The organism is Burkholderia sp. GbtcB21, from assembly GCF_019091065.1.
GTDB classification, from domain to species: Bacteria; Pseudomonadota; Gammaproteobacteria; order Burkholderiales; family Burkholderiaceae; genus Burkholderia; species Burkholderia pyrrocinia_C.
In genome coordinates this window covers 1-229,312 of sequence record NZ_JAGXKA010000012.1, presented here as the reverse complement: position 1 = coordinate 229,312, position 229,312 = coordinate 1, and the positions used below count along the sequence as shown (strand labels likewise).

The 229,312-nt window shown below is 66.5% G+C and carries 193 protein-coding genes, 2 tRNA genes and 4 pseudogenes (1 of these 199 cut by a window edge); 64 read left to right on the top strand and 135 right to left on the bottom strand.

Translation table 11 applies throughout. From position 1 onward, the window contains the following. The 7 genes from KVT39_RS25240 to KVT39_RS25210 all read right to left on the bottom strand — a co-directional run. On the bottom strand, positions 1–250 hold the start of the coding sequence (locus tag KVT39_RS25240) for a CpaF family protein (RefSeq protein ID WP_217590450.1). It extends 1,121 nt beyond the left edge of the window; the window shows 250 of its 1,371 coding nt (coding positions 1–250); it begins with the start codon at positions 248–250; the stop codon falls past the left edge of the window. Positions 251–253: 3 nt separating this feature from the next. Continuing rightward, positions 254–1,528 (bottom strand): fimbrial protein, encoded by a 1,275-nt coding sequence (locus KVT39_RS25235; RefSeq protein WP_131948502.1) that lies wholly within the window; start codon positions 1,526–1,528, stop codon positions 254–256. Between the two features lie 60 nt (positions 1,529–1,588). Continuing rightward, a complete protein-coding gene (locus tag KVT39_RS25230; RefSeq protein ID WP_131948503.1) occupies positions 1,589–2,920 on the bottom strand; it encodes a type II and III secretion system protein family protein in 1,332 nt (443 codons plus the stop codon). A 65-nt stretch (positions 2,921–2,985) separates the two neighbouring features. Then, the gene (gene cpaB / locus KVT39_RS25225) at positions 2,986–3,915 is read right to left on the bottom strand and encodes a Flp pilus assembly protein CpaB (RefSeq protein WP_131948504.1); all 930 of its coding nucleotides are present in this window, start codon (positions 3,913–3,915) and stop codon (positions 2,986–2,988) included. 93 nt (positions 3,916–4,008) lie between these two features. After that, positions 4,009–4,455 (bottom strand): TadE/TadG family type IV pilus assembly protein, encoded by a 447-nt coding sequence (locus KVT39_RS25220; RefSeq protein WP_131948505.1) that lies wholly within the window; start codon positions 4,453–4,455, stop codon positions 4,009–4,011. After that, positions 4,452–4,952, bottom strand: a complete 501-nt coding sequence (locus tag KVT39_RS25215) for a prepilin peptidase (protein ID WP_217590449.1) — start codon at positions 4,950–4,952, stop codon at positions 4,452–4,454. The genes KVT39_RS25220 and KVT39_RS25215 overlap by 4 nt, the downstream gene beginning before the upstream one ends. A gap of 117 nt (positions 4,953–5,069) precedes the next feature. Next, a complete protein-coding gene (locus tag KVT39_RS25210) occupies positions 5,070–5,276 on the bottom strand; it encodes a Flp family type IVb pilin (protein ID WP_174934415.1) in 207 nt (68 codons plus the stop codon). A 678-nt stretch (positions 5,277–5,954) separates the two neighbouring features. On the opposite strand from KVT39_RS25210, the gene KVT39_RS25205 reads away from it, so the two are divergent. The 4 genes from KVT39_RS25205 to KVT39_RS25190 all read left to right on the top strand — a co-directional run bounded on the left by KVT39_RS25205 (position 5,955) and on the right by KVT39_RS25190 (position 11,398). Further along, positions 5,955–7,550, top strand: coding sequence for a collagen-like triple helix repeat-containing protein (locus tag KVT39_RS25205; protein WP_217590448.1), 1,596 nt, complete (start codon positions 5,955–5,957; stop codon positions 7,548–7,550). Positions 7,551–7,590: 40 nt separating this feature from the next. Continuing rightward, positions 7,591–8,940 carry a collagen-like triple helix repeat-containing protein gene (locus KVT39_RS25200; protein ID WP_131948509.1) on the top strand — a complete coding sequence of 450 codons (1,350 nt, stop codon included), beginning with the start codon at positions 7,591–7,593 and terminating at the stop codon, positions 8,938–8,940. A gap of 144 nt (positions 8,941–9,084) precedes the next feature. After that, the gene (locus tag KVT39_RS25195; protein WP_217590447.1) at positions 9,085–10,770 is read left to right on the top strand and encodes a ShlB/FhaC/HecB family hemolysin secretion/activation protein; all 1,686 of its coding nucleotides are present in this window, start codon (positions 9,085–9,087) and stop codon (positions 10,768–10,770) included. Positions 10,771–10,936: 166 nt separating this feature from the next. Then, positions 10,937–11,398: a DUF2147 domain-containing protein gene (locus KVT39_RS25190; RefSeq protein WP_217590446.1), complete on the top strand. Its 462-nt coding sequence runs from the start codon at positions 10,937–10,939 to the stop codon at positions 11,396–11,398. A 103-nt stretch (positions 11,399–11,501) separates the two neighbouring features. On the opposite strand, the gene KVT39_RS25185 is transcribed toward KVT39_RS25190, so the two are convergent. The 6 genes from KVT39_RS25185 to typA form a co-directional block, all read right to left on the bottom strand. Further along, positions 11,502–11,912 (bottom strand): transposase, encoded by a 411-nt coding sequence (locus KVT39_RS25185; protein ID WP_181152302.1) that lies wholly within the window; start codon positions 11,910–11,912, stop codon positions 11,502–11,504. A 144-nt stretch (positions 11,913–12,056) separates the two neighbouring features. Next, on the bottom strand, positions 12,057–13,154 hold the full coding sequence (zapE, locus tag KVT39_RS25180; RefSeq protein ID WP_034184039.1) for a cell division protein ZapE: 1,098 nt from the start codon (positions 13,152–13,154) through the stop codon (positions 12,057–12,059). A 97-nt stretch (positions 13,155–13,251) separates the two neighbouring features. Further along, a complete protein-coding gene (lpdA, locus tag KVT39_RS25175; RefSeq protein ID WP_105393030.1) occupies positions 13,252–14,682 on the bottom strand; it encodes a dihydrolipoyl dehydrogenase in 1,431 nt (476 codons plus the stop codon). Between the two features lie 82 nt (positions 14,683–14,764). Next, positions 14,765–16,039, bottom strand: a complete 1,275-nt coding sequence (gene odhB / locus KVT39_RS25170) for a 2-oxoglutarate dehydrogenase complex dihydrolipoyllysine-residue succinyltransferase (RefSeq protein ID WP_034184037.1) — start codon at positions 16,037–16,039, stop codon at positions 14,765–14,767. Positions 16,040–16,174: 135 nt separating this feature from the next. Beyond that, positions 16,175–19,039, bottom strand: a complete 2,865-nt coding sequence (locus tag KVT39_RS25165; protein WP_034184036.1) for a 2-oxoglutarate dehydrogenase E1 component — start codon at positions 19,037–19,039, stop codon at positions 16,175–16,177. 319 nt (positions 19,040–19,358) lie between these two features. Further along, entirely contained in the window at positions 19,359–21,185 is a 1,827-nt protein-coding gene (typA, locus tag KVT39_RS25160; RefSeq protein WP_034184035.1) for a translational GTPase TypA, read from the bottom strand. Positions 21,186–21,512: 327 nt separating this feature from the next. Here typA and KVT39_RS25155 point away from each other — a divergent pair, with 327 nt between their 5' ends. The 4 genes from KVT39_RS25155 to KVT39_RS25140 all read left to right on the top strand — a co-directional run bounded on the left by KVT39_RS25155 (position 21,513) and on the right by KVT39_RS25140 (position 26,449). Then, positions 21,513–22,004, top strand: a complete 492-nt coding sequence (locus tag KVT39_RS25155) for a MarR family winged helix-turn-helix transcriptional regulator (protein ID WP_034184034.1) — start codon at positions 21,513–21,515, stop codon at positions 22,002–22,004. 87 nt (positions 22,005–22,091) lie between these two features. Beyond that, on the top strand, positions 22,092–23,588 hold the full coding sequence (locus KVT39_RS25150; RefSeq protein ID WP_105393027.1) for an efflux transporter outer membrane subunit: 1,497 nt from the start codon (positions 22,092–22,094) through the stop codon (positions 23,586–23,588). Between the two features lie 52 nt (positions 23,589–23,640). Then, positions 23,641–24,861 (top strand): efflux RND transporter periplasmic adaptor subunit, encoded by a 1,221-nt coding sequence (locus KVT39_RS25145; protein WP_034184032.1) that lies wholly within the window; start codon positions 23,641–23,643, stop codon positions 24,859–24,861. Between the two features lie 28 nt (positions 24,862–24,889). Then, on the top strand, positions 24,890–26,449 hold the full coding sequence (locus KVT39_RS25140; protein ID WP_034184031.1) for a DHA2 family efflux MFS transporter permease subunit: 1,560 nt from the start codon (positions 24,890–24,892) through the stop codon (positions 26,447–26,449). Between the two features lie 97 nt (positions 26,450–26,546). On the opposite strand, the gene truB is transcribed toward KVT39_RS25140, so the two are convergent. The 9 genes from truB to KVT39_RS25095 form a co-directional block, all read right to left on the bottom strand. Then, positions 26,547–27,479 carry a tRNA pseudouridine(55) synthase TruB gene (gene truB, locus KVT39_RS25135; RefSeq protein ID WP_131948514.1) on the bottom strand — a complete coding sequence of 311 codons (933 nt, stop codon included), beginning with the start codon at positions 27,477–27,479 and terminating at the stop codon, positions 26,547–26,549. A 13-nt stretch (positions 27,480–27,492) separates the two neighbouring features. Then, positions 27,493–27,891 (bottom strand): 30S ribosome-binding factor RbfA, encoded by a 399-nt coding sequence (gene rbfA, locus KVT39_RS25130; RefSeq protein WP_217590445.1) that lies wholly within the window; start codon positions 27,889–27,891, stop codon positions 27,493–27,495. 115 nt (positions 27,892–28,006) lie between these two features. Then, on the bottom strand, positions 28,007–30,943 hold the full coding sequence (gene infB / locus KVT39_RS25125) for a translation initiation factor IF-2 (RefSeq protein ID WP_034184028.1): 2,937 nt from the start codon (positions 30,941–30,943) through the stop codon (positions 28,007–28,009). 91 nt (positions 30,944–31,034) lie between these two features. Beyond that, entirely contained in the window at positions 31,035–32,510 is a 1,476-nt protein-coding gene (gene nusA, locus KVT39_RS25120) for a transcription termination factor NusA (RefSeq protein ID WP_034184027.1), read from the bottom strand. Beyond that, on the bottom strand, positions 32,510–32,968 hold the full coding sequence (rimP, locus tag KVT39_RS25115) for a ribosome maturation factor RimP (protein WP_011351796.1): 459 nt from the start codon (positions 32,966–32,968) through the stop codon (positions 32,510–32,512). The genes nusA and rimP overlap by 1 nt, the downstream gene beginning before the upstream one ends. Positions 32,969–33,428: 460 nt before the next feature. Next, positions 33,429–35,207, bottom strand: a complete 1,779-nt coding sequence (rluB, locus tag KVT39_RS25110; protein ID WP_217590444.1) for a 23S rRNA pseudouridine(2605) synthase RluB — start codon at positions 35,205–35,207, stop codon at positions 33,429–33,431. Positions 35,208–35,267: 60 nt separating this feature from the next. Continuing rightward, positions 35,268–36,323, bottom strand: coding sequence for an SMC-Scp complex subunit ScpB (gene scpB, locus KVT39_RS25105; RefSeq protein WP_217590443.1), 1,056 nt, complete (start codon positions 36,321–36,323; stop codon positions 35,268–35,270). Between the two features lie 272 nt (positions 36,324–36,595). Further along, a complete protein-coding gene (locus KVT39_RS25100) occupies positions 36,596–37,798 on the bottom strand; it encodes a pyridoxal phosphate-dependent aminotransferase (RefSeq protein ID WP_034184024.1) in 1,203 nt (400 codons plus the stop codon). Between the two features lie 75 nt (positions 37,799–37,873). Further along, positions 37,874–38,776, bottom strand: a complete 903-nt coding sequence (locus KVT39_RS25095) for a LysR family transcriptional regulator (RefSeq protein ID WP_034184023.1) — start codon at positions 38,774–38,776, stop codon at positions 37,874–37,876. A 431-nt stretch (positions 38,777–39,207) separates the two neighbouring features. Between KVT39_RS25095 and KVT39_RS25090 the strand changes: the two are divergent. Further along, positions 39,208–39,594 (top strand): annotated as a pseudogene (locus tag KVT39_RS25090) (transposase); the annotation flags it as partial. Positions 39,595–39,804: 210 nt separating this feature from the next. Beyond that, positions 39,805–40,056, top strand: coding sequence for a hypothetical protein (locus KVT39_RS25085; RefSeq protein ID WP_105393023.1), 252 nt, complete (start codon positions 39,805–39,807; stop codon positions 40,054–40,056). Positions 40,057–40,251: 195 nt separating this feature from the next. Here the strand turns inward: KVT39_RS25085 and KVT39_RS25080 are convergent, their stop codons facing one another. Beyond that, positions 40,252–40,569 (bottom strand): hypothetical protein, encoded by a 318-nt coding sequence (locus KVT39_RS25080; protein WP_006495354.1) that lies wholly within the window; start codon positions 40,567–40,569, stop codon positions 40,252–40,254. 157 nt (positions 40,570–40,726) lie between these two features. Here KVT39_RS25080 and KVT39_RS25075 point away from each other — a divergent pair, with 157 nt between their 5' ends. The 3 genes from KVT39_RS25075 to KVT39_RS25065 all read left to right on the top strand — a co-directional run bounded on the left by KVT39_RS25075 (position 40,727) and on the right by KVT39_RS25065 (position 42,342). After that, positions 40,727–41,443, top strand: a complete 717-nt coding sequence (locus tag KVT39_RS25075) for a YdcF family protein (protein WP_105393022.1) — start codon at positions 40,727–40,729, stop codon at positions 41,441–41,443. A 220-nt stretch (positions 41,444–41,663) separates the two neighbouring features. Then, the gene (locus KVT39_RS25070) at positions 41,664–41,948 is read left to right on the top strand and encodes a hypothetical protein (RefSeq protein WP_034184020.1); all 285 of its coding nucleotides are present in this window, start codon (positions 41,664–41,666) and stop codon (positions 41,946–41,948) included. A gap of 136 nt (positions 41,949–42,084) precedes the next feature. After that, positions 42,085–42,342 (top strand): hypothetical protein, encoded by a 258-nt coding sequence (locus KVT39_RS25065; protein WP_034184019.1) that lies wholly within the window; start codon positions 42,085–42,087, stop codon positions 42,340–42,342. Between the two features lie 42 nt (positions 42,343–42,384). Here KVT39_RS25065 and KVT39_RS25060 read toward each other — a convergent pair whose 3' ends face one another. From KVT39_RS25060 to KVT39_RS25045, 4 genes are all read right to left on the bottom strand, one after another. Continuing rightward, on the bottom strand, positions 42,385–42,675 hold the full coding sequence (locus KVT39_RS25060; RefSeq protein ID WP_175749332.1) for a putative quinol monooxygenase: 291 nt from the start codon (positions 42,673–42,675) through the stop codon (positions 42,385–42,387). A gap of 545 nt (positions 42,676–43,220) precedes the next feature. Then, positions 43,221–44,429, bottom strand: coding sequence for an outer membrane protein assembly factor BamC (bamC, locus tag KVT39_RS25055; RefSeq protein ID WP_034184017.1), 1,209 nt, complete (start codon positions 44,427–44,429; stop codon positions 43,221–43,223). A gap of 140 nt (positions 44,430–44,569) precedes the next feature. After that, positions 44,570–44,646, bottom strand: a tRNA-Pro gene (locus KVT39_RS25050). Between the two features lie 160 nt (positions 44,647–44,806). Further along, positions 44,807–45,520, bottom strand: coding sequence for a bifunctional 2-polyprenyl-6-hydroxyphenol methylase/3-demethylubiquinol 3-O-methyltransferase UbiG (locus KVT39_RS25045; RefSeq protein ID WP_034184016.1), 714 nt, complete (start codon positions 45,518–45,520; stop codon positions 44,807–44,809). Between the two features lie 163 nt (positions 45,521–45,683). Here KVT39_RS25045 and KVT39_RS25040 point away from each other — a divergent pair. Next, positions 45,684–45,941, top strand: a pseudogene (locus tag KVT39_RS25040) (tyrosine-protein phosphatase); the annotation flags it as partial. Here KVT39_RS25040 and KVT39_RS25035 read toward each other — a convergent pair. Next, positions 45,839–46,075 carry a hypothetical protein gene (locus tag KVT39_RS25035; RefSeq protein WP_217590442.1) on the bottom strand — a complete coding sequence of 79 codons (237 nt, stop codon included), beginning with the start codon at positions 46,073–46,075 and terminating at the stop codon, positions 45,839–45,841. The pseudogene KVT39_RS25040 and the gene KVT39_RS25035 overlap by 103 nt on opposite strands. Positions 46,076–46,295: 220 nt before the next feature. On the opposite strand from KVT39_RS25035, the gene KVT39_RS25030 reads away from it, so the two are divergent. Further along, positions 46,296–48,506 (top strand): hypothetical protein, encoded by a 2,211-nt coding sequence (locus KVT39_RS25030; RefSeq protein WP_217590441.1) that lies wholly within the window; start codon positions 46,296–46,298, stop codon positions 48,504–48,506. An 82-nt stretch (positions 48,507–48,588) separates the two neighbouring features. Here KVT39_RS25030 and KVT39_RS25025 read toward each other — a convergent pair whose 3' ends face one another. The 13 genes from KVT39_RS25025 to KVT39_RS24965 all read right to left on the bottom strand — a co-directional run bounded on the left by KVT39_RS25025 (position 48,589) and on the right by KVT39_RS24965 (position 61,717). Then, the gene (locus KVT39_RS25025) at positions 48,589–49,005 is read right to left on the bottom strand and encodes a MerR family transcriptional regulator (RefSeq protein WP_175749329.1); all 417 of its coding nucleotides are present in this window, start codon (positions 49,003–49,005) and stop codon (positions 48,589–48,591) included. Positions 49,006–49,066: 61 nt separating this feature from the next. Beyond that, positions 49,067–49,453 carry an integration host factor subunit alpha gene (locus tag KVT39_RS25020; protein ID WP_040144036.1) on the bottom strand — a complete coding sequence of 129 codons (387 nt, stop codon included), beginning with the start codon at positions 49,451–49,453 and terminating at the stop codon, positions 49,067–49,069. Positions 49,454–49,525: 72 nt separating this feature from the next. Continuing rightward, positions 49,526–51,955 (bottom strand): phenylalanine--tRNA ligase subunit beta, encoded by a 2,430-nt coding sequence (pheT, locus tag KVT39_RS25015; protein WP_217590440.1) that lies wholly within the window; start codon positions 51,953–51,955, stop codon positions 49,526–49,528. Positions 51,956–52,052: 97 nt separating this feature from the next. Continuing rightward, entirely contained in the window at positions 52,053–53,066 is a 1,014-nt protein-coding gene (pheS, locus tag KVT39_RS25010) for a phenylalanine--tRNA ligase subunit alpha (protein WP_034184012.1), read from the bottom strand. Positions 53,067–53,297: 231 nt separating this feature from the next. Further along, positions 53,298–53,657: a 50S ribosomal protein L20 gene (gene rplT, locus KVT39_RS25005; protein WP_004192938.1), complete on the bottom strand. Its 360-nt coding sequence runs from the start codon at positions 53,655–53,657 to the stop codon at positions 53,298–53,300. A gap of 30 nt (positions 53,658–53,687) precedes the next feature. Beyond that, positions 53,688–53,885 carry a 50S ribosomal protein L35 gene (gene rpmI, locus KVT39_RS25000; protein ID WP_004191477.1) on the bottom strand — a complete coding sequence of 66 codons (198 nt, stop codon included), beginning with the start codon at positions 53,883–53,885 and terminating at the stop codon, positions 53,688–53,690. A gap of 190 nt (positions 53,886–54,075) precedes the next feature. Beyond that, a complete protein-coding gene (gene infC, locus KVT39_RS24995; RefSeq protein ID WP_071734130.1) occupies positions 54,076–54,600 on the bottom strand; it encodes a translation initiation factor IF-3 in 525 nt (174 codons plus the stop codon). Positions 54,601–54,649: 49 nt separating this feature from the next. Then, complete coding sequence (gene thrS, locus KVT39_RS24990; protein ID WP_105390704.1) at positions 54,650–56,557, bottom strand: threonine--tRNA ligase; 1,908 nt, start codon at positions 56,555–56,557, stop codon at positions 54,650–54,652. A gap of 271 nt (positions 56,558–56,828) precedes the next feature. Next, a tRNA-Val gene (locus tag KVT39_RS24985) sits at positions 56,829–56,905 on the bottom strand. 85 nt (positions 56,906–56,990) lie between these two features. Then, on the bottom strand, positions 56,991–59,225 hold the full coding sequence (locus tag KVT39_RS24980) for a bifunctional (p)ppGpp synthetase/guanosine-3',5'-bis(diphosphate) 3'-pyrophosphohydrolase (RefSeq protein ID WP_034184010.1): 2,235 nt from the start codon (positions 59,223–59,225) through the stop codon (positions 56,991–56,993). A gap of 54 nt (positions 59,226–59,279) precedes the next feature. After that, a complete protein-coding gene (locus KVT39_RS24975) occupies positions 59,280–59,633 on the bottom strand; it encodes a RidA family protein (RefSeq protein WP_034184009.1) in 354 nt (117 codons plus the stop codon). Positions 59,634–59,713: 80 nt separating this feature from the next. Then, positions 59,714–60,610: an alpha/beta fold hydrolase gene (locus KVT39_RS24970; protein ID WP_217590439.1), complete on the bottom strand. Its 897-nt coding sequence runs from the start codon at positions 60,608–60,610 to the stop codon at positions 59,714–59,716. Positions 60,611–60,808: 198 nt separating this feature from the next. Then, the gene (locus KVT39_RS24965) at positions 60,809–61,717 is read right to left on the bottom strand and encodes a LysR family transcriptional regulator (RefSeq protein WP_217590438.1); all 909 of its coding nucleotides are present in this window, start codon (positions 61,715–61,717) and stop codon (positions 60,809–60,811) included. 138 nt (positions 61,718–61,855) lie between these two features. Between KVT39_RS24965 and KVT39_RS24960 the strand changes: the two genes are divergently transcribed. From KVT39_RS24960 to KVT39_RS24950, 3 genes are read left to right on the top strand one after another with little or no spacing between them, the layout of a single operon-like run. Beyond that, complete coding sequence (locus tag KVT39_RS24960) at positions 61,856–62,413, top strand: ester cyclase (RefSeq protein ID WP_105390711.1); 558 nt, start codon at positions 61,856–61,858, stop codon at positions 62,411–62,413. Positions 62,414–62,424: 11 nt separating this feature from the next. Then, positions 62,425–63,441 (top strand): polysaccharide deacetylase family protein, encoded by a 1,017-nt coding sequence (locus tag KVT39_RS24955; protein ID WP_131948523.1) that lies wholly within the window; start codon positions 62,425–62,427, stop codon positions 63,439–63,441. 35 nt (positions 63,442–63,476) lie between these two features. After that, complete coding sequence (locus tag KVT39_RS24950) at positions 63,477–64,193, top strand: SDR family oxidoreductase (RefSeq protein ID WP_217590437.1); 717 nt, start codon at positions 63,477–63,479, stop codon at positions 64,191–64,193. Positions 64,194–64,335: 142 nt separating this feature from the next. On the opposite strand, the gene KVT39_RS24945 is transcribed toward KVT39_RS24950, so the two are convergent. Together KVT39_RS24945 and KVT39_RS24940 are read right to left on the bottom strand one after the other, a co-directional pair. Beyond that, entirely contained in the window at positions 64,336–64,977 is a 642-nt protein-coding gene (locus tag KVT39_RS24945) for a CoA transferase subunit B (protein ID WP_034184004.1), read from the bottom strand. A 1-nt stretch (position 64,978) separates the two neighbouring features. Continuing rightward, complete coding sequence (locus KVT39_RS24940; RefSeq protein ID WP_034184003.1) at positions 64,979–65,683, bottom strand: CoA transferase subunit A; 705 nt, start codon at positions 65,681–65,683, stop codon at positions 64,979–64,981. A gap of 223 nt (positions 65,684–65,906) precedes the next feature. Here KVT39_RS24940 and KVT39_RS24935 point away from each other — a divergent pair, with 223 nt between their 5' ends. Beyond that, the gene (locus KVT39_RS24935) at positions 65,907–66,452 is read left to right on the top strand and encodes a PAS and helix-turn-helix domain-containing protein (RefSeq protein ID WP_034184002.1); all 546 of its coding nucleotides are present in this window, start codon (positions 65,907–65,909) and stop codon (positions 66,450–66,452) included. A 117-nt stretch (positions 66,453–66,569) separates the two neighbouring features. Here the strand turns inward: KVT39_RS24935 and KVT39_RS24930 are convergent, their stop codons facing one another. Further along, entirely contained in the window at positions 66,570–67,010 is a 441-nt protein-coding gene (locus KVT39_RS24930; protein ID WP_034184001.1) for a thioesterase family protein, read from the bottom strand. A gap of 32 nt (positions 67,011–67,042) precedes the next feature. Then, positions 67,043–67,825 carry an SDR family oxidoreductase gene (locus KVT39_RS24925; RefSeq protein ID WP_034184000.1) on the bottom strand — a complete coding sequence of 261 codons (783 nt, stop codon included), beginning with the start codon at positions 67,823–67,825 and terminating at the stop codon, positions 67,043–67,045. A gap of 179 nt (positions 67,826–68,004) precedes the next feature. Between KVT39_RS24925 and KVT39_RS24920 the strand changes: the two genes are divergently transcribed. Then, positions 68,005–69,678: an electron transfer flavoprotein-ubiquinone oxidoreductase gene (locus tag KVT39_RS24920; protein WP_217590436.1), complete on the top strand. Its 1,674-nt coding sequence runs from the start codon at positions 68,005–68,007 to the stop codon at positions 69,676–69,678. 148 nt (positions 69,679–69,826) lie between these two features. On the opposite strand, the gene aroC is transcribed toward KVT39_RS24920, so the two are convergent. The 3 genes from aroC to KVT39_RS24905 all read right to left on the bottom strand — a co-directional run bounded on the left by aroC (position 69,827) and on the right by KVT39_RS24905 (position 73,713). Then, positions 69,827–70,927: a chorismate synthase gene (aroC, locus tag KVT39_RS24915; protein WP_217590435.1), complete on the bottom strand. Its 1,101-nt coding sequence runs from the start codon at positions 70,925–70,927 to the stop codon at positions 69,827–69,829. A 253-nt stretch (positions 70,928–71,180) separates the two neighbouring features. Beyond that, positions 71,181–73,115, bottom strand: coding sequence for an MFS transporter (locus KVT39_RS24910; RefSeq protein ID WP_217590434.1), 1,935 nt, complete (start codon positions 73,113–73,115; stop codon positions 71,181–71,183). Positions 73,116–73,257: 142 nt separating this feature from the next. After that, entirely contained in the window at positions 73,258–73,713 is a 456-nt protein-coding gene (locus tag KVT39_RS24905; protein ID WP_006488504.1) for a CBS domain-containing protein, read from the bottom strand. 156 nt (positions 73,714–73,869) lie between these two features. Between KVT39_RS24905 and KVT39_RS24900 the strand changes: the two genes are divergently transcribed. Further along, a complete protein-coding gene (locus tag KVT39_RS24900; protein ID WP_034183400.1) occupies positions 73,870–74,187 on the top strand; it encodes an Mpo1-like protein in 318 nt (105 codons plus the stop codon). 15 nt (positions 74,188–74,202) lie between these two features. Here the strand turns inward: KVT39_RS24900 and KVT39_RS24895 are convergent, their stop codons facing one another. Then, positions 74,203–75,531, bottom strand: coding sequence for a YihY family inner membrane protein (locus KVT39_RS24895; RefSeq protein WP_131946479.1), 1,329 nt, complete (start codon positions 75,529–75,531; stop codon positions 74,203–74,205). Between the two features lie 144 nt (positions 75,532–75,675). Here KVT39_RS24895 and wrbA point away from each other — a divergent pair, with 144 nt between their 5' ends. The 4 genes from wrbA to KVT39_RS24875 are packed head-to-tail and all read left to right on the top strand — an operon-like array spanning position 75,676 to position 78,981. After that, the gene (gene wrbA, locus KVT39_RS24890) at positions 75,676–76,296 is read left to right on the top strand and encodes an NAD(P)H:quinone oxidoreductase (protein WP_034183398.1); all 621 of its coding nucleotides are present in this window, start codon (positions 75,676–75,678) and stop codon (positions 76,294–76,296) included. Continuing rightward, the gene (locus KVT39_RS24885; RefSeq protein ID WP_034183397.1) at positions 76,293–76,685 is read left to right on the top strand and encodes a DUF2069 domain-containing protein; all 393 of its coding nucleotides are present in this window, start codon (positions 76,293–76,295) and stop codon (positions 76,683–76,685) included. The genes wrbA and KVT39_RS24885 overlap by 4 nt, the downstream gene beginning before the upstream one ends. Positions 76,686–76,703: 18 nt before the next feature. Further along, positions 76,704–78,125: an FAD-binding oxidoreductase gene (locus KVT39_RS24880; RefSeq protein WP_217590433.1), complete on the top strand. Its 1,422-nt coding sequence runs from the start codon at positions 76,704–76,706 to the stop codon at positions 78,123–78,125. Positions 78,126–78,150: 25 nt separating this feature from the next. Then, entirely contained in the window at positions 78,151–78,981 is an 831-nt protein-coding gene (locus KVT39_RS24875; RefSeq protein WP_217590432.1) for a metallophosphoesterase, read from the top strand. 79 nt (positions 78,982–79,060) lie between these two features. On the opposite strand, the gene KVT39_RS24870 is transcribed toward KVT39_RS24875, so the two are convergent. Together KVT39_RS24870 and KVT39_RS24865 are read right to left on the bottom strand one after the other, a co-directional pair. Then, positions 79,061–79,225, bottom strand: a complete 165-nt coding sequence (locus KVT39_RS24870) for a hypothetical protein (RefSeq protein ID WP_165948056.1) — start codon at positions 79,223–79,225, stop codon at positions 79,061–79,063. Positions 79,226–79,342: 117 nt separating this feature from the next. After that, positions 79,343–80,284: a LysR family transcriptional regulator gene (locus KVT39_RS24865; RefSeq protein ID WP_105390696.1), complete on the bottom strand. Its 942-nt coding sequence runs from the start codon at positions 80,282–80,284 to the stop codon at positions 79,343–79,345. A gap of 157 nt (positions 80,285–80,441) precedes the next feature. Here KVT39_RS24865 and KVT39_RS24860 point away from each other — a divergent pair, with 157 nt between their 5' ends. Genes KVT39_RS24860 through KVT39_RS24845 form a run of 4 tightly spaced genes read left to right on the top strand, consistent with a single transcriptional unit; the run spans position 80,442 to position 85,309 of the window. After that, positions 80,442–82,001, top strand: a complete 1,560-nt coding sequence (locus KVT39_RS24860; RefSeq protein WP_131946476.1) for an efflux transporter outer membrane subunit — start codon at positions 80,442–80,444, stop codon at positions 81,999–82,001. A 15-nt stretch (positions 82,002–82,016) separates the two neighbouring features. Next, positions 82,017–84,221 (top strand): FUSC family protein, encoded by a 2,205-nt coding sequence (locus KVT39_RS24855; protein WP_217590431.1) that lies wholly within the window; start codon positions 82,017–82,019, stop codon positions 84,219–84,221. Further along, entirely contained in the window at positions 84,218–84,421 is a 204-nt protein-coding gene (locus KVT39_RS24850) for a DUF1656 domain-containing protein (protein ID WP_011351756.1), read from the top strand. The genes KVT39_RS24855 and KVT39_RS24850 overlap by 4 nt, the downstream gene beginning before the upstream one ends. Before the next feature lie 12 nt (positions 84,422–84,433). Further along, entirely contained in the window at positions 84,434–85,309 is an 876-nt protein-coding gene (locus tag KVT39_RS24845; RefSeq protein ID WP_034183392.1) for an HlyD family secretion protein, read from the top strand. 21 nt (positions 85,310–85,330) lie between these two features. On the opposite strand, the gene KVT39_RS24840 is transcribed toward KVT39_RS24845, so the two are convergent. Beyond that, positions 85,331–87,013 carry a methyl-accepting chemotaxis protein gene (locus KVT39_RS24840; RefSeq protein WP_034183391.1) on the bottom strand — a complete coding sequence of 561 codons (1,683 nt, stop codon included), beginning with the start codon at positions 87,011–87,013 and terminating at the stop codon, positions 85,331–85,333. A gap of 404 nt (positions 87,014–87,417) precedes the next feature. On the opposite strand from KVT39_RS24840, the gene KVT39_RS24835 reads away from it, so the two are divergent. Next, positions 87,418–88,656 carry an MFS transporter gene (locus KVT39_RS24835; RefSeq protein ID WP_217590430.1) on the top strand — a complete coding sequence of 413 codons (1,239 nt, stop codon included), beginning with the start codon at positions 87,418–87,420 and terminating at the stop codon, positions 88,654–88,656. Between the two features lie 66 nt (positions 88,657–88,722). Here KVT39_RS24835 and KVT39_RS24830 read toward each other — a convergent pair whose 3' ends face one another. After that, positions 88,723–89,520 (bottom strand): 5'-methylthioadenosine/adenosylhomocysteine nucleosidase, encoded by a 798-nt coding sequence (locus tag KVT39_RS24830; protein WP_034183389.1) that lies wholly within the window; start codon positions 89,518–89,520, stop codon positions 88,723–88,725. Then, on the bottom strand, positions 89,517–91,880 hold the full coding sequence (locus KVT39_RS24825) for a UvrD-helicase domain-containing protein (protein ID WP_034183475.1): 2,364 nt from the start codon (positions 91,878–91,880) through the stop codon (positions 89,517–89,519). The genes KVT39_RS24830 and KVT39_RS24825 overlap by 4 nt, the downstream gene beginning before the upstream one ends. Before the next feature lie 213 nt (positions 91,881–92,093). Here KVT39_RS24825 and KVT39_RS24820 point away from each other — a divergent pair, with 213 nt between their 5' ends. Next, positions 92,094–94,961 (top strand): valine--tRNA ligase, encoded by a 2,868-nt coding sequence (locus tag KVT39_RS24820; RefSeq protein ID WP_217590429.1) that lies wholly within the window; start codon positions 92,094–92,096, stop codon positions 94,959–94,961. Between the two features lie 87 nt (positions 94,962–95,048). Beyond that, the gene (galU, locus tag KVT39_RS24815) at positions 95,049–95,933 is read left to right on the top strand and encodes a UTP--glucose-1-phosphate uridylyltransferase GalU (protein ID WP_034183387.1); all 885 of its coding nucleotides are present in this window, start codon (positions 95,049–95,051) and stop codon (positions 95,931–95,933) included. A gap of 52 nt (positions 95,934–95,985) precedes the next feature. Here the strand turns inward: galU and KVT39_RS24810 are convergent, their stop codons facing one another. The 7 genes from KVT39_RS24810 to KVT39_RS24780 form a co-directional block, all read right to left on the bottom strand. After that, entirely contained in the window at positions 95,986–96,600 is a 615-nt protein-coding gene (locus tag KVT39_RS24810; RefSeq protein WP_175749975.1) for a DUF4136 domain-containing protein, read from the bottom strand. A 35-nt stretch (positions 96,601–96,635) separates the two neighbouring features. Then, complete coding sequence (locus tag KVT39_RS24805; RefSeq protein WP_217590428.1) at positions 96,636–99,023, bottom strand: CHASE2 domain-containing protein; 2,388 nt, start codon at positions 99,021–99,023, stop codon at positions 96,636–96,638. Positions 99,024–99,033: 10 nt separating this feature from the next. Further along, positions 99,034–100,395: a FecR domain-containing protein gene (locus tag KVT39_RS24800; RefSeq protein ID WP_034183384.1), complete on the bottom strand. Its 1,362-nt coding sequence runs from the start codon at positions 100,393–100,395 to the stop codon at positions 99,034–99,036. Beyond that, a complete protein-coding gene (locus KVT39_RS24795; RefSeq protein ID WP_034183383.1) occupies positions 100,392–101,096 on the bottom strand; it encodes a response regulator transcription factor in 705 nt (234 codons plus the stop codon). The genes KVT39_RS24800 and KVT39_RS24795 overlap by 4 nt, the downstream gene beginning before the upstream one ends. A 270-nt stretch (positions 101,097–101,366) precedes the next feature. Further along, complete coding sequence (locus KVT39_RS24790; protein WP_105390692.1) at positions 101,367–101,792, bottom strand: peptidase; 426 nt, start codon at positions 101,790–101,792, stop codon at positions 101,367–101,369. Between the two features lie 228 nt (positions 101,793–102,020). Further along, positions 102,021–102,248, bottom strand: a complete 228-nt coding sequence (locus KVT39_RS24785; protein ID WP_006402122.1) for a sulfurtransferase TusA family protein — start codon at positions 102,246–102,248, stop codon at positions 102,021–102,023. Between the two features lie 116 nt (positions 102,249–102,364). After that, entirely contained in the window at positions 102,365–103,300 is a 936-nt protein-coding gene (locus tag KVT39_RS24780; protein ID WP_217590427.1) for a LysR family transcriptional regulator, read from the bottom strand. Positions 103,301–103,408: 108 nt separating this feature from the next. Between KVT39_RS24780 and KVT39_RS24775 the strand changes: the two genes are divergently transcribed. After that, positions 103,409–104,929, top strand: a complete 1,521-nt coding sequence (locus KVT39_RS24775) for a CoA-acylating methylmalonate-semialdehyde dehydrogenase (RefSeq protein ID WP_034183380.1) — start codon at positions 103,409–103,411, stop codon at positions 104,927–104,929. Between the two features lie 57 nt (positions 104,930–104,986). Here the strand turns inward: KVT39_RS24775 and KVT39_RS24770 are convergent, their stop codons facing one another. The 8 genes from KVT39_RS24770 to KVT39_RS24735 all read right to left on the bottom strand — a co-directional run bounded on the left by KVT39_RS24770 (position 104,987) and on the right by KVT39_RS24735 (position 114,055). Beyond that, a complete protein-coding gene (locus tag KVT39_RS24770; RefSeq protein ID WP_034183379.1) occupies positions 104,987–105,871 on the bottom strand; it encodes a MurR/RpiR family transcriptional regulator in 885 nt (294 codons plus the stop codon). A gap of 292 nt (positions 105,872–106,163) precedes the next feature. Continuing rightward, positions 106,164–107,336 carry a Gfo/Idh/MocA family protein gene (locus KVT39_RS24765; protein WP_217590426.1) on the bottom strand — a complete coding sequence of 391 codons (1,173 nt, stop codon included), beginning with the start codon at positions 107,334–107,336 and terminating at the stop codon, positions 106,164–106,166. Positions 107,337–107,396: 60 nt separating this feature from the next. Further along, entirely contained in the window at positions 107,397–108,323 is a 927-nt protein-coding gene (locus KVT39_RS24760; RefSeq protein ID WP_217590425.1) for a TIM barrel protein, read from the bottom strand. Between the two features lie 62 nt (positions 108,324–108,385). After that, complete coding sequence (locus tag KVT39_RS24755; protein WP_034183376.1) at positions 108,386–109,399, bottom strand: Gfo/Idh/MocA family protein; 1,014 nt, start codon at positions 109,397–109,399, stop codon at positions 108,386–108,388. A 59-nt stretch (positions 109,400–109,458) separates the two neighbouring features. Then, positions 109,459–110,370, bottom strand: a complete 912-nt coding sequence (locus tag KVT39_RS24750; RefSeq protein WP_034183375.1) for a sugar phosphate isomerase/epimerase family protein — start codon at positions 110,368–110,370, stop codon at positions 109,459–109,461. 43 nt (positions 110,371–110,413) lie between these two features. After that, positions 110,414–111,439, bottom strand: coding sequence for an ABC transporter permease (locus KVT39_RS24745; protein ID WP_034183374.1), 1,026 nt, complete (start codon positions 111,437–111,439; stop codon positions 110,414–110,416). 26 nt (positions 111,440–111,465) lie between these two features. Further along, positions 111,466–113,061, bottom strand: coding sequence for a sugar ABC transporter ATP-binding protein (locus KVT39_RS24740; RefSeq protein WP_217590424.1), 1,596 nt, complete (start codon positions 113,059–113,061; stop codon positions 111,466–111,468). A gap of 67 nt (positions 113,062–113,128) precedes the next feature. Continuing rightward, a complete protein-coding gene (locus tag KVT39_RS24735) occupies positions 113,129–114,055 on the bottom strand; it encodes a sugar ABC transporter substrate-binding protein (protein ID WP_034183372.1) in 927 nt (308 codons plus the stop codon). A 306-nt stretch (positions 114,056–114,361) separates the two neighbouring features. Here KVT39_RS24735 and iolC point away from each other — a divergent pair, with 306 nt between their 5' ends. The 5 genes from iolC (at position 114,362) to KVT39_RS24710 (ending at position 120,684) form a co-directional block, all read left to right on the top strand. Next, the gene (gene iolC, locus KVT39_RS24730) at positions 114,362–116,317 is read left to right on the top strand and encodes a 5-dehydro-2-deoxygluconokinase (protein ID WP_217590423.1); all 1,956 of its coding nucleotides are present in this window, start codon (positions 114,362–114,364) and stop codon (positions 116,315–116,317) included. Between the two features lie 47 nt (positions 116,318–116,364). Continuing rightward, positions 116,365–118,248, top strand: a complete 1,884-nt coding sequence (iolD, locus tag KVT39_RS24725) for a 3D-(3,5/4)-trihydroxycyclohexane-1,2-dione acylhydrolase (decyclizing) (RefSeq protein ID WP_105390710.1) — start codon at positions 116,365–116,367, stop codon at positions 118,246–118,248. A gap of 61 nt (positions 118,249–118,309) precedes the next feature. After that, positions 118,310–119,239 (top strand): myo-inosose-2 dehydratase, encoded by a 930-nt coding sequence (iolE, locus tag KVT39_RS24720; protein WP_217590422.1) that lies wholly within the window; start codon positions 118,310–118,312, stop codon positions 119,237–119,239. Between the two features lie 52 nt (positions 119,240–119,291). Next, positions 119,292–120,110: a 5-deoxy-glucuronate isomerase gene (iolB, locus tag KVT39_RS24715; protein WP_105390686.1), complete on the top strand. Its 819-nt coding sequence runs from the start codon at positions 119,292–119,294 to the stop codon at positions 120,108–120,110. Positions 120,111–120,189: 79 nt separating this feature from the next. Continuing rightward, entirely contained in the window at positions 120,190–120,684 is a 495-nt protein-coding gene (locus tag KVT39_RS24710; RefSeq protein WP_217590421.1) for a heme-degrading domain-containing protein, read from the top strand. A gap of 61 nt (positions 120,685–120,745) precedes the next feature. On the opposite strand, the gene KVT39_RS24705 is transcribed toward KVT39_RS24710, so the two are convergent. The 8 genes from KVT39_RS24705 to KVT39_RS24670 form a co-directional block, all read right to left on the bottom strand. Next, positions 120,746–121,492 carry an SDR family NAD(P)-dependent oxidoreductase gene (locus KVT39_RS24705; protein WP_034183367.1) on the bottom strand — a complete coding sequence of 249 codons (747 nt, stop codon included), beginning with the start codon at positions 121,490–121,492 and terminating at the stop codon, positions 120,746–120,748. A 161-nt stretch (positions 121,493–121,653) separates the two neighbouring features. Further along, positions 121,654–122,361, bottom strand: a complete 708-nt coding sequence (locus KVT39_RS24700) for an ABC transporter ATP-binding protein (protein WP_217590420.1) — start codon at positions 122,359–122,361, stop codon at positions 121,654–121,656. Further along, entirely contained in the window at positions 122,358–123,110 is a 753-nt protein-coding gene (locus KVT39_RS24695) for an ABC transporter ATP-binding protein (protein ID WP_152858883.1), read from the bottom strand. The genes KVT39_RS24700 and KVT39_RS24695 overlap by 4 nt, the downstream gene beginning before the upstream one ends. Continuing rightward, complete coding sequence (locus tag KVT39_RS24690; protein WP_217590419.1) at positions 123,107–124,336, bottom strand: branched-chain amino acid ABC transporter permease; 1,230 nt, start codon at positions 124,334–124,336, stop codon at positions 123,107–123,109. Before KVT39_RS24690 ends, KVT39_RS24695 begins: the two co-directional genes overlap by 4 nt. Further along, positions 124,329–125,264, bottom strand: coding sequence for a branched-chain amino acid ABC transporter permease (locus KVT39_RS24685; RefSeq protein WP_217590418.1), 936 nt, complete (start codon positions 125,262–125,264; stop codon positions 124,329–124,331). The genes KVT39_RS24690 and KVT39_RS24685 overlap by 8 nt, the downstream gene beginning before the upstream one ends. 13 nt (positions 125,265–125,277) lie before the next feature. Continuing rightward, positions 125,278–125,715, bottom strand: a complete 438-nt coding sequence (locus tag KVT39_RS24680; protein ID WP_217590417.1) for a thioesterase family protein — start codon at positions 125,713–125,715, stop codon at positions 125,278–125,280. A 139-nt stretch (positions 125,716–125,854) separates the two neighbouring features. Beyond that, positions 125,855–126,391, bottom strand: a complete 537-nt coding sequence (locus tag KVT39_RS24675) for an NUDIX domain-containing protein (RefSeq protein WP_034183361.1) — start codon at positions 126,389–126,391, stop codon at positions 125,855–125,857. 121 nt (positions 126,392–126,512) lie between these two features. Continuing rightward, positions 126,513–127,766: a YbfB/YjiJ family MFS transporter gene (locus tag KVT39_RS24670; protein ID WP_217590416.1), complete on the bottom strand. Its 1,254-nt coding sequence runs from the start codon at positions 127,764–127,766 to the stop codon at positions 126,513–126,515. Between the two features lie 123 nt (positions 127,767–127,889). On the opposite strand from KVT39_RS24670, the gene KVT39_RS24665 reads away from it, so the two are divergent. After that, positions 127,890–128,804, top strand: coding sequence for a LysR substrate-binding domain-containing protein (locus KVT39_RS24665; protein ID WP_217590415.1), 915 nt, complete (start codon positions 127,890–127,892; stop codon positions 128,802–128,804). Between the two features lie 237 nt (positions 128,805–129,041). Here KVT39_RS24665 and alaS read toward each other — a convergent pair whose 3' ends face one another. Then, positions 129,042–131,666, bottom strand: coding sequence for an alanine--tRNA ligase (alaS, locus tag KVT39_RS24660; protein WP_217590414.1), 2,625 nt, complete (start codon positions 131,664–131,666; stop codon positions 129,042–129,044). Between the two features lie 254 nt (positions 131,667–131,920). On the opposite strand from alaS, the gene KVT39_RS24655 reads away from it, so the two are divergent. After that, positions 131,921–133,141 (top strand): CaiB/BaiF CoA-transferase family protein, encoded by a 1,221-nt coding sequence (locus KVT39_RS24655; RefSeq protein WP_034183358.1) that lies wholly within the window; start codon positions 131,921–131,923, stop codon positions 133,139–133,141. Between the two features lie 34 nt (positions 133,142–133,175). On the opposite strand, the gene KVT39_RS24650 is transcribed toward KVT39_RS24655, so the two are convergent. Both KVT39_RS24650 and KVT39_RS24645 read right to left on the bottom strand, forming a co-directional pair. Next, complete coding sequence (locus KVT39_RS24650) at positions 133,176–133,724, bottom strand: alpha/beta hydrolase (protein WP_217590413.1); 549 nt, start codon at positions 133,722–133,724, stop codon at positions 133,176–133,178. A gap of 166 nt (positions 133,725–133,890) precedes the next feature. Continuing rightward, positions 133,891–134,100: an ornithine acetyltransferase gene (locus tag KVT39_RS24645; protein ID WP_006497729.1), complete on the bottom strand. Its 210-nt coding sequence runs from the start codon at positions 134,098–134,100 to the stop codon at positions 133,891–133,893. Positions 134,101–134,352: 252 nt separating this feature from the next. Between KVT39_RS24645 and KVT39_RS24640 the strand changes: the two genes are divergently transcribed. Beyond that, positions 134,353–136,062 carry a glutamine--tRNA ligase/YqeY domain fusion protein gene (locus tag KVT39_RS24640; RefSeq protein ID WP_034183356.1) on the top strand — a complete coding sequence of 570 codons (1,710 nt, stop codon included), beginning with the start codon at positions 134,353–134,355 and terminating at the stop codon, positions 136,060–136,062. A 137-nt stretch (positions 136,063–136,199) separates the two neighbouring features. Here the strand turns inward: KVT39_RS24640 and KVT39_RS24635 are convergent, their stop codons facing one another. From KVT39_RS24635 to KVT39_RS24625, 3 genes are all read right to left on the bottom strand, one after another. Further along, on the bottom strand, positions 136,200–136,670 hold the full coding sequence (locus KVT39_RS24635) for an NUDIX hydrolase (protein WP_217590465.1): 471 nt from the start codon (positions 136,668–136,670) through the stop codon (positions 136,200–136,202). 11 nt (positions 136,671–136,681) lie between these two features. Further along, positions 136,682–137,068 carry a hypothetical protein gene (locus tag KVT39_RS24630; protein WP_034183354.1) on the bottom strand — a complete coding sequence of 129 codons (387 nt, stop codon included), beginning with the start codon at positions 137,066–137,068 and terminating at the stop codon, positions 136,682–136,684. Positions 137,069–137,176: 108 nt separating this feature from the next. Beyond that, positions 137,177–138,490 carry a cytochrome-c peroxidase gene (locus KVT39_RS24625; protein ID WP_217590412.1) on the bottom strand — a complete coding sequence of 438 codons (1,314 nt, stop codon included), beginning with the start codon at positions 138,488–138,490 and terminating at the stop codon, positions 137,177–137,179. 222 nt (positions 138,491–138,712) lie between these two features. Between KVT39_RS24625 and KVT39_RS24620 the strand changes: the two genes are divergently transcribed. Beyond that, positions 138,713–140,299 carry an acid phosphatase gene (locus KVT39_RS24620; protein WP_217590411.1) on the top strand — a complete coding sequence of 529 codons (1,587 nt, stop codon included), beginning with the start codon at positions 138,713–138,715 and terminating at the stop codon, positions 140,297–140,299. Positions 140,300–140,404: 105 nt separating this feature from the next. Here KVT39_RS24620 and KVT39_RS24615 read toward each other — a convergent pair whose 3' ends face one another. From KVT39_RS24615 to KVT39_RS24590, 6 genes are all read right to left on the bottom strand, one after another. Beyond that, complete coding sequence (locus KVT39_RS24615; RefSeq protein WP_217590410.1) at positions 140,405–141,913, bottom strand: alginate export family protein; 1,509 nt, start codon at positions 141,911–141,913, stop codon at positions 140,405–140,407. A gap of 74 nt (positions 141,914–141,987) precedes the next feature. Next, complete coding sequence (locus KVT39_RS24610) at positions 141,988–142,683, bottom strand: YoaK family protein (protein WP_105390672.1); 696 nt, start codon at positions 142,681–142,683, stop codon at positions 141,988–141,990. Continuing rightward, entirely contained in the window at positions 142,680–143,594 is a 915-nt protein-coding gene (locus KVT39_RS24605; protein ID WP_034183349.1) for a glyoxalase, read from the bottom strand. The genes KVT39_RS24610 and KVT39_RS24605 overlap by 4 nt, the downstream gene beginning before the upstream one ends. A gap of 26 nt (positions 143,595–143,620) precedes the next feature. Beyond that, the gene (locus tag KVT39_RS24600) at positions 143,621–144,082 is read right to left on the bottom strand and encodes a DoxX family protein (protein ID WP_217590409.1); all 462 of its coding nucleotides are present in this window, start codon (positions 144,080–144,082) and stop codon (positions 143,621–143,623) included. A 1-nt stretch (position 144,083) separates the two neighbouring features. Next, a complete protein-coding gene (locus KVT39_RS24595; protein ID WP_217590408.1) occupies positions 144,084–145,973 on the bottom strand; it encodes an amidohydrolase in 1,890 nt (629 codons plus the stop codon). A gap of 18 nt (positions 145,974–145,991) precedes the next feature. Beyond that, the gene (locus KVT39_RS24590) at positions 145,992–146,159 is read right to left on the bottom strand and encodes a DUF1427 family protein (protein WP_034183346.1); all 168 of its coding nucleotides are present in this window, start codon (positions 146,157–146,159) and stop codon (positions 145,992–145,994) included. A 126-nt stretch (positions 146,160–146,285) separates the two neighbouring features. Between KVT39_RS24590 and KVT39_RS24585 the strand changes: the two genes are divergently transcribed. Continuing rightward, positions 146,286–147,209: a LysR family transcriptional regulator gene (locus KVT39_RS24585; RefSeq protein WP_034183345.1), complete on the top strand. Its 924-nt coding sequence runs from the start codon at positions 146,286–146,288 to the stop codon at positions 147,207–147,209. A gap of 63 nt (positions 147,210–147,272) precedes the next feature. On the opposite strand, the gene KVT39_RS24580 is transcribed toward KVT39_RS24585, so the two are convergent. Then, positions 147,273–147,959 (bottom strand): hydrolase, encoded by a 687-nt coding sequence (locus KVT39_RS24580; RefSeq protein WP_034183344.1) that lies wholly within the window; start codon positions 147,957–147,959, stop codon positions 147,273–147,275. A 281-nt stretch (positions 147,960–148,240) separates the two neighbouring features. Here KVT39_RS24580 and KVT39_RS24575 point away from each other — a divergent pair, with 281 nt between their 5' ends. Genes KVT39_RS24575 through KVT39_RS24560 form a run of 4 tightly spaced genes read left to right on the top strand, consistent with a single transcriptional unit; the run spans position 148,241 to position 151,474 of the window. Further along, positions 148,241–148,501, top strand: a complete 261-nt coding sequence (locus tag KVT39_RS24575; protein ID WP_217590407.1) for a XapX domain-containing protein — start codon at positions 148,241–148,243, stop codon at positions 148,499–148,501. A 25-nt stretch (positions 148,502–148,526) separates the two neighbouring features. Then, positions 148,527–150,107, top strand: coding sequence for a sodium:proton antiporter (locus tag KVT39_RS24570; protein WP_034183343.1), 1,581 nt, complete (start codon positions 148,527–148,529; stop codon positions 150,105–150,107). 48 nt (positions 150,108–150,155) lie between these two features. Next, positions 150,156–150,548, top strand: a complete 393-nt coding sequence (locus tag KVT39_RS24565) for an OsmC family protein (RefSeq protein ID WP_034183342.1) — start codon at positions 150,156–150,158, stop codon at positions 150,546–150,548. 32 nt (positions 150,549–150,580) lie between these two features. Continuing rightward, positions 150,581–151,474, top strand: a complete 894-nt coding sequence (locus tag KVT39_RS24560) for a pirin family protein (protein WP_217590406.1) — start codon at positions 150,581–150,583, stop codon at positions 151,472–151,474. A 54-nt stretch (positions 151,475–151,528) separates the two neighbouring features. Here KVT39_RS24560 and KVT39_RS24555 read toward each other — a convergent pair whose 3' ends face one another. Genes KVT39_RS24555 through bcsB form a run of 9 tightly spaced genes read right to left on the bottom strand, consistent with a single transcriptional unit; the run spans position 151,529 to position 166,246 of the window. Beyond that, a complete protein-coding gene (locus tag KVT39_RS24555; protein WP_034183340.1) occupies positions 151,529–151,726 on the bottom strand; it encodes a hypothetical protein in 198 nt (65 codons plus the stop codon). After that, a complete protein-coding gene (bcsG, locus tag KVT39_RS24550; protein WP_217590405.1) occupies positions 151,708–153,273 on the bottom strand; it encodes a cellulose biosynthesis protein BcsG in 1,566 nt (521 codons plus the stop codon). Before bcsG ends, KVT39_RS24555 begins: the two co-directional genes overlap by 19 nt. A 26-nt stretch (positions 153,274–153,299) precedes the next feature. Continuing rightward, positions 153,300–155,837 carry a UDP-forming cellulose synthase catalytic subunit gene (bcsA, locus tag KVT39_RS24545; RefSeq protein ID WP_217590404.1) on the bottom strand — a complete coding sequence of 846 codons (2,538 nt, stop codon included), beginning with the start codon at positions 155,835–155,837 and terminating at the stop codon, positions 153,300–153,302. Further along, positions 155,834–156,613: a cellulose biosynthesis protein BcsQ gene (gene bcsQ, locus KVT39_RS24540; protein ID WP_217590403.1), complete on the bottom strand. Its 780-nt coding sequence runs from the start codon at positions 156,611–156,613 to the stop codon at positions 155,834–155,836. Before bcsQ ends, bcsA begins: the two co-directional genes overlap by 4 nt. Then, positions 156,610–156,831 (bottom strand): hypothetical protein, encoded by a 222-nt coding sequence (locus KVT39_RS24535; RefSeq protein ID WP_131947664.1) that lies wholly within the window; start codon positions 156,829–156,831, stop codon positions 156,610–156,612. Before KVT39_RS24535 ends, bcsQ begins: the two co-directional genes overlap by 4 nt. Continuing rightward, complete coding sequence (bcsE, locus tag KVT39_RS24530; protein WP_217590402.1) at positions 156,828–158,789, bottom strand: cellulose biosynthesis protein BcsE; 1,962 nt, start codon at positions 158,787–158,789, stop codon at positions 156,828–156,830. The genes KVT39_RS24535 and bcsE overlap by 4 nt, the downstream gene beginning before the upstream one ends. Positions 158,790–158,798: 9 nt before the next feature. Continuing rightward, positions 158,799–162,707, bottom strand: a complete 3,909-nt coding sequence (locus KVT39_RS24525) for a cellulose synthase subunit BcsC-related outer membrane protein (RefSeq protein WP_217590401.1) — start codon at positions 162,705–162,707, stop codon at positions 158,799–158,801. Then, positions 162,692–163,921 carry a cellulose synthase complex periplasmic endoglucanase BcsZ gene (gene bcsZ, locus KVT39_RS24520; protein ID WP_217590400.1) on the bottom strand — a complete coding sequence of 410 codons (1,230 nt, stop codon included), beginning with the start codon at positions 163,919–163,921 and terminating at the stop codon, positions 162,692–162,694. Before bcsZ ends, KVT39_RS24525 begins: the two co-directional genes overlap by 16 nt. A 3-nt stretch (positions 163,922–163,924) precedes the next feature. Then, the gene (bcsB, locus tag KVT39_RS24515) at positions 163,925–166,246 is read right to left on the bottom strand and encodes a cellulose biosynthesis cyclic di-GMP-binding regulatory protein BcsB (RefSeq protein ID WP_217590399.1); all 2,322 of its coding nucleotides are present in this window, start codon (positions 166,244–166,246) and stop codon (positions 163,925–163,927) included. Between the two features lie 487 nt (positions 166,247–166,733). Here bcsB and KVT39_RS24510 point away from each other — a divergent pair, with 487 nt between their 5' ends. Both KVT39_RS24510 and tssF read left to right on the top strand, forming a co-directional pair. Then, positions 166,734–167,756 carry a sensor domain-containing diguanylate cyclase gene (locus KVT39_RS24510; RefSeq protein ID WP_217590398.1) on the top strand — a complete coding sequence of 341 codons (1,023 nt, stop codon included), beginning with the start codon at positions 166,734–166,736 and terminating at the stop codon, positions 167,754–167,756. 194 nt (positions 167,757–167,950) lie between these two features. After that, positions 167,951–169,762: a type VI secretion system baseplate subunit TssF gene (gene tssF, locus KVT39_RS24505; protein ID WP_217590397.1), complete on the top strand. Its 1,812-nt coding sequence runs from the start codon at positions 167,951–167,953 to the stop codon at positions 169,760–169,762. 51 nt (positions 169,763–169,813) lie between these two features. On the opposite strand, the gene KVT39_RS24500 is transcribed toward tssF, so the two are convergent. From KVT39_RS24500 to KVT39_RS24445, 12 genes are all read right to left on the bottom strand, one after another. After that, positions 169,814–170,065 carry a PAAR domain-containing protein gene (locus KVT39_RS24500; protein WP_131947657.1) on the bottom strand — a complete coding sequence of 84 codons (252 nt, stop codon included), beginning with the start codon at positions 170,063–170,065 and terminating at the stop codon, positions 169,814–169,816. Positions 170,066–170,103: 38 nt separating this feature from the next. Then, on the bottom strand, positions 170,104–170,832 hold the full coding sequence (locus KVT39_RS24495; RefSeq protein ID WP_217590396.1) for a putative type VI secretion system effector: 729 nt from the start codon (positions 170,830–170,832) through the stop codon (positions 170,104–170,106). Positions 170,833–170,842: 10 nt separating this feature from the next. Further along, positions 170,843–171,556, bottom strand: coding sequence for a putative type VI secretion system effector (locus KVT39_RS24490; RefSeq protein ID WP_243565428.1), 714 nt, complete (start codon positions 171,554–171,556; stop codon positions 170,843–170,845). A 31-nt stretch (positions 171,557–171,587) separates the two neighbouring features. Beyond that, positions 171,588–172,316 carry a putative type VI secretion system effector gene (locus KVT39_RS24485; protein ID WP_217590395.1) on the bottom strand — a complete coding sequence of 243 codons (729 nt, stop codon included), beginning with the start codon at positions 172,314–172,316 and terminating at the stop codon, positions 171,588–171,590. A gap of 10 nt (positions 172,317–172,326) precedes the next feature. Next, a complete protein-coding gene (locus tag KVT39_RS24480; RefSeq protein WP_217590464.1) occupies positions 172,327–173,058 on the bottom strand; it encodes a putative type VI secretion system effector in 732 nt (243 codons plus the stop codon). Between the two features lie 5 nt (positions 173,059–173,063). Then, positions 173,064–175,895 carry a T6SS effector BTH_I2691 family protein gene (locus KVT39_RS24475; RefSeq protein ID WP_217590394.1) on the bottom strand — a complete coding sequence of 944 codons (2,832 nt, stop codon included), beginning with the start codon at positions 175,893–175,895 and terminating at the stop codon, positions 173,064–173,066. Positions 175,896–175,900: 5 nt separating this feature from the next. Continuing rightward, the gene (locus tag KVT39_RS24470) at positions 175,901–176,920 is read right to left on the bottom strand and encodes a DUF4123 domain-containing protein (protein WP_131947653.1); all 1,020 of its coding nucleotides are present in this window, start codon (positions 176,918–176,920) and stop codon (positions 175,901–175,903) included. A gap of 5 nt (positions 176,921–176,925) precedes the next feature. Next, positions 176,926–179,457 (bottom strand): type VI secretion system Vgr family protein, encoded by a 2,532-nt coding sequence (locus tag KVT39_RS24465; RefSeq protein ID WP_217590393.1) that lies wholly within the window; start codon positions 179,455–179,457, stop codon positions 176,926–176,928. Between the two features lie 248 nt (positions 179,458–179,705). Next, positions 179,706–180,158 (bottom strand): hypothetical protein, encoded by a 453-nt coding sequence (locus KVT39_RS24460; protein ID WP_034183331.1) that lies wholly within the window; start codon positions 180,156–180,158, stop codon positions 179,706–179,708. Next, entirely contained in the window at positions 180,158–181,558 is a 1,401-nt protein-coding gene (locus KVT39_RS24455) for a phosphatase PAP2 family protein (protein ID WP_217590392.1), read from the bottom strand. Before KVT39_RS24455 ends, KVT39_RS24460 begins: the two co-directional genes overlap by 1 nt. Continuing rightward, positions 181,555–183,324 (bottom strand): bifunctional alpha/beta hydrolase/class I SAM-dependent methyltransferase, encoded by a 1,770-nt coding sequence (locus tag KVT39_RS24450; protein WP_217590391.1) that lies wholly within the window; start codon positions 183,322–183,324, stop codon positions 181,555–181,557. The genes KVT39_RS24455 and KVT39_RS24450 overlap by 4 nt, the downstream gene beginning before the upstream one ends. Positions 183,325–183,383: 59 nt before the next feature. Further along, a complete protein-coding gene (locus KVT39_RS24445) occupies positions 183,384–183,989 on the bottom strand; it encodes a CDP-alcohol phosphatidyltransferase family protein (RefSeq protein WP_034183470.1) in 606 nt (201 codons plus the stop codon). Positions 183,990–184,451: 462 nt separating this feature from the next. On the opposite strand from KVT39_RS24445, the gene KVT39_RS24440 reads away from it, so the two are divergent. Beyond that, positions 184,452–185,081, top strand: coding sequence for a lysophospholipid acyltransferase family protein (locus KVT39_RS24440; protein ID WP_034183469.1), 630 nt, complete (start codon positions 184,452–184,454; stop codon positions 185,079–185,081). 37 nt (positions 185,082–185,118) lie between these two features. Next, positions 185,119–186,048: a phosphatidate cytidylyltransferase gene (locus tag KVT39_RS24435; protein WP_034183328.1), complete on the top strand. Its 930-nt coding sequence runs from the start codon at positions 185,119–185,121 to the stop codon at positions 186,046–186,048. 44 nt (positions 186,049–186,092) lie between these two features. Here the strand turns inward: KVT39_RS24435 and KVT39_RS24430 are convergent, their stop codons facing one another. The 3 genes from KVT39_RS24430 to KVT39_RS24420 all read right to left on the bottom strand — a co-directional run bounded on the left by KVT39_RS24430 (position 186,093) and on the right by KVT39_RS24420 (position 189,699). Then, positions 186,093–186,908, bottom strand: coding sequence for a topoisomerase IV (locus KVT39_RS24430; protein ID WP_217590390.1), 816 nt, complete (start codon positions 186,906–186,908; stop codon positions 186,093–186,095). 56 nt (positions 186,909–186,964) lie between these two features. Next, positions 186,965–187,720, bottom strand: a complete 756-nt coding sequence (locus KVT39_RS24425) for a hypothetical protein (RefSeq protein WP_254640632.1) — start codon at positions 187,718–187,720, stop codon at positions 186,965–186,967. Positions 187,721–187,869: 149 nt separating this feature from the next. Then, positions 187,870–189,699, bottom strand: a complete 1,830-nt coding sequence (locus KVT39_RS24420; protein ID WP_105390658.1) for a methyl-accepting chemotaxis protein — start codon at positions 189,697–189,699, stop codon at positions 187,870–187,872. A gap of 141 nt (positions 189,700–189,840) precedes the next feature. On the opposite strand from KVT39_RS24420, the gene KVT39_RS24415 reads away from it, so the two are divergent. After that, the gene (locus tag KVT39_RS24415) at positions 189,841–190,020 is read left to right on the top strand and encodes a hypothetical protein (protein ID WP_254640631.1); all 180 of its coding nucleotides are present in this window, start codon (positions 189,841–189,843) and stop codon (positions 190,018–190,020) included. A 34-nt stretch (positions 190,021–190,054) separates the two neighbouring features. Here the strand turns inward: KVT39_RS24415 and KVT39_RS24410 are convergent, their stop codons facing one another. The 3 genes from KVT39_RS24410 to KVT39_RS24400 are packed head-to-tail and all read right to left on the bottom strand — an operon-like array spanning position 190,055 to position 193,062. After that, the gene (locus tag KVT39_RS24410; RefSeq protein ID WP_034183467.1) at positions 190,055–190,366 is read right to left on the bottom strand and encodes a hypothetical protein; all 312 of its coding nucleotides are present in this window, start codon (positions 190,364–190,366) and stop codon (positions 190,055–190,057) included. Beyond that, positions 190,366–191,724: an acyclic terpene utilization AtuA family protein gene (locus KVT39_RS24405; protein WP_217590389.1), complete on the bottom strand. Its 1,359-nt coding sequence runs from the start codon at positions 191,722–191,724 to the stop codon at positions 190,366–190,368. The genes KVT39_RS24410 and KVT39_RS24405 overlap by 1 nt, the downstream gene beginning before the upstream one ends. A 39-nt stretch (positions 191,725–191,763) precedes the next feature. Beyond that, the gene (locus KVT39_RS24400) at positions 191,764–193,062 is read right to left on the bottom strand and encodes a CitMHS family transporter (protein ID WP_105390655.1); all 1,299 of its coding nucleotides are present in this window, start codon (positions 193,060–193,062) and stop codon (positions 191,764–191,766) included. Positions 193,063–193,159: 97 nt separating this feature from the next. On the opposite strand from KVT39_RS24400, the gene KVT39_RS24395 reads away from it, so the two are divergent. After that, positions 193,160–194,056, top strand: coding sequence for a LysR family transcriptional regulator (locus tag KVT39_RS24395; protein WP_217590388.1), 897 nt, complete (start codon positions 193,160–193,162; stop codon positions 194,054–194,056). A 39-nt stretch (positions 194,057–194,095) separates the two neighbouring features. Here the strand turns inward: KVT39_RS24395 and KVT39_RS24390 are convergent, their stop codons facing one another. Both KVT39_RS24390 and KVT39_RS24385 read right to left on the bottom strand, forming a co-directional pair. Continuing rightward, positions 194,096–194,680 carry a flavin reductase family protein gene (locus KVT39_RS24390; protein WP_175750011.1) on the bottom strand — a complete coding sequence of 195 codons (585 nt, stop codon included), beginning with the start codon at positions 194,678–194,680 and terminating at the stop codon, positions 194,096–194,098. 131 nt (positions 194,681–194,811) lie between these two features. Further along, entirely contained in the window at positions 194,812–195,237 is a 426-nt protein-coding gene (locus tag KVT39_RS24385) for a VOC family protein (RefSeq protein ID WP_034183320.1), read from the bottom strand. A 112-nt stretch (positions 195,238–195,349) separates the two neighbouring features. Here KVT39_RS24385 and KVT39_RS24380 point away from each other — a divergent pair, with 112 nt between their 5' ends. The 3 genes from KVT39_RS24380 (at position 195,350) to KVT39_RS24370 (ending at position 199,398) form a co-directional block, all read left to right on the top strand. After that, positions 195,350–196,240: a LysR family transcriptional regulator gene (locus KVT39_RS24380; RefSeq protein ID WP_217590387.1), complete on the top strand. Its 891-nt coding sequence runs from the start codon at positions 195,350–195,352 to the stop codon at positions 196,238–196,240. 371 nt (positions 196,241–196,611) lie between these two features. After that, positions 196,612–197,772 (top strand): porin, encoded by a 1,161-nt coding sequence (locus KVT39_RS24375; protein ID WP_217590386.1) that lies wholly within the window; start codon positions 196,612–196,614, stop codon positions 197,770–197,772. A 411-nt stretch (positions 197,773–198,183) separates the two neighbouring features. Next, complete coding sequence (locus KVT39_RS24370; RefSeq protein WP_131947640.1) at positions 198,184–199,398, top strand: transglycosylase SLT domain-containing protein; 1,215 nt, start codon at positions 198,184–198,186, stop codon at positions 199,396–199,398. Positions 199,399–199,464: 66 nt separating this feature from the next. On the opposite strand, the gene KVT39_RS38085 is transcribed toward KVT39_RS24370, so the two are convergent. The 3 genes from KVT39_RS38085 to KVT39_RS24355 all read right to left on the bottom strand — a co-directional run bounded on the left by KVT39_RS38085 (position 199,465) and on the right by KVT39_RS24355 (position 201,081). Continuing rightward, positions 199,465–199,614 (bottom strand): hypothetical protein, encoded by a 150-nt coding sequence (locus KVT39_RS38085; RefSeq protein WP_254640630.1) that lies wholly within the window; start codon positions 199,612–199,614, stop codon positions 199,465–199,467. Between the two features lie 68 nt (positions 199,615–199,682). Then, positions 199,683–200,012: a hypothetical protein gene (locus KVT39_RS24360; RefSeq protein WP_217590385.1), complete on the bottom strand. Its 330-nt coding sequence runs from the start codon at positions 200,010–200,012 to the stop codon at positions 199,683–199,685. 322 nt (positions 200,013–200,334) lie between these two features. Then, positions 200,335–201,081 carry a MipA/OmpV family protein gene (locus tag KVT39_RS24355; protein WP_217590384.1) on the bottom strand — a complete coding sequence of 249 codons (747 nt, stop codon included), beginning with the start codon at positions 201,079–201,081 and terminating at the stop codon, positions 200,335–200,337. A gap of 246 nt (positions 201,082–201,327) precedes the next feature. On the opposite strand from KVT39_RS24355, the gene KVT39_RS24350 reads away from it, so the two are divergent. Together KVT39_RS24350 and KVT39_RS24345 are read left to right on the top strand one after the other, a co-directional pair. Next, positions 201,328–202,053 (top strand): response regulator, encoded by a 726-nt coding sequence (locus tag KVT39_RS24350; protein WP_034183314.1) that lies wholly within the window; start codon positions 201,328–201,330, stop codon positions 202,051–202,053. Beyond that, a complete protein-coding gene (locus KVT39_RS24345; RefSeq protein WP_244099651.1) occupies positions 202,054–203,430 on the top strand; it encodes an ATP-binding protein in 1,377 nt (458 codons plus the stop codon). A 65-nt stretch (positions 203,431–203,495) separates the two neighbouring features. Here KVT39_RS24345 and KVT39_RS24340 read toward each other — a convergent pair whose 3' ends face one another. The 9 genes from KVT39_RS24340 to wecB all read right to left on the bottom strand — a co-directional run bounded on the left by KVT39_RS24340 (position 203,496) and on the right by wecB (position 216,489). Then, positions 203,496–204,536, bottom strand: a complete 1,041-nt coding sequence (locus KVT39_RS24340; protein WP_217590383.1) for an iron ABC transporter permease — start codon at positions 204,534–204,536, stop codon at positions 203,496–203,498. Then, positions 204,533–205,525: an ABC transporter substrate-binding protein gene (locus KVT39_RS24335; RefSeq protein WP_217590382.1), complete on the bottom strand. Its 993-nt coding sequence runs from the start codon at positions 205,523–205,525 to the stop codon at positions 204,533–204,535. Before KVT39_RS24335 ends, KVT39_RS24340 begins: the two co-directional genes overlap by 4 nt. Next, positions 205,522–206,289, bottom strand: coding sequence for an ABC transporter ATP-binding protein (locus tag KVT39_RS24330; RefSeq protein ID WP_217590381.1), 768 nt, complete (start codon positions 206,287–206,289; stop codon positions 205,522–205,524). The genes KVT39_RS24335 and KVT39_RS24330 overlap by 4 nt, the downstream gene beginning before the upstream one ends. Before the next feature lie 29 nt (positions 206,290–206,318). Continuing rightward, on the bottom strand, positions 206,319–208,409 hold the full coding sequence (locus tag KVT39_RS24325) for a TonB-dependent siderophore receptor (protein WP_217590462.1): 2,091 nt from the start codon (positions 208,407–208,409) through the stop codon (positions 206,319–206,321). A gap of 231 nt (positions 208,410–208,640) precedes the next feature. Continuing rightward, a complete protein-coding gene (locus tag KVT39_RS24320; RefSeq protein ID WP_217590380.1) occupies positions 208,641–209,630 on the bottom strand; it encodes an NADPH:quinone oxidoreductase family protein in 990 nt (329 codons plus the stop codon). A gap of 148 nt (positions 209,631–209,778) precedes the next feature. Then, positions 209,779–211,608 carry an acyl-CoA dehydrogenase gene (locus KVT39_RS24315; protein WP_217590379.1) on the bottom strand — a complete coding sequence of 610 codons (1,830 nt, stop codon included), beginning with the start codon at positions 211,606–211,608 and terminating at the stop codon, positions 209,779–209,781. A gap of 325 nt (positions 211,609–211,933) precedes the next feature. Continuing rightward, entirely contained in the window at positions 211,934–214,258 is a 2,325-nt protein-coding gene (locus tag KVT39_RS24310) for a xanthine dehydrogenase family protein molybdopterin-binding subunit (RefSeq protein ID WP_217590378.1), read from the bottom strand. Next, positions 214,255–214,716 carry a (2Fe-2S)-binding protein gene (locus KVT39_RS24305; protein ID WP_034183306.1) on the bottom strand — a complete coding sequence of 154 codons (462 nt, stop codon included), beginning with the start codon at positions 214,714–214,716 and terminating at the stop codon, positions 214,255–214,257. Before KVT39_RS24305 ends, KVT39_RS24310 begins: the two co-directional genes overlap by 4 nt. Before the next feature lie 555 nt (positions 214,717–215,271). Then, positions 215,272–216,489 (bottom strand): non-hydrolyzing UDP-N-acetylglucosamine 2-epimerase, encoded by a 1,218-nt coding sequence (gene wecB / locus KVT39_RS24300; RefSeq protein ID WP_105390643.1) that lies wholly within the window; start codon positions 216,487–216,489, stop codon positions 215,272–215,274. Positions 216,490–217,803: 1,314 nt separating this feature from the next. Between wecB and KVT39_RS24295 the strand changes: the two genes are divergently transcribed. The 3 genes from KVT39_RS24295 to KVT39_RS24285 all read left to right on the top strand — a co-directional run bounded on the left by KVT39_RS24295 (position 217,804) and on the right by KVT39_RS24285 (position 222,006). Beyond that, positions 217,804–218,898, top strand: coding sequence for a hypothetical protein (locus KVT39_RS24295; RefSeq protein WP_131947632.1), 1,095 nt, complete (start codon positions 217,804–217,806; stop codon positions 218,896–218,898). A gap of 49 nt (positions 218,899–218,947) precedes the next feature. Beyond that, the gene (gene glmS / locus KVT39_RS24290) at positions 218,948–220,765 is read left to right on the top strand and encodes a glutamine--fructose-6-phosphate transaminase (isomerizing) (protein ID WP_034183303.1); all 1,818 of its coding nucleotides are present in this window, start codon (positions 218,948–218,950) and stop codon (positions 220,763–220,765) included. Positions 220,766–220,864: 99 nt separating this feature from the next. Next, a protein-coding gene (locus KVT39_RS24285; protein ID WP_217590377.1) for an IS3 family transposase occupies positions 220,865–222,006 on the top strand; the annotation gives its coding sequence in 2 pieces (ribosomal slippage) (positions 220,865–221,114 and positions 221,114–222,006; 1,143 coding nt in all). A 19-nt stretch (positions 222,007–222,025) separates the two neighbouring features. Here the strand turns inward: KVT39_RS24285 and KVT39_RS24280 are convergent. Further along, positions 222,026–222,188 (bottom strand): annotated as a pseudogene (locus KVT39_RS24280) (1-deoxy-D-xylulose-5-phosphate synthase N-terminal domain-containing protein); the annotation flags it as partial. 465 nt (positions 222,189–222,653) lie between these two features. Here KVT39_RS24280 and KVT39_RS24275 point away from each other — a divergent pair. The 3 genes from KVT39_RS24275 to KVT39_RS24265 are packed head-to-tail and all read left to right on the top strand — an operon-like array spanning position 222,654 to position 225,844. After that, entirely contained in the window at positions 222,654–223,610 is a 957-nt protein-coding gene (locus KVT39_RS24275; RefSeq protein WP_217590376.1) for a cyclopropane-fatty-acyl-phospholipid synthase family protein, read from the top strand. Between the two features lie 42 nt (positions 223,611–223,652). After that, a complete protein-coding gene (locus KVT39_RS24270; RefSeq protein ID WP_081938553.1) occupies positions 223,653–224,732 on the top strand; it encodes a Rieske 2Fe-2S domain-containing protein in 1,080 nt (359 codons plus the stop codon). A 17-nt stretch (positions 224,733–224,749) separates the two neighbouring features. Further along, on the top strand, positions 224,750–225,844 hold the full coding sequence (locus tag KVT39_RS24265) for a terpene cyclase (protein WP_131945665.1): 1,095 nt from the start codon (positions 224,750–224,752) through the stop codon (positions 225,842–225,844). 127 nt (positions 225,845–225,971) lie between these two features. On the opposite strand, the gene KVT39_RS24260 is transcribed toward KVT39_RS24265, so the two are convergent. The 3 genes and pseudogenes from KVT39_RS24260 to KVT39_RS24250 form a co-directional block, all read right to left on the bottom strand. After that, complete coding sequence (locus KVT39_RS24260) at positions 225,972–226,601, bottom strand: hypothetical protein (RefSeq protein WP_217590375.1); 630 nt, start codon at positions 226,599–226,601, stop codon at positions 225,972–225,974. Between the two features lie 198 nt (positions 226,602–226,799). Then, a pseudogene (locus KVT39_RS24255) lies at positions 226,800–227,967 on the bottom strand (IS3 family transposase). 153 nt (positions 227,968–228,120) lie between these two features. Continuing rightward, positions 228,121–229,008 carry a PoNe immunity protein domain-containing protein gene (locus KVT39_RS24250; protein WP_217590374.1) on the bottom strand — a complete coding sequence of 296 codons (888 nt, stop codon included), beginning with the start codon at positions 229,006–229,008 and terminating at the stop codon, positions 228,121–228,123. Between the last annotated feature and the right edge of the window lie 304 nt (positions 229,009–229,312).

The following is a 229,312-nucleotide window of genomic DNA, read 5'->3' as shown; positions in this document are numbered from 1 at the left end:
CCTTCGTCAGCGCCTCGGCGATCGCGCGCACCTCGTTCTCGTTGAGCGGAATGCGGCGCAGGCGCACGAAGCTGTCGATCTCGAGATCGACGAACTGGTTGATCGCCTGGCGGGACCATCGGCCGAACTCGGCGCCCAGTTCTTCGATGCGCGTCAGCAAGTGCTCGTGCGCGGCATTCTTGATGTCGTGGAATTGCTGCGTCTGGGAGAACGGCGCTGCGCCGTCGGCAAATTGAATGTCGTGTGCCATCGCTTACGACCGCTTGGACGAGGGTTGAATGAAACGCTTCAGCGCGGACAGGCCGGATGCAGAACGCGGTGCCGCCGATCTGACCGACACGCCTGGCAGCCGCGCGGCGAGCGACTCGAGCGCGCGCACGTATGGATCGCGCTCCGCCATATCGACGATGAGCCGGCCCTGGTTCGCCGCACGTCCGATCGCGACGCGGCGCGACGGCAAGGTGCCGACCAGCGACAAGCCGAGGCGCTCGGCGATCTGCGCGGCCGTCAGGTCGAGTGCAGGGTCGTACTGGTTGACGACGAGCCGTACGCGATCGGTATCGACGCCCGCGTCGCGCAGCCCGGTAAGCAGATCGGCTGCCGATACGATCGACGCGACGCCCTGATCGCAGACGAGCCACGCTTCGTCGGCCGAGCTCGTGATTTGGGCGACGAACTCGCGGTTCGAAAAGCCGCCGAGATCGACGATCTGCTGATCGAAGAATGCGCGAAACCGGTTCAGCAAACCGGCACACGACGCGTATGAGACGTCGCGCAGCCCGCCGAGATCGGCCGGCAGCGTCGTCAATGCGACGCCGCTCTCATGCCGGGTCAGCGCAGTATTCACGAAGGTCCGGTCGATGCGGCGCAGATTGTGAACCGCATCGATGAAATGGAATTCGCAGCGGGTATTCAGGAACAGCGCGCCATCGCCTGCCGGCAGTCCCAGGTCGACGAGCGCGGTCTGGCGGCCGGCCGGGGTGCCACCGTTCGGCGCACCGCCCGCCCCCGGGCTCGCCGCGCGCTTCTGCAGCCATACGGCGAGATTCGTCGCGAGCGTGCTCACACCCATGCCGGCACGCGCACCGAGCAACGCGACGAGCTTGCCGTGGCGGCTCGCCGGCTCGGCGACGTTCGCAAGCAGCCCGCGCGTCGTGCGCAACGCCTCCTCGGCGGGTGCCGACACGTCGATGAAATCGCGAACGCCGGCGCGCAGTGCGGCGAGCGTGCTCTCCGGCCGTGCGAGCGAACCGAGCGCGACGATCGGCAACCCCGGATGCGTGGCGCGGACCGCGGCGGCGGCAATGCTCGCTGCCGTGCTGCCGTCCGAGAAATCGATGAAGACGAGCGCCGGATTGAGGCCCGTGATGCGCTGTGCAAGCACGCCAGGCTCGAGCGATGCGGCCTCGACAGCACCGGCCGACACCAGCGTATCGGCCAGCCAGCGGACATGCGCCTCCTGTTGCGACGCGCAAATGAAATAGTCGGTCACGGCGGGTTCACACAATGATTGGATTCGCGCGTTCATGTTGAACACCCCCGATTAAGCAAGGCGTGCCGATGCACCGCAACGCGCGATGCTTCGCACTCATTTCGAAAACCCCGGTGCAGCGTCCGGCGATGCGGCGCCGCCCAGATACGACTGCCAGACCGGCCCGTTGCGCTGTTCGGACAGCTCACCAGGCGTTGCAGGCAGCACCGCGCCCTTCGCGATAGGCGCGACGAGATGCGGCGTCACGATGATCAGCAGCTCTTTGTCATTTTGCTGATAGTTCAGGTTCTTGAAGAACGTGCCGATGATCGGCAGATCGCCCAGCAACGGCACCTTGCTCACGTTCGACATCGTCTGGCGATCGATCAGGCCGCCGATCACGAAGCTCTCGCCGTCACCGAGCTCGACCGTCGTATCCGCACGGCGGGTCGTGATACCCGGCACCGCGACGCCGCTGATCGTCACGCTGTTCACGAAATCGAGCTGGCTCGACTCGGGCGCGACTTTCAGCGCGATCCGCTGCGGGCTCAGCACCGTCGGCGTCAGCGAGAGTCCGACTCCGTATTGCTTCCACTGGATCGCCGTCGAGCCGAGCCCTTGCGGCGACGGTACGGGAATCTCGCCGCCCGCGAGGAAGCTCGCGCTCTGCCCGGACAGCGCGACGAGCGTCGGCTCCGCGAGCACACGAGCGAGATTGTTGGCCTCGAGCAACGACAGGTCGGCGAAGATCCCCCGCCCGGCTGCGTTCACGACCAGATTGAAGGCCGACGCTACGGGCGCACCGAGCGTCGGAATGTACCCGGCTGTACCGGGGCCCGCTCCGCCGTTATATGACTGCACACCGCCCGGAGAAAACGAGCCGAACGAAAACCCGTTGCTTTGCTTGAAGAAGTTGAAGCCAACCTGCTTGAGCACCGAGCGGCTGAATTCGACGACGCGCACATCGACCTGCACGACATTCTTGCCGGCGATCGTCGAGCGATCGATCATGCTCCCTTTCGCGCTCATGTTCTTGCCGACCGCGACTGCGCGGTCGTGCGCATCGAGCGATGCCGACGCTCCCCGCAGCACCGCCGTTCCGCCGTACGCATTCACGCGCGGCGTGGAGCCGTCGAGCACCGCATGCGCGGACGCATCGACGACTTCGACATTCCAGACCGTCGGCTCGTCGCGGCCGCGCTCCCACAGCATCACGTTCGTCGCACCCGGCGCCTTCGCGATCAGCAGCACCGATCCGGAACGGCTGCCTTTCATGATCAGCACGTCGGCGACCGCCGGATCGCCCACCGCAACGCGCTGCAGCGCGCGGCCGGCCGAAATCTGCCGTTGCGCGCCAACGGCGAGTTCGATCGTGCCGCTCGCGCTGGCGAGCGATGAAAATGTCATGGTCCAGATAGCAATCGCGAATGCAATCAGTGTGTTTTTCATTGTTCGTTGGACCGTCTCTCGGCCTTTTACTTGTCGTCGCTGATATCGATGACCGTCGATGCCTTTCAATAAGCAACCGTTTCCGACCGGCCGCCGCGAATCACCTCGATACCACCGCCACCACCGCCCGGCCGCACCGACGGCGGCAAGCGCGACGGCAGCGGCGGCACGTTCACGTTGGCCACCGCATTGCGCTGCGTGCCGGACAGTTGCTGCAGCGAAATGCCTGCTGCCGCGAGCCCCGACGGCGACAGCTTGTTGTCCGTGCGCACCGCAACCGTCTGCATCGCAAGCTCGTCGTCGCGCGGGTTGCGCAATGCGAGTGTCAACCGGCCGCTCGCCTCGCCGAGTGTTAGCGCATCAACCTGCGCGGTCGGCACCGCAAGCACCGCGATGCGCACATTCGATGGCTGGCCGTTATTGCCGTTCGTGTTGTTGCCGCTGTCGCGTTCGGACGTCGCATCGCCGAATGACAGCACACGCACCTTCGACAACAGCAGTCGTGCCTGCGTCTGCGAGATTTCCCCGTCAAACATCGACGAACTGGCCTCGCGCTTAAGGTTCAGGAATACGTCGACGAAATTGCCGGGACGCAGCCGGTTGCCGACCGCGTTGGTCTCGTCGACGCGAACTGCGATCGCGCGCTCGCCTGGCTGCACGTCTTCGGCAAGGCCCGACACCAATGCGCCCGAGACAACTGGCGACGAGACTGGAATGTCCCGCGTCGGCACACGGCCGACGAGCTCGCCCGGATTGCCGAACGCACCGACCGGCATCGGCGCGGTCGGTTGAACCTTCAACGCGTCGGCGGTAATCGGCTGACCCGCCGGCAACGTGCGCGCCGCGATCACGACCGACACCGGATTTGCCACCGCGATCTGCTGCGCCGGCACGGGAGCCGGCGAACTACGCCCGAGCATCCACGCATAGATTCCGAGCAGAACAGCGATCGCAATCAGCAGCCCCGCGATGATCTTGGTTAGGTTGTTGGCCATGTTTTGGTATGGATGCCGGAATAAAAGTCCGAGTAAGTTTTTCCTGTTGCTCGATTCATGTGCTCGCGGCCCCGTCGCGTCACGAAGCCCCTCTCACAGGATGGACTGCGGGATCTGCACGACTGCCGTACCCGTCAACGGTTTGGTGATGATGGTCCCCAGGAATGGCATGGTCGTGACCCATGCTTCCGGCGAGTAGCTCACCGTGACCGTCAGGCAATACAGCGTCGGCGGATTCGTCGTGTCGTAACTGCACTGTGGAGCAGCCACCTGCGGCGGGCTGATATTCAGCCAGCCCAAGACATTCTGTGCGGCGGTCGTAGCGTTCGTCACACGCGCGGCCAGGGTCGGTGCGTAATTCAAGCCCGCACGCGCGCCTTCGCTGGCTGCCAGCGTCAAGCTTTGCTGAATGACGAAGATCATCCCGAAACTGAGGATCGCGTAGAGAATCATGAAGAACAGCGGAAAAACGATTGCGAATTCGACCGCCGTCGCCCCGCTCTGCCTCCGGTATCCCCGTGGCTGCCTCGGTCGCTTCATCGCACGCCCTCCGTTGCAACCAGATAGACGAGCCACGCGGCAGCCGGTATCGCGAGACATGCCGCATAGGGCGTCGCCCGATATTTGCCGAGCACCAGCGCGGGTTCTCCGCGGCGCCACAATGTGCCGAGCGACGTGCGCGACAGCAGAATTAGGACAATTGCATGAACGCCGGCAGCAAGGCTCGCGGCAACCCAGAGCCAGAGCAGCGCGTGCGCACCGCACCATGCGCCGAGCACGGCGAATATCTTTACGTCTGCCGCGCCCATCAGGCGCAGCATGAAAAATGGGAAAAGGCCGACCAGCCCGGCCAGCATGCCGAGCATTGCTTGGAACAGGGAGATTCCGAATGGGTTCGCGTTGAAAGTCGCCCCCCCGAACCCAACGATCAACCCCGTCAGAACGAGCGAATTCGAAATGCGCCGAAATCGGATATCACTGGCCGCGACAAACGTCACCCAAGCCAGGAATGCCCCGCTGAAAATTAGATATGCCATCGCGCAACTGCCCACCGCAAATGTCGGTGCGAGCGGATTGCCAAGGCAATCCGCTCGCTACCGAACCAAAACGACCTTCACGAAGTGATGAGATCGTTCTAATTTATTTACGGGAGGTCAGCCCCAGATGGTAGCTGCCGAACAGGCGGCAGCCGTACGTGTAGTCACGCAAGTGCCGAGATTGGTGAACATAGTCCCGAGACTGCCGCCGATCGACGTCACACCGGCGACGATCGCGACAGCAATCAGACCCGCAATCAGACCATACTCGATCGCGGTAACCCCGTCTTCTTCGCGAAGGAAGCGAATCATCATTGCTTTCATTTTATTCCTCGTGCCTGTATTTACGTTCTTTGGCCTTTTATACGTATACATCCCCGCATATCTGGCCGTTGCCCCGCGCCATTCGCCACATCTGCTGTAACGACAACCGGGTGCGCTTTCTTTATATATCGCCCAAAAGGGCATGTCTCATGATTTGATGCAAGTTAACATTCGCGATAGCAACCCTCCTCGAACGTTGTGTACCGAACCGTACATTTGCTTACATCTGCTCCGGATTCTATATCCGATCCTATTTAACTTCCAACCTCTTTTAGCGGCTCGGATCGAAAAAAATGACCGTGAGCACGACGTATTTGTACGGTGTTTCGGTACGTCTTACACATAGGATTTACGATAGGTTAGATGTGCACACCTAATCCACCAGTAAAACAATTGCCTCGTCCACCAAGCCTGCGTGGGCCCCACGTTACGTCGCACGCGTAACGCCAATGTTGTGACGTTACGTTACGAAACGGCCGAAACCGTTCTCATTCATCTGCGCTTAAACAGATTCAACAATCTTTCAATTTCCAGAACTTCCTTTTCCGACAAGGAATTGCCTCGTTTAAAACCTGTTGTCGAACCGTCGGCCATCGAAATGGCACGACAGTTGCAGAGTAGTCCTCGCATCACTCAACACAACGGCAGTTCACAACACATTTTTAATGCGAGGACAACATGGACATTAAGGTTATCCCTCATGGCGTGTTCCGGACGACTCTGATCGCGGCCACCGTTGCAGCCATGCTTTCCCTCTCCGCGTGCGGCGGCTCCGGTTCCATCAGCCAGGGCCTTGGCGGTGGCGGCTCGAGCTCGGGCGGCGGCGATTCGATCTCAACGTCGGGTGGCGGCACCTCCGGCGGCACGTCGGGTTCGACGAGCGGCAGCACGTCGGGCAGCACCAGCGGCTCGACCAGCGGCAGCACGAGCGGATCGACGAGCGGCAGCACCAGCGGCTCGACGAGCGGAACGACCAGCGGCACGAGCGGCACCTCGGGTGTGTCGTCGAACGCGGTGGGAAGTGTCCTCGCAAACGGCAGCAATCTCGTCACGGGTGTCGGCGGAACCGTCTCGGGCCTCGGCACCGTCATCGCCAACCAGTCGCTGCCGGGTGTCAACCCGGCCACCACGCAAGCCGCGGGCGGCATCGTGCAGAGCGTCGGCGGCGCAGTCACCGCGCTCGGCAACGGCCTCGGCAATGGTCTCGGCCAGCTCGGCGCGACAAAGGATCCGATCGGCACCACGGTTGCCAGCACGGGTGGCGTGGTCAACCAGCTCGGCGGCGCAGTCACGCAGACCGGCAACCTGGTCACGAGTCTCGGCAGCGGCCCGCTGTCGCCGCTCGCACCGGTCACGGGTGCCGTCGGTGGCCTCGTGTCGACACTCGGCGGCGCCGTGTCGAACGGCGGCACCACCCTCACCAACGCGCTGTCGACCGGCCCGATCCAGCAGGTCACGCAGACGGTCAGCTCGGCCATCACACCGATCACGACGATGATCGGCCAAACGACCCAGACGATCGGCACGGCAACCGGCCTCGGCGCACCCGTCAACACGCTGCTCGGCACGATCGGCAACGGCCTGAACCAGGCCGGCGCGCTGCTCGCGTCGGCAGGCGGCAACCCTGTCACGACGGGCCTCGGCAACACCGTCTCGGCGACGGGCAATACCGTGAAGGCCGTCGGAGGCCTGCTCACGGGCGGCACCGGCGGTGTGACCAACCCGCTCGCACCGCTCACTGGCCTCGTCTCGACGGTTACCGGCGCTCTCGGTGGCGCAACGGGTGGCGGCAGCGGCCCGCTTGCACCGGTCACCGGCCTCGTCTCCACGGTCACCGGCACACTCGGCGGCGCAACGGGCGGCAGCGGCGGCCCGCTCGCACCGGTCACCGGCCTCGTCTCGACGGTCACCGGCGCACTCGGTGGCGCAACGGGCGGCAGCGGCAGCCCGCTCGCGCCGGTCACGGGCCTCGTTTCGACGATCACGGGCGCGCTCGGCGGTGCAACGGGCGGTACGAGCGGAAGCCCGCTCGCGCCGGTCACGGGTCTCCTCGGCACAGTCACGGGCGCACTCGGCGGCGCGACGGGCGGCGCAGGCGGCGGCAGCCCGCTCGCACCGGTGACGAACGCGGTGTCCACGGTCACCAGCACGGTCGGTGCACCGGCACTGACCGGCGGCACGGGCGCAGTCACGAGTTCGGGCTCGTCGTCGAATCTGCTCGCGCCTGTCACGTCGCTGATCGGCGGCCTGCTCGGCGGCACGCACGGCAAATAAACCGATATCCATTCATCGACAAGACAGCGAGGAGTTCACCATGTCCCAGCAACGTTCTCTCACGACGGCCACCCTGCGCCAGTGGCGCATGCCCCTCACCGCTTTCGCTGCAGCCTGCCTGCTGGCCGCCTGCGGCGGCGGCGGCGTCAGCTCGCCGCCGACCAGCAACAATGGCGGCTCGTCCAGCGGCACGAGCGGTACGTCCGGCACGAGCGGCACCAGCGGCACGACCACCGGCACCAAAGGTGTCGTCAGCACGGTCGGCCAGACGGCCACCGACCTCGGCAGCACGGTCGGCAACATCAGCCTGCCGGGCCTCGGCGACGGCGTAACAAAGGGTATCGGCAGCACGGTCGCCAGCACCGGCACGATCGTCGGCGCAGCCGCCGATGCGGTGAGCAACGGGCTGGGACAGATCGGCTCGACGAAGGATCCGGTCGGCACGACGGTTGCCGGTCTCGGCAATGTCGTCGGCGCGACGAGCAATACGGTGTCCGGCCTGAGTTCGACGGTCAAGGCGCTCGGCACGGGCCCGCTCGCGCCGCTCGCTCCCGTCACGACCCCGGTCGGCACCGTGCTCGACACGGTCGCCAACGGCCTGACGGCCGCCGGCACGACGATCGGTTCGACGCTGTCGTCGGGTGCCGTGCAGCAGGTCACGCAGCCGCTCAGCTCGGCGATCACGCCGCTCGTGATCACCGCCGGCCAGGTCACGCAACAGGTCGGCACGACGACCGGCCTCGGCCAACCCGTCTCGGGCCTGCTCGGCCAGGTCGGCGGCGCGATCAGCTCGGCCGGCAAGCAGGTCGGTAGCACGTCGAACCAACCGCTCGTCGGCGATGTCGGTCAACTCGTGACCGCGGTCGGCAACACCGTGACCAACGCGGGTGGTCTCGTCAACCCGAACGGCCCGAACGGTGCAGCACCGATCCCCGGCCTGATCACGAGCCTCGTCGGCGGCTCGACAGCTGGCGTCCAGAACGGCACGTCGTCAGGCTCCGGTTCGACGAACCCGCTCGGCGGCCTGCTGTCGGGTCTCGGCTCGACGCCGCTCGGCTCGCTCACGGGCGGACTCGGCGGCGCAACGGGCGGCACGAGCAGCGGCCCGCTCGCTCCGGTCACGAATCTCGTATCGACGGTCACGGGAACGCTCGGCGGCGCAACGGGTGGCGCAGGCAGTGCAAACCCTCTCGCGCCTGTCACCGGTTTGCTGAATACTGTCACCGGAGCAGTCGGCGGTGCAGCAGGGTCCGGGGGCTCGAGCCCGCTTGCACCGGTCACGTCGCTGGTCGGCGGCGTGTCGGGGACGGCATCGTCGGGTGGCGGTTCGACGGGGCTGCTCGCACCGGTAACGGGGTTGCTGGGCACGCTGGGTAGCGTTGGCAAGTAAGGAGGACGGTCGCACCTTCGCAGCCGGTGCGGATGGCGCGGCCGTATAAATACACCCGGCATAGCGGCACGCGTCGCGCGACACCCAGGTGTCGCGCGACAGCATTAGAAAGAAGACGAAAAGAAAGGCCTACGAGGAAGAACAATGAAATCCAGACTCGACAGATGGATGATGCTGCTCGCCATCGCGGCAGCAAGCACGGCACATGCACAAACGCGCGTCGCGGGTAACCCGCTCGACTCCCTTCCCCAGATCAACGCACCGAAGACCGGCCCGAACGTCACCGTGCAGGTCGCACCCCAGGCACCGCAACTGCAGGAGCTGCTGTCGCGACATCTGACGCCGACGACGTTCCAGGTCGAAGGCGTGAAGTCGGTGCCGTTCGAGGAAATCTCGCGTCGCTTCACGCCCCTCGTCGGCAAGGACATCACGATCGGCGAGTTGATCGAAACCGCCAACGGCGTGACGAAGCTGTACCAGGATCGCGGCTACGCGCTGTCGTTCGCGTTCGTTCCCGCGCAGACGTTCGAGAACGGCGTCGTGCGAATCACGGTCGTCGAAGGCTATGTGTCGGACGTCAAGGTCACCGGCAAGCCCGGCGCAATGGAACCGAAGATTCGCGCGATCGCTGCGCATATCACGGCCGATCGCCCGCTGCGCCGCGCGACGTTCGAGCGCTACGTGAACACGTTCGGCCTGCTGCCCGGCCTCACGGTGAAGGCGAACGTGCCGCCGCCGCAAACCACCGACGGCGCAACGACGCTCGAACTTGCGGTCGACCGCAAGCCGTTCAACGTCAGCACCGGTATCGACTTCAACCACCCGGGCGTCCAGGGCCTCATCACCGCGACCGAGAACGGCCTGACGTCGTTCGGCGAACAACTGAGCATCTCCGCGCTGGCGCCGCCGGGGCGTGACAAGCAGACCTACTTCGCGTTCAGCGGCGCGGTACCCGTCGGCAGCAGCGGCCTGATCACACGCCTCGACGCAAGCACCTATCGCGGCAAGCCGACCAACAACCCGGGGCTACCGTCATATGTCGAACGCACCGTCAAAAACGAGAAGCTCGGTCTTTCGGCATCCTATCCGTTGCTGCTGAACAACCAGCGCAGCCTGCTCGGCACTGTTTCAGGCTACGCATCGCATAACGAAGACCGTTATCAGAACCAGATCAACGGCGCGACGCTCGACACGCGCTCGCAGGTCCGCGTGCTGCAGATGCAGCTCGACTACACGAGCGTTTCGCCGAAACAGGTACAGAAGCTGAGCGTCAACGTCGCGAAGGGGTTCAACATCCTCGGCGCGTCGAAAGCGCAGGACGTGACCGTCGGCACGACGACGACCTCGGTGGACAGCCCGATTTCGCTGACCTTCGTCCGCACCGGCGCGACCTTCACGCAAACGAACGAATGGCCGTTCCGGATCGGCACGTCGGTTTCGCTGACCGGGCAATACAGCCCCGACTCGCTGCCGACGTCCGAACAGATCTCGTTCGGATCGACCCGCTACGCGCTCGGCTACCAGCCAGGCGAAACGTCGGGCGACTCGGGCTGGGGGATGTCGCTCGAGGTCAACCGCGGCTTCTCGCCGGGCTGGACGTATCTGAAATCCGTCACGCCGTACATCGCGTATGACATGGCGCGCGTGTACCTGCACGCAGGCACGCCGTCGCCGAACCGCATGTCGTCGGTCGGCATCGGCGTGCGGTTCACGGACAGCCGTTATTACAGTCTCGACCTGAACGTCGCAAAACCGGTTGGCGACGCGCCGGTCGAAAGCGCGTCGCGCAGCCCGCGCATTAACGCCGCATTCTCGTATCAGCTCAACTGATCGGTCAGCAAACAGCTCGCGTCACGCGGGCTGTTTCGAATAGAGTCCCCTCTATCAAACGTGGCGCGCGGTTTCACGTATTCTGGCGAAGCTCGCAACATGCCCGCCCCATGCAGGCGGTCGTGCGGGCGAATCGAACACGACATGCAAAACAAGGAGGATGACAATGATTCAACTGACCCGTCCGTTGCGTGCAATCGCCGTCGCCGGCGTACTGCTCGCCTGCGCAGCACCCACGTTCGCTCAAGCCGACAACCCCGTCGGCATGTGGCAGACGATCGACGACAACACCCATCAGCCGAAGGCACTCGTGCAGATCGCCGAGGACGGCGACGGTTCGCTGTCGGGCAAGGTCGTCAAGGGCCTCGGCGCGAACGATACACCCGATCGCCGCTGCACCGCCTGCACGGACGAGCGCAAGGATCAGCTCATCAAGGGCATGACGATCATCAAGGCGATGAAGAAGGAAGGCGACCACTGGGACGGCGGCAACATTCTCGACCCGGAAAACGGCAAGGTCTACAAGTGCAAGATGACGCTTGAAGACGGCGGCCAGAAGCTCGTCGTGCGCGGTTACATCGGCGTGTCGCTGCTCGGCCGTTCGCAGACCTGGGTACGCCAGCAATAACGCAGCACGCGCTGAAACGCGCGTGCTCGATAAAAAATCGGCCTGCGACAAAGTCGTCAGGCCGATTTTCTTTTGGTGCGGTCGCAGAAGCAAATGACGGACATCACGCCGCGTGCTTCAACGTGTCAGATGCATAGCCGCTCGGCGCGCGACACGCGGGCGCGATACTGCTACGCGCCTCCGCCGCCTTCGATTGCGTATGCTTGCGCATCCGTGTGGACAATTCGTTGCACAGACTCACGCCCGAATCGCCATAGAGCTCACGCATCACGCTCAACAACGTGCCCGTCTCGTGCCATACCTTGAAGCGGCGATGGCATGTCTGATACGAAGGGTAACGGCGCGGCATGGCGGACCATGTTGCGCCGCTGTAGATCACCCAGAGCACGCCGTTCAGCACGGCACGCGTATTGGCTAACGGTCGGCCGCGCAACTCGGTGCGCGGCTGCATTTCGGGCAGAAGCGGCGCGACGCAGCGCCACTCGTGGTCGGTCAGATCGCGATACGGTGTCATGGACATCTCCAGCCTTGGTAACCATGACACAACGATATCGGCTCACCTCAACAATGAATATAAGACAAATCCGAAAATACCCCGAGATTGCATGGATTTGACCGGAATTGACGTTTGAATCGCGCCAATTACCGAGCATCGCAATCAGGTCAGCGAAGTATCGACGATACGGCGCGGCGTTTCAAGATACTCCTTCGACTGCATCTCGACGATACGCGAGACCGTGCGCGCGAATTCGTTCGCCATCGGGCCTTCGACGTACAACTGCTCCGCCGGCACCGCCGCGGACATCAGCAGCTTGACCTTGTGGTCGTACAGCACGTCGATCAGCCAGGTAAAGCGGCGCGCCTCGGACGCCATCCGCGGCGACATCTGCGGCACCTCGGACAGCACGATCGCATGGAAGCGGCTCGCGAGTTCGAGATAGTCGTTCTGCGATCGCGGGCCGCCGCACAGCGTCGCGAAGTCGAACCATACGACGCCGTCCGCCTTGCGCAGCGCCTTCAGCTCGCGCTTCTCGATATGCAGGATCGGGCTTTCGTCGGGTACCGCGGCGAGCTTCGCGAACGCATGGCGCAGTTCGCGATCGGCGTCGGCGCCAAGCGGCGTGTGATACATCTGCACCTGCGCGAGCGTGCGCTGGCGATAGTCGACGCCCGCGTCGACGTTGAGCACGTCGAGCTTTTCCTTGATCAGCGCGATCGCCGGCAGCATGCGGTCGCGGTGCAGTCCGTCCGGATACAGGTCGTCGGGATCGTAGTTGGACGTCATCACGAACTGCACGCCGTTGTTGAACAGGCGGTCGAGCAGACGGTACAGGATCATCGCGTCGGCAATGTCCGACACGTGGAACTCGTCGAAGCAGATCAGCCGGTAGCGCTTCGCGATGCGTCGCGCGAGTTCGTCGAGCGGATCGGCCTGCCCTTTCAGTTCCTCGAGCTCGCGGTGCACTTCGCGCATGAATTCGTGGAAATGCAGCCGCGTCTTGCGCTGCACGGGTACGACCGCGTAGAAGCTGTCCATCAGGAAGCTCTTGCCGCGACCGACACCGCCCCACATGTAGACGCCGCGCGGCAGGTCCGGATGAATGATGAGCTTCTTGAACGCGTTCGAGCGGCGCGCCTTGTATTCGACCCACTCGTCGAAACAGCGCTGCAGGCGATCGACCGCGGCGCGCTGCGCGGGGTCGGACTGATAGCCGCGCGTGGTCAGTTCGCGCGTGTAGTATTCGGTGACGTTCATCGGGCAAACCGGAAAGAACGAAGGCGAGCGGGAAACCCCGCCCGCCTTCGTCATGAGACGGCTGCGCCGGCCGAGGGCCGGCTGGCGCTTACCGCGCTCAGCTATTCAGCGAGCGCTTGTCGACGGCGAGCGCCGCTTCGCGCATCACTTCCGACATCGACGGGTGCGGATGGCAGATGCGGGCGATGTCTTCCGACGCCGCCTTGAATTCCATCGCCACCACGGCTTCCGCGATCAGGTCCGACGCGTTCGCGCCGATCACGTGCACGCCGAGCAGTTCGTCGGTCTTCGCGTCCGCGATCATCTTCACGAAACCGTCCGGTGCGTTCATGCCGAGCGCGCGGCCGTTGATCGAGAACGGGAACTTGCCCGACTTGATCTCGCGGCCTTCCGCCTTCAGTTGCTGCTCCGTCTTGCCGACCCACGCAATTTCCGGGTACGTGTAGATCACCCACGGAATGCAGTTGTAGTCGATGTGCGGCTTCTGGCCGTCGATCACTTCCGCGACCAGCACGCCTTCATCTTCCGCCTTGTGCGCAAGCATCGGGCCGCGCACCACGTCGCCGATCGCGTACACGTTCGGCACCGCCGTGCGGCAGTGGTCGTCGACGTCGATGAAGCCGCGCTCGTTCGCCTTCAGGCCGATTGCCTCGAGGCCGAGGTTGTCGGTGTTCGGCACGCGGCCGACCGACACGATCAGGCGGTCGGCGTCGAGCGTCTGCGCGTTGCCGTCCTTGTCCGTGTAGGCGATCGACACGCCGTTCGCGGTCGTCTTCACTTCGCCGATCTTCACGCCGAGATGGATGTCGAGGCCCTGCTTCTTGAACAGCTTGGCCGCTTCCTTCGCGAGCGCTTCGTCGGCTGCGCCGAGAAACGCCGGCAGCGCTTCGAGCACCGTCACTTCGGCACCCAGGCGACGCCACACCGAGCCGAGTTCGAGGCCGATCACGCCTGCGCCGATCACGGCGAGCTTCTTCGGCACCGAGTCGAACGTCAGCGCACCTTCGTTATCCGACACGATCTTGTTGTCGACCGGGATGCCCGGCAGGTGACGCGCCTTCGAGCCCGTCGCGATGATCACGTTCTTCGCGGTGACGACTTCGGTTTCACCCTCGCCGCTCACTTCGATCTGCACGCCGGCGTCGGTCTTGCCGGCGAACTTGCCATGGCCCTTCAGCCAGGTGATCTTGTTCTTCTTGAACAGGAACTCGATCCCGCTCGTCATCTTCTCGACGATCGCGTCCTTGCGGCCGATCATCTTCGCGATGTCGATCTTCACGCCGTCGACGGTGATGCCGTGGTCGGCCAGGTGATGCGACGTGTTCTCGAACTCTTCCGACGACGCGAGCAGCGCCTTCGACGGGATGCAGCCCACGTTCAGGCAGGTGCCGCCGAGCTTCAGCGCGCCGGCCGGGTTCTTCCACTTCTCGATACAGGCAACGGTCTTGCCGAGCTGCGCGGCGCGGATCGCTGCGATGTAGCCGCCGGGGCCGGCGCCGATCACGACGACGTCAAATTCCTTGGACATGACAATCCTTTCTTCTTGTGCATCCGCACGGTCGCGCGTTTCGCGCGCCCGTGCGGAGCGGGTCAATGCGGTGAAACTCGGCTTACAGGTCGAGCAGCAGGCGTGCCGGATCCTCGAGCGCATCCTTCATCGCGACGAGCGACAGCACCGCTTCGCGGCCGTCGATGATCCGGTGGTCGTACGACAGCGCGAGATAGTTGATCGGACGGATCACGATCTGGCCGTTTTCGACGACCGGACGCTCCTTCGTCGCGTGCACGCCGAGGATTGCCGACTGCGGCGGGTTGATGATCGGGGTCGACAGCATCGAGCCGAACACGCCGCCGTTCGAGATCGAGAACGTACCGCCCGTCATTTCCTCGATCGACAGCTTGCCGTCCTTCGCCTTCTGGCCGAATTCGGCGATCTTCTTCTCGATGTCGGCGAGGCTCAGTTGATCCGCGTTGCGCAGGATCGGCACGACGAGGCCGCGCGGCGAGCCGACGGCGATACCGATGTCGAAGTAGCCGTGGTAGACGATGTCGTTACCGTCGATCGACGCGTTCACGAGCGGGAACTTCTTCAGCGCGTGCACGGCCGCCTTCACGAAGAACGACATGAAGCCGAGCTTCACGCCATGTTCCTTCTCGAACTTGTCCTTGTACTTGTTGCGCAGTTCCATGACCGGAGCCATGTTGACTTCGTTGAACGTCGTCAGGATCGCGTTGGTCTGCTGCGATTCGAGCAGACGCTCGGCGATACGCGCACGCAGGCGCGACATCGGCACACGCTGTTCCGGACGGTCGTTCAGCCAGGTCGTCGCCGACGCCGGCACCTTCACTTCCGGCAGCGACGGCTTCGCAGCGGCCTTGGCCGGTGCGGCGGCCGGAGCGGCCTTCGGTGCGCTGCCTGCTGCCAGCGCGTCGCCCTTCGTGACGCGGCCGTCGCGGCCCGAACCTGCGACGTCGCCTGCCGACAGGCCCTTCTCGGCCAGCAGCTTCGATGCGGCCGGCGATGCGGTGGCCGAGCTCGATGCCGTTGCGGCAACCGGCTGTGCTGCCGGTGCGGCTGCAGCAGGCGCTGCTGCCGGCTTGACTTCGGCGGCGCCCGCCGCTGCTTCGGCCGCACCTGCCTTCGCTTCGGTGTCGATCGTCGCGATCAGCTGATCGGCAACCACCGTGTCACCGTCGTTCTGCAGCACTTGCGCGAGCACGCCCGCGGCCGGCGCCGGCACTTCGAGCACGACCTTGTCGGTCTCGAGTTCGATCAGGATTTCGTCTTGCGCGACTGCTTCGCCCGGCTTCTTCTTCCACTGCAGCATGGTGGCTTCCGAAACCGACTCCGAAAGCTGGGGGACTTTGACTTCTACGATAGCCATGTGATTTTCCTGGATGCTTAATCTGGGGTGTGACGAGGTTCGTGCGATTCCTTCGGCCGATGCGGCGCGCGACGCGCCCGGCGGGCCAAAGGAGACGGGAAAGCGCCGCGCGCCTTCCCGTTTCGCTTCCGTCGGTTATTTCGCGATCGATGCGCTCTTCAGGCGGCCGAAAGCACCTTCGATCAGGGCCTTCTGCTGCTCGTAGTGCTTCGCGTAGTAGCCAACCGCCGGCGAGGCCGAGGCCGGACGGCCGCTGTATGCCAGCTTCTGCCCTTCCTTCATGCCTTCCTTCAGATGGTGCTCGACGTAGAACCAGGGGCCCTGGTTCTGCGGCTCGTCCTGCACCCAGACCACTTCAGTCGCGTTCTCGTACTTCTTCATTTCGGCTTCGAACTGCTTGTGCGCGAACGGATACAGCTGCTCGATACGGATGATCGCGACGTCGTTCGCCTTCGCTTCGCGGCGGTGTGCGACGAGGTCGTAATACACGCGACCCGAGCATGCCAGCACGCGCTTGACCTTCTTCGCGTCGATGCCGCCGTCGGTTTCGCCGATCACCGGCTGGAACGAACCCTTCGCCAGTTCCGACAGGTCCGACACCGCTTCCTTGTGACGCAGCAGCGACTTCGGCGTAGCGACGATCAGCGGCTTGCGGAACAGGCGGATCATCTGGCGACGCAGCAGGTGGAAGATCTGCGCCGGCGTCGTCGGCTGGACGACCTGCATGTTGTGATCCGCGCACAGCTGCAGGAAACGCTCGATACGGGTCGACGAGTGTTCCGGACCCTGGCCTTCATAGCCGTGCGGCAGCAGCATCGTCAGGCCCGACACGCGACCCCACTTCACTTCGCCCGACGAGATGAACTGGTCGATCACGACCTGCGCGCCGTTGACGAAGTCGCCGAACTGCGCTTCCCACAGCACGAGCGTGTTCGGCTCGGCGGTCGAGTAACCGTATTCGAAGCCCAGCACCGCTTCTTCCGACAGCACCGAGTCGATCACCGTGAACTTCGCCTGGCCTTCGGCGATGTTCTGCAGCGGCACGTACGTGCCGTCGTTCCAGCGCTCGCGGTTCTGGTCGTGCAGCACCGCGTGACGGTGCGTGAACGTGCCGCGGCCCGAGTCCTGGCCCGTCAGGCGCACCGAGTAGCCCGATGCGACGAGCGAAGCGAACGCGAGGTGCTCGCCCATGCCCCAGTCGAGCGGCTGGTCGCCGCGCGCCATGTTGCGGCGGTCGTTGATCACGCGCTCGACGAGCGGGTGGACCTTGAAGTTTTCCGGGACCGTCGTGATGCGTTCGCCGAGGCGCTTCAGTTCGGCGAGCGGCACGGCCGTGTCGGCGGCATCCGTCCACTTGCGGTTCAGGAACGGAACCCAGTCGACCGCGTACTTGCTCTTGTAGTTCGACAGGACCGGGTCGACCGTGTGGTGACCGTCGTCCATCGCCTTGCGGTACGCCTTCACGTAGTTGTCGGCGTCTTCCGCGGTGATCACGCCCTGCTGCACGAGCTTCTCGGCGTACAGCGCACGGGTGCCCGGGTGCTGCGCGATCTTCTTGTACATCAGCGGCTGCGTGACGGCCGGCGTGTCCTGCTCGTTGTGACCCAGCTTGCGGAAGCAAACGATGTCGATCACGACATCCTTGTGGAACTGCATCCGGTAGTCGATCGCGATCTGCGTCGCGAGGATCACCGCTTCCGGATCGTCGCCGTTCACGTGCAGAACCGGCGCCTCGATCATCTTGACGACGTCGGTACAGTACAGCGTCGAGCGCGCGTCGCGCGGGTCGGACGTCGTGAAGCCGATCTGGTTGTTGATGACGATGTGCAGCGTGCCGTGCGTGCCGTAACCGCGCGTCTGCGCGAGGTTCAGCGTTTCCATCACGACGCCCTGGCCCGCGAAGGCCGCGTCGCCGTGGATCTGCACCGGCAGCACCTGCAGGCCGTCTTCGTCGCCGCGGCGGTCCATCCGCGCCTTCGCGGAACCTTCGACCACCGGGTTCACGATTTCGAGGTGCGACGGGTTGAATGCCAGCGACAGGTGGACCGGGCCGCCTTCCGTCGACACGTCCGACGAGAAGCCCTTGTGGTACTTCACGTCGCCTGCCGGCAGGTCGTCGACGTGCTTGCCTTCGAATTCGGCGAACAGGTCGGCCGGCATCTTGCCGAGCGTGTTGACGAGCACGTTCAGGCGGCCACGGTGGGCCATGCCGATGATGATTTCCTGCACGCCGCGCTTGCCCGCGTGCTGGACGACTTCGTCCATCGCCGCGATGAAGCTTTCGCCGCCTTCGAGCGAGAAGCGCTTCTGGCCGACGTACTTGGTGTGCAGGTAGCGCTCGAGGCCTTCAGCGGCCGTCAGGCGATTCAGGATGTGCTTCTTCTCGTCTGCCGAGAAGTTCGGCGTCGCGCGGGTCGACTCCAGGCGCTCCTGCCACCAGCGCTTCTGTTCCGGGTCGCTGATGTACATGTACTCGGCGCCGATCGTGCCGCAGTACGTGTCGCGCAGGCCCTTGACGATATCGCGCAGCGAAGCCTGGTCGAAACCGAAATACAGGTTGCTCGCGCTGTAGGTCTGGTCGAGGTCGCCTTCGGAGAAGTCGTAGAACGCGGGTTCGAGTTCGGGAATGGCGGGACGTTCGCGACGCTTCAGGGGATCCAGATTGGCCCATTGCGAGCCAAGGAAGCGATAGGCGCTGATGAGGGACTGGACGTGAACCTGCTTGCGCGCCGCAGCCAGATTGGTGCCGCTTTCGCGCGGGATGAAGGCATTGGCCTTCGCACGCTCGGCAAACGATTCGACGATCGGGAAATGTGCGACGTCATTGGCATTCGAACCGTCCGTTGCAGGCACATTCTGCAGCGCGTCGAAATACTCTCGCCAATTCTCCGGCACCGACGCCGGATTGTTGAGGTATGCATCGTACAGTTCTTCAACGTACGAAGCATTGCCGCCGAACAGATAAGAGTTCAGCTGAAACTGCTTCATTACATCTGACATTTTACGCTCACCTTTCTTCGAGCTTCTCGAGAAATAGCGGGTTACTCAACCTTCCGCGACACGGCCTGACCGTTTAGCGGATTGCGAATCAAGTCTTGCTTGGAAGGACCTAAAACTTGCGTGCGCGCAGCATATCACAGAACCGATACCGGAGTTCACGGCGAAATGTGCCCGAAAGCACCGCGCGACGGGGTTTTGCCGGATTGCCACGCCCCGCGGGAACAGTGTTTTGCCGACAACCCGGTTGCGCGCCGCGCAGACGCAAAAAAGGCCGCCCGGAGGCAGCCTTCTTTGTCAAGCACGGGAACGGTCGAAACGCTCAGTCGACCGCGCCTTCGCGGCTCGCGCGGCGACGCTCGTGCTCCTTCAGGAAGCGCTTGCGCAGGCGGATCGACTGCGGCGTCACCTCGACGAGCTCGTCGTCATCGATGAACTCGACCGCGTATTCCAGCGACATCTGGACCGGCGGAACGAGACGCACGGCTTCGTCGGTGCCCGACGCGCGCACGTTGGTCAGCTGCTTGCCCTTGATCGGGTTCACGACGAGATCGTTGTCGCGGCTGTGGATGCCGATGATCATGCCCTCATACAGCGCATCGCCCGGCTTCACGAACATGCGGCCGCGATCCTGCAGCTTCCACAGTGCGTATGCCACGGCCGCGCCGTCGTCCTGCGAGATCAGCACGCCGTTGCGGCGCTCGCCGACCGAGCCGTCCTTGACCGGTGCGTACGAGTCGAAGATGTGGCTCATCAGGCCCGTGCCGCGCGTGAGCGTCAGGAATTCGCTCTGGAAGCCGATCAGGCCGCGCGCCGAGATCTTGTATTCCAGACGCGTGCGGCCGCGACCGTCCGACGCCATGTCGAGCATCTCGCCCTTGCGGCGACCGAGCTCTTCCATCACGCCGCCCTGGTGTTCGTCCTCGACGTCGACCGTCAGCAGTTCGTACGGCTCGTGCTTCGCGCCGTCGATTTCCTGCATCACGACGCGCGGACGCGACACGGCCAGCTCGTAGCCTTCGCGACGCATGTTCTCGACGAGAATCGTCAGGTGCAGTTCGCCGCGGCCCGACACTTCGAACACCGTTTCGTCGCCGGTGTCCTTCACGCGCAGCGCGACGTTGTGGTTCAGTTCCTTCATCAGGCGGTCGCGGATCTGGCGGCTCGTCACGAACTTGCCTTCGCGGCCTGCGAGCGGCGACGAGTTGACGAGGAAGTTCATCGTCAGCGTCGGCTCGTCGACGGTGATCATCGGCAGCGCTTCCGGCGTATCCACCGCGCAGATCGTCGCGCCGATACCGACATCTTCAATACCGTTGATCAGCACGATGTCGCCGGCTTCGGCCGAGTCGACCTGCACGCGCTCGAGACCCTTGAACGACAGCACCTGGTTGATCTTGCGGCTCAGCACGTCGCCTTCCGGGCCGAAGCGCATCACGACCGGCTGGCCCGGCTTGATGCGGCCGCGCGTGATGCGGCCGACGCCGATCCGGCCGACGTACGTCGAATAGTCGAGCGACGTGATCTGAAGCTGCAGCGGCGCTTCCGGGTCGGCCGGGCGGACCGGCACGTGCGCGAGGATCGCCTCGAACAGCGGACGCATGTCGCCTTCGCGCGTGGCCGGGTCGAGCGACGCATAGCCATTCAGGCCCGATGCATAGACGATCGGGAAGTCGAGCTGCTCTTCCGTCGCGCCGAGCTTGTCGAACAGGTCGAACGTCTGGTTGATGACCCAGTCGATCCGCGCGCCCGGGCGGTCGATCTTGTTGACGACGACGATCGGCTTCAGGCCGAGCGCGAGCGCCTTCTTCGTGACGAAGCGCGTCTGCGGCATCGGGCCCTCGACCGCGTCGACGAGCAGCAGCACCGAGTCGACCATCGACAGCACGCGCTCCACCTCGCCACCGAAGTCCGCGTGCCCCGGCGTGTCGACGATGTTGATGTGCGTGCCTTCGTACTCGACCGCGCAGTTCTTCGCGAGAATCGTGATCCCGCGCTCCTTTTCGATGTCGTTCGAGTCCATCACCCGCTCCGCAATCTGCTGGTTCTCGCGGAAGGTGCCGGACTGGCGGAGCAGTTGGTCGACGAGCGTAGTCTTGCCGTGGTCGACGTGGGCGATGATGGCGATGTTGCGAAGGGCGCGGGTCATAGAAACCTGGAAATCGTTTGAACGCGCAAGCGCGCCCGCTCGTTTTTCACGGGCGCGCGCGTTGCAGCTGGGAAAGCCTCAAATTATAGCACGTGCGAGTGTCGAAAGCTGGCTGGCACGTTGCAACGCAGCAAGCCGGGCCGGCCCGGCCTTTCCACGAACACGCGGACCTGCCGAAGGCGCCGCCGCCGGCAGACCGAAAACCCTTGTCGTGATAAGGGATTCTTGCAACGCGAAGCACGCCCCCTGCCGTTCGATTAACATTTGCCGCGGCAAGCAATTGTACCTATACTGCTGCCTAGTCAACTATTGCAGCTTCAGGGTTTTATGTCGGATTCTCCTACCCAACCGCCCGTTTCACCGCTGTCTTCGTATCAGATGAACGACAGCGTCGGTTATCTGATGTCGCGCGTGAAGTCGGTGATGACCAACCTCGTCACGCAACGTACGCAGGAAGAGCTCGGCATCACGGGCACGCAGGCGAGCATGCTGTTCATGATCGCGGTCGGCAAGTGCTCGACGGCCGCCGAGCTCGCTCGCGAATACGGGATCGACGCGAGCGCGGTTACGCGCCTGCTCGACCGGGTCGAGAAACGCGGCCTGCTGTCCCGCGTGCGCAGCATCGAGGATCGGCGCGTCGTGCGCCTCGAACTGACCGACGAAGGCCGCGCGCTTGCCGAACGGCTGCCGCCCATTTTCCGCAGCGTGCTCGACCAGGTTCTGGACGGATTTACGCCGGAAGAAGTCGGGTTCCTGAAGAGCATGCTGCGCCGCATTCTCAGCAACTATTGCGAGACGGCCGGCGGCAGCATCACGTAATAGTTGCCATAACAATTACTTTTGACAGATTAATGTAAGGAAATCCTTGCAGTGTCCATCATTCATTCCGAGTCAGGGGTCAGCGCGATGAAATCCTCCCCGTTGTCCGTGCGCGCCGGGTCGTGCCGCGCCGCCGTCGCTGCCGCGGTCGCCGCACTGGCGCTGGCGGGCTGCGCGAATTACATCGGCATCAAGAGCGACAAGCAGATCGCCCCCGCGTCGCAATTCGAATCCGCGCAAAGCCTGCCGGCCCAGGGCGGCCAATGGCCGGCGCTCGACTGGGCCAGCCAGTTCGGCGATCCGCAGTTGCCGAAGCTGATCGACGAGGCCCTTCAGGGCAATCCGTCGATCGCGCAGGCTCAGGCGCGCATCGCGAAGGCATCGTCGTACATCGAATCGTCGCGCTCGAACCTGCTGCCGAAAGCCGAAGCCAGCTACTCGTGGACGCGCGAGCTGTATTCGTCGAACGCACTGTTCCCGCCCCCGTACGGCGGCCAGTGGTACAGCGAGAACAACGCGCTCGCGAGTGCGTCGTGGGAACTCGACCTGTGGGGCAAGAACCGCGAACGCCTGCACACCGCCGTGTCGCAGGAAAAAGCGGCCGAAGCCGACATGCAGCAGGCACGCATCACGCTCGCTTCGTCGGTCGCGCGCACCTATAACTCGCTCGCGCAGCTCTATGCGTTGCGCGATATCGCGCAACGCGAGATCACCAACCGCGAGACGGTCGGCAAGATCACCGACGGCCGCGTATCGGCAGGCCTCGACACCAACGTCGAACGCCAGACGGCCCGCGGCAATATCGCGACGACCCAGGCTTCGCTGTCGGATCTCGACGGCCAGATCACGACGGTGCGCTACCAGCTCGCCGCGCTGCTCGGCAAGGGGCCTGATCGCGGGCTGCAGATTGCGGCGCCCGTGATGAACCCGAGCGGCGAAGTCGCACTGCCCGGCAACCTGCCGGCCGATCTCGTCTCGCGCCGCCCCGACATCGTCGCCGCACGCTGGCAGGTCGAAGCCGCGATGCACGACGTGAAGGAAGCGAAGGCCGAGTTCTATCCCGACGTGAACCTCGCGGCCGGCTTCGGCTTCGATGCGTTCGGCTGGGGCAAATTCCTGAACTTCGCGAGCCGCCAGGCACAGTTCGGCCCGGCGATCCACCTGCCGATCTTCGACGCCGGCGCACTGCGTGCCCAGCTCAAGGGCCGCTACGCGGACTTCGACCTGTCGGTGGCGAACTACAACCAGACGCTGATCGGCGCGCTGAACGACGTCGCGACGCAAGTCGCGTCGATCCGCGCGGTCGATCGCCAGATGGGCGACGCGCAACGTGCGCTCGACGCGTCGACGCGCGCCTACGATCTCGCCGTGATCCGCTACAAGGCCGGCCTGTCGCCGCAACTGCAGGTGCTGACCGCGGACAGCAACCGCCTCGCCTCGGAGCAGACGGTGACCAACCTGAAGATGCGCCGGCGCGACATGCAGCTCGCGCTGATCAAGGCGCTGGGCGGCGGGTTCGATGCGACCGGCACGCCGCTCGCCGCGCCCGACGCCGACAAGCCGACCAAACAGGCCGCCAACTGATCCGGCGCCACCACTACGCAGACACTCGAAATAACGGACGGAGAAAATCGCCATGAGCGACCCTCAACAAAACGCCGCCAGCGCACAGTCGCAAAACAACGGGAAGCGCAAGCGGATGATGACGCTGCTCGTCGCGGTCATCGTGATCGCGGCCATCGCGTACGGCCTGTACTACTTCCTCGTCGCCCGCTTCCATGAAGGGACCGACGATGCGTACGTGAACGGCAACGTCGTGCAGATCACGCCGCAGGTCACCGGCACCGTGATCGCCGTGAAGGCCGACGATACGCAGACGGTCAAGGCCGGCGATCCGCTGGTCGTGCTCGACCCGGCCGATTCGCAGGTCGCGCTGCAGCAGGCGGAAGCCAACCTCGCGCAGACGGTGCGCCAGGTGCGCGGCCTGTTCGTCAACGACGACCAGTACCGCGCGCAGGTCGCGCTGCGCCAGTCCGACCTGTCGAAGGCCGAGGACGACCTGCGCCGCCGCGTGGCCGTCGCGCAGACGGGCGCCGTGTCGCAGGAAGAGATCTCACACGCACGTGACGCCGTGAAGGCCGCGCAAGCGTCGCTCGATGGCGCGCAGCAGCAGCTCGCATCGAACCGCGCGCTGACTGCGAACACGACGATCGCGTCGCACCCGAACGTGATGGCCGCGGCAGCGAAGGTTCGCGACGCGTATCTCGCGAACGCGCGCAACGTGCTGCCGGCGCCTGTGACGGGCTACGTCGCGAAGCGCTCGGTGCAGGTCGGCCAGCGCGTGTCGCCGGGCACGCCGCTGATGTCGGTGGTGCCGCTGAATGCCGTGTGGGTCGACGCGAACTTCAAGGAAGTCCAGCTCAAGCACATGCGCATCGGCCAGCCGGTCGAGCTGACGGCCGACATCTACGGCTCGTCGGCCGTCTACCACGGCAAGGTCGTCGGCTTCTCGGCCGGCACGGGCTCGGCGTTTTCGCTGCTGCCGGCGCAGAACGCGACCGGCAACTGGATCAAGGTCGTGCAGCGCCTGCCGGTGCGTATCGAGCTCGATCCGAAGGATCTCGACAAGCATCCGCTGCGCATCGGCCTGTCGATGCAGGTCGACGTGGACATCAAGGACGAACGCGGCAACCAGCTCGTCAACGCGCCGAACACCGTCTACGAGACCAACGTGTTCGCGAAGTACGGCGACGAAGCCGATGCCGAAATCGCGCGCGTCATCGCCGAGAACGCGGGCAGCAACGCGTCGGCAGTGCCGGCCGCGGCGAAGCAAGGCAGCGCCGCGAAGATGATGTAACCGTTCCGACTCCGGAAAAACAACCGAAATGGCACAGGCTCCTGTCTCCTACCCGCCCTTGCAGGGCGGGCAACTCGTGCTCGGGACGATCGCGGTGTCGCTCGCGGTGTTCATGAACGTGCTCGACACGTCCATCGCGAACGTCGCGATCCCGACCATCTCGGGCGACCTCGGCGTGTCGTCCGACCAGGGCACGTGGGTCATCACGTCGTTCGCGGTCGCGAACGCGATCTCGGTGCCGCTGACGGGCTGGCTGACCGACCGTTTCGGGCAGGTCCGCCTGTTCCTCGCGTCGATCATCCTGTTCGTCATCTCGTCCTGGATGTGCGGCCTCGCGCCGACGCTGCCGTTCCTGCTCGCGTCGCGCGTGCTGCAGGGTGCGGTCGCGGGCCCGATGATTCCGCTGTCGCAATCGCTGCTGCTGTCGAGCTATCCGCGCGCGAAGGCGCCGATGGCGCTCGCGTTGTGGTCGATGACGACGCTGATTGCACCGGTCGCGGGCCCGATCCTCGGCGGCTGGATCTCGGACAACTACTCGTGGCCGTGGATCTTCTACGTGAACATCCCGGTCGGCATAGCCGCGGCACTCGCCACGTGGTCGATCTACCGCTCGCGCGAATCGACGGTGCGCCGCGCCCCGATCGACGGCGTCGGTCTCGCGCTGCTGGTGCTGTGGGTCGGCTCGCTGCAGATCATGCTCGACAAGGGCAAGGATCTCGACTGGTTCGCATCGACGACGATCGTCGCGCTCGCGCTGATCGCGATCATCTCGTTCGCGTTCTTCGTGATCTGGGAACTGACCGCCGAGCACCCCGTCGTCGATCTTTCGCTGTTCCGTATTCGCAACTTCACGGGCGGTACGGTCGCGCTTGCGGTCGGTTACGGGCTCTACTTCGGCAACCTCGTGCTGCTACCGCTGTGGCTGCAGACCCAGATCGGCTACACGGCGACCGACGCCGGCCTCGTGATGGCGCCGGTCGGGCTGTTCGCGATCCTGCTGTCGCCGCTGACCGGCAAGTTCCTGCCGCGCACCGATCCGCGCTACATCGCGACCGCCGCGTTCCTCACGTTCGCACTGTGCTTCTGGATGCGCTCGCGCTACACGACGGGCGTCGACGAATGGTCGCTGACGCTGCCGACGCTCGTGCAGGGCATCGCAATGGCCGGCTTCTTCATTCCACTCGTGTCGATCACGTTGTCCGGCCTGCCCGGCCACCGCATTCCCGCGGCTTCCGGCTTGTCGAACTTCGTGCGGATCATGTGCGGCGGTATCGGCACGTCGATCTTCCAGACCGCATGGGATCACCGCAACAACTTCCATCACGCGCAACTGGTCGAACAGGCGAACGTGTACAACCCGACGTTCAATCAGGCCGTTACGCAGATGGGCAATCTCGGGCTGACGCAGAACCAGGCGCATGGCCTCATCAACAACCAGGCCACGCAACAGGCCGCGCAGCTCGGCGTGAACGACCTGTTCTACATCTCGGCCGTGATCTTCGTGCTGCTGATTGCGCTGATCTGGATCACGAAGCCCGAACGCGCGGGCGGCGGCGATGCCGGTGCGGCAGCGTCGGCGGCACACTGAGCGCCGACCGACACCGCGCCACCGCGCGCCAAACAAAAAGCCCGGTCGAAATCGACCGGGCTTTTTGTTGCTCCGACGGCGCGCTCGCGCCGCTGCGTCAGGCGGCCGTCACGACGAGCCGTTCCGGTGCGAGCACGCCATTCGCCTTGCGCGCCACGCCGAGCAGCCGCGTTGCGTCGTAGACGCGCACGCGCTCGCCGTCGGCCGCATCGATCGGCCCGAGCTCCGACAGCGGCAGGCGCTGACCATGCAGGAACCGCTTCGCGCACGCATCGTCGAGACGAACGGACGGAAACGTCGACAACAATGCATCGACCGGCTGGAGCCACGCATCGCGCGCCGATTCATCGGCGTCCGACAGCGCATCGAGCGTCACCGCATGCTCGAGCGTCAGCGCGCCGACGCCCGTGCGACGCAGCATCGTCAGATGCGCACCGCAACCGAGCGCCTCGCCGATATCCTCCGCCAGCGTGCGCACGTAAGTGCCCTTGCTGCAGGTCACGCGAAACGTCACGTCGGGCATCTCGCAGGCAAGCAGGTCGAGCGCATGGATCGTCACGTTGCGGCCTTCGCGCTCGACGGTCTGGCCCGCGCGTGCATATTCGTACAGCGGCTTGCCATCGCGCTTGAGCGCCGAATACATCGGCGGCACCTGCACGATCTCGCCGGTGAAGCGCGCGAGCGCGGCCTCCACCGCTGCGCGGTCGCATTCGACCGGCCGCGTGTCGATCACTTCGCCCTCCGCGTCGCCGGTGGCCGTGCGCACACCGAGGCGCATCGTCGCCTCGTAGGTCTTGTCGGCCTCGAGCAGATCCTGCGAGAACTTCGTCGCCTCGCCGAAACACAGCGGCAGCAGGCCCGAAGCCAGCGGATCGAGCGTGCCGGTGTGGCCGGCTTTCTTCGCGAGAAGCAGCCGCTTCGCGCGAATCAGCGCATCGTTGCTCGACAGGCCGACCGGCTTGTCGAGCAGGAGGACACCGTCCAGCGCGCGCCGGGGCACGCGCGGGCGTTGGGATGCTGCATTCGTCATAGGTCGGCCGAGTTCAGTCGTCCTTGGTCGGCGCGTCGGCTTCGTCGTCGTCCTTCGCACGCGTCGAATTCGCTTCCTTGATCAGGCGCGACATTTCCACGGCCTTCTCGATCGTCTGGTCGTAATGGAAGTGCAGTGTCGGCACCGTATGAATGTGCAGACGCTTGAACAGCAGGTTGTGCAGGTGACCCGACGCATGGTTCAGCGCGTCCTGCGTCTTTTCCGGATCGCCGGTGAGCGCCGTGAAGTAGACCTTCGCGTGCGCGTAGTCCGGCGTGAGCTCCACGCTCTGGATGGTCACGATGCCGATGCGCGGGTCTTTGACCTCGCGCATGATGAGTTCGGACAGATCGCGCTGAATCTGGTCGGCGATCTGAACGTTGCGATTGGGAGAAGTCCGTTTCCTGGACATGATCGATCCGTGATCCGTTTATCAGGATGAAGCGGCGGGCCATTGTTGGCGCGCCACTATGAAAATGGGCGGGACAGGCCCAAGCCTGCCCCGCCCATGAGCCGATGCGCGACGGTTACAGCGTACGCGCGACTTCGGTCACTTCGAAGACTTCGAACTGGTCGCCTTCGATGACGTCGTTGAAGTTCTTCACCGACATACCGCACTCGAAGCCTTGCTTAACTTCCTTCACGTCGTCCTTGAAGCGCTTCAGCGATTCGAGTTCGCCCGTGAAGATCACGACGTTGTTGCGCAGCACGCGAACCGACGACGAGCGCTTGACGATACCGTCCGTCACCATACAGCCGGCGACCGTGCCGACCTTCGGTACCTTGAAGACCTGGCGCACCTCGACCATGCCGGTGATGACTTCGCGCTTCTCCGGCGCCAGCATGCCCGACATTGCCGCCTTCACCTCATCCACTGCGTCGTAGATGATGTTGTAGTAGCGGATGTCGATGCCGTTCGACTCGGCCAGCTTGCGCGCCTGTGCATCCGCACGCGTGTTGAAGCCGATGATGACCGCCTTCGATGCCGTCGCGAGGTTGACGTCGTTTTCGCTGATGCCGCCCACCGCGCTGTGCACGATCTGCACGCGCACTTCGTCGGTCGACAGCTTGAGCAGCGACTGCACGAGCGCTTCCTGCGAACCCTGCACGTCTGCCTTGATGATGAGCGGCAGGTTCTGTACTTCGCCTTCGCCCATCTGCTCGAGCATGCTTTCCAGCTTCGCGGCCTGCTGCTTCGCAAGCTTCACGTCACGGAACTTGCCCTGACGGAACAGCGCGATTTCCCGTGCCTTGCGCTCGTCCGGCAGCACGATCACTTCCTCGCCCGCACCCGGCACTTCCGACAGACCCTGGATTTCGACCGGGATCGACGGGCCGGCTTCCTTCGTCGGCTTGCCGTTCTCGTCGAGCATCGCGCGCACGCGGCCATAGGCCGTACCCGCCAGCACGATGTCGCCGCGGTTCAGCGTACCGGACTGCACGAGGATCGTCGCGACCGGGCCCTTGCCCTTGTCGAGCTTCGCTTCGATCACGATGCCCTTGGCCGGCGCTTCGACCGGTGCCTTCAGTTCCAGCACTTCGGCCTGCAGCAGCACGTTCTCGAGCAGATCGTCGATGCCGGCACCCGTCTTCGCCGACACCGGCACGAACGGCGAATCGCCGCCGTACTCTTCCGGCACGACGCCTTCCGCGACCAGCTCCTGCTTGACGCGCTCGGGGTTCGCATCCGGCTTGTCGATCTTGTTGATCGCGACGACGATCGGCACGCCACCCGCCTTCGCGTGGGCGATTGCTTCCTTCGTCTGCGGCATCACGCCGTCGTCGGCCGCCACCACCAGCACCACGATGTCGGTCGCCTTCGCGCCGCGTGCACGCATTGCCGTGAACGCCTCGTGACCCGGCGTATCGAGGAACGTGATGACGCCGCGCGGCGTATCGACGTGATATGCACCGATGTGCTGCGTAATGCCGCCCGCTTCGCCCGCGGCAACCTTCGCGCGGCGGATGTGGTCGAGCAGCGAGGTCTTGCCGTGGTCGACGTGACCCATCACCGTGACGACCGGCGGACGCGGCAGTTGCTCCGCGTCGGTGGTCGTTTCGCCTTCGACGAGCAGCGCTTCCGGATCGTCCAGCTTCGCGGCGACCGCGCGGTGGCCCAGTTCCTCGACGACGATCATCGCCGTTTCCTGGTCCAGCACCTGGTTGATCGTGACCATCTGGCCCATCTTCATCATCACCTTGATGACTTCCGAGGCCTTGATCGACATCTTGTGCGCGAGATCGGCAACCGACACGGTTTCCGGCACGTGCACTTCACGCACGATCGGCTCGGTCGGCGCCTGGAACGACGATGCGCTGTCCTGGTGGCGGCCACGGCCCTTCGGGCCGCCGCGCCAGCCGCGGTCGACGCCGCCGCTCGAATCGCCGCGCGTCTTGATGCCGCGGCGCTTCGCTGCGTCGTCCTGCCAGCCGCCCTTGCCTGCGCCCGGCTTCTTGTTGCGGTCGCCCGCGCCTGCCGGTGCCTGCGTCGTGGCCGGTGCTGCGCCGGCCGGCTTCTTCACTGCCGGACGCGCCTGCGCGCCTTCAGGCTTCGCCGGCTTGTGCAGCGTGCCCTTCGCTTCGGCCGGCTTCGGCGGCTCGACCGGCTTCGGCGGCTCGACTGCCTTGACCACGGCCTTGCGCGGTGTGTTCATCATTTCGCGGATCGCGCGCGCTTCGGCCTCGGCGGCCGCACGGCGCTTGCTGATCTCTTCCTGCTCGGCGCGCGCCTTGTCCGCCGCCTCGCGGGCAGCATCCTCGGCCTTCTTCGCCGCTTCGCGCTGCGCCGCACGTTCGGCAGCCGCACGGGCTTCGGCGGCCGCGCGCGCTTCGTCCTGCGCGGACTGCGCACTCGGTGCTTCCGGCTCGGCCGCGGCGGCCTGCTGCGCTGCCGCCTGCTGCTGTGCCGCTGCGGCTTCGGCCGCAGCACGCTTCGCCGCAGCTTCTTCCTCGGCGCGACGGCGCTCGGCTTCAGCCGCTTCCTCGCGAGCGCGGCGCTCGGCTTCCTCGCGCTCGAGGCGCTCCTGGCGCTCGCGCAGTTCCTGAGCCTGCTTTTCGAGCAGCTCGGCCTCGCGGCGCGCTTCTTCCTCGCGACGCTTCAGTTCTGCATCGTCGTCCGCTTCTGCGGCCTGCGCCTGACCCTGTTCCGCGCCATCGCTCACGTCGTCGCGCTTGACGAACGTGCGCTTCTTGCGGACCTCGACCTGAATGGTGCGAGCCTTGCCCGTCGCGTCAGATTGCTTGATCTCCGACGTATGCTTGCGGGTCAGCGTGATCTTGCGCTTGTCGCCGTCGGTTGCGCCGTGCGACTTGCGCAAATGATCGAGCAGACGCGCCTTGTCCGCTTCGGACAGCGCATCGTCTTCACTCGCTTTCTGGACGCCCGCTGCCTGCAGCTGTTCGAGCAGCACACCAGCAGGCATTTTCAGTTCCGCGGCAAATTGGGCTACGTTGTTACTCGCCATTCATTCCTCTTAGTGCAAGGACCGATTCCTTGCTGTTAGCATCGGGTCAGGCCATACGGCCGCCATCAAATCAGTGCGCCATGGTCATTTCTCACTGGAACCAGTGTTCACGTGCTTTCATGATCAACGCCTTAGCGGCATCCTCTTCCATCCCGGTCAGGTCGACCAGTTCATCCACTGCAAGCTCGGCGAGATCGTCTCGCGTCTGCACACCATGTTCGGCCAGCTTCGCGAGCAGCTCCGGCGTGACGCCGTCGAGGCTCTTCAGATCCAGCGCTGCGTTCTCGACCTTTTCTTCGTTCGCGATCGCCATCGTCAACAGCGCATCGCGTGCGCGGTTGCGCAGTTCGTGCACGGTGTCCTCGTCGAACGCCTCGATTTCGAGCATTTCGTTGAGCGGCACGTAAGCGATCTCTTCGAGGCTCGTGAAGCCTTCGTCGATCAGGATGTCGGCAACTTCTTCGTCGACGTCGAGACGCGCCATGAACAGCGCACGCAGCCGGTCGCGCTCTTCACCCTGCTTCAGGGCGGATTCGTCCGGCGTCATGATGTTGATCTGCCAGCCGGTCAACTCGCCGGCAAGGCGAACGTTCTGACCGCTGCGGCCGATCGCGACAGCCAGCTCGTTCTCGTCGACGACGACGTCCATCGAATGCTTTTCTTCATCGACGACGATCGACTGGACAGCTGCCGGCGCGAGCGCGCCGATCACGAACTGGGCGGGATCCTCCGACCATAGCACGATGTCGATGTTTTCGCCACCGAGCTCGTTGCGCACGGCCTGCACGCGCGAGCCGCGAATGCCGACGCAGGTGCCGATCGGATCGATCCGCTTGTCGTACGCGATGACGCCGATCTTCGCGCGCACGCCCGGGTCGCGGGCCGCCGCCTTGATCTCGAGCAGGCCCTGCTCGATTTCCGGCACTTCCATCTCGAACAGCTTCATCAGGAACTCGGGCGCCGTGCGCGACAGCTCGATCTGCGGGCCGCGCGCGGTGCGGTCGACCTTCGCGATGTACGCGCGCACGCGGTCGCCCACGCGCAGGTTTTCCTTCGGGATCAGCTGGTCGCGGCGCAGCAGCGCTTCGACACGGCCCGATTCGACGATGAAGTTGCCCTTGTCGAGGCGCTTCACCGTGCCCGTCATGATCTTTTCGCCGCGCTCGAGGTAATCGTTCAGGATCTGCTCGCGCTCCGCGTCGCGCACCTTCTGCAGGATCACCTGCTTCGCGGCCTGCGCGCCGATGCGACCGAACTCGATCGACGGTACGGGTTCCTCGACATATTCGCCGACTTCGACGTCGGGCTTCTGCTCACGTGCTTCGAACAGCAGGATCTCGCGATCCGGCTCCTGCAAGCCTGCCTCGTCGGGCACGACGAGCCAGCGACGGAAGGTTTCGTGCTCGCCGCTTTCGCGATCGATATGGACGCGGATTTCGGCGCCTTCGTCGAACAGCTTCTTGGAAGCGGACGCGAGCGCAGCCTCGAGGGCGCCCAGCACCACATCCTTGTCGACGTTTTTCTCGCGCGCCAGCGCATCCACCAGCATCAACACTTCGCGACTCATTATTTGCGGCTCCTAAAGTCAACTTGCGGAATCAGGCGGGCTTTGTCGATATCGGCCAGCGTGAAATCCAGCATGGCCGCCTCGCCCTTCTTCCCTTCAAATTCCAAACCGATCGTTTCGCCATTCGGCGCGTGCAGAATGCCCCGGTACGTCTTGCGCCCGTCCAGCGGCTTTTTCAAGGTCACGGAAACTTCGCTGCCGGCGAAGCGCTCGAAGTCGGCCAGCTTCTTCAACGGGCGGTCGAGCCCCGGGGACGAGACTTCGAGCCGTTCGTAATCGATGTTTTCGACCGTCAAGACGTGCTGGAGCTGACGCGTGACCTTTTCGCAATCTTCGAGCGAGATGCCGGCAGGCTGATCGATATAGATGCAAAGCATGCCGCGCCCGGTGCGCTCGAGATCCACCAGCTCGTAGCCGAGCCCGGTGACCGTGGTTTCTATCAGTTCCGTCAGTTGCACAGTGTCCTCTCAGGTGTTCGCGCCCGCCGCTCGCGATTCACCCGCGGGCGCGCGCCTTAGCCGGCGCAGGAAGCGCTACCCGAGATGCCTAACCGTTTCAGCAAAAAAAAATGGGCGGAACGCCCATCTTTCTTACTGGTGGTCGCACCTGAGCCGCACATTGAATCCGTACGCCCAGCGACTCCGCGATTATAGCGATTTTTGGCGCAAACGCCAAGCCAGCCGGTGAAAGCAGCGTTTCGACTGCCTTTACGGACCGAAAATGCGAAATCGGGCTACCCGATCAACCGGCGCAATCCGGCCGCACCGGAGATCGGGCATGCCGGCTGCCATCCAGCGGCACGCGGCATATATATACAGTCGAAATCAAGAAACGCAACGCGTCGCGCCGACAAAACCGGACGGATGCCGATCCTGCCGGCACGCCGGCGGCTTTGCGCCGCCGCATGCCGCGATACGCTTAGCGGCTGCGCGTGCGGCTGCGCTGCGGACGCGGGCTACCGCCGCGCGGGCCGCCGCCGTTGCCGGCGCCTTCGGTACGATTACCGTTCGGATTGCGATTGCCGCCCTTGCCGCCGCCTCGCTTGCCGCCCGCCGGGCCCTCACGCTTGGGGCCCGCGCCGTACGACGCGCGGTTGCCGTCGACATCACGGCCGCCGCCAGCGCGGTTGCCATCTCGGCCGCCGCCGCCCGAGCGGTTGCCGTCGCGGCCGCCGCCAGCACGGTTGCCGTAGCCCGACGGCGCAACCGGCAGGCTGCCGTAGCCGCTCAGGCCCGGCAGACCCGGCCCGCCGCGACGGCCACCGCCACGGCGCGGCTGGTCGAGCTGCCCGTGCGTCGTCAGCACCGGCTCGCGACTGATGAAGCCCATCGACGTCAGCATCGGATCGGGCTGGCGGCGCTCTGCCTGGCCGGCACCGCCACGCTTGCCTTTCTCCTCGGACGGTGCCTTCAGGCCGACGGTCGCCATCAGCTTGCGCACCTGCGCGTCGTCGAGCTCCTCCCAGCGGCCGCGCTTCAGACCGCGCGGCAGCGGGATCGGGCCGTGACGCGTACGGATCAGGCGGCTCACCATCAGGCCGGCCGCCTCGAACATCCGGCGCACTTCGCGGTTGCGGCCTTCGGCCAGCGCGACGTGATACCAGTGGTTCGTGCCTTCGCCGCCGCCATCGCGGATGCGCAGGAAATTGGCGGGGCCGTCGTCCAGCTCGACGCCGTGCAGCAGCTTTTGCCGGTTGCCTTCGGTGAGCTCGCCGACCACCCGCACCGCGTACTCACGCTCGACGCTGTAGCGCGGATGCATGAAGCGGTTCGCGAGGTCGCCCGACGTCGTCAGCATCAGCAGACCTTCGGTATTGAAGTCGAGGCGGCCCACCGCAAGCCATTTCGCCGTCTTCATCGGCGGCAGGCGGTCGAACACCGACGGACGGCCTTCCGGATCCGCATGGCTGACGATTTCGCCCGTCGGCTTGTGGTACAGCAGCACGCGCGGCGGCTTGTTCGGCAGCTTGCGCTTGACCGGCTTGCCGTTGATCCGCACCTGGTCGGTCGGCATGATGCGCTGGCCGATGTGCGCGGGCTCGCCGTTCACCGACACGCGGCCGGCGACGATCAGCTCTTCCATTTCGCGACGCGAGCCCATGCCCGCTTCCGCCAGCACCTTGTGCAGCTTCGGCGCGTCGTCGTCCGGCGACAGCACGCGCTTGTTCGCCGGCTGGCTGCGGCCGCGACGCAGCATCGGCGCACGCACGCCGCTGCCGCCCGCGGAGTTGTCCGCGTCGAATGCGGGCGACGTCACGTATGCGAACAGTTCGTCCTGGGACGCATCGCCCTCCGCCTTGGCCGGGCTGCCTTCAGCCTTCGGTGCGCCGCCACGGCGGCCTTGGCCGCCCTGGCCGCCTTGTGCACCCTGGCCGCCCTTGGCAGCGCCTTCGCGCTTGCCGGCCGGCTTGCGGCCGCCCTTGGCGGCGCCTTCCTTGCGCGGCGCGCGCGCGGGCTGCGCTTCGACGGCCTCGGCCGGCTGCGCGTCCGCGCCTTCGCCGCCCTGCGGCTCGCCTTCGGCGCCCTTCGACTTGGCCGCCGCGCGACGCCGCGCGATCAGGCTGCGCGGGCCTCGCCGCAGACCGCGGCGGGGACGCTCGTCGCCACCCGCGGCCGAAGCGTCCTGCTCCGGTGCATCGTCGGCACGCGCTGCCTGCACGGCAGGCGCGGACGATTCAATATCGTGGATATCTGTCAAAACAACCTCAAAATGTCAGGTCTCGCGCCCGGCGCGGGCGCGGCAAGAAGTTGGCCGCGTTCAGGCGCGACGCTGTTCGGGTTCTGCTTCGTCGTCCGGCAGCGCGTCGGCGCCGATGGGCGCACTGGCGCTTCGTACGGCATCGGCGAGACTGTCGGACGTGTCGTCCAGCATCTCGCCGTCCGCGGGACGGGAACGGGAGGCGTCGGCCTGGCCAACCTCGCCGGGCATGTCGCCGGCCGCTTCCGCTCCGTCTCCGGCAGCCGCTTCGGCGGCCGGCTTGCGATCTTCCTCGCTCCGATCCGCGCGCAGCGGCTCGGGCTGCACATCGGTCGGCACTGCTTCGGCGCCAACCTGTTCCGTTTGTTCCGTTTGCCGGCGATCAGCATCGAGCGTATCGCGGTTCGGCATTTCCTGCGTCGACGCGACATCGGTCGCGACATCCCCCGGCAATTCGGCCAATTGGCCGGCGGACGCTTCATCCGCCTGCGCCTGCGGCACGTCGTCTGCTGCGTCACCGGCTTGCGGCGTGTCGTCGGCAACCGGTACGGCGCCGTCGAAGTCCATTGCGTGCTGCGCAAGCAGCGCGGCCTCGATGTTCGCTGCCGGCTCCTCGAGCGCCGGCAGCTCGTCGAGCGCCTTCAGGCCGAGATCGTCGAGGAACTGCTTGGTCGTCGCATACAGCGCCGGACGCCCCGGCACGTCACGATGACCGATCACCTCGATCCAGCCGCGATCCTCGAGTTGCTTGACCACCTGCGTATTGACCGTGACGCCGCGAATCTCTTCGATGTCGCCGCGCGTGACGGGCTGCCGGTACGCGATGATCGCGAGCGTTTCGAGCACCGCGCGCGAATATTTCGGCGGCTTCTCGGGATGCAGGCGATCCAGATAGTGACGCATCGCCGGCTTGCTCTGGAAGCGCCATCCGGTCGCCAGCGCCACCAGTTCGACGCCGCGGCCGGACCAATCCTGTTTCAGATCTTCGAGCAACGTGCGGACCGTGTCAGCCGACACGCCGTCGGCAAAGAGCTTGCGCAAATCGCCGAGCTTCAGCGGTTCCTGCGCGCAGATCAAAGCAGTCTCGAGGACGATCTTCGCCTCTTGGGTATTCATGCAGCTAGGCCAGACCCTGTGGTCAAACGAACCGGATCAACAAACAGACGAAAGGAACGGAAGACGCGCTCGCCCGATTCTGATCGGTCATATTGATGGGAGCACGAACCGGGGGCGGCGAACCAACTTCAGGCCAGGCCCAAACCGGACGGAACAGCACGGCTCAACGACGGAACCGCGTGACTGAGCGCCATATTACGCAAAATTGCCCGGTGCGTAAAGATGAGCAGATCGGCCCGCCGCCAGTGCGCCGCGCCCGCTCCGGCCCTGCTTCAGCGGGCAGCCGCGCCGTGCGCGAGGAACCGGCGCAGCCGCTCGACGCCCGCGTCGAGTCGTGCCGGATCGCATGCGTAGCACCAGCGCACGAATCCTTCCCCCTCCGGGCCGAATGCCCGCCCGGGCGCAAGGCCGAGCCCCGCATCGCGCACCAGCGTCTTGCAGAACGCGAGACTGTCGGCCGCGCCCGGCAGGCGCAGGAACAAGTACATCGCGCCCGGCGGAGGCGGCACCTCGACGCCCGGCAGCGTCCGCAGCGCGGCGACCAGGTGATCGCGCGCTTCGCGCAGCGCCGCGACGAACGACCGCACGAACGGCTCGCCGTCGCGCAGCGCGACCTCGCCCGCGGCCTGCACGAAGCCCGGCGCGCACGACGTGTTGTATTCGACGAGCTTCGACAGATCGCCCATCACCGATGCCGGCGCAATGAGCCATCCCAGCCGCCAGCCCGTCATCGCCCATGCCTTCGAGAACGAATTCACGACAACGACCCGCTCGTCGCGCGATGCGATATCGAGGAACGACGGCGCGCCGCCGTCGCCGAACGCAAGCCGTTCGTACACCTCGTCGGCGACCAGCCAGATGCCGTGACGCCGACAATGGGCAAGCACGGCCCGCTGATCGTCGCGCGACATCGTCCAGCCGGTCGGATTGTTCGGCGAGTTGACCAGCAGCATCCGCGTATCGGGCGTCAGCGCGTCGAGCAGCCGGTCGACATCGAGCTGCCAGCCCGCGTCGCCATAGCCGAGCGGCACGCATTCGACCTGCGCGCCGAGGATCTTCGGAATCTCGACGAGATTCGGCCACAGCGGCGTGACCGCGACGACACGCTCGCCCGGGCCGACCAGCATCTGCGCGGCCAGCATCAGCGCGTTCACGCCCGAACTCGTCACGGCGACCGTGTCGGCCGCCGTCGCACCATGACGCGCGCTCACGTAGGCCGCAATCGCGTCGCGCAGCGGCGCAGTGCCGAGGTTGTGCGTGTAGAAGGTCGCGCCGTCGCGCAGCGCCGCTGCCGCGGCGTCGCGGATGAAATCCGGCGTCACGCGGTCGGACTCGCCGAACCAGAACGGCAGCATGTCCGGCACGCCGAAGCCGGCGTTCGCCACCTCACGGATCAGCGACGGACGCAGCGCGTGCACCGCGGCGCGCGCCGCCGGCTCGTCGGTCGTCGGGGAAAAACCTGCGGAATGCGTCATCGAGAACCACCGCCCAGGAACACGATCCACGTAGTGTACCGACCCGCAAGCCGGGCCGCGTCGCTTCCGCGCACGTCAGTCGAGGTCTTCCGCCCTCGCCGGCATCTGCCGCACGAGTTCCCAGATCGCCTGCGCCGCGGGCGACAACGACCGGTCGCGGCGGCGCACCAGTTCGACCGTGCGCTCGGTGCGCGGCGTGAGCGGCCGCGCGACGAGTGTCGAGCCGGCCGGCAGCGGCAGCGACAGCCACGGCTGCACGCTCACGCCGACGCCGGCCTCGACGAGCCCGAACACGGTCGCCGAATGCCCGAGTTCCTGCATCACCGTCGCATTGACATGATGGGCGGCCAGCGCGGCATCGATCAGCGGCCGGCTTCCCGACGCGTGATCGAGGAGCACGAGGCGCTCGCCGTCCAGCGCCGTCCACGGCACCTCGGAACGCGCCGCGAGCGGATGATCGGCACGCGCGACGAGGCAAAACGAATCGGTCATCAGCGGTTCGCAGACGAGATCGGCGACCGTAAGCGGCCCGATCACGACGCCGAAATCGACTTCGCTCGACTTCACCTTGCGCAGCACGTCGCTCTGCACGTCGTCTCGCAGGCCAAGCGTCACGAACGGAAACTGGCGCTCGCACGATGCAACCACGCGCGGCATCAGCCTGCAGGCGATCGTCGGGCTCGCCGCGACGATCACGCGCCCGCGGCGCTGCTCGCCGATCTCGCGAATCTCGCGCAGCGTGTCGTCGAGATCGTCGATCAGACGCGACACGCTCGCGATCAGGTTCGCGCCGACGTCGGTGAGTTGCACGTCGCGCGTCGTGCGGTCGATCAACTTCAGCCCAAGCTCGGCCTCGAGCTCCCGCACGCAGCGGCTGACCGCGGACTGCGTGAGCCCGATCTCGTCGCCCGCGCGACTGAAGCTCTTGAGCCGCGCTACCTCGATGAATACGCGAAGCTGGCGCAGCGTGACGTTCATCTCCTGACCTCATCAATCGTCGATATCGATGCACGATTTTAATGCGTGAATCCGGCTTCGATGCGCGAATCCGGCACCGGTCGCACATGTTTCGCTGCGGTGCAATACACAAGCAAACGCACGCAGCACGGGCGAACTGCACAAGATTGGTGATTGTCCCGATTTGCTGGCGGGTTATTTTGGCGTCTTATACGCCCCTAGCTGACTTAGCCGTTAGCTCGCTGCCAAGCGGCTCTCGAGGGATTCGCCTCCGACGTGGCACGCTTCGTGCATTACCTGGCGCACAGGGCGTAGGTTTCGTCGGATGGAAAGGCAGAAACGCCGCTGCCGGCCAACCGGACGCCCCCACCCGGCACTCGACGATCGAGTGCTTGAAGAGTGCGCGGCGCAGGGCAGCGCACCGGAGTTAGCTTCGCTGAGGTGAGGACATGATGCTGTTCGACGATTTGAGAGATAACGAGTGGGCGCTGGTCGAAGGTCTGTTTTGCTCGGAACCCGCACGGAGTGAGCGGCGCGGCCGCCCCCGAGTGGAAGCACGCTCGGTGGTAAACGCCGTGTTGTGGGTGCTGTCGACGGGTGAAGGCTGGTCGAAGCTGCCGGGCCGCTATCCGTCGCCGCCGACCTGCCGCCGTCGCTTCGACGAATGGCAGGCGGATGGCACGCTCGCCGAAATCGTGAAGCGACTCGGCACGAGCGGCCGGCAGATTTCGCTGCGCGGGCGCATCGGCGCGAGCGCCGCGAAGCCGCCCGCACCGCCGAGCCGCGACCGGCTGCGCGGCGCCTTCTGGACCAATCCGGAATCCTGGCGCGCCCCCGTCAAGATGGCGTAACGAATGCTCGATCGGGCGGCTTCGGCCGCCCGGTTTCTTTCCGCGACGCGATCTTTTCGCGACGCCTGCGTTGCTGTCGAATACCGTTGTCGTGCCGCGATACAACTATTTACCAATATTTACAGCAAGCCTGCACTCCCACGCTTACCTTAGCGAAATATCAACAGGCCGCACCGACGGCTTGAAGGGAGCCCCGCCATGAGACCAATGTCACTGCTCGTCGCATGCGGCATTGTCATTTCCCTGGCACTGACCGCTCCAGCTCACGCCGACGATCGCGCAAAACCGCCTCATCGCCAGCAGGATCACCGCAATACTCTCCGCCAGCCGCCGTCTGCAGCCCCGTCCGGCCGGCAAACCGTGCCGCGCGGCGACCTGCGCGGCGACATCGCCAGCAATGCGCGTGCGCGCATCGGCTCGCAGCCGTCCGACATGCCGCGTCATCCGTAGTCCTGCCAATTTCAGGATATCGTCGAAGAAAATGCCCGCTTTCGGGAACTGCGCCGCATGCGACGAGTCACATCGTTGCCATGAGCACAGCGTGGCAACAGCAAAAGTATCCGGTACGCCCGTATCCTCGCGATACGGGCTTTTTTTTGACGTCGCCGGCTTGCGCGGCGACGCCCGAGGCGGGATGGTCCGCCGCTACAGGCGGCTTTCGAGAATCGCCACGGCGCTGGCTTCGCTCAATGCGTAGTCGTCCATGCGGCGATCGGTCCAGGAAAGTAATTTCTCGTCGCGCTCGAGGCGCGAAAATTCGGCTCGACCACTGTCGGTCAGCACGGCGATGTCCACCGGTGCGTGAAAACCCGGCGCGGGGGCAACGGTCTTCTGCCTGACCGTGTCCATCAGCCCGAGCGAACGGAGATACTCGAACACGCCCGGGCGGCGTGCCCACGGTACCTGGCGGTACTGCACTCGTCTCAATGCGTCGAGCACCGCTTCGTTGGAATACGTGGCCATCTCGATTCTTTCTTAAAGTGCAGCGACAATGCGAAGCGGTGCGCCGGGCAGGGTCTCCGCCCGCCGATACCGCCACCGATTCTGGAGGCCGACGTTCGGCGTCGCTTCAGGGCCGGATCGTCAGCCGTCCATAAAAAGACACCATACCCCAATCAAATTGATTCTGTTCGATTCATTTGTACTTCTCTTCATCTGTTTCATGCTCTGCCGCAAGCGGCGACGAGTCATCTCGATCGCCGCCGTTGCGCTGTTCTGGCTGCTCGCGACAGGCTGGCTCACCGCGCCGCTGATCGCGTGGAGCGAGGCGGGCGTCGTGCCGGTCGAGCACCCGGACATGCATGGGCGAACCACGCTGATTCTGCTCGGCACCGGCACGCGCCGCACCGACTCCGGGCTGCAGCCGCCGCCCGATGGCATCGCGCGCATCCACAAGGTGGCGGCGCTTTATCGCGTGTGCCGGCAGCAGGCCGAGCGCTGCACCGTATTGATGTCGGGCGGCGACCCGCAGCATCACGGCGAAACCGAGGCAGCCGTATACGGCCGCCAGCTCATCGAGGAAGGCGTCGCCCCCGGCGACCTCGTTCTCGAACCGAACAGCCGCACAACCTACGAAAACGCGAAATTCACTGCGTCTATACTACGCCCACAGTATGACGACGCACGCATTCTCGTCACCTCGTCGTATCAGATGCGCCGTGCCCTGCTCGATTTCCGCCGATTCGGCATCGATCCGCAGCCCGTTTATGCGAATCGCCGGCGTGCGCAAACGGGCTGGCTGCCACGCTGGCGCAACGTGGCCAACGCCGAGCAGGCGCTGCACGAGCTGGTCGGCATCGCGCAATTCCACGTCTACCGATGGCTCGGATGGTTCTGACGACTGCGCGAAAACGGGAGCGGAATGGCAGTACTGCCCAGGATGGCAGGCGCGTGACGAAGTGCGCGAAGTGTTGCGCGACTTCAACGCGGCCTTGCGTCGCGCCACGATCCGGTGCACATTGATCCGTCACTTTTGTTACACTCGACACGCACTCGTTTGCAGTCGCCAGACAAAACGGCAACATTCGGGTTCATCACCACTTAGCGGAGGTAAAGCAATGAAGAAGACGTCCCTGGCTATCCTGGTAGCGATGTCGGCGCTGACTGGCGCAGCGTATGCGCAAGAGAGCACGGAAATCAAGACCATTACCGATCCGGCCAAGATCTCCGAGATCGAGCAGCGCGCACAGGCGCTGCAGCAGCAACAAGCGGCCGAAGCCGCTCAGCCGGCGATGCAGGAAGAGCATCACCACGGCAAGAAGGCTGCTCACCACAAGGCTGCTGCGAAGAAGGCCGGCAAGAAGGCTGCCAAGGCCGCTCCGGCAGAAGCTGCCAGCCAGTAAGTTCGGCGGTACCGCACAAGCGAAAAGCCGAATCCGGGTAACCGGGTTCGGCTTTTTTGGTTGCGGTGCCCGCGCGCTGTGCTAAAGTCGCGCACCGAAATTTTCCACCCGTGCGCACCCCGGTGCGGAGGACAGCATGAGCAACATTCAACTCGACATCGAGTGGACCGAAGCCGCCACTCGCCAGATCAAGCAACTGATGCCCCGCGGCTCGGCCGACGCATTCCTCGCGCTGCCGCCGATCGAGTGCCTGCCGATGGAAGGCGACGTGCTCTTCCTCGGCCCGCAAGGCAAGCAGCAACCGTTCATCGTCGCCGAGCGCCAGTATCATCACGACGGCGACGCCGACTGGACGATCATCCTGATCCTCGACGTACCCGGCACGTCGCACTGACGCGCTACTGCGACCGGACACGTCCGGTCGCCCCCCCCCTGCTCAGACGAGCTTCGACAGCACGCGGATTTCGGCACTTTCGATCCAGTCCGCGGCCGCTTCGCGATAAGCGAGAATGTGCGCGGAACGCGCATGGGCGGCCAGCGCCTCCTCGCTCTCCCAGCGCTCGACGAACACGAACCGAACGGGCTCCTTCAGATCCCGGTGCAGGTCGTACTGCAATGCACCGGCTTCGTTGCGGGTCGGCTCGACGATCCCTTCGAGCGCGGTGCGCAGCTTGTCCTCGGCGCCCGGCTTCGCGACGATCAGCGCCACGACTGCTATTTCCGCCATTCCCGACTCCTTCATCCAGAAAATTCCGAGAATACGCGAATCACGCATCGCGCATCGGCCACGCCGATGCAGCACTGCACGACGGCCAAAAAAATAGCCCGCGCTTCGGAGAAGCGCGGGCGAAACCGTCGCCCTACGAGGATAGGCGACGGGGCCATCGAGATCCGCGCGCTGGCGCACGGATCGTCATCAGTTGCGCCGGCACTTGTCGTGCCGGCATTTGAAAACGTCGAGACCGTTGATCGAGCGCTCGCGACGCACGCCCGGCATCTGACGCCATCCTCCCTGCTCCAACGATTCCAACATATAAAGCAGTTTGCGTGCCAAGCGTTGAACACCGGTCATACCATTGATTCATAAGGACAATTTTTCGGTCGACAACAATGTGACACGTGTTCTGCCGCCGTAACGCACGGATGTTACGTAACGTCACGATGAGGGACCGAACCTCTCGCACATGCGCACGCAAGCCGCACGCCGGCGAGCGGCCATAAAAAAAGCCCGCCATTCGGCGGGCTTTGCACGGATGCGGAGAAGCGTCGGGATCAGCGGAGCTGATTCACGAGCAGCCCCATGATCTGACGAGCCGGCGACGACGTGTCGATCGAACCCGAATCGTCGACGACCGCGACGCGCGTCTGGTCGGCCGTGAGTGCCTTCACGTTGACGCGGTACTGCTTCGCCTGCTTTTCCTTCTTGCCGTGGAACAGCTGGCTCCAGAAGCCCTGCTCGGCCGAACTCAGGTCCTTCGGATCGACATAGCGCACGAAATACAACCCCTTCGAGCGATCGCGATCGTCGACCGTGAAGTTCGCGCGATCGAGCGCGAGACCGACGTGCAGCCACGATCGGTCGTACGGCTCGCCGAGCGTGACTTCGGACGGCACGGCCGCGTCGGCCGCATCGTTACCCTGCGCCGACGTGCGCGAGACATTCTGCGCGGCGATCGCGGCGGCAGCCTTCGACGATGCGTCGGCGTCGGCCTTCTTGTCCTTCGGCACCGCGTTGTCCTTGATGTTCGCGATCGGCGGCTCGCCGTTCTTCGCGCGCTGCTCGTTCTGCGCGAGCACGGCCATCAGCCGCTTCAGGTATTCGGTCTCGAGCGCCGGATCGTTCGGCTTCGGTTCCCACTTGCTCGAATCGTTGTTCGCGCCGGTGATCGCCTCGCGCATCCCCTTCTGGCTGATGAACACGTAGGTGCCGCCGTTCGGTGCCGAATCGAGACGCGTGCGGTACTTGTTGCGCTCGGCCGTCACGTACGAGTTGCCCATTGCCTTCGAGATCACGCTGCGGATCAGGCCGTCGTTGATCTGCGGATGGGTTTCGTTCCAGTCGGTTTCCATCACGCCCTTGTCGCGCTGGTCGACGACGAGCAGGAAGCCCTGCTCCTGCCAGAAACGACGCACCTGCGGCCAGATGGCGGCCGGCTGCTTGCCGTCGATCACGAGCCAGCTCTCGGTGCCGTCGCGCTGGATATGCATGCCGGCCACGGCTGGCGCGACGGTGTCCAGCGCAGGCGCTGCCTGCTGGACCTGCTGAAGCGCAGACAGGGAAGTCGCGCCGCCCTGGGGCGGCAGCGAACGCTGATCGGCCGTCTCGTCGAGCATGTTGGGCGGCACTGCGAGCGACGCTTCCTTCGATTTCGAATCGCTCTTGTAGTCCACTTTCGTGGGCGACGACGTACCGCAACCGGCGACGAGCGCGCCAGTGGCGAGCACTGCAGCGAACCGCATGGTAAGACGAAGATCAGTCATGTTCGGGGAATCCTCTTCCGCTAAATCACGGCGCTTTCCGTGGATCAACCTTGCATTTTACCGGGGCCGCGCCGCGATGTGCAAAAAAGCGACCGGCAAGAAAAAACCCGCGTCAGCATGAACTGACGCGGGTTCTTGTCTGGTCGGGGCGAGAGGATTTGAACCTCCGACCACCTGCACCCCATGCAGGTACGCTACCAGGCTGCGCTACGCCCCGAAAGAAGAAAAGTATAACAGACACTTTTCAGATTTAGAATCGGGTCGCATGCATTTTGTGAATGTTCTTGTGAAATTTTTTGGCGTGACGGTGCCGATACGAGTGAAGCCGCGCATGCTGGCGCGATCTGCGCTCCCACTGCACGGCGCCCGCATCGCATTCACCGCTTGCGCGCAACGCAGATGACCGTCAGGCCGGCAACGCGGTTGAACCGGAACATCGGCAACTCGACGCGACAGATCGTCTTGAGCAAGCCGTTGACGAGCGGATGGTGCCGGCGCAATTGCGACGCCGGCTCGCGCGGATGCCGACGCGCCCGCTCGCCCAGCCGCAGCGCTGCCGCAAGCGGAAACGTGAGGCCGAAGTAATAGGCGCCGCGCTCGACGTCGAGCCCCGCACGACGAACCACATCCTCGAGACCGCCGAGCGTATACCTGCGCTTGTGCTCGAGAAAATCGTCATGGCCGCTCCAGAGGAACTGGAACGCGGGAACCGTGATCAGGAACCGGCTGCCCGGAGGCGCCCCCTTCACATACTGCGCCAGCAGCCCGACGTCGTCGTCGACATGCTCGAGCACGTCCATCAGCAGAACGAGATCGGCATCGAATCGCTCGACGGACCGTCGAAAGTGGATGGGTTTGCCGGCCGTCTCTTCGTCGGTATCGTCGGCGTAGCTCGTATCGACACACCACGCTTCCGTCGCCTGCGTGCGTTCGAGCAAGTGTTTCGAGAAGAAGCCGGAGCCTGCACCGACGTCGAGTATCCGGTTCGCGCCCGCCCCGCCCAGGAACCGACGGATCGCGCTCGCCTTCGACGCGTAGTACCAGTGATCGCCCACACCCGCACCCAATACGTCGACTTCCTTCAGATCCATGACGCTTCCCCGTGATGGCCAAGTGTTTTGATCCGTACAGCCATAAAGCTGATCTTACCTCGCCGTTGCCGCCGATCGTACCTGTCGACGCCGCACGGCCGGGAAGGATCGCACCGGCTGGACGACCGCGATTCTGCATACGATCCTCGGCCTCTGTCGGTAAACGATTTTCGCGGACTACCTGCTGACCAACGTATATAGCGCATCCGGAATTGCCGCGTCTGTCGCCCAGGCTCAAAAAGCCGGCGGGCAAAATGCGGCAGACATGATGACCGCGCTGCAACGCGCGCACGCCAATCATCTGCGGGCGACATTCGATCAGGTCACCGCGTCGTACGGCTCGATGACGTCGTACATCGTGAACGGACTACAACTCGACCAGGCGACGCTGAACGCAATCCGGCGGCGCATGCTGGTCTGATCGGCCCCGCAGGCGAGCACGACGGGGCCGGATCGCCCGCTTGCTTCGACCGCCTCGACCGACGCGTCGCGAATCCGGTGAAAACCCGCGCCGGCCAAGGCTGGCAGCGGATTCGCCCGTTCGTCCAGAAACACGTCGGCCGAGGGCCCGCACAAACCAAACGACCGTTTGATCCGGCCGCCCCGCCACCCCGAATCCATTGCCCCGCAGCCCGTCGGCTCGCCGTGCCCGGGCGCCCGTTGTTTGGTAACGCCGCTCTAGCGCGCTATGACACACTGCACGGCATCGACGCTCGCGCCGTGCAGTACCGTGGCGCGCGCCGCCGTCGATCACGACAAGACATGGAGACAGACGATGCGGAATGCGGTCCGGCGCGGCCATCGCTCGCCTTTGGCAATTTTCGACTGGATTTCCGGCCCGCGACGCGCGGCCGCCCCGGTCTCGCACAAGACAGCCCGCGTGTTCGGCTGCGGCGCGCTGGCGCTCGCGCTGCTCTGCACCGGCTGTGCGGAATCGTCCGCGCAGCGCGCCGGCAACGCGTCGGTCGCGTCGACGAAGATCGAGCGCACCAAAGCCGAACGCCTCGCCCGCGAGCAGCAGATCGCGCGCACCGTGCCGTCGCTCGCGTCGATCAGCCTCACGCAACCGCGCCCGTTCACGCTGCGCGACTCGGGCCAGAACGGCGCGATGACGTTCCTGCGCGACGTCGATTTCCGCATCGTCAACAACCTCGGCTTCTTTATCCATCAGTTGTCGGCCACGCTCGTGCCGACGCAGGCCGGCGCGCCGATCGTGTTCGACGATCCGACGAGCTTCGAGATCGACGTGCACGAAGGCACGGTCACGCTCGACAACGCGAAGCTGACCGCCCTCTTCAATACCTATATCTTCGGTTACCGCAACGCACCGCTGCGCAAGCTCGCCGTGTCGGCCGGCGACGGCGTGATCCACCTGCAGGGCGAAATGCAGCGCGACGGCTGGGTGCCGTTCTCGCTGACCGGCACCCTCGCGATCCGCGACGGCAGTCAGCTCGTGTTCCACCCGACCGGCGTGCGCGTGTCGGGCATCAACGCGCAGCCGGTGATGCGCGCAGCCAACGTGAAGATGGCCGACCTGCTGAAAGTCCAGACGCCGATCGCGCAGCTCGCCGGCGACGACCTCGTGATGTCGGTCGACAAGCTGATGCCGCCGCCGCGCCTGAAAATCACGATCACCGCGCTGCGCGTGACGCCGGCCGGCCTCGACCTTACGCTCGACGACGGCACGCATGCGGGCTTCGCGATGCCTGCGAACGCGCCGCAGCAGGCGATGGTCATCCGCGGCGGCGACGTGAAGTTCATGCGCTCGATGCCGATGAACGCCGACATTTTGATCGGTCCGGTCGATTCGACGAAGCGCGACCAGAATTTCGTGTTCGACCTGTATCACTATCGCGACCAGGTGTCGGCCGGCTACTTCAATTTCGACGAAAGCGGTGCGATGGCCATCCGCATGCCTTCGTACACGGGCCCCGCCAGCGGCGCGCTGCTCGGCAATGCGGCCGCACGCCTGAACGACAGCTTCCTCGCCGCGCAGCAGAATGCGCTGCGCGATGTGCGCCAGCACTGGGAAGCCTACGCGCTCGCGGCGGACACCGCACGACCGGGCATGCAGAAGGTCGCGATGCGGCGCACGTCGACCACGCCGTTCAACGAGCGGCACGTGTCGAACCGCAACCCGACGATCCATCTGCGCAACGTCGACTTCAACCTATCTGGCGATATCGGCTTTCATGTCGAAGATCTCGACGTCGAACTCGTGTCGAAGCGGCCCGTCGAGCCCGTCGACCTCGACGATCCGAACCAGTACGACATCCGCATTCTCGGCGGCACGGTCGTCGAGTCGTGGAAGGCGATGTCCGCGCTCTTCAACAACTACCTGCTCGACTACTCGCCACGTTCGCTGAACGACCTGCAGCTCAGTGCGGACGGCCAGAACCTGCGCGTCCAGGGCGGCATCAAGCTGTGGAATCACGTGCCGGGCGTCTGGCTGCCGACCGACATGAAGGGCTCGCTGACGGTACTCGACGACCGGCACCTCGCGTTCAAGCCATCCGAGGTGTCGGTGCTCGGCATTCCGCAGGCGAAGCTGCTGCGCTCGCTCGGCATCGAGCTCGCTTCGCTGACGCCGCTGCAGCGTCGCGGCGCGGAACTGCGCGGCGACACGCTCGTGCTCGACCAGTACACCGTGTTCCCGCCGCCGGTGCTGAACGGCAAGCTCGGGCAGGCAACGGTCGAGCGCGACGGGCTGCGCCTCACGTTCCGGCGGGCGGCGGGCGCGCCCGCGCCGAAGCGGCCGCAGATCGATGCGCCGAGCTACATGTGGATGGAAGGCGGCGACATGAAGATGTTCAACGTGCTCGAACTGAACGTGCGCGCGCTGATCCGGAATTCGGCCGAGGCCGGCCCGATGCGTTTCGACCTGTACGGCTATCGCAGCCAGGTCGCGCAAGGCTCGGTGAGAATGCTGCCGGACGGCACGCTGGTCGTCGACATGGGACAGAAGAACCCACTCGCGTCGCGCTGATCCGCGCGCGCGACACGCATGAAAAAAGCCCGGTGGCGCTTCGCCAACCGGGCTTTTCATTTCGTCCTTCGTACTTCGCGCTTCAGTCGTGCTTCAGTCCGTCGATCACGTCGAGCAGCGCCTGCCGCAACGCGATGACGTCGACGGTTGCGCCCGGCTTGCCGGGCACACGCGCGTCGGTGGCCTGCTCCTCGGCGGATTCGACCGGTTCCGCCGCAGCCCGCCCGCCGCTCGGCGAATCGAGCCGATTGCGTGCACCGTTGATCGTGAATCCCTGCTCGTACAGCAACTCGCGAATCCGCCGGATCAGCAGCACTTCGTGATGCTGGTAATACCGACGATTGCCGCGCCGCTTCACCGGCCGCAACTGAGTGAATTCCTGTTCCCAATAACGCAGCACATGCGGCTTGACCCCGCACAGTTCGCTGACTTCGCCGATCGTGAAGTAGCGCTTCGCGGGAATCGGAGGCAAAACGACTTTCTCAACCGTGGTGGTCATCGTCGGTTAACCGTCGGTAAAGGGTGCGCGGCGGCCGCGCGGAGACGTCAGCGCGCGGGGCTTACTCCGCGCCGTTTTCGACCAGCGCCTTCAGCTTCTGGCTCGCGTGGAAGGTTACCACCCGGCGGGCCGCGATCGGAATCGCCTCGCCCGTCTTCGGATTGCGGCCCGGACGCTGCGGCTTGTCGCGCAGCTGGAAATTGCCGAACCCCGACAGCTTGACGCTTTCGCCGTTTTCAAGCGCGTCGCGGATCACCTCGAAAAACGCCTCGACCATGTCCTTCGCTTCACGCTTGTTCAGCCCGACGCTGTCGAACAGCAGCTCCGCCAGTTCCGCCTTCGTCAGCGTGGGCGTCTCGGCGGACGCCGGCGCCGAAGCGTCGCGGTTCATGGCGCTGCGTTGCGCCGTCAGGAGGGCTTCGAATTCACTCGAGGTCATGTCGTTCATATCTGCCATACAGCGCGTTGAATCAAAACTTACGATGGGAAAAAGCCGCCCGCAAGCGGGCGGGCCCTCTCCTTAGCCGCGCAGGCGCGCACCGGCACGAGCCATCCGCTCGACCAGCGTCTGGATCGCCTGATCGACGACCTCGTCCTGTAGCGTGCCAGCCGCGTCCTGCAGCGTCACGCGGAAGGCAAGGCTCTTCTCGTGCGCGGCAAGACCACCGGAAGTATTTGATTTTGCACGAAATTCGTCGAAGAGTACAACCTTCTGAACGAATCGGCAGGCTTCTTCGGCAAGCGCCTTCTTCATTTCGTCGAAAAGTGCCTGAACCTCGACCGCCTGATCGACGACAACGGCGATATCGCGACGTACCGGCGGGAATTTCGACACGTCGGTCGGCGCGGGCAGCGCACGCGTAATCAGCGCGTCCGCATCGATCTCGAACATCACCGGCGCGTGCGGCAGCTCGTACTTCTGCATCAGGCGCGGGTGCAGCTCGCCGATCCAGCCGACCGCGCGGCCATCGACCTCGATGCGCGCGCTGCGGCCCGGATGGAGGGCCGGATGCTCTGCCTTCACGAAACGTGCGGCCGCGGGCGCGAGCAGCGCCTCCAGATCGCCCTTCACGTCGAAGAAATCGACTGCGCGGGTCGCTGCGCCCCACTGCTCGTCGAGTGCCGGACCGTACGCAAGCGCGCCGACACGCTTCGGCTGCGCATGACCTTCGACGGCCAGCTCGCCGGCCTTCACCGACGAATCGGCGAGGAACACGCGGCCCGACTCGAACACGCGCACGCGATCGGCACGCCGGTTCAGGTTGTGACGCAGCACGGCGATCAGGCTACCGAACAACGTCGTGCGCATCACCGAAAGCTGGCTCGCGATCGGGTTCAGCAGCCGGATCGGGTTGTCGTTGCCGGCGAAATCGTGCTCCCACTCCGCATCGACGAAGCTGAAGTTGACGGTTTCCGCATAGTCGCGCGCGGCGAGTGCGTGACGGATGTCGTGAATCGAGCGCCGCGTTTCGTTGGTCGCACGCATTTCGCTCGTCGCGACCGGCGGACGCGCGGGGATCTTCTCGAAGCCGTAGATACGCGCCACTTCCTCGATCAGGTCTTCCTCGATCTCGATGTCGAAGCGGTGCGACGGCGGCGTAACGAGGAACGCGTCGTCTTCACGCTCGAACGGCAGGCCGAGGCGCGTGAAGATGCTGGCGATCTCGTCGGCGCCGATCTTCACGCCGATGATGCGGTTCGCGCGCGACACGCGCATCTTCACCGGCGCGCGCTGCGGCAGGTTCACGGACTGATCGTCGACCGGGCCGGCCTTGCCGCCGCAGATCTCGAGAATCAGCTGCGTGATGCGCTCGACGTGCTCGACGGTCGTCGCGTAATCGACACCGCGCTCGAAGCGATGCGCCGCATCGGTCGAGAAGTTGTACTTGCGCGCACGGCCGCGGATGCTGTCCGGCCACCAGAACGCGGCTTCCAGGTAGATGTTGGTCGTGTCGAGCGTGACGGCCGTGCTGTCGCCGCCCATGATGCCGGCCAGGCTTTCGACCTGGCGGTCGTCCGAAATCACGCCGACCGTTTCGTCGAGTTCGACCGTATTGCCATTGAGCAGCTTCAGCGATTCGCCGCGCTTGCCCCAGCGCACCTCGATGCCACCGTGGATCTTGTCGAGATCGAACACGTGCGACGGGCGGCCGAGCTCGAACATCACGTAGTTCGAGATGTCGACGAGCGCGGACACGCTGCGCTGGCCCGAACGCTCGAGGCGCTCGACCATCCACTGCGGCGTCTTCGCATGCGCGTTCACGCCGCGGATCACGCGACCCGAGAAGCGGCCGCACAGATCCGGGGCGGCAATGCGCACCGGCAGCGTTTCGTCGAGCTCGACGCGCACCGGGCGGATGTCGACCGGCGTCAGCGGCGCGCCGGTGATCGCAGCCGTCTCGCGCGCGATGCCGAACACGGACAGGCAGTCGGCCTTGTTCGGCGTCAGCTTGATTTCGAAGATCGTATCGTCGAGATTGAGCGTCTCGCGGATGTCCTGACCGACCGGCGTGTCTTCCGGCAGGATCAGCAGGCCGCTGTGATCCTCGGACAACTTCAGCTCGCGCGCCGAGCACAGCATCCCCTGGCTCTCCACGCCGCGCAGCTTCGACAGCTTGATCGCGAACGGCTTGCCGCCCTCTTCCGCCGGCGGCAGTTCCGCGCCGACCAGCGCGACCGGCACCTTGATGCCGGGCGCCACGTTCGGCGCGCCGCAGACGATGTTCAGCGTCGCGCCGGTGCCGGCGTCGACCTGGCAGACATTGAGCTTGTCCGCATCCGGATGCTTGACGACTTCGAGCACGCGGCCGACGACGATCTTCGACGTCGGCGGCGCAGCCTTGCTCAGCGATTCGACTTCGAGCCCCGCCATCGTCAGCGCGTGCGACAGTTCGTCGGTCGTGAGCTGCGGGTCGACAAAGGTTCTCAACCAGGATTCAGGGAATTGCATGGATGTCTACGTTCGAAACAGGTTAGATCGACGCCCGGGGCCCCATCGGATCGTCCGTCGGGGCGTGCGCGGGCACAGGTCGGCGCGGCGAGCGGCGTTATGCGAACTGGCGCAGGAAACGCAGGTCGTTCTCGAAGAACAGCCGGAGATCCTGGACGCCGTAGCGCAGCATCGTCAGGCGCTCGAGGCCGCTGCCGAACGCGAAGCCGATGTAGCGCTCGGGATCGAGGCCCATGTTGCGAATCACGGTCGGATGCACCTGCCCCGAGCCGGAGATCTCGAGCCATTTGCCGGCGTTCTTGCCTTGCTCGAACATCATGTCGATTTCGGCCGACGGTTCCGTGAACGGGAAATACGACGGACGGAAGCGCACGAGGATGTCGTCGCGCTCGAAGAATTTTTTCAGGAAGTCGGTATAGACGCCCTTGAGGTCGGCGAAACTGATGTTCTCGTCGATCCACAGCCCCTCGACCTGATTGAACATCGGCGAGTGGGTCGCATCGCTGTCGACGCGATACGTGCGTCCCGGCGCGATCACCTTGATCGGCGGACGGTTCATGCGCGCGTAACGCACCTGCATCGGGCTCGTGTGCGTGCGCAGCAGCAGCTGGCGGCCGTCGGCGTCCTTGCCTTCGACGTAGAAGGTGTCCTGCATCGAACGCGCCGGATGGTTCTCCGGGCTGTTCAGCGACGTGAAGTTGTACCAGTCGGTCTCGATTTCGGGACCGTCGGCCACGTCGAAACCGATCGAGCGGAAAATCTGTTCGACGCGCTCCCACGTGCGCATCACGGGGTGCAGGCTGCCTGCACCGGCGCCGCGGCCCGGCAACGTCACGTCGATCGCCTCGGCGGCGAGGCGCTGGTTCAACAGCGCGTCGGCCAGCGCCTGGCGACGTGCGGTCAGCGCGGCTTCGACCTGCTGCTTCACGACGTTGATGCGTGCGCCTTCGGTCTTGCGTGCTTCGGGATCGAGCTTGCCGAGGCCCTTCAGCAACTCGGTCAGCGCACCCGACTTGCCGAGAAATCGTGCTTTCTCGTTTTCGAGCGTGGTGATGTCGGCAGCCTGTTCGAAGGACTGCTGCGCGTCGGCGACAATCTGGTCCAGATCCATAGATCCCATCATTTCCAACGTCATTCGGTCTTGGCGAGCGAAATCGCCCACCAACAAAAAACGGCCCCCACGCTCTCTTCTTTCGCTGCCCCCCGAGGGGGCGATCGGCCCTCTTGGGGCGGCCCAGCGAGGGCCGATAAAAAAAGGGGCTCGGAAGAGCCCCGTTTTCGCTGCAGCGGCCGAGACTACCGGATCATCGCTGCAACTAACCACGCAGTGCTAATTTCGCAATTAGGCTGCAACGGCGGCTTTCACCTGCTTGACGATCGCAGCAAAAGCAGCCTTGTCGAACACCGCCATGTCGGCCAGCACCTTACGGTCGAGTTCGATCGACGCCTTCTTCAGGCCGTTGATGAACACGCTGTAGGTCATGTCGTGCTGGCGAACTGCCGCGTTGATACGCGTGATCCACAGTGCGCGGAACACACGCTTCTTGTTGCGGCGATCGCGGTACGCGTACTGACCAGCGCGCATCACCGCCTGCTTGGCGATGCGGTAGACGTTATTGCGGCGGCCGCGATAACCCTTGGCCAGGTTGATGATCTTCTTGTGGCGGGCCCGTGCGGTTACCCCACGTTTGACTCGAGGCATGTTTCTCTCCTTAGAGTATCGATTGAGGGGTTACGCGAACGGGAGCATCGCGCGGACGGAGTTCAGATCGGAATCATGAACTGCCGTTGCGCCGCGCAGATGGCGCTTGTTCTTCGTGGTTTTCTTGGTCAGGATGTGGCGCTTGAAGGCTTGACCGCGCTTGACGGTACCGCCCGGACGCACCACGAAGCGCTTTGCAGCGCTCTTCTTGGTCTTCATCTTAGGCATGACGAACAACTCCAGTTTATTAGATGGCGATGGGTGTGCGGTTGGCTTGCGCCCTTGACCCGCCCTTCGAAACCCAGTCCACTTGTGTACGGCGTACCGCTTGCGCAGCCGCCGTCATTGTTGGCGCGCCGCCCTGACCGGGCAACGCGCCGAACCACTTCCGAACCTGCGCGCGAAGCGCGCGAGCCCGTTACTTCTTTTTCTTCGGCGAGAGCACCATGATCATCTGGCGCCCTTCCATCTTCGGCATCTGCTCGACCTGGCCGACTTCCTCGAGATCTGTGCGCAGACGCTCAAGCATCCGCATACCGATTTCCTGGTGAGCCATTTCGCGACCGCGGAAACGCAACGTGATCTTCGTCTTGTCGCCCTCTTCGAGGAAGCGCACGAGATTGCGGAGCTTGACGTTGTAATCCCCGTCATCGGTACCCGGGCGGAACTTGACTTCCTTGACCTGGATGACCTTCTGCTTCAGCTTCGCTTCGTGCTGCTTCTTCGATTCCTGGTACTTGAACTTGCCGTAATCCATCAGACGGCAAACCGGGGGAACCGCTTGCGGCGCGATTTCCACCAGGTCAACATCCAGTTCTTCCGATTTACGGAAAGCATCAGCGAGTTTTACGATACCGAGCGGTTCGTTCTCGATCCCGACCAGACGCACTTCCGGCGCAGTGATTTCACCGTTGATGCGATGCGACGACTTATCAGTAGCGATGTTACGTTTCCTCTAAAAATTAAAAAAACGAGCCGCGCTGCCAGGGTGGTTACTTGAACGAGCGCAGGTCTTCCTGCAGACGCTCAACGAAGGCATCGACCGGCATCACGCCAAGATCGACGCCGCCACGGGCACGCACGGCTACCGTTTGCGCATCACGCTCCTTATCGCCCACGACGAGGAGATAAGGCACCTTTTCCAGCGTGTGCTCGCGTATTTTATAGCTAATCTTCTCGTTGCGCAAATCCGCCGTCACTCTAACCCCTTGTTTTTGCAACGATTGGGCCAGAGATTGCGCATATTCGACCTGACTTTCGGCGATATTGAGCACAACAGCCTGCATCGGCGCGAGCCAGACCGGCATCGCACCAGCGTGGTGCTCGATCAAAATGCCGAGGAATCGCTCCATCGAACCGACGATCGCACGGTGCAGCATCACGGGCCGGCGACGGCTGTTGTCTTCCGCCACGTACTCGGCGCCGAGGCGTTCCGGCAGCATCATGTCGAGCTGCAGCGTGCCGCACTGCCACGAACGGCCGAGCGCGTCCTTGATGTGGTACTCGATCTTCGGACCGTAGAACGCACCTTCGCCCGGCAGCTCTTCCCACTGGAGGCCGCACGCCGTCAGCGCTTCACGCAGGCCCTGCTCGGCACGATCCCACGTTTCGTCGGAACCCATGCGCTGCTCCGGACGCAGCGACAGCTTGATGTCGATGTGGTCGAAGCCGAAATCGCCGTACACGCTCATCGCGAGCTTGTTGAACGCGATCGACTCGGCAATGATCTGGTCTTCCGTACAGAAGATGTGCGCATCGTCCTGCACGAAGCCGCGCACGCGCATCAGGCCGTGCAGCGCGCCCGACGCCTCGTTGCGGTGGCACGAGCCGAATTCCGCGTAACGCAACGGCAGGTCGCGGTACGAACGCAGGCCGTGCTTGAACACCTGGACGTGCCCCGGACAGTTCATCGGCTTGATCGCGTAGTCGCGCTTCTCCGACTCCGTCGTGAACATGTTCTCGCGATAGTTCTGCCAGTGGCCCGACGCTTCCCACAGCGAGCGGTCCATGATCATCGGCGTCTTGATCTCGAGGTAGCCGGCTTCGTTCACGCGGCGGCGCATGTACTGCTCGACCTGCTGCCACAGCGCCCAGCCCTTCGGATGCCAGAACACCATGCCCGGCGACTCTTCCTGCATGTGGAACAGATCGAGCTGCTTGCCGAGCTTGCGGTGGTCGCGCTTTTCCGCTTCCTCGAGCATGTGCAGATACTGATCCTGGTCTTCCTTCTTGGTCCAGGCCGTGCCGTAGATGCGCTGCAGCTGCTCGTTCTTCGAATCGCCGCGCCAGTACGCGCCCGCGACCTTCATCAGCTTGAAGACCTTCAGCTTGCCGGTCGACGGCACGTGCGGTCCGCGGCACAGATCGGTGAAGCCGCCGTGCGAATACAGCTTGATTTCGTCGCTCTGCGGAATCGACTCGATGATCTCGGCCTTGTACTTCTCGCCGAGACTGCGGAAATAACCCGCGGCCTCGTCGCGCGACACGACACGGCGCGTCACGGGCTCGTCCTTCTTCACGAGTTCCTGCATGCGCTTTTCGATCTTTTCCAGATCTTCCGGCGTAAACGGACGGTTATACGAGAAGTCGTAATAGAAGCCGTTGTCGATCACGGGGCCGATCGTCACCTGCGCATCCGGATACAGGTCCTTCACCGCGTATGCGAGCAAGTGCGCCGTCGAGTGACGGATGATGTCGAGGCCGTCGGCATCCTTGTCCGTGACGATGGCGAGCGACGCGTCGCGGTCGATCACCGTGGACGTATCGACGAGTTCGCCGTCGAGCTTGCCACCAAGCGCAGCCTTCGCAAGGCCGGGACCGATCGAGGCTGCAACCTCGGCAACTGTCACCGGATGCTCGTATTGTCGAACTGAGCCGTCAGGCAAGCGTATCGAAACCATACCAATCTCCGTGATGCCGACAGTGGGCGGCAGACCAGGCACGCGATGTAAAAGTCACGCGCGGAATTTTCGCGACAAAAAAAATGCGGCCCCGCTTTCGAGGGGCCGCATTCGATACTTCACTCAAACTGAAAGGGCGAAAACGTTCCTCGACTAGCGTCGCTCCGAAGTGGTTTCGGTCAACGTTCGCGGTGTCATAACCGTATTCGCCTTGTTCGCGTTGAGCTATTTACTGCATCGAACACCCGGAGACCGGGCATTCTCAATTCGTTGGTAGGCTCGATTGGACTCGAACCAACGACCCCCACCATGTCAAGGTGGTGCTCTAACCAGCTGAGCTACGAGCCTAGAGAAGCTGAAATTATATGGAGCTGCTATCGGTTTGGCAAGCGTTTTTATGCGGTCGCAGCAAAATAACGGTGCTCCAACCCCATCATGCCTTGCGACCGGCCCGCACCACGCCCTGCACCTCACCGAGCAGCGTACAGGCGCGCTGGACTTGCGCCGAGTTCGACACCTCGACCGTGAACTGCATGAATGCCGCATTGCGGCGACTCTGCGTCTTCACGCCCACCACGTTGATCTTTTCGCGTGCGAACACTTCGGAGATGTCGCGCAACAATCCTTGCCGGTCGCTCGCCTCGATCATCAGGTCGACCGGATAGACGGATGCGCCGCGCCCGCCCAGCACGTCGGCTGACCAGGTCGTCTGCAGCACGCGTTCCGGCGCGCGCTCGACCATCCGGCGAAACGTCGGGCAGTCGCTCCGATGGATCGACATCCCCTTGCCGCGCGTGACGAAGCCGCTGATCGGATCGGGCGGTGCCGGCCGGCAGCAACGCGCGAGCTGGGTCAGCAGCGCGTCGACGCCCACCACCAGCACGCCGGTCGACGCACCGTGCGCAACGCTCGCGCCGCTGCTGCGCTTTTCGAAATCGGCAGGCGCCTCGGGCGCAGGTTCAGGCGGCGGCGCATCGGACAGCGCGTGCTCGACATTGCGCAGGCTGAATTCTTCCTTGCCGACGACCGAGAACAACTCCTCGGGCGACTTGAAGCCGAGCTTCGCGGCGAGGTTGTCCAGGTTGACCGACGTCTTGCCCTCGCGCTGCAGCGTCTTTTCGACGAGCGCCCGGCCATGCGCAACATTTTCTTCCTGCTCGATCGAGTTGAACCACGCCCGCACCTTCTGGCGCGCGCGCGAGCTCTTCAGGTAACCGAGCTGCAGGTTCAGCCAGTCGCGCGACGGCCCGCCCTCCTTCACCGCGACGATCTCGACCGTCTGGCCGTTCGCGAGCGGCGTGTTCAGCGGCACCATCACGCCGTCGACGCGCGCGCCGCGGCAACGATGACCGAGCTCGCTGTGCAGGTGGTACGCGAAATCGACCGGCGTCGCGCCCTGCGGCAGCGCGATCACGCGCGCCTGCGGCGTCAGCACGTAGATGTGATCGTCGTCGAGCGACGTCTCGCGCAATTGCGCCCACGCCTGGTCGCCCGATACCCCCGGGCCGTCCTCGACATCGTCCTTCCATGCGAGCAACTGACGCAGCCACGCGATCTTCTCGTCGTACTTGTCGCTCGCCGAGAACTGGCCGCCGTAGCCGCGCGCGCCGGCCTCCTTGTAGCGCCAGTGCGCGGCAACGCCGTACTCCGCGAAGCGGTGCATCTCCTGCGTGCGGATCTGCACTTCGAACGCACGGCCGTCGTCGCCGATCACGACCGTATGCAGCGACTTGTAGCCGTTCGGCTTCGGCCGCGAGATGTAGTCGTCGAACTCCTTCGGTACCGGCTGCCACAGGTGATGCACGATGCCGAGCACCGCGTAGCAATCCTTGATGTCGGGCACGATCACGCGAAACGCGCGCACGTCGTACAGCTCGGCGAAATCGAGCTCCTTGCCGCGCATCTTGCGCCAGATGCTGTAGATATGCTTCGGCCGGCCGCTCACGTCGGCCTGGATGTGCGCGTCCGCCAGCTCGTGCTGCAGCCGACCGATCGCCTGCGTGACGTACGCCTCGCGTTCGATGCGCTTCTCGTCGAGCAGCTTCGCGATCCGCTTGTAGGTGACGGGATCCTCGAAGCGGAACGCGAGATCCTCGAGCTCCCACTTCAGTTGCCAGATCCCGAGGCGGTTCGCGAGCGGCGCATAGATCTCGAGCGTCTCGCGCGCGACGTCGGGCGGCGGGTCGATCTTCGCGGCCGCGTAGTAGCGCAGCGACTGCAACCGCGACGCGAGCCGGATCAGCACCACGCGGATGTCCTGCGCAAACGCGAGCAGCATCTTGCGCAGCGCCTCGATCTGCGTGCGCCGCTCTTCCGCCGCGTCGCGCCCGGCGTCGGGCACCGCGTTCTGCGCGGCGCGCAGGCTGACGGTGCCGAGCCGCAACAGCTTGCGCACGTCCGACACGAGCCGCGCCACTTCGTCGCCGAAACGTTCGGTGAGCTCGCGCTCCGGGTCGTTCAGGTGCGGCGTCAGTACGAACAGTGCGGCGGCCTGCATCGCGGACGGATCGACGTTCAGCGTGCGCATGATCGACGCCGTGCCCGCCGAGTGATCGGCGAGCAGTTCGCCGGACGACAGCCGTGCGTCGCCGGCCCGCTCGCGCACGAACGCGAGCACGTCGTCGAACGACGGTGCCGCGACGGGGGAAGTGGAAACGGACTCGGTCATTGCACGGCCTGACGGAATGCGGTCATCGTCGGTTAATGCTCAACTCAGCGCGGCTCAGCTCCGCTGCGCGGCGACGACCACGATCTCGACGAGCAGCGCCGGATCCGCGAGCTTCGCCTCGACGGTGGCGCGCGGCGGCGTGTTGCCCTGCGCGACCCATGCGTCCCACTCCGCATTCATGCCTTCGAAGTTCGCCAGATCCGAGATGTAGATCTGCACCGACAGCAGATGCGCCTTGTCGCTGTTCGCTTCGGCGAGCAGGCGGTCGATGTGGCCGAGCACTTCGCGCGTCTGGCCCCTGATGTCCTGCGCGGTGTCTTCGGCGATCTGGCCGGCCAGATACACGGTACCGTTGTGGATCGCGGTTTCGGAGAGACGGGCCCCGACGTGATGACGAATGACTGCCATGGAATGTTCCGGTCTTGAGTGGGTGAAGAATCGGACGACGGCACGGCCCGCGTGCCGCCGAACCGCATATTATGACGCGTTTATGCGTCGCCTTCGACGAAAAACCGCCGCGCGAGCGCAATCTGGTCGGCGCCGATGAACGCCGGCGCGTGACCCGCACCCGGAATCTCGACCTGCGTCACATGCCGGCCGCGACGCACCATGTCGGCCACCGTCTCGCGCGACAGCAGGTCGGACGTCTCGCCGCGCACGACGAGCAGCGCCGCGTCCGTCGTCTCGATGGCGTGCCACAGTGCGGCCTCGCCGAGCGCGGCCAGTTCGGGCGTCGTCGCCTTGAACGGCTCGGCGATGCGCGGATCGTAGCGCATCGTCCAGCCGCCTTCGGGCAGTTCGCGCAGCAGCGGCCCGTTGAGCTCGCGCCACTCGTCGGCGGTCAGCGCGCCGAACGGCAGCGACAACGACGTCAGATAGTCGACACCCTCCTGTTCGGTCGCAAAGCGCGGCTGCACGCCGAGATACTCGCCGATGCGCGTCAGCGAATCGGGCTCGATGCGCGGGCCGACGTCGTTGACGATCATCCGCCGCAGCGGCGAACCGGGCAGGCCCGCGAACGCGATGCCGATCAGGCCGCCCATCGACGTGCCGAACCAGTCGACCGATTCGACGTCGAGCCGCGCGATCAGCGTCACCATGTCGGCCACGTATTGCGGGATCGCATAGAGCCGCGGATCGGCGAGCCAGCCGGACCGGCCGCGCCCGACGACATCGGGGCAAACGACGCGATAGGTATCGGACAGCGCGGCGGCGAGCCTGTCGAAATCGCGCCCGGAACGGGTCAGGCCATGCACGCAGACCAGCACGCGCGGGTTGGCGGGGTCGCCCCATTCGGTGTAGGCGACGTGATGAAGGCCGGCAGCGCTCGCACACTGCACGCGCCGCTGGCGAGGAACCGGGGGATTCGCTTGGGTCGTTGGCATCGTTGGCATCCTGTCGAACGGGGGCGCGCAGCGAGGCAACGCTGGTGCGGCCCAATGCAGACGATTGTAAACCGCTTCGGTCGCGCGGCGCGGCCCGACACGGTCTGCCACCGGCCATCCGTGCCGCGGAATGCTGCGCGCGTGATGTTCGCCGGGCGCCCTCTTTCGACGAAACGATCCGCACAATCGCGCGCAACGTCAGCTCTCGTCCCAGTGCCACGCCGCCTGCAAGCGCTCGCGCATGAAGTCGACGAACGTCCGCACGCGCAACGCGAGATGCCGCCCGCCCGGATAGACCGCATGCAGCGGCGCCGCTGGCGCCGCATACGCAGGCAGCACCCGCACGAGCCGGCCCGCCTCGAGATCGGACGCGACGTCCCAGATCGACTTCAACGCAATGCCCGCGCCGTCGAGCGCAAGCATGCGCGCCGCGCCCCCGTCGTTTGTCAGCACCGCCGCCGCGACCTCGACCGCGATCGGGCCGTCCAAGCCATCGAACCGCCATTCCGCCTGCAGTTGCTCGCCCATCACGATGCAACGGTGCGCACGCAGCTCGCCGGGATGCACCGGTAAGCCGCATTCGGCCACGTATGCCGGCGACGCGCACAGCACGCGGCGGTTCGGCGCCAGTTCCCGCGCGATCATCGACGAATCGGCGAGACTGCCGATCCGCACCGCGACGTCGATCTCGTGCGCGAGCAGATCGATGACCGTGTCGGTCAGAATCAGTTGCACGCACACCTGCGGATGCCGGCGCCGGAACTCGGCGACGAGCGGCGCGATCCGCAGGCGCCCGATGTCGCCCGGCGCGGTCACGCGCAGCAGGCCGCTCACCGTGCCGCGGCGATCCTGCATCAGCGTTTCCGCCAGGTCGACTTCGGCGAGGATGCGCAGCACCTGTGCATGGAACAGCGCGCCCTCGTCGGTCAGCGTCTGCCGGCGAGTCGTCCGGTGCAGCAGGCGCACGCCGAGCCGTGCCTCCAGGTGCGCAAGCCGTTTGCTGATTACCGACAGCGACAAGTCCTGCTCCCGCGCCGCCGCCGACAGGCTGCCCGCCGCGACGACGATCGAGAAGGTTTCCAGCGCGGGCAGGTCGTCGATCAGCATTCGAGCATCCTCGAGCCGCCACCCTTTCTTTTTTTCGAATAATCCATTCGATTCCCCTTGGTATTTATATCGAATTCGGAAACCTACCATGACGTCACTGCGCCATCCAGGCGCACCATCATGAAAAAGGAGAATCCGATGTCTGCGTTGCAACGATTCCTGCGCCGCTCGATTGCCGGCACGCTCGCGACGACGTTTGCCGCAGTCGCGCTACCGCCTGTCACCGCCAATGCGGCCGATCTCGCGGCTCCGCTGCACCTGACGGTCGCGGCCGGACTGCCTGCCGCGCAGGCGAACGACCAGATCCTTGCGGCGCGCCGCTACGCCACGTTCTGGGACACCGGAGACGAGACGCTTGCGCGCGCGGCACTCGCTGCCGACTTCACGGATCGCACGCTGCCGGCCGGACGCGCCCAGGGCCTGCCGGGGCCGCTCGCGGCATCACGAACGATGCGCGCGGCGATTCCCGACCTGCATTGCGAGATCGAGCAGATGATCGTCGCCGGCGATCGCGTCGTCGTCCACCTGCGGTTTCGCGGGCATTTCACCGCGGTCTTCGGTAACACGACCGGTCATGGACAGGCAGTCGATTTCATCGCGACCGACATCTACCGGATCGCGGCCGGCCGGATCGCCGAGAACTGGCACATCGAAGACAACCTGACACTGATGCGCCAACTCGGCGTCGCAAACTGAGGGCCCGGCCGATGACGAACTTCGATCCTTCGATGCGCACGGCCCGCCGCGCGTTCCTCGCACAGGCCGGTGCCGGCGCCGGGCTGGCCGCCGCCGGCGCGGTACTCGGCAGCGCAGCGCGGGGCGCAAGCGCCGCAACGGCCGGGCCGCTCGCCGCGCCGACCGCCGCGGACGGCAAGTTCTGGCCGGACGACATCCGCCTGGCGATCTCGATCTCGATGCAATTCGAAGCCGGCGGGCAACCGCCCAAGGGCGCGGACAGCCCCTTCCCGCCAGTCGCGTTTCCACCGTCCGTGCCGGTCGATCTCGCGTCAGCCACCTGGTTCGCATACGGCTACCGGGAAGGGATTCCGCGCCTTCTCGACCTGTGGGACCGCCACGACGTGAAAGTCACGTCGCACATGATCGGGGAAGCCGCGCGCCGCCATCCCGAACTGGCCCGCGAGATCGTCGCGCGCGGCCACGAAGCGGCCGCGCACGGCCCGACCTGGCGCTCGCAGTTCGCAATGAGCCGCGACGACGAGCGACGCTTCCTGACCGAAGCGCGCGACATGGTCGAGGCGGTGACCGGCACGAGGCCGATCGGCTACAACTGCAACTGGTTGCGGCGCGGGCCAAACACGCTGTCGTTGCTGCAGGAACTCGGCTACGTCTATCACATCGACGACGTCAGCCGCGACGAGCCGTTCATCGAGACCGTGAACGGGCACGATTTCGTGGTCGTCCCGTACACGCTGCGCAACAACGACATCCTGCTGATCGAAGGCCGCAATTACTCGCCGACGATGTTCTTGGAGCAGATCAAGCTCGATTTCGACCAGCTCTACGCGGAGGCCGGGCAGCGACGCAGGCTGATGTCGATCAGCGCACACGACCGGATCAGCGGCACGCCGCAGATGGTCCGTGCGTGGGACGAATTCCTGCGCTACGCGCGATCGCATCCGGGTGTCGCGTTCATGCGCAAGGACGAGATCGCGCGTTACGCGCTCGGCAGCGCGGCGACACTGCGCGAAACCGAGACGATCTGACCGGATTTCTTTCTTCTCAACGGAAACGAACCATCATGAACGATTCATTCAATGGCAACGCGGTGCTCGTGGTCGGCGGGAGCTCCGGGATCGGCGCGGCGGCCGCGCAGGCATTCGCGCAACGCGGCGCACGCGTGACGATCGCTTCGCGCGACGCACGCAAGGGCGAGGCGATCGCGGCCGCAATCGGCCGCGGCACGCGCTTCGCACCGCTCGACATCACGCGAACCGACGAAGTCGACGCATTCTGCGCACGCGCCGGCCGGTTCGACCACGTCGTGATTTCCGCCGCCCAAACCGCAACGGGCCCGGTCCGCTCGCTCGCACTCGACGCCGCGCAGGCCGCGATGGACAGCAAGTTCTGGGGCGCGTATCGCATCGCGCGGGCAATCGACATCGTCCCGGGCGGCTCGCTGACGTTCGTGTCGGGGTTTCTCGGCGTGCGACCGAGTGCGTCGTCGGTGCTGCAGGGCGCGATCAATGCGGCACTCGATGCACTGGCCCGCGGCCTGGCACTCGAACTGGCCCCGGTACGCGTCAACACGGCGTCGCCCGGCCTGATCGCCACGCCGCTGTGGGACAAGCTCACGACCGACGCGCGCGACGCCATGTTCGCCGGCGCCGCGCAGCGGTTGCCGGCGCGCCGCGTGGGCCGGCCCGAGGATGTCGCGAACGCGATCGTCTATCTGGCGGCGACGCCGTACTCGACCGGTTCGACCGTACTCGTCGACGGCGGCGGCGCAATCGCGTAATACATCGAGAAAGGTCCGTGACACGGGCGCGACCGCCATAAAAACGCGCATTCCCGCGCGCCAAAAGACAGCGCCCCGCATGCATCGAAGCATGCGGGGCGCCGCAGCCGCGCAACAGCGCGCGGCGCCAAGCTCCGTCGGCTTACGCGACCGCGCTCACGTCGAGCGGTGCGCCCGTCTTCGCCTGGATCTCGTCGGCGCTCACGCCGTCGGCGAGCTCGAGGACCTTCAGGCCGGCCGGCGTCACTTCGATCACACCGAGATCGGTGATGATCAGGTCGACCACGCCGACACCCGTCAGCGGCAGGTTGCACTCGTCGAGAATCTTGTGCTGATCGCCCTTCGCGACGTGCTCCATCAGCACGACGACGCGCTTCACGCCCGCGACGAGGTCCATCGCGCCGCCCATCCCCTTGATCATCTTGCCCGGGATCATCCAGTTCGCGAGGTCGCCCTGCTTGCTGACCTGCATCGCACCGAGGATCGCGAGGTTGATGTGGCCGCCGCGGATCATTGCGAACGAGTCGGCCGACGAGAAAATCGACGAACCCGGCAGCGTCGTGACGGTCTGCTTGCCGGCGTTGATGAGATCGGCATCGACTTCATCTTCGGTCGGCGACGGGCCGATGCCGAGCAGCCCGTTCTCCGACTGCAGCCACACCTCGACGCCTTCCGGCACGTGGTTCGCGACGAGCGTCGGCAGGCCGATGCCGAGGTTCACGTAGAAGCCGTCCTGCAGTTCCTGCGCCGCGCGCGCGGCCATCTGGTCACGATTCCAGGCCATGTCAGTCTCCTTTCGCGCGTACGACGCGTTGTTCGATGCGTTTTTCCGGCGTCGCGTTCAGCACGATGCGCTGCACGAAAATCCCCGGCGTATGAACCTGGTCCGGATCGAGTGTGCCGTTCTCGACGATCTCCTCGACCTCCACCACGGTGATCTTGCCGGCCATCGCGCACATCGGGTTGAAGTTGCGCGCGGTGCGGCGATAGATCAGGTTGCCGGACTTGTCGGCCTTCCACGCCTTCACGAGCGCGACGTCGGCCGTCAGCGACGGCTCGAGCACGTAGTGACGATCGCCGAACTGGCGCGTTTCCTTGCCTTCCGCGATCACGGTGCCGTAGCCGGTATTCGTGAAGAACGCGGGGATGCCCGCGCCGCCCGCGCGCAGCTTTTCCGCGAGCGTGCCCTGCGGTGTGAATTCGAGCTCGAGTTCGCCGGCCAGGTACTGGCGCTCGAACTCCTTGTTCTCGCCGACATACGACGAGATCATCTTCTTGATCTGGCGCGTTTCCAGCAGCAGGCCGAGACCGAAACCGTCGACGCCCGCGTTGTTGCTGATGCAGGTGATGCCCTTGACGCCCGAATCGCGCAACGCCGCGATCAGCGCCTCCGGAATCCCGCACAGGCCGAAGCCGCCCACCGCGAAGGTCTGTCCGTCGCGGACGATCCCTTCCAGCGCGGCAGCCGCGCTTGGATAGACTTTGTTCATCTGTTGTCCCTTCCTTTATGGAAACCAGCAAAACCGGTTCACGCGCCCACGTGGGCCGCAAGCCCGCCGCATCATTCTATGCATGCGCGGCGATGCGTGCGTCGAGGCGCGCTGTTTTTATGTCGCGGCGAACTGCCGCGAGATGCCTGAAAGGGTACGATGCGGCGCGGATGCGGCACAATACGCAAAAATACATAAGCGTTTGCCTCCGGTTGCCTGCGCCATGCCCGCTCTCGATTACCAGACTGCCTTCCACCTCGCGCCGCTCGGCCTCGTGATGTCGCGCGACCGCGTAATCGAGGACTGCAACGACGCGCTCGCGTCGATCTTCCGCTGCGCGCGGGCCGACCTGATCGGAAAATCGTACGAGGTGCTCTACCCGTCGACGGACGAATTCCAGCGAATCGGCGAGCGCATCTCGCGCGTGATGGCCGCAAACGGCATCTATTCGGACGACAGAATCATGAAACGGGCCGACGGCGAGCTGTTCTGGTGCCACGTGACGGGCCGTGCGCTCGACCGCACCGCGCCGCTCGCGGACGGCGTCTGGACCTTCGAGGACTTGAGCGCGACGCGCCGCGTCGCGGTCGAACTGACTCCGCGCGAGCGCGAGATCGCCGCGCAACTCGCGACCGGCAAGACCAGCAAGCAGATCGGGCGCGTGCTCGACATCAGTTCGCGCACGGTCGACATCTACCGCGCACGGCTGATGCGCAAGTACGGGACGAACAACACGCCGGAGCTGGTGCAGCGCCTGCTGGGGCAATGAACGGGCAGTGAATGGCGGCGCCCGGATGACAATCGGCCGCGCATGGCGGCCGATTCGGGTAACAAACGGGCATCGCGACTCACCGGCGCGACGGCGCCGGTCTCGCCGTATCGGCGCTCAGACGATTTTCGTCGCGAGCGCGCGCTCGATCGTGTCGCGCAACAGTTGCGGCAGCGGCACCGACTTGCCGAGCGCGTAATCGACCCACACGCAGCGCGCGTTGCCGCGCGCATAGACGTGCTGCGGATCGTCCGCACGCGTGAGCTCGAAACCGGTGTCGAAGCTGCTTCGGCCGGGTTTCGCGGCCGACATCTTCGCGATCACGTCGCCCGGATAATGCAGTTGCTTGAGGAATTCCATCGACGCCGTGACGATGACGGGCCCCTGCCCCTCGCCGTTGCCGCCGGCGATGCCGAGTTCCTCGAACCACGAGATCCGTGCCTGCTCCATGTAGCGGAAATAGACCGTGTTGTTCACGTGGCCGAACGCGTCCATGTCGCCCCAGCGGATCGGCATCGACATCTCAAAAACGGGTGAGTAATCGCTTGTTGCGCTCATTGCAGTCTTCTTTGTTGCTGAATGTCATCCGCTCAGGCGAGGCCGAAGCCGTCGTCGGCGGAGATGATCGAACCATTGATGAACTGCGACTCGTCGGCCGCGAGCAGCAACAACAGCCCGTCGAGATCCTGCGGCTTGCCGACGCGCCGGCGCGGCAGCATCGACTGCAGCTTCTGGCCCTGCTCGGTTTCCCACAGGTAATGATTGATTTCGGTATCGATATAGCCCGGACAGATCGCGTTGACGTTGATCCCGTGGCGCCCCCATTCGAGTGCCATCGCGCGCGTCATCTGCACGACCGCGGCCTTGCTCATCGCGTACAGCCCGATCTGCGGAAACACGCGCAGGCCGGCCACCGACGCGATGTTGATGATCCGGCACGGCGGCTTGCCGTTACCGTTGCCGTTCGCGCGCATGATCATCCGCTTCGCGACTTCCTGCGCGACGAAAAACGCGCCGCGCGTGTTGGTATCGAACACGAACTCGAAATCGGCCGGCGTCACGTCGACGAGCTTCTGCATCGTCGACACGCCGGAATTGTTCACGAGGATGTCGATCGTGCCGGCTTCCGTCTCCGCGTGCGCGACCGCCGCCTTGATGCTCTGGACGTCGGTGACGTCGAGCGACACGACGTGCGCTGCACCGCCCGCCGCCTCGATCTCCGCGCGCAGTTCCTTCAGGCGCTCCACGCGTCGGCTCGCGAGCACGACCTTCGCGCCGGCCTGCGACAGCACCTGCGCAAAACGCTGCCCGAGGCCGCTCGACGCGCCCGTGACCAGCGCAACCTTGCCTTCCAGATTGATCGATCGACCCATTTGCACATCCCCTTTCGATGTCATTTCGCCAGCCCGGGCAACACGGCCCGGCCGACATAACCCTAGCACAAAAAATAGAACGATCGTGCTAATCTAGACGCATGCTGTTGCGGCAAGCGTTTCGTTTCGCAGACAATACGCTCCCGAATAAAAGCATTCTAACGGTTAGAGGAACGCCAATGACCCCCGCAAGCCTCATCGAGCAATACGGCCCGCGCGAATCGATGGAATACGACGTCGTGATCGTCGGCGGCGGCCCCGCCGGGCTGTCGGCGGCGATCCGGCTCAAGCAGCTGGCCGCCGAGAAAGGCACCGAGATCGGCGTGTGCGTGCTCGAGAAGGGTTCCGAGATCGGCGCGCACATCCTGTCGGGCGCGGTGATGGACCCGCGCGCGATCACCGAACTGTTCCCCGACTGGAAGGAACAGGGCGCGCCGCTCACCGTCGAGGTGACGGAAGACCGCTTCCTGTTCCTGTCCGAGAAGAGCGCGGTGACGACGCCGAACTGGGCGCTGCCCGAGAACTTCAAGAACCACGGCAACTACGTGATCTCGCTGGGCAACGTCACGCGCTGGCTCGGCACGCAGGCTGAGGCGCTGGGCGTCGAGATCTTCCCGGGCTTCCCGGCCGCGGAGATTCTCTACAACGACGACGGCTCGGTGAAGGGCGTCGCCACCGGCAACATGGGCGTGGGCAAGAACGGCGAGCCGACCGAGAACTTCCAGCTCGGCATGGAACTGCACGCGAAGTACACGCTGTTCGCCGAAGGCTGCCGCGGCCACCTCGGCCGCCAGCTGATCTCGAAGTTCAAGCTCGACGCGAACGCCGATCCGCAGGCGTACGGGATCGGCATCAAGGAGCTGTGGGAAATCGATCCCGCGAAGCACAAGCCGGGCCTCGTGATCCACACGGCCGGCTGGCCGCTGAAGTCGGATACCTACGGCGGCTCGTTCCTGTATCACATGGACAACAACCAGGTCGTGGTCGGCTTCGTGGTGGGCCTCGGCTACACGAACCCGTACCTGTCGCCGTTCGAGGAATTCCAGCGCTACAAGACGCATCCGTCGATCCGCGCGTTCCTGGAAGGCGGCAAGCGCGTGTCGTACGGTGCGCGCGCGATCACCGCGGGCGGCCTGCTGTCGCTGCCGAAGACGGTGTTCCCGGGCGGCGCGCTGATCGGCGACGACGCGGGCTTCCTGAACGCATCGCGGATCAAGGGCAGCCACGCGGCGATCAAGACCGGCATGCTGGCGGCGGACGCCGCGTTCGACGCGGTGCAGGCCGGCCGTCAGAGCGATGAACTCAACGCGTACCCGGACGCCTTCAAGCAGTCGTGGCTGTACACGGAGCTGTACCGCGCGCGCAACTTCAAGCAGTGGATGGCGAAGGGGCTGTATCTCGGCACGCTGATGGTCGGGCTCGAGCAGAAGGTGATGGGCGGCAACGTGCCGTGGACGCTGCATCACCAGCACGCAGACCACGAGACGCTGAAGCCGGCGTCGCAGTGCGAGCCGATCGAGTATCCGAAGCCGGACGGCAAGCTGACGTTCGACCGTCTGTCGTCGGTGTTCATCTCGAACACGAACCACGAGGAGAACCAGCCGGCGCACCTGACGCTGAAGGATGCGAGCGTGCCGGTGAACGTGAACCTGCGCACGTACGCGGGGCCGGAGGGGCGCTTCTGCCCGGCGGCGGTGTACGAGTTCGTGAAGAACGACGACGGCAGCGATCGGCTGGTGATCAACGCGCAGAACTGCGTGCACTGCAAGACCTGCGACATCAAGGACCCGACGCAGAACATCGTGTGGGTCACGCCCGAAGGCGGCGGCGGGCCGAATTATCCGAACATGTAACCTGCCGGAACGCGCCGCCACGAGCGGCGCGTTTTTTGGGCCGCTGCACACTGCTGCAAACGAAACGGGGCGCTGCATCACGCAGCGCCCCGTTTGCATTCGTCGCTCGACGGTCGAGACGAGGCGCACCGCGCCCCGCCCGCTTGCGTCAGGTCGCGCTGCCCGCGATCTTCGGCGTCGTCGTCTCGACGTCGCCGCACTGCGCACGATGGCGCAATGCATGGTCGATCAGCACCAGTGCGAGCATCGACTCGGCGATCGGCGTCGCGCGGATGCCGACGCACGGATCGTGGCGACCGAAGGTTTCCACCGTAGCCTCCTCTCCGGCCTTCGTGATCGAGCGGCGCGGCGTGCGAATGCTCGACGTCGGCTTGATCGCGATCGACACGGTGATGTCCTGTCCCGTCGAGATCCCGCCGAGCACGCCGCCCGCATGGTTGCCGACGAAGCCGCTCGGCGTCAGCTCGTCGCCGTGCACGGAGCCGCGTTGCGCGACGCTGTCGAAGCCCGCGCCGATCTCGACGCCCTTCACCGCGTTGATGCTCATCATCGCCTTCGCGATGTCCGCATCGAGACGGTCGAACACGGGTTCGCCCCAGCCGACCGGCACGCCCGACGCGACGACGTCGATGCGCGCGCCGATCGAATCGCCATCCTTGCGCAGCGCATCCATGTAGGCCTCGAGCTCGGGAACGATCGCCGCGTTCGGCGAGAAGAACGGATTCTCGCGCACGTGCGACCAGTCGACGAACGGCACGTCGATCTCGCCGAGGCCGCTCATGTAGCCGCGCACCTCGACACCGAAGCGCTCGCGCAGCCACTTCTTCGCGACCGCGCCCGCGCCGACGATCGGCGCGGTCAGGCGTGCAGACGAGCGGCCGCCGCCGCGGTAGTCGCGGATGCCGTACTTCTGCCAGTACGTGTAATCGGCATGGCCGGGACGGAACGTCTCGACGATGTTGCCGTAGTCCTTGCTGCGCTGGTCGGTGTTACGGATCAGCAGCGCGATCGGCGTGCCGGTCGTCACGCCTTCGAACACGCCCGACAGGATCTCGACCTCGTCGGCCTCCTGCCGTTGCGTCACGTGCCGCGACGTGCCGGGCTTGCGGCGATCGAGCTCGACCTGGATGTCGGCTTCGGTCAGCCCCATCCCCGGCGGGCAGCCGTCGATCACGCAGCCGATCGCGGGACCGTGCGATTCGCCGAAGGTCGTGACAGTGAAAAGCGTGCCGAGGGTATTGCCGGACATGATGGAACCGCCCAAAGAGAAATGAGCAAACCGATGCGCCGCCCGGGCCGCAGGCAGGTCGATCGTTTGCCGGTCGAGAAAAAGAGGTAAGCCGCTATTATGCCAGCCGTCCCGACAGAGCGTGCCGCATGAGACGCAGGCCGGGCGCACGGTACGTGCACGCGCAGCCCCGTCGGTGCGGCCGGAAGCCCGTTCCGGCCCGCTTCCAGGCGAAATACTCGCCCGGCGCGATACCGGCGGGCACCCCGCCCGCCTACTTCCGAGCGCCGCGCAGCTCGGTCACCGCGGCCTGCAGCGATTCGGGCGTCGCGACCGACGCCGGAATCGGCTCGCCGACCGCCAGCGTCAGCCGGCTCATCACGCCGCGCTTGATGGGCCGCGGCATCCGCGCATCGGAATGCCGCGAAAAATAGCTGCCCCACAATCCACGCAGCGCCATCGGAATCACCGGCGCCGGCGTGCGGCTCAGGATCTCGGTGATGCCGTGGTGGAACGTGTTGATGTCGCCCGTCTTCGTCAGCTTGCCCTCGGGGAAGATACACACGAGTTCGCCGTCCTTCAGCGCGGCCTCGCACGCGTCGTACGCGCGCGCGAGCATCCCGGGGTCCTCGTGACGCGGCGCGATCGGGATCGCCTTCGCATGCCGGAACACCCAGCTCGCGAAGCGCGTCTTGAAGATCCGGTGATCCATCACGAAACGGATCGGGCGCGGACTCGCGGCGGCCAGCACGAGCGCATCGACATAGCTGACATGGTTGCAGACGAGCACGGCCGCACCCTCCGCCGGAATCCGCTCCGCGTGCACGAGGCGAATCCGGTAGAAGGTGTGCACGAGCACCCACGCGACGAAGCGCAGCAGGAACTCGGGCACGAGCAGGTAGATATACGCGGCGACGATGACGTTCAGCAGCGCGGTGACGAGGAACAGGCCCGGGATGCCGACGCCGGCCTTGGTCAGCCCCATCGCCATCACGGCCGACAGGATCATGAACAGCGCGTTCAGGATGTTGTTCGCGGCGATGATCCGCGCACGGTGCGTCGGTGCGCTGCGGCTCTGGATCAGCGCGTACAGCGGCACGCTGTAGAAGCCGCCGAACATCGCGAGCAGGAACAGGTCGGCGAGGATGCGCCAGTGGCGCGCGCCGGCCAGGAATTCACCGACCGACAGCAGGTGGCCGGGCGACGGCAGCGCGTGGCTCGCGAAATACAGTTCGATCGCGAACACGCTGATGCCGATCGAGCCGAGCGGCACGAGGCCGATCTCGACGCGCCGCTGCGACAGGCGCTCGCACAGCAGCGAACCGAGGCCGATGCCGACCGAGAACGTCGCGAGCAGGATCGTGACGACGTCGGGGCTCGCGGACAGCACGTCCTTCGCGAAATTGAAGAACGACGTGAGGAACGTCGCGCCGACGAACCACAGCCACGAGATGCCGAGCAGGCTCAGGAACACGGTGCGGTTCTGCCGCGCGAGCCCGAGGTTGCGCCAGGTCTCGCTGAACGGATTCCAGTTGATCGCGAGATCGGGCTGCGGCGCCGGCGTGGACGGCACGCGCTGCGAGACGAGCCGCCCCGCGATCGCGATGACGACGACGCTCACCGCGAGCACGCGCTCGCCGCTGCCCTCGATGCCAGCGGCCGCGCCGCCGATGATCGTGCCGATCAGGATCGCGATGAACGTGCCCATCTCGACGAGACCGTTGCCGCCGACCAGTTCGTGCTCGCCGAGATGTTGCGGCAGGTACGAATACTTGACGGGCCCGAACAGCGTCGAGTGCATCCCCATCATGAACGTGCACAGATACAGCAGGGCCGCGCTGTGCGTGACGAAGCCGGCCGCGCCGACCAGCATCAGCACGATCTCGAAGGTCTTCACGAAGCGCGTGAGGGTCGCCTTGTCGTACTTGTCGGCGATCTGGCCGGACGTCGCCGAGAACAGCACGAACGGCAGGATGAAGATCGCGGAAATCAGGAATGCGGCGGTCTTCGCGTCGACGCCGGAGAACCGTGCTGTGTGATAGGTGACGAGCGACGTGAAGCCGATCTTGAAGACGTTGTCGTTCAGCGCGCCGAGGAACTGGGTCGTGAAGAACGGTGCGAAACGGCGCTCGCGCAGCAGGTCGAACTGCGATGCGTGGGCGCGCCGTTCGTCGCGCCGCCCCGAAGTGGCTTGCGTTTGATCGCTCATGCGGAATACGCGCGCGTCGTCTTGGCGAAGCTGCGCGGGCCTTGTTGTGTTGTCGTTGAAAAAACGGCGGCGCAGGACAAACCTGCGCCGCCGCGTGCCGGATGGCGACGCCCGCGCGTCAGGGCGCCGGGCGCGGCGTGGTTCACGGCTTGTGCGCTTCGGCTTCCGATTCCGGCCAGTCGCGGATGTACGCCTTCAGCATCCGGTTCTCGAAGCTCTGCGCCTCGACGACCGTCTTCGCGACGTCGTAGAACGAAATGACGCCCATCAGCACCTTCTTGTCGAGCACGGGCATGTAGCGCGCGTGGCGCTCGAGCATCATCCGGCGCACTTCGTTGACGTCCGTTTCCGGCGTGCACGTGAGCGGCTCGTCCATCACCTTGCGCACCTGCACGTCGCCGATCGCACCGCCGTTGACGTGCAGGCGCAGGATGATCTCGCGGAACGTCAGCATCCCGACGAGATCGCCGTACTCCATCACGACGAGCGAACCGATGTCGTGCTCGGCCATCGTATCGACCGCTTCGCGCAGCGGCTTATCGGGCGTCACCGTAAACAGCGTGTTGCCCTTCACTTTCAGAATATCGCTGACGCGCATCGTAGTCCCCTCATGCTTGAATGCAAAACCTCTTTCGATCCTATCGGAAAGCCTGTCAAAAGGAAAGCACGGGCCGGCGCGGCGCGCCGCCCCGCTTGCGGACACCGGCCGCCGGCCGCACAATGGCCGCATGAACAGCGGCCCGAGGAGACGGCCATGGCGCATACGCATTCGGAGCAATTCGCCAGCTTCGCTGATTTCTACCCGTATTACCTGAACGAACACCAGAACCTGACGTCGCGGCGGCTGCACTTCATCGGCTCGCTCGGCGTGATCGGCTGCGTCGCGATGGCGATCGCGACAGGCCACTGGTTGTGGCTGCCGGCAGCTGTCGTCTGCGGCTACGGGTTCGCGTGGGTCGGACACTTCTTCTTCGAGAAGAATCGCCCGGCCACGTTCCGGCACCCGATCTACAGCCTGATGGGCGACTGGGTGATGTTCAAGGACATCTGCATCGGCAAGATTTCACTGTAGCCGCCGGCCCCGCACTCACGCGGGCCGCGGCGGCCGTGCGTGCGGGTCGGGCACGCCGTCCGGCGCCTGCCCCGGGATACCCGTCGGCTGTGCGCCCGCGAGCCGGTGCGCGGCGATCAGCGACGCGAGCGACACGTCGAACCGCTCGTTCGACAGCACCTCGAGCAGCGCCGCACCGTCGACATGGCTGCGCCGCCGCTGCAGCTGGTAAGTCAGCTCCGTGCGGTCGATCACCAGCACGTCGAACAGTTGCGCCAGGGTCAGCTGCTCCGGGTTCGCCAGCAGGACATAGCGCGGCGCGGCATCGCCGCCGTCCAGCCGCGCGACCCATTCGCGTTCCTCCATGGTCGTCAGCAGCCGTTGCGCGGTTTCCATGTCGCAGCGCAGCATCGCCGCGAGCCGCAGCGCCGCGTACCCGGGCTTGCCGGCCGCGCGCGCCTCGGCAAGCCGCGCGAGCAGTTCGAGCGCATCGAGCAGGTCGCTGCCCGGATAGTGGATGCGATGGAACTGGCCGACGCGGATCGCCGGCAGCGCGGAGGTCACCATCGCACCGAGCAGCGCGACGAACCAGCTGAGATACACCCACAGCAGGAACACCGGCAGCGCCGCGAATGCGCCGTACACGGCCGTATAGGTCGGAATGCGCCGCACGTAGTAGCCGAAGCCGCGCTTCGCGAGTTCGAACGCGACGGCCGCGAACAGCCCGCCGATCACCGCGTCGCGCCACGCGACCGTGCAGTTCGGCAGGTACACGTACAGCAGCGTGAACGCGAGCACCGTCAGCGGCAGCGACGCGAGCGCGAGCAGCCACTCGACGATCGACGTCGACGGCGCGGCGCCGGTGAACGCCAGCGACTGCGTGAACAGGTACGACGAGATCGACAGGCTCACGCCGAACAGCAAGGGCCCAAGCGTGATCAGCGCCCAGTACGCGAGCACGCGCTGCGCGAACGGCCGCGGCTTGCGCACCCGCCAGATCAGGTTGAACGCCGATTCGATGGTCATCATCGTCATCACCGACGTGACGACGAGCACGATCAGGCCGGCCGTCGTCAGCCCCTTGGCCTTCGACGCGAACTGGTTCAGGTACTTGAAGATCTGGATGTTGAACTGCGCGGGCATCAGGTGATCCGCGAGGAACCCCTGCAGCGACAGCTGGAACGACGCGAACATCGGGAACGCGGTGAACAGCGCGAACGCGACCGTCACGAGCGGCACGAGCGCCAGCATCGTCGTGAACGTGAGGCTGCCCGCCACTTGCGGAATGCGATCCTCGGCGCTGCGCCGGGCCGCGAACTGCGCGAGGCGCTTGATGGTGTCGAGATCGACGTTCAACTTCGGCAAACGGCTTCTCCTTCTTGATGCCGCGCGCCCGCAGGCGCGCCGCCGCCGCGCTGCGCGACGGCTTCAGCCCCTATAATAGCCGCTCGATCCAGCAGGGGCCGACTGCACCGGGCACGCGCGCGGCCGCACGCGGTTCCGTAGCCCATGAAAGACATCCTCGTCCTCTATTACAGCCGTCACGGCGCCACGCGCGATCTCGCGCTCGCGATCGCCAACGGAATCGACAGCGTGCCGGGCATGCAGGCACGCATCCGCACCGTGCCGCCCGTGTCGACGGTCTGCGAAGCCAGCGCCCCCGACATTCCCGCCGACGGTCCGCCCTATGCGGAACTGCGCGACCTCGAGGAATGCGCGGGCCTCGCGCTCGGCTCGCCGACCCGCTTCGGCAACATGGCCGCCGCGCTCAAGTATTTCCTCGACGGCACGACGCCGCAATGGCTGTCGGGCGCGCTGACCGGCAAGCCGGCGAGCGTGTTCACGTCGACCGGCAGCCTGCACGGCGGCCAGGAATCGACGCTGCTGTCGATGATGCTGCCGCTGCTGCATCACGGGATGATGATCGTCGGGATCCCGTACACCGAATCCGCGCTCAGCACGACCCGCACCGGCGGCACGCCGTACGGCGCGTCGCATGTCGCGCAGCACGGCCGCGCCGACCCCGAAAGGCTGTCGGCGGACGAAAAGGCGCTCGCGGCCGCGCTCGGCGTGCGGCTCGCACGCGCGGCGGCCGCCCTCTCCAACGCCCAGGCCGCCGACGCCGCATGAACGCGCCCGCCCGCCCCGCCGTCGCTGCCCGGCCGCGCTGCGCGCTGGCCGCCGTCGCGTGCCTCGTCGCACTGATCGCACTGTCGCTCGCGTGGGAGCTGTGGCTCGCGCCGCTGCGCCCGGGCGGCTCCGCGCTGATGCTGAAGGCCGTGCCGCTCGCGCTCGCACTGCCCGGCGTCTGGCGGCGTAACATCTATACGATGCAGTGGGCGAGCATGCTGATTCTCGTCTATTTCGCCGAAGGCATCGTGCGCGGCATGTCCGATCGCGGGTTGTCCGCAACGCTCGGCTGGTGCGAGACCGCGCTTGCCGTCGGCTTCTTCGTGGCGGCGCTGGCGTACGTCGCGCCGTTCAAACGCGCGGCGAAAAAGTCGCGCGCCGCGTCCTGACCCTTACGCGACAAGGTAATGATGTCCTCCGAAGCTTTCGTTTCCGCGTGCCGCGACGCGATCGGCGCCGACCATGTGCTGACCGATCCGCACGATACCGAACCGTTCCTGACCGACTGGCGCCGCCGCTACAAGGGTGCCGCGTGCGCGGTGCTGAAACCCGCGAACACGGCCGAAGTCGCCGCGCTCGTCAAGCTGGCCAACGCGCACGGCATCGCGCTCGTGCCGCAAGGCGGCAACACGGGCCTCGCCGGCGGCGCGACGCCCGACGCGAGCGGCAGCCAGGCCGTGCTGAGCGTCGCGCGCCTGAACCGCGTGCGTGCGCTCGATCCGCACAACAACACGATCACCGTCGAAGCCGGCGTGATCCTCGCCGACGTGCAGGCACGCGCCCGCGAAGGCGGCCGGCTGTTCGCGCTGAGCCTCGCGGCGGAAGGCAGCTGCACGATCGGCGGCAACCTGTCGACCAATGCTGGCGGCACCGCGGTGCTGCGCTACGGCAACGCGCGCGAGCTGTGCCTCGGGCTCGAGGTCGTGACGCCGCAGGGCGAGATCTGGGACGGCCTGCGCGGGCTGCGCAAGGACAACACCGGCTACGACCTGCGCGACCTGTTCATCGGCGCGGAAGGCACGCTCGGGATCATTACCGCTGCCGTGATGAAGCTGCATCCGCTGCCGGCCGCGCAGGTCACGGCGCTCGCCGCGCTCGAATCGCCGCACGCGGCGCTCGACTTCCTCGCGCTCGCGCAGCGTGCGGCCGGGCCGCTGCTGACCGGCTTCGAGCTGATGTCGGATTTCTGCATGCAACTGGTCGGCAAGCACTACCCGCAACTGCGCTACCCGTTCGCGCAGACGCATTCGCAGACGGTGCTGCTCGAACTGTCCGACAACGAAAGCGAAGCGCATGCGCGCGCGCTGTTCGAGAAACTGATGGAAGAAGCGTTCGAGGCCGGGCTCGTGGTCGACGCGGTGGTCGCGGAGAATCTCGCGCAGTCGCGCGCGTTCTGGGACCTGCGCGAGCACATCCCGCTCGCGCAGGCCAACGAGGGTCTCAACATCAAGCACGACATCGCGGTGCCGATCTCGTCGGTCGCGCGGTTCATCGACGAGACCGACGCGGCGATCCAGCAGGCCGCGCCGGGCGCGCGGATGGTCACGTTCGGCCACCTCGGCGACGGCAACCTTCACTACAACGTGCAGATGCCCGAAGGCGGCGATCCGAAGGCGTTCCTCGCCGCGTTCCAGGCGCCGATCAACCGGATCGTCTACGACAACGTGCACCGCCACCACGGCACGATCAGCGCGGAACACGGGATCGGCCAGTTGAAGATCGACGACGCGCAGCGCTACAAGTCGCCGGTCGAAACGACGCTGATGCGCACGCTGAAGACCGCGCTCGACCCGCGCGGCCTGATGAATCCCGGCAAGGTCCTGCGCTGAAGCCGCCCACTCCGGAGCGAAGCCCGTGAAAGTCCGCATCCTGTCCGACCTGCATCTCGAAAGCAACCAGCCCGACGTAATCGCGCATGCCGACGCGGATCTCGTCGTGCTCGCCGGCGACATCCACAATCACGCGGAAGGCCTGCGCTGGGCCGCCGAGACGTTCGACCCGGCCGTGCCGGTGATCTACGTGCCGGGCAACCACGAGTACTACGACGGGGAATTCGGCGCGCTGGAGGCGGCGATGCGCGACGCGGCGCATGCGCTCGACAACGTGCATTACCTGAACAACGGCGTCTACGTCGATCCCGAACAGCGCTTCCGCGTGCTCGGCACGACGCTGTGGGCCGATTTCTCGCTGTTCGGCAGCGACGAAGCCAGCATCGCCACCTCAATCGAAGCCGCGCTGCGCGTGATGCTCGATTTCAAGGGATTGATCCAGGTGACCTGGCCGCACGACGCGGCGCTGCATGCGGCACCGGGCGCGGCGGAACGGGATTTCTCGCCGGCCGACGCGATCGCGCTGCATCGGCAAGGCCGCGCGTGGCTGGAAGCGCAGCTCGCGGTGCCGTTCGCAGGGCGGACGATCGTCGTCACCCATCATGCGCCGCACCGGCGCTCGCTGGCGGAACGCTATGCGGAAGACCTTGCGTCGGCGGGGTTTGTCACGGATATGGCTGAACTCGTGCGGCCGCCGGTGGATTTGTGGATCCACGGCCACACGCATACGTCATTCGACTATGTTGCGGACGGCGGCACGCGCGTGGTGTGCAATCCGCGCGGCTACATCCGCCGGCGCACCGGCGAACTGGAAAATACCGCGTTCGCGTGGGACAAGGTCGTCGAGCTCGGCTGAACGCCAAGCCCGCCCGGCCGCGTTGCGCGGCCTTCTCCGACCGGGACTGATACGGGTCGTACGGGCCGATATGGCCCGATCAGCGGTCGCTGCGGCGCGATCCGTGCTGTGCCGCGCGCACGCGCACCGGCACCGGCTTCATCCGTGCCTTCGCCTTCATCGCACGCAGCAGGTCGCGGGTCGCCGCGGCGGCAGCGGCCGCGCCAAGCAGGACTCCAAGGCCGATCATCAGGTGCGTATCCATTGCTACTCCGGGGTGACGTATATCGATTACTTTAACAGTATCAAACTGTCAGACACGCGTTCGTAAAAAAATGTTGCGTGAAGGACAAATCTCGTCAGATTGCAGTCAACCGCGCGCTCATGTCGCACGCGTGTACTGCTCGAGCGCGGCTTCGTCGGCGGCGAGCGTGGACGGCAGTTCGTCACGCAGGAAATCGACCCAGGTACGGATTTTCGCGTCGAGGTACTGACGCGACGGATAGAGCGCGTAGATGTTCATCACGTGCGACCGGTATTCGGGCATCACGCGCACGATATGCCCGCTGCGCAGCCAGCCGATCGCCGAATAAAGCGGCAGCCCGCCGATCCCCATCCCCTCCCGCACGGCCACCGCGAGCGCCTCGGCGACGTTCACGCGAAACGGCGGCGCCGTGATCGGAACGACTTCTTCGCCGTTCGGCCCCGCCAGCGCCCATTCGTCGTAGTGAAAGCCCGGCGCGACCATCCCGAGGCACACGTGCTGCGCGAGATCCGCCGGCCGCTGCGGCACGCCGTGCGCCTCGACGTAGCCGGGCGACGCACACACGACGCTGTAGCTCTCGCCGAGCCGCTGCGACACGAGCCCCGAATCGGGCAGGTCGCGGCCGACGACGATTGCAACGTCGTACCCCTCGTCGAGCAGGTCGGGCATCCGCTGCGCGAGCGTCAGCTCGACGTGCACGTCCGGATAGCGCTCGCGATAGCGCGCAATGGCCGGCACCAGGTAGTGCTGGCCGAGGCTCGTGAAGCAATGGACCTTCAGCTTGCCGGACGGGCGCGCGTGCGCGTCGCCGGCCTCGGCTTCGGCCTGGTCGACGTACGCGAGGATCTGCTCGCAGCGCTGCAGGTAGCGCTCGCCGGCTTCGGTCAGCGCGATCCGGCGCGTCGTGCGGTTCAGGAGACGCGTGCGCAGGTGCGCCTCGAGATCCGAGACCGCGCGCGACGCATAGGCGGTGGTCGAATTCATCTGCTGGGCGGCCGCGGTAAAGCTCCCCGCGTCGACCACGCGGACGAATACCCGCATGTTTTGTAACGTATCCATCCGATTACCCGTTTGAATCCGGACGGATTGTTGCACAGAGGCGAACAAGTATTGTCTCAGGATTCGTAAAAATGACTTGCACCGTTGTCCGTTTATTCAGGAATCACTGAAAAATATAATCGCATCCGACTCATCTATATCCGAAAGGGAGAAAATCGTGCAGTCTCCGGCGACAAAAGGGACGCTCGCACTGGCGGTTCTTGCAGTCTCATTAATAATGGCCGGATGCGCGAGCATGGGCGACAACAAGCCGCAGTCGGCCCGCATCGAAGCGAACGCGCTCGACGCCGGCGCCGCGATCCGCGCAGCCGACCGCGACGCGGGCTGGCCCGCGGCCGACTGGTGGCGCGCCTACCGCGATCCGCAACTCGATTCCTGGATCGCCGCCGCCCAGGCCGGCAACCCGACACTCGCGGCCGCCGAGGCACGCGTGCGCGAAGCGCAGGCGATGGCGCGCGTCGCCCGCTCGGCCGAACTGCCGCAGATCAACGGCAATCTTTCGCTGATGCGCGAGCACTGGCCCGACAACGTGTTCTACGGCCCGGGCCCGCTCGCGAACGCCGATACCTGGAACAACACCGGCACGCTCAGCCTGTCGTACCACCTCGACCTGTGGGGCAAGGACAAGAACACGACCGAACGCGCGCTCGACACCGCGCATGCGACCGCCGCCGACGCGCGCGCGGCGAAGCTCGAACTCGAAGTCAACGTCGTGCGCGCGTACGTCGGCATGTCGATGAACTATGCGCTGCTCGACCTCGCGCACGAAACGTTCGAACGCCAGCGCTCGCTCGCCGATCTCGCGCGCAAGCGGCTGCAGGCCGGCCTCGGCACGCAGCTCGAAGTGAGCCAGGCGGAATCGACGCTGCCCGACTACGAGCGCCAGATCGACAGCTATGAAGAAGCGATCCAGCTCGCGCGCCACCAGCTCGCCGCACTGGCCGGCAAGGGCCCGGGCGCCGGCGACGCGATCAAGCGGCCGCAGCTTGCGCTCGACGCGCCGGCCGGCCTGCCGTCGGCGCTGCCGGCCGACCTGCTCGGCCGCCGCCCCGATGTGGTCGCGGCGCGCTGGACGGTCGACGCGCAGGCGCGCGGCATCGATGTCGCAAAGGCCTCGTTCTACCCGAACATCGACCTGCTCGCGACGGTCGGCGGCTTCGGCGTGACCGCGCCGTTCACCGACTTCCTGCGCGCGATGAACGGCGGCTGGACGGCCGGCCCCGCGCTGACGCTGCCGATCTTCGAAGGCGGCCGGCTGCGCGCGCAGCTCGGCGCGGCGAATGCCGGCTACGACCAGGCGGTCGAGCGCTACAACCAGACGATCGTCGGCGCGCTCAAGGACATTGCCGACCAGGTCGTGCGAATCCGCTCGCTCGATACGCAGAAGAAGGACGCCGCGCGCTCGGTGGCCGCCAACGACCGCAGCTACCAGTTGTCGCGCGAGGGCTTCCGCCGCGGGCTGACCGATTACGTGAACGTGCTGATCGCGCAACAGCAGTTGCTGCGCGCGCAGGAGACGGCGGCCCGCATCGATGCGGAACGCCTCGCCGCGCACGCGCAGCTGATGGCCGCGCTCGGCGGCGGCGTCGAGACGGGCGAAGACGTTCCGGCGGACGACCAACCCGCCGACGGTGCCAACCCGTCGGACGCGAAGCCCGCGGCGGCCGTTGCCCGGCCCGCGCAGGTCGCCGCGACCGGCACGCCGGCCGCACGGTAACGCGGAGCGACCGCCATGTCAGCCTCCTCCCCCGCTTCCACGCACGCCGGCGGTCCGCTCGCGGCCTGGTCCGCCGCGTTCGGCGACTGGGCCCGCAGCGACGGCGCCGCGTGGCTCTACCTGTTCAAGGCGCTGCTCGCCGCGTTCATCGCGACCGGCGTATCGATGCGGCTCGACCTGCCCGCGCCGAAAACGGCGATGACCACGGTGTTCATCGTGATGCAGCCGCAAAGCGGCGCGGTGCTCGCGAAGAGCTTCTACCGCGTCGCCGGCACGATCTTCGGGCTCATCGCGACGCTCACGTTCGTCGGCTTGTTTCCGCAGCAGCCGCAGCTGTTCCTGCTGGCGGTCGCACTGTGGGTCGCGCTGTGCACGGCCGGCGCCGCACGCAACCGCAACTTCCGCAGCTACGGCTTCCTGCTGGCCGGCTACACGACCGCGCTGATCGGGCTGCCCGCTTCGCAGCACCCGGACGGCGCGTTCATGAGCGCACTGACGCGCGTTGCCGAAATCATGGTCGGGATCGTGTCGGCCGGCGTGGTCAGCGCGCTCGTGTTTCCGCAGTACACGGGCGAGCAGATGCGCACGACGGTGCGCAAGCGCTTCGGCAGCTTCGTCGACTATGTCGCTTCGGCGCTGTCGGGCAAGCTCGACCGCGCGCATATCGAAACCATCCATACGCGCTTCGTCGCCGACGTGGTCGGATTCGAGGCCGCGCGCAGCATGGCCGTATTCGAGGATCCGGATACGCGGATGCGCAGCGGCCGCCTCGCGCGGCTGAACAGCGAGTTCATGAGCGCATCGAGCCGTTTCCATGCGCTGCACCAGTTGATGAACCGGCTGCATGCGGCCGGCGCGCAGGCCGCGATCGACGCGATCGAGCCGTACTTCCGCGAGATCGCGCCGCTGCTGCTGACGCCCACGGGCGAACCCGTGCGCTCGTCGACCGACGCGGGGCACGCGGCCGAGCAACTGCTCGCATGGCGCGACGCGCTGCCGCGCCGCATCCGCGCGACCCGTGCGGCGCTCGAAACGCAGCCGGACTTTCCGCTGCTCGACTTCGATACGGCCGCCGAACTGCTGTACCGCTTCATCACCGACCTGCACGAGTACGCGGCGACCTATGCGTCGCTGTCGACCGCGACGCACGAACGCGAGCGCTGGATCGAACGCTACGAGCCGCGCACCAACATGACGGCGATGGTGATCGCGGCGATTCGCACCGCGACCGTGATCCTGGTGCTCGGCTGGTTCTGGATCGAGAGCGCATGGCCGAGCGGCGTGACGCTCACGCTGACGGCGGCGGCCACCTGCGCGCTCGCGTCGTCGACGCCGCGCCCGACCGCGATGTCCGCGCAGATGGGCATGGGAACGGCACTCGCCGTGTGCACGGGTTTCCTGCTGACGTTCGGCATCTATCCGCACATCGACGGCTTCCCGCTGCTGTGCGTCGCGCTCGCGCCGCTGCTTGCGATCGGCATCTTCATGACGCTGAAGCCGAAGCTCGCGGGCTACGGGATGGGCTACCTGATCTTCTTCAGCTTCCTCGCCGGCCCGGACAACATCACGCACTACGATCCGACCAGCTTCATGAACGACGCGCTCGCGCTCGTGCTGTCGATGCTGGCGTCGGCGATCGCGTTCGCGGTGCTGTTCCCGCCGACCGCGCCGTGGCTCAAGAAGCGGCTGTTCGCCGACCTGCGCCACCAGGCCGTCGCGGCCTGCCACGCGCGGCTCGCCGGCTTGCGCACGCGCTTCGAGAGCGGCGCGCGCGACCTGATGTACCAGGCCCACACGCTGTCGGCCGACCAGCCCGACGTGCAGCGCGACGCGCTGCGCTGGATGTTCGCGGTGCTCGAAACCGGCAACGCGGCGATCGACCTGCGCCACGAGCTGGCGACGCTGCCGTCCGACCCGCGCTATGCGCCGGCGATGCCGTGGCGTCGCGCGATCGAGACGATGCGCGGCTCGCTGTCGACGCTGTTCGCGAAACCGAGCGCCGCGCGCTTCGATGCGACGCTCGCCGCGACCAATGCGGCGATCGATGCGACCCGGCAGACGCTCGACGCGTTCGAGCCGACGCGCGACGAGCGCCACCGGCTGCAGCGCATCCTGAGCCATCTGCATTTCGTGCGCACCGCGCTGCTCGATCCGGAATCGCCGCTCGAGCCGCTCAACCGCAACCGCCCCGTGCGTCCCCAACCAGGAGCCTCGTCATGATGCCGCGTGAAATCGCCATTCTCGATGCCTACATGCCCACGGTGGTGCTGATGTTCGTCCTCGGCGCGCTCGCGACCTGGGCCGTCGACCGCCTGCTCGCCTATACAGGCCTCTACCGTCTGGTCTGGCACCCGTCGCTGTTCCGGGCCTGCCTTCTCGTCTGCATTTGCGGCGGACTGAGTCTTGCCGTTTACCGTTGATTCCGAACCATCATGATTCTCAGAAAACTCTTCGGCTTCGTCGCGACCGCCGTCATCCTTCTCGTCGCGATCCTGATCGGGCGCTCGCTGTGGGTGCACTACATGGACGATCCGTGGACGCGCGACGGGCGCGTGCGCGCCGAGATCGTCAACGTCGCGCCGGACGTGTCGGGCGCGATCGTCGAGCTGCCCGTGCATGACAACCAGCTCGTGAAAAAAGGCGACCTGATCATGCAGATCGACCCGTCGCACTACCAGATCGCGGTCGAGCAGGCGCAGGCGGCCGTCGCCGCCCGCCGCGCGGAACTGCAGATGCGCCGCGACGACGCGGCCCGCCGCGCCGATCTCGATGCGCTCGTCGTATCGAAGGAAAACCGCGAGAACGCAGCGCACAGCGCGTCGAGCGCCGATGCGCAGTACCAGCAGGCAATCGCCGCGCTCGACGCCGCGAAGCTCAATCTCGAACGCACGCGCGTCGTCGCGCCGGTCGACGGCTACATCACGAACCTGCAGACGTTCAAGGGCAACTACGCGGTGGCCGGCCAGGCGAAGCTCGCGATCGTCGACAGCCACTCGTTCTGGGTCTACGGCTATTTCGAGGAAACCAAGCTGCCGCGCGTGAAGATCGGCGCGCCGGCCGAGATGCGGCTGATGAGCGGCGGCGTGATGAAGGGCCACGTCGAAAGCATCTCGCGCGGCATCTACGATCGCGACAACCCGCAGAGCCGCGACCTCGTCGCGGACGTGAACCCGACCTTCAACTGGGTGCGCCTCGCGCAGCGCGTGCCGGTGCGCATCCGGATCGACGAAGTGCCGGCCGACGTGGTGCTGTCGGCGGGCACGACCTGCACGGTCATCATCGATCCGATCAAGCAGAAGAAATCGTAAGCGCGGAGCGGCCGGGCGCGCTCAGGCCGCGATGCGAAAACGCCCGACCAGCGACTTCAGCGCCTGCGCCTGTTCGTCGAGCGCGTTCGCGGCCGCCGCCGCCTGTTCGACGAGCGCCGCATTCTGCTGCGTGCCGGCGTCCATCTGCGTGACCGCGCGGCCGATCTCTTCGATCCCGGCGCTCTGCTCGTCCGATGCCGCGGAAATCTCGCCGATGATGTCCGTCACGCGCTTGACCGCGCGCACGACGTCGTCCATCGTGCGGCCCGCGTCGTGCGCGAGCGCCGCGCCGTTCGCGACGCGCTCCACCGATGCGCCGATCAGCGCGCGGATCTCCTTCGCCGCGGTCGCCGCGCGCTGCGCGAGCAGGCGCACCTCGCCCGCGACCACCGAGAAGCCGCGCCCCTGTTCGCCGGCGCGCGCGGCCTCGACCGCCGCATTCAACGCGAGAATGTTGGTCTGGAACGCGATACCCTCGATCGTGCCGATGATCTCGCGAATGTTCTTCGCGCTGTCGTCGATCTCGCTCATCGTCGCGACCACGCGCCCGACGACTTCACCGCCCGTTTCCGCAACGGCCGACGCATTGGCCGCGAGCGTGCTCGCCTGCCGCGCGTTCTCGGCGTTCTGCCGCACGGTCGACGTGAGCTGCTCCATGCTGGCCGCGGTGCGTTCGAGCGCGACGGCCTGCTGCTCGGTGCGCCGCGACAGGTCGAGATTGCCGGTCGAGATCTCGCCGGACGCGGCCGCGATGGCCTCGGCGCTGACGGCGATCTCGCCGACGGTCGCCGCGAGCCCCGTCTGCATCTCGGCCAGCGCGCGCACCATGCTGTCGCGGTCGTGCCGGCCGAGCGCGATCGGCCGCGTCAGGTCGCCGCGCGCGATGTCGGCGGCAATCGCCTTCGCGTGCGCGGGCTCGCCGCCGAGCTGCGACGCGAGGCGCCGCACGACGCGTTCGGCGATCGCGATCGCGAGCACGATCAGCGCGGCCGTCATGATCGCGATCATCGCGAACGACGACGAGAAGATGGTGGCAGACGCATCGAGCGTCGCCTTCGATTTCTCGCCGCGCGTCTTCACGAGTTCGGCGACGAGTTTTTCGAGCTTGCCGGTTTCGACCAGCAGCGACACGTCCTGCGTGCCGACCTGCCAGTTCATCTGCGACAGGTCGAGCGGCTGCGCGCGCACGAGCGCGACGAAATCGCGCAGATGCGCGCTCCACGTGCCGACGGCCGTCGAGAACGCGCGCAACCGCGCCGAATCGCCGGCGTCGGCCGGATCCGCGTAGCGCTGCAGCGTGCCGAGCGCCTGGCCGATCGACGCGAGCCCCGCGCCGACCTCCGCGCCCAGCTCGTCGCGCTCCTTCGCGGTGGTCGCGGTCAGCAGCATCTTCTGCGCACGGCTCGCCCGCAGCACCTCGGCCCGGACTTCCTGCGCCGCGCGGCTCGCGACGTGGCCCTGCTCGTAGACCGACGAGATCGACGCGTTCAGCCGGCTGATCTGCCACAGCGAAAACACGCCGATCGCGAGCGTACCGGCCAGCAGGATCGCGAACGCGGCGCGCAAGGTCGCCTTGACGGTCCACGGCCGGCGCTCACGACGCTCACGACGCGCCGCGCGCGGGCGCCGTGCGGCGCGACCGGCGGCAACGTCGGGTGCGGCGGCGGCCGCACCCGGCCGCGGATGCAATGATGCTGCTTTCATCGATATATCCCCGTATGGATCACGCTGCCGGAAAGGTCGGTTCCGGCGTTCCGCGATGGCAGGCCATGCCGCGCGTCCTGCGCCTGCACGGCGGATAGCCGGTGCCGGGCGCGGCGCACCTGTGGTCATTGGGTCGTTCTACGGCCGCCACCGCCGTTTCTTGAGTCCGGTAAAACACGCAACCGGGCTCCGGCGCGGCCTCGCAATCAGGCAGACGCGCCGCCAGCGTTATACCCGGTCAAAAAAACGGGTAACGGCCGATCTGTCGGATGAATGTCCGATTCGCGATAAAACTTGGCCTGACATTCCTGATGCGCCACATTACACTTCTTTGACGCATCAACGATTCCAAACGCGCCGATCCCCATCAGAGCGCGCCCGTTACCTCAACTCGTTCAGCTCACATGGAAACCAGCCTCGACACCGGAGCCGCCGGCGCAGCCGCCGCGCAGCCGTCCGCGCCCCCCGCATCGCGCACCGTCTATCCGGTGCTCGGCGCGATCAGCTTCTCGCACATGCTCAACGACATGATCCAGTCGTTGATCCTCGCGATCTATCCGATGCTCAAGAGCCAGTTCGCGCTGTCGTTCGCGCAGATCGGCCTGATCACGCTCACCTACCAGATCACCGCGTCGCTGCTGCAGCCGCTCATCGGCCTCTATACCGACAAGCGTCCGAAGCCGTATTCGCTGCCGGTCGGCATGGGCTTCACGCTCGCGGGGCTGCTGCTGATGTCGGTCGCGACGAGCTTTCCGATGCTGCTGGCGGCCGCGGCGCTGGTCGGCTGCGGCTCGTCGGTGTTCCATCCCGAATCGTCGCGCGTCGCGCGGATGGCGTCGGGCGGCCAGCACGGGCTCGCGCAGTCGGTGTTCCAGGTCGGCGGCAACGCGGGTTCCGCGCTCGGGCCGCTGCTCGCCGCGCTCGTGATCATTCCGCACGGCCAGCACAGCATCGCGTGGTTCTCCGCGGCCGCGCTCGTCGCGATGGTCGTGCTCACGCAGATCGGCCACTGGTACAAGAAGCATCCGTCGATGAAGAAGAAGGCCGCGGCGGCCGGCCACCCGACGCTGTCGCGCGGCCGCGTGATCGGCGCGATCGGCGTGCTGGTGCTGCTCGTGTTCTCGAAGTACTTCTACCTCGCGAGCATCAACAGCTATTTCACGTTCTACCTGATCGACAAGTTCCACCTGTCGGTGCAGGCCGCGCAGATCCACCTGTTCGTGTTCCTCTCGGCCGTGGCGGCCGGCACGCTGATCGGCGGGCCGGTCGGCGACCGGATCGGCCGCAAGTACGTGATCTGGGTGTCGATCCTCGGCGTCGCGCCGTTCACGCTGCTGCTGCCGTACGCGAACCTGTTCTGGACGAGCGTGCTGACCGTGATCATCGGCATCGTGCTGGCGTCGGCGTTCGCCGCGATCCTCGTCTATGCGACGGAACTGATGCCCGGCAAGGTCGGGATGGTCGCGGGCCTGTTCTTCGGCTTCGCGTTCGGCCTCGGCGGCGTCGGCGCGGCCGTGCTCGGCCAGCTCGCCGACGCGACGAGCATCACGTTCGTCTACAAGGTGTGTTCGTTCCTGCCGCTGATCGGCGTGCTGACGGTGTTCCTGCCGAACCTCGAAAGCAGCCGGCGCAAGAAGGCGTGACAAGCCGGCCGCGGCGTGCTCGCCGCGGCCGGCTCAAAGGCTTGTACGGAGAAAACGACGGCGGCTTCAGGCCGCCGTCGCCGCATGCAGCGTCAGGAAACGCTTGAGGATGCCGGACGAATAGCTGCTCGCGATCGCCGACAGGAAGTGCGAGAACGACTGCGTCGCATGATCGTCGGCCGTATCGGAGATCGTGCGCACCAGCGCGAACGGCACGTCGTGCTCCGCGCACACCTGCGCGATCGCCGCGCCTTCCATTTCGACCGCGAGCGCGTCCGGCAGCGCATCGCGCAGCGTGACGACCTCGCGCTCGCTCGACACGAAGCGGTCGCCGCTGATGACGAGCCCTGCGTGCAGCGTCGCGCCGGCGAGCCCGAAGCGCTCGGCGAACAACGCGCCCTCTTCCGCGACGAACAGCATGCACGCGGCCCTGAGACGGGCCGTCAGTGCCGCGTCGGTCGCGAAGCGCGTGATGCCGAGCAGCGGCACCTCGTAGCGCGGAAAGAGCGGCGATGCGTCGAGATCGTGCTGCAGCAGCATGTCGGCCACGACGACGTCGCCGACGCGCACCGCGCTCGACACACCGCCCGCGACGCCGGTAAACACGACGCCCGCCACGCCGAACACATGGATCAGCGCACTGACCGTCGCGGCGGCCGCGACCTTGCCGACCCGCGCGAGCGTGACGACGCAGGCCGCGCCGTGCACGGTGCCGACGTGGTAATCGCGGCGGCCGAACGTGATCGTCTTCATCGCGCCGTCGGCGCGCATCGCGGCGATCAGGTCGCCGAGTTCCTCGGGCAGCGCGGCCAGAATGCCGAGCGGGCGCGTCGCAGGCATATCAACCATGTCGATGCTCATCATTCCACCGCCTGCAGTTTCGCGACCGCGAGCGCGAGCCACTTCTCGCCGTGCCGCTTGAACTTCACCTGCGCCTTCGCATCGGTGCCGCTGCCTTCGAGCGCGGTGACCGTGCCTTCGCCGAACTTGGTATGGAACACCTGCTGGCCGACCCGAAAGCCGGCGCCGGCCGCGCGCTGCTTGTCCGCGAACGCCGGCAGTGGCGCGGACACCGCCGCATCGACGATCTGCTCGCGGCTGCCGCCGCCCGGCCGCGCGAACCAGTCGCGCCCGTATCCCGCGTTGTCCGAACGCCCGCCCCAGCGCGAACCGGCCTCGACCTTCGGCGTCAGCCACTTCAGCACGTGCTCCGGCAATTCGTCGAAGAAGCGCGAGCGCACGTTGTAGCGCGTCTGGCCGTGCAGCATCCGGCTCTGCGCGAACGACAGATAGAGCCGCTCCTTCGCGCGCGTGATCGCGACGTACATCAGCCGGCGCTCCTCCTCGAGGCCGTCCGATTCGAGCACGCTGTTCTCGTGCGGGAACAGCCCTTCCTCGAGGCCCGTGATGAACACGGCCGAGAATTCGAGCCCCTTCGCCGCGTGCACCGTCATCAGCTGCACGGCGTCCTGCCCGGCCTGCGCCTGGTTGTCGCCGGCCTCCAGCGACGCATGCGACAGGAAGCCGGCGAGCGGCGTCATCGTGTCGGGGTTCTGCGCCGGATCGCCGGGCGACGCGGGATCGAGTACGTCGACCGCCGGATCGTCCGTCGCCGCGCCGAGTTCGGGCGCCGCGATCGCGCCCGCGCGCAGCGGGATCGAGCGGGCCGGCGTGTCGAGCCCGTAGCCTTCCTCCGCGACGAATGCGGTCGCCGCGTTCACGAGTTCCTGCAAGTTTTCGAGACGGTCCTGCCCTTCACGCTCGCCCTGGTAGAAATCGGCGAGGCCGCTCGCGCGCACGACGTACTCGACCGTGTCCGGCAAATTCATCTGCTGCGTGTCGGCGCGCATCTTCGCGACCAGGTTCGCGAACCCGCCGAGACTCGTGCCGGCCTTGCCCGTCACGTACGGAATCGCAGCGGCCATCGAGCAGCCGTACAGGCGCGCGGCGTCGGCGAGCTGCTCGATCGAGCGCGCGCCGATCCCGCGGGTCGGGAAGTTCACCACGCGCACGAACGCCGTGTCGTCGTTCGGGTTGTCGATCAGGCGCAGGTACGCGAGCGCATGCTTCACTTCCTGACGCTCGAAGAAGCGCAGGCCGCCGTACACGCGGTACGGGATGCCCGACGACATCAGCGTGTGCTCGATCGAGCGCGACTGCGCGTTGCTGCGGTACAGGACGGCCACTTCGCTGCGCGCCATCCCGGTGTTGATCAGCGAGCGAATCTCTTCGACGATCCAGCCGGCTTCCTGCGAATCGGTGCTGGCCTCGTACACGCGCACGGGCTCGCCGTGGCCCGCGTCGGTGCGCAGGTTCTTGCCGAGGCGGTGCGCGTTGTTCGAGATCAGCTGGTTCGCCGCATCGAGGATGTTGCCGTGCGACCGGTAGTTCTGCTCGAGCTTGATCAGGTTGCGCACGCGGAATTCGTCTTCGAAATCGCGCATGTTGCCGACGTTCGCGCCGCGGAACGCGTAGATCGACTGGTCGTCGTCGCCGACCGCGAAGATCGCGTTCTGGCCGCCCGCGAGCATCTTGAGCCACGCGTATTGCAGCTTGTTGGTGTCCTGGAACTCGTCGACGAGGATGTGCTTGAAGCGCGCCTGGTAGTGCGCGCGCAGCGGCGCGTTGTACGCCAGCAGCTCGTAGCAGCGCAGCAGCAGCTCGGGGAAATCGACGACGCCCTCGCGCTGGCACTGCTGGTCGTACGCCTGGTACAGCTCGACGAACTTGCGGTTGAAGCTGTCGGTCGCGTCGACCTTGTCGGGACGCAGCCCCTGCTCCTTCGCGTTGTTGATGAAGTACTGGACGTTCTTCGGCGGGTACTTCTCGTCGTCGACGTTCGCCGCCTTCATCAGCCGCTTGATCGCGGACAGCTGGTCGGCCGTATCGAGGATCTGGAAGGTCTGCGGCAGGCCGGCATCGCGCCAGTGCGTGCGCAGCATCCGGTTGCACAGGCCGTGGAACGTGCCGATCCACATCCCGCGCGTGTCGATCGGCATCATCGCCGACAGGCGCGCCATCATCTCGCGCGCGGCCTTGTTCGTGAAGGTGACGGCGAGCACGGTGGGCGGCGACGCGTAGCCCTGCTGGATCAGCCATGCGATGCGCGTGATCAGCACGCGGGTCTTGCCGCTGCCCGCCCCTGCGAGGATCAGCGCCGGTTCGTTCGGCAACGTGACGGCGGCGTGTTGTTCGGGGTTCAGATTGGCGAGCAGATCGGGCATGGAGCGGCGGCGGACGGGCGAGAAAAATGCGGACCCGACATTATAAGTCGGCGGCGCGATGCCGTTCCCGATCCGTTCGGTCGAGCGCCTCGAGCGCGTTGCGGCCGCTTCGCGACAAGCCTGCGCCGGCAATGCGATGGCTGGTCGATGTGCATCCATTTATAATTGTCGGATTCGGCATCCAATTCACGCATTTTTCGGCAGATTTCCAACATGAGCGACAACACGCTTGCGAAGAGCTTCGAGCCCCATACCATCGAGTCCCAATGGGGGCCGGAGTGGGAAAAACGCGGCTATGCCGCCCCGGCGTTCGATCCGTCCCGCCCCGATTTCGCGATCCAGTTGCCGCCGCCGAACGTGACGGGCACGCTGCACATGGGCCATGCGTTCAACCAGACGATCATGGACGGCCTCGCCCGCTATCACCGGATGCTCGGCGAGAACACTCTGTGGGTGCCCGGCACCGACCACGCGGGGATCGCCACCCAGATCGTCGTCGAACGCCAGCTCGACGCGCAGGGCGTGTCGCGCCACGACCTCGGTCGCGAGAAATTCGTCGAGCGCGTGTGGGAATGGAAGCAGCAGTCCGGTTCGACGATCACGGGCCAGGTGCGCCGCCTCGGCGCATCGACCGACTGGTCGCGCGAATACTTCACGATGGACGACAAGATGTCGGCCGCCGTGCGCGACGTGTTCGTCACGCTCCATGAACAGGGCCTGATCTACCGCGGCAAGCGCCTCGTCAACTGGGATCCGGTGCTGCTCACCGCGGTGTCGGATCTCGAAGTCGCGAGCGAAGAGGAAAACGGCCACCTGTGGCACATCCGCTACCCGCTCGTCGACGGCTCGGGCACGCTGACCGTCGCGACCACCCGCCCCGAGACGATGCTCGGCGACGTCGCGCTGATGGTTCATCCGGAAGACGAGCGCTACGCACACCTGATCGGCAAGCTCGTCACGCTGCCGCTGACCGGCCGCGAGATCCCGGTGATCGCCGACGACTACGTCGACCGCGAGTTCGGCACGGGCGTCGTGAAGGTCACGCCCGCGCACGACTTCAACGACTACCAGGTCGGCCTGCGCCACAACCTCGCGCCGATCGAGATCCTGACGCTCGACGCGAAGATCAACGACAACGGCCCGGAGCAGTATCGCGGCCTCGACCGCTTCGACGCGCGCAAGGCGATCGTCGCCGATCTCGACGCGCTGGGTTTCCTCGACTCCGTGAAGCCGCACAAGCTGATGGTGCCGCGCGGCGACCGCACGGGCGTCGTGATCGAGCCGATGCTGACCGACCAGTGGTTCGTCGCGATGACGAAGCCGGCACCGGAAGGCACGTTCAATCCCGGCAAGTCGATCACCGAAACGTCGCTCGACGTCGTGCGCAACGGCCAGATCAAGTTCGTCCCGGAAAACTGGACGACCACCTACTACCAGTGGCTCGAGAACATCCAGGACTGGTGCATCTCGCGCCAGCTGTGGTGGGGCCACCAGATTCCCGCGTGGTACGGCGAGAACGGCGAGGTGTTCGTCGCGCGCAGCGAGGAAGACGCGCGCGCGAAGGCCGCCGCGCAGGGCTACACGGGTGCGCTGAAGCGCGACGAAGACGTGCTCGACACGTGGTTCTCGTCGGCGCTGGTGCCGTTCTCGTCGCTCGGCTGGCCGAACGAGACGCCTGAACTGAAGCACTTCCTGCCGTCGTCGGTGCTCGTCACGGGCTTCGACATCATCTTCTTCTGGGTCGCCCGGATGGTGATGATGACCACGCACTTCACCGGCAAGGTGCCGTTCCACACCGTCTACGTGCACGGCCTCGTGCGCGACGCGGAAGGCCAGAAGATGTCGAAGAGCAAGGGCAATACGCTCGACCCGATCGACATCGTCGACGGCATCGATCTCGAGACGCTGGTCGCGAAGCGCACGACGGGCCTGATGAATCCGAAGCAGGCCGCGACGATCGAGAAGAAGACGCGCAAGGAATTCCCGGACGGCATTCCCGCGTTCGGCACCGACGCGCTGCGCTTCACGATGGCGTCGATGGCGACGCTCGGCCGCAACGTGAACTTCGACCTCGCGCGCTGCGAAGGCTATCGCAACTTCTGCAACAAGCTGTGGAACGCGACGCGCTTCGTGCTGATGAACTGCGAAGGCCACGACTGCGGCGCCGACAAGCCGGAAGTCTGCGGCGCGGGCGACTGCGGCCCCGGCGGCTACCTCGACTTCTCGGCGGCCGACCGCTGGATCGTGTCGCTGCTGCAGCGTACCGAGGCCGATATCGCGAAGGGCTTTGCCGACTACCGCTTCGACAACGTCGCGACCAGCATCTACAAGTTCGTGTGGGACGAGTACTGCGACTGGTATCTCGAACTCGCGAAGGTGCAGATCCAGAACGGCACGCCAGAACAGCAGCGCGCCACGCGCCGCACGCTGCTGCGCGTGCTCGAGACGGTGCTGCGTCTCGCGCACCCGGTCATCCCGTTCATCACCGAAGCGCTCTGGCAGAAGGTCGCGCCGCTCGCGGGCCGCTATCCGCAAGGCAAGGCCGAGGGCGAAGCGTCGCTGATGACGCAGGCGTATCCGGTTGCCAACCTGCAGAAGATCGACGAGGCGTCCGAGCAGTGGGCGGCCGACCTGAAGGCGATCGTCGACGCATGCCGCAACCTGCGCGGCGAGATGAACCTGTCGCCGGCGACGAAGGTGCCGCTGCTCGCGGCCGGCGATGCCGAGCGCCTGCGCTCGTTCGCGCCGTACGTCCAGGCGCTCGCGCGCCTGTCGGAAGTGCAGATCCTCGCGGACGAAGCGACGCTCGACAAGGAAGCGCACGGCGCGCCGATCGCGATCGTCGGCCCGAACAAGCTGGTGCTGAAGGTGGAAATCGACGTCGCGGCCGAACGCGAGCGCCTGTCGAAGGAAATCGCGCGCCTGACGGGCGAGATCGCGAAGTGCAACGCGAAGCTCGGCAACGAGGCATTCGTCGCGAAAGCGCCGCCGGCCGTGGTCGAACAGGAGCAGAAGCGCGTCGCCGAATTCCAGAGCACGCTCGAGAAACTGCGTGCGCAGCTCGATCGGTTGCCTGCGTAACAAACCGTAAGGCCGTTTGCGTTCACTATAATGCGGACGTGAACATACATCGTCTGACAAGTCGATTACAGGAATAAAGGTTCGATCATGTTGAAAGTCACCAAGGCGGTATTCCCCGTTGCCGGCCTCGGCACGCGGTTCCTGCCGGCAACGAAGGCGAGCCCGAAGGAAATGCTGCCGGTCGTCGACAAGCCGCTGATCCAGTACGCAGTCGAGGAAGCGATCGCCGCGGGCATCACCGAGATGATTTTCGTCACCGGGCGCAGCAAGCGCGCGATCGAGGATCATTTCGACAAGTCGTACGAGGTCGAAGCCGAACTCGAGGCACGCGGCAAGGAAAAGCTGCTCGAGCTCGTGCGCAGCATCAAGCCGAGCCATGTCGACTGCTTCTACGTGCGTCAGCCGGAAGCGCTCGGCCTCGGCCATGCGGTGCTGTGCGCGGAGAAGCTGGTGGCCGACAACCCGTTCGCGGTGATCCTCGCGGACGACCTGCTCGACGGCAACCCGCCCGTGATGAAGCAGATGGTCGACGTGTTCGACCACTATCACAGCTCGGTGATCGGCGTCGAAGAGATCCCGCCGTCGGAAACGAAGTCGTACGGGATCGTCGACGGCAAGGAATGGGAAGAGTCGATCGTCAAGATGTCGGCGATCGTCGAGAAGCCCGCGCCGGAAGTCGCGCCGTCGAACCTCGGCGTGGTCGGCCGCTACATCCTGAAGCCGCGGATCTTCGAACACCTGCGCGCGCTGAAGCCGGGCGCGGGCGGCGAACTGCAGCTCACCGACGCGATCCAGGCACTGCTCGCCGACGAACAGGTGCTGGCCTACAAGTACCAGGGCACGCGCTACGACTGCGGCAGCAAGCTCGGCTACCTGAAGGCGACGGTCGAATTCGCACTGCGCCATCCGGAAGTCGGCGCGGAATTCGACGAATACCTGCGCACGCGCGGCGGCGCGCAACCGGCCGCCTGAGCGCGGCAAGGGCTCGCCCCGGCGGGCCCGCCCTCACCTCACCGGCCGGCGCTCAGCGCGCTTCGGCCGGCTTCACCGAGACGACGCCCGGCATCCCGCCCGCGTCGTCTTTTTTCGTCTTCACGAGCCAGCCGCCGCCATCGCCGAACGGCACCTTCGCGAGCGCGCTCTTCACGAGCGCCGGCGCGGCCTGCTGCGTGCCCGGTTCGCGATCGCGCAGCGCGGCCGTCACGCGATAGACGTCGGCGCCCGATTGCGCATCGACGAAACGCAGCGTCAGCACGTGGCGATACACGCCACCCGCGAACGGCAGCGCGAACGGCGACGGCCCGTCCACCGTCACGCACGCGCTGCTCGCGGCGCCGCACTGGTCGGCGATGGCCGCGACCGCCGCCGGCTGCGTCGCATAGGCGATCGACAGCCGGTAGCGCGCGTCCTTGAGCGGCTGCGCGTCGAAGCCGCGGCGCGCGAGTTCGTCGCGCACGAGCGCCTCGACCTGCCGGTATTCGGCATCGTCGGCCTGCGCGGCCGTCCGGACGAAATCGTAGCCGTGCGCGCCGGCTGCAAATGCATTCGGCTGCCCGACCGCACTCACGCCGCTCGTCACGCCGGCGCAACCCGTCAACAACGACGCCGCCAGCGCGGTCGCTGCCCATTCCTTTCTCATGGCTTTCCCCAGTCCTGCCGTCGCGCCCGGCCCTGTCAGGCGGACGGCTCGTCGATCGCGGGCAGCGACACCGTCACCGCGGTGCCGACACCCACTTCGCTGTCGACCGACACGCTGCCCCCATGGCGCGTGACGACCGTCTTCACGAATGCCATGCCGAGCCCGGAACCCGGGATCTCGGGCCGCTCGCCGGCATGGAACCGCTTGAAACGCTCGAACAGATGCCGCTGATCTTCCGGCGCAATGCCGTACCCCTGATCGCGAATCGTACAGAACATCCGCTTCGACGCGTGCTCGACCGTCAGCGTACACGTGATCACGGTGTCGGACGGACTGTATTTGACTGCGTTGTTCAGCAGGTTCACGAACGCGCGCGTGATCAGCGAGCGGTCCGCGCGCACCCAGCACATGTCGGTGCCGACCTCGGTGTCGATGCGGATGTGCTTCGCCTGCGCCTGTGGCCATACCTCGTCGCTTGCATCGATCAGCACGTCGACGAGGCTCGTCACTTCGAGCTGGTACGCCTGCGACTCCGCGCGCGCCAGCTGCACGAACTCGTCGGCAAGCGACAGCGCGCGGTGCGCGTAGCGCTCGACCCGCGCGAGCAGCCCGCGCATCGCATCGGTCTCGACGCGGTCGCGCTCGATCTCGACGAGCGCGAGGATCGAAGCCTGCGGCGAGCGCATGTCGTGCGACAGCAGGTGCAGCGCTTCCTCGCGATGCCGCTCGGCCGCGTGCAGTTCGGTCACGTCGACGAGGCCGGCAATCCAGCCCGTCACGCGGCCCTGCGCATTCGTGCAGGCGGCGTAGCGTAACAGATGGTCGAGCCCGTCGCGGTCGCGCACCTCGATGCCGCGCGCCATCGCGTCGTGCTCGGCCTCGAGCGTCGGGTCGAGCGCGGCCGGCCAGTGCTCGCGGATCGCCGCATCGTGTTCGGCGTTGCCGTCGACGGTCTTCATGAACGTCAGCTCGCCGAGTGCGGTGCGCAGCGGCCGCCCTTCCGGCAGCGGCAGCGCAAGCCGCGACCCGTAGCGCTTCGCCGCATGGTTCGCGATCAGCACGGTGCCGGCCAGGTCGGTCACGAAGATCGGCTCGGGCATGCTGTCGAGGCTGTCCCACACGAAGCGCTTCATGTCCTGCACGCGCTGCGCGGCTTGCGCCATCAGCGCCATCTGGCGCTCGAGCACGTCGCCGCCGACGCTGCGCGTGCGCGGCGCCTCGGGCAGCAGGTGCGGCTCGTCGGCGAGCCGCTGCAGTTCGCGGCGCAGGTACGACATCGTCATTTCGAGGCGCCGCCAGTTCCAGATCGGGTAGACGGCGATCAGCCCGAAGATCGCCGGCGCCGGCGACAGCCAGATGCGCGCCTCGAACAGCAGCGCCATGCTCGCGACGACGGCGAGCGCGGCGAGGCTCAGCGTCAGCAGCAGCGCGCGCCACGGCGACAGCATCAGGAAGCCGCCCAGCAGCGCGGCGAGCGGCAGCAGCGACGCGGCGAACAGCCCCGCGCGCGATGCCGGCGAGATCGCGCTGCCGGTCGCCAGCATGTCGAGCACGTTGGCGTGGATATACACGCCGGCGAGCGGGCCGAAATCGCCGGATACGGGCGTCGCGAAGCGGTCGTACAGCCCGGAAGCGGTCACGCCGACGACGACGATCTTGCCGCGCAGCGCGTCGGGTTTCACGCGCCCTTCGAGCACGTCGTCGAACGACAGCGTCGGATACTCGGGCGTGTTGCGGCTGAACGGAATCAGGTAGCGGCCCTCGCCGGCCGCGTCGCGCGACAGGTCGTGCGCGTTCGCGCCCGGCGCGCCGCCGGCCGGATGCAGCCGGCCGGCCTGGATCGCGCGGTACACGGGCACCATCAGTTGCGGCCAGCGCACGCGGCCGTCGCTTTCGAACAGCGCGACGCTGCGCACGATGCCGTCGCGATCGACTTCGAGATTGATGTGACCGAGCCCCGTCGCGCGCGCCGCGAGCGCGGCCACCGGCGGATCGACGGTACGCGTGCCGTCCGCCTGCTCGGGGCTCAGCAGCACCGGCAGGAAGGTCGGCACGTGGCTCATCGCGTCCGCGAACGCGCGATCCTCCGACGACGGTTCGGTAAACAGCACGTCGTAGACGACGGCGGCCGGCTGCGCGCGCGCCAGCGTGTCGAGCAGCCGCGCATGCACGTCGCGCGGCCACGGCCAGCGGCCGAGCGCCGATACGCTCTGGTTGTCGATGTCGACGACGACCACGTCGGGCGACAGCGGCAGGCTGCGCAGCATCAGCAGCCGGTCGTAGATCAGCCCGTCGACGCTCGACGACAGGCGGCCGAGCGCACACGCGAGGATCACCGCGATCCCGAGGCAGCCGATCGCGATCCATTCGATCAGGAAGCGGCGGCCGAGGTGCCGCCGTGGGGAAACGGAGCCGGGTTTCATGCGCCGCGGGTCAGCGCGACAGCGTGAACGCGCTGACCGGACTGGTCTTCTCGTAGAACTTGCCGCCTTCGAACTCCTCGACGGTCACCGCCCAGAAATAATCGCCCGGCGGCAGGTGCGCGACGGTGATCTGGCGCGCATGCAGGCCGACCTGGTCGACGACCGGCGCGCTCAGGTCCTTCGAGCGCGACAGCACGAACCGGTAGCGCGCGTCCTTGCCCGAACCGTTCGGCGACCAGCGGAACTCGTAGCCATCCGCACCGGGCGACGCGCTCGCGTCGAGCCCCATCACGCGACGCTCGAACGCATAGGTGCGCGGCAGCCCCTCGAGGCCGTTGGCATCGATCGCGGCGATCCGCACGAAGTAGTTCCCGTTCGGTACGTCGCGGAAGACCGCGCGCGGCGAATCGGTACGCGTTTCGCGGAACAGGTCGAGCAGCCCCGCATCGTGCGCGAGCTGCACGCGATACGCATGCGCGTTCGCCTGCGGCACGACGTCGAACGCGACGTCGGGTTCGTCCTGCACCTTGTCGGGATGCGCGAGCGCCGGCGCGGCCGGCAGCGCGACGGGCGCGCCGACCGCACCGGACGACGTCGCGACGCTGCCGAAGTTCGCATGCACGAGCGTCGGCTTGGCCGATTGCCGGCCGCCCGCGACGCCGACGGTGCCGTCGAGCACTTCGACGCGCGTCGACGCATTGCCGGCCGCGTCGTAGTTCACACGAAAGCGCGTGCCGCGCACGCCGGCCACGACCGACGGCGAGCGGATCTGGAAGCGGTCGTCGCGTTTCTTCAGATGAGTGACTTCGCTGTCGACCGAGCCGCGCGTGAGTTCGAACTGGCGATCGAGCGCGCCGGTCAGCACGGTGCGGCGCAGCGCCTTCAAGTCGAGCTGGCTGTCGGGCGGCAGGCTCATGTGCGTGCCGTCGGCGAGTTCGAGCGTTACGAAGCCATTCGCACCCGTGCGCACGCGGTCGCCCTCGACGAGCGTCGCATCGTTCGCCAGCGGCGCGTACGCGTCGCCGGACGCGCGCTCTGCCGTGCCCTGCACCGCGACGACGCGCGCGGTCAGCTTTTCCTTGCGCAGGCGCGCGACCGGCAGCTTCAGCGCGATGCCGGGCTGCAGGTGCTTCGGCGCGGGCACGCCGTTGATCTGCTGGAGCAGTTGCCAGTCGTCCGCGCCCTGCAGGTAGCGCGCGGCGACGTCGTACAGCGTGTCGCCCGCCTGCGTGCGGTAGACGACCATCTTGCCCGCCGCAGCGGGCGGCTGCGCGGCCGCATGCTGCGCGGCGACTGCAAACGTGACCGCGCAGGCCGTGCGCAGCGCCATCGTGCGCAGGTTTGCCGTACGCTGCGAGATTCCCGCGGTCACTCCGGTTCTCCCTGGCCGACCCGCTCGAGCCGGTAGCCGTAGCCGTAGATCGGCGCGAGGCGATAGCCGTTTTCGGGCCGCAGGCCGAGCTTGGTGCGCAGCATCGAGATGTGCGTATCCATCGTGCGCGACGGGATGTCGGTTGCCTGCTTCCACACGAGATCGAGAATGTGTGCGCGCGACAGCGGCCGGTCGAGATGCTGGAACAGCAGCAGCGCGAGTTCGAATTCCTTCTGCGTCAGGCTCACGGGCTTGTCGCCGACGTAGGCCTGCTTCAGGTTCACGTCGAAACGGAATTGATCGAATTCGCGAACGGTCGCCTCGGCGTTGACCGGATACGCGCGGCGCAGCAGCGAGCCGATGCGCGCGCGCAGGATCGGGCCCGACACGGGCTTGACCACGTAGTCGTCGGCGCCGGCGTTGAGGATCTGCGTGATCCCCGCCTCGTCGTCGCGGCTCGTCATGAAGATGATCGGCAGGCTGTGCTCGGTCTGGTTGGCGCGCACCCACTTGAGCACTTCCTCGCCGGACATGTCGGGCACGTTCCAGTCGAGCACCAGCAGATCGAACGTTTCGCGCTGCAGACGCTTCTTCAGGGCCTTGCCTTCCTTGAACGCGTAGCACGTATGGCCAACGGCCGTCAGCGTTTGACTGACGAAATCCGTCTGGGCCGGATCGTCATCCAGTACAGCAATTCTCATAGCACCCCGCAAATCGAAATCGATTCGTCCAGTTCAGCTCCCCGCACCCACCTCGCAGCGCAACGCGCGCGGCTTCCTTCCGGATACGGGCCGGCGAGCCGTCGTTCGCCGCTCGCGCCACCTGCGCAAACCGGCGACCCCGGCTAAATATCTCAAAAACGGGGCGCGGACGAACCGGCGATTTCATCATAGTAGTATGAAATTCGCCAAGAAATTGCGCGGACTACCGTTCTTTCTTCGAATAATCCTTCCTGTCGCGCAATCTGACGCCTAATCGGCGCCCGCCACCGTTTCGGTGAAATCGTCGGTCGACAAGCGTTGCACCAGCGGTTGCGACAGCGCCGGTTGCGCAAGCATCCGCTGCAACTGCCCGCGCACGCGCTCCCACGCGCTGGCCGCGTAGTCCGGCTGGCCCGCCGCCCATGCCTGCGCCAGATCGAACACGCGTTCGATCGTCGCACCGCAGTAGGTCAGGCCCGAGCCGTCGTCCTGTGCGGCATCGCGCAGCCGTTCGTCGAGCCACTCGGCCAGCCACGGCATCTCGGCCGCGGCCGAATCCGCGTAGGCCTCCAGCGCGGCACGCGCGTGGCGATCCTGCTGCGGATCGAGCTCGATACGGCTCAATTCCGACGCACGCTCGGGCGCAATGCATTCCGCTCCGGACGGACTTCGAAGGGTCCCTGGTCTGAAGGACATGTCCTCTCCCCGTTGTACGACGGCAGCGTCAGGCATGGCCCCCGTGCCCGCCATACGACGTACCGCGGCCGACACCTCCGCTGGGAGCGGACGACCGGCCGGGTCAGTATACGCAGCCAGTCACGAAGCGAGGTTTAAGAATTGTCAGAGGCTCGACCGGCCGGCGCCGGGCGTTGCCGGCCCGCGCACCGCGAGCGGACGCCGCGGCCGGGCGCGCGATGCGGGCCGTCAGCGGCGGCGCATCAGGAACACGAAGGTCTTGTCCTGCGTCGTCGATTCGACGATCTCGTTGCCCGTCTGCTTCGCGAACGCGGCGAAATCGCGCTGCGAGCCGGGATCGGTCGCGAGCACCTTGAGGATCTGCCCGCTTTCCATATCGGCAAGCGCTTTCTTGGCACGCAGGATCGGCAACGGGCAATTGAGCCCGCGCGCGTCCACTTCCTTGTGAATCTGCATCGGCTGTCGACCTTCGAATGTCACGCCACACGAGGCGCGGGAGGAAGCCGCGATTTTACCGCAGCGCCGCCCTGCCCGCCCGGGTAGCCCGCGGCCCGGCGCCGCGGGCACCGGCGTCACGTGCCTGAGAAGCCGCCCGCGAGCCGGTCGCGCAGGTGCCGCACGAGCGCGCGCACCGCGCTCGGCACGACCGGGCTGTACGGGCGGATCGCGAAGATGTGGTCGCCGAACGCGCCCGACGGCCGCCAGCCGTCGAGCAGCGCGACGAGCCGGCCGGCGTCGAGATCGCGCCGCGCGCTGAAATCGGGCAGCAGCGCGATGCCGAGCCCGCCGAGCGCGGCCTCGCGCATCGCCTCGCTGTTGTTCGCCGCGAAGCTGCCGCGCACCGGCACGCTCACGCGCTGGCGCCGCCGGCCGTCCGGCTCGAAGCTCCATGCGGCCGGTTCGTTGTCGCGCAGGTAGCACAGGCAGCTGTGGTCGACGAGTTCGCTCGGGTGCCGCGGCGCGGCGCGCGCGTCGAGGTAGTCGCGGCTCGCGACGAGCAGCGAGCGCGTGTCGCACAGCTTCCACGCGACGTGGGTCTGCGGCGCGGTGGTCGTATGGCGGATCGCGAGGTCGAAGCCTTCCTGCGTCAGCGAATGCAGCCGATCCGACAGGTCGAGCTCGATGTGCACGCCCGGATGCTGCCGCAGGAAATCGGGCAGGTGCGGCACGACCTGCTGGCGCCCGAGCGCGACCGGCGCCGTCACGCGCAGCAGGCCGCGCGGCTCGCCGGCCAGGTCCTTCACGCGCGCGAAATGCTGCCCGATCGACTCGAACGCGTCGCGCGTGCTGTCGACGAGCGTCTGGCCCGCGTCGGTAAGCCGCACGCTGCGCGTCGTGCGGCGCACGAGCGGCACGCCGGCCGCCTTTTCGAGATCGGCGATGCGCTGGCTCATCGCGGCCTTGCTGATGCCGAGCCGCTGCGCGGCGGCCGTGAAACTGCCGGCCGCGGCGAGTACCGTCAGCGAATGGATATGCGGCCAGAGCGCCTGGACATTTTGCTGATTCATCCGTCGATTATTCAGAATTCTGAACAGTGAATCAAGTTTCGCGGCCTTCTCCCGCGCCGCAGGTTTCCCTAGACTAGGTTCCGTTCCCCCTCATCCCCAGGAGACACGATGAATCCGGTTCCCGCGTACACGTCCGACGCCGACGTCGGCCACTATGTCGACGGCGCGCCCGTCGCCGGCCGCAGCGGCCGCTTCCAGGACGTCCTCAACCCGGCGCTCGGCCGCGCGGTGCGCCGCGTGGCGCTCGCGGACAACAGCGAAGTGCAGCGGGCCGTCGCATCGGCCCACGCCGCGTTCCCGGCCTGGGCCGAGACGCCGCCGATCCGCCGCGCGCGCGTGCTGCACCGCTTCCTGCAGTTGATGAACGAGCACCGCGACACGCTCGCGGCGATCATCACGGCCGAGCACGGCAAGGTGTTCTCCGACGCGCAGGGCGAAGTCGCGCGCGGCATCGACATCGTCGAATTCGCGTGCGGCGTGCCGCAGCTGCTGAAGGGCGACTTCACCGACCAGGTCAGCACCGGCATCGACAACTGGACGATGCGCCAGCCGCTCGGCGTGGTCGCGGGCATCACGCCGTTCAACTTCCCGTGCATGGTGCCGTGCTGGATGTTCCCGGTCGCGATCGCGACGGGCAACACGTTCGTGCTGAAGCCGAGCGAGCGCGACCCGTCGGCGGCGCTGTTCATCGCCGACCTGCTCACGCAGGCCGGGCTGCCGGCCGGCGTGTTCAACGTCGTGCAGGGCGACAAGGGCGCGGTCGACGCATTGCTCGACCACCCGGACGTGCAAGCCGTCAGCTTCGTCGGCTCGACGCCGATCGCGGCCTACGTGCAGCAGCGCGCGGTGCAGTCGGGCAAGCGCGTGCAGGCGCTCGGCGGCGCGAAGAACCATCTCGTCGTGATGCCCGATGCGAACATCGAGCAGGCGGTCGACGCGCTGATCGGCGCCGCGTACGGCTCGGCCGGCGAACGCTGCATGGCGATCAGCATCGCGGTGCTGGTCGGCGACGTGGCCGACCGGATCGTGCCGGCGGTCGCCGAGCGCGCACGCAAGCTGGTGATCGGCGACGGCATGCAGCCGGAAGTCGAGATGGGCCCGATCGTCACCGGCGAAGCGCTGAAGCGCATCGAAGGCTATATCGAGCAAGGCGTGAGCGAAGGCGCGCAACTGGTGGTCGACGGGCGCGGGCTGCGCGTGCCGGGCCGCGAGGCAGGCTTCTTCACCGGCGGCACGCTGTTCGATCACGTGACGCCCGACATGCGGATCTACAAGGAAGAAATCTTCGGGCCCGTGCTCGGCTGCGTGCGCGTGAAGGATTTCGGCGCAGCGGTCGACCTGATCAACGCGCACGAATTCGGCAACGGTGTGTCGTGCTTCACGAGCGACGGCGGCATCGCGCGCGAATTCGCGCGGCGCATCCAGGTCGGCATGGTCGGCATCAACGTGCCGATTCCGGTGCCGATGGCATGGCACGGCTTCGGCGGCTGGAAGAAGAGCCTGTTCGGCGACATGCATGCGTACGGCGAGGAAGGCGTGCGCTTCTACACGCGCCAGAAGTCGGTGATGCAGCGCTGGTCGTCGAGCATCGGCAAGGGCGCCGAATTCGCGATGCCGACCGCGAAGTAAGCCGGCCGGTGCGCCGCCCGCCTGATCGATCGGCGGGCGGTGCGCCGGCAGAATGCGTCAGCCGGCCTTCTTGCCGTGCGCACCGTCGGCGGTCGGCAGGTACGACAGCTCGAGCCGGTACGCGAGCGCGACGAACAGGCTTTGCGCGAGGCCCATCGTGGCCGTCAGCGCACGGAACCCGAACGTCTCGCTGTCCTGCACCATCAGCGTCACCTCGGCCTCCCGCGCGAGCGGGCTCATCCGGCTGTCGGTGATCGCGATCAGGCGCGCGCCGCGCTGTGCGGCCTGCTGCGCGACCTGCACGGTCTCGTCCGCATACGGCATGAACGAGATGACGATCATCACGTCGCCGTTGCGCACCGACCGGATCTGCCCGAGATGCATGCTGCCGAGCGCGCTGAACAGCCCGATGCGCTTGTCGGTGTGCTGCAGCGCGTAGTCGAGATACACGGCGATCGGAAACGCGCGCCGCGAGCCGGCGATCCAGATCGCCTGCGTGTCGGCGAGCAGCTCGACGGCCTGCGCGAGCGCCTGCGGGTCGAGCGTCTGCCGCAACTGCTGCATCCCGGCAATGCTGCCCTTGATGAATTCGTCGGCGATCTGCTCGGGCTGCAGGCTCGACGAGCCCGATTCGATCACGTCGCGCAGCCGCAGGTTGTATGCGCGCCCCGGCGCGATCTGCTGCGCGAGCCCTTCGCGGAACAGCCGCTGCATCTCGGAGAAGCCGGAGAAACCGAAATGCTTCGCGAAGCGCACGACCGCCGACGGCTGCACGCCGCACGCCTCCGCGAGCGACTGGATGCCTTCCAGGCCCAACTGGTCCCGATGCGTTTCCACGTGGCGCGCAATGACCTTCAGGCGATTGCTGAGGCCGTCGTATTCCCGCGTCAGGTGCTGCAGGAACTGCTCGACGGTGGCAGGAGGTTTCTCGGATGAACTCATCGGATGGCGCGAAGTTGACGGCCCCGGTGCGCGCGCGATGCTGACGGACGCGGCCCGAGGCTCACCTGGATACATGCATGAAGGGCGAATTTAATCACGTTTGCGGCACGGCCCGCGCCGCGCGTTTCGCTCCCACGCGCTCGATCATCACCTGCACACGCTCCACGGCAAGACTGGAAACGATTGTCCAACGCTCTCGCGGCGTCGTAAAGATTAGGGTGTCTACCGAGACTATCGGGGCCGACGGCCGGCGCGAAGCGGCGCGCAGTGCGCCGCATCCGGCCTGCCCTGCTCAACGATAGTCGACCCATACGCCGCCCGCGTCGGCAGAACGCACGCAGTTCTCGACCCATCGGACGCCCTCGACGCCCGCGTGGACGTCCGGAAAGCGGATGCCCTTCAGCGCCGCGGCGTCGCCGCGATCGGCCGCGTCCATCGCGAGTGCGAAGCGCTGATAGAGATTGGACCACGCCTCGAACAACCCTTCCGGATGCCCGGCCCCGATGCGATCCTCGCGCAACGCATTCGGATGCAGATACCCCATCCCGCGATCGAGCACCTGCGCGGGCTGCCCCTGCACTTCGTAGCGCAACTGGTTCGGATGCTCGTCCCACCATTCGACGCTCGCCTTCGAACCGATCACGCGCACCTTCTGGCCGTGCATCGAACCTGCGTTCACCGCGCTCGACCACACGTAGCCGATCGCGCCCGTGTCGTATTCCATGATCGTGAACGCGTTGTCCTCGAGCGGCGCGCGGCTCTTCACGAAGCTCTGCCGCGAACACATCAGCCGCCGGATCTTCAGCTCGGGCGCCATCACCTCGGAGATGTACAGCGGATGCGTGCCGATATCGCCGAGCACGTAGCTCGGGCCCGCGAACTTCGGGTCGACGCGCCAGCGCGCGGCCGCGCTCGCGGCCTCGACGCCATCGCTGTGGAAACCGTGCGCGAACTGCATCTGCACGATGCGGATCTCGCCGAGATCGCCGCGCGCGATCATCTCGCGCGCCTGTTCGATCATCTGGTGGCCCGAATAGCCGTATGCGACGCCGACGATCCGGTTCTTCTCGACCGACAGCCGCTGCAGCGTCTCGGCCTCGTCGGTCGTGAAGCACAGCGGCTTCTCGCAGACCACGTGCAGCCCCGCGTTCAGCGCGGCGCGGCAGATCTCAAAGTGCGTGTTGTTGGGCGTCGCGATCGACACCGCGCGAATGCCGTCCGGGCGGCGCGCCTCGGCGTCGAACATCGTCGCGTAGTCGGGATAGCAGCGCTCGGCCGCGACGCCGAGCTTCACGCCGAACTGGCGGCCGCGTTCGGGATCGATGTCGAACGCGCCGGCGACCAGCTCGAAGCTGCCGTCGCGCAACGCGGCCGACCGGTGGCTGTAGCCGATCTGGCTGCCGAGCCCGCCGCCGACCATGCCCCAGCGAATCGAGTGTCCAAGCAGAATCTGTCCGTCAATCATGATGGTGGTGTTCCTGGTCCGTGTTCAGGGTTTCGGTGGTTCAGGCGTTCATGCGGATGTTCATGCGAAGCCGGCCGACGCGAGAAACGCGCGGCTCGCGGCGACGTCGCGCAGGCTCGTGCCCGCATTGCGCGGATCGCGTTCCTGCTCGATCGTGATGTAGCCCGCGTAGCCGATGTCGTCGAGCGCGCGCCGGATCGACCGGTAGTCGAGCACGCCGGTGCCGATCGGGCACATCACGCCGCGCGCGCATGCGGCGAAGAATGCGATGTGCTCGCCCATCACCGCGTCGTACACGGCCTTGTCGATGTCCTTGAAATGCACGTAGTCGACGCGCGCCGCATGGCGGCGCAGCCAGGCTTCCGGGTCCATGCCCGAGTAGTACAGGTGGCCCGTGTCGAGACAGAGGCCGACCGTGTCGGCCGGCAGGTCGGCGACGATCCGGTCGATCTCGTCCGCGAACTCGATGTAGCCGCCCGCATGCGGATGGATCACCGCGCGCACGCCGAACTCGTCGCGCGCGATCGTCGCGATCTGCCGGATGTGGTCGACCATCCGCGCCCAGCGTTCGCCGGACAGCCGCGGCGCGCGATCGGCGTGGCCGGCCGCATAATCGCGTTCCTCGTGCCCCCAGTCCATCACGACCAGGTACGGCGCCGCATAGCGCTGGCCGTCCTGCGTCGGCAGCTTCGGCAGCCGCGTGATCAGCGCGCAGATCTCGCGCGTCTGGCGCAGCAGGTTCGGCAGGTTCTCCGGCGATACGAGATCGTCGAAGATCGTGCCGGCGGTGATGCTCAGGCGCTGCCGCTCGAGCTCGGCGCTCACCACGTCGAACTCGAGCGGGATATAGCCGTACGGCCCGAGCTCGATGCCCGAGTAGCCGGCCTGCGCGGCCTCGGCCAGCACGTGCCGCCACGGCGGCAGGTTCGGGTTCTTCACGTCGTCAACGCCCCAGCAGCACGGGGCACAACCAATCTTCATCGTCATGTCGGTCAGTCCGGCAGGAAAGCGGCGCGCGGCCGCACGAGTTGTCGCGACGCGGCCACGGTTCAGCCGCGATAGAACGCGGGGCGCTCGGCCATCGCGATCGGTTCGACCGCGCCGCTCTTTTGCGCCCGCACGCATGCGTCGGCCGCGACCGCCGCCGCGTAGCCGTCCCAGGCCGACGGGCCGGTCAGCGCACCCTGCCGCACGCCGTCGATGAACGCCTGCAGCTCGACGTCGTACGACGCGATGAAGCGCTCCTTCCAGTCGGTCATGATGTCGACCGATTGCTGCGCGGCGCGCTTGAGCCCCACGGCCGGCGGATCCGGCAGCTTCGCGATGCCCTGCTCGCCGACCACCTCGCACTGGATGTCGTAGCCGTACTGGCAGTTCACGAAGATCTCGACGTCGATGCGCACGCCGCTCGCGGTTTCCAGCAGCACGATCTGCGGATCGGCGAGATGCGCGGACGCATGGCGCGTCTTCTTCGGATAGACGACCTGCGCGCTCGCGTAATCCTCGCCGAGCAGCCAGCGCAGCACGTCGAGCTCATGGATCAGCGTGTCGGTGATCGCCATGTCGGTCGTGTAGCGCTCGCCGACCGACTGGTTGCGGTGCGCGCAATGCAGCATCAGCGGCGCGCCGATCTCGCCGCTGTCGATCACGCGCTTCAGCGCGCGATAACCTTCGTCGTACGGCCGCATGAAGCCGACCTGCACGAGCCGTTTGCCGTGCGCGACTTCCGCTTCGACGATCCGCATGCAGCCGTCGGCCGTCACGGCGAGCGGCTTCTCGCAGAACACGGGCTTGCCGTGCGCGATCGCGTCGAGCACGAACGCTTCGTGGGTCGGCCCCCACGACGTGACGAGCACGGCCTGCACGTCGGCGGCCGCGACCACTTCATGGCCATCGCCGTAGATCTCGGCATCGAGCCCGTACTTCGTCACCGCATCGCGCGCCTGCTGCGGATCGATGTCGTTGACGGCTACGACGCGCGCGCCGGACAGCGTGCGAGTCAATCTGCGGATATGGTCCTGGCCGATCGCGCCGCAGCCGATCACGCCGATTTGCAAGGTCATCTAGGGGTCTCCAGTCGTTCATCAGCGGCGCGGCCCGTGCCGCGCCGGTCGGTATTCGTTCAGCGTGCCGTGCGATCGAAATGACGATCGACGTAGCGCTGCATCGTGTCGCGCATGTAGCGCGACGATGCTTCCGCGCGGTCCTCCCACGCGAACACGCACGACGACATCACGCCGTCGAAGCCCGCGGCGCCGAGCGCGCGGAAAAACACGTCCCAGTCGATCTCGCCCTGCCCGATGTCGAGATGCTGGTGCACGCGGATCTGGTTCGAACCCGGCGGGTTCACGATGTAGCGCAGCTGGCTGCTCTTGCGGTGGTCGAAGGTGTCGGCCACGCGCACGTGCGCGAGGATCGGTGCGGCCTGCGCGATCATCGCGGCCATGTCGTCGCCGTAGTAGAACGTGTGCGGCGCGATATACGACAGCTTCAGCGACGGCGAGCCGAGGTTCGTCACGATGTCGATCGCCGGCTGCAACTGCTCGATCCAGTCCTCCGGATGCGGCTCGACCGACAGCACGATGCCCTCGCGTTCGAGAATCGGCAGCAGCTCGTCCATCGACCGGAACCACGCGGCTTCGCACAGCTCCTTCGGGTTCGCGCCCGGCCGCTCGCCGACCGAGCGCTCCGGCGACGCGCCGCGCCCGAACTCGGACACCATCAGCGCGCACTCCATTTCGACCGCGACCTCGATCGCCTTCTTCCAGCAGCGCACGGCCCATTGACGCTCGTCCTCGAACGGACTCGCCCAGCGGTACATCGGCTGCAGCGACGCGAGGCCGACACCGCTCGCACGCATCGCCTGGCGAAACGCGGCCATGCGTTCGCGCGTCGCGCGCGGCATCACCCACCAGTCGAGGAAATCGCTGCGCGGCGACAGCTCGATCTGGTCGTAGCCGAGCTCGGCCACCGCGTGCGGCAGCCGGTCGAGCGGCAGGTGGCGAATCATGTAGGGGTCCAGCGCGATCTTCATAAGGCATCCTTGTCGATATCGGATTCCGGTCGGACAGGCAGGGTCAGCGACGCTTCTTCTTGTTGCGATACTGGTCGGCGATCACGGCCGCGACGATGATCGCGCCCTTGACCATCTCCTGGTAATACGCGTCGATGCGGATGAACGTGAAGCCCGACGTCATCACGCCGAGGATCAGCACGCCGATCACGGTGCCCGTCACGCGGCCGAGGCCGCCCGACAGCGACGTGCCGCCGATCACGACCGCGGCGATCGCATCGAGCTCGTACATCACGCCCATGCCCGACTGGCCCGAGATCGCGCGCGCGGCCGTCACGGTGCCGGCGATCCCGCTCAACAGGCCCGCGATCGCATAGACGAACACCAGGTGACGCGTGACGTTGATGCCCGACACGACGGCCGCGTGGCGGTTCGCACCGATCGCATAGGTGTACTTGCCGAAGCGCGTGTAGCGCAGCACGACGTGGAAGATCGCGGCGATCACGAGAAAGATGATCACCGGATTGGCACCCGCGCCGATGGCCGCGAACTGGTCGGTCAGCATCGACACCGGCATCCCGTTGGTGAACCATTTCGCGAACCCGCGTGCGGCGACCATCGTGCCGAGCGTCGCGATGAACGGCGGAATGCCCGTCATCGCGATCAGCGAACCGTTCAGCAGGCCGACCAGCAGCCCGACGCACACGCCGGCCAGCACCGGCCAGATGATCGGCAGGTCGGTCAGGTGCGGGAACACCGCGCGCGGGAAGTCGGACACCTGCGCGAGGCTCGCCGACACGACGGCGGCCGCCGCGACGACCGACCCCGACGACAGGTCGATCCCGCTGGTGATGATCACGAGGTTCACGCCGACCGCGATGATGCCGATCACGGCCATCTGCAGCACGATGATCTCGAGCCGCTCGGCGTTGAGCAGGAAGCTCTGGCCGACGACGATCCAGCCGACGATCTCGAAGAACAGGCTGATGCCGACCAGCACGAGAAAGATGCTCAGCTCGGGCGGCCACTTCGTGTGCCGCGTCTTGATTGTCATGGTCTGCGCGTCCGCGACCGGGTTCAGGTTGCCCATTGCTTTGTCTCCAATCTTGTTTCGGCTCAACGCGACGCGAGATCCATGATGCGGACCTGGTCGGCGTCCTTGCGTTCGACGATGCCGGTCATGCGCCCTTCGTGCATCACCATCACGCGGTCGCTCATCCCCAGCACCTCCGGCATCTCCGACGAGATCATCAGCACCGCGACGCCCTTGCCGGCGAGCGCGCTGACGAGCCGGTGGATCTCGGCCTTCGCGCCGACGTCGATGCCGCGCGTCGGTTCGTCGAGGATCAGGATGCGCGGCTGCGTGAGCAGCCAGCGCCCGATCAGCACCTTCTGCTGGTTGCCGCCCGACAGGTTCTGGATTTCCTCGTGCAGGCCGGGCGATTTCACGCGCAGCATCCGGCTCATTTCCTCGCAGTCGCGCTTCAATTGCGCCTGCTGCACGAAATTGAACTTCACGTAGCGGTTGCTGAGCACCGCCGCTTCCATGTTCGCGAGCAGGTCGAGATTCAGGAAGCAGCCGCTGTCCTTGCGGTCCTCGGTCAGGAACGCCATCCCGTGCTTCATCGCCTGCGCGGGCGTCGCGATCCGCACCGGCTTGCCGTCGATCCGGATCTCGCCCGACGTGGCTGGCACGACGCCGAACAGCGCCTCAGCGACGTTCGAGCGCCCCGAGCCGACCAGGCCCGCGACGCCGAGAATTTCTCCTGCACGCAGCTCGAAGCTCACGTCGCGGAACACGCCGTCGACGGCGAGATTCTTCACCGACAGCACGACGTCGCCGATCGGCACCTCTTCCTTCGGGAACATCTGCGTGATCTCGCGCCCGACCATCATGCGGATGATGTCGTCGCGCGTGACGTCGCTCGACGCATGCGTGCCGATGTACTTGCCGTCGCGGAACACCGAGAACTCGTCGGCGATCTCGAACAGCTCGTTCATCTTGTGCGTGATGTAGACGATGCCCTTGCCCTGCTCGCGCAGCTGGCGAATGATCCGGAACAGGTGCGTGACTTCCTTGTCGGTCAGCGCCGACGTCGGCTCGTCCATGATCAGCACGTCCGAGTCGAACGACACGGCCTTCGCGATCTCGACCATCTGCCGGCTCGCGACCGTCAGCGTGCGCACGTCGGTTTCCGGATCGATGTCGATCGACAGCCGCTCGAACAGCGCGGCCGTGCGGCGGCGCAGCTCCGCGTGATCGATCAGGCCGAAACGGTTCTTCGGTTCGCGGCGGATCCAGATGTTCTCCGCGACCGTCATGTACGGCATCAGGTTGAGTTCCTGGTGGATCATCGCGATCCCGCGGTCGAGCGCATCGAGCGGGCCGTTCAGCACGACGGGTTCGCCGTTGATCAGGATCTCGCCCTGATCGGGCGTGTAGACGCCCGCGATGATCTTCATCAGCGTCGACTTGCCCGCGCCGTTCTCGCCCATCAGTGCATGGACGGTGCCGCGGCGCACGCGGAACTGCACGCCGTCGAGCGCGACGACGCCGGGAAAGGACTTGCCGACGCCGCGCACCTCGAGCACGCAGTCGGCCACGGAAGGAGCCCGCGAGCCGGACGACCCGGATGCGCCGGGCGATCCTCCGGATGAAGCGGCCGGCGCGTCGACGCCGGCCATCGGGCGCGCGATCCTGGCTGTAAACATGGACGTTCCTCGACAAGTCGCGCGAGCCCGGCCAGGCCGGGCCCGCGCAGTTCAACGGAAAAGCCGGTCAGTGCTTGGCGTACTGGTTCATGTTCTCGGGCGTCACGAGCTCGAACGGCACGTTCACGAAACGGTCGACGGGCTGCTTCTTCGCAAGCTTCAGCGCGGCGGCAACCGACTGCGCGCCCTGCCCGATCGCGTTCTGGTACACGGACACCTTCAGCTCGCCGCTCTTCATCGATGCGAGGCCGTCCGGCGTCGCGTCGATGCCGGCGACGACGGTCTTCGGCGTCCACTTGCGCGCGGCCTTCAGCGCGTTGATCGCGCCGATCGCCATTTCGTCGTTGTTCGACACGATCGCATCGAACTTGGTCCCGGAGCTCAGCCAGTTCATCGTGATGTCCTGGCCCTGCGTGCGGCTCCACTTGCCTTCGCGCTTGTCGACGATCTTCATGCCCGAGCAGTCCTTCGTCGCGATCACGTCCTCGATGTCCTTGGTGCGGGCGCGCGCCGATTCGTTGGACAGCTCGCCCATCAGCACGAGCAGGTCGCCCTTGCCGCCGAGCAGCTTGCACACCTGGCGCGCCTGCAGCGTGCCCGACTGCTTCTCGTCGGACGCGACGACCGCGACGCCGGCCGGCAGCTTGTCGAAATCGACCGGCTTGCGGTTCACGTAGACGAGCGGGATCTTCGCCGCCGTCGCCATCTTCGTGATCTTCGGCGTCGCATCGGTGTCGACCGCGTTCACGATGATCGCGTCGACCTTCTGCGCGATCATGTTCTGAACCTGGCTCAACTGCTTGCCGACGTCGTTGCCGCCGTCCTCGATCTGCACCGTCGCACCGTCCTTCTTCGCTGCGTCGTTGATGCTGTTGCGCAGGATCGTCAGGAACGTGTCGTCGAACGACGCCATCGTCACGCCGATCTTCTCGGCGTGCGCGAGCGGCGCAGCCAGGATCGCGGCGGCCGCGACGGCCATCAGCTTGGTCTTCATGATCACTCTGTCTCCTCATCTCCGGGGGGCGGAAGACGGCGCGTTGCGCGCCGCCGGGCCGAGTCCGATACGGACTGAAGCATCCGGATGAAACTGTAGATCACTTCCTCGAAAATTTGGAAATTTATTTCTACGTGATTTCACCTAGGGAACTGGATTTCCAAAAAGTCTAGACTGCGTCCGTAGCCCGATTCCTTGCGGCAGGCAGCCTCGCGTCGTGCAGCGCACGTTGCGGACCGCCGCCGGAGGATCGGTCCCCTAAACTGCCGGCAGCGCCGAACGCCGGCCGCGAGCGTGATACGTGATATGAGCCTGCTGAACTTTCCGAGTGACCGCCCCATCGATCTCGCCTGCCTCGGCCGCGTGGCCGTGGATCTCTATGCGCAGCAGTACGGCAGCCGCCTGGAGGACGCGCGCAGCTTCCAGATGTATCTCGGCGGCTCGTCGGGCAACGTCGCGTTCGGCGTCGCCCGGCTCGGGCTGAAGACCGCGATGATCTCGCGCGTCGGCGACGAGCAGATGGGCCGCTTCCTGCGCGAGACGCTCGAGCGCGAAGGCTGCGACACGAGCCAGCTGCAGACCGACCGCGAACGCCTCACCGCGCTGGTGCTGCTCGGGCTGAAGGATCGCGACACGTTCCCGCTGCTGTTCGTGCGCGAGAACTGCGCGGACATGGCCGTGCGCGCCGACGAGATCCGCGAGGACTTCATCGCCGGCTGCCGTGCGCTCGCGATCACCGGCACGCATCTTTCGACGCCGGCCACGCGCGAAGCGTCGCTGACCGCGCTCGGCTACGCGCGCCGCCACGGCGTCGTGCGAATCCTCGATATCGACTACCGGCCCGTGCTGTGGGGGCTGACCGCGCGCGGCGCGGGCGAGAACCGCTACGTGCCGGACGCGCAGGTGACGCGGCAGTTGCAGCAGGTGCTCGGCGAATTCGACCTGCTGGTCGGCACCGAAGAGGAATTCCTGATCGCGGGCGGCGTGCCGCACGACCTGATCGGTTCGTTGCAGGCGGTGCGCGGGATCACGAACGCCACGCTGGTCGTCAAGCGCGGCGCGCTCGGCTGCTGCGTGATCGAAGGCGAGATTCCCGCGCGGATCGACGCTGCGCCGACCTTCCTCGGCGAACGCGTCGAGGTGCTCAACGTGCTCGGCGCGGGCGACGCATTCCTGTCGGGCCTGCTGTCGGGGCTGCTGCGCGGCCGCGACTGGGCCGAATCGACGCGCATCGCGAACGCATGCGGCGCGATCGTCGTGTCGCGCCATGCGTGCTCGGCCGCGATGCCGACGCCGGCCGAACTCGCGCACTGGTTCGACGGCAGCCGCAATCCCGTGGTCGACGCGGACCGCACGCTCGCGCACCTGCATCGCGTCACGGTGCCGCGCCGCGAATGGGACGACCTGTGCGTAATGGCGTTCGACCATCGCAGCCAGTTCTACGAACTCGCGGTGCAGGCCGGCGCGGACGAAGCGCGGATCAAGACGCTGAAGCGCCTGCTCGTGCGCGCGGCCGAACAGGTCGAGCGCGATCGCCATATCGAAGGCCACGTCGGCGTGCTGATCGACGGCGGCGCGTACGGCAGCGACGCGCTCGCGTCGGCCACCGGGCGCGGCTGGTGGGTCGGCCGCCCGGTCGAGCTGCCGGGTTCGCGGCCGCTGCGCTTCGACGAGACGCGCTCGGTCGGCTCGTCGCTCACGCACTGGCCGACCGAGCAGGTCGTGAAATGCCTGGTCCACTACCACCCCGACGACGACGTCGACCTGCGCGTCGAGCAGGAGCAGCGCGTGCTGGAGCTGTGGGAAGCCACGCGCGCCAGCGGCAACGAGCTGCTGCTGGAAGTCATTCCGCCGCGCGCGGTCACGCCGGCCGGCACCGAGGACGATGCGGTGCTGCGCGCGGTCGCGCGCTTCTACAACCTCGGCGTGATGCCCGAATGGTGGAAGCTCACGCCGCTGAGCGCCGACGGCTGGGCGCGGCTCGCTGCGCTGATCGCCGAGCGCGACCCGCATTGCCGCGGCGCGGTGATCCTCGGGCTGAACCAGCCGCTGCAGTATCTCGTCGACAGCTTCCGCTCGGCGACCAACCCGATCGTCAAGGGCTTCATGGTCGGGCGCACGCTGTGGGCCGATGCGTCGCTGAACTGGCTCGCCGGCCGGATCGACGACCAGGCGCTGATCGACGAAGTCGCCGGCAACTTCGCGCAACTCGTGGACGCGTGGCTCGGCCGCCGGGGCGCCGCGCGCGCCGCCGCGGCCTGATGCGCGTGCCCGTCATGACCGATCCGATTCTTCTTCACCGACCGACGATGACCCCTACCGTGAGACTGACCGTCAGCCAGGCGCTCGTGCGCTACCTGGCCGCCCTGCGCGCCGAAGTCGTCCAGCCCGACGGCCGCACCGAGATCCTGCCGTACTGCGGCGGCGTGTTCGCCATCTTCGGCCACGGCAACGTGGCCGGGCTCGGCGAAGCGTTGCATGCCGAGAAAGACCGGCTGCCGACGTTCCGCGCGCATAACGAGCAAGGGATGGCCAACGCGGCCGTCGCGTTCGCGAAAGCAAATTTCCGCCAGCGGATGATGGCCGCGACGTCGAGCATCGGCCCCGGCGCGACCAACATGCTGACGTCGGCCGCGCTCGCGCACGTCGGCCGGCTGCCGCTGCTGCTGCTGCCCGGCGACGTGTTCGTGTCGCGGCTGCCCGACCCCGTGCTGCAGCAGGTCGAGGATTTCGAACAGGGCGACGTCAGCGCGAACGACTGCTTCCGCCCCGTCACGCGCTACTTCGACCGCATCACGTCGCCCGAGCAACTGCTCGTCGCGCTGCCGCGCGCGATCCAGGTGATGACCGACCCCGCGCAGTGCGGCCCCGTGTGTCTCGCGCTGCCGCAGGACGTGCAGACCTTCGCTTACGACTGGCCCGAGGCGTTCTTCGCGCCGCCGGTGATCCGGATGCGCCGCCCACCGGCGGACCCGCTCGAACTCGCCGACGCGCTCGACGTGCTGAAGGCCGCGAAGAAGCCGCTGATCGTCGCCGGCGGCGGCGTGCTGTACAGCCAGGCGTGGGACGCGCTGCGCGCGTTCGCCGACACGCACGGCGTGCCGGTTGCCGAATCGCAGGCCGGCAAGGGCAGCCTCGCGTGGGATCACCCGCTGAACCTCGGGTCGATCGGCGTGACGGGTTCGCCCGCCGCGAACCGCGCCGCCGCGCAGGCCGACGTCGTGCTCGCGGTCGGCACGCGGCTGCAGGACTTCACGACCGGCTCGCATGCGCTGTACGGCGACGCGACGCTACTGAGCCTGAACGTGCAGCCGTTCGACGCGGGCAAGAAACGCGGCCGGCAACTCGTCGCCGATGCGCGCACGGGCCTCGGCCAATTGTCCGCCGCGCTGGCCGGCTGGCGCGCCGACGCGGCATGGACGGCCGCCAACCGCGACCAGGCCGCCGCGTGGAACGCGCGCGTGACCGAGCTGACGACGCGCGTGCCGAAGGACACGCTGCCGTACGACGCGGACGTGATCGGCGCGGTGCGCGATTCCGCCGCCGACGCGGGGCGCGACAGCGCGCGCGACGATCTCGTGGTGTGCGCGGCCGGCACGCTGCCGGCCGAGCTGCACAAGCTGTGGCGCAGCGGCGTGCCGGGCAACTACCACATGGACTATGCGTACTCGTGCATGGGCTACGAAGTCGCGGGTGGCCTCGGCGCGAAGCTTGCGCGGCCCGAACGCGAAGTGATCGTGATCGTCGGCGACGGCTCGTACATGATGCTCAACGCCGAGCTCGCCACTTCCGTGATGCTCGGCCGCAAGCTGATCGTCGTGATCCTCGACAACCGCGGCTACGGCTGCATCGAGCGGCTGCAGCTGAATTGCGGCGGCGCGAGCTTCAACAACATGCTCGACGACTGCGTGCCGGAAGGCGGCGCGCGCTCGACGATCGACTTCGCGATGCATGCGCGCGCGATGGGCGCCGACGCCGTGCATGTGCGCGACGTCGGCGAGCTGCGCAGCGAAATGAAGCGCGCCCGCGCGGCGAAGACGAGCCAGGTGCTCGTGATCGACACCACGCACAAGCGCACGACCGACGACGGCGGCGCGTGGTGGGAAGTCGCGGTGCCGCAGGTATCCGAGCGCGCCGGCGTCGAAGCGGCGCACCGCGCGTATCTCGACGCAAAGACCCGGCAACGGCGCTGATGCCGCGCACTGCCTGCCCATCCGCCCCGCGAAAAACACATTCGAACCAAGGAAGCAAGTCATGAGCTGGAACGTCCGCATCGGTATCAATCCCCTGTCGTGGATGAACGACGACCTGCCGTCGCTCGGCGGCGAGACGCCGCTCGAAACGGCGCTGAAGGAAGGCGCCGAAATCGGCTATGCGGGCTTCGAGCTCGGCAACAAGTTTCCGAAGACGGGCCCCGAGCTGAAGGCGAAGCTCGCCGAGTTCGGGCTCGTGTGCGTATCGGGCTGGTATTCGGGCTTCCTCGCGGAAGTCGAACCGGGCATGACCGACGCCGATGCGGTCGCCGCAGAAATCGCGCGATGCCGCGCGCACATGACGAAGCTTCAATACAACGACGTGAAGGTGGTCGTGTACGGCGAATGCGCGGGCACGATCCAGGGCAGCATCGACACGCCGGTCGCGAAGCGGCCGCGCTTCGTCGACGACGCAGCATGGCGGCACTACGCGGCGCGCCTCGACGCATTCGGCGCGCACCTGCTCGACACGTACGGGATCAAGCTCGCCTACCACCACCACATGGGCGCGTACGTCGAGTCGCCCGACGACGTCGACCGGCTGATGGCGCTGACCGATCCGGCGAAGGTGTTCCTGCTGTTCGACACCGGCCACGCGTATTTCGGCGGCGCGGCCGACCCGGTGACGTTGCTGAAGAAGCATGTGTCGCGCGTGGTCCATGTGCATTGCAAGGACGTGCGGGCGCAGGTCGTCACGCAGGCGCGCAACGACGGCTGGAGCTTCCTGAACGGCGTGATCAACGGCACCTTCACGGTGCCCGGCGACGGTGCGCTCGACTACGACGCGACGCTGCGCACGCTGAAGGACGCCGGCTACGAAGGCTGGCTCGTCGTCGAGGCCGAGCAGGATCCGGCCGTCGCGCCGAGCTACGCGTATGCGAAAAAGGGCTACGAGTCGCTGCGCGCGATCGTCGACCGGTTGAGCGCGTGAGCATGCAAGTGCCCGAACGCTCGAGCCCTACCCTATTGCGGAGCCCCACCCCATGACGATTTCTCCCCTGCTGGTCAAGGCATCTGCCGACCGCGAAATCTGCAACGTCACGCCCGAGTCGGCCGGCTGGAAGCATGTCGGTTTTCGCGCGCTGCGCCTGAAGGCGGGCGACACCGAAACGCTCGACACCGGCGCGCGCGAGCTGTGCGTCGTCGTGCTGACGGGCACGGTGCGCGCGGACGTCGACGGCGCAACCTACGATGCGCTCGGCAAACGCGACAGCGTATTCGAAGACGTGTCGCCGGACGCGTTGTACGTGCCGGGCGGCAAGACCGTCACGCTGGTCGCGACGCGCGATGCGGAAGTCGCGCTGTGCACCGCGCCGTACGCGAGCGGCGACAAGCCGGTGCGGCGCCTCGACGGCGAACGGATGCGCCGTTCGGTGCGCGGGCAAGGCACCAACACGCGCTACGTATGCGACATCCTGATGGGCGACAACCCGGCGGCCGACCGGCTGCTGGTCGTCGAAGTCGTCACGCCGGCCAGCCATTCGAGCAGCTATCCGCCGCACAAGCACGACCGCGACGCGGCACCCGACGAGACCTCGCTCGAGGAAACCTATTACCACCGGATCGACCCGCCGCAGGGCTTTGCGTTCCAGCGCGTGTACACGGACGACCGCAGCCTCGACGAAGCGTGCGCGGTGGAGAACCACGACGTCGTGATGGTGCCGCGCGGCTACCACCCGGTCGTCGCGCCGCACGGCTACAACCTGTACTACCTGAACGTGATGGCCGGGCCGAGCCGCGCGTGGGCATTCAAGAACGACCCCGCGCACGAGTGGATGCTCGACGCGGCGCCGAAGCGCTGAACGAACGACGGGCGAGCGCGCGGCCCGTGACGAGGCGACGCCGGCGCGCGAACACGACTTGCGACGATACGGAGCCGCCATGGTGACGACCTTCCTGCGCATCGATCACGCGCCCTTCGACGACGACGCGCCGCACACGACGCTACCGCGCTTCAATGCCGACGTCGCGCGCCGGCTCGGGGAAATCGCGATCAATATCGCATCGCGCCGCGGGCTGCCGATCGCGGTCGGCATCGTCGGCGAAGCGGCACCGCTGTTCTACTGCGCGCTCGACGGCAGCCGTGCGGAAGACAGCGACGCGATCCGCCGCCGGCAGAACACGGTGCTCCGTTTCGGCTTGAGTTCGCTCGAGGTCGGCACGCAGTTTCGCCGCGCCGGCTGGTCGCTACGGTCGCAGGGCCTGTCGGACGACGACTACGCACTCGACGGCGGCGGCGTGCCGTTGCGAGTCGCCGGTGCGGGCCTCGTCGGTGCGATGACGATCGCGGGGCTCGATTCCGAACGCAATCACGCGCTCGTCGTCGAGAGTCTGCGCTGGCACGTCGGCGCGAACGCGCTGGCGATGATCGCTTGACGACGCAATCGGCACGATCGGCGCATGCTCGCCGATCGCGCCGATTTGCCGACTCGCGGGATCAGTTCAACCCGCCGCTGACGACGAGGTGTTCGCCGGTCATCCAGCGCGCATCGTCCGACGCGAGGAACACGGCGACCGACGCGATGTCGTTCGGCTCGCCGAGGCGGCCGAGCGGCGTCTGGCCCAGCACCTGCGCTTCGAGATCGGAACCGATGATGCCCGCGCTGTGCGTGCCTTCGGTCACGACCATGCCCGGGTTGATCGCGTTCACACGGATCTTGCGCGGGCCGAGCTCGAGCGCGAGCACGCCGGTGATCGCGTCGACCGCGCCCTTGGTGCCGCTGTAGACGGCACTGGCGGGCGGCGTGATGCTGGTCACCACCGAGCTGATGTTGATGATGCTCGCGCCTTCGCCGAGATGCTTGACGGCCGCCTGCGTCGTGAGCAGCACGCCGAACACGTTCGTATCGAACTGCCGGCGGTAGTGCTCTTCGGTGATCGCTTCGATCGGCGCGAATTCGTACACGCCGGAATTGTTGACGAGCACGTCGAGACGGCCGTACGTGTCGATCGCCGTATCGACGATGCGCTGCGCGTCGGCTGCCTTCGACACATCGCCGCCGACCGCGACCGCGCGGCCGCCGGCTTCGACGATCGCGCTCACCACCGCGTCGGCACCCGCCTTGCTGCTCGCGTAATTGACGACGACCGACGCGCCTTCCGCGGCCAGCGCCTTCGCGATCGCGGCACCGATGCCCTTCGATCCGCCCGTGACGATCGCTACCTTGTTTGCCAGCTTGCTCATGATTTCATTCCTCAGTCAGATGACTATCGATGGATGGCGCCGGTCGCCGCATCGATGTTGCGGCCCGGCATGAGTGGCAATTTAAGGTGCCGCGCGGCGGCGATAAAGCGGCTCGACGCGAATTGTCTGGCGGGGCCAGCCGAACAATCGGTCCGGCGCCGTCAGCCGGCGCTCAGCCACGCGTTGGCGATGTCCCCGGCCAGGCCGTCGAGCGCGCCGTCGTAGACGATCCGTCCGCGCCCCATTACCGCGACGCGCGTCGTCAACCTCGGCGCAAGCTGCAGTCGCTGCTCGATCAGCACGATCGCGACGCCGTCGTCCTGCAGCGCGGCGAGGCACGCACCGACTTCGTCGACCGCGAGCGGCGCGAGCCCTTCGGCCGGTTCGTCGACGATCAGCACGCGCGGGCTGCCGGCGAGCGCACGCACCAGCGCGAGCACCTGCTGCTCGCCGCCCGACAGCCGCCCGGCCTTCACGTCCGCGCGCGCGGACAGCAGCGGAAAACGGTCGAACAGGCGGTCGAGCGCCGCGCGTTCGGCCGCGCCACGCGTGCCGCGCAGCCCGAGCTTCAGGTTGTCGCGCACGGTCAGCAGCGGAAACACGTCGCGGCTTTCGGCAACGTAAGCGACGCCGCGCCGCGCGATCTCGAACGTACGCGCGCCCGCGCATTCGGCGCCGGCGATGCGCACCGAGCCGGCCGTGCGCACGAGCCCCATCACGGCCTTCGCGAGCGTCGAGCGCCCCGAGCCGTTGCGGCCGAGCAGCGCGAGCGTCTCGCCCGGCGCGAGCGCGAGATCGACGCCGTCGAGCACGGGCTGCAATCCGTACCACGCGCGCAGGTCGCGAATGTCGAGCAGTGCGCTCGTCATACGCTGCCCTCCCCGAGATACGCAGCGCGCACCGCCGGATCGGCACGGATCGCATCGGGCTCGCCGGTCGCGACCACCGTGCCGCGCACGAGCACCGTGATGCGTTCGGCGAAGCCGAACACCGCATCCATGTCGTGCTCGATCATCAGCACCGTGCGGCCCTGCGTCGTCGCCCGGATCAGTGCGATCATCCGCGCCGCCTGCGCGCGGCTCATGCCGGCCGTCGGCTCGTCGAGCAGCAGCGTGCGCGCACCGCTCGCGAGCGCGATCCCGAGATCGAGCGCACGCTGCTCCGCATAGCCCAGCTCGGCGGCCGGCGTGTCGCGCCGCGCGTCGAGACCGATGTCGTGCAGCACGCGCGCGGCCGCGAGATCGACCGACGCCGATTCGCGCAGCCGGTTCCACCAGCGCCGCCGCTCGGCCGGCGCATGCAGCGCCGCGCAGCGCAGGTTGTCGAATACGGTCAGCCGCGCGAACGCGCTCGTCTGCTGGAAACTGCGGCCGATGCCGAGGCGGCTCGCGACGACCGGCCCGCGCCCGCGCAGTTCGACGCCGTGCAGCACGACGCGCCCGCGCGTCGGCCGCGTTGCGCCCGCAATCACGCCGAACAGCGTCGACTTGCCCGCGCCGTTCGGCCCGATCAGCGCATGGCGTTCGCCCGCCGCGATGCTCAGTTCGACGCCGTCGAGCACGGTCTGCGCACCGAAGCGCTGCACGACGCCATGCAGCGCGATCGCGTTGCCGTTCATCGCCCGTCCTCCCGCTTGCCGGGCTGCGTGCCCTGTACGAGCCGCGCGCGCCAGCCCCACAGCAGCGTGCCGATGCCGGCCGCCGAGCATGCGACGGCCCAGCCGGCCGGCATATCGGCATCGATGCCCCATGCGCCGAACGCGAAGCCCGTGCCGTCGTCCTGCGCGAAGCGCCATGCATAACCGAGTTCGGCCGCGCAGACGATCGCGACGCCCCAGAACACGCACGCGCCGACGCCGCACAGCATGCGCCACCGCTCGGCCGCCGGCGCGCCGCGGCGCAACGCATGCGCGAGCGCTTGCGCGATGCCCGCGATCCCGCGCGGCGCGGCCACGACGATCACGACGAACAACACGCCGAGATACAGCGCCCACGCGCGCGACACGCCCGCGACGACGATGCTCAGCGCGGTCAGCATCGCCGCGCCGGCCGCCGGCCCGAAGAACGCGCCGGTGCCGCCGATCACCGCGGCGATCAGCACGGTCGCGGAGCGTGCCATCGACACGCTGTCGGGCGTCGCTATTTCGACGTCGATCAGCGTCAGCGTGCCGGCGATGCCCGCGAAGAACGACGCGCAGGTGACCATCGCAAGCCGCACGCGGCGCGGATCGGTGCCGAGCGCGGCGACGCGTTCCGGGTTGTCGCGCACCGCGTTCGCGAGCCGCGCGAGCGGCGTGCGCGTCAGCGCGTGCATGGCCCACGCCGACACGACACACCATGCGGCGATCACCGCGTACGCCTGCACCGGCGCGCCGAAATGCCAGCCGCCCCACGGCGTGCCGCTCGCGCGATCGATCGGCACGCCGCCGATGCCGCCGAACCACGCGGGCACGCTCCACGCGGCGGCCGCGACGCATTCGCCGAGCCCGAGCGTGATCATCGCGAACGCGGTGCCTGAACGGCGCGTCGCGAGCAGCCCCGCGACGAAGCCGAAGGCCGCGCCGGCCATGCCGCCGACGAGCGGCAGCAGCGGCAGCGGCCCGCCGAAGCGGTTGAACCAGTGCGCGGCCGCGAAGGCGCCAAGGCCCGCGAACGCCGCATGCCCGAACGACAGCAGCCCGGTCGTGCCGAGCTGCAGGTTGTACGACAGCGCGAGCACGACGAGCGCGGCCGTCTGCGCGAGATAACCGAGCACCGCGCCGTGCGGCCACAGCCACGCGGGCAGCACGACGCACGCGGCGAACAGCGCCCAGCGCGCAAGGCCGGCGAGCGCGCGGCTACGCATCGGCACGCTCGCCGAACAGCCCGCGCGGCCGTGCGACCAGCACCGCGACGAGCAGCAGGTACGGCACCAGCGGCGCCAGCTGCGCGATCGACACCGTGGCTACGCTGTCGGGCAGCGAGACGCCGGCCCATAACGCGAGATCGCGCAACGACGTGTCGCTCGCGGCCGCGAAGGTCTGCGCGAAACCGACCGCGAGCGACGCGGCGAACGCGCCGCCGAGCGAGCCGAGCCCGCCGATCACGACGACCGCGAACACTACCGACCCGACGGTCTCGGCCAACGCGGGTTCGATCACCGCGAGCGGCGCGCCGATCACGCCGGCCAGCGCCGCGAGCGCGGTGCCCGCGCCGAACAGCGCCGTCATCACGCGCGGCACGTCGTAGCCGAGCGCCTCGACGGCCGCGCGATGCGTGAGCGCCGCGCGCACGACGAGCCCGATGCGCGACACGCGCAGCAGTGCGCCGAGCGCGACCAGCATCGCCGCGGACATCCCCATCATGAACAGCCGGTAGCGCGGCAGCGCGAGGCCGAATACGGTCACGGGTGCGCCGTCGAACAGCGTCGGCACGGGCGCCGGCAGCGGCGCGAGCCCCCACAGCAGTTTCGCGCCCTCGCCGATCAGGTACGCGAGGCCGAAGGTCAGCAGCAGCTCGCTCGTGTGGCCGCGCGCCTGCACGCGGCGCAGCAGAGCGCGTTCGCAGCCGGCGCCGAGCAGCCCGACTGCGAGCGGCGCGAGCACGAGCGCGGGCCAGAAGCCCGCGCGCGCCGCGATGCTGTAGCCGACATACGCGCCGAGCATGTAGAAGCTCGCATGCGCGAAGTTCAGCACGCCCTGCACGCTGAAGATCAGCGTGAGACCCGCCGACAGCATGAACAGCAGCAAACCGTAGCTGAGGCCGTTGAAGGCCTGGAGCGCGAACGCATGCACCGCCGCGCGCCCGTCAGCCGACGAGCGGTTCGAGCGCCGCGCGCAGCGCGTCCGGCAGCGCGACCGGGCGACGCGTGCCGCGATCGACGTACACGTGCACGAAATGCCCCTGCGCGGCGGGCGATGCGTCGCCTTGCGCAAACAGCCCGACCTCGTAGCGCACGCTCGACGTGCCGAGCTTCGCGACGCGCAGCCCCGCGTCGACCGACTGCGGAAACACCAGCGGCGCGAAGTAGTTGCACTGCGTCTCGACGACCAGCCCGATCGTCTGCCCGTGCTCGACGTCGAGCACGCCCGCGCGGATCAGGTACTCGTTCACGACGGTGTCGAAGTAGCTGTAGTAGACGACGTTGTTCACGTGCCCGTAGACGTCGTTGTCCATCCAGCGGGTCGTGATCGGCAGGAAGTGGCGGTAGGCGTCGCGGGAACGCGGCTGCGGCTTGTCGGACATGGCGATGGCGGTCAGGACGATGGGAACGATGAAGACGAAGCGCGGCGGCCGTACGGCACGGCGCGCCGGCAACAAGCGAAGCGCCGCGTCGCGGTCGCGCGCGGCACGGCGGATGAAACCCTGCGGACGGGCCGGCCCGTCACTGCCCCGGCCGGTCGACGAATTCGAAGTCGAGGCCGCGCGCGCGCATCCAGTCGGCGAGCGCGACGCCCGTGCCGGCGCGCCACGGGCGCAGCAGCGGCGGATCGACGAGCCGGTATTCGAGCAGTTCCGGCGACAGCGCGACCGTGCCCGACGCGCGCACGTGGTACGCGATGATCAGTTCGTTCTTGCGGATGAATTCGTACACGCCGACGAGCGACACGTGCTCGGCCTTCAGCGCCGTTTCCTCGAACACCTCGCGCGCGATGCCGTCCTCGGGCGTCTCGCCGTTCTCGAGGAAACCGGTGATCAGCGCGAACATCCCTTCGGGCCAGGCCGCGTTGCGCGCGAGCAGGATCTTGCCGTCGAGCTCGACGATCGCGGCGACGACGGGCAGCGGGTTGTTCCAGTGAACATAGCCGCAGGTGTCGTCGGGGCACGCCTGGCGGACGCGGCCGCCCTCATGTTCGGGATCGGCGCGCTCGGTCAGCGGGCTCGCGCAGCGCGGGCAAAAGCGGTAGTCGGCGGTGGTCATCGATGGAGATCTGGCGGACGCGCGGCGGCCGCCTGCCGGCCGCCCGCGCACCCGCTCGGCGCGGGAAAGGCCTCATTCTAGCGAGTTTGCCCGCCCCGCAGACGATCCGGCCCCGCCAGCGTCAGCGTCGCGGGCGGCCCTTTGCCGCGATCGCCGCGAAGCCGGCGGCACCCGCGAGCAACGCGGCCACCGCGACCCACAGCGCGGGGGAAAACGACCCGAAGCGCGCCGCAAGCGGCGCCGCGACGAGCGGCCCGATAATCTGCCCGACCCCGTACGACGCGGTCGCATAGCCCATCAGCCCGGCCGCGCGCTCGCCGTGCAGGCGCCGCGCCTCGCGCATCGCGAACAGCGTGATCGCGGTGAATGGCAGCCCGAGCAGCGCGCTGCCGACCGAGAAGCCGAGCGCGTTCGGCCACACGATCCCGGCCGCGATGCCGAGCGCCTGCGTCGCGCAGCCGGCCGCCAGCAGCAGCCGGTTGTCCCAGTGCCCGGGCAGCCGCGCGGCGGCGATCGCGCCGACGATCAGCGCCGCGCCGAACATCGGCCAGAACAGGTCGGGCCACGGCGAACCGGCGGGCAACACGGCGCGTGCGATCACGGGCAGGAACGTCGCGGTGATGATGTAGCCGAAGCCCGGCGTTCCGTACAGCACGACGAGCCACGCGGCATCGGCTCGATGGCGGCGCGCGTCGGCCGGCGCCGCGGAGGCCGACGGGGCCGCGGCGGCCGCGTGCGGCGTGGTGCCGGCCGGCGGCACGGCTTGCACCGGCGTGACCGCAAAGGTGCGCCAGATCGCGACCGACAGCACGGCCGACAGCGCCGCGAAGCCGAGCCAGCCCGACGCCGCCGGCCGGCCGGCCAGCGCGCTGCCGATCAGCCCCGTCAGCACGATGCCGACGCCGGGCCCCGCGTAGATCACCCCGCTCCACTCGGGCGCGTGCAGCTCGGCCAGGCGCCGCAGCCCCCATTGCGACATGAACACGAACGTCCACGCGCTGACGACGCCCGCGACGAAGCGCACCGCGAGCCACGCGGGCAGCAGGTGGCCGATGCCCATCGCGGCGGTGAGCAGCACGGTGGCCGCGAGCCCGAAGCGGACCATCCGCGCAGGCGCGACGCGCAGCGCCGCGCAACTGACCGCGCCGGCGAAGTAACCCGCGTAGTTCGCCGATGCGAGCCAGCCGCCGGCCTTCAGGCCGATCGAACCGTCCGCGAGCATCAACGGCAGCAGCGGCGTGAACGCGAAACGGCCGACGCCGAGCACGACGGCGAGGCCGACCATGCAGGCCAGCGCGGCCGCGCGGGCGCGGCGGTCGGCCTGATCGGACGGAAGCGCGCCGGCGGCGGCGGTCGGGGCATCGGAGCGGGACATGGCGGGATGGGCCGGCGCGCGACGCGCCGGCCGGATCGGAAACCGGAATGCGTCCATCGTAGCTTGACCAGACGTTCTCGAAAAATGAATAATTAAGAATCCATTCATCGCTTGGAGAGAATCATGGACCTGGCGGCGCTGGCGATTTTCCGGGCGGTCGTGCGCGAGAACGGCGTGACGCGCGCGGCGGCGAAACTCAATCGCGTGCAGTCGAACGTCACGACGCGCATCAAGCAGCTCGAGGAGGAACTCGGCGCGGCGCTGTTCGTGCGCGACGGCCGCCGGCTCGTGCTGACGCCGGCCGGGCACACGCTGCTGCCGTATGCGGAGCGCCTGCTGGCGCTCGCCGACGAGGCGCGCGACGCGGTGCGCGAGGACACGCCGCGCGGGCGGCTGCGGCTCGGCACGATGGAGAGCACCGCCGCGAGCCGGCTGCCGACCGTGCTCGCGCGCTATCACCATGCGTGGCCCGACGTGTCGCTCGAACTGGTGACGGGTACGACGGGCTGGCTGATCGGCAAGGTGCGCGACTTCGAGATCGACGCCGCGCTGTTCGCGCGCCCACCCACGCCGGACACGCTGCCCGACACGTTCGAGACGGTGCCGGTCTTCCGCGAGGATCTGGTGCTGCTCACGCCGCGCGGCCATCCGCCGGTGCGCACGCCGCGCGACGTGATCCTGCCGACGCTGATCGCGTTCGAGCGCGGCTGCGCGTATCGCAAGTACGCCGAGCAGTGGTATGCCGCGCATGGGATGAAGCCGGCGCGCGTGCTCGAACTCGGCTCGTATCACGCGATCGTCGCGTGCGTCGCGGCCGGCGCGGGCATTGCGGTCGCGCCGCGTTCGGTGCTAGACCTGCAGCCCGAGACCGGCAACATCGCCGCGCACACGATTCCCGAACTCGAAGGGATCGATACGCTGCTCGCGTGGCGGCAGGGTTACGCGTCGGCGGCGCTTGCCGCGCTGCGCGACGCGCTTGCGGAAGCCGCGCGGCAGCCGGACCCGGCGCAGAAGCCGCGCGTGGCGCAGCCGGCCTGACGCGATCCGCCGACGGACACACGACGACGCACCCGCGCGCCGCCCGTCTGCATGGCCGGCTACCGCTCGTACGTCAGGCATGGCGGCGGATCAGCCACCCGCACCCCGTGCAAACGCAAAACGACCCGACCGACCAATGACCGAATCGGGTCGTTTCGTTTCATGCGATTCCGTCAAAAGAACCGCGCGGTGCCGGCCGGCGCTCCGCCCTCGCGGGCGCCGCGTCGGCCAGGCCGATCAAAGACGCTCTTCGACCCAGCCCTTGACGCCGGCCAGCGCGCCCGGCAGGTTCGCCGGCTCGGTGCCGCCAGCCTGCGCCATGTCCGGACGGCCGCCGCCCTTGCCGCCGACCTGCTGCGCGACGAAGTTCACGAGCTCGCCGGCCTTGACCTTCTTGCTCGCGTCAGGCGTGACGCCTGCGATCAGGCTGACCTTGCCGCCTTCGACGGCCGCCAGCACGATCGCCGCGCTCTTCAGCTTGTCCTTCAGCTTGTCGACCGTTTCGCGCAGCGTCTTCGCGTCGGCGCCGTCGAGCGTCGCGGCCAGCACGTACACGCCGCCGATTTCGACGGCCTGCTGCGCGAGTTCGTCGCCCTGGCTCGATGCGAGCTTCGACTTCAGCGCGCCCAGTTCCTTCTCGAGCGACTTCACCTGGTCCTGCACCTGCGCGATGCGCTGCGTGAGCTCCGACGGCTGCGCCTTCAGCGCGGCCGCCGCTTCGTTCATGCGGGCGTCGAGATCCTGCACGAAGCGCACCGCGTTGTCGCCGGTGATCGCCTCGACGCGGCGGATGCCGGCCGCGACGCCGCCTTCGACGACGATCTTGAAGAAGCCGATGTCGCCGGTGCGGTGCACGTGCGTGCCGCCGCACAGTTCGCGCGAGAAGCCGAGGTCGAGCACGCGCACTTCATCGCCGTACTTCTCGCCGAACAGCGCCATCGCGCCGCCCTTCACCGCTTCGTCGTACGGCATCACGCGCACGATGCCCGGCGCGTTCGCGAGGATTTCGTTGTTGACGATCTGCTCGACGCGACGGATTTCGTCGTCGGTCATCGGCGCGTTGTGCGCGAAGTCGAAGCGGGTCTTGTCGGCATCGACGAGCGAGCCCTTCTGCTGCACGTGCGCGCCGAGCACTTCACGCAGCGCCTTGTGCATCAGGTGGGTCGCCGAGTGGTTGCGCTGCGTGCGCGCGCGGCGGTGCGCGTCGATTTCCGCGCGCAGCACGTCGCCGACCTTCAGCGTGCCCTGTTCGAGCGAGCCGTGGTGGCCGATCACGTCGGCCTGCACCTTCAGCGTATCGGCCACCGCGAAGCGCGTCGACGCATTCGCGAGCACGCCCTGGTCGCCGACCTGGCCGCCCGATTCCGCGTAGAACGGCGTGTGGTCGAGCACGACGACCGCATCCTGGCCGCCCTTCACTTCATTGACCGACGAGCCGTCGACGTACAGCGCGACGACCTTCGCGTCGTCGAACGCGATTTCCTCGTAACCGTGGAAGGTGGTCTTCGCGCCCGTGTATTCGAGGCCCTGCGTGGCCTTGAACTTGCCGGCCGCGCGCGCCTGCTCGCGCTGGCGCGCCATCGCGTCGTCGAATGCCGGCTCGTCGACCGTCATGCCGCGCTCGCGGCACACGTCGGCCGTGAGGTCGAGCGGGAAGCCGTAGGTATCGTGCAGCTTGAACGCGAGTTCGCCGTCGAGCACCTTGCCGCCCTTCGCCTCGACGTCGGCCAGCGCGCCCTCGAGGATCGACATCCCGTGCTCGATCGTTTCGAAGAAGCGCTCTTCTTCCTGGCGCAGCACGTCGGTCACGCGCTGTTCGGCTTCCTTCAGCTCCGGATACGCGACGCCCATCTCGGCGACGAGGTCGGCCACCAGCTTGTGGAAGAACGAACCCTTGCGGCCGAGCTTGTAGCCATGGCGAATCGCACGGCGCACGATCCGGCGCAGCACGTAGCCGCGGCCTTCGTTGCCGGGGATCACGCCGTCGACGATCAGGAACGAGCACGCGCGGATGTGATCGGCGATCACCTTCAGCGAGTTGTTGGTGAGGTCGCTGATCTCGGTCACGCGCGCGGCGGCCTTGATCAGGTTCTGGAACAGGTCGATCTCGTAGTTGCTGTGCACGTGCTGCAGCACCGCGGCGAGGCGCTCGAGGCCCATGCCGGTGTCGACGGACTGCTTCGGCAGGCGCGTCATGTTGCCCTGCGCGTCGCGGTTGAACTGCATGAACACGAGGTTCCAGATCTCGATGTAGCGGTCGCCGTCTTCCTCGGCCGACCCCGGCGGGCCGCCCCACACGTCCGGGCCGTGGTCATAGAAGATTTCCGTGCACGGGCCGCACGGGCCCGTGTCGCCCATCGTCCAGAAGTTGTCGGACGCGTAGCGCGCGCCCTTGTTGTCGCCGATCCGGATGATGCGCTCGGCCGGCACGCCGACTTCCTTCGCCCAGATGTCGTACGCCTCGTCGTCTTCCTGGTAGACGGTGACCCACAGCTTTTCCTTCGGCAGCTGGTAGACCGTGGTCAGCAGCTCCCACGCGAAGCGGATCGCGTCGTGCTTGAAGTAGTCGCCGAACGAGAAGTTGCCGAGCATCTCGAAGAAGGTGTGGTGGCGCGCCGTGTAGCCGACGTTCTCGAGGTCGTTGTGCTTGCCGCCCGCGCGCACGCTGCGCTGCGCCGTCGTGGCGCGCGAATACGGGCGCTGGTCCGTGCCGAGGAAGACGTCCTTGAACTGGACCATGCCCGAGTTCGTGAACATCAGCGTGGGGTCGTTACCGGGCACGAGGCTCGACGAGCGGACGATCGTGTGGCCCTTCGATTCGAAGAATTTGAGGAATTTCTCGCGGATTTCGGCAGCTTTCATGGCGTGCGGGGACAGTCTGGCAAAGACGGCTTCAAACGCCGGCGCCCCAGGCGGGGCGCGCGGCGGCATGGATTCTGAAACGATCGATTATACGGGATCGGAGCCGGCTTCCGGGCAAAGCGCCGGCAAAGCGGCTCGGCCATCCGGCCGGCCCGGCTGGGCCACCCGGATGGCCGATTCGCCTTAAGATGCGCTTCATGCCAATCGGCCTTGCCCGACAAGGAAGGCCAGCCATGAAAGGAGACGATTCGACGATGGGTGCCCTGAGCCATATCCGCGTGCTGGACCTCACCCGCGTGCTCGCGGGCCCGTGGTGCGCGCAGACCCTCGCCGATTTCGGCGCGGACGTGATCAAGGTCGAGCGCCCCGGCGCCGGCGACGACACGCGCCACTGGGGGCCGCCGTACCTGAAGGACGCGGACGGCGCGGATACCGCCGAGGCCGCGTACTATCTCGCGGCGAACCGCAACAAGCGCTCGGTGACGATCGACATCGCGACGCCCGAAGGCCAGCAGATCGTGCGCGAACTCGCCGCGCAAAGCGACGTCGTGCTCGAGAACTACAAGGTCGGCCAGTTGAAGAAATACGGGCTCGATTACGAATCGCTGCGCGCGGTGAAGCCCGATCTCGTCTACTGCTCGGTCACCGGCTTCGGCCAGACCGGCCCGTACGCGCACCGCGCGGGCTACGACTTCATCGTGCAGGGAATCGGCGGCTTCATGAGCATCACCGGCGAGCGCGACGGCGAGCCGGGCGGCGGCCCGCAGAAGGCCGGCGTCGCGATCGCCGATCTCGCGACCGGCCTCTACTCGACGATCGCCGTGCTCGCCGCACTCGCGCACCGCGACCGTACCGGCGAAGGCCAGTACATCGACATGGCGCTGCTCGACGTGCAGGTCGCGCTGCTCGCGAACATGAACACCAACTTCCTCGCGAGCGGCAAGCCGCCGATGCGCTGGGGTAACGCGCATCCGAACATCGTGCCGTACCAGACGTTCCAGACGAGCGACGGGTGGATCATCGTCGCGGTCGGCAACGACGGGCAGTTCCGCAAGTTCGTCGAGGCCGGCGGCCGGCCCGAACTGGCCGACGACGAGCGTTTCGCGACGAACCCGTCGCGCGTGCGCCACCGCGACACGCTGGTGCCGATCCTCGCGGAGATGGTGAAGGCGCGCGGCAAGGCCGACTGGATCGGCGTGCTCGAAGCGGCCGGCGTGCCGTGCGGGCCGATCAACGATCTGGAGGAAGTGTTCGACAACGAGCAGGTCGTCGCGCGCGGGATGCAGGTGTCGCTGCCGCACCCGTGCGGCGCGGACGTGCAGCTCGTGCGCAACCCGATCCGGATGAGCGCGACGCCGCCCGACGCGCGCACGGCCCCGCCGCTGCTCGGCGCGCAGACCGACGACGTGCTGCGCGACATGCTCGGCTACGACGACGAACGGATCGCGGCGTTGAAGGCGAAGCAGGCGATCTGACGAGCGGCCGCTTCAACGGCTCGCGCGGCGGCGACTACCGCGCGAGCGCGTCCAGCCAGCCGCGCGCGGCCGGCCAGTCGCCGAGCCCGCTGTCCGCGTTGATGTGGCCGCGCGGGCCGATGTCGCGGAATTCACTGCCCCACGCATGCGCGCAGCCGCGCGCGAACGCGAGCGAGCCGTACGGATCGTCGCTGCTCGCGACCACGCAGGTCGGAAACGGCAGCCGCTCGTGCGGCACCGGCCCGAAGCCGTGCGCGTCGGCCGGAAACGCCGGCCCGGCGGGATCGGGCAGCGCGACGAGCAGCGCGCCGCGCACTTTCGCGAGCGCCGCCGGGCGCGCATAGCGTGTCGCCCACCACGCGACGGTCAGCGTGCCGAGGCTGTGGCCGGCGATCAGCACCGGCCCGCGCGCGGCTTCGACCGCGCGATCGAGCGCGAGACACCAGCCGTTGCGGAACGCGCGGTCCCAGTCGGGCATCGCGACGCGCGAGAAGCGCGCATCGGCGCGCTCCCAGCGGCTTTGCCAGTGAAGCGGGCCCGAATTGGCGTAGCCCGGCAGGACGAAAACGAGGGGGTCGCTCATGAAAGGATTCGTCGACGAATGGTGTGGTTTTGTGAAGTCGACGAAGTGTCGCACACCCTCCTCTCCCTGATGCTGCCTGTCAAAAAAACCGGAAGGATGTGCAGCGGGTCGTGACGCGCTCGGGACGGCGTCACGACCGGCCGGCGCTCAGGCGCGCCGGCTTCGATCAGCGTACGCCGGCGCCGACCAGGCCGCCTGCCGCCGCGCCGGCAACCGTGCCGACCGGGCCGCCCGTGATCAGGTAGCCGAGCGCGCCGCCCGCGGCCGCGCCGATACCGGCATTGCGTTGCGTATGCGTCATCGCGCATGCGCCGAGTTGCGACAGTGCCGCGACAATCACCGCGGTACGAACCAGAAAAGTGGTCTTCTTCATCATGATTATTGGCTTCCTCCCGCCACGCAATTACGCGAATGGCGGCATTGAATCGGTGAAGCCATCATAGGAAAACCCGAACGGCGCGAGCAATCCGATTTACGTCGTGTTACAGCCGACACACTATCGAGATATTGCGGCACGCATCGCGAACACAACGGTCCTCACCCGCAAGCCGCGCGGGACGGACCCCGGTCAGGTAGAATTACAGGATTAAACCGGCGCGACGCGCCGACACAACCTGACGCCAACCGCATGAGCACCGAACGCAACGACGCCCCCGCGGCTTCCAACTTCATCCGCAACATCATCGACGACGACAACCGCACCGGCAAATGGGGCGGCCGCGTCGAAACGCGCTTCCCGCCCGAGCCGAACGGTTATCTTCACATCGGCCACGCGAAGAGCATCTGCCTGAACTTCAGCGTCGCACGCGACTACGGCGGCGTGTGCCACCTGCGCTTCGACGACACGAACCCGGAAAAGGAAAGCGTCGAGTACGTCGACTCGATCGTCGACGCGGTGCGCTGGCTCGGTTTCGACTGGCGCAAGGACGCGGTCGATCACCAGTATTTCGCGAGCGACTACTACGACAAGCTGTACGAATTCGCCGAGCTGCTGATCAAGCGCGGCAAGGCCTACGTCGACAGCCAGAGCGCCGACGAAATGCGCGCGAACCGCGGCTCGCTGACGGAAGGCGGCAAGCCGTCGCCGTTCCGCGACCGCACGCCCGACGAGAACCTCGACCTGTTCCGCCGCATGAAGGCCGGCGAGTTCAAGGAAGGCGAGCACGTGCTGCGCGCGAAGATCGACATGGCTTCGCCGAACATGAACATGCGCGACCCGGTGATCTACCGGATCCGCTACGCGCACCACTACCGCACCGGCGACGCATGGTGCGTGTATCCGATGTACGACTACACGCACTGCATCTCGGATGCGCTCGAAGGCATCACGCATTCGCTGTGCACGCTCGAGTTCGAGGATCACCGCCCGCTGTACGACTGGGTGCTGAACGAACTCGCGGAAGCCGGCGTGTTCACGCGCCCGCTGCCGCAACAGATCGAGTTCTCGCGACTGAACCTCACGTACGCGATCACCAGCAAGCGCAAGCTGCTGCAGCTCGTCACCGAAGGCCACGTCGACGGCTGGGACGACCCGCGGATGCCGACGATCGTCGGCGTGCGCCGCCGCGGCTTCACGCCGGAAAGCATCCACCTGTTCTGCGAGCGGATCGGCGTGACGAAGATCGATTCGTGGATCGACATGAGCATCTTCGAAGGCGCGCTGCGCGACGACCTCGACGACAAGGCCGCGCGCACGGTCGCGGTGCTCGATCCGCTGAAGCTCGTGATCGACAACTATCCGGAAGGCCAGGAAGAAGCGTGCACGGCGCCCGTGCATCCGCACCATCCGGAGCGCGGCGTGCGCACGTTCCCGATCTCGCGCGAGCTGTGGATCGAGCGCGAGGATTTCGTCGAGAACCCGCCGAAGGGCTATTTCCGCCTGTTCCCGGGCAACAAGGTGCGCCTGCGCTACGGCTACGTGATCGAATGCACGGGCTTCGACAAGGATGCCGACGGCAACGTGACGGCCGTGCACTGCAACTACTTCCCGGACAGCAAGTCGGGCACCGAAGGCGCGAACACGTACAAGGTCAAGGGCAACATCCACTGGGTCAGCGCGAAGCATGCGCAGCCGGCCGAAGTGCGGATCTACGACCGCCTGTTCAAGGAGCCGCATCCGGACGCGGGCGGCGCGAACTTCCTCGAAGCGCTGAACCCCGATTCGAAGAAGATCGTGCAGGCGTACGTCGAGCCGGGCAACAGCGACATCGCGCCGGAAACGCGCCTGCAGTTCGAGCGGCACGGCTACTTCGTTGCCGACCGCGTCGATTCGAAGCCGGGCAAGCCCGTGTTCAACCGGATCGTCGGGCTGCGCGACAGCTGGGGCAAGCCGGCCTGACGGCCTGCTCCGCGTGCGGCGCGCGGCCTCGGGCCGACGTCGCGCGACCATGAAAAAACCGGCTCGAGGGCCGGTTTTTTTATTGCATGCAACGAAGCGAAGCCAGGCAATGCGGCGGCGGAAGCCACGGCGTTCATTCACGCGCCCGACAGCCGCCGATGCAGCTCCGCCAGCGACAGCTTCGTGCGGAACAAGTGCGCGAGGCTGCGGCTCGCATACGCGTCGATATCGCCCGGCGCGGTCCAGCGATACGCATCCATCTCGGGAATCATCGAGCCGTCGCGACGGCTCGGGAACAGCGACGTGCACGTGCACAGCGCGGGATCGATCTCGCCGTCCGCCACCTGCACCGCGAACAGGTGCAGGTCCTTGTCGTGCCGGTACGCGAAGCGGCCGAGATCGAGCAGCCGGGCCGGCGCGAACTCGATGCCGGTTTCCTCGAGCAGTTCGCGCAGCGCCGCGTCGGCCGGCGTCTCGCCGGGTTCGCCCTGCCCCTTCGGGATGTCCCAGTGCGTGGTATCCGTCGCGTGCGCGAGGAACACGCGGCCGGCCGCATCGAGGATCACGACGCCGCACGACACCGCGCGCGGCGCGCCGCCCCGCTTCATCACACGCGCGCTCAGTGCTTCTGCAACTGCCACTTGCCCGCGGCCGTCTTGCAGTAGACGGGCTTGAGCGTCATCGCCTGGCCCTTCGCGGTGATGTCGGTGGTGATTTCGCGGCAGGTCTTGCCGTCCGTCTCGGTCGTGGTCGGCGTGAGCTTCGCCTCGATCTGCGTACGGTTGCCGCTGTTCTGCCAGGTCGTGGTCTCGCCGTCCTTGCCTTCGTCGCGCACCTTCTCGGCGGCCTTCGACAGCGACGCCGTGTCGGCCTTGCTGAAATAGCTGAGCGGCGTGTTGGTCAGAAAGTTCAGGTTGTTCTGCGCGTGGGCGGGCAGCATCGCGGCAACGCACGCGGCGCCGGCCAGCACACGCGTGACGACGGAAAGGGATGCACGCATCGACATGTTGTTCTCCTTGGATGTTCGATCGAACGGCGCGGTGCATGCCGGCGAACCGGCACGCGCCACGCCCGTCAGCGAGCGAGCATAGCATGCGTGCCGCGTGCAGCACTTTTAGCGGGCCGCCTGCGTCGACCCGGGTTGATATCCGTCAGTCAGCGTGCCCAGGAACGCGATCACGTCCTTGATCTCGGCCGCGTTCAGCGCCGGCTGCTCGCCGCGCTTGCGGTCGAACGGCGGTTCGCGGTTGATGTTCGGCCAGTAGCGCTTCGGCAGGTCGTCGTAGATCTGCACCTTGCCGTGCACGACCGGGTAGAACTTCTCCGGATGAATGTCGCGCTCGACGTAGAAGCGCATCACGTCCTCGAGCGAGTGATACACGCCGTTGTGGAAGAACGTCTTGCGCAGCGCGACGTTGCGCAGCGACGGCGTGCGGAACAGCCCGCAGAATTCGTCGCGGCCCTTCAGGTCGGTGCGCTCGGGGCCGCACGCGCCGAGATCGTGAAAGCGCGGGTCGCGGTTGACGGGCAGCGCGCGGTTGCGCGGCACCGCGATCGCGATCAGCCCGAAATCGCTGAATTGCGGCGGGCCGCCTTCGAGCGTGCGCTGGCTGATGTGGCAGCTCGCGCAATTGCCCTTCTTCTCGTCGTTGAACAGTTGCAGACCGTGCAGCTCGGCGGGCGTGAGCTGCGCGCGGCCGGCCAGGTACGCGTCGTACTTGCTCGTGTACGGATCGAACAGCGCCGGCTGCTGCTGGAACGCATCGAGCGCACGCAACACCGCGTCGAAGGCGGCCTGATCGTCGCCGAGCACCCGCTCGCCGAATGCGTTGCGGAACGCGTCCGCATACGGCGCCGCGCGCACCGCCTGCGCGACCCGCGCCGGCGAGCTGCTCATCTCGAACGGCGACAGCAGCGGAATGCGCGCCTGCGCGTCGCGCGTGTCGACGCGGCCGTCCCAGGTCAGCCCGCCGGTCGGGCCCGCGTCGATGCTTTCGTCGCCCTCGTCGGGCGAATCGTGGAAGTGCTCGCTGAACGGCGGGATGCCGCGCAAGTACTTCAGCGACGGCGCCGCGCGGAACCCGATGCGATGCATGTCGTCGCCGCCGAGCTGCACCGACAGCGCGTTCGGCGGCCCGAACGCATGTTCGGCGCTGTGGCACGTCGCGCACGCGAGCTTGCCGGAGCCCGACAGCGACGGATCGGAGAACAGTTGCTTGCCGAGCGCCGTCATCTGCTTCACGCCCTCGAACACCTGCGCACGCGTCTGCGGCTGGCTGGCCGGTGCGACCGCGGGCGCGGCCGGCGAATTCGCGCCGGGCCGCGCATCGCAACCGGCCAGTGCCGCGAGCCCGGCAGCCAACGCCAGGGCCGCCGCGGCATGGATCAACGATCGCGCGGACGCAAGGGATTTCGGGGTGGTGGGCATCGTCGTTCTATTTGGTAGCGGTGGGCAATCGGCCGGAGCTTATGTCAGTTCCGTGACCATCGCGTGACGTTCCGCCGACAGTCAATTGAAAGCGCCCCTACACCCGCCTGTCAAACGGGTTCCAGATAATGCGCGCAGCCGGTCGGCGCCCAGCGCCTGTCGCGCCGGCCCTGCGCCAACCCGGTTCCCACACGCGACCAACGACGAAAGAGAGAACATCGCATGAAGAAGCACGCCTGGATTCGCTATACGCCGATCGCCCTCGCGGCCGCGCTCAGCCTGACCGCCTGCGGCGGCGACGACGTCACGCAACAGGGCCTGTCGGCCGTCAAGAACGTTGTCGTGATCTACGCGGAAAACCGCAGCTTCGACAACCTGTACGGCAACTTCCCGGGCGCGAACGGCCTGCAGAACGCGACGGCCGCTAATTCGGTGCAGAAGGATCGCGACGGCTCGACGATGGCGACGCTGCCGAAGGTCTGGGGCGGCCTGACCGCGACCGGCATCACGCCGGCAGTCACCGAGGCGATGACGGCGAACCTGCCGAACGCGCCGTTCGCGATCGACGATCCGAACGGCTTCAACCAGCCGATGAGCATCGCGACGCGCGACATCGTGCACCGCTTCTACCAGGACCAGATGCAGATCAACGGCGGCAAGAACGACATGTACGCCGCGTGGACCGATGCCGGCGGCCTGACGATGGGCCACTACACGCCGGACCCGTCGAAGCTGCCGCTGTGGAAGATCGCGCAGCAGTACGTGCTCGCCGACAACTTCTTCATGGGCGCGTTCGGCGGCTCGTTCCTGAACCACCAGTACCTGATCTGCGCGTGCGCGCCGTTCTACGCGAACGCGAACACGAGCCCCGCGGCCGGCAAGATCGCCGTGCTGAACGCGGACGGCAAGTCGCTGAAGGTCGCCGCGAATTCGCCCGTGTCCGCGCTGAGCGGCCCGCCGAAATTCGTCAACGACGGCGCGATCACGCCCGACTTCTTCGCGGTCAACACGATGCAGCCGCCGTATCAGCCGAGCGGCAACAAGGCGGCCACGGGCGGCGACCCGCTGCTCGCCGACCCGGCCAACGCGTCGACGATGCCGCCGCAAACGGCCACCAACATCGGCGACCTGCTGACCAATGCGAACGTGTCGTGGGCATGGTATAGCGGCGCGTGGGGCCAGGCGCTGCAGGCGAGCCAGAACGGCACGTCGAACGTGATCTACGGTGCCGACCTGTCGACGCCGAACTTCCAGCCGCACCACCAGCCGTTCAACTACTTCGCGAACCAGGCGCCGGGCACCGCGAACCGCGCGCAGCACCTGCTCGACGGCGGCGCGAACGGCGCCGAGTTCATCAAGGCGATCGACGCGGGCACGCTGCCGGCGGTGACGTTCTACAAGCCGCAGGGCAACCTGAACGAGCACCCGGGCTACACGGACGTCACGTCGGGCGACCAGCACATCGCCGACGTGATCGCGCACCTGCAGGCGAGCCCGCAGTGGAAGAACATGGTCGTGGTCGTCACGTACGACGAAAACGGCGGCTTCTGGGATCACGCCGCGCCGCCGAACGCCGACCGCTGGGGGCCGGGCACGCGCATTCCGGCGCTGATCGTGTCGCCGTATGCGAAGAAGGGCTTCGTCGACCACACGCAGTACGACACGGGCTCGATCCTGCGCTTCATCACGCGCCGCTACTCGCTGCCGCGCCTCGCGGGCCTGCAACAGCGCGACGACGCGCTGAAGGCCAACGGCGCGCAGCCGATGGGCGACCTGACGAACGCGCTCACGCTGTCGCCGAACCTGTAACGGCATCGCGACGAACGGGCCGGCGGCGCTGCCGGTCCGGACGAACGAAGGGCGGCCTCGCGGCCGCCCTTTTTCACGAATGCGCGCTGTTGTCGCGCCCCTTCGTCACCAGCCGTACTTGAGCTCGACGCCGACATAGTCGGCGTTGTGCCCGCCCGCCTGCCGGATCGCATCGCCGACCTGGAAATGCACGGCCTCGACCGCGCCGATCAGGTTCGCGGCGATCGTCCAGTCCGCCCGCAGCTGCACGTACATCCCCGTCCACAACCCGCCCTTGCCGGCCGTGCCCGGCACCACGGCGTTGCCCTGCTGGTAGACGGCGTCGCCGGTCGTCTCGCGCCACTGGAAACCGAGCGCGCCGAGCAGCGCCAGATTCGGCGACGGCTTCAGCGTCACCGACGGCTTCACGTGGATCAGGTTCGAGTAACCGGTGAAGCCCGCGAGCGTGAAGTAATAGCCGTTCGGAAACAGCGGATTGAAGGTGCCGATGCGGCCGTCGTGCGGATGCCGGTCGCCCGACGCCGCGTCGACCTGCAGCGCGACGCGCGGCGACCACGGTGCATCGAGCCGGTAGCCGGCGATCGAGCCGAGCGCCCACGCGCGGATCGAGCTGCTGCCGACCGTCCCCGTCTGCAGCATCGTTTCGAGATCCCAGTCGAAGCGCCCCTGCGTGCCCGTGTAGCGCAGGTCCCACACGTCGCGGCGCTCGGCGCCGCTCGCATCGAGAAAGCGCGCATTGCTGCGGTTGTAGCGCGACCAGTAGCCCGACAGGTCGCCGGGCCCGACCGACTGCCGTTCGAAGCGCACGCCGCTGAACGTGAGGTTGCGGTTCGACACGTCGTCGAACGCGGACACGGTGCGGTTCTGCACGGGCTGCGTCGCATACGCGATGAAGCGCCACTTTTGATATTCGTAGTCGGCCCACACCGCATCGAACGCCTGCCGCACGTTCGGGCCGTCGCGCGCGGCGATGAAACGCTGCAAGTCGAACGCCATCTCCTGGCGGCCGACGCGGAACTTGAACGTGCCGCCGCCGAGCGCGCCCGTGTAGGTCGCGAATGCCTGTTCGAGATCGAGCGGGTTCCTGTCGACCGGCGAGATCGTGTTCTTGCCGAACGCACGGTCGTCCTGCAACTGCACGAAGAACTGCCAGTGCTGGCCGATATGCGCATCGGCATGCACTTCGACGCGCTGGATCAGGTACGTGTCCGATTGCGCGGAGCCGATTCCGAACAACGGCGCGTCGTTGGTTTCCAGACGCTCGCGCAGGTTCACGCCGAGCGAAAGATAGGATGACGGATCGTTGCCGAGCGGGATGTATTTCAACCCGTCGAGCGGCACGCGCGGCACGCATGGATTCGCGAGCACCGACCAGTCTTCCTGCCAGCGGTTGAACAGCACGGTCGGCCGCTTGGCCGTGCACGTCGATGCGGTGCCGCCGGCCGACGTCGATGTCGATGTCGATGTCGGTGTCGGTGTCGATGTCGGTGCAGCTTCCGCGATCGCCGCGTCGGCACCGGCGAACAGCAGCCCCGCGACAACCGACGCGCGGGCAACCCGGTCGAAGCGACTGCCTCGGGTCGTCGCGGCACGCTGCCCGCTTGTCGCGGCCATCCGTTCGCGACCGCCTGCGTCAATCCGGGCCGCTCGCCCGCCGCCGCCGCGACGCGTCCCTCCACGCTGCACGATCATGCATGCTCCTGCGTGCCGGCACGGGCGGACACCCCCGCGCATGCCGCCAGCACCGCGAGCGTGCCGGCGGGCACAAGCAGCGCCCAGAACCCGATATGGCGAAAGCCCAGCGCGCCGCATATCGCGCCGAGCGCGAACGCGACGATCGCCGGCAGCATCTTCGCGAAGCGCGCGCGTGCCGTCGTGCGCACGCTGTCGGCCGTGCCGGCGGACAGCAGGTCGACGACATCGAGGATCGCCTGCGTGACGTTGCCGGTCATCACCGTGTTCGGCACGCCGGCGCGCGCGATCACGCGCGGATGCGCGTTCTGCACGCCCATCGCGAACGTGCCGACGAAACCGGCCACCAGCACCGGCAGGCTGTCGGATTGCGTCACGGGCGTCGCCCACACGCCGGCCGCGCAGAAGCCGAGCAGCAGTACGGCCTGCACCGTATGCAGGGCTCGCGCGCCCTGCCATGCGGGCCGCGCGGAAAGCGCGCGCGCGATCAGGCTGCTCGCGACGACGCCGCACACGAACGCAGGAAACACGCTGAGCTTCAGCAGGATGCCCTGCCCGAACCCCGCGACGCCCGCGCCGATCAGCACGAAGTTGCCCGTCACGTGCGCGGTGAACAGTCCGAACAGCGCGACGAAGCTCAGCGTATCGACGAAGCCGGCCACCGCGGAAAGGATCGTGTCTTCGTGCTTCATCGCGCCGCGCTCGCGTGGATCTCGGCGACGTAGCCGCCCGGGAACTGCACGAGCGCCGCATCGCGCCCGTCCGCCGTATACGACGGCACGAGCACGTTCACGCCCGCGGCCTGCGCCTGCTTCAGCGTCGCTGCCAGATCCGGCACTTCGTAGCCGGTCGTCTCGTGCCCGTACGGGTAAGGCAGTTGGCCGTCCGTCACGAGTACGGTCATCTTGCCGAAGCCCGACGTGATGCGAATGCGGCGATAGGTGTCGTTCGGCCGGCCGATCTCGATGCCGGGCGCCTTGAGGTTGTCGGACACCACCTTGCCGTTCGAGAACTTGACGAAATCATGGACGAACTTGCGCACGCTCTGCGGCGACACATACACGCGGTTCTCGGGGATCGTCTGCAGCGCCGCGTAGTTCGGCGCCTGCGTGTGCCAGTACAGCTGCATCTTCACGCCGCCCGTCCACGCGATCACCGCATCGCGGCCGATCGGATCGGGGAACGTGTCGACGATCACTTCCGCGCCATGCTCGCGCGCCACCTTCATCGCCGCGTCCATGTCGGTGACGAGATAACCCGTGCGCTCCGCGCCGAACGGCCAGGGCACGGGCGTCTTGAAGCCGAACACGGAGATCGTGCCCGCCGGCGTGAAAACGAGTTGCGACATCGTCTGGCTCGGGGTCGGCGTGACCTGGAACACGCCCTGCTTCGACTTGCTGCCGCCGAACGTCGCGACGAAGCTGTCGGTGAAGCGATCGAAATCCTCGGGGGCGACGTATACGTGCGTCGTGTCGTATTGCGGCCCGACGGCGAGCGTCGGCGTGGCCGCCGGCGGCACGGGCGGCTTCGCGTACGCCGCCGGCGCCGCGACGAGGCCGGCAGCGATCGCAAGCGCGAGCAAGGCGGAACGAATCGTTTTCATCACAGGATTTCCTTGTTGTTTCATCGTCATCGAGTGGTACGGCCGTCGCCGGCCGTGTGCTTCGCATCGGCGAGCAGCGTCGCGAGCACGAGTGCGGCGATCAGCCCGAGATGCTCGAAAAAGCTGTTGAGCGCCATGAAATGATCGGCGCCCGTGCGGTTCCAGAAATCGTTCGCCACCGCCATCGCGACAAGCGTCAGCATGCCGAGGGCGCCGGCGCCGAGCCACGTGAAGCGGTTCAACACCACGCACAGCGAGCCGGCAATCTCGACCGCGATCGCGAGCGCCGCCCAGAGCGCGGCCGGATGCAGGCCGAAATGCGCCTGCTCGGCGACCTCGCCGCCGAAATCCAGCGCCTTCGCGACGCCGCCGATCAGGTACGCAGACACCAGCGCGAGGCGCACGAGCGGCAGGACCCACGGCTGCGCCAGCAGCGCGCGAACCCACGCCGGGTTGCCGAAACCGCCTGAATTGGTCGGGGCCGCCATGTCAGACCGCCCAGCACGAACAACCGAACGCGCCCCAGAAGCCCTTCGCATCCGACGTCGGCAATGCGCTGCCCCACGCGCTCGCATGTGCATGGGCGTGCACGTTGCACGCGCTCGAGCAGCCGCACATCGCGGCGGCCGCCGCACGCTGCAGCGGTGCGCCGTTGCGCTGTGTCGCGCCCCAGCCGCCGTAGCCGCCGTACTCGCGCACCGGCGACCAGTCCGGCATCGCTGGCGGAATCGGCGCGTCGTGCGACGCGAACGGCCCCGCGCCCCACACGATCTTGCCGCCGACCACCGTCAGCAATGCGGTCGTATCCACGATATCGTCCTCCGCACATGTGAAGAAATCGCGATCCGGGACCATCAGGTCGGCAAGCTGCCCGACCGCTACACGCCCTTTCTTCCCTTCCTCGTTCGAGAACCAGGTCACGTATTCGGTCCACATCCGCAGCGCGGTCTCGCGATCGAGCAGGTTGCGCTGCGGATACATGCGCAGCCCGCCGACCGTCTTGCCCGTCACGAGCCATGCGAGCGACACCCACGGGTTGTACGACGCGACACGCGTTGCGTCGGTGCCGGCCGACACCTTGAGCCCCTTGTCGAGCATCTTCGCGACGGGCGGCGTCGCCTCGGCCGCCTGTGCACCGTAGCGCTCGACGAAATATTCCCCCTGGTACGCCATCCGGTGCTGCACCGCAACACCGCCGCCCAGCGCCGCAATACGATCCATCGATTTTTCGGAGATCGTCTCCGCATGATCGAAGAACCAGTTCAACCCGTCGAGCGGAATTTCGCGGTTCACCTTTTCGAACACGTCGAGCGCGCGGCTGATCGTTTCGTCGTACGTGGCATGCATGCGCCACGGCCAGCGATTCTGTGCGAGCACGCGCACGACGCCTTCGAGATCGTCTTCCATCTGCGCCGGCAGGTCCGGGCGTGCAACGCGGAAGTCCTCGAAATCCGCTGCCGAGAACACCAGCATCTCGCCGGCACCGTTGTTGCGGAAATAGTCGGTGCCGTCGTGATACTTGACGCTCCTGGTCCAGTTCACGAAGTCTTCCTTCTCCGCGTTCGGCTTCTGCGTGAACAGGTTGTACGCGATCCGGATCGTCATCTCGCCCGCGTCGTGCAGCTTGCGGATCACTTCGTAATCGTCGGGATAATTCTGCGAACCGCCGCCCGCATCGATCACGCCCGTCACGCCGAGACGGTTCAGTTCGCGCATGAAGTGGCGCGTCGAGTTGTACTGGTATTCGAACGGCAGCTTCGGCCCCTTCGCGAGCGTCGCGTAGAGGATCGTCGCGTTCGGGTTCGCGAGCAGCAGCCCGGTCGGGTTGCCCGCGGCGTCGCGCAGGATCGTGCCGCCCGGCGGCTCGGGCGTGTCCTTCGTGTAGCCGACCACGCGCAGCGCAGCCGCGTTCAGCAGTGCGCGGTCGTACAGGTGCAGGATGAACACCGGCGTGTCGGGCGCGGCGGCGTTGAGCTCGTCGATCGTCGGCAGGCGCTTCTCGGCGAACTGGTGCTCGGTGAAGCCGCCGACCACGCGCACCCATTGCGGCGCGGGCGTGATCGCGACCTGCCGCCTGAGCATCTCCATCGCGACCGCGAGCGAACGTACGCCGTCCCAGCGCAGCTCCATGTTGTAGTTCAAACCGCCGCGAATCACGTGCGTATGGTTGTCGATCAGGCCCGGCAGCACGGCGCGGCCGTCGAGATCGACGACCTTCGTCGCGCGGCCCGCGAGCGGCACGATCTCCGCATTGCCGCCGACCGCGACGAAGCGGCCGTCCTTGATCGCGACGGCGGTGGCGACGGGGTTCGCACGATCGAGCGTCGTGATGCGCCCGTTGTGCAGGATGAGATCGGGTTGAGTATCGATTGCGCTCATGGTGTGTCCTCGATGCGGTCAGAAGCCGAGCCAGTGACGGACCGGCGCGATGCTGCCTGCGCCGATCAGCATGCCGGCGAGGCCGACCAGCGCGATCAGCGGCGGTGCCGGCGAGCGCACCTTGATCACGCTGTACACGACGCCGATCAACACGCCGGCGCCCAACGAAAGTAGATAAGATTCCATAACGATTTTTCTCCCTGGCCGGATTAGAATCACCTGCATGGCGCGCCCGCCTTCGCGGTGCATCGCATCGGCGGCACGATCCGCTGCCGCCGAATCGGTTTCGCTTCCCTGCCACCCGTTCCGACCATGCAACACCTTCCTGATCTCGAAGCCTGGGCCATCTTTGCCCGTGTCGCGGAAACCGGCTCGTTCGCGAAGGCCGCCGACCTGCTCGGCGTGTCGCAACCGACCGTGTCGAAGGCGATCGCGCGCCTCGAAAAGCGTCTCGGCGCGATGCTGCTGTACCGCACGTCGCGCAAGCTGTCGCTCACGCCGACCGGCGAGCTGCTGCGCGACCGCGCGATCCGCCTGCTCGCCGATGCGGAGCTGATCGAAAGCGAAGCGTCCGCGCACGCACTCGAACCGCACGGTCTCGTGCGCGTGAATGCGCCGATGTCGTTCGGGGTGCGCCATCTGTCGCCGGTGCTGCCCGCGTTTCTCGAGCGCTATCCGCGCGTCGACATCGACCTCGTGCTCACCGATCACATCGTCGACATCGTGTCCGGCGGCTTCGACGTCGCGGTCCGCATCGCGGAGCTCAGCGATTCGTCGCTGCGCTCGCGCCGGCTCTGCGCGGTGCGCCGGCCGCTCGTCGCGGCGCCCGCGTATCTCGACCGGCGCGGCCGCCCCACGCACCCGCGCGACCTCGAACAGCACGTGTGCCTCACCTATACGAACCTGCCGACGCCCGAGCACTGGCGCTTTCGTCACCCGGCATCGGGCGAGGAGGTCGGCATGTCCGTGCACGGCCGCATCCGCACCAACAACGCGGACGTGATCGTCCCCGCGCTCGTCGCCGGCCACGGCCTCGCGCTGCAGCCCGAGTTCCTGGTATGGGAAGAGATGCAGCGCGGCGAGCTCGAGGAAGTAATGGGCGACTGGAAGATCGCCGACATCAACGTCAACCTCGTCACGCCGCCCGGCATGCTGCGCGCCGCGCGCGTGACGGTGCTGCTCGAGTTCCTCGCCGAACACTTCTCGCACGCGCCGTGGGCGCTGCCCGTGGCCTGAACGCGCGGCGGCCGACGGCAGGCAATCGCCGCGCCCATCGCGACGATCGCGGCAGGCGGCCCGTTACTTCGCCGGCACGGGCGGGATCGACTCGTGCGGCGTCAGCGTACGCTCTGCCGCCTTGTGGACCATCGTGTACGCGTAATCGACGCCCATCCCGTACGCGCCCGAATGCTCCTTCGCGATCGCCATCACCGCGTCGTAGCTCTCGCGGCGCGCCCAGTCGCGCTGCCACTCGAGCAGCACCTGCTGCCACGTGACCGGCACCACGCCCGCCTGCACCATCCGCTGCATCGCGAAGTCGTGCGCAGCCTGCGACGTGCCGCCCGATGCGTCGGCGACCATGTAGATTTCGTAGTCGCCTTCGAGCATCGCGCACAGCGCGAACGTCGTGTTGCAGACTTCCGTCCACAGACCCGACACGACCACCTTCTTGCGGCCGTTCGCGGCAAGTGCGTCGCGCACCTTCTGGTCGTCCCACGAGTTCATCGACGTGCGTTCGAGCGTCTTCTGGTTCGGGAACACGTCGAGCAGCTCGGGATAGGTGTGGCCCGAGAAGCTGTCGGATTCCACCGTCGTGATCGTGGTCGGGATGTTGAACACCTTCGCGGCCTTCGCGAGCCCGACGACGTTGTTCTTCAGCGCCTGACGATCGATCGACTGCACGCCGAACGCCATCTGCGGCTGCTGGTCGATGAAGATCAGCTGGCTGTTCTGCGGAGTCAGTACTTCAAGCTTCGGGTTGCTCATGACGTGTGTCGTCCTGTAAACGGAAAAAGGAGGGCCTGCCTCGACCGTCGGAACGGGAGGCGCCGCGTGTGAATTGCGCCGGATCGGGATCGTCATCCGGCTCGCAGTATTTAATCTGCAAACGCGCGGCGCGAACACCCAAGAAACGGAATCGATCCGATTCCGGAATCGATGCCCGTTCGGGGCGGCTCGCCCTTTTTTTCTTCACGCAAACCCGATACCCTTTCGAAATCTTGACGGCGTGCGCTGCGCCGCCCGTCGGCCATCACGAGATGCTCATCATGAAACCGTATTTCCTGTCGCTGCTCGCCGGCATTCTCGCCGGTGTCATCTACGGCGCGCTCGGCGTGAATTCGCCGGCGCCGCCGATCATCGCGCTCACCGGCCTGCTCGGCATGCTGGCCGGCGAACAGATCCTGCCCGTCGCGCGCCGGATGCTTTCCGGACACCGGCTGAATACCGCGTGGCGCGACGCGCAATGCAGCCAGCACATGTTCGGCGCGCTGCCGGGCGGCACCGCGAACGACCGCAAGCCGTCGTGATGCACGCCGTCGCCGCAGGCCGCGCATGACCAACGTCGAGCTGTTCCACTACCTGCTGCTGTTGATCTGCGGCGCGGGCGCGCTCACGTGGCTCGCCGAACGAATCTCGATTCCGCCGGCCGTCGTGCTGCTGCTCGGCGGCTGCGCGGTGGCGATCGCCGGCAAGCGCGTGCCCGACATGGACCCGGCGCTGCTGCTCGCGGCCGTACTGCCGCCGCTGCTGATGTCGAGCGGGTTCTACACCGCGTGGAAGGAATTCAGGCAGGAGCTCGCATCGATCGCGTCGCTCGCGCTCGGTGCGGTAGCGTTCACGACCGTCGCGGTGGCCGTGGCCGTGCGTGCCGCGAACCCGGCGCTGCCGTGGGCCGCGTGCTTCACGCTCGGCGCGATCGTGTCGCCGCCCGACGCGGTGGCCGCGAAGGCGATCCTGCAGCGCTACCCGCTGCCCGCGCGGCTCGTCGCGGTGCTCGAAGGCGAAAGCCTCGTCAACGATGCGTCGGGCCTGCTGCTGTACCAGATGGCCGTGTCGGCCGCGCTCGCCGTGTCGATCACGGCCGCGAGCGCCACCGGCCTGTTCTTCTCGCTCACGCTGATCGGCATCGCGGTCGGCCTCGCGTGCGGCCACGCGATGTGCTGGGTGCTGCCGCGCCTGCGCGACCCGATGCTCGGCATCGTCGTGACCTTCGCGATGGCGTGGGGCAGCTACGGCATCGCGGAAGCGGTCGACGGCTCGGGCGTGCTGTCGGTGGTGACTTGCGGCCTCGTGCTCGGCGTGCGCCAGCATCGCGTGTTCGACGCCGACCTGCGGATCAAGGCGAAAGCGACTTGGGAAGCGATCGTGTTCGTGCTCGATGCGCTCGTGTTCATCCTGATCGGTCTCGCGCTGCACGCGATCCTCGCGCGCGTGAACCACGAAGGCGCGGTGCTGATGGCCGGCCTGCGCGTCGCGCTGCCCGCCACCGCCGCCGCGATCGGTGCGCGCGTCGTGTGGGTGTTCGTCGCGATGTGGCTGCCGGACCGCCTGCGCGCACCGCGCGCGGGCCATGCGCGGTGGTCGTGGCGCGAGGCCGTCGTGCTCGGCTGGTCGGGCATGCGCGGCGTCGTGAGCCTCGCGGCCGCGATCGCGCTGCCGAGCAACTTTCCCGGCCGCGACCTGATCCTGTTCAGCACGTTCCTGCTGATCATCGCGACGCTCGTCGTGCAAGGCGGCACGCTCGCGCCGCTGATCCGCGTGCTGAAGCTGCGGCCCGTCGCGCGGCACACGATGTCCGAGCACGCGGTGCGCGCGCATACGTTCGGCGCGGCGCTCGCCGAACTCGACGCGCTGGAGCAGCGCGGGTCGAACCTCGAGCGCCCTTCGCTCGACCGCCTGCTCGCCGAATACCGCAACCGCGTCATGTTCAACGAACGCGCGCATCGGCATGGCGCCGAGCCGGCCGACATGCGCGCGCGGATGCTGCGCGTCGAGCTCGAACTCGTCGGCGTGTCGCGCCAGGCGCTGCTCGACCTGCATCGCGACGGCAAGGTCGACGACACGGTGCTGCACCGGATCGAATCGGAGCTCGATTTCGAGGAACTGCGGCTGCAGCGGCTGCTCGAACCGTAACGTCCGGCCAGGCCGCCGGCCCTCCCCCTTCTCCCCCATGGAACTGCAATGAGCGAACTGTCCGTCGAAGCGAGCATCGGCTCGGTCGATTATCTCGTCCACTTCAGCGATGGCGTCCACCAGTGGCGTGCCGACGAACCGGCGCCGCTCGGCGGCGGCGATGCGGCGCCGACGCCCGTCGCGCTGCTGCTGTCGAGCCTCGGCGCCTGCACCGCGATCACGCTGAAGATGTATGCGCAACGCAAGGGCTGGCCGCTCGCCGAAGTACACGTGAAGCTCGCGCACGAATCGGGCAGCGCGGGCAGCACGATCGTGCGCCGCATCACGCTCGAAGGCGACCTGTCCGGCGAGCAGCGCGAGCGCCTGCTGCAGATCGCGAACGCGTGCCCGGTGCACAAGATCCTCACGCATCCGATCACGATCGACACGGCGATCGCCTGACCGCCTACCGCACCGAACACGAACTCCCCACCATGTCCGCATCGATCAAGACCCTGCTCACGCCGCGCGAAAGCGACATCGGCAACCTCGTCGTGCGCCGCGTGCTGCCCGCGCGCGCCGCGCGCCTCGTCGGCCCGTTCATCTTCTTCGACGAGATGGGCCCGGCCGTGCTGCCGGCCGGCCGCGGCATCGACGTGCTGCCGCATCCGCACATCGGGCTCGCGACCGTCACCTACCTGTTCGACGGCTCGCTGATGCATCACGACAGCCTCGGCTTCCGGCAGAAGATCGTGCCGGGCGACGTGAACTGGATGACGGCCGGCCGCGGCATCGTGCATTCGGAGCGCTCGCCCGACGAGGACCGCCCGCGCGAGCAGCCGGTCCACGGAATCCAGACCTGGGTCGCGCTGCCGGTCGAGCACGAGGACACCGCGCCCGCATTCGTCCATCATCCGGCCGACACGCTGCCGTCGTTCGCGCGCGACGGCGCGAGCGTGCGCGTGATCGCGGGCACCGCGTTCGGGCTTACGTCGCCGGTCGCCGTGTTCTCGCCGACGCTCTATGCGTATGCGGAATTCGCGGCGGGCGGCCGGCTCGCGCTCGATGCGGAGCACGACGAGCGCGGCGTGTATCTCGTCGACGGCGACCTCACCATCGACGGCACGCCGCTCGCCCCCGCGACGATGGCCGTGCTCGAACCGGGCGCGACCGTGGCGCTCGCCAGCGCGAACGACGCGCGCGTGATGCTGCTCGGCGGCGCACACCTGCCGGGCGAGCGTTTCATCGAATGGAATTTTGTATCGAGCGAGCGCGCGAAGATCGACGCGGCGCGCGCAGCGTGGGCCGCGCAGACCTTCGGCAAGGTGCCGGGCGAGGAAGACGAATGGACGCGCCAGCCGGAACGCAGGGCGCGACCGGCAGAATAGGCAGATTTGCTCGCAAGCAGGCGACGGCCGGCACGCATGCCGGCCGTCGTTTGTTTACTGCTTCAATCCCATCAGTTTCGCGAGCGTCGGCCAGCGCTCGAGCGACTCGACGAACGCGCGGCGCGCCTGCTCGTCGACGTAACGTTCAGGATCGAGCGCGGGCAGATGCCGCGCGAGGCCGAGCACGTCGTTCGGCTGCGACAGGCGATCGTCGTCGCCGTCGCCGGGAAGGATTACTGTTCGTCGATCCATACGCCGTCCGGAGTTTTCACCGCGTAACCCGCGGCCGTCTGCATCGTCACCGTGCCCTCGTTCTCGCCGACCATCCGCGTGCGCGGCAGGTCCGCCGCATATTGCGCGAGCGTCGCGCCCGGCTTGAACGGGCTGTTCGACACGAGGTTCGACAGCAGTTGCGCGAGCGCGAGGAAGCTGGTCGGCTGCTCGATCACGGTCGTCGCACCGTGGTTGCCGGCAAAGCCGACGAGCCGCACGCCGACCGGCCCGTGCACGATGCGCGGCGTCGGGATCTCGCGCAGGCCCGCGACCTGGTTCTTGTCGCCGCGCAACGCAGCGCCGTGCTCGGGCACGAACACGATCACCGCGCGGCGGCCCGATTGCGCGATCAGGTCGGCAAGACGGTCGAAATCGCTCATCAGCTTCGTCGCGCGCTGCGGATACGAGTCGATGCTCGTCAGCGAACTGCCGACCACGCGGTTGCCGTCGTGCAGGCTGATCGTGTTGTAGTACAGCGCGACGGGCCCCTGCACCGACCCGCGCTGCGCGTACCAGTTCGCGAGCGTTCCATAGTCGTCCTTGATCGCCGAGCCGTCGAACGCGTGCATCGCGACGGGCGCGGCCGCGTTCGAGACCATCGGCGCGTCGGCCGCGCCGATGTTGTCGTGGATCACCTGCAGGAAGTTGTCGAAGTGGCCGTCGTGGTTCAGCAGCGACTGCACCGTGTAATCGGCGCCCGCGAGTTGCGCGAACAGCTGGCACTGCTGCGGCGCGGGCTTGTACAGGTCCGCGTGCGCCTCCTGCCCGCAGCTCGCACGCAGCACGCGGATCGCCGCCGGGCCGCTGTAGCTCGCGGCGGTGCTGAAGTTCGAGAACAGGTAGTCGAAGTGGCTCAGCATCGGGTGATTGCGCACCTTCGCCGCATCGAGATCGTCCCACGACAGCGAGCAGACGTGCAGCACGATCACGTCGAACTGCGCGGCCGGATCGTTGCCGAGATGGCCGAACGCGACCTGCCGCTGCGACTCCTGTGCACGGAACGTCGCGAGCGCGGCGTTGTGGTCCTCGGGCTGGTCGGCGCGCCCCATCGTCGTCGTGCCCTGCGCGTTCGCCTGCTGCGCGGCCGGCGCGACCACGCGCGCCATCAGGCCGCTGCCCGCTTGCCACAGCGGCATCACGATCAGCACGGCCAGCACGAACGTCGCGACGCGCAGCCAGCGGTTGACGATGAAATAGACGATCAGCGCGCCGACCACCGTCAGCACGAGCGCGGGCGGCAGCAGGCGCGGCAGCAGTTCCATCCAGTAGTCGACGCGGAACGTGCTCACTTCGCGCGCGGCTTCGGCGAGACGTGCAAGCGGCGGCGCATGCATCTCGCGCGCGAGCAGCGGCACCGCGATCGCGATCGCCACGAGCTGCCGGGCGATGCGCCATGCACGCCGCCGCACCGGCGCGCTCGCCGCGAGCGCCACCGCGAACGCGAGGTTCGCGAGCCACAGCGGCTGCAGGTGCCCGGTCGCGAACAGCGCGAACTTCAGGATGAAATACAGATTCCAGAACGTCATCTAACCCACTCCATGATGAGCGCGCGTCAGTCGCGCGCCCGATCGAGTTTCGGCGCCAGCATGGCCTGCAGGCCGCGCGCCGCACCCTTCCACATCCGTACATAACCGTCCACGCCGATGCGCAGCACTTCCTTCAGCCCGCCGAGCGGCGTGTCGACGCGCGTGCCTTCGTGCCAGTCGAGCCACGCATCCGCGCGGCCGAACGTGCATTGCACGAGCTGGCGCTCCTGTTCGAGCGTCAGCGCTTCGAAACTCACGCCGACGTGGGTCGGCGTCACGCGGCTCACGCGCACCGGGAACGGGAATGGCCGGTCGCCGCGCGTCACGCACACCGTCAGCGTGTCGCCGACGGCGAGCGGCAGCCCCGGCACCGCTTCGAGGCCGAGGCCGCCGGTCGAGTAGTCGCTCGTGAAGCATGCGGCGGTCGTTCCGTCGGCGAGCAGCAGCATGGCCGGCACGCGCATCGCGATCCGGTGCGTGACGCGCACCTGCTTGGTCTCGCGCGCGACGGCCAGCGCCGCGCCGAGCATCGCGAGGTTGTACACGGTCCAGCCGAGCGTGATCAGGATCGTCGACGCCTCGTCGCCCTGGTCGGCGACCAGCCGCCACAGGCCGGCGACGATCGCGAGCACGTTCAGCGCGAACAGCACGAGATACGGTTTCGACGTCGACCAGTCGACATAACCTTCGTCGATCTTGCCGCCCTTGTCGGTCACGTTGAACTTGCCGTGCTTCGGGCTGAAGAACGCGACGGTGGTCGGCAGCGCGATGTACCACGCGAGCACCGATTCGTAGACCTCGGCCCAGAACGAATGGCGGTAGCGCCCCTGCATCCGCGAGTTCGCGACGTTCGCGAGCACGAGATACGGGATCACGTAGCTCGCGAGCGCGAGCGACGATGCGTTGATGAAGTACAGGTGGAAGAACAGGTACGCGAGCGGGATCGTCAGGAACACCAGCCGCGGAATCCCGTAGAAGAAGTGCAGCATCGCGTTGCCGTAGCAGATCCGCTGGATGAAGCCGAGCCCGCGCCCGAGGAACGGATTGTCGATGCGGAAGATCTGCGCCATCCCGCGCGCCCAGCGCGTGCGCTGCTTCACGTGGCCCGCGAGGCTTTCGGTCGCGAGGCCGGCCGCCTGCACGGTCGGCAGGTACGCCGACGTATAGCCGCGCCGGTGCAGCTTGAGCGCCGTATGCGCATCCTCGGTCACGGTTTCCACCGCGACGCCGCCGACCTCTTCCAGCGCGCTGCGCTTGAGCACCGCGCACGATCCGCAGAAGAACGTCGCGTTCCACAGGTCGTTGCCCGACTGCACGAGGCCGTAGAACAGGTTGCCCTCGTTCGGGATCTCGCGGAACGTGCCGAGATTGCGCTCGAACGGATCGGGCGAGAAGAAATGGTGCGGCGTCTGCACGAGCGCGCACTTCGGGTCGCGCAGGAACACGCCCATCGTCGTCTGCAGGAACGAGCGCGTCGGCACGTGATCGCAGTCGAAGATCGCGATGTATTCGCCGTGCGTCTTCGGCAGCGCGCGGTTGATGTTGCCGGCCTTCGCGTGGAGGTTGTCGTCGCGCGTCAGGTAGTCGATGCCGGCCTCGGCCGCGAACGCCGCGAACTCGGGGCGCCGGCCGTCGTCGAGCAGGTAGACGCGCAGCTTCGCCGTCGGCCAGTCGATGCTCTGCGCGGCGAATACCGTCGGTTTCACGACCGACAGCGGCTCGTTGTAGGTCGGGATGTAGATGTCGACGGTCGGCCAGGTGTCGGGGTCGTCGGGCAGCGGCACGATCGGCCGGTCGAGCGGCCACGCGGTCTGCACGAAACCGAGCAGCAGGATCATCCACGTATAGGCTTCGGCGCCGTACAGCAGGTAGCCGGCGACCGCTTCGACCGGGCTGCGGAAGTCGAGCGTCTGCGTCGTGCGCCACCACACGTAGCGCACCGCCGCGAGCAGCGCGAGCGACGCGAGCGCGAGCGTCGGCAGGTGGCCCGGCAGGCGGCGCAGCGCGAGCGCCAGCACCGCGACGATCGCGAAGAACGCGAACTGCGCGCCGGGCATCAGCGGCGACATCCCGGCCGCGGCCCACAGCAGCGCGCCGGCCACGAGCAGCAGCGGCGCGAGCCAGCGGCGCCGGCCGACGCCGTTCGCGCGCGCATCGAGCCAGCCGCCCCAGCGCGCCCACGGCAGGCGTTCGAGCATCGCGTCGATGCGACGGCCGACCGCGCGCCCGGCCACATAGACCGGCACGACGAAGGTGTCGAACCACGCGAGCGGATCGCGCGCGGGCCGGCCGTCGGCCGCGCGCGGCGCGCGCACGATCGAGCGCCACAGCCATTCGCGCGGACTGAGCGGCTGCAGCACGCCCCAGTCGTGCGCGAGCCGCAGGAACGCGGCGCGCGCCCGACGGCGCACGGGATCGGGCCGGCCCGGCGGCGGCGCGTGAAAGAACAGCCGCACGACCCAGTCGAGCAGCGTGCGCTCCGCCGGCAATCCGATGCCGCGCGCGAACCAGTCGGTCGCGCGGCGGCCGAACGCGCGCAGCCGCGGCGCGAAGGCGGCCTTCATCGCGCCGCTCCGGTGCGACCGGCGACTGCCGCCGCCAGCCACGCATCGACCCAGTTCGCGATGCCGTTCAGGTCGTGCGCCGCCTGCGAATACGGCGCGTCGTCGAAGATCCAGCTGCCGCGCGCGAGCGCTTCGGGCACGGCCGCGTCGACGTGGATCCGCTGTTCGAGCATCGATGCCGGCCCCGCGATCGCGCGCAGCATCGCGATCGCGTCGCGCTGCATGTCGCGTGCCGGATTCAGCCGGTTCACGACGATCTGCAGTTCGCCGCCGCCGGCACGCAGCGCACCGAGCCGCGCGGCTGCCGTCGCGCAGGCGGTCGGTTCGGGCGGCACGACGACGAGCGTCAGGTCCGCGCGGCGAATCGCCTGCTCGGCCTGCGGCGACGGATAACGCGCGGTGTCGACCAGCACGACGCCGTCGGCCGGCAGCGCGATCTCGTCGAGCGCGCGCGACAGCCATGCCGGGTCGGCCGCGAGCCGCGCATCGCACGCGGCTGCGCCGGCCGCGTCGACCTGCCCGTACGGCACGAACAGCACGCCGTCGGCATTGCGCCACGTATGCGCGTGCCACGGCTCGGCGCCGCCGAGCACGCTCTGCGCGAGGCCGTACTCGGCCAGCGAGTCGAGGCCGAGCGTCGCGCCCATCAGGTTCTGCGCATCGAACTCGACGGCGACGACCTGCCGGCCGCGGCGCGCGAGCAGCACCGCGAGCGCGGCCGCGAGCGTCGTGCGGCCCGCGCCGCCCGTCGTCGATGTAATGGCGATCGTCTTCATCGCGTCGCCTCGCCGTCGTGATCGGCGCCGGGTTCGGCATCGGGCAGCAACCGGCCGCGCAGCGCGACCGGCACGAGTTCGCACGGCACCGCGTCGCGCCGGTCGATCCCGCGCGGCGCCTGAAAACCGCGGCCGATGCCGAGGTGCTGCGCAACGATCCAGACGGGCACCGCGATCACGATGCCGACGATGAATCCGATGACGAGTTCGGCGATCATGCGCCCTCCGGCTTGCGCAGCGGCATCGCGCTGCGAATGGCACTGCGCGCAGGCGCGGCGGGAATGGCGGGAAGCGGGGCCGGTGCGTCGGCGGCAAGGTGCGCGAGCGCAGGCATCGCATCGATCGCCTCGAGCGAGACGATTGCATCGATTGCATCGATCGCATCGCTCACCTCGGTCGCGTCAGGCGACGCCGCGCCGAAATCGGCGCGCGCAGCCGATGTGCGCGCAGCACCGGCCGGCTGCGTGGCCGCGAACAAGTCGCTGTAGTCGGCGATCGGTGCGCGCCGGTTCTCGGCCTTCAGCGCATCGAGCTCCGTGTCGATGCTGCCCCGCCCGAGGCACACGACGCGATCGGACAGCGTGTCGACCGGCACGTCGAAGATCCGCGCGAGCGCGTCGTCGGCATCGACCGGCTCGCACGCGAACAGGAACATGTACAGGTGCCCGGGATCGGCCGTCACGACGTCGCCCGCGCGGCGCGGCCGGCAGTGCCGCAGCGCGTCGACGTGCGACACGCCCGGCAGCAGCGCGATCTTCGCGAGCGTGTGCGGCAGCGCGAGCACGGCGCCGCGATCGAGCACCGCGCGAATCCGCAGGCAGAACGCGCCGACCGGCAGATAGCCGAGCACCGAATCGCCGAGCGCGGCCGCGAGCGCCGCGCGATAGTCCGCCGCGACGGGCCGCGCATAGAGCTGGCCGCGCAGCGCGTGCACGGCGGCCTGCATCCGCGACACCGGCAGGTCGCGCGCGACGACGCGGTTCGCGCCGACGCTCAGCAGCAGCATCTCGAACTGCTGGCGCAGCACCTCGCCGCCACGCTCGACGACCGCGATCTTCAGCGCGCCGCCGCACTGCCGACGCAGCGCGTGCACGTCCGCGCACAACGCTTCGAGCTGCGCATGCGAGCGGAACACGAGCACCGCGGTCGCGGCCTGGGCCTTCGCACAGGCCGCGACGACGGCCGCGTTGTCGTCGACGATTTCCCAGTCGCCGGGCGCGCGGTTCACGCCGTCGAGCACCGCGCGGCTGACGACGACGCGATCTTCGTCGATCGCGAGCTTCATCCGGCGCGCCGGCTCGGTCGCGCCGGCATCGATGCTCGCCGACAGCCGGCCGCTCGGCGCAAAGCGCAGCGGCCGCACCTCGCCGGCCGCGAGCGTGTCGCCCGCGCGCCAGAAATCGACGATCCACAGCAGTTCGCCGTGCGTGCGCTGCATCTGCGCGACGCCCGAGAAGACGCCGTGGAAACCGCTGCGCGGCGCGCGATCCGCACCGCGCACGAGCGGCGGATCGTCGGTGCTCACGTCGGTGCCAGAACGCGCCGCTTCGGGATCGAGCAGCAGCACGAGGGCGATGCGGTGGGTGCGGCACCAGTCGGCGAGCGCGTGCGCTTCGTCGGCGAGCGCGACCGGATCGTCCCAGCTGAACCAGCGCTGCGCGCCTTCGACGAAATACAGCGAACGCGCGCGAAAACCGTAGCGCTTCATCGCGCGCAAGCCGCCGGTCAACCGCGCGAACGGGCCCGGCGCCGCGCGGCGCGGTGCGGCGCCGGCGCCTTCTCCATCGGCCGGCTCGGCCGCCGCCGGCATCGCCAGCACGCTCAGGTTGCGCGGCCAGCCGGCCGGCTGCGCGCCGCCCGCAAAGCCGCGCGCCTCCATTTGCTCGACGACGCGCGCCGCGTCGCGTGCGAGCACGACCGTGACGTCGCGCGTGCGCGCCTGCCGCGCGCTCTCCCACACGAGTGCGTCGCACGCCGGCGTGCCGCCGGCCGCGTAGATCGCGTACAGGCCGCCCGCTTCCAGTTGCGTCCATGCGTCGGGCAAGCCGTCGATCGCGAGCCGGCTCAGCGTGCCGACGCGGCCGCCGGCCGGCCCCATGCGCAGCAGCGCACGCAGGCGGCCCAGCAGGCCGGCGGCACCGAGCGCGGGACGGGTGGCATCGATTTCCGTATTCACGACGTTCCCCTAGTAATCCGAATAAAGCCGCACCGGCGTCGGCGTGACGAGCCAGCTGGGCTGCGCGCGCGCATCGAATGCATAACGCAGGTACACGAGCGCCGAACTCGGCGCGTAGTCGTGCGACCGGTCGACATGCAGTTGCGCGCCGACGCTCAGGTGCGGGTTCACGCGGTACTCGACGATGCCGTTCACACCGTACGAGAACGACACGCCGCGTGTCGAGCTGCCCGCGTATACGAACCCGGCCGCGACCTGCGCGGCCCGCTGGTCCGAGAACGTCGGGTAAAACAGCGAATCCTTCTCGTAGCTGTTCGAGATCCCGCCCGTGACGGTCAGGTCCCACGACAGCGCGTCGCGCCGCCCCGCCCATTCGATCGGCACGCCGAGCGACAGGTAGCGCTGCGGGCTGTAGTAACCGCCCTGCCCGTACGTGTAGTAGCGCAGGTTCTGCGCGTAGTGCCACGCATTGCCGACGAGCCCGGTGCTGACCTTCATCGTCGCGCGCTCGTACACGGGCACCGTGAACCCGGTGCGCAGCGTGACTTCCGCGTTGCGTTCGACGTTGCGGCCGGACAGCACGCCCGCGCCGAGTTCCGCGAACAGGTTCGTGCGGCCGACGTCGACCGATGCGCGCAGGTTCATGCCGTCGCGGCGCACCCCGCCCCAGACCGCGCCCGTCCACGGGTCGCGCATCCCCGCGTACGACAGCACGCTGCTCGTTTCCGGCCGCCGCGACGCATTCACGCTGAAGCTCGCCGGGCCCGCGTCGAAGCGGTAGCGCACCCCGCCGACGAGGTAATGCACGGGGAAACCGAGCGGCGACGTGCCGAGATCGAAGCGCCATGCATCGGTGCGATAGCCGGCGCCGAGCGCGACACCCGTCGTCGACTGGTGCAGCGAGCCCGGCGGATTCGCGATCAGCGCGGCGGCCTGCTGATTCGACTGGAACGGGGGCGGCAGCCCGCTCGATGCCCTGAGCGCCGCGTAGGTCCCGAACGTCTTCAGCGAATACGCGTTCGGGTCGCTCGTATCGAGCGTGCCCGGATCCAGATGCACGGTGTCGATCTGCGCGAACACATGCCCGTCGTAGCGAATCGGCATCTGCAGGTAGATCGGCACCTGCTGCGCGCGATACGACGAGATGCCTTCGTCGCCCGACTTGTACGCGGGCATCCAGCCGGTCTCGATCTCGGGGTTCCGCCGCTGTTCGAGATCCGCGAACGCGGCCTGCGCGGGCGTCAGGCCGTCGCGGCCCGGGCTCACACCCGCCGTGCGTTCCTGCGACCGCGACAGCCGGTACAGCGACGCCGCGTCGTCATAGCGGCCCTGTGCCTCGGCCACGCGTCCGGCCGCAACCGTCACGTCCGCACGCGCCGGATACGCGGCCTGCAGCCGGCCGGTCACCTGCGCGGCTTCGTCCGGACGGCGCAGCGCGTTCAGCCGGCGCACGGCCGACAGTTGCGTGTCGACGTCGTCGTCCGGCGTGCGTGCGAGCACGGCCTGCACCCGCGCGAGCGCGGCCGCGCGGTTGCCGCTGTCCTCGTCGATGCGCGCGAGCGCGAGCTGCGTATCGGCATCGTTCGGCGTGCGCGCGACGACCGCCGCGAGCGCGTCGCGCGCCGCGCCGTAATGGCCCTGCGCGCGTTCGAGATCGGCCAGTTCGAGCGCATGGCGCTTGTCCGCGCGGCCGGCCGGGCTCGCGCGATCGAGCAGCGCACGCGCCTGCGCGTAGTCCTGCCGCGCGATCGCATCGTCCGTCTGCCGCAGCACGAGCCGCAGCGACTGGTCCTCGAGCCTCGCCGTCTGCGCGGGCGTCAGCGACGGTTCGCGGCGCAGCGCATCGAGCCACGCGGCGAGTGCGTCGTCGCGCCCCGCGCTGCCGAGCAAGTCGCCGTAGCGCAGCCGCACGTCCGCATCGGCTTCGGGCGGGTGCGCGGCGATCCAGTCGCGCAACGGTGCGAGGCCGCGTTCAGGCTCGCCCGCGCCGATCCACTGCGCGCCGATCGCGGCGAGCATGTCGGGATCGTCCGGCGCGCTTGCCTGCGCATGCGCGAGCGATGCCGCGAATGCCGCACGATCGCCGCGCCCGAGCGCGCCGCGCGCGTCGGCCAGCGTGCTTTCCGCGTCGAGCTTGCGCGCGAGCGCACGCATCCCGTCCGAACGGTGCGCATCGTCGACGGGCGCGAGCGCGGCCTGCGCGCCCGCGATGTCGTCGAGCGAATTGCGGTACAGCGCCGTTGCATAGCGCATCTCGGGCGTATCGCTTTGCGCGAGCCCTTCGTCCATCACCGTGCGGCCGAGCTGCGGCAGCCCCATGTCGCGATACAGGCGCGCGAGCGCGAAACGCGTCCACGGCGCGTCGGGCGCCGCACGCACGGCCGCCTCGTAGCGTTGCGCGGCGGGCCCGCGTTCGCCCTTGTCCGCGAGCGCGCGCGCCTGGTTCGCGAGCAGGTCGGCGCGCAGGCCGTCGAGCGCACGGCGATCGTCGCGGCCCGTCACGCGCCCTTGCAGCGCGTCGAGCAGCGGGCCGATCCGGTCCGCGCGGCCGGTGTTTTCATACAGCATCGCCGCGCCGCGCACGGCCGACGGATTCGGCGAACGCGCGGCCAGCAATTCGCGCAGCAACGGCTCCGCGCGCGCCCAGTCGCGCTGCGCGAGCAGCGCATCGGCGAGCTGCAGCTTCGCGTCCGGGCTGTCCGGCTGCATCGCGAGCGCGGCACGCGCCGCGCGCTCGGCATCCTGCGGCCGTCCCGCGGCGGCGGCCGCACGGCCTTGCGCGAGCAGGCCCCAGAACTGCGCGGTGCGCGCCAGGCTCTGCCATTTGCCGCGCTGATCGGTCGCGAGCGTCGCGGCCCGCGCGAACAGCGCACGTGCTTCGTCGTGCCGCCCTTCGCGCAGGCGCAGCAGGCCGAGCCCGCCGACCGCATCGGCGTCGTCCGCGCGCGCACGTGCGGCGCGGGCGAGCAGCGGATCGGCCGCCGCAAGGTCGCCGCGCGCGAGCGCCTGCAGGCCGCGCTGCTGCGCGATATAGCCGGGATCGCGTTCGAGCCGGCGCTGCGCATCGCGCCGGCTGTCCAGTTCGGCAGCGCGGTCGCTGAATTCGGTGTCGTCCGGCACGAGTGCGAGATACGCATGCAGCGCGTCGAGATACGCCGGATCGCTGCCGGCCGATTGCAGCACGCGCCGCCACAGCGCCATCGCCTCCGTATGGTCGGCGTCGTCCCGCCTCGCGAGCGACCATGCGATCCGGTTCGCCTCCGCGCGCGTGTCGGCACGCTGGTTCAGCAGCCGCGCGAGCGCCATCGACGCGCTCGTGTCCTGCGGATCGGCCGCGGCCGCGCGGCGCAGCGCGGCGATCGCCGGCTCGCGACCGCCCGGCGCATTCGACACGATCTGGTAATACTCGGCGCCGAGCGCACCCGACGGCGCACCGTTCGGAAACAGCGCGACGATCCGCCGGGCCGCCTCGTCGGCGCGGCCGCTGCGGGCGAGCAGGCGGATCTGCGCCATCTCGCCGCGCCCGCTCGTCGCGACGCGGTATTCGTCGGCCACCCGCCGCGTCGCGGGCGCATTCGGCGACTGCGCCTGCAGGCGCGCGAGCGCGGCCTGCGCGCCCTTCGCATCGCCGAGCCGCAGCAGCACGCGGACCTGTTCGGCAAGCAGTTCGGGATTGCCCGGCGCGATCAGCAACCCCTTGCGCAGCGCATCGTTCGCGAGGTCGTCGCGATGCTTGACGCCCCACATCCGCGCGGTATCGAGCTGACGCTGCGCATCGGCGGAAGCGGTAGCCGCCGGCATCGCGGTTTTCGGCATCGCCGCGTCGGCTGCGGTGCCCGGCGCGGCCGCGCACACCGACGACGCGAGCCATGCGAACCCCGCGACATGCGGCGCGGCGCACTTCAGCGGGCGGCGCACGAAGGGCCTCCCCAGCGGGCGTCGAGCGTGCCGTCCGCGCCGAACCTGTAGCGTCCGTCGCGCCAGCCGAGGCCGAACAGCGTCAGCACGCTCGTGTAATAGCCGGGCGCCGACTGGCGCGCGAGCGACTCGACGCGGGCCGCCTGCGCATCGGCGAGCGCGCGCTGGCCGCGCGCGTCGAGAAACGGCACGGCCGCCGCGGAAAATCCGCCGTTGCCGTCGTTCGGCCCCGCGACGCCCGTCGTCGTATCGACCTTCTCCGGCGGCGCGCCATGCGCGGCGATATGGTCGGCGAACGGCGCGAAACGCGCGAGCAACGGCGCGGCGAGCGGATCGGCGCGGTCGAGCATGCCGGCCCACAGGTACACGCGGATCGCGTTGTACGCGCTCTCCGCATGCGTCTGCGGATCGGGCCCGAAGCCCGTGCCCGCGCGATACAGCGCCCAGTCTGGCGAAAAACCCTTCGGCGCCGTGTCGAGCAGCACGCGCCCGGTGCTGGACGCCAGCAAGGCCCAGCGCCGGTCCTCGGGCAGGCGCGCACCGAGCGCGCGGATCACCTGCGGCGGCGAATAGCTCGGGTTCACGCGCCACTGGCCGTTGGGCAGCTTGAACCCGGTCGGCCCGGGCAGCAGCGTGACGCCGAGGCCCGGCACGGTCGCGGTTTCCTCGTCGAGCACGCGCTTCGCGAGCAGCGCGCCGCGCGCGGTGTAGCTGCGCTCGTGCCACAGCCGCCCGGCCTCGACGAGCGCGTACGCGATCCACAGGTCGGCGTCCGACGCCGCGTTCGCGTCGAGCACGCGCCACGCGCCGTCCGGCGCGCGGCCCCACAGCCACGCCGGCAGGTGCGCGCTCAGGTCGCCCTGCGCGAGGTTGTTCTCGGTCCATGCGAGGATCGTGTCGAACATGCGCCGGTCGTTCGCGACCAGCGCGAAGAAAAGTCCATACGCCTGCCCCTCCGACACCGTGCGTGAATCGGCCGAACCGACATCGATCACGCGGCCGTCGGCCGAGATGAAATCGCGCTTGAACGCGTCCCAGCGCGGCCACGGCGCGCCGCATCCGGCCGCGGCCGCATCGGTCGCGCCGGCGCCCGCGGCCTGCGCGCGAGCGGCCATGCCGCCCGCCGCACACGCCATCGCAACCGCCAGCGCGAGTGCCGCGCCGACGCGCCGCGCCGGCCGCGTTGCCCGTCGCTTCGCCATAACCCGCGCCATCCGTTACATCCCCCGTCGACGCGCGGCGATTCTCTGCAGCACGCTGAACACGCCGAGCGCGAGCAGCAGCCCCGCGACGACACCGACCGCGCCGAGCACGACCGGATGCCGCGCCGCCTGCGTCCAGACGCGCGCATACCACGGCACGAAGCCGACCACGTAAGGCTCGCCGACGCGCAGGCTGTCGACCTGCCCCGGCCGCACCAGCGCGAGGTCGCCCTGCAACTGCGACACGAGGCCCGAGTTCTCGAACACGTTCAGCAGATCGCCGAGGCGCGGCTGGTCGGTCGCCGTCAGCGCGACGACGCTGCGGCCATGGCTGCCCGGCAGCTCGAAACCGGCGAGCGCCGCGAGCGGGCCCGTCTGCTCGATATGCGCGCCGCCGTCGGGAAGGCCGACGCCGTTGCGCCAGCGCTCCTTGACCGTGAACGCGACGCGCGTCGCGCCGTCGCCGCCCGCACCGCCCTGCTCGCCGATCGCGAGCGGCAGCGCCGAGCGCCAGTGCGCGAGCAGCGGCGACGTGGGCGAGCCGTCGATCACGAGCAGATCCTTGCTGCCCGACAGCGCCGCGACGTCGCCGGGCCGCGCGACCTGCACGCGCAGTGCCGGGAAACCCGTCCACTCGCCCATGTGGCCGAGCATCGTCAGGTAGGCCTCGAGCTCCTGCGGCGACGGCCGGTCGGGCATCACGACGGCCGTCTGCGACAGGTCGGCGAAGCGCGTGAACGGAAAACCGCTGTTCGCGAAATACGCGAGGTTCGGCAATTGCGCGTAATGGACGAAGTGCGAGAAGTCGATCGTCGAATCGGGGTCGATCGCCGCGCGCTGCGGCTCGGTGGCCGTGCTCGAGCACAGGCCCGTCTTCTGCGAATCGAGCGTGAAGCGGAACTGCAGCTGGTTGCCGCTGCCGACGCGGAACGCCGGGATGTCGACATCGCTCGTCACGCGCCCTTCCGGCACCGACAGCAGCGGCAGCTGCATGCGGCCGCGCGCGTCCTCGGCGTGGGCGGGCCCGAGCCGGTACGACTTCACGAGCTGGTCGTTGATCTCGACGGCGAGCGTCGAGTTGTCCTGCACGGTCGGCGCCGTGTAGCGGTAGCGCAGCGTGATCGGCACGCCCGAGCCGTTCCATGAATGGAGATCGGCCGGCACGCGCAGGTTCAGGCGAATCGCGTCGGGCGTCGTGCCGCGCGCTTCCAGTTCGCGCAGATCGGACACGAGTTCGCGGAACGCGATCGGCCGGTTCACCGGCAGCCAGCGCGGCGCGTCGTACGGCTTGCGCGGCGCGCCGAGATCGACGTGCGCGACCGTCGCCGCCGGCCCTGACAGCGCCGCGCGGCCGAGCACGAGCGTCGCGACCGCGTCGTCGACCTCGGCCGCCGTGCGGCCCGTGACGACGAGCAGCTTGCGCCCCGGCGCGGCCGGGTTGTCGGCAACCGCGAGCAGCGGACCGTTGACCGACGGCAGCGCGAGGCCGGCCGGCAGCGTCGCAGCCGTGCCGACCACCACCGCCTGGTCGTCGGCCGGCAGCGCGGACGACACCGGGAAGCGCGCATGCCGGTAGTCGGCCAGCGCGCCGAACCACGACGCGAGCACGCCCGCGCTGCGCAGCGTCGCCGAATCGGGCGACCCCGGCAGCACGAACGGCAGCCGCACGCGGCCGTTGTCGCGCCGGTCGAAGAACGGCGCGGGCAGCAGCGCGAGATCGTTCGGCAAGCGAACCGGCGATTCGTCGAGGATCAGTTCGCTCGTCGGGCTCACGTCGGCCCACAGCGCCGAGTTCGACGGATCCTCGCAATGGTCGAGCGTGTAGTGCGCGATCAGGCGCAGGCCGATCTGGTTGAAATCCGAGAAATAGCGCGGATCGATCGGGATCTCCTGCGTGACCGCGCGGCCCGCGCGCGCGGCGTCGAACGGGACGGTCGCGATGACCTCGCCGTTCACCGACACCTTCAGGTGCGACATCGGGAACACGAGCGACGGCGAATACGCGTAGGTCAGGCGCAGCCGCGCGCCCGTGACCACGCGGTCGAGCCGCACGCCCGCGTGGATGGTGCGCGCGTCGTCGGCGCCGCGCAGGCGCAGCGGTTCGAACGCGCCGAGCGACGCGAACGGCAGGCGCACGGTCGTCGCCGGCAGCCCGGCGGACGGCGCGCTGGCCGCCGCCGGCGCGGCCGCGAGCACCGGCGCCGGCGCCGGCGCATTACCCGCGCCGGCGGCGGACGCCGCAACGGCCGCCGGCATCGGAGCGGCCGACAGCACGGCCGCGTGAAAAGCGCCGGCCATGGCGATCGACAGGAGCAGCAGCGACGCGGCCGGCTTCATGCGCCGCTCCGTTTCGTCAGGGTCATCCGGTCGTCCGTCGCACCGAAACCGATGCGCGCAAAGCAGCTATGCCCGTGAGTGAACATCCCCACTGCTTCCCCTCATATCAATTAACTGGCCCGATTCATTTATCGAAACGAAGCGGCACATTCTTTAATCGGCTGTCGTCGTGTTTGCGCGCGCGCCTGGCACCGGCACGCGCTCATTCGTCACACTATCTCAAAAATAGGACAAAACTTACCCCGATTCGCGACAGTGAAGCGAAAAAAACCTCAATCCGGTCGGAAATGCTGTGCAAAAGGAGTGAATGGCAAAATTTTCGCCATTGCTGCCGGCGGGACCGAACGGCATACTGCCGACGCGGCCGGCCGGGCCGGCATGCTGGCGGCGGTCCGTTGCAGACCGCCCGCAAGACGCTGCCGCGGGGCGGCGCGTATGCTACCGCACTCCCGTACTACCCGATGATCTTTCTTCGCGGAAAAACGACTTGGATCAAATCGTCGACACAGCCACCCCGTCCCCCGACACGCTGCTGCGCATCATCGCGGCACAAACCGAGATCGCGAAACTCGGTCTCGACCTCGGCAGCGTGATGGCCTATGTGGCCGAGCAGGTGCCGCTGCTCACCGGCGCGAGCGCCGCGGCGGTCGAATTCGCCGAAGGCGACGACATGGTGTACCGCGCCGCGTCGGGCACGGCCGCCGGGATGCTCGGCCTGCGGCTGCGACGCTCGGGCAGCCTGTCGGGCCTGTGCGTGCAGCGCGGCGAGTTGCTGCACTGCGTCGATTCGGAAACCGATCCGCGCGTCGATCGCGACGCGTGCCGCCGGGTCGGCCTGCGCTCGATGCTCGTGATGCCGCTCACGCATGCCGACACGACGGTCGGCGTGCTGAAGGTGATGTCGCCGGACGTCGACGGCTTCTCCCCGGCCGACGCCGGCACGCTGCGGCTGACGGCCGGGCTGATCGCCGCCGCGATGTTCTACGCCGCGCGCAACGAGGCGAACGAGCTGTACCTGCGGGCGACGCACGACGCGCTCACGGGCCTGCCGAACCGCGCGCTGTTCTACGACCGCCTGCGGCAGTCGATGCATACGGCGCTGCGCGCGAACGGCCGGCTCGGCATCCTCAACATCGACATGGACGGGCTGAAGCCGATCAACGACGGTTTCGGCCATCGCGCGGGCGACGCCGCGCTGCGCGAGATCGCCACGCGGATGATCGGTGCGGTGCGGCGTTCGGATACGGTCGCGCGCGTCGGCGGCGACGAATTCGCGGTGATCCTGCCGAACGTCGGCAACCGCGACGATGCGCACACGCAAAGCACGCGGCTCGCGCGGCAGGTCGGCGAACCGTTCGAATTCGAGGGACACGCGCTGCGGCTGGGCGTCAGCGTCGGGATCGCGATGCTGCCCGACGACGGCACCGACATGAACGCGCTGATCGAGCATGCGGATCAGGCGATGTATGAGGTGAAGCGCACGCGGGGGCAGCGAACGCGCGACGCGTGACATGGGCATCCAGCGCCGCCAATCCGATTCTGAAACCGGCTGATCGGAAAGCGGATCGACACACACCGACAGCATTTTGTAATTTTGCAGTTATCATTGCGATGCCAGCGCTAACGCGCCCGACATCATTCAGCGCGACCGGACAGACAGCGAATTCGTGTTTTTAACGCTTGATCGGTTCGCCACTTCACGCAATGGATCATCTGCTTCCGCACTACGAAAGAGAACTTGCCCTACTGCGCCGATCGATTGCCTCCTTCTCGGCGCGCTATCCCAAAATTGCAGTCCGCCTCGGAATCAACGGAGACCGCTCCGAAGATCCGCATATCGAGCGAATGCTGCAATCATTCGCTCTTCTTGCCGCGAATATCGACGTTCGGCTCGACGACAACTACACGGAGTTTGCCGACGCCCTCCTCGGCATGCTGCATCCCCAGTATGTCCGACCGCTGCCGGCATGTGCCATTGCCCGGTTCGACGTTTCCGATATGTTCGACAAGCTCACCGAGCCGTCATTGATTCCCCGCGGTACCGAACTCTCGAGCAAGGCAGAGGACTGCAGGTTCCGGACCGTGTACGACGTCACGCTTGCCCCCATATGCGTTGCGGCTGCGCGCTACGTATCGGCGACAGCCGTTCCCTCTGACGTCGTATTGCCACCGCGCACAACCGGCCTCCTCTCCGTCACCTTCGCCGTTACGCGGCCTGACTTTCGTATCGAGTCCATCCCAAGTCCCTTGCGCATCCATATCGATGGCGCCGATGAAGTTGTCGCCGCGGCAATGGATGCCATAACGATGCGCACGGCAGCGGCTTTCGTCGAAGATACCGAACGGCGCTGGACCGCACTGCCCGCTCCGCCGCTTGCGTCAGTGGGCTACGACGATACCGAGAAACTGATCGAAGAAGACGACGGATCACCGGCTTTGAGGCTGGTCGGCGAATACTTTGCGTATTCGAAGAAATTCGATTTCGTCGACGTCGATCTCGCCGCGCTCGTGCGTGCAGCAGGGCCCAGTCCGCAGTTGACGCTGCACCTCGCCATCTGCGGCGTACATCCGGATTCGCGAGAAGCGCAGCGGCTGGCAAACCTGTCTGCAGAGCACCTGAAACTCTTCTGCACGCCGATCGTCAATCTGTTCCGGCTTACGTCCGTGCCGCTCAAGCGAGACCCGCTGACCGACACGTATCCGGTTCAATCTCAGAACACCGACGCAGCCCAGGTTGCAGTGTGGTCGGTCGATACGGTCCGCGCCACGACCGGCGCATCCAGAACGAATATCATTCAGCCGTTCACGTCGCTCATGCACGGCGGCGCCGGCGGTCTGGCCGGCCCTTACTGGGTTCTCGTCCAAGACACGGCAGCAACGCCGTCAGGAAAGGTGAACGCCGCGCTCGGCCTGATCGGACTCGATGGCCGCCCTGCCCTCGACACCGGGATCGAGCAGATCACGGCGAACATGACCTGCTCGAACGGCGATCTCCCGCGCAGAATACGGGCAAGTGCGGAGAATGGCGATCTCGTGAATGAACAAGGCCCAATGGTGTCGCGCATCATGATGCTCGATACGCCCACCGAGGTCGCACATTTGCCGCAACAAGGCGACGCCGTATGGCGGCTCATCGCGCAACTCGCGCCACACTCGATCGAGCTGACCCGCACCGGGCTTGTGGAATTGAAACGCCTACTCCGTCAATTCACCCCGCGGTCCGGGAGACATACGAACCTGATCGACGGATTGACGAATCTGGGCCATCGCGTCAAGCAGCTCTGGCTGTCGGGAGAACCCATGCCGAGCTTCGTAAGGGGTCTGGAGGTAACCTTGACCGTTGACGAACAGGCGTTCGCCACAACCAGTCTGAATGCGTTCGTCGGCGTAATGCAACACTTTTTCACAACGCATATGTCGGCAACGAACTTCGTCCAGCTCGTCGTCATGTCGGCCAACACCGGTCGGGAAATTCAGCGCTGCACACCGCGACCGGGGACGGTCGCTCTTGTCTGACTATCTTGTGCGACCAACTTCGGAGAACGGCTGCTTCGTGCTCCGTACCACTCAGACGAGGCTTGAAATCAAGCAACATCCGCAAGTCGCACGATGACCGTGCCGCGCGATCGGGACGCCGTCGTCGGTCATCGATTCGTCGCCCTCCACGATCAGGTTCGGCTTCACTTCCGGATGCTGAGGACACGACACTTCGTCGCCTTTGCGCGCCACGAAACGGCCGTCGAAACGCATCTTCGACGAACCGGTGATGACTTTGCCGCCATGGTCGGTGTCGTCGCCGACACGGATGAGGTTCATCATGAATGAGATGCCTTGTTGGTAACCCGAGCCGAGTGCGCTCAGTAACGGAAATACAGGATGCCCAGCTCGCCAGGCTCCCCCGGTTTCTTTCCTTTCTTCGTGATGGCGGGAAGATCGATGTTCTTTACGTCCTTCCAACCGAATCCTTCAAAAATCCCTTCAGCAAGATGGACGAAGCCCATCATTTTTCGTGAGATTCGGTAGGTAATAAGAGAAAAAATTGCAGCCGAACCCAAACTGCCCAGCGCACACCCTATAAGTAAACTATCAATCGGGGCTCCACCTTTGAAGATGGCAAAACAAGCAATTGTGAAATACGCCACCACCAGTGCCAACGCGAGAAACATCCCGCCCCACCTAAACGATGCTCGATAGTGTGCACAACGCCCCCGGCTGCAATGCGGATGAAGCGCGACAATTTTGTCGGAAATTCGACGAATACCAAAGGCGTACCACACGTCACCCCATCCTTCAGCAACAATCTCCACCTCATCGCCTTCCGTAAACACCGACCACCATACCCAAGCCGTCACCGATTTTCCCTCGAGCTCAAACTCAAGCAAGTCGGCTTCCTCAGTGGTATCCATTGCCGTACCGCTCAGCCCAACTGCAACTCCACCCAAACCAGCCAAACCAGCCGCAATAGCCGTTACGCCCATCTTGGCTCGATCAGCGTCTCCAAAAAGGAAATCCCGGTCGCAACGCGACTTCCGAAGGTTACCAATGTGCCCATGAAACAACTGCACCTGATGCGACGGCATACTCATTGATAGATGGTTAGTAGCGGAAATACAAAACACCTAATGCACCCGGCTCGCCAGGCTTCTTTTCATTTTTTGTAATTTCAGGAAGATCGATATCTCTCACATCCTTCCAACCAAACCCCGTAAAAATATTCTCCGCGAGTCCGACGAATCCCATGAATTTTCTCGCGATGCGGAAGGCGATAATTCCGTATACCACCGCCGCCGCGAATCCGCCCATTGCAAGCCCGATCGAGAGACCCACCCAATCCGTCTCCGATCCGTATTTAAAGAAACCATACGAAAAACCAAATATAAACAACACAGCGATCAACGTCATTGAAATTTTGCACCATAATTTCAACGCCGAACGGTAGTGTGCGTTCCGACCACGACTGCAATGCGGATGGAGTGCAACGATCTTGTCAGAAAGTCGCCGAACACCGAATGCCTGCCACGTGTTGCCCCAACGCTCAGCAACAACCTCTACCTCATCGCCTTCCGCAAATACCGACCACCAAACCCAAGCCCTCACCGATTTCCCCTCGAGCTCAAACTCAAGCAAGTCGGCCTCTTCGGTGGTGTCCATTGCCATACCACTCAACCCGACTGCAACACCGCCCAAACCGACCAAGCCTGCCGCAATCGCCGTCGCGCCCATCTTGGCCCGATCAGCATCCCCAAAAAGGAAATCCCAGTTGCAACGCGACTTCCGCAGGTTGCCAATGTGCCCATGAAGCAACTGCATCTGATGTGACGACATACTCATTGATAGTGGGTCAGTAGCGGAAATACAGAACACCCAACGCGTCCGGTTCACCCGACTTCTTTCCCTTCTTCGTGATGGCAGGAAGATCGATGTTTTTGACATCCTTCCAACCAAATCCCTCAAAGATCCCTTCAGCAAGACGAACGAAACCCATCATTTTCCGCGAGACTCGATATGTAACAAATGCAAATCCCATAGCTGTCATTAATGTTCCAATTGCACCAGATATAAGCAAATCCTCGATCGGAACCCCGCCTTTGAAAATCGCAAAACACGAAATAATAAAATACCCAACAAGCATCAATGATGCAAATGAAATCCCACCCCATTTAAATGAAGCACGATAGTGAGCAAAGCGCCCCCGACTGCAATGCGGGTGGAGCGCTACAATCTTGTCGGTAATCCTTCGGATGCCAAATGCTTGCCAGGTATTCCCCCAATATTCGGCAACAACCTCAACCTCGTCACCTTCGGCAAACACCGACCACCAAACCCATGCCTTCACCGGCTTACCATCGAGATCAAACTCAAGCAAATCGGCTTCCTCAGTGGTGTCCATTGCCATACCGCTCAACCCGACTGCAACACCGCCCAAACCTGCCAAACCTGCCGCAATCGCCGTCGCACTCATCTTGGCGCGATCAGCGTCACCAAAAAGGAAATCCCAGCCACAACGCGACTTCCGTAGATTGCCAACGCGCCCACGAAGCAACTGCATTTGATCGGACAACATACTCATCGATGAACAATCAGTAGCGAAAATACAGCACACCCAATGCACCCGGGTCGCCCGGCTTCTTTCCCTTCTTCGTGATGGCAGGAAGATCAATGTTCTTCACATCCTTCCAGCCGAACCCCTCAAAAATCCCTTCAGCAAGACGAACGAAACCCATCATCTTCCGTGCAACACGATAAGTAATAAACCCATAACCCAGAGCCGACACCAAAGTTCCCAAGGCGCAAGTTATGATTAAATTTTCAACCGGAACGCCACCCTTAAAAATAGCAAAGCACGCCATTATAAAATATGCCGCAATCATCGCTGCCGCGAAGAATAACCCACCCCACTTAAATGACGCCCGATAGTGAGCAAAACGGCCGCGACTACAATGCGGATGAAGGGCCACAATCTTGTCAGAAAGTCGCCGAATACCGAATGCCTGCCAGGTTTCACCCCAGCGTTCGGCAACAATCTCTACCTCATCGCCCTCCGTAAACACCGACCACCAAACCCAAGCCCTCACCGACTTTCCCTCAAGTTCAAACTCGAGCAAATCAGCCTCCTCGGTGGTATCCATTGCCATACCACTCAACCCGACGGCGACGCCACCCAAACCAACTAAACCTGCCGCAACGGCCGTCGCCCCCATCTTGGCGCGATCCGCGTCGCCAAATAGGAAATCATGATTGCTTCGCGTTTTTCGAAGATCTTTAATACATCCGCGAAGCAGGGCTGTAGAAGATACTTTATCTTTATCCATATTCATCAGATACCGTTATCGGACTTCAAACCGACACTAGCGAGGGCCTTCTCAAATTCTTCATGTTGCTTATCGATCGCCCATGGCGGGCTATCCGGGCTCTTACCGAACGTGCATTTCTCGAACCATGTCTGCAATTCATTATCGGAGAAATATGCGATCAGAAGCTGCAGCACCACCAGCGCCACGGCAACCTCCCAACCGGCAAGGAACAGAACCACACGACCAATCGCCAAAAGGCCAACGCGTTCAGTGATGATAATTCCGGCCTCCTCGGCCGCCACTCCGATTGCCCTCTTACCAATTTCGTTAGCCGCTTGCCGTCCTGTAGCCGTGCCTGCAGCTATTGCGCTCGACCGCGCGGTGGCACCTGCAATACCGGCGCCGACCTTCCCGATAAATACCACGCCACGCCCGCCCGTAATCCGAGCGACTAATGGAGCAGATGAGGTCAATGCCGTGAGAAAATTCGCTGTCGCCACTCCAAAACCAATCGATGCCTTAAAAAAATAGGCTACTGCTGCGGAATACTGATTTTTCCCCGTGCTTTCAAAGGCCTTCCCAAAATCCAGAACCATCCCAATCATCGCCGACGCCCCACCAAAATACCCCGTAATCGCCTTCAGATTGGTCAACGTCCGCGCCGCATCCTTCGCCAGCCCTGTCATCAGCTTCGTCGACGCCTGCAGACACGCGGACATCGACGAGAACCCGCCCGCCACCAGCATTGCGTAGTCCTCGCCCTTCTTGTCCGCCTTCGCAAGCGCACAACCGAAGCTCAGCAATTCGATCACGGCCAAGGTACCACCGATCCGCACGCCAAGATTGACGGCCTTGCCTTCCTGCGTCAGCTTGACCGCATTCCACTTCGCGCGATAGAGCTGGCCGCCCTCGTGTTCCGCTAGCGACTGTATCGTCCTCACGAATGCATCCTTCGCCGCAATCCCCTGGCTGCGCAATGTCCGATATCCCTGCTGCAACTTCAGGCGCAAATCAGGCTCGACCTTGACCGCCTGCCTGACGAGATCGATCGTGTCCGCCTTGCTGATACCGACGCGCAACATCAGCGCGCCGCGAATCATGAAAGTGCCCGCGCAGTCCCCCAGCACGCCCAGCCCAGTCCATTTGAACAGCGCGTTGCCCATCGTGATGACGAGACCGTCGCCTTGAATACTCTTCAAGTACTTTTCAGATACCGATATCGGGTTCTGATGCTCATGAACCTCAGTCATCTTCTCCCGAAAATCGACGAAGTTCTTCAGTTGCTCCAGCACCTTGCCGATCTTGTCGGCGATGTCGCTGACCGGATCCGCCTTGGTCGTCTTGTTCGCGATCGCCTGTGCCAGCAGTTCCTTGATCTCGGCCTTCGGATGCTTCTGGTTGTAGGCGAACGCTCGCCACACGAGGCTGGTCGGCAATGTCGGATCCATGTTGTTGACCAGATCGTAGACGACGGCCGCGCCGCGATCTTCCGACGGCAACCCGTTGATCGCCTGAACGATGACCTTCTCGAATGCCCGACCGTCGTCCGCGTTCTCTTCGTGATAATCATGCAACGCCGCGATGAACGTGGGCGCCTTCAGCCACGCCTTCACATCGGGCGTACGCCGGGCCTGAATCGCCTTGACCGCGTCCTGAACGGACTTGAACCACGGCCGGAAATCCCCGAGCTTCCGAAGATTCAGTTTGTCCTGGTACTTCGGCCACTCGGCGTCGCCGATCGTCTTCGCTTCTTCGGGGCTGATCACGCCCGCTTCCTGAATCCGCCTGTCCGACGCCGCCTGCTGCTCCGGCGTGATGACGGCATAACTCGGAATCCCGTCCATCGCGCCGGGATTGTTCAACATGCCTTCCCAGCCGGCCCGCAACGCGGACCGCATGCGGCTCTTGAACGCAACCGCACCGTTTCGCACGGCCACTTCCGCCGCATCGATCGACAGCATCGCGTCGATCTGCGTGCCCTGCTCCTTGACATACAAGGACAACATGCTGCCTGCGTCGTTGCGAAAATCGTTCAGTTCGTGCGCGTTGCCGATACCATCCCACAACGCCAGCATCATCGGCGGATGAGATTGCCCCTTGCCGGTCGAGCCGATCGTGTTCATCAATTTGACCAACGCTTCGCTCGTGGACTGCGGAGAGGCCTGACGGATATGCAACGGATACCGGGTCGACTCCCGCCCCATCAGTTTCGGATCGTACACGCCCGCCTTGTCGGTCAACGGCTGATCCTTCGGATCGAGCAGCTTGGGATCCAGACCCGGCATGTACTCGACGACGTCATCGATACTTTTTCGGGTTGCGACGACGGCATGCTTTTGCGGATCGTTGCCGCCGTTGATCCATTTCGACGGCTCGATCCACTGCATGCGCTGTTCGAGCAAGGCAGGATTTGCCTCGTACCGCTTGAACGTATCCTCGATCCACGCGTGTTCCGAGAACGCGATATAGACACGGTTCGTGCATTTCTCCGGACGCTCGATTGCGATCACATCCATCGGTACCGCAATCGCTCGTTTAGCGCACGCAGGATGCGTGGAAGGTTGGTCAGGCAGCGGGCGCGACTGCTTCCACAAGCGCCCGTCTTCCGTCACCTTGTATACTTCCCATCGTTTGGGACCTCTCGCACTCTGGACATAGTAGAGGTACAGCCACCCGTCCCGGAGCGTGCGCAACCCGTAACGATGCGTCGTCAACGGAACGTCAGTGACGCCCTTCCCGCCAATGCCGTCCGGCAATCTTGCAGGAACGGTATTCGGCAAAACCGTATAGCGGACGGGAAGGATCGCCAGCCCCGTCTTCTGGCAATTCGCGCATTCTTGTTCAGTAGTCGCCATTTCTGTTATTCGTGTCTCGTGTCTGTCATCGGCCGGCGTGACTCGATCGAAGACGACGCCCTCTCGTCATACCACCCACCGCGTCGGATTTCGTCGATTTCGCCAGGCTGGAGGTGGCCGATCGCTGCGGTATAAAAATCGTCGGGCGAACACTGCTGCAACGCCTTCGCAACCTCGGGATGCCGGTCGAACCAGGGATGCCAGTCAAGCGCATGTCCGATGAACGCAACCAGATCGTCACGGTCATGCAGCCCGTATTGCTCCGCACGCGCGGCGGCAGCAACGGCCGCTGCCACTTCCGCAGGTATGGGCTGACGGCCTGCCGCCAATGCATGCAACGCGATTGCGCGGTTGACGAGGCCATGACGATGCACGCCCGGCCATTGCGCCTTCGCGAGCGAAAATGCCTGACTCGATTCAGCATCCCTGCCATACGCACGCGGCTTCGCACAGGCATCGAGCGCATGCCAGACCTTGACTGGCCCAAGCAAGGCCTGCTGCTGTCGCTCGGTCAGTACTGGCCAGATCAGGCCCAGTGCACGCGTGTCGTAGAAACGCAGCGCACATAAACGCCCTCGCTCGTCATACTGCAGCACCTGCCTCGACCAGTGCTCGGCGACTTTGTCAGGCGACGCAGAACTCGCCAACCATCCGCCGACCCGCTGCCCGAGGCCCTTTGCCATCGACGCAGGACGCCTGTCTTCGAATGCGAGGCGCACACTTTCTCTCAGAAGCGCGACGCCCGCTGACGAAGACAGATCCAGTTCGACGAGGTAGGGTTGGTGTTCATCCGGATATGCGTCGTGCGCGATCGTCACGACCGCGCGCGTCAACTCGCTGAACACAGAGCCTTCTTCGTTCGGCAAATCGCGCTGGGCCGGGTCGACGACCAGCAGACAGCGCATCTCCGGTTGCTTGTCAAAATGAGCATGCAGCACACTCATCGTCGTATCGATTGCCGCTGCCTCGCTCGACACATCCATGCCTTCCTGACGCTCTGCGTCGCGGTTGTTCGGACGACTCATGACGACTACTCCAACACCACGCTCGACGCGCTGTCGGCCGACGCCGACGCCGTCTTCCACGCACACCCCTTCGGCACGCTCGCAATCGGTGAAGGCAGACGCATCGATGACGCACCCGGCTTGTCCCACGATGCGCATTTTTCGAGAATCTGGCCACTCGTTCCGTTCTCGATCAAGTCAGGCGTGATCTTGATATACGAGCCCCCGGCGCCGATCCAGATCTCCTTTTCGGCAGAGATGACGACACGTCCACTCGAACTGGTGACCGTCACGTCGTTGAGCGCGGCGAGTTTCATCTCGTCGCTCTGCGCCTGAATCTCGACCTTGCCCTTGGACGCGAACAGCTTGATCCCCGAGTTCTGCGCGAACAGGCTGATCTTTTCCATCACACTCGCGATCAGCGATTTGCCGGCGGCAACGTGCGTACTCCTGCCGCTCACGATATTGACTTGCTGGTTTGCCGTGAGCTGCGCCGAATCCTGCGTCGACACGCCCACGCCAGCGGGACTTGCGATCAGCATGATCGGCGTCGAGAACCCGTTTGCGCTGCCCGTGCCGCCACCTCCCGTCCGCCCGCCGCTGCCCGCGCCTCCCGCCACGTTGTATTGCGTGGCATCGGTAAATCGCTTCAGTGCGTCGTGCCCTTCCTCCAGACTTTCGGCCTGATTCGCGGCGCTCGCCTGAGACGTCAGCTCCACCACGCTTTCCGCGCTTGCCAGTTGCTCGGACGCCGCGGTCACGTTCAGCGGCTGGTTTACCGTTGCAGAATGTGTCGAGACGAACAGCCCTTGCCCCGCGCGAATGGCACCATAAGCGTCCGACTTGAGGTCGAAGCCGCTGCCGAGAAATGTACCGCGCGTATTGTCCGCATGCTGGATCAGGTAGCCGAGATGCAGATGCGACTGATAGCTGCTCGAATAAAGGTGAACGCGATTCTGCTGCGTCGAATCGTCCATCACGAGCTGGTTATAGCCGCGACCGCCATACTCGCGCGACCGATAGCCCGACAGCAGACCGTTCGTGTGCCACACCGGTTGCGTTGCGCCGCCGTACATCCTCGCGATAATGACCGGCCTGTCGCAGTCGCCCTCCATGAAACCGACGACGACTTCATCCCCCTTGCGCAACGGCTGAATGCCGCCGCGGTTGGCACCCGCGTCGAGAAATGTCGGACGTACCCAGCATGACGCACGCTCGTCCTGACCGTTGCGGCGATTCCAGTGAAACCACACCTTCACCCGGTTCAGCGAGTCGGTGTAGACCTCTTCGCCGTCCGGCCCGGCAACGATCGCGTTCTGTAGCTGCATGACCGGCTTCTTGTGATCGAACGAACTGCGAAACGGCACATTGCGCGGTTGCGCTTCGACCTGCACCTGAAAGAAGCCCTCGCTGCCGTCGGCGTGATGCACCGTTGCACCAGTCTTCGCCTTTGCGATTTCCGCGGCCAGCCCGTCGGGAAATGCCTCGATCCGGTCCAGACCGGGCAGATTGTTGCTGATCAACCAGTCGACACCGAGCAACACGAATTCGCGATCCGGTTGGCTCATCGCGTCATGTACCGGATGGCCGCGAAGCTCGAAGCGCCTTCCCGGCATCGCGCAGCGTAAAGCGCCAACGCCATGAAAGCGCTTCATCCGCGACATCCTCTCCTCGAGGCGAATCCGTACGAGACGCTCGCCCTGAGCCCGATCCGACCACATGTACGCACCGGGGTAGTCGTAGATTTCGCCATCCGTCGGCAGATTGCCATGCACATCGGTCACCCCCTGGACCTGCCGGGGAAGATCGGGCCGCTTGTAGTCGAACGAGCGTGACGTCAGCTGTGCGCTCTCGATCTGAAGTTGCTCCTTCCATTGCGCGAATCCGTCCAATTCGCCGCCAATTTCCATACGACCGAACTGGACAACGGATTGCCTCAGCGTCGGGACGAAGTAGGCGTCGTCCGTGACAACCATCATGTGAGAACGGCCATTGTCCGCCTGCTCGAAGTAGGGAAACACGCCTGCTTCTTCCATGCTGCGATGAACAAAATTGAGGTCGTATTCCCATTGCACGCGATTCGAATACGACGGCAGCGGCTTATGAACGTCGAAGCGGAATGCGCCACGCGCCTGCGGGTGTTCGTTGAAGACGTCGGTCAGGATCTGTTCACCGTTCTGCTCCTGCCAGTCCCGCATGTCGCGACGCAGGCACAGAAAATAAAGCCACGATGAAAATGCGAGCTTGTAATAGGTAAGCGGGCCGTCCGCCCCCAAACGGCTGAATCGGTGCACATAGCCATGGATCGGCATGTATGAACCGTCGACCTGCTGAATCCACAGTGTGACTGGTTTGGCGAGCAGTGCTTTGAGTTCGATCTGCCCGCCGCGCGCAGAAACGACATCGATCACGAACTCATAATCGCGCCCCAGTCTGGCGGTGCCCTTGACGTAGAGAGGCAGCAACCAATCGACGCCGAGCGGCGTATCGAGTTTGATCAGTCGATTGTATTGCGCGTCGCCGAGACGCAACGCCTCATAAAGTGCGGTGTTGCTCATGCAGCATGCCCTCGGTTGTTATTAAGGCGGGATTTCTGCCGAGCGAAGATTATAAATGCCTTTCATATGAATTCCATAGAAAGGCAAAAGTATGGTTCGTTGAATCGGAAATTACTACGTGACACCCCTTCGGCGGACGAAGGAGTCCCTGATGCGTCAGGGGTAAATATTGCCTATTTACAGCCGCGCATTAAGAAAAATGTTCCCGCCCGGCTATATTTCCTCGAAGAAACCGTACCAGCAAACCGCTACCCTACCTGCGGCATCGCGATCGCGAGCCCGACCACAACCCACTGCACGACCGCGACGAGCACGCCGGCCCGGCACAGCCCGATCGCGCCGCGCACGCGTGCGTCGAGCGCGCGCCCGGCCTTCGCTGCGTCGATCCAGCCGAGATCGGCGAGCGCGCGGTCGAGCGCCGCGAGCCCGTCGTCGACCGACGCATCGCCCGCCGCCGCGCGCGCCAACGCGGCGAACAGCCGGCGGTCGATCTCGATGCGCACCGCGTACCACAGCGCCGCGATCCCCGACCCCGTACTGACGACGGCCAGCAGCACGCGCGCGATCGTCGCCGGCGCCCAGCCCGATGCAATCCACCAGCCCGCGCCGGCCGCGGCCAGCGCAGCCGCGATCGCCCACGCGCCCGCATCGAGCGCGCCGCGTGCGGCGGCAATCCGAAATGGAGCGGACGGATCGCGCATCACACGCCTCCCGCGCTGCGACGGCGATCGATCCAGTGCTGCAGTACGGCCACGCCGTCGTCCGACCACACCGCGTGCGGCCGCACCGCGCGCACCGCGGCAAGCGCGTCGCGCGCATCGCCGAGCCCGCGCCGCGCGGCGAGCCACGCAGCCGCACACAGCACGCTGCGCCCATAGCCGAGCGCGCAGCAGACCAGCACGTCACGACCTTCGCCGTGCAGGCGCTCGAGCGCCGCGACTGCCTGCGCGAGCTGCGTGGCCGTCGGCGCGACAAGATCGAGCTGCGGCACGGCCGCATATGCGAGCGACGCATCGGCCGCCGCCCAGCGCGGCATCTCGGCGGTCAGGTCGACCAGCGCCGTGAAGCCGTGGCGTCGCACGTCGCGCGTCGTCGGCGTGCGGCCGATCGACACGCGTTCGTCGATCCGCACCGGCGCCGGCTGCCGGAACGTCCACAGCCGCGAATTGACGAACGCGCCGGCGATCGTCGGCGCGAGCAGCCAGCGGATGAAGACCGGGAAACGCCCGTGCGCATCCTTCTGAAAGGCGCCGGGCGCTCCGCGCCGGTAGAGCCACGCGACGCACGCGAGCGCCAGCGCGATCCACCCCGCCGCCAGCGCCCAGCCCGGCGCGCGCGGCACGCACCACAGCGCCACGAGCGCGACCAGCGCCGCGCCGAGCGCATAACGACGCGCGAGCGCGCGGCCCACCGCGCCCGGCGACGCATCGGCGCCCGGCAGCCGGCCCGCGGCATCGCGCAGCGGAAACAGGAACAGCGCGAGACAGCCGACGGCCGCGCCGGTCGGCACGTCGATCGCGTGATGCTGGTAGGTCGTCAGCACCGACACGCCGATCGCCGCGAACCACAGATGCAGCACGACGCGCGCGACCGTGCCGTGCAGATGCTTCGCATAGACGGCCCACAGCACGACGAGCAACCCGATGTGCAGCGACGGCGCCTGGTTGAACGGCTTGTCGAACCCCATCAGCAGCGTGAACAGCGCGCCGGCCGCGCCGCCCGGCTCGGGCCGCTCGAAACCGAAGCGCAGCGGCCACGCGATGAAGCACGCGACCGACACCAGTTGCACGGTGAGCAAGCGCTTCACGTGATCGAGCAGATCGTCGCGGCGCGTCCAGAAGAAGAACGACAGCGCATACAGAAGATCGATCGACCAGTACGGCACGATCGTCCACGGCACGAACGGGATCGCGTGCTCCCAGCCGAACGCGAACGTCGGCACCACCGCGCGGTGCGCTGCGAGCCAGTTCGCGAAGCCGTACGTCGAGAAGAACACGGCGCCCATCGCCGCGAGCCAGCCGAAGCGTAGCGCGAACGACGCGTCGCGCGCGCCGGCCGTCGTCTCGGCGAGGCCGCTCGTGCCGCCGCCGAGCGCGCTCATGACGCGTCGACCCGCTGCGCGAGGCTGACCGTGAAGATGCCCATCTCGTCGATCCGCTGGTCGAGCTTGCGGAAGCCCGCGCGCGCGACGAGTTCGTCCATCTCCGCCTGCGAGCGGCGGCGCATCACCCAGGTCGCCTCGCCGCGGTGATTGTTCAGCGCACGTGCAATGAATTCGAGCTGCGGATGCCACGGCTGCCCCGTATAGACGAGATAGCCGCCCGGCGGCACGGCCTGCGCGAGCCCGCGCAGCGAACGTTCGATCAGCGCGTTCTCGCCGAACAGTTCATAGAGACCCGACACGATCGCGAGCGTCGGACGCGGCTCGAGCGTCGCGAGCGACGTCTCGTCGAACGCGTCGCCGCGCTCGAAGCGCGCGATCGGCTCGAGCCCGCGCTGCGCGATCAGCACGCGCCCGGCCTCGACGTTCGGCGGGCTGTAGTCGCGCAGCGTGATGTCGTCGGGCGCCGCGCCGTCGCGCTCGGCGGCCGTCGCGATCGCGTCGAGCACGTAGCGCCCGTGCCCGGCCGCGATGTCGACGATCCGCACCGGCGTGCCGCGGCCGCGCAGGCGGCCGATCGCCGCGCCGATCAGCTCCTGCAGATGCACCTTGCGCTGGCGGATGCCGACCCAGCCCGGCGAATCGAGATACGTGCGGTCGACCAGCGCACCGACGCCGAGCCGCCCTTGCGCGCGGTTGCGGTACACGTAATCGAGCGTCGAGCCCGAATCGAAACCGAGCCGCAGCCCGAGCGCGATGCCGTCCGACAGCGCGCCGCCCGCTTTCAGGCCGGCGCGCGTGAGCGCCCAGTACGCACGCGCGAACACGTTCGCGGGCGGCCGGCCGAGCGCCGCGTATTCGTCGTGGAACGCGCCGCGCCGGTCGGCGTCGGCGAGCGACACGCGCGGGCTCGGTGCATCGAACTCGCGCAGCACGAACGCGCGCAGCGGCGCGAGCGCCTGGGCGCGGTCGCGCTCGCCGAGCGTGTCGTGATAGAAGCCCGGCAGCACGATGCGCTCCTTGCGCGCCGAGCCGAGCCGTTCGAAGAAGCGATCCTGCGGGCCGCGATGCACGACCCAGTCGGCGCCCGAGATCAGCAGTTGCGTCGGCACGGTGATCGCGGCCGCGTCGGCGACGATCCGCCGCGCGGTGTCGTGCAGGTCGAGCAGCATGTTGACCGCGATCGGCCGCGTGATCAGCGGATCGGACGCGTAGCTCGCGATCCGCTCGGGATCGTGCGTGAGGAATTTCGGCTTCACGTAGCTGTTCACGTAGAACAACCCGCGCAGCTTGTGCATCAGCCGCAGGCCCGGCCGCGCGAACGGCACGTAGAGCTTGATGTGGAACGCCGGCGACGCGACGACGAGGCAGCGGATCGGCGGCGCGTAGTCGTGCGCCCAGGTCGCGGCGAGCACCGCGCCGACGCTCTGGCCGACCACGGCCATGTCCTCGATCGCGATGCCGTGCGTGTCGCGGATATGCTCGACGAAGGTCTGCAGGTCGCGCACCGATGCGGCCGCGCTCGGGCTGTAGCCGCGCGCGCCGGGCGAACGGCCGTGGCCGCGCGCGTCCCATGCGAAAAACGCAAAATCCGGCAGGTCGAGCTCGTCGACGAGATGCGCGACGCGCGCCGAATGCTCGTGGCCGCGATGCAGCAGCACGATTGCGCCGCGGCAGCGCGGGCCCGTCGCGGGCCAGTGACGATAGAACAGCGTTTCGCCGTCGTGCGTGATGAAGTCGGCCTCGCGGGCCGTGCGTGCGCTCATGTGATCTCTCTCGTTTCGTTATTCGAATCATGTGGCGCCGCCCTCCGGCGCCTCGTAGGTCAACCGCCCTTTTCGGCGATGCCGGCCTGCACGCGCCGCACCACCGTCACGATCGACAGCACGATCAGCAGGCGCCACAGCCACGCGGCGATGCTGCCGACCGGCAGGCCGAAGCCGATCCACAGCGCGAATGCGCCGAGGGCCAGCGCGCGGTCGCTCTTGCCGAACGGGCCGTCGTAGCGGCGCGTGGCGCCGACGAGCGGCCCGATCAGCCCCGCGCATTCGACGATCACCGCCGTCAGCGCGAACAGCCAGACGTCCGCCGGAGCGAACGCGGAAATGGCGAGGAACGGCAGCACGAGCGCGACGTCGGACACGACGTCGCCCAGCTCGTTCAGGTACGCGCCGAGCGTGCTCTTCTGCCCGTGTTCGCGCGCGAGCATGCCGTCGATCGCGTTGAGCGCCATCCGCGCGAACAACCACAGCGGAATCAGCAGGAACAGCACGCGGGCGAATACGCCGAGCCCGGCGAGCGCACCGACGACGATCGAGCCGCCGGCCGCGAACAGCGTGACCTGGTTGGCGGTGACACCGCGTTCGGCGAGCGAATTCGCGAACGGGCGCAGACGGTCCTGGAATTTGGGTTTGAGTGCGTAGAGGCTCATCGTTTCGTATTCGTATTTTTCGCGCGGCACAGTCGGACACGTTTCCCGCCGCCATGCCCCGGGCGGCGAAACGGCCTTCGTCGGCCTTCAATGGACGGCCCCCATCGTCGCCGAGCAGCACCGATGCGTCAAGCATGCGCCCGGCCCGCCCGCGCGGCGCCAATCTGGCGTTTTTGACGGAAACTCGCGATAATCCGCTGGCCCGATCGCAGCGAAGATCCATTCGAACTGCAAACGGGCGCTCGTGCAACAGCCGATCATCACGCCGCCGACCGGCACATTCGCCGCTACGCAACGTGGTGTGACGGCGAACCGTCCGATTATCGCGGACCTGCGACAGGCAGCCACGAACTTGAAAAAATTTAAACAAAGGCCGTTCGGCGCGCATCCTGCCGCGCCGGCATTCCGGGATCCCGTCCGCCGCACCTGCGGCCGGGCATGCAGGCAGGAGGCACCGCGCCGATGAACATCGTCAACGTCTGGCAGCGCGATTTCCTGCTGTCCATCGTGCGGCTCGTCGCCGGCGCGTATCCGGTCTGGCATCAGGCGCCGCCGTCCCCGACGCAGAAGATCTATTTCTCGAACCACACGAGCCACATCGACACGCTCGCGATCCTCGCCGCGCTGCCGCGCGACGTGCGCGCGGTCGTGCGGCCGGTCGCCGCGCGCGACTACTGGGACAGCAGCGACATGAAGCGCCACATCGCGCAGAAGCTGCTGAACGTGGTGCTGATCGACCGTCACCGCGAATCCGGCGGCGACCCGCTCGAACCGGTGCGCGACGCGCTGCGGCAAGGCCACTCGATCATCATCTTCCCGGAAGGCACGCGCGGCGCCGACGTGCTGCCGCAGCCGTTCAAGAGCGGGCTGTTCCATCTCGCGACCGAGTTCCCGAACGTCGCGCTCGCGCCCGTCTACCTCGAGAACCTGCAGCGCATCATGCCGAAGGGCGCGATCTGGCCTGTGCCGCTGATCTGCAAGGTGCACTTCGGCGCGAACGATGCGCTCGGCGACCAGGAAGACAAGCCGACGTTCCTCGCCCGCATGCGCGACGCGATCGTCGCGCTCGCGCCGCAGCGGCCCGCGGGCTGAACGCGGCGCCCTCCTCTCCCTTTTTCCGGATATCCCCATGCGAACTCTTTTCTGGGAACTGGTCGCGGGCGTCACGGGCGTGCTCGTCGTCGCCACCGTGATCGGTGCGATCCTCGGCGCACGCAGCGGCGGCACGAGCTCGACCATCGTCAACCTGAACCAGCGCATCCGCGCGTGGTGGGCGATGATCGCGATCATGGCCATTGCGATCGGCCTCGGCAACAACGTCACGTATCTCGTGTTCGCGCTGCTGTCGTACCTGACGCTGCGCGAATTCATCACGCTCACGCCGACCACCGCGAGCGACCACACGACGCTGTTCATCGCGTTCTTCGTCGCGATCCCCGTGCAGTACCTGCTGCTCGGGATCAACTGGTACGGGATGTATTCGATCTTCGTGCCCGTGCACCTGTTCTTCGCGATGTCGCTCGTGTCGGCGCTCACGCAGGACACGCGCGAATTCCTGAGCCGCAACGCGAAGATCAACTGGGCGTTGATGGTGTGCGTGTACGGGCTGAGCCACGCGCCGGCCGTGCTGATCCTCGACATTCCGCGCTACGCGGGGCAGAACGCGCTGCTGCTGTTCTTCTTCCTGGTCGTGGTGCAGATCAGCGACGTGCTGCAGTACGTCGTCGGCAAGCTGTTCGGGCGCCGCAAGATCGCGCCGCAGCTGTCGCCGTCGAAGACGGTCGAAGGCTTCGTCGGCGGCGGCCTGCTCGCGACGCTGTGCGGCGCGTCGCTGTATCGCGTAACGCCGTTCAGCTTCGGCGCGGCGTTCGGGATCTCGCTCGCGATCGTGATCGCGGGTTTCGTCGGCGGGCTCGTGCTGTCGGCCGTCAAGCGCTCGCTCGGCACGAAGGACTGGGGCTCGATGATCGCGGGCCACGGCGGGATGCTCGATCGCGTCGACTCGATCTGTTTTGCCGCGCCGGTGTTCTTCCACCTCGTGCGTTATCTGTACGTGTGATGCGCGGAGGGTGCGACGCGTCCTTCGCGTCGCGCTGCAACCACTCAATACCCTTCCCGCACCGCCTTCGGCACGACGTAGCGGCCTCGCGCCGCGTCGAATTTCACCACGTAGCGCGCCCGGACCGCGCGATCGCCGCGCGTGCCGGTTTCGGTCACAATCAACGGATAGACGGCGCCGGTGCCGGTCAGGTCCGGCGTGATCTCGAAGCGCAGCGCCTCGCAGCGCACCGGTGCATTCGCGCATTCGCTCGACTCTGCATTGTCGAGCGCCTCATTGATGCGCGCCGCCGCAAGCACCAGCGCATCGCCGTACGGCAGCCAGATCGAGCGGATACGTTGCGTATAGCCTTGTCGCGAGTCGCCGTCGCCGATGACGAAACCGAACAGGTGCGGCCCGAGCCGCTCGATGCTCGGCGTGCCCGGCTCGCCGCGCGTGCCGGACGCGATGTCCGTCTTCTTCAACATCGCTTCGAGCCGCTTGCCGTCCGGCGAAGGCTGCAGCACGTACAGATCGACCGTGCCCGGCGTGGCGTCGCTGTCCATGCCCGGCATTCCGTTCTGCACGGCCGCTTCGGTCTCGCCGCACATCGCGAGCAGATACCGCGGGCCGTCGGCAGTCGCAACGCGCAGCGAGCCGCACGGCGAATAGATGGAATCGCCTGCGTCCGACTGCCAGCCCTTGCGGTCCGCGCGCCACGTGCCGTAGCTGTCGCTAATGAACTTCTGCAACTGACGGTCCGGATGAATCGGATCGGTCGCGTGGACGGGCGACGACGCGGAGAGCGCGGCGAGCACCGCGAGTGCGGCTAGCGAAGCCGCGAACGGCTCGCGGCGTTTTTTTCGGTGCTGGACAGTCATGACGAGGTCCGGTCGGATTGGAAAAGCGTGTAACGGACGGTTGCGGGCGCACACGATCAGGGTCGCCGCGGCGCGCTGCCGTTGCCGTCCGGCTTCAGCCGCGCAGTTTGCACCCACCCTTCGGCAATGCCGTTCGTGCGCGGATTCAAATAGACGACCGACGTGAAACGGCCGTAGTCGATTCGCGCATCGACGTGGTCATGCTCTACGATGAACAACCCGTCGATCCGGCATGCGTCATCAGGCGCGGAAAAGAACGGCAGGCGCCCCTTGCCCGTCGCGACGCGGCCCGTATCGCTGCCCGTCACGTAATCGCCCTGCGCTTGCGCACGGCGGTTCAATGCGTCGCAATCGACGGTGCCGTGCAGCGGTGCGGCCGGTGCAGCACACGCTGACACGAAGCGCGACAGCGCATGCCGGTCGATCGCCAGCACGTCCGGCCGGTCGGGGTCGCGCGTAACGTCGAGCGCACGCATCGCTTGCGTATCGAGCGTCACCCAGCCGATCGTCGCATCGCGGTTCGGCGTGCCCGGGTGGTCGAGCGTGACGAACAAGCGAATGCGCAAGATGTTGCCGTCGCGCTCATCCACATTGGCGTGGATCGCGCGCCGGTCCATCGCGGTCTGCCGCAGCGCCGGCACGATCAGTTGCGTCAACTGCTCGTCGCACGATGCCGGCTGCGCGGCAGCAACAGCCTGTGCGGCCGTCACGCCTACGCACGCCAGCGCGGCGCGCACAGCGACGGCCGCCAACCGGCGGCGACGCCCGGCCTCGCCATTCGCGCCGGCCGGCGTTACGATTTCGTTCTTCATTGCAGGACCCGGTCGATGCGCGCGGCCCGCGCCGCGCGCGCGGGCATGCACCCGCGAGCCCGTAGCGTACACGCACGGCGCCCGTTCCGCCGGCCCGTTCCCGCCCCCTTCGTGCATCCCTCTTGTAGGCTTCGGCAACCGCAGCCGGATCACGCCGATGCCGTTTCAGCCCGGTGCGAACCCGCGAGCTTGAATTCGCCGACCGTCTGCGCGAGCTGCGCCGCCTGCTCGCGCAACAGCGCCGCGGCGGCAGCCGATTCCTCGACGAGCGCCGCATTCTGCTGCGTCGAGTGATCGAGCTGCGACACGGCCTGGTTCACCTGCGCGAGCCCGGTGCTCTGCTCGTTCGCCGCGACCGTCATTTCCGCGATCACGCTCGTGATGCCGCGCACGCCCTCGACGATCTCGTCCATCGTCGCACCGGCCGTCTGCACGAGTCCCGAACCGCCCTCGATCTTCTCGACGGACGACTGGATCAACTGCTTGATTTCCCTGGCCGCCACCGCGCTGCGTTGCGCGAGCGTGCGCACCTCGCCCGCGACCACCGCGAAACCCCGCCCATGCTCGTGCGCGCGCGCCGCCTCGACGGCCGCATTCAGCGCGAGGATGTTGGTCTGGAACGCGATGCCGTCGATCACGCCGATGATGTTCGATATCTCGGCCGACGCCTTCGTAATCTCGCCCATCGTCGCGACCACCTCGCTCACCACCTCGCCGCCGCGCACGGCGACACCCGACGCCGATTCCGCCAGCCGGCTCACCTGCGTGGCCGCATCGGCCGAGTTGCGCGCCGTGCCGGCGATCTCCTCGAGCGCCGCCGCCGTCTCCTGCAGGCTCGATGCCGCAAGTTCGGTGCGGCTCGACAGATCCTGGTTGCCCTGCGCGATCTCCGCGCTCGCCACGTTCACGGATTCGCTGAAGCCGCGAATCTGCAGCAGGATCGCACTGATCTTTTCGGCAAACATATTGAAGGCGTGCGCGATCTGCGCGGCCTCGTCGCGGCCGTCGGCCGGCAGCCGCTTCGTCAGGTCGCCGCTCCCGCTCGCGACGTCGGTCAGCGCGTCGCGCACGAGCAGCACGCGCTTGAACGCCGCGTTCGTCAGTGCGCCGACGAGCGCTGCCGCGACGCAGGCGACGACGAGGATCGCAACGAGCGTCGTCGTCGCGACGGCCCGCATGCCGGCCGTCACGTCCGACCGGTCGAGCGCCATCACGAGCGACCAGTCCGTCCCGGCGATCGGGCGCGCGCGGAGCAGCTTGGTCACGCCGTCCACGTCGATCGCCACCGGTTCGGTCGCCGCCTGCAGGCCGGCGAGGCGCTCCGGCGTCAGTTCGGGCGACAGCTCGACGGCCGGCTTCATGATCAGGTCGGTCTTCGCGCCCGCGATCAGGCGCCCGCTCTTGTCGACCAGGAACGCGAAGCTCGACGGCGTCGGGTGCATCGATGCCACGATCGCGCTCGCGCGCTCCATATAGAGGCTCGCCGCGAGCACGCCCTTCAGCGCGCCGCCGCGAACGATCGGTGCGGCGAACGCGAAGGCGGGCTTGCCGGTCGACGCATCGCGGTACAACGCCGTGACGACGAGCCGGCCGGCCTCGACCGCCTGCTTGAACCACGGGCGCGCGGTCGGATCGTAGCCGGCCGCGAGCGGGACGTTCGAGAACGCCGTGCGGTCCGGCAGGCCGAGCGTGAGCACCTGGAAGCCGCCCGATTTGCCAAGCAGCGTCAGCGCCGGCAGCGGGTCGCCTTCGCCCGGCGCCAGCGTGTCCGCGAGCGCCTGGGTCTGCTGCGCGCGGCTCGCGACCCACTCGTCGAGCGCGAGCGCGTGGCCGGTCAGGACGGACTGCAGGTTCTGGTCGATGGTTGCGTCGTTGTGTTGCTTGACGACGTAGTAAACAAGGCCGCCTGTCACGGCCAGGGCCGTGACCACGATGGCGACGCAGGTCGCCAGAATTCGGGCGCGAATCGATGACAGCATGATGACGGTGATCTCCGGTTGCCGCGTTGTTGTCGATTGGTCAAATGGGCACACAATCGTCCTTAACGACCACGCGAGACGCAACTTGAGGTTCGACTGGTCAGACCGGAGAAAAAAGTAGCGAAACCGGGCGGCAAAAGCATGCACGACGTCGTGTTCGCGGGCGGCAGCCTCGCGGCCGATCCGTTCGGCAACGGGATTTTCGAAGCCGGCAACACCGAATCGCGCGCGCTCTACGACTATCGAAAGGGTCAGCGGCTGCACATCGCCGGCGAGCGCATCGAATACGCGGACGGGCGCCGCGAGATGCTGATTCCGTGACCTTGTGCCCGCACCCCGGTGCCAATGTCGTCCGTCACGCCGGGTCGGGCACCTCGATCGCCAGCAACGCCGAACTGACCGACTTGCCGTGCGCATCGAGCGCGAGCGAGCGCGTCACGCCGCCGCCGAGCGCATCGCGCAGCACGAAGTTGAACGCACCCAGCGCCGGCAATTCGTAGCGCACGACATCGCCGTGCACGATGCCCGCGAGCCACGCCTTCACCTTGCCGGCATCCAGATGGGTGCGTAGATGATCGTAATGACGCGGATCGCGGCAGATGACCGACACGTTCAGCGTATTGCCCTTGTCGCCGGTGCGCGCATGCGCGAGTTCACGCAGTTGCATCATGCCTCCACGAATGAAAACGACGGCGTCACGGCCGCGCGCGGCAGCAGCACCGACTGCACCGCGATCACCTCGCGCGTCGACTTGAACGCGCCGCCGCCGCCGGCCGGCCCGTTCGTATAGAGCGTCTCGACTTCGTTGCCGATCCGCGCCGCTTCATCGGCGCTCGCCGCGCGGCCGGCCACCCGCACGCGCACTTCGGCCGGCTCGCCGTGCACGGCCGGCGTCGCGTCGGCATACAGCGAATCGACGCCGATCAGGTCGAAGCGCAACTCGGTCGCCGCCACGCCGGTCAGCGCCAGCCGCTCGCGGACGATGTCGAGCGCGAGCCGCGCGCGTTCGAGCGCGCCGGGGCCGCCGTACGAGATCTGGCCTTCGCCGATGTAGCCGTCGACGTAAGCCACCGACACCTTCAGCGTATCGGGCCGCGCGGTGCCGCGCCCGCCCGTCACGCGTACACGATCGGTCGCCTCCTCGGCAACCGCGACGCGCGTGAAATCCGCGACGACGTCGGGCTGCAGATACCGCGCCGGATCGTGAATCTCGTAGAGCAGTTGTTCCTTGCAGGTCGCCGCGCTGACGCGGCCGCCCGCGTGCGCCACCTTCGTGATCACGACCGAGCCGTCGGCCGCGACTTCGCCGATCGGGAACCCGAGCCGCGCGAGATCCGGCACGTCCTTGTAGCCGGGATCGGCGAAATAGCCGCCCGTCACCTGCCCCGCGCATTCGAGCAGATGGCCGACGACCGTCGCCTGCCCGAGCGTGTCCCAGTCGTCCATCCGCCAGCCGAACGCGTGGATCAGCGGCGCGGCGAACAGCGAAGGATCGGCGACGCGCCCGGTCAGCACGACGTCCGCGCCGGCCGCGAGCGCGTCGACGATCGGAGCGGCGCCGAGATACGCGTTCGCGGACACGATGCGGTCGCGATACGCGGCGACTTCGTCGCCCGATTCCTCGAAACGGAACGCACCGCGCAGCACGACGTCGAGCACGTCGTCGCCTTCGACCGCCGCGACTTTCAATTGAGCGATACCGAGCGATTGCGCGATCTGCGCGGTACGTCTTGCCGCCGCGAGCGGGTTCGCCGCACCCATGTTCGACACGATGCGCACGCCCTTCGGCACGGCGATCGGCAGCACCGCACGCATGCGCGCGTCGAGCAGCGGATCGTAGCCGAGCGCCGGATCCTTGCGGCGCGCCTGCTGCGCGATCGCGATCGTGCGCTCGGCCAGGCATTCGAAGACGAGATAGTCGAGCTGCCCGTGCTCGGCCAGTTCGACCGCGGGCTCGATCCGGTCGCCCGAGTAGCCGGCGCCCGCGCCGATGCGCACGCGCCGTTCAGGTTGCTTTGCTGTCATGTCCGTACCATCGTCCGGCGGGCGCGCCGCCGGGAAAAATCAAAAGATGCCCAGCACGACGCACGCGATCGTCATCACGATCGAGGCGCCGAACAGCAGCGGGAACGTGAATTTCTGATGCTCGGCCAGTTCGATGCCGCACAAGCCGACCACCAGGAACGTCGCGGGCGTCAGCGGGCTGACCGGAAACCCGGTCGTCATCTGGCCGAGCAACGCGGCCTGTCCGACCTGTACGGCCGGCACGCCGAGCTGGCCGGCCACCTCCGCGATCACCGGCAGCACGCCGAAGTAAAACGAATCGGGATCGAACAGCATGCTGAGCGGCATCGACGCGAGGCCGAGCACCACCGGAATATGGCCGGCCATCGACGGCGGCACGAAACCGACCGCCGCCTGCGCCATCGCCTTCAGCATCCCGCTGCCCTGCATGATCCCCGTGAACACGCCGGCCGCGAGCAGGATGCCGGCCATCATCAGCGCCGCGCGCGCATGCGCATCGACCCGCTTCCTCTGCATGTCGACGTCCGGGTAATTCACCATCAGCGCGATGCACAGCCCGACCATGAACATGATCGCCGGCGGGATCTTCTCGCCCATCACGACCATCGTGCCGAGCACGACGAGCGTCAGCACGAGGTTGAACCAGAACAGGTGCGGCCGGCGCAGCGCCTGCTCGTCGGGCGTCAGTTCGCGCTTCGGCAGCGGGATCGATGCATCGTCGCGCGTGAGGCCGAGCCGCTTCTCCTCGCGCCGCCCGAGCCAGTACGCGACGCCGAACACGAACACGAGCCCGATCGCCTGAACCGGGATCAGCGGATTGAACAGCGCCGACACCGGCAGGTGCAGCGACGCCGACGCGCGGATCATCGGCCCCGTCCACGGCAGGAAGTTGATGCCCGCGGCCATCGACACGGCCGCGGCCAGCACGCGCCGGTCCATCTTCAGCCGGTCGTACAGCGGCAGCACGGCCGGAATCGTCACGAGAAAGCAGACGGCGCCCGAGCCGTCGAGATGGATCAGCAGCGCGAGCAGCGTCGTGCCCATCACGATGCGCGTCGGCCGCGTGCCGACCGCACGCAGGATGCGATCGATGATCGGGTCGAGCGTGCCGGCGTCGGTGATCGTCCCGAAATACAGGATCGCAAACACGAACATCCCGACCACGGGCGCGAGGCCCTTCAGCCCGTCGATCACGAACTTGCTGGTGTGCAGCCCGAAGCCGCCGAGCAGCGACGCCGCGATCGGCACGATGATCAGCGCGACGAGCGGCGACATCCGCTTCGACAGAATCGCGGCCAGCAGCACGACGATCGTGCCAAGCCCGAGTAACGGCAGCATCCGTGTCTCCTACCTTGTCTTTTGTTGGAGACGAGCGTAAGGTCGGCGCAGCAATAGCACAATTGAAATGATTTGATCGCAGCAATCACGAATCGTTATGGATCTGAACCTTCGCGACATCCGCGCGTTCGTCACGGTCGCGCACGCCGGCAACTTCACGCGCGCGGCCGCGCGGCTGCACCTGTCGCAGCCGGCGCTGACCGTGCAGATTCGCCGGCTCGAGGAAATCGTCGGCGCGCGGCTGTTCGACCGTAACAGCCGCAGCGTCGCGCTCACGCAGACCGGGCGCGAGCTGCTGCCGCTGCTGCAGCGCTCGCTCGACGACATGGAGCGCGTGCTGCGCGATGCGCGCGCGCTCGGCGAAGGCGCGAGCGGCACGGTGCGGCTCGCATGCCTGCCGACCTTCGCGTCCAGCGTGCTGCCGGAGCTGATCCAGTCGTTCCGGCGCGACGTGCCGCGCGCGGGCTTCGAGATTCGCGACGGCGTCGCGAGCCTCGTCACCTCGCTCGTGCGCAACGAGGAAGCCGATCTTGGATTGACGGGCGGCGATGCGTTCGATGCGTCGCTGGAAGTGCTGTACACGGGCGCCGACCGGCTCGTCGTCGTGTGCCCGAAAGATCATCCGCTCGCGCGCAAGCGCCGCGTGAGCACCGCCGACGTCGCGAGCGTGCCGCTCGTGCTGACCGCGCAGGGCACGAGCGTGCGCAGCGTCGTCGACACCGCGCTGGAGTCGGCCGGCTGCACGCCCGACATCGCGTGCGAGCCGACCTACATGATGACGGCCGTCGCGATGGTGCGCGGCGGCCTCGGCGTGACGATCCTGCCCGCGACCGCGCGCGAGGTGCGCGCCGAACCCGAGCTGGTCGCGAAGCCGATCGACGATCCCGCGTTCGTGCGGCCGATCGCGCTCGTCACGAAGCGCGGCCGCACGCTGCCGCGCGTCGCGCAGGCATTCGCCGAAGCGATGCTGGCGGAATTGAAAAAGCGCGCGTGAACCGCGCGCCCGGACCGGGAAAGGAAGCCTGCGTAACGCTTATTGCGCGTCCGGATCGACGTGCAGCGATTCGCCGATCGCATAGAAATTGCCGCCCGCGATGTAGTGCAGGCTGCGCAGCGCCGGATCGGCCGATTCGAAATACCAGTGGCCGTCGCGGAACACGCGCGTGTCCGACCACGCAGCGACCACCTCGCCGATGAACAGGTCGTAGGTCTGCTGGTTGTGCGGCTCGGGAATCAGCCTGCACGCGAGCCAGCCCGAGCAGCCGGCGACGAACGGCAGGTCATGGCCGTCGACGTCGAACAGCGTGACGCCCGCTTCGCGCAGCTTGTCCGGCCGCTCGGCGAGACTGTGGCTGCCGACCGCGTGCGTAAGCTGCAACTGCGCGGCCGTCGGCACCTGGATCACGAACGTGCCGCTGCGCTCGACGAGCTCGCGCGTCTTCGCGGACTTGTCGAGCACGACCGTCAGCTTCGGCGGCAGGAAGTCCAGCGCGCACGCCCACGCGGCGGCCATCACGTTGTCGACGCCGTCGTGGCGGGCCGACACGAGCACGGTCGGGCCGTGATTGAGGAGGCGGTAGGCTTTCTTCAGCTCCACCGGAGCGATGTGACTGTCCATACGGGTTCCTTGGAGAACGGCACGCACGGACGGATGCCGTGCGGCGCGGCGCCTGCCGGAGCGCTTGCGCGCGGCCCGGCGAAGGCCGCATTCTCGCACCCAATTTCAATCGGCGCCGACGGCCCCGTGCATCACTTCGCGAACAGTTGCCCGATATCGCGGAACGCCTTGAACTCGAGCGCATTGCCGCACGGATCGAACAGGAACATCGTCGCCTGTTCGCCGACCTGCCCCTTGAACCGCACATACGGTTCGATCGCGAACGTGACGCCGAACGATTTCAATCGCTCGGCCAGCGCTTCCCAGCTCGCCCAGTCGAGCACGATCCCGAAATGCGGCACCGGCACGTCGTGACCGTCGACGGCATTCGTATGCGCGCCTTCCTGCGACGCCGTCTTCGGATGCTCGTGAATCACGAGCTGGTGCCCGTAGAAGTCGAAGTCGACCCACTGCGTGCTCGAACGCCCTTCTTCCAGCCCGAACACACGGCCGTAGAAATCGCGCGCGGCCGGCAGGTCGTAGACCGGAATCGCCAGGTGAAACGGGGAAAGACTCATGGTTGCCTCGTGAAGGAACGCTCGCGTGGCGCGAGGACCGCACCATGGTAGACAACGCCAGGCAAAAATTAAATCAATATATAGTTTTGTGATTCACAAACGGAATTGATCAATGATCCGCGAGCTGAAAACCCTCGTCGCCGTCGCCCGCGAAGGCACGTTCGCGGCCGCGGGCAACCGTATCGGACTAACGCAGGCAGCCGTCAGCGCGCAGATGCAGCGCCTCGAAGCCGAACTCGGCTTCGCGCTGTTCGACCGGCAAGGCCGCTCGGCCCGTCTCAACGAGATGGGCCATCACGTGCTCGGCCAGGCGCAGGCGCTGATCCGCCAGTACGAGAACCTGAGCTCGACCGCGCCCGGCTCGCCGGCCGCCGTGCGCGTGACGATCGGCGCGATCGCGTCGGTACAGAGCGCGCTGCTGCCGGCCGCGCTGGCCGACTTTCATCGCCGGCATCCCGCGTGCCGCACGCGCGTGATACCGGGGCTGTCGATCGAGCTGGTCAACCGCGTCGATGCAGGCGAGATCGACATGGCCGCGATCATCCGGCCGCCGTTTTCGCTGCAGAGCGACCTGCACTGGACGACGCTCGCGCAGGAGCCGTTCCGGCTGATCGTGCCGCGCGGCGTGAAGGGCAAGGATTGGGCCGCGCTGCTCGCGAGCGAGCCGTTCGTGCGCTACGACCGCGCGTCGTTCGGCGGCCGGCAGGTCGATCGGTTTCTGCGGAAGATGCACATCGCGGTGCGCGACACCTGCGAACTCGACGAGCTCGACGCGATCGTCAAGCTGGTCGAGAACGGCGTCGGCATCGCGATCGTGCCGCAGACCGCCGTGTACCGCCGCTGGCCGGCCGGCGTGCGTGCGATCGACCTCGGACACCACACGTTTCACCGCGATATCGGGCTCGTGCATCGCGCGCGGCGGACGATGTCGGAGCCGGCGCAACTGCTGGCCCGGTTGATCGAAGAGGCGTCGCGGCGGCGCCCGCCGTCGCAGGCGGCCTGAGTCTTGCCCGGCGGCGGCGCGGTCGTTGCGGACACGAACGGCGCTGCGCTAACACATTCAATACAGCCAACCAATTCAGTTCATTAAATAATTAATTGACGGATCAATAACAATATCCCGATCGGCGCAATCCCCCTGAGAATCGCCGCGAATTATTAACGAAATCCGAACAACGAAGTAGCGAAATCTCGAAATTACAACCAATTGATACGCGATTTTCAATAATTCAGATCCCTCAATAATGAATTCCGCAGTACGTATCTGTCTTCCTCAACCAACAAAAGAGAATTTCATTTTTGCCGTTTTATTCCTGACCTGTAGTCTCCTGCCATTCCGGATCGCGAACACAAGCCAATGCGCAAGGAGATGAAATGAAACGCACGACCCTCTCGCTGATTTCCGTCGCGTCATTCGCGGCAATGCCCGTCGCGCATGCGCAGTCGAGCGTCACGCTGTATGGCGTGATCGACACGTCGATCACCTACGTGAACCATGCGCAGGCCAAGGACAATGCGTGGATGCTCGGCAACAGCAGCGCGGGCAACCTGGCCGGAAGCCGCTGGGGCGTGAAAGGCACCGAGGATCTCGGCGGCGGGCTGAAGGCGCTGTTCCAGCTCGAGAACGGCTTCGACCCGAGCAACGGCCGGCAGGGTCAGGGTGGCCGCCTGTTCGGCCGTCAGGCGTTCGTCGGCCTGGCGAGCGACCGCTACGGCACGCTCACGTTCGGCCGCCAGTACGATCCGCTCGTCGACCTCGTGCAGGGCATCACCGCCGACAACTATCTCGGCAGCGCGTTCGCGACGCCGGGCGACGTCGACAACTACGACAACAGCTTCCGCGTCGACAACGCGGTGAAGTACACGTCGGCAGTCTATTCGGGCCTGCAGTTCGCGGCGATGTACTCGTTCGGCGGCATTGCCGGCAGCACGGGCTCCGCGCAGTCGTATTCGGCCGCCGTGTCGTACAACAACGGCCCGTTCAGCGTCGCGGGCGGCTACTTCCACGCGACCAACAGCCCCGCATCGAACGGCCCGCGCAGCGGCTGGACCAGCTCGTCGGACGGCACGTTCGACGGCCCGATCAACAACGGTTATGCAAGCGCGCACTCGATCGGCATCGCGCGCATCGCGGGCCAGTACGTCGCCGGCCCGTTCACGTTCGGCCTCGGCTACAGCAACGCGCAGTACCGCCGCGACGCGAGCTCGGTGTTCGGCTCGAACGAGCACTACAACACGGGGCAAGGCTTCGTGAACTACCAGGCGACGAACGCGCTGCTCGTCGGCGTCGGCTACAGCTACACGCGCTCGGGCGGCGACACGTCGGCCACCTATCACCAGGTATCGGCCGGCGCGGACTACAACCTGTCGAAGCGCACCGACGTCTACCTGACCGCCGCCTACCAGCACGCGAGCGGCCAGACCGGCGACGGCAACGGCGGCTCGATGGCCGCGCAGGCATCGATCGGTTCGTACGGCTATGCGGGCACGAGCTCGCAGACGATGGTCAACCTCGGCCTGCGTCACCGCTTCTGATGCGAAGCGGCCGGTTGCGCACCGCGCGGCCGGCCGGAACCGCATGCACTCGCACGGCGGCTTCGGCCGCCGTTGTCTTTCGGTCGTCTTTTCATCGCCCTTTCCGGCCCGGACACCGATTGCCGGGCGATTTCCATTCCGCTTGATTCAGCGCCGTTTTCCCGGCATGACTGACGCGATGCGTCAGTATTCAGCGCGTCGCCACTGCACCGGCATTCGCCGAAAAGGCGGCCATTTTTACCGATCCGACTTCGTCGCGACCGCTGATCCGACGCGATAAAAAGGCGAGACGAGCACCCGGGCAATTGCAAAGGAAAGTTTGACGCGAGCCATTTGTCTGCTCGCTATGGCAAACTTCGCGTCTCTCGTCATTTCCTTGCATCGGGCGGCCGGATTCCGCCCCATCCTGCCATGCCGTGTCAGACAACCCGTTCGATCAGCCGCGAAACGCTGAAGGTCGCCTCGACGATTGCGATGTCGTGCGCGCTGCACGGCGTCGCGCGCGCCGATTGCCTCGACGACGCGGCCGCGTTCCAGCACGTGAGCGTCGCCCTGATGCGCGGCATCGCGCAGGTCGAATCGGGGATGAATCCGAACGCCGTCAACACCAATACGAACGGCACGGTCGACATCGGCCTGATGCAGATCAACAGCACATGGCTGCCGACGCTCGCGCGCGAAGGCATCACGCGGGAGAGCCTGTTCGATGCATGCACGAACGCGTATGTCGGCGCGTGGATCCTGTCGCAGAACATCCGCCAGCTCGGCCCCAACTGGAACGCGATCGGCGCGTACAACTCCGCGTCGCCCGACAAGCGCCTCGCGTATGCGCGCAAGGTCTATGATGCAATCCGGACCATGCCGGATTCGCCGGATACTCCCATGCCCATCCTTCCACCGTCCTTTACGCCGCCGCAACAGCAACAGGCGTACAACCCGTTCGCGAGCCTGAGCGTGTCCGCCCCGCAGCAGGTCACGCGTCCGCGCACGATATCGTCGGCCCCGCCGCCGCCACCGCAAGGCGGCCCCGCCGGCCCGGCCGGTACGTACAACTTCGGATGGTCGGTCACGGGCGCGGACCAGGCGAAGCCGACCCAGGTCTTCGACGACGGCGCGCGGATCTACGTGCAGTTCAGCGACATGAAGCACGTGCCGGCGATCTTCACCGAAACGTCGTCGGGCCGCGTGCTGATGTCGTGGGAGCTGCAGTTTCCGTATGCCGTTTTGACGCGCCCTGCGCAAACGTTGATCTTCCAGCTCGGGCCGTTCGAGGCGCGCGCGCAGCGTGGCGCGGCCGGGGGCGCAGGCATGACCGCGCAGACGGGTACGACGGCGCAGCGGCCCGGTGCGGCGACGGCTGCCGCTTCGCATTCGAAGAAGTCCGCCGATGCGGCAGCGACTACAGCGGCCAATTCGGCGGCAAAGCGCACGGCATCGACCGATGCGCTCTGGTATCTGAACACGCCGTCGACGTCGGGATCGTCGGCCGCATCGCCATCGACGTCGAATATTCCGGCCACGCTGCCGACGGCCGTGACGTCGAACACACCGCCAGCCGTGCCGGCTCAGGCGCCGGCTCAGCCGTCGCGCGTCAGTACCGATGCGCTGTGGTACATCTCGAAGTAACGCGCGCTCGATCGCCCGCGTGTCGCGGCGATCATTTCTCGCGGGTCGGCGGCAGTTCGGGCGCGTTCATGTCGCCCACCCAATGCCGTTCTTCCTGAAATACACGCGCAGATAACGCGACACCGACGATTCCGGCAGCGGAATCGTCACGTCGATCGTCTTGTGCTCCGCCGGATGCCACGCTGGATGTCGGCCAGCGGTTGCGCGAACACCCATGACAGTTTCACCGTCCGCGCCGGCGTGACCTTGCAACCGCAGCGAACCCGCCGCCGGGGCGCACCCCATCACCCGCGCCGCACCCAGATCACCTTCCCGTCGCGAATGCCGAGATTGCGGCGCTCCGGTCGGTAATCCATCGTGCCCGGCAACGCCTTGCCGTCGCGCTCGAGCACGCGCCACAGGCAGCCGTCGAGTTGCGCGGCCGCATCGGCCTCGGTCTTGCCGACCAGCGCATCGTCCTGCGCCGCGTCCGCCTTGCATGCCTGCGACGCGCCCGCCTGCCCGCCGCTCGCCGGCGAGCCGCCCGAGCTCGTGAGCTTCGTGTTCATGTCCGCGCATCCCGCAAAAGTTGCGCCCGCAACCAGCGCCATCATCATCGCGATCGTCTTCTTCATCGATTTCTCCCTGTCGCACCCGGCGGGGCAAATGCGGAGTTCCTCGCCGGCCGGGCGTCACATGCATGATCGGTTCCGCGCGTCGCCAGCCGTTTCCCGACGGATGCCGGCCGGCGAACCGCGGCCTCGCGCACCCCGGCCGCGCCGATTCGGCGTACCGGAGTCACGGGCTCGGCCTGACGCCGAAGCCGCCTGAATGTTACCGCACGCGATCGGCCGCTACGATGCGGCGCCGGCGCATCGAGCGGTGCGCACGGTTCGATCGCACGGGCCTCTGCCCGCCAGCGCGACTTGGCATTCGCGATCGCCATCGGCGACCGGTTCAGAACTTGTAGGTCACGCCCGCAATGCCGAAGTAGTTGCTGCGCGACTGGACGATCGGACTGTCGCCGTAGCGGCCGAGCAGTCGCGTCACGCCGCCGCTCGCGAGCACCGACCAGTGCCGCGACAGGTTCCAGTTCCACGCGACCGCCATCGATGCGCTGTCGATCCCGCCGCTCGTCGAATACGGCCTGAACCGGCTCGTCATCGACTGTGCATCGGTCACGCCGTAGAACGTCTGCGTATAGCGTCCCGAGCCCGCGTGCACGGTGCCCGTCACGACGATCTCGTGCTGCGCGGTCTTGAGCACGGGCACCGCGAGATCCATGTGTCCCGATACGCCGCGCGACGTGTGCGTCACGGGCGTGTCGATCGTGACGCTCAGTTCGGCCGCATTGAAGAGCGTCATGCCCGCTCGCACGCCGACCAGCACCGAACCCGGAATCCGGCCCATGCCCTTCAGGTGGTCGGAGCCCGGCAGGTCGAAGCGGTTCTCGTCCGCGCGGCCCGCATCGTAGCTCACGGCCGCCGACACGAACACGCCGTGCGGCAGGTCCAGCCGGTAGCCGGCGCCCTGCGTAGCGTCGATGAAGAAGCCGTTGCCGAACCTCGCGGAAAACGACGGCGCGACGACGCCGCGATACTGGTTGCTGCCCTGGTAGCGCGGCGCGAAACCGCCGCCGAGCGAGATCGAATACTGGTTTTCCGCGTGGGCGGCGGCAGCGAGGGTCAGGCCGGCGAGCGGCATGCAATAGCGATAGCGGCGGAGAGTTGGGCGCACAATATTGAGATAAGAGTGACGGAGCCCGCAGTCTAGGTGCCGCCTTGCGCGCAGACTGTCCTGAATCTGCGGCGAATCTGTGCTCAACTGTGTTCGATTGTTCGAGATTGTCGTACCGCTGCCCGGGCCGCCGGCACGCCGGATAGAATTCGCGTGCCGCGCTGCATACCGGCCTGCCGGGGTACGAGATCGTGCGTGCATCCTGAGGAGAAAATGAACGACAATCCGCTCAAATACCGTGTACTGCTGATCGAGGACGACGACCGCCTCGCGCAGCTCGTCCGCGAATATCTCGACGGCTATGAATTCGCGGTGACGGTCGTGCGGCGCGGCGACCTCGCCGTCGCGGCGGTACGCGAGCACCAGCCGGCCCTCGTGATACTCGATCTGATGCTGCCGAACCTCGACGGCATGGAAGTCTGCCGGCGCATCCGCGCGTTCACCAACATTCCCGTGCTGATCCTGACCGCGCGCGCGGACGTCTACGACCAGGTCGCGGGCCTCGAGACGGGCGCCGACGACTACGTGACGAAGCCGATCGAGCCGCGCGTGCTCGTCGCGCGCGCTCGCGCGCTGCTGCGCCGCGCGCAGCCGGTCGCAGCGGAAACGCCGGTTGCCGCACCCGAAGCGCTCGTGTTCGGCGAACTGTCGATCTCGCCGCCGAACCGCACCGTCACGTGGCGCGGCGAGCCGGTCGACCTGAAGACTGCCGAATTCAACCTGCTGCTGATTCTCGCGCGCGCGGCCGGCACCGTGCTGAGCCGCGACGACATCCTGAAGCAATTGCGCGGAATCGAGTTCGACGGACTCGACCGCTCGGTCGATTCCGGCATCTCGAAGCTGCGCCGCCGCTTCGAGGATGCTTCATCTGAGCCGCACAAGATCAAGACGATCTGGGGCCGCGGCTACCTGTTCAGCCCTTCCGCGTGGGACGAATAAATGCTGCGTCCGTTGATCAGGCTGTACCTCGTCGTGATCCTGTTCGTCGCCGCGTCGATCGTGTTCATCCAGCTGTCGTTCGACCGGATCTTCTACGAGCGCGTCACGCAGGCGCAGCGCGACTCGTTGACGACCTACTCGTTCGTGCTCAACGACTACCTCGAACGCCATCCGGGCGGGCAGCGCCTGCTCGCGCTGCGCGAGCTCGCGAAACACGGCAACGAAGGGTTCGGTTTCCTGTCGATGGCCGCCGCCCGCGCGCAACTGAGCGGTGCGCCGCTGCGCGATCTCGATGCCGGCAGGATCGCGATCAGCTACAACGGCAAGGATTACTACATGCCGCTCGCGGACGGCTCGGTGCTGCACGCGCGCCCTGTCGAGGCATCCGATCTCGACATCAAGATCTATGCGTACCTGCTGCTCGCGCTCGCCACGCTGTTCGCGGTGGTGCTGTGGATTCACTATCACTGGCGCGACCTGCGCAAATTGCAGGAAGCCGCGCGCGCATTCGGCGCCGGCGCGCTGTCGACGCGCGTGAAGCTGTCGGGCAAGTCGAACATCGACGAGCTGTCGAAGCAGTTCAACGACATGGCCGAGCGCATCGCGGCATCGATCAAGCAGCAGCGCGAAATGATGCACGGCATCTCGCATGAACTGAAGACGCCGCTCGCGCGGCTCGAATTCGGGCTCGCGCTGCTCGCCGAACCCGACGAAACCGACCGGATGCGCGAACGCCGCGACGCGCTGTGGCGCGACGTGCGCGAACTCGACGAGCTCGTCACCGAGTTGCTGACGATCGGTCGCCTCGAACAGGGTGCGAGCCAGCTCGTGCCGATGGAGGTGGTCGTCGATGCATTGATCGACAGCGTCGCCGGCAACGTCGCGAACGACATCGCCGATCGCGGGATCGTGCTCGACGTGTCGACGCTCGGCACGCCCGCGACCCACGTGTGCGATCCGAAGCTCGTCGCGCGTGCATTGCTGAACCTGATCCGCAACGGCGCGCGCTACGCGTCGCGCAAGGTGCTGCTGGCCGCTGCCGGCGACCGGTCCGGCGCGCTCGTGCTGAGCGTCGACGACGACGGCGCCGGCATTCCGGCCGCCGAGCGCGCCCGCGTGTTCGAACCGTTCCAGCGGCTCGACTCCAGCCGCGACCGGCAGACCGGCGGCTTCGGGCTCGGACTCGCGATCGTGCGGCGCGTCGCGCTGGTGCACGGCGGCGACGTGCGGCTCGAGGATTCGCCGCTCGGCGGCGCACGCTTCGTGATCACGCTGCCCGCGCGAACGCTGCCGGACAGTCTCTTCGACGTGACGGCAGACCTCACGCACGCCGGCGCGCCCGGCGACGGCACGAACACGGCCGCGCCGCTGCGATAACGCACACGGGCGGCGCACCACCCCGCCCTCGCCGGACCGGGTGCCGCCGGTGCGTGCGCTGCCGCTCAGCGTCGGCGCAGCAGCGCGACGAAGAACAGGCTGCCGAACAATGCGGTCACGATGCCGATCGGCAAATCCTCCGGCGCCGCGAGCGTGCGAGCCGCGACATCGGCCCACACGAGCAGGATCGCGCCCGTCAGCGCGGCGACCGGCAGCAGCCTGCCATGCTCGGCACCGACGACGCGACGGCACAGATGCGGCGTCACGAGCCCGACGAAGCCGATCGCGCCGCTCACCGCGACCATCGCGCCCGTCGCGAACGATGCGACGACAAACACCTCGCGCCGCATCCGCGCGCTCGGCACGCCGAGCGCGGCCGCCGCGACGTCGCCCGACATCAGCGCATTCAGTTCGCGCCGTCGCGCATACAGCGCGCCGCCGGCGAGTGCCGCGCACACGCCCGGCACCGGCAGCAGATCCCAGCGCGCGAGCCCGACGCCGCCGAGCATCCAGAACAGCACCGACGACGCGGCGCGTTGATCGCCGAGGTACAGCAGCAGGTTGCCGAACGCGGCCATCATGAACGACACCGATACGCCCGCGAGCAGCAAGCGATCCGATTCGAGCCGGCCGTGCCGGTAAGCAAGCGCGACGACGCACGCGGTCGCCGCAAGCGCGCCCGCGAAGGCGGCGGCCGACAGCGTGAACGGGCCGAACGCCGCGCCGGCCACCACCGTGACCGCGACGGCGCCGAACATCGCGCCCGCGCTGACGCCGAGCAGGTGCGGATCGGCGAGGCGGTTCGCGGTCGCCGCCTGCAACGCGACACCGACCGCCGCCAGCGTCGCGCCGACGATCGCGGCCAGCAGCGCACGCGGCATCCGGATCAGCCACACGATGCTGTCGTCGCCCGCGCCCGCCGCGAGCGCGCCGACAGCGCCGAACGCCGACGCGAGATGCGCGGCGACGATCCGCACCGCGACCGGCATCGCGATCGGCGCGGGACCGAACGCGGCCGATACGACGATCGACACGATCAGCAGCACGGCCAGCGCCGGCAGCACCACCCGCATGCGGGGCCGCGACACACGCTCGCCCGCGCTCATCGTGCCGGGCCGGCGAACGCGGCCGGATACATCGCGCGCGCGAGCGTCTCGACGGCCGCGACGTTCTCGGGGCCCGGCGTCGCCGCATCGTACGGAATCACGACGAAGCGCCGCTCACGGATCGCGGCCACGCGCGCGAGCGCCGGCTGGCTCAGCAGGAACTGCTGCTTCTGCGCGGCCGTCACCGCCGAATAGTCGACGATCACGATGACCTGCGGATCGCGCGCGACCACGCTCTCCCAACTCACCTGCGTCCAGCTGCGCGGCACGTCGTCCATCACGTTGCGCGCGCCCGCCGCCGCCAGCAGCGCGGTCGGCATCGCGAGTCCGCCCGCCGTCATCGGCTTGTCGGTGCCGCTGTCGTAGACGAACGCACGCAGCGGCGCCGGGCGCCCGATCGCGCGCGACACCGCCGCGAGACGTGCGCGCATCGCGGCGACGACCTGCGCGGCGCGCGCGTCGACGCCGAAGATCCGGCCGAGATTGTTCAGGTCTCGGAACACGTCGTCGAACGACGCGGCTGATTGCTTCATCACGTGCGAGCACGATTCGGTGAGTTCATACGTGCGAATGCCGAACGGTGCGAGCGTCGCGGGCGTCACCTGGCCGCCGACATGCATTCCGTAGTTCCAGCCCGCGAGATAGAAGTCGGCGCGCGCGGCGGCCAGCACCTCGAGCGACGGATACTGGCTCGCCAGTTCGGGCACGCCGCGCAATGCGTCGCGCACGCGCGCGGTACCTGTCTTCCAGCCGCCGATGCCCGTATAACCGACGAGTCGGTCTTTCAGGCCGAGTACGAGCATCATCTCCGTCAGGTTTACGTCGTTGCTCACCGCGCGCGTCGGCGCGTGCTCGAACGTCACATCGCGATTGCAGCTGCGCACGGTGACGGGATAAGCGCCCGCGTGAACGGCAGCGGCGCCGAGCACGGCAGCGGCGACCAATCGGCGGGATACGAAGGATAACGAAGGTAATGGCATGACGGTCATTCCGGATGAAACGGCGTGATGCGCGGCCGGCCCGTGACGGGATGCCGATCGACGAGCGCGGCGACGCCGAACACGTCGCGCAGCAGCGCTTCGGTCAGCACGTCGTCCGGCGCGCCGGACGCGACGATCCGGCCGTGTGCGAGCACATGGAGTCGGTCGCAATACGCGGCCGCGAGATTGAGATCGTGAATCGTCGCGAGCGTCGCGATGCCGAGGCGCCGCACGCGCGCGAGCAGTTCGAGCTGGTGACGCAGGTCGAGATGGTTGGTCGGTTCGTCGAGCAGCAGCAGTTCCGGTTGCTGCGCGAGCGCACGGGCCAGCAGCGCGCGCTGCTTCTCGCCGCCCGATAGAGACGCGAAGCGTTGCGCACGGCGCTCGGCGAGGCCGACGTCGTGCAACGCGGATTCGACGATCCGGCGATCGTCGGCCGACTCCGCATCGAACGGCCGCTTGTGCGGCGTGCGGCCCATGTCGACCAGTTCGTCGACCGTCAGCCCGAAATCGTCCGGGCTCTCCTGCTGCAGCACGGCGATCCGCTGCGCGACCGCGCGCGGCCGCATGCGCCACACGTCCTGCGCATCCAGTGCGACAGCGCCCGCATCCGGCCGCGCGTAACGGAACACGCAGCGCAGCAGGCTCGTCTTGCCGCTGCCGTTCGGGCCGACCAGTCCGACGAACTCGCCTGCGGCGACGCTCAGCGTCACCGAATCGAGCACGGCAATCGCGCCGCCGGGAGACCAGCTCACGCGGTCGATTTCGAGCATGTGTGCCACCGGAGGCTCGCCGCGCCGCACTAGAAGCGCATCGTCGCGACGAGCTCCGCCGAGCGCGACGGACCGAGCAGCCATTGCTCGCCGCCGTTCGACGTCGTCACCGCGTATGTGCGGTTCGCGAGATTGCGCAGATACAGCGCCAGCTCGGTGCGCGACGTCGGCTGCCAGCGCAGCGACGCATCGAACACCGTGTACGACGGCACCTGCAGGCGGTTCGCATCGTCGCCGTATGTCGCACCGACGTAGCGCACGCCCGCATTCGCCTGCCAGCGCTCGGCGAACGCCCAGCCGAGCCACAGGTTCGCCGTCTGCTGCGGCACATTGGACGGCACGTTGCCGGCGCGCGACACCGTGGTACCACCAGCCGCCTGGTTGAACGCGTCGTAGCGCGCGCGCAGCAGCGCGACGTTCGCATCGATCGTCCAGCCGTGCGGCAGCCGCGCGCCGCCCGTCAGCTCGATGCCGCGCGACGATTGCCGGCCGACCTGCCGGCGCAGCGCGGGATCGACCGGATCGGTGCTGAGCAGGTTGCGCTTCGTGACGTCGTACGCGGCAAACGTCCAGTACGCGCGGCCGTCGAGCAGCGTCTGCTTGACGCCGGCTTCCCACTGTTCGCCGGTCGCAAGCCGGTAGTTCGCCTGCGACGCGGACAGCGTCACGAGCGAGCCGAGGCCCTCTGCGCCGGTCGTGTACTGCGCATACGCGCTGAGTGTCGGCGCGACTTCGAACACGAAACCCGTGCGCCAGCCGACGTTCGCGAAGCGCTTGTCGAAGCCCGCGCCGGTCACCGCCTGCTCGCGGCGGAACGCGATGTGGTCATAACGCAGGCCGCTCACCCACGCGAGCCGCGGCAGCACGTCGAGCCGGTTCTCGGCGAATACCGCGGCCTGCCGCGCACGCGTGCCGAACTGCTGCACCGTCGGGTCGGGGCTCGCGAACACGCCGGGATCGAAGCCGTGTGCGGCCACCGTCGATTCGCCGCCGTACGGCGAATTGTTGGTGCCGTCGAACGTGATCTGGCTGAACTCCGTGCCGATGACGAAGCGGTTCGCGCGGCCGAACAGCGTGCCGTCGAAACGCGCGCTCAGCCGGTCGCCGATCTGCCGCTGATGGTGGCCGATGTCGAGATAGTCGCCGCGCGTCACGAGCCCGGTCGCAGGGTCGAGCGCGTACGATTCGGCGTTGCGCCAGTGGCGGTTCGACGTCAGGTAGTAAAGCTGGTTGTCGATCGTCACGCCGGCCGTGGGCCGGTAGCGGGCCGACAGGCGTGTCCACTGGTCGTAGTACGCGATCGTCGCATCGCCGACGTTGTAGTTGAGCTTGCGCAGCGACGGATCGAGCACGCCGTTCGGCGCGGGCACGCCATAGTACGTCGCCGGCATCTGGCGGCCGTAGTCGTAGTCGAGCGTCAGCGTGAGTTGCGGACTCACGTCGAACTTCAGCGCGCCACCGACCGCCGTCGTATGCGTATCGGCCCGCTCGGCGAGACCGGTGGCGCGTGCATCGCTCGCGTAGAAGCGGTACGACAGCCGCGGGCCGAGCGCACCCGTCGTATCGAACGCGATGCGCTTCGCGCCGTCGGGGCCGGCGCCGACCTGCAGCGTCGTCTCGCGCGTGCGCTGCGGCCGCTTCGGCACGACGTTCACGACGCCGCCGATCGCCCCTTCGCCGTACAGCACCGACGCCGGGCCGCGCAACACTTCGATGCGCTCGACCGACCACGTATCGAACGGAAACGTGATCGTGCCGGCGGCCGGCATCAGCCGCACGCCGTCGAGCAGCGTCATCACCGATTCCTGGCCGCTGAAGCCGCGCACGCTCAACGCGGTGCCGCCATTGCCGGGCGCCATCGCGCTCGCGAACCCTGCCGTGCGCGTGACCGCATCGAGCACCGTGCGATCGCCACGCGCTTCGATCGTGTCGGCCGTGACCGTCTCGACGCTCGCGGGCGTATCGAGGCTCGCCAGCCCGAGCCGCGAGCCCGTTTCGAGCGGCTGCGTCAACGGGTCGGCCGGCGCCGGGCGCGCGGTGACACTGATCGCCGGCAACGCGTGCCGGTCGTCAGGTACGGGCGCTGCCGCTTCGGCAGCCAATGCGCCGGACGACGCCATCGCGCAACCCAGCAGGGTCGTGCAGCCGCGCGCCGCGCGTGCGCGCCAGGCGCCGGTGTTCCGGCGCGACGCGGCATGGTGCCGCTCCCCGCGCGCCGGGTTGTTTCTGGATTTCGTCACGTCGTATCGATCTTCGTGTGGTGTCGTCGCCGGCCGGGTTGCCCGGCACGGCCGGCCGACGACGAAAACGTCAGATGATACAATATATCAATTTGCTTCGTCAGGGTTTTGTCAGCCTGGGCCTGCGTCCGGCAGGATCACCACCTTGCCCTTCACCTGCCGGTTCGCCATCCGCGCGATCGCGTCGGCCGCGCCGGCCAGCGACACGTGCTCGGTGATCGCCGGCCGCACCTTGCCGGCCGCGAACCATTCGGCAAGCAGGCGCATGTTCGCGACATGCTGCGCCGGGTCGCGGCGCACCGCATCGCCCCAGAACACGCCGAGAATGTCGCGCTCCTTGAGCAGCGCCAGATTCAGTGCGATCTTCGGGATCTCGCCGGCCGCGAAACCGACCACGAGGAACCGGCCGTGCCACGCGGTCGCGCGCAACGCCGCCTCGCTGTATGCGCCGCCCACCGGATCGTAGACGACATCGGCACCGCGCCCGCCGGTCAGCTCGTCGACGCGGCGGCGCAGGTCTTCGGTCGAGTAGTCGATCGTCTCGTCGGCGCCCGCTGCGCGGCACAGCGCCAGCTTGTCCGCACTCGACGCCGCCGCGATCACGCGCGCACCGAGCGCCTTCGCGATCTCGATCGCGGCGAGCCCGACGCCACCCGCCGCGCCCAGCACCAGCAGTGTCTCGCCCTGTTGCAGGCGCGCGCGCTGCTGCAATGCGTGCAGCGACGTGCCGTACGCGAGCACGAGCGCCGCGCCCTGCTCGAACGACATGCCCGGCGGCAGCGCGGCGATCTGGTGCACGTCGGCCACGCACTGCTCCGCGAACCCGCCGTGCCCGGTGAACGCGACCACGGAATCGCCGGGCCGCCACGCGGTCACGCCTTCGCCGACCGCATCGATCACGCCGGCGAACTCGGCGCCCGGCGAGAACGGCAGCGCCGGCTTCACCTGATACAAGCCCTGGACGATCAGCGCGTCGGGGAAATTGAGCGACGCCGCCTTCACCTGAATCCGGACCTGTCCCGCGGCCGGCTCGGGAATCGCGACGTCCTCGATGCGCAAGCGGTCGATCGGGCCGAATGCGGTACACAACAGGGCTTTCATGCTCTTCTATCTCCTTGCGCGGCGCGGCCGGGCATCGGTACGGTTTGCGGGATACGCCCGCACGGCCGGCTCACGACGAATACGCGGCGGCCGGCTGAACCGGCATCCGCCACATCGTCAGCATTCCGGAATGTCGACACGGCACCATTCAGAACCACGCGTCGTGCATGTCGAGCGTCGTCGTGTCGACGCTCGACAGCAGATCGAGCTGCGCATCCACCTTCGGCAGTTCCCAGCGGAAAAAATAACGGGCCGCCGCACGCTTGCCGTCGTGGAAATCGCCGTCATGCCCGTGCGCGGCGAGCGTCACGTCGAGCCACAGCCATGCGACGACGAGATGGCCGAACGCTTCGAGATAGACGCTCGCATTCGCGAGCCGCTTCTGCGGATCGCCGATCGCGCCCAACTGCTGCGTGAGCTCGCACAGCCGCGCCCAGCGCTGCGCCAGCGCATCTGCCTGCTCGCGTGTACCGGCATCCAGCGCCCGCGCGCGTTCGACGGTTGCGCGGATGCGCGCGTCGAGCGCGCGCAGCAATGCACCGTCGTCCTGCGCGACCTTGCGGCCCAGCAGGTCGAGTGCCTGGATCCCGTGCGTGCCTTCGTGAATCGGATTGAGGCGATTGTCGCGATAGAGGCGCTCGACCACATAGTCGCGCGTATAACCGTAGCCGCCGTGCACCTGGATCGCGAGATCGTTCGCGGCAAGACACCACTGCGACGGCCAGCTTTTCGCGATCGGCGTCAGGATGTCGAGCAGGCGCGTGGCATTCGCGCGCACCGCCGCATCTTCATGCGCGCGCCCTTCGTCGACCAGCTTCGCGCAGTAAAGGATCAGCGCGAGGCCGCCTTCGACATAGGCCTTCTGCGCGAGCAGCATGCGCCGCACGTCCGGATGCGCGACGATCGGCGCCTGCGGCGCGGCCGCATCCTTGCCGGCCGGCCCGAGCGGACGCCCCTGCGGCCGGTTGCGCGCGTAGTCGAGCGCGTGCAGATAACCCGTGTAGCCGAGCGCCACCGCACCCGCACCGACACCGATGCGCGCCTCGTTCATCATGTGGAACATGTATGCGAGGCCATGGTTCGGCTTGCCGACCAGATAGCCGATCGCGCCCGCACGCCCTTGCGGACGATAGCGCGTACCTTCGCCGAAGTTCAGCAGGCAGTTGGACGTGCCGCGATAGCCCATCTTGTGGTTCAGGCCGGCGAGCACGACGTCGTTGCGTTCGCCCGGTGCGCCGCCGTCGGTTCCCGACAGATACTTCGGCACGACGAACAGCGAGATGCCGCGCGTGCCGGGCTGCAAGCGGCCGTGTTCGTCGGGAATCTTCGCGAGCACGAGGTGGACGATGTTCTCCGCCAGCTCGTGTTCGCCGCCGGAGATCCACATCTTGTTGCCGTTCAGCCGGTAGCGCGGGCCCAGCGGCGAATCGCGTTCGAAATCCGCGCGCGTCGCGATGTCGGACAGTGACGAACCGGCTTGCGGTTCGGACAGGCACATCGTGCCGAGGAAGCGCCCTTCCAGTTCCGGGCGCGCGAACGCGTCGATCTGCGCGGCACTGCCGTGCGCGACGAGCAGATTCGCGTTGGCGACGGTCAGGAACGGATAGGCGGCTGTCGCGATGTTCGCGGCCTGGAAGAACAGGAACGATGCGGCTTCGACCAGCTTCGGCAACCGCATGCCGCCGAGCGCTTCGTCGTGGCCCGCTGCAATCAGCCCGGCGTCCGCGAACGCTCGCACGGCCGGTTCGACTTCCGGGATCAGCGTCACGCGCTCGCCGTCGAACTGCGGCTCCTCGCGGTCGCCGCGCGCTGCGTGCGGCGCGAACAGATCCGCGGCGATCCGCTCGCTGGTATCGAGCACCGCATCGAAGGTCTCGCGGCTGTGCTCCGCATAACGCGGCAGCGCGACGAGCGATTCGGCATCGAGCCAGTCGTACAACAGGAACGCGAGATCGCGTCGCGACATCAACAGGCTCATCGTGCCGTCTCCCAGGGTGCCGGCCTTGTCAGCCGAATGAATGGATCCGTAATTGCAAGTGCTGGCAGGAATTTAGCACGGTCGTTCGCAAACAACAACGACGGGCACGTGTGCGGAAATGTGGGTGAACATCAGATCGTCCCAGCCGAACATCGCGGTAACGCGACAGGCCGCCGCCGGGTTGGCCCGTGCATCCCATGCGACGGGAGACACCGCCTGCTTCAGGCTGACGTCGGATGAGGCCACGTCGACACGCCTCGTTCAGGGATTTCAGGGATTGATGCGAGCCGGGCCGCACGATGCGGCCCGGCTCGAGGGTATTGCGTCAACCCGCCTGCGGCTTCGCGAGCTGATCGGCGACGGGCAGGCTGCGGATGCGCGTGCCCGTCGCCGCGAAGATCGCGTTGGTCAGCGCCGGCGCGACGGGCGGCAGGCCCGGCTCGCCGACGCCGCCGAGCGGCGTCGCAAAGTCGTCCGGCGCGACGAGATGCACGCGGATTTCGCGCGGCGCCTCGTTCATTCTCAGCACCTGGAAGCCGTTGAAGTTGCTCTGTTCAGGATGGCCGTCCTTGAACGTGATCTCGCCGTGCAGCGCAATGCCGAGCCCCATCACCACCGCCCCCTCGAGCTGCGAGCGCACGCGTTCCGGATTGACCTGCGGCCCGCAGTCGATCGCGATGTCGACGCGCGGCACCGAGATCTTGCCGTCCGCACCGACCTGCACCTCGCACACCGCGGCCGTGTACGACACGAAGCTGCGATGCGCGGCGATCCCGAGCCCGTGCCCCTTCGGCAGCTTGCGTCCCCAGCCGGCTTCGCGCGCGACCGTCTCGACCACGCGCCGCAGCCGCCCGGTGTCGATCGGATACAGCGCGGGATCCTCGCCGTAGTTCACGTTCTTCACCGTGATGTGCGGCTCGAAACGCCGTGCGGGCCCGATCAGCTCGAGCAGGAAATCCTTCGGGTCGCGGCCGGCCGCGTGTGCAAGCTCCGACACGAAGCTCTGGACTCCGAACGCATGCGGGATGTTGTAGACCGAGCGGAACCAGCCGATCCGCGTGTGCGCTTGCGCGGCCGGATTCTCGATCCGCACGTTCGGAATCGCGAACGGCAGATCCGCGATCCCTTGCGCGAGTTCGCCAGGCTGCTCGTGCACGACGCCGGCCCTGAAGGTCGACTGGATCGACGGCGCGACCGTGCGATGCTGCCACGCGACCACTTTCCCCGACGCATCGATCCCGCCGTCGAACGCTTCGAGCGACACCGCGTGGAAATAGTCGTGCGCGATGTCGTCCTCGCGCGTGAACGTCAGCTTGACCGGCGCGCCGACCGCCTTCGACAGCAGCGCCGCCTCCACCACGTAGTCCGGTTTCGACTTGCGGCCGAAACCGCCGCCGAGCAGCGTCACGTTGACCGTCACGTGCTCCGTCGGCAGCCCGAGCGCCTTCGCGATCTCGTCGCGCGTGGTCTGCGGCGCCTGCGTGCAGGCCCATACTTCGCAGCGGCCGTCCGCCACGCGTGCGACGGCCGCGGGCGGCTCCATCGTCGCGTGCGCGAGATGCGGGATGTAGTACGTCGCGCGCACGCGTTTCGCGGCGCCGGCGAGCGCCGTGGCCGCGTCGCCGTCGCTGCGGATCACGTCGCCCGGCTGCGCGGCGGCCGCTTCGAGCGTCTTGCGATACGCGGCCGAATCGTAGTTCGCGTTGGGCCCGTGCTTCCAGTCGATCTTCAATTGCGCACGCGCCTGGATGGCCGTCCACGTGTCGCGCGCGACGACGGCTACGCCGCCGAGGGGCTGGAAGCCGGACGGCAGCGCCGTCGACGCGAGCTGCACGACCTTGACGACGCCCGGCAGCTTCTCGGCGGCCGATGCGTCGAACGACGCCACCGTATCGCCATAGGCCGGCGGTCGCGCAACGACCGCATACAGCATGCCATCGAGCCGCGTGTCGATCCCGTAGTGCGCACGGCCGCCGACGATGTCGCGGCCGTCGATCAATGCGGTTTTGCCCTTGCCGATATAGCGGAATTCGGCCGGCGCCCTCAGCGTCACGGTGGCGGGATCCGGTACCGGCAGCGCGGCCGCTTTCGCCGCGAGCTCGCCGAAGCCGAGCTTGCGCCCGCTCTTCGTGTCGACGACTTCGTGCACCGTCACCTTGACCTGGCGTGCATCGACGCCCCACGCCGTCGCGGCAGCCTGCTCGAGCATCGTGCGCGCGGCCGCACCCGCGCGGCGCAGCGCGGCGAAGCTCTGCCGCAGGCTGCGCGAGCCATCGGTGTTCTGGTTGCCGTAGCGCGGCTCGTCGCCGACTGCCTGCGCGACCTTCACGCGCGCCCAGTCCGCACCGAGTTCATCGGCCACCACGAGCGCGACGCTCGTGCGCACGCCCTGCCCCATCTCGGAGCGGATGCAGGTCACGGTGACGGTGCCGTCCGTTGCGATCGCAACGAACAGGTGCGGATCGTCGCGCAGCCCGTGCGGCATCCCGGCGCCGCCGTATTGCGGATTCGCGCTGACGGGCGGCTGCACCGGCACGGCCGCGCGCGCGAGCGACGGCACGCCGAACGCGAGCAGCAGCCCGCCGGATGCGAAGCCGAGCAGCAGCGCGCGGCGGCTTTCGTTGTGGACGGAGAGTTCGGGTGCGCTCATGCGGCACCTCCGCGGCGCACGGCCAGCCGGATTGCCGCGCGGATGCGCGTATAGGTGCCGCAGCGGCAGATGTTGCCGGACATCGCATCGTCGATGTCGGCGTCGCTCGGGTGCGGATTCGTCTTCAGCAGCGACGCGGCCTGCATGATCTGCCCGGACTGGCAGTAGCCGCATTGCGCGACGTTCAGTTCCTGCCATGCCTGCTGCAGCGGATGCGTCAGGTCCGTCGACAGTCCCTCGATCGTCGTCACGCGCTTGCCGGAAGCGGCCGCGACGGGCGTGATGCACGAACGGATCGCGACGCCGTCGAGATGCACGGTGCACGCGCCGCACAGCGCCATGCCGCAGCCGAACTTGGTGCCGGTTTCGCCGAGGACATCGCGCAGGTACCAGAGCAACGGCATGTCGGGATTGCCGTCGAAATGCTGTTCGCTACCGTTGACGGTCAGCGTGATCATCGTTCACCTCCTGGTTGCGACGCCCGCGTCGGACAGGCATCGAGTGGGGATTCGAACGGCGCGGCGCACATTCCGAACAACCAGGCAGGCGTGGCGCCGTTTCGTGGATCGTGTCGCCTGCAGACACGATCGGGCCGATGCCGCAAACGAGGCTGTCGTCCGGTTGCCTTCGCAACCTTTCGATGACATCCCGGTCAACCGCTCGTCCGCATGGATCGCCGATCGCATTATCGAACCATTTCGAATTTGCCGTCGGATCGAGGCGATTCGAGAGTTTTAGGCAATCGGGAAAGGAAGTTCAGACGGGAAAGGAATGTTGCGACGGGTCATGCCTGTCGGTGACGTCGCAGGTTACTTGTGTATCAGCGTCGCGATGCGCGGCGGAAGGCGTTTCTTTCTCGTTCTCGCACGCCGCCCAGCGCGATCAACAGGCCGAGAAACAGGAAATTGTCGATCGCGAAATCGCGCAAATGCAAAGGTCCGGCCGGCCTCCCGGCCGGACCGGACCTTCGCACGACCGCATCGAACGGTTCGGACTCTACCGCCCGATCACGTTCATCGCGACCTCAACGCCTGTAACCCCAGCGTAAGCGCGTTATACGGCATTTCCGCGGCACCCATCGAAAAACTCGTCGTCTTCGCGGTCGCCCCCGGCGTACGCATCAGCGCGTGAACGATCCGCTCGCTCGCATGCCCGTCGCCATACGGATTGCTCGCACGCGACATTTCCTCGTATGCTCTCTCGTTGTCGAACAACCGCGACGCCTCCCAGACGATCCGCTCCTGATTGGTGCCGACGAGCCGCGCGGTGCCGGCCTGGATCGCTTCGGGCCGCTCGGTCGTGTCGCGCGTGACAAGCACCGGCTTGCCCAGCGCCGGCCCTTCCTCCTGAATCCCGCCCGAATCGGTGATGATGAAATGCGCGCGTGACATCAGGAATACGAACGACAGATATTCCTGCGGCTCGATCAGGTAAATGTTCGGCACGCCGCCGAGCAGCGCGCGCGCCGGCTCCCGCACGTTCGGGTTCATATGCAGCGGATAGACGAACTGCGCATCGCGATAGCGGTTCGCGAGCGTGCACAACGCCTCGCAGAAATGCCGGAACGGCTCGCCGAAGCTCTCGCGGCGATGGCCGGTGATCAGCACGACACGACGCGACGGTTCGAGGAACGGAAAACTCGCGGCAACCTTTTCCGTCAGCTCCGCGTTGTGGTCCAGCATGCGCTTGACCTCGTGCAGCGCATCGATCACGGTGTTGCCGGTCAGCACGACCGCGCCCCCCGGCACGCCCTCGCTGAGCAGGTTGTCGCGTGCCTTCCCGGTCGGCGCGAAATGCCACGACGATACCGCGTCGGTCACACGGCGATTCAGTTCCTCCGGCCACGGCGACCAGATGTCCCCGCTGCGCAAACCGGCCTCCACGTGCCCGACCGGCAGGTAGCGGTAGAACGCCGCGAGACTGACCGCGAGTGTGGTCGTCGTATCGCCGTGCACCAGCACGACATCCGGGCGCAATTCGTCGAAGACCACGCCGATCGCCTGAAGAATACCGGTCGTCACGTCGGTCAGCGTCTGACTTTGACGCATCAGGTCGAGATCGTAGTCGGGCTTGATGTCGAACAACGTCAGCACCTGATCGAGCATTTCCCGATGCTGCGCGGTCACGCATACCTTGACGTCGACATCCGTTTGCGCCTTCAGCGCGCGCACCAGCGGCGCCATCTTGATGGCCTCCGGCCGAGTCCCGAACACAAGCAAGATCTTTTTCATCGTTATCCTCGTTTAGCCGCTTCGCGCCGAATGACCCTGCTCGTGGCGCGAAGCATGTATTCAGGCGGCGCCTCCCGGACTCGCACGCGATCAACGCGTAGCGATGTCGCGGGGCGAGCGCGCCGTCCTGTCCGCGCGGTCTCCGCCACGCGAATCGTCGTACTACCGGCGTCCCGTTGCACTTGATCGGTCACGTCATGAGTCGTTCCTCGCTGGGCCGTGCGTCACGTCACTACCACTACAGCAATATTCAAACCAACCGCCCTGCGGCCGGGTCCGGTTCGCTCGGCGCACGCCGCGCACATGCCGCACGTGCGGAATGTTTCACAATTGCTACGAGCGTCGCATCGCCCGGCGAGCGCGGCATGGGTAAACACCCGGTCGGTCGCACGATCCATCCGGCGACGTCGTCCGCTAAATAACGAATTCATGTCGAGCGCCCATTGCGCCCCGTGCCTCACGCATCCTTCGAAACGCTTTGCGTTGCCTCGATTCGCAACCTTTGTCTGTGCAGTGCGCGGCGAGCAATCCACCGCTCGGCCACGGTCATGAACGGAGGATTTCCCGACATGCAGCGTCGTTCGCGCCGCCTGAGTCGGCGGGAGGGAAATGTTGCGAATGTGTAACGCAAATCCGGAACCGGCGGGTACATCTGAATCCGGTCCATCCGGCGCTCGCGGCAGCGGGCAGTGCCCCTGCTTCCCGGCCCATGCATACGCAGCGAATGGCGCATGATGCGCCGACCGCGCAAAGCCGCATCCGGCAAGGCGGCACCGGTTCGGCAGACGAATCGCACGCCGCATGACGCTCGCAGGCCGCAACGTCGACCGCGAGCGGTCGCACCGCTTGCGCACAAGCTGATTCGTCGGTGAATCAAAACCCGCCGCCGCCGCCCGGTCCGCATTCGCAGCTTGCCCTCCCGCCCCTTGCTGCGCGGTGCATCGCGGCCGATGGCTCACGCCTTGCTTAATACCGGACAGGTGTGTCCCGAAGTACTCGCACGACAGCGGACAGACGGAGGCGCCGAAGCACCGAAGCCGGGAGGCGACGCGACGCGTCCGCCCGGGGCGAACGACAGCCGCCCCTGCGCGACGAACCTGCCGTCGTTTCCCGTCGACATCCGCGCGATCCGCGGGCCGCCTTCAAGCGCTCATGCGACGAACCGGCTCGTTAGCGCAAATAGCGGCACCAGCCTCACGTTCACCAGCACCAGGGTGTACTGAGCCACAACGTCGACACGCTCGCCAGGCGCGACGCGGCCAACGCCGCACCCGGCGACGATTGCGAAGGACCACCGCGCAGGAGCCCCCGATCATGAACCGGCCCGCGCTTTTCCCGGCTGTACGCGCATGCGTGGCAGCTGCCGCCCGGCTGCGCCGCCTGTGGCGCGTCGCCTGCTGTGTCGCCGCGTGCGGCTTCGCGCTGCACGCGAACGCCGCCGAACTCCTGCTCAACGGGCTGTACCAGCGCCCCGACGGAGCGATCACCGTGCGCCTGAACGGTGCCGGCATCGATCCTTATTTCGCGGCGAAGGCGCTGCTCGCCGCCTCCGATGCGCGACTCGACGCGCATCAGGCCGCACTCGCATGGATCGCCTGGCTGTTGCCGCGCCAGCGTCTGGACGGCGGCTTCGATCGCTACTGTGTGAAGAACGGCCAGTACAGCCCATGCGCCGAAGCGGATGCCGACGACGCGATGATGGCGACCTGGATCGAACTGCTCGCTCGTTTCGCACCGCCCGACGGCATGCCTGCCGCATGGGCACTCAGCCTGAGCCGCGCAGGCGCGCATCTGGACACCCTGCTCGACAAGCCTGCCGGCGTCTATCAGATCTCGTCGTCGCTGCACGTCGCGCTGCTGATGGACAACGTCGAGGTACACAGCGCGTTCCGGGCGCTCGCGGCGTACTACGTCCGGCGCGCCGACTACATGCACGCGGGCCCGTGGAGCCAGCGCGCCGACCAGCTCGCGTCGGCGATCCTGAAGGTGTTCTGGCTCGGCACGCAATCCGGTTTTCGCGCAAGCACGCAGCGAATCGGCGGTACGAGCTTTTATCCGGCGAAAGTCGCACAGATCTTCCCGCTCCTTTCAGATATTCAGGTTCCCGAACAATCGAGCGAGATGATCTACGCGCAATGGATGAAGAAGTACGGCAGGACGTGGCAGCAACTCGCCGGCACCGATTATCCATGGGGCTTGATCGCGCTGGTCGCGTTCAAGATGAACGACCGGAGCACGGTCGCCTGCTGGCATACGCGATCCGGCCCGTACCGCCACGGCGCACACTGGAACGTATTGGAGGAGTCGCTATATCTGGCATTCGAAAGCAGGACGGCCGAGCCCGTCACACCCGCTCAATGCGGATTCACGACGGCGACGGCAACGCCAACGGCAACCGCGTCGCGCTGATGCAAGGGTGTACGCGGTCCATGACGATCAAATTGGAAGGAGACGTGTAATGTGTGGCATCGTCGGCGCGGTCGCGCAACGGGACATCGTCCCGATTCTGATTGAAGGTTTGCGTCGCCTCGAATATCGCGGCTACGATTCATGCGGCGTCGCAACGGTCGTCGACGGCCAGGCGCGCCGCGAACGCAGCGTGTCGCGCGTCGCCGATCTCGACGCGCACGTGCGCAGCACCGGCCTGACCGGCAGCACCGGCATCGCGCACACCCGCTGGGCAACGCATGGCGCACCGGCAACCTGCAACGCGCATCCGATCTTCTCGCGCGACGAAATCGCGCTCGTGCACAACGGCATCATCGAGAACCACGAAACGTTGCGCAAGCAACTTTCAGACGAGCACTACGAGTTCGACGGCCAGACCGACACCGAGGTCGTCGCTCACCTGATCCACAGTAAATATCGCGGCGACCTGCTCGCCGCCGTGCGCGATGCGACGTCGCAGCTTCACGGCGCCTATGCGATTGCCGTGTTCAGCAAACACGAGCCGCAGCGGCTGATCGGTGCGCGGGCCGGCTCCCCGCTCGTCGTCGGCGTGAAGGACGGCGAATGCTTTCTCGCGTCCGACGCGCTCGCGCTCGCCGGCATCACCGACCGCTTCATCTTTCTCGAGGAAGGCGACGTCGTCGAGTTGACAGCAGGCGGCGTGCGCGTGCTCGATCGCAGCGGCGCGCCGGTCGAGCGCGCGATACAGACCGTCTCCTCCGTGCAAGGCGTGGTCGAACTCGGGCCGTACCGGCACTTCATGCAGAAGGAGATTTTCGAGCAACCGCAGGCCGTGGCCGCGACCATCCCGGATGCGGGGCTGTTCGATCCCGCCGTATTCGGCCCTGACGCCGCGCGGGCGTTCGGGCAGATCGACAACGTGCTGATTCTCGCGTGCGGCACGAGTCACTATTCCGGCCTGACCGCGCGCCGCTGGCTCGAAACGATCGCGCGCGTGCCCGCGCAGGTCGAAATCGCGAGCGAATACCGTTACAGCGACGCGCTCGCCACGCCGAACACGTTGGTGGTGAGCGTGTCGCAATCCGGCGAGACCGCCGACACGCTCGCCGCGCTCAAGTACGCGCAAGCGCTCGGCCATATCGACACGCTGGCGATCTGCAACGTGCCGACCAGCGCGATGATGCGTCAGACCGGCCTGCGGTTCCTGACGCGGGCCGGCCCGGAAATCGGCGTCGCGTCGACCAAGGCGTTCACGACGCAGCTCGTCGCGCTGTTCATCCTCGCCGTGACGCTCGGGCGGCTGCGAGGTTATGTCGACGACGCGCAGCTCGCGCGCTATACGATGCAGCTGCGGCGGCTGCCCGACGCGCTCGACGACGTACTCGGGCTGGAGCCGCAGATCGAGCGCTGGGCGGCGGAATTTGCGCAGCACGAGAATGCGCTGTTTCTCGGGCGCGGGCTGCATTACCCGATCGCGCTCGAAGGCGCGCTGAAGCTGAAGGAGATCTCGTATATCCACGCGGAAGCGTATCCAGCGGGCGAGCTGAAGCACGGGCCGCTGGCACTCGTGACCCATACCATGCCCGTCGCGACTATCGCGCCGAACGATGCGCTGCTCGAGAAGCTGAAGTCGAACATGCAGGAAGTGAGAGCGCGCGGCGGGCAGCTTTATGTGTTCGCCGATGCAGATACGCGGATCGATAATAGCGAAGGCGTGTCAGTGTTGAGGATGCCGGATTATTACGGGCTGTTGTCGCCGATCCTGCATGTGGTGCCGTTGCAGTTGCTTGCGTATCACGCGGCGTGTTTGCGCGGTGCGGATATCGACAAGCCGAGGAACCTGGCGAAATCGGTGACGGTGGAGTGATGGGGTGTGTTTGACCCTTGACCCTGACCCAAGAAATAGTCCGGTTCAAAAGTAGAGAAATTCGGCATGATGTGTCCACGCGGACACGAAGGCCATGCCATGAAGACGAGCAAGTTTCCGGAAGAGCAGATCGCATTTGCACTGAAGCAGGCGGAGCTGGGGACGAAGGTCGAAGAGATCTGTCGCAAGCTCGGGATCAGCGAAGCGACGTTCTACAACTGGAAGAAGAAGTTCGGAGGGCTGGGGCCTTCTGAGTTGCGCCGCTTGCGCCAGCTCGAAGAGGAAAACACGAAGTTGAAGCGGCTCGTGGCGGACCTGAGCCTGGACAAGGCCATGCTGCAGGACGTACTCGCAAAAAAGCTCTGAAGCCTTCCCGTCGGCGCATGTTGATCGATGAATTGCGTGATCGCTATCGAACCAGCCTGACGAAGACCTGCGCGTTGTTTGGCATGTCGCGCTCGCTGTATCGGTATCAGTCGGTTGCGCGCGATTCGTCGGCGCTGCTCATGCGTATCAAGGAAATCACCGCCACGCGCGTGCACTACGGGTATCGACGCGTTCACGTGGTCCTGCGACGGGAAGGCTGGCGAGATAACTGCAAGCGCGTCTACAGGCTGTATCGAGCGGAGGGCCTGTCACTGCGGCATAAGCGGCCACGGCGTAACAAATCGGCTCGGCTGCGACAGCCCAAGCACATCGTGACCGCGATCAACGAAATCTGGAGCATGGATTTCGTTGCAGATGCACTGTTCGATGGGCGACGCCTTCGTACTCTGACCGTCGTCGACAACTACACACGGGAATGTCTTGCCATCGAGGTCGGACAAAGTCTGAAGGGGGAGCATGTGGTCGAAGCGCTGACGCGTATTACTGCCATGCGCGGGCACCCCGCCACGATCAAGGTCGACAATGGCAGCGAGTTCATCTCGAAGGCAATGGACCGGTGGGCGTATGAACATGGCGTTGAACTGGATTTCAGCCGGCCGGGCACGCCCACTGACAACGCCAAGGTCGAAAGCTTCAACGGGCGCTTCCGTCAGGAATGTCTGAACGCGCATTGGTTCTTGTCATTGGCTGACGCGCAGAGCAAAATCGACGACTGGCGCACGTACTATAACGAGGTTCGTCCCCACTCCGCATTGCAGTGGATGACACCCGCCGAATTCGCCCGTCAGGCAAGGAAATCCACTTCGCCTGACAACTCAACCAAGCCGGAAATCTCCACTTCCGACCGGGACTAATTCTGGTTCAGGGTCAGTCATACGACGGATGACCGACATCCCACACAAAGCGTGTCGTGCGGTGCGTCGAACACGTAGTGCAACGCGATCACTAATTCCACGCTGCCGAGATTGGACGACAGATGACCGCTCGTGCGGGCCACGCTGTCGATGAGGAGTGCACGAACCTCGTCCAGAACCCGTCCGGGTACCGGCTCAACCGAATCCTTTCATAAACCAGACCGATGGGCGATTGAGAGTCTTTTGCTTATTGCGCCTTGCGTTTCGCAATCTTGAAAAATCCAATCTGGTCTCTTATAACCAGTTCTCATGCGACTGAATTTTGAACATCGTGGCACTTCGTTCACGAAATTGCGAATTGAAATGCACGAGGCAGTCGTGATGTAGCGCAGCGGCGATTAGCTATCGCTCCGAATATCGAAATACCAACGAAAAATTGGTACGCTTTCTTCAATTATTAAACGGGGTAGAAACATGGCCCGACTCACCTGACAGTTCGGCAACTTTAATCCTCGCGTCATTTCGTGCGCTGCGGAAATATTTTCTGCGGCGGGGGATTTAATTTCTCTTTAAACGGGCCGTATTTGTCGGGCGGCCAGCGATGTGTCTTGTCATTCGACGATGGTTGACCTGCACGGAGATGCGATATGGACCAGATCAGCGAACGGACGATGGCGGATGCCCATGTGCGCGGCAGCCTCCGGAAGTTACCCGTTCACCGGCTTTGTGGCGAAACGGTTAGCGAGTATCAGCGCAAGATCGAAACAACCTACGAAGGCGACCCGGCGGACTGGCGCAAGGCAATCGGCGAGTACCTGCTGTTCCAATTCGGTGTCTACGACGACCCGCGCTCGACGCCGCCGATTTCTCTGGACGAGTCGGGCATCCGATACTTCGAGCGGCAATTGCGTCTCGCAGGATTCGACGAGCATGACCATCCGCCTGTCGGACGCATCCTCGACATCGGCTGCGGCTGGGGCTACATCCTGAAGTATCTCGCGGACCGCTTCGCGGATTGCGCCCGGCTCGATGGCGTCAACGTAAGCCAGGAGCAACTCGAATACTGCGCGCAATTGCACGCGAAGCATGGCCTCGAAAGCAGGATCAACCTATATCAATGCAACGCGCAGGACGTCGACCTGCTACCCGACGCCGCGACGCCGTACGACCTGGTGATCATCCGCGGCGTGATCTCGCACTTTCCGAATGCGTTGTACGAAAAAGCCATGAAGGTGCTGTATCCACGCGTACGTCCGGGCGGCTCGGTAGTGATTTCGGACAACCTGTACAACATTGACCTAAGCGAATACCAGTCCGATACGCCGGACGAAGTCGACCGAATCGCGTGCAAGCACCGCAAAACGCCCGAGTACTTCGCAAAGGTACTTACAGATGCGGGCTTCACGCTGCACGACATGCGGGTGCTGCCGTCGAACATCGACGTCGCGCGCTGGCTGATGGATTCGAAGGCAAACATTGAGAAACACTTCCCGCATGGGACAACTGGCACGCTCGAGGAATTGCGGGTGCTCGCGGAGAACTGGTCGATCGCGCTGATCAAGAACAAGGTGTCGACTTATAGCATCGTGGTCCGTCGGCCATAAGTACCACGCGTCCCCTATTCCCCTTTAGCCGCAGGAGACCTCATGAAATCGCGACATCGATCCCCTGATCCCGGTGATACGCGCCAACCGCTTCCCTACCCGAATGGATGGTTTGCGGTGTGCCTGAGCGACGAACTGAAGCCAGGCGCTGTGCTGACGGTTCCTTTTGCGGGACAGGAATTGCTGGTGTACCGGACCCGATCGGGTCGGGCGTGCATCGCTGAACCCTATTGCCCCCACCTGGGAGCGCATCTTGGTCATGGCGGCCGGATCGACGGCGAAGACATCGTGTGCCCGTTTCACGGCCTGGCCTTCGCGCCGGACGGCCATTGCGTACGGACCGGCAATGGCCAGAAGCCGCCATTTGCTGCGTTGAGCCACCAGCATACCTGCGAGGTCAACGGCGCCGTATTCACGTGGCGAGACAGTAGTGGGCAGCCGCCGAATTTTGCGTTGCCGGAATTCGGCTTCGAAGGTTTTTCCCGCCCGCACAGTAGTAGTGCCGAACCGACTGGCTACGTGCAAGACATGGTCGAAAACACGGCGGACGTCGCACATTTCCCAGTGCTGCACGGCTTTACCGATACAGCGGTGACGCATCACGCCGACGGTTGCCGGATCACATTCGAACTCAGCGGGCGATGGCACGGCGTGGCGGTGACGATGTGCTTCACCAGCCACGGCCTTGGCTATACCGAAGGAGAAATCAACATACCCAACCTGGCTGTCCGAGTCCGAACGCAGTCTTTCGCAACGCCGCTCGCCCCATTGCGCTGGAAATTCAGGTGGAGTGACGCGTTGCGGATCCCGCGGCTCGATGCGTTGCCGGTTGCGTTGCGCGCGGTGATCTATGCAGCGCTTTCCGGCGCCGCCCATCGTTGGTTTGCAAGGGTGGCCCGCGCCGACTTCGAAATCTGGAATCACCGTCAATATCTCGAGCACCCCAAACTCGTCGCGGGTGAAACCTCCGTCGCTGCGCTTCGACGATGGAGCAAGCAGTTCTACCCGGTCGCCGAGCTTGCCGTCAACGATCGAGCAACATCAATCGTACTCGGGAGAACAACACACCTGCCAGAGGAGCCTGAGGAGCGCGGTATTTCCACTCTAGTCACCAACAAGTAGTGAGGATGGTCTTCATCATGAATATTGCTTCTGACATCGACAAAGTCCCCGCCATATACTGGCCATTCTCCGTCAATTCTCATCCGCGCATCGAAGAGGTACATGTCGGGTCCGTCGCGTTTATGGACCGTTTCAGCTTGTATGAAGACCGCGAACAGCGTGACCGTCTGGAGATCGGTCGCGTAGGTGGCGGCCTGACTGGCTTGCTGTATCCTTCGGGGCCGCTGGAACTCGCGCAGATTGCAGCCGACTGGTCGATGGTCGTATTTGCCTTCGACGATTACTATTGCGACGAAGGGCCGACGCGCAACGATCCGGAAACGCTAGTGCAAGCCGTGTCGCGAATCCATCGGGCCATCGAGGCACCCGAGTACATCGAGGATCCAAACGACAACTACGCGCTCGCGTTTCGTGACATCCGGATTCGTCTGGAGCACTTCGGGCCGCCGGAGTTGATCTATCAGTGGGTGGACGCAGTCAAGGGCTGGTATTTGCTGGAAGTGGTTAAAGCCAGCAACATTGCCCGTGGTGTCAAACCGTCGTTGAGCGATGGCGCCAATCTGCGTCTGCAATGCGGCGGCGGTTTTGCCTATATCGGGCTGATTCCAATCGTCCGCCAGATTCCAGTGAGCATACGAATGCTAGCCGATCGCCGCGTTCGTGCGTTATCCGAAATGGCTAACATGATCGTCAACTGGGGCGGCGAAGTCTACTCGTACTTCAAGGAAGCGCACCGGGCATATGATGACCACAACATGATCGACGTGGTCCGCAATACGTATCGATGCGACAAGGAGGAAGCGCTTGTGCTGTCCAATCGGCATTACGAGCAGATCGTCAGGCGGTTCATTGAACTGCGACTGGAAGTGCTTGCAGGGACCAGCGATCCGGCATTGGCCAGCTACCTGGATGCATTGATTGACTACGCTGGCGGCGGACTCTACTGGTGCCAGACTACGCTACGCCATATCTTCCGGGATACCTTTAGGGACAGCGGTAAAGCCTATGAGCATGACGGTTTTACCGACGTCGCGAAAGGGGGGGCAGCAGCACTGCCAGTCGTTCCGTCGCTGGCGTGGTGGTGGCACGTTGGCGAGTCCTCGATGAGGTGAGCTCTGAGGCTAGGGTCAGTCGCAGCCCGACCCCAGAGCAGTCTTCCAATTTCTTCGCAAGCGGCCAGTAGGGCAAAGCTTCGACCACTGCCCCAAGCCGCCCGACTTGGCGAATGAGCAGATCCGACTACGGAACCAGAATCGAATCGCGAATCCGGTCCATGCGAACGATGGCTTCGTCGCCGCGCTCGACGGGAGTACTTTGCGTGATCGTAATCTCGGACGTATCCGTGAAAACAATCGTCAGTCGACCGCGTTTGCGGCTAGAGCCCCTGGCGTACTCGTATGAACTGATCGCTGCGGGATGGCCACTGAATTCTTGTATCTTGGTTCCTTCGAATCTCGTCAGTCGACTGCCCACGCGCTGCAGCAGTTCCCGCATGTTCTTCTCGATCTCACCGGATAGCGCTCGCGGAAGTTGCGCGGCAACGCGGCGGATGTCACTCGGTTTGAATGAAGCAGGGGTTTTCACGTTGATCGTTATGGCTTCCACTTCCCATCCAGGACCACTGACCGCCTGAAACAGGAGCGGGGCCGCGTTATCAGCATCTACTTCGTTCCCGATGTACCTCTTCAACTCAGTGTGCATTTGATCCTTCTGAGCTTCTGATATGACCGTCCAGGTGCTCGGGACGCTTAGCCGGATACCGCTACCAACGTCGAATGCTTGATAACGCACGGTCTCGCCCTGGATACGCGGACACACGATCTCGACTTCCCGTGCGTAGGGACCTCCTATTGCCGGCATCTTGTGCAAGTCCCAATCCGTATTCGCTTCCCCTTCTCGGATAAATGTCCCGTCAGCGCGCCGATAGCGATGGAGCCATTCGGTCGTCTCCCGTGTCTGACAATTGATGCCTCGGTATGTTTCGGCAACCTGAATACCGATAGCCGCCCCCATCTTAGGTGAGGGGATGAATCGCTCCCAAACCCATGTCCAACCATGTTGTAGTGGTCAACTAATCCCGGACACTGCGTTAAGTTTTTCTTCCGCAACCGCCGGCGCCAGTCCGTCATTGAACTGATGCGGCCGTATCCAGTTGTACCGGTGCATCAGGTAGTGGCTGATGTCCCGGTGTGCCTCCTGCGCCGACATGTAGCCCACTGACGGTAGCCATTCGGTCTTGAAGCTGCGGAACAGCCTCTCCATCGGGGAGTTATCCCAACAATTTCCTCGACGGCTCATGCTCTGCTGTATCCGATAGCGCCAGAGGCGCTGACGGAATTTCCGGCTTGCATATTGGCCGCCTTGATCCGAGTGAAACAGCAAGCCTTGCGGTCGACCACGTTGCTCATAGGCCATCTCCAACGCCTGCACGACCAGATCGGCATCAGGGCGTGTCGAGAACGCCCAGCCAACAACCCGACGCGTGAACAGGTCGAGTACTACGGCCAGATAATGCCAACGTCCCTGCGCCCAGACATACGTGATGTCACCACACCACACCACACCTGATTCGGCGTACCAACCTCGAATTCGCGATTGAGATGGTTCGGGATATCGATCCGCTCGACCGTGGCCTGCTTGTAGGCATGGCGACCCGGCTGCTTGCAGATCAACCCCAGCTCTTCCATCAAGCGGCTGACCTTGAAGCGGCCAATCGCCGTACCTTCCTCGCGCATCATGCCCATGATGCTGCGACTGCCGGCTGAGCTTCGACTCTCGATGAACAGCTCGTGTACCCGGCTACGCAGTGCCATTCGCTCGGCATCAACACGTCGGGCTCGCCCTCGGTGGGCATACAGGCAGGACCGCGACACGTCGAATACCGCGCAGATCAGCTCGACCGATTCGCTTGCGCCAATCTGATCAATTACTTCGTACGTTCGATGCCTTCCGACATCAAGAGCGCGGTAGCCTTTTTTAAAATGGCCTTCTCACGCTCGAGGCGTTCGATACGCGCCTCGAGTTCCTGAATACGCTGTTGATCCGGCGTGATTGCCTTGCCCTGCGGCGTGACGCCCTGGCGTTCCATCTGAAGTTGCTGCACCCAGCGGCGCAGCACCGTCTCGCCGACGCCGACCGAGCGGCTTGCTTCCATATGGCTATAACCCTGGTCGAGCACCAGACAGGCGGCTTGCTGTTTGAACTCCGGGGAAAACGTACGTCGTTGCTTGCTCATCAGACACCTCTTCATGGCGACCATTCTCGCCTAAATCAGTGTCCGGATTCATTAGACCACTACAATACCAAAGCGGTAATCGGCAACGCGACAAGGCGTTTGGTTACTTTCATTGCGAGATTCATCCCCGATTCCGCTCGTATTGGTCTGTGCCTATTTTCGAAATAGCCGTTGAAAGAAGCCACGCTTCTGCGACGGTGACGATCCTTCAGTCGACGAGTCGTCGGGCGAATGCTCTACATCCATGTTCGGTTGGTCACCATGAACAAGGTCCCATGGATAGTGCTTTAGACCAGCACACAGGCTGTCGTCAAGATTCAGCGCTTTGACAGTTCCAGCCGCTTCGACGCACCAAAATCCGAAATACGCACCACCATCAATGTTTTCATCGAAACCGTACCAGTATGGTTTTGCATATATTGCAGGCACGCCCCCCTTTTTATCCGGTCGATCCAGCTCCCGATACCAGTTCTCAACAAAAGATCGAAGCATCCTCGGCTGGTCAGACGCCGATGCGTTCACCGCATCGAGCAAGCGTTTGTACGGCTTCGGATGTCGCAACTCGGCGCCGATTTTGCGATCGTGGTCACGGCTGGCGATTACGCGATCCAGTAGCACGTCTTCGCCTTCATTTCCGATCAAGTTTATCAACCGCCGCCATTGATCATCAGGAATTTTCAATGTCAAAGCAAAACTGACCAACCAGAAGCTAATGATGTAAAAATCGAGGTTCCTTGCCCAGCTTCGACGCAACGCCTTTTTCTCATCCGTAAACACACTTTCACCAAGCTTTACGGATTCTTCCCACGCATCAAGAAGACCCGGAAGATACTGCGATAAGACAGTAACAGAGTCACCACGGGAATATCGATTCAGAATCAATTCAAGGTGATTCAGGGCCAATTCAAATACATATTGTGGCCGATATCCTGGATTCGCCGAGGGTTCCTTGCACCGGGCCAGCATATCCGCGATTCTGTTATGAGAATATTCAATCCATTTATCCCAATAAGAGCGAGGGGCCAAGGAATCTCTAGTCATGTCAATGTCCAATAATTTTTGAGTCGGGCTGAATTACGAATTTCCCATTCTTGTCCAAAATTCCTACGGTGACGTTTCCGTAAGGATCAGTATGAACCAGCCATTTCTCGACACGATTGCTATTGAGTGCATTCTGAATATCTGCACTCAGAACTCGATCGTTACTCACAGCGTCCCGCATGCGGTTAAAGCCAGTGTTTACTCCGCTAAGCCAATCATCGCTCATTTGAACCGCACCGGGAATCGTGGAGGCTGGTTGGTTTAAGTTAATGCGGACACGTCAGCGGCATTTCTGAGTTGCCTG

Excerpts from the sequence above, each read along its gene's own strand:
- KVT39_RS24390 (WP_175750011.1), bottom strand. The coding sequence starts at position 194,680 with ATGGACAGTCACATCGCTCCGGTGGAGCTGAAGAAAGCCTACCGCCTC.
- wrbA (WP_034183398.1), top strand. The coding sequence starts at position 75,676 with ATGAAAGACATCCTCGTCCTCTATTACAGCCGTCACGGCGCCACGCGC.
- KVT39_RS24870 (WP_165948056.1), bottom strand. The coding sequence starts at position 79,225 with ATGGATACGCACCTGATGATCGGCCTTGGAGTCCTGCTTGGCGCGGCC.
- KVT39_RS25185 (WP_181152302.1), bottom strand. The coding sequence starts at position 11,912 with ATGACACCGTATCGCGATCTGACCGACCACGAGTGGCGCTGCGTCGCG.
- KVT39_RS24670 (WP_217590416.1), bottom strand. The coding sequence starts at position 127,766 with ATGTCCCGCTCCGATGCCCCGACCGCCGCCGCCGGCGCGCTTCCGTCC.
- KVT39_RS24385 (WP_034183320.1), bottom strand. The coding sequence starts at position 195,237 with ATGAGTCTTTCCCCGTTTCACCTGGCGATTCCGGTCTACGACCTGCCG.
- KVT39_RS24675 (WP_034183361.1), bottom strand. The coding sequence starts at position 126,391 with ATGACCACCGCCGACTACCGCTTTTGCCCGCGCTGCGCGAGCCCGCTG.
- KVT39_RS24935 (WP_034184002.1), top strand. The coding sequence starts at position 65,907 with ATGCCCGCTCTCGATTACCAGACTGCCTTCCACCTCGCGCCGCTCGGC.
- KVT39_RS24955 (WP_131948523.1), top strand. The coding sequence starts at position 62,425 with ATGACGAACTTCGATCCTTCGATGCGCACGGCCCGCCGCGCGTTCCTC.
- KVT39_RS24820 (WP_217590429.1), top strand. The coding sequence starts at position 92,094 with ATGAGCGACAACACGCTTGCGAAGAGCTTCGAGCCCCATACCATCGAG.
- KVT39_RS24760 (WP_217590425.1), bottom strand. The coding sequence starts at position 108,323 with ATGACGATGAAGATTGGTTGTGCCCCGTGCTGCTGGGGCGTTGACGAC.
- KVT39_RS24620 (WP_217590411.1), top strand. The coding sequence starts at position 138,713 with ATGAAGAAGCACGCCTGGATTCGCTATACGCCGATCGCCCTCGCGGCC.
- KVT39_RS24970 (WP_217590439.1), bottom strand. The coding sequence starts at position 60,610 with ATGCCAACGACCCAAGCGAATCCCCCGGTTCCTCGCCAGCGGCGCGTG.
- KVT39_RS24555 (WP_034183340.1), bottom strand. The coding sequence starts at position 151,726 with ATGGATCGACGAACAGTAATCCTTCCCGGCGACGGCGACGACGATCGC.
- bcsQ (WP_217590403.1), bottom strand. The coding sequence starts at position 156,613 with ATGAAGACGATCGCCATTACATCGACGACGGGCGGCGCGGGCCGCACG.
- KVT39_RS24925 (WP_034184000.1), bottom strand. The coding sequence starts at position 67,825 with ATGGGTCGATCGATCAATCTGGAAGGCAAGGTTGCGCTGGTCACGGGC.
- odhB (WP_034184037.1), bottom strand. The coding sequence starts at position 16,039 with ATGGCTATCGTAGAAGTCAAAGTCCCCCAGCTTTCGGAGTCGGTTTCG.
- rpmI (WP_004191477.1), bottom strand. The coding sequence starts at position 53,885 with ATGCCTAAGATGAAGACCAAGAAGAGCGCTGCAAAGCGCTTCGTGGTG.
- KVT39_RS25210 (WP_174934415.1), bottom strand. The coding sequence starts at position 5,276 with ATGAAAGCAATGATGATTCGCTTCCTTCGCGAAGAAGACGGGGTTACC.
- KVT39_RS24560 (WP_217590406.1), top strand. The coding sequence starts at position 150,581 with ATGTCCGCATCGATCAAGACCCTGCTCACGCCGCGCGAAAGCGACATC.
- KVT39_RS25070 (WP_034184020.1), top strand. The coding sequence starts at position 41,664 with ATGAAGAAGACGTCCCTGGCTATCCTGGTAGCGATGTCGGCGCTGACT.
- KVT39_RS24880 (WP_217590433.1), top strand. The coding sequence starts at position 76,704 with ATGATGTCCTCCGAAGCTTTCGTTTCCGCGTGCCGCGACGCGATCGGC.
- KVT39_RS24790 (WP_105390692.1), bottom strand. The coding sequence starts at position 101,792 with ATGTCCTTCAGACCAGGGACCCTTCGAAGTCCGTCCGGAGCGGAATGC.
- KVT39_RS25165 (WP_034184036.1), bottom strand. The coding sequence starts at position 19,039 with ATGTCAGATGTAATGAAGCAGTTTCAGCTGAACTCTTATCTGTTCGGC.
- KVT39_RS24470 (WP_131947653.1), bottom strand. The coding sequence starts at position 176,920 with ATGAGTCGTCCGAACAACCGCGACGCAGAGCGTCAGGAAGGCATGGAT.
- KVT39_RS24305 (WP_034183306.1), bottom strand. The coding sequence starts at position 214,716 with ATGATCACGCTGACCGTCAACGGTAGCGAACAGCATTTCGACGGCAAT.
- tssF (WP_217590397.1), top strand. The coding sequence starts at position 167,951 with ATGGATCATCTGCTTCCGCACTACGAAAGAGAACTTGCCCTACTGCGC.
- KVT39_RS24415 (WP_254640631.1), top strand. The coding sequence starts at position 189,841 with ATGCACGACGTCGTGTTCGCGGGCGGCAGCCTCGCGGCCGATCCGTTC.
- KVT39_RS24420 (WP_105390658.1), bottom strand. The coding sequence starts at position 189,699 with ATGCTGTCATCGATTCGCGCCCGAATTCTGGCGACCTGCGTCGCCATC.
- KVT39_RS24785 (WP_006402122.1), bottom strand. The coding sequence starts at position 102,248 with ATGCAGATTCACAAGGAAGTGGACGCGCGCGGGCTCAATTGCCCGTTG.
- KVT39_RS24840 (WP_034183391.1), bottom strand. The coding sequence starts at position 87,013 with ATGAAAGCAGCATCATTGCATCCGCGGCCGGGTGCGGCCGCCGCCGCA.
- KVT39_RS25220 (WP_131948505.1), bottom strand. The coding sequence starts at position 4,455 with ATGAAGCGACCGAGGCAGCCACGGGGATACCGGAGGCAGAGCGGGGCG.
- KVT39_RS24575 (WP_217590407.1), top strand. The coding sequence starts at position 148,241 with ATGAAACCGTATTTCCTGTCGCTGCTCGCCGGCATTCTCGCCGGTGTC.
- KVT39_RS24425 (WP_254640632.1), bottom strand. The coding sequence starts at position 187,720 with ATGAAGAACGAAATCGTAACGCCGGCCGGCGCGAATGGCGAGGCCGGG.
- bcsZ (WP_217590400.1), bottom strand. The coding sequence starts at position 163,921 with ATGGCGCGGGTTATGGCGAAGCGACGGGCAACGCGGCCGGCGCGGCGC.
- KVT39_RS24605 (WP_034183349.1), bottom strand. The coding sequence starts at position 143,594 with ATGAAAACGATTCGTTCCGCCTTGCTCGCGCTTGCGATCGCTGCCGGC.
- KVT39_RS24850 (WP_011351756.1), top strand. The coding sequence starts at position 84,218 with ATGATGCCGCGTGAAATCGCCATTCTCGATGCCTACATGCCCACGGTG.
- KVT39_RS24325 (WP_217590462.1), bottom strand. The coding sequence starts at position 208,409 with ATGGCGTCGTCCGGCGCATTGGCTGCCGAAGCGGCAGCGCCCGTACCT.
- scpB (WP_217590443.1), bottom strand. The coding sequence starts at position 36,323 with ATGAATACCCAAGAGGCGAAGATCGTCCTCGAGACTGCTTTGATCTGC.
- KVT39_RS24345 (WP_244099651.1), top strand. The coding sequence starts at position 202,054 with ATGCTGCGTCCGTTGATCAGGCTGTACCTCGTCGTGATCCTGTTCGTC.
- KVT39_RS24865 (WP_105390696.1), bottom strand. The coding sequence starts at position 80,284 with ATGGATACGTTACAAAACATGCGGGTATTCGTCCGCGTGGTCGACGCG.
- KVT39_RS25095 (WP_034184023.1), bottom strand. The coding sequence starts at position 38,776 with ATGAACGTCACGCTGCGCCAGCTTCGCGTATTCATCGAGGTAGCGCGG.
- KVT39_RS24705 (WP_034183367.1), bottom strand. The coding sequence starts at position 121,492 with ATGAGCAAGCTGGCAAACAAGGTAGCGATCGTCACGGGCGGATCGAAG.
- KVT39_RS24630 (WP_034183354.1), bottom strand. The coding sequence starts at position 137,068 with ATGTCGATGCGTGCATCCCTTTCCGTCGTCACGCGTGTGCTGGCCGGC.
- KVT39_RS25205 (WP_217590448.1), top strand. The coding sequence starts at position 5,955 with ATGGACATTAAGGTTATCCCTCATGGCGTGTTCCGGACGACTCTGATC.
- KVT39_RS24975 (WP_034184009.1), bottom strand. The coding sequence starts at position 59,633 with ATGGCAGTCATTCGTCATCACGTCGGGGCCCGTCTCTCCGAAACCGCG.
- KVT39_RS24490 (WP_243565428.1), bottom strand. The coding sequence starts at position 171,556 with ATGCAGTTGCTTCATGGGCACATTGGCAACCTGCGGAAGTCGCGTTGC.
- lpdA (WP_105393030.1), bottom strand. The coding sequence starts at position 14,682 with ATGTCCAAGGAATTTGACGTCGTCGTGATCGGCGCCGGCCCCGGCGGC.
- bcsB (WP_217590399.1), bottom strand. The coding sequence starts at position 166,246 with ATGAAGCCGGCCGCGTCGCTGCTGCTCCTGTCGATCGCCATGGCCGGC.
- KVT39_RS24775 (WP_034183380.1), top strand. The coding sequence starts at position 103,409 with ATGAATCCGGTTCCCGCGTACACGTCCGACGCCGACGTCGGCCACTAT.
- KVT39_RS24500 (WP_131947657.1), bottom strand. The coding sequence starts at position 170,065 with ATGATGAACCTCATCCGTGTCGGCGACGACACCGACCATGGCGGCAAA.
- KVT39_RS25155 (WP_034184034.1), top strand. The coding sequence starts at position 21,513 with ATGTCGGATTCTCCTACCCAACCGCCCGTTTCACCGCTGTCTTCGTAT.
- KVT39_RS24690 (WP_217590419.1), bottom strand. The coding sequence starts at position 124,336 with ATGCGTAGCCGCGCGCTCGCCGGCCTTGCGCGCTGGGCGCTGTTCGCC.
- KVT39_RS24610 (WP_105390672.1), bottom strand. The coding sequence starts at position 142,683 with ATGAAGCACGAAGACACGATCCTTTCCGCGGTGGCCGGCTTCGTCGAT.
- KVT39_RS24940 (WP_034184003.1), bottom strand. The coding sequence starts at position 65,683 with ATGAACAAAGTCTATCCAAGCGCGGCTGCCGCGCTGGAAGGGATCGTC.
- KVT39_RS24780 (WP_217590427.1), bottom strand. The coding sequence starts at position 103,300 with ATGAATCAGCAAAATGTCCAGGCGCTCTGGCCGCATATCCATTCGCTG.
- KVT39_RS25100 (WP_034184024.1), bottom strand. The coding sequence starts at position 37,798 with ATGACGCATTCCGCAGGTTTTTCCCCGACGACCGACGAGCCGGCGGCG.
- KVT39_RS25200 (WP_131948509.1), top strand. The coding sequence starts at position 7,591 with ATGTCCCAGCAACGTTCTCTCACGACGGCCACCCTGCGCCAGTGGCGC.
- KVT39_RS24480 (WP_217590464.1), bottom strand. The coding sequence starts at position 173,058 with ATGGATAAAGATAAAGTATCTTCTACAGCCCTGCTTCGCGGATGTATT.
- KVT39_RS38085 (WP_254640630.1), bottom strand. The coding sequence starts at position 199,614 with ATGGGTGTTCGCGCAACCGCTGGCCGACATCCAGCGTGGCATCCGGCG.
- iolC (WP_217590423.1), top strand. The coding sequence starts at position 114,362 with ATGAGCCTGCTGAACTTTCCGAGTGACCGCCCCATCGATCTCGCCTGC.
- KVT39_RS25080 (WP_006495354.1), bottom strand. The coding sequence starts at position 40,569 with ATGGCCACGTATTCCAACGAAGCGGTGCTCGACGCATTGAGACGAGTG.
- KVT39_RS24825 (WP_034183475.1), bottom strand. The coding sequence starts at position 91,880 with ATGCCCGATCTGCTCGCCAATCTGAACCCCGAACAACACGCCGCCGTC.
- KVT39_RS25065 (WP_034184019.1), top strand. The coding sequence starts at position 42,085 with ATGAGCAACATTCAACTCGACATCGAGTGGACCGAAGCCGCCACTCGC.
- KVT39_RS24395 (WP_217590388.1), top strand. The coding sequence starts at position 193,160 with ATGGATCTGAACCTTCGCGACATCCGCGCGTTCGTCACGGTCGCGCAC.
- KVT39_RS24360 (WP_217590385.1), bottom strand. The coding sequence starts at position 200,012 with ATGAAGAAGACGATCGCGATGATGATGGCGCTGGTTGCGGGCGCAACT.
- KVT39_RS24905 (WP_006488504.1), bottom strand. The coding sequence starts at position 73,713 with ATGCGCGTCAGCGATATTCTGAAAGTGAAGGGCAACACGCTGTTTACG.
- KVT39_RS25030 (WP_217590441.1), top strand. The coding sequence starts at position 46,296 with ATGCGGAATGCGGTCCGGCGCGGCCATCGCTCGCCTTTGGCAATTTTC.
- KVT39_RS24980 (WP_034184010.1), bottom strand. The coding sequence starts at position 59,225 with ATGACCGAGTCCGTTTCCACTTCCCCCGTCGCGGCACCGTCGTTCGAC.
- KVT39_RS24460 (WP_034183331.1), bottom strand. The coding sequence starts at position 180,158 with ATGCGCGATCCGTCCGCTCCATTTCGGATTGCCGCCGCACGCGGCGCG.
- KVT39_RS25215 (WP_217590449.1), bottom strand. The coding sequence starts at position 4,952 with ATGGCATATCTAATTTTCAGCGGGGCATTCCTGGCTTGGGTGACGTTT.
- wecB (WP_105390643.1), bottom strand. The coding sequence starts at position 216,489 with ATGAAAAAGATCTTGCTTGTGTTCGGGACTCGGCCGGAGGCCATCAAG.
- KVT39_RS24400 (WP_105390655.1), bottom strand. The coding sequence starts at position 193,062 with ATGCTGCCGTTACTCGGGCTTGGCACGATCGTCGTGCTGCTGGCCGCG.
- KVT39_RS24445 (WP_034183470.1), bottom strand. The coding sequence starts at position 183,989 with ATGAGCCTCTACGCACTCAAACCCAAATTCCAGGACCGTCTGCGCCCG.
- KVT39_RS24340 (WP_217590383.1), bottom strand. The coding sequence starts at position 204,536 with ATGAGCGCGGGCGAGCGTGTGTCGCGGCCCCGCATGCGGGTGGTGCTG.
- aroC (WP_217590435.1), bottom strand. The coding sequence starts at position 70,927 with ATGTCCGGCAATACCCTCGGCACGCTTTTCACTGTCACGACCTTCGGC.
- cpaB (WP_131948504.1), bottom strand. The coding sequence starts at position 3,915 with ATGGCCAACAACCTAACCAAGATCATCGCGGGGCTGCTGATTGCGATC.
- KVT39_RS24320 (WP_217590380.1), bottom strand. The coding sequence starts at position 209,630 with ATGAAAGCCCTGTTGTGTACCGCATTCGGCCCGATCGACCGCTTGCGC.
- KVT39_RS24650 (WP_217590413.1), bottom strand. The coding sequence starts at position 133,724 with ATGAGCGACCCCCTCGTTTTCGTCCTGCCGGGCTACGCCAATTCGGGC.
- typA (WP_034184035.1), bottom strand. The coding sequence starts at position 21,185 with ATGACCCGCGCCCTTCGCAACATCGCCATCATCGCCCACGTCGACCAC.
- iolE (WP_217590422.1), top strand. The coding sequence starts at position 118,310 with ATGAGCTGGAACGTCCGCATCGGTATCAATCCCCTGTCGTGGATGAAC.
- bamC (WP_034184017.1), bottom strand. The coding sequence starts at position 44,429 with ATGACTGATCTTCGTCTTACCATGCGGTTCGCTGCAGTGCTCGCCACT.
- KVT39_RS24335 (WP_217590382.1), bottom strand. The coding sequence starts at position 205,525 with ATGACCGTCATGCCATTACCTTCGTTATCCTTCGTATCCCGCCGATTG.
- KVT39_RS24830 (WP_034183389.1), bottom strand. The coding sequence starts at position 89,520 with ATGATGAGCATCGACATGGTTGATATGCCTGCGACGCGCCCGCTCGGC.
- nusA (WP_034184027.1), bottom strand. The coding sequence starts at position 32,510 with ATGAGTCGCGAAGTGTTGATGCTGGTGGATGCGCTGGCGCGCGAGAAA.
- KVT39_RS24810 (WP_175749975.1), bottom strand. The coding sequence starts at position 96,600 with ATGAGAAAGGAATGGGCAGCGACCGCGCTGGCGGCGTCGTTGTTGACG.
- KVT39_RS24585 (WP_034183345.1), top strand. The coding sequence starts at position 146,286 with ATGCAACACCTTCCTGATCTCGAAGCCTGGGCCATCTTTGCCCGTGTC.
- KVT39_RS24835 (WP_217590430.1), top strand. The coding sequence starts at position 87,418 with ATGGAAACCAGCCTCGACACCGGAGCCGCCGGCGCAGCCGCCGCGCAG.
- KVT39_RS24405 (WP_217590389.1), bottom strand. The coding sequence starts at position 191,724 with ATGACAGCAAAGCAACCTGAACGGCGCGTGCGCATCGGCGCGGGCGCC.
- KVT39_RS25085 (WP_105393023.1), top strand. The coding sequence starts at position 39,805 with ATGAGACCAATGTCACTGCTCGTCGCATGCGGCATTGTCATTTCCCTG.
- KVT39_RS24910 (WP_217590434.1), bottom strand. The coding sequence starts at position 73,115 with ATGAGCGATCAAACGCAAGCCACTTCGGGGCGGCGCGACGAACGGCGC.
- alaS (WP_217590414.1), bottom strand. The coding sequence starts at position 131,666 with ATGAAAGCTGCCGAAATCCGCGAGAAATTCCTCAAATTCTTCGAATCG.
- KVT39_RS24435 (WP_034183328.1), top strand. The coding sequence starts at position 185,119 with ATGCGAACTCTTTTCTGGGAACTGGTCGCGGGCGTCACGGGCGTGCTC.
- KVT39_RS24665 (WP_217590415.1), top strand. The coding sequence starts at position 127,890 with ATGGACCTGGCGGCGCTGGCGATTTTCCGGGCGGTCGTGCGCGAGAAC.
- KVT39_RS25045 (WP_034184016.1), bottom strand. The coding sequence starts at position 45,520 with ATGGATCTGAAGGAAGTCGACGTATTGGGTGCGGGTGTGGGCGATCAC.
- KVT39_RS24740 (WP_217590424.1), bottom strand. The coding sequence starts at position 113,061 with ATGTTTACAGCCAGGATCGCGCGCCCGATGGCCGGCGTCGACGCGCCG.
- KVT39_RS24655 (WP_034183358.1), top strand. The coding sequence starts at position 131,921 with ATGGGTGCCCTGAGCCATATCCGCGTGCTGGACCTCACCCGCGTGCTC.
- KVT39_RS24885 (WP_034183397.1), top strand. The coding sequence starts at position 76,293 with ATGAACGCGCCCGCCCGCCCCGCCGTCGCTGCCCGGCCGCGCTGCGCG.
- KVT39_RS24680 (WP_217590417.1), bottom strand. The coding sequence starts at position 125,715 with ATGTCCGACAAGCCGCAGCCGCGTTCCCGCGACGCCTACCGCCACTTC.
- KVT39_RS25020 (WP_040144036.1), bottom strand. The coding sequence starts at position 49,453 with ATGAACGACATGACCTCGAGTGAATTCGAAGCCCTCCTGACGGCGCAA.
- KVT39_RS24355 (WP_217590384.1), bottom strand. The coding sequence starts at position 201,081 with ATGCCGCTCGCCGGCCTGACCCTCGCTGCCGCCGCCCACGCGGAAAAC.
- KVT39_RS25140 (WP_034184031.1), top strand. The coding sequence starts at position 24,890 with ATGGCACAGGCTCCTGTCTCCTACCCGCCCTTGCAGGGCGGGCAACTC.
- KVT39_RS24635 (WP_217590465.1), bottom strand. The coding sequence starts at position 136,670 with ATGAAGCGGGGCGGCGCGCCGCGCGCGGTGTCGTGCGGCGTCGTGATC.
- KVT39_RS24275 (WP_217590376.1), top strand. The coding sequence starts at position 222,654 with ATGGACCAGATCAGCGAACGGACGATGGCGGATGCCCATGTGCGCGGC.
- KVT39_RS24265 (WP_131945665.1), top strand. The coding sequence starts at position 224,750 with ATGAATATTGCTTCTGACATCGACAAAGTCCCCGCCATATACTGGCCA.
- iolB (WP_105390686.1), top strand. The coding sequence starts at position 119,292 with ATGACGATTTCTCCCCTGCTGGTCAAGGCATCTGCCGACCGCGAAATC.
- KVT39_RS24410 (WP_034183467.1), bottom strand. The coding sequence starts at position 190,366 with ATGCAACTGCGTGAACTCGCGCATGCGCGCACCGGCGACAAGGGCAAT.
- KVT39_RS24695 (WP_152858883.1), bottom strand. The coding sequence starts at position 123,110 with ATGAACGGCAACGCGATCGCGCTGCATGGCGTCGTGCAGCGCTTCGGT.
- infB (WP_034184028.1), bottom strand. The coding sequence starts at position 30,943 with ATGGCGAGTAACAACGTAGCCCAATTTGCCGCGGAACTGAAAATGCCT.
- KVT39_RS24700 (WP_217590420.1), bottom strand. The coding sequence starts at position 122,361 with ATGACGAGCGCACTGCTCGACATTCGCGACCTGCGCGCGTGGTACGGA.
- KVT39_RS24615 (WP_217590410.1), bottom strand. The coding sequence starts at position 141,913 with ATGGCCGCGACAAGCGGGCAGCGTGCCGCGACGACCCGAGGCAGTCGC.
- glmS (WP_034183303.1), top strand. The coding sequence starts at position 218,948 with ATGTGTGGCATCGTCGGCGCGGTCGCGCAACGGGACATCGTCCCGATT.
- KVT39_RS25235 (WP_131948502.1), bottom strand. The coding sequence starts at position 1,528 with ATGAACGCGCGAATCCAATCATTGTGTGAACCCGCCGTGACCGACTAT.
- KVT39_RS25150 (WP_105393027.1), top strand. The coding sequence starts at position 22,092 with ATGAAATCCTCCCCGTTGTCCGTGCGCGCCGGGTCGTGCCGCGCCGCC.
- KVT39_RS25060 (WP_175749332.1), bottom strand. The coding sequence starts at position 42,675 with ATGGCGGAAATAGCAGTCGTGGCGCTGATCGTCGCGAAGCCGGGCGCC.
- KVT39_RS24795 (WP_034183383.1), bottom strand. The coding sequence starts at position 101,096 with ATGAGAATTGCTGTACTGGATGACGATCCGGCCCAGACGGATTTCGTC.
- pheT (WP_217590440.1), bottom strand. The coding sequence starts at position 51,955 with ATGCAATTCCCTGAATCCTGGTTGAGAACCTTTGTCGACCCGCAGCTC.
- KVT39_RS24350 (WP_034183314.1), top strand. The coding sequence starts at position 201,328 with ATGAACGACAATCCGCTCAAATACCGTGTACTGCTGATCGAGGACGAC.
- KVT39_RS24455 (WP_217590392.1), bottom strand. The coding sequence starts at position 181,558 with ATGAGCGCGCTCGGCGGCGGCACGAGCGGCCTCGCCGAGACGACGGCC.
- KVT39_RS25195 (WP_217590447.1), top strand. The coding sequence starts at position 9,085 with ATGAAATCCAGACTCGACAGATGGATGATGCTGCTCGCCATCGCGGCA.
- KVT39_RS24765 (WP_217590426.1), bottom strand. The coding sequence starts at position 107,336 with ATGATTGACGGACAGATTCTGCTTGGACACTCGATTCGCTGGGGCATG.
- KVT39_RS24600 (WP_217590409.1), bottom strand. The coding sequence starts at position 144,082 with ATGGCGGCCCCGACCAATTCAGGCGGTTTCGGCAACCCGGCGTGGGTT.
- KVT39_RS24465 (WP_217590393.1), bottom strand. The coding sequence starts at position 179,457 with ATGAGCAACACCGCACTTTATGAGGCGTTGCGTCTCGGCGACGCGCAA.
- iolD (WP_105390710.1), top strand. The coding sequence starts at position 116,365 with ATGACCCCTACCGTGAGACTGACCGTCAGCCAGGCGCTCGTGCGCTAC.
- KVT39_RS24330 (WP_217590381.1), bottom strand. The coding sequence starts at position 206,289 with ATGCTCGAAATCGACCGCGTGAGCTGGTCTCCCGGCGGCGCGATTGCC.
- KVT39_RS24965 (WP_217590438.1), bottom strand. The coding sequence starts at position 61,717 with ATGCTGATCGACGACCTGCCCGCGCTGGAAACCTTCTCGATCGTCGTC.
- KVT39_RS24745 (WP_034183374.1), bottom strand. The coding sequence starts at position 111,439 with ATGGGCAACCTGAACCCGGTCGCGGACGCGCAGACCATGACAATCAAG.
- KVT39_RS24315 (WP_217590379.1), bottom strand. The coding sequence starts at position 211,608 with ATGAGCCTGTTGATGTCGCGACGCGATCTCGCGTTCCTGTTGTACGAC.
- KVT39_RS24920 (WP_217590436.1), top strand. The coding sequence starts at position 68,005 with ATGACCCCCGCAAGCCTCATCGAGCAATACGGCCCGCGCGAATCGATG.
- rplT (WP_004192938.1), bottom strand. The coding sequence starts at position 53,657 with ATGCCTCGAGTCAAACGTGGGGTAACCGCACGGGCCCGCCACAAGAAG.
- bcsA (WP_217590404.1), bottom strand. The coding sequence starts at position 155,837 with ATGAAGGCCGCCTTCGCGCCGCGGCTGCGCGCGTTCGGCCGCCGCGCG.
- KVT39_RS24750 (WP_034183375.1), bottom strand. The coding sequence starts at position 110,370 with ATGAAGATCGCGCTGGACCCCTACATGATTCGCCACCTGCCGCTCGAC.
- KVT39_RS24590 (WP_034183346.1), bottom strand. The coding sequence starts at position 146,159 with ATGGAATCTTATCTACTTTCGTTGGGCGCCGGCGTGTTGATCGGCGTC.
- KVT39_RS25025 (WP_175749329.1), bottom strand. The coding sequence starts at position 49,005 with ATGACCACCACGGTTGAGAAAGTCGTTTTGCCTCCGATTCCCGCGAAG.
- KVT39_RS24440 (WP_034183469.1), top strand. The coding sequence starts at position 184,452 with ATGAACATCGTCAACGTCTGGCAGCGCGATTTCCTGCTGTCCATCGTG.
- KVT39_RS24535 (WP_131947664.1), bottom strand. The coding sequence starts at position 156,831 with ATGATCGCCGAACTCGTCATCGGATTCATCGTCGGCATCGTGATCGCG.
- KVT39_RS24805 (WP_217590428.1), bottom strand. The coding sequence starts at position 99,023 with ATGAAACCCGGCTCCGTTTCCCCACGGCGGCACCTCGGCCGCCGCTTC.
- KVT39_RS24900 (WP_034183400.1), top strand. The coding sequence starts at position 73,870 with ATGGCGCATACGCATTCGGAGCAATTCGCCAGCTTCGCTGATTTCTAC.
- KVT39_RS24570 (WP_034183343.1), top strand. The coding sequence starts at position 148,527 with ATGACCAACGTCGAGCTGTTCCACTACCTGCTGCTGTTGATCTGCGGC.
- KVT39_RS24370 (WP_131947640.1), top strand. The coding sequence starts at position 198,184 with ATGCCGTGTCAGACAACCCGTTCGATCAGCCGCGAAACGCTGAAGGTC.
- KVT39_RS24380 (WP_217590387.1), top strand. The coding sequence starts at position 195,350 with ATGATCCGCGAGCTGAAAACCCTCGTCGCCGTCGCCCGCGAAGGCACG.
- KVT39_RS24710 (WP_217590421.1), top strand. The coding sequence starts at position 120,190 with ATGGTGACGACCTTCCTGCGCATCGATCACGCGCCCTTCGACGACGAC.
- KVT39_RS24755 (WP_034183376.1), bottom strand. The coding sequence starts at position 109,399 with ATGACCTTGCAAATCGGCGTGATCGGCTGCGGCGCGATCGGCCAGGAC.
- zapE (WP_034184039.1), bottom strand. The coding sequence starts at position 13,154 with ATGAACGTCACCGAATACTACACGCGCGAACTGACCACGCGCGGCTAT.
- KVT39_RS24485 (WP_217590395.1), bottom strand. The coding sequence starts at position 172,316 with ATGAGTATGTTGTCCGATCAAATGCAGTTGCTTCGTGGGCGCGTTGGC.
- KVT39_RS24645 (WP_006497729.1), bottom strand. The coding sequence starts at position 134,100 with ATGATGAAGAAGACCACTTTTCTGGTTCGTACCGCGGTGATTGTCGCG.
- KVT39_RS24640 (WP_034183356.1), top strand. The coding sequence starts at position 134,353 with ATGAGCACCGAACGCAACGACGCCCCCGCGGCTTCCAACTTCATCCGC.
- KVT39_RS24945 (WP_034184004.1), bottom strand. The coding sequence starts at position 64,977 with ATGGCCTGGAATCGTGACCAGATGGCCGCGCGCGCGGCGCAGGAACTG.
- KVT39_RS24770 (WP_034183379.1), bottom strand. The coding sequence starts at position 105,871 with ATGAGTTCATCCGAGAAACCTCCTGCCACCGTCGAGCAGTTCCTGCAG.
- KVT39_RS24950 (WP_217590437.1), top strand. The coding sequence starts at position 63,477 with ATGAACGATTCATTCAATGGCAACGCGGTGCTCGTGGTCGGCGGGAGC.
- KVT39_RS24475 (WP_217590394.1), bottom strand. The coding sequence starts at position 175,895 with ATGGCGACTACTGAACAAGAATGCGCGAATTGCCAGAAGACGGGGCTG.
- KVT39_RS24855 (WP_217590431.1), top strand. The coding sequence starts at position 82,017 with ATGTCAGCCTCCTCCCCCGCTTCCACGCACGCCGGCGGTCCGCTCGCG.
- rbfA (WP_217590445.1), bottom strand. The coding sequence starts at position 27,891 with ATGTCCAGGAAACGGACTTCTCCCAATCGCAACGTTCAGATCGCCGAC.
- thrS (WP_105390704.1), bottom strand. The coding sequence starts at position 56,557 with ATGGTTTCGATACGCTTGCCTGACGGCTCAGTTCGACAATACGAGCAT.
- KVT39_RS24450 (WP_217590391.1), bottom strand. The coding sequence starts at position 183,324 with ATGAGCGCACGCACGGCCCGCGAGGCCGACTTCATCACGCACGACGGC.
- pheS (WP_034184012.1), bottom strand. The coding sequence starts at position 53,066 with ATGGATCTGGACCAGATTGTCGCCGACGCGCAGCAGTCCTTCGAACAG.
- KVT39_RS24270 (WP_081938553.1), top strand. The coding sequence starts at position 223,653 with ATGAAATCGCGACATCGATCCCCTGATCCCGGTGATACGCGCCAACCG.
- KVT39_RS24430 (WP_217590390.1), bottom strand. The coding sequence starts at position 186,908 with ATGACTGTCCAGCACCGAAAAAAACGCCGCGAGCCGTTCGCGGCTTCG.
- KVT39_RS24250 (WP_217590374.1), bottom strand. The coding sequence starts at position 229,008 with ATGACTAGAGATTCCTTGGCCCCTCGCTCTTATTGGGATAAATGGATT.
- KVT39_RS25145 (WP_034184032.1), top strand. The coding sequence starts at position 23,641 with ATGAGCGACCCTCAACAAAACGCCGCCAGCGCACAGTCGCAAAACAAC.
- KVT39_RS24625 (WP_217590412.1), bottom strand. The coding sequence starts at position 138,490 with ATGCCCACCACCCCGAAATCCCTTGCGTCCGCGCGATCGTTGATCCAT.
- truB (WP_131948514.1), bottom strand. The coding sequence starts at position 27,479 with ATGACGAATGCAGCATCCCAACGCCCGCGCGTGCCCCGGCGCGCGCTG.
- KVT39_RS24595 (WP_217590408.1), bottom strand. The coding sequence starts at position 145,973 with ATGAGCGCAATCGATACTCAACCCGATCTCATCCTGCACAACGGGCGC.
- KVT39_RS25190 (WP_217590446.1), top strand. The coding sequence starts at position 10,937 with ATGATTCAACTGACCCGTCCGTTGCGTGCAATCGCCGTCGCCGGCGTA.
- KVT39_RS24580 (WP_034183344.1), bottom strand. The coding sequence starts at position 147,959 with ATGAGCAACCCGAAGCTTGAAGTACTGACTCCGCAGAACAGCCAGCTG.
- KVT39_RS24295 (WP_131947632.1), top strand. The coding sequence starts at position 217,804 with ATGAACCGGCCCGCGCTTTTCCCGGCTGTACGCGCATGCGTGGCAGCT.
- KVT39_RS24735 (WP_034183372.1), bottom strand. The coding sequence starts at position 114,055 with ATGAAGACCAAGCTGATGGCCGTCGCGGCCGCCGCGATCCTGGCTGCG.
- KVT39_RS24310 (WP_217590378.1), bottom strand. The coding sequence starts at position 214,258 with ATGAGCGCACCCGAACTCTCCGTCCACAACGAAAGCCGCCGCGCGCTG.
- KVT39_RS25230 (WP_131948503.1), bottom strand. The coding sequence starts at position 2,920 with ATGAAAAACACACTGATTGCATTCGCGATTGCTATCTGGACCATGACA.
- KVT39_RS24565 (WP_034183342.1), top strand. The coding sequence starts at position 150,156 with ATGAGCGAACTGTCCGTCGAAGCGAGCATCGGCTCGGTCGATTATCTC.
- KVT39_RS24960 (WP_105390711.1), top strand. The coding sequence starts at position 61,856 with ATGTCTGCGTTGCAACGATTCCTGCGCCGCTCGATTGCCGGCACGCTC.
- KVT39_RS24375 (WP_217590386.1), top strand. The coding sequence starts at position 196,612 with ATGAAACGCACGACCCTCTCGCTGATTTCCGTCGCGTCATTCGCGGCA.
- KVT39_RS24845 (WP_034183392.1), top strand. The coding sequence starts at position 84,434 with ATGATTCTCAGAAAACTCTTCGGCTTCGTCGCGACCGCCGTCATCCTT.
- KVT39_RS24495 (WP_217590396.1), bottom strand. The coding sequence starts at position 170,832 with ATGAGTATGCCGTCGCATCAGGTGCAGTTGTTTCATGGGCACATTGGT.
- bcsG (WP_217590405.1), bottom strand. The coding sequence starts at position 153,273 with ATGACGTTCTGGAATCTGTATTTCATCCTGAAGTTCGCGCTGTTCGCG.
- KVT39_RS24930 (WP_034184001.1), bottom strand. The coding sequence starts at position 67,010 with ATGAGCGCAACAAGCGATTACTCACCCGTTTTTGAGATGTCGATGCCG.
- galU (WP_034183387.1), top strand. The coding sequence starts at position 95,049 with ATGTTGAAAGTCACCAAGGCGGTATTCCCCGTTGCCGGCCTCGGCACG.